217 protein-coding genes, 5 tRNA genes, 3 rRNA genes and 1 riboswitch (1 of these 226 only partly in view) are annotated in these 226,758 nt (G+C 56.7%); of the genes, 117 read left to right on the plus strand and 108 right to left on the minus strand.

Going from position 1 to position 226,758, the window contains the following annotated elements; all coding sequences use genetic code 11:
- The 8 genes from B6S09_RS09050 to B6S09_RS09085 all read left to right on the plus strand — a co-directional run.
- A 23S ribosomal RNA gene (locus B6S09_RS09050) occupies positions 1-85 on the plus strand; the annotation flags it as partial.
- 84 nt (positions 86-169) lie between these two features.
- Positions 170-284, plus strand: a 5S ribosomal RNA gene (rrf, locus tag B6S09_RS09055).
- A gap of 10 nt (positions 285-294) precedes the next feature.
- Positions 295-370, plus strand: a tRNA-Thr gene (locus B6S09_RS09060).
- A 7-nt stretch (positions 371-377) separates the two neighbouring features.
- A 5S ribosomal RNA gene (gene rrf, locus B6S09_RS09065) occupies positions 378-492 on the plus strand.
- 135 nt (positions 493-627) lie between these two features.
- Positions 628-1,041: a Cu(I)-responsive transcriptional regulator gene (cueR, locus tag B6S09_RS09070; RefSeq protein WP_094278186.1), complete on the plus strand. Its 414-nt coding sequence runs from the start codon at positions 628-630 to the stop codon at positions 1,039-1,041.
- A gap of 129 nt (positions 1,042-1,170) precedes the next feature.
- Complete coding sequence (gene ccoG, locus B6S09_RS09075; RefSeq protein ID WP_094278187.1) at positions 1,171-2,589, plus strand: cytochrome c oxidase accessory protein CcoG; 1,419 nt, start codon at positions 1,171-1,173, stop codon at positions 2,587-2,589.
- Between the two features lie 59 nt (positions 2,590-2,648).
- A complete protein-coding gene (locus tag B6S09_RS09080) occupies positions 2,649-3,617 on the plus strand; it encodes a serine/threonine protein kinase (RefSeq protein ID WP_094278188.1) in 969 nt (322 codons plus the stop codon).
- Positions 3,618-3,658: 41 nt separating this feature from the next.
- Complete coding sequence (locus B6S09_RS09085) at positions 3,659-4,261, plus strand: thiol:disulfide interchange protein DsbA/DsbL (protein WP_094278189.1); 603 nt, start codon at positions 3,659-3,661, stop codon at positions 4,259-4,261.
- Positions 4,262-4,319: 58 nt separating this feature from the next.
- On the opposite strand, the gene B6S09_RS09090 is transcribed toward B6S09_RS09085, so the two are convergent.
- Both B6S09_RS09090 and B6S09_RS09095 read right to left on the minus strand, forming a co-directional pair.
- Positions 4,320-4,595 carry a hypothetical protein gene (locus tag B6S09_RS09090; RefSeq protein ID WP_094278190.1) on the minus strand — a complete coding sequence of 92 codons (276 nt, stop codon included), beginning with the start codon at positions 4,593-4,595 and terminating at the stop codon, positions 4,320-4,322.
- A 22-nt stretch (positions 4,596-4,617) separates the two neighbouring features.
- A complete protein-coding gene (locus tag B6S09_RS09095; protein WP_094278191.1) occupies positions 4,618-6,129 on the minus strand; it encodes a YifB family Mg chelatase-like AAA ATPase in 1,512 nt (503 codons plus the stop codon).
- Between the two features lie 379 nt (positions 6,130-6,508).
- Here B6S09_RS09095 and ilvG point away from each other — a divergent pair, with 379 nt between their 5' ends.
- The 7 genes from ilvG (at position 6,509) to B6S09_RS09130 (ending at position 14,751) form a co-directional block, all read left to right on the plus strand.
- Entirely contained in the window at positions 6,509-8,158 is a 1,650-nt protein-coding gene (gene ilvG / locus B6S09_RS09100; RefSeq protein ID WP_094278192.1) for an acetolactate synthase 2 catalytic subunit, read from the plus strand.
- A complete protein-coding gene (gene ilvM, locus B6S09_RS09105; protein WP_094278193.1) occupies positions 8,155-8,415 on the plus strand; it encodes an acetolactate synthase 2 small subunit in 261 nt (86 codons plus the stop codon). Before ilvG ends, ilvM begins: the two co-directional genes overlap by 4 nt.
- Positions 8,416-8,426: 11 nt before the next feature.
- Positions 8,427-9,350: a branched-chain amino acid transaminase gene (locus B6S09_RS09110; protein WP_094278194.1), complete on the plus strand. Its 924-nt coding sequence runs from the start codon at positions 8,427-8,429 to the stop codon at positions 9,348-9,350.
- Between the two features lie 64 nt (positions 9,351-9,414).
- Positions 9,415-11,265 carry a dihydroxy-acid dehydratase gene (ilvD, locus tag B6S09_RS09115; protein WP_094278195.1) on the plus strand — a complete coding sequence of 617 codons (1,851 nt, stop codon included), beginning with the start codon at positions 9,415-9,417 and terminating at the stop codon, positions 11,263-11,265.
- A 3-nt stretch (positions 11,266-11,268) separates the two neighbouring features.
- Positions 11,269-12,825 (plus strand): threonine ammonia-lyase, biosynthetic, encoded by a 1,557-nt coding sequence (gene ilvA, locus B6S09_RS09120; RefSeq protein ID WP_094278196.1) that lies wholly within the window; start codon positions 11,269-11,271, stop codon positions 12,823-12,825.
- A 217-nt stretch (positions 12,826-13,042) separates the two neighbouring features.
- The gene (locus B6S09_RS09125) at positions 13,043-13,885 is read left to right on the plus strand and encodes an urea transporter (protein WP_094278197.1); all 843 of its coding nucleotides are present in this window, start codon (positions 13,043-13,045) and stop codon (positions 13,883-13,885) included.
- A complete protein-coding gene (locus B6S09_RS09130) occupies positions 13,882-14,751 on the plus strand; it encodes an NAD(P)-dependent oxidoreductase (RefSeq protein WP_094278198.1) in 870 nt (289 codons plus the stop codon). The genes B6S09_RS09125 and B6S09_RS09130 overlap by 4 nt, the downstream gene beginning before the upstream one ends.
- A gap of 63 nt (positions 14,752-14,814) precedes the next feature.
- On the opposite strand, the gene B6S09_RS09135 is transcribed toward B6S09_RS09130, so the two are convergent.
- Genes B6S09_RS09135 through hemC form a run of 4 tightly spaced genes read right to left on the minus strand, consistent with a single transcriptional unit; the run spans position 14,815 to position 18,807 of the window.
- Positions 14,815-15,993 carry a heme biosynthesis HemY N-terminal domain-containing protein gene (locus tag B6S09_RS09135; RefSeq protein WP_094278199.1) on the minus strand — a complete coding sequence of 393 codons (1,179 nt, stop codon included), beginning with the start codon at positions 15,991-15,993 and terminating at the stop codon, positions 14,815-14,817.
- Positions 15,994-16,002: 9 nt separating this feature from the next.
- Positions 16,003-17,139, minus strand: coding sequence for a uroporphyrinogen-III C-methyltransferase (locus tag B6S09_RS09140; protein ID WP_094278200.1), 1,137 nt, complete (start codon positions 17,137-17,139; stop codon positions 16,003-16,005).
- Positions 17,126-17,881 (minus strand): uroporphyrinogen-III synthase, encoded by a 756-nt coding sequence (locus tag B6S09_RS09145; protein ID WP_094278201.1) that lies wholly within the window; start codon positions 17,879-17,881, stop codon positions 17,126-17,128. Before B6S09_RS09145 ends, B6S09_RS09140 begins: the two co-directional genes overlap by 14 nt.
- Complete coding sequence (gene hemC / locus B6S09_RS09150) at positions 17,878-18,807, minus strand: hydroxymethylbilane synthase (RefSeq protein WP_094278380.1); 930 nt, start codon at positions 18,805-18,807, stop codon at positions 17,878-17,880. Before hemC ends, B6S09_RS09145 begins: the two co-directional genes overlap by 4 nt.
- A 206-nt stretch (positions 18,808-19,013) precedes the next feature.
- On the opposite strand from hemC, the gene B6S09_RS09155 reads away from it, so the two are divergent.
- The gene (locus B6S09_RS09155; protein ID WP_094278202.1) at positions 19,014-21,554 is read left to right on the plus strand and encodes a class I adenylate cyclase; all 2,541 of its coding nucleotides are present in this window, start codon (positions 19,014-19,016) and stop codon (positions 21,552-21,554) included.
- A 19-nt stretch (positions 21,555-21,573) separates the two neighbouring features.
- Here B6S09_RS09155 and cyaY read toward each other — a convergent pair whose 3' ends face one another.
- Positions 21,574-21,885 (minus strand): iron donor protein CyaY, encoded by a 312-nt coding sequence (cyaY, locus tag B6S09_RS09160; RefSeq protein WP_094278203.1) that lies wholly within the window; start codon positions 21,883-21,885, stop codon positions 21,574-21,576.
- Positions 21,886-21,957: 72 nt separating this feature from the next.
- Here cyaY and lptM point away from each other — a divergent pair, with 72 nt between their 5' ends.
- The 7 genes from lptM to uvrD all read left to right on the plus strand — a co-directional run bounded on the left by lptM (position 21,958) and on the right by uvrD (position 28,839).
- Positions 21,958-22,080 carry an LPS translocon maturation chaperone LptM gene (lptM, locus tag B6S09_RS18465; protein WP_019934645.1) on the plus strand — a complete coding sequence of 41 codons (123 nt, stop codon included), beginning with the start codon at positions 21,958-21,960 and terminating at the stop codon, positions 22,078-22,080.
- Between the two features lie 11 nt (positions 22,081-22,091).
- Positions 22,092-23,348 carry a diaminopimelate decarboxylase gene (lysA, locus tag B6S09_RS09165; protein ID WP_094278204.1) on the plus strand — a complete coding sequence of 419 codons (1,257 nt, stop codon included), beginning with the start codon at positions 22,092-22,094 and terminating at the stop codon, positions 23,346-23,348.
- A 3-nt stretch (positions 23,349-23,351) separates the two neighbouring features.
- Positions 23,352-24,185: a diaminopimelate epimerase gene (gene dapF, locus B6S09_RS09170; protein WP_094278205.1), complete on the plus strand. Its 834-nt coding sequence runs from the start codon at positions 23,352-23,354 to the stop codon at positions 24,183-24,185.
- Complete coding sequence (locus B6S09_RS09175) at positions 24,182-24,865, plus strand: DUF484 family protein (RefSeq protein ID WP_094278206.1); 684 nt, start codon at positions 24,182-24,184, stop codon at positions 24,863-24,865. The genes dapF and B6S09_RS09175 overlap by 4 nt, the downstream gene beginning before the upstream one ends.
- Positions 24,852-25,781 carry a tyrosine recombinase XerC gene (gene xerC, locus B6S09_RS09180; protein WP_134113980.1) on the plus strand — a complete coding sequence of 310 codons (930 nt, stop codon included), beginning with the start codon at positions 24,852-24,854 and terminating at the stop codon, positions 25,779-25,781. The genes B6S09_RS09175 and xerC overlap by 14 nt, the downstream gene beginning before the upstream one ends.
- Before the next feature lie 146 nt (positions 25,782-25,927).
- Positions 25,928-26,635, plus strand: a complete 708-nt coding sequence (locus tag B6S09_RS09185) for an HAD-IA family hydrolase (protein WP_094278207.1) — start codon at positions 25,928-25,930, stop codon at positions 26,633-26,635.
- A 35-nt stretch (positions 26,636-26,670) separates the two neighbouring features.
- Complete coding sequence (gene uvrD, locus B6S09_RS09190; protein ID WP_094278208.1) at positions 26,671-28,839, plus strand: DNA helicase II; 2,169 nt, start codon at positions 26,671-26,673, stop codon at positions 28,837-28,839.
- Positions 28,840-28,858: 19 nt separating this feature from the next.
- On the opposite strand, the gene B6S09_RS09195 is transcribed toward uvrD, so the two are convergent.
- Together B6S09_RS09195 and B6S09_RS09200 are read right to left on the minus strand one after the other, a co-directional pair.
- A complete protein-coding gene (locus B6S09_RS09195; protein ID WP_094278209.1) occupies positions 28,859-29,485 on the minus strand; it encodes a LysE family translocator in 627 nt (208 codons plus the stop codon).
- Between the two features lie 62 nt (positions 29,486-29,547).
- On the minus strand, positions 29,548-30,336 hold the full coding sequence (locus tag B6S09_RS09200) for an AraC family transcriptional regulator (RefSeq protein WP_094278210.1): 789 nt from the start codon (positions 30,334-30,336) through the stop codon (positions 29,548-29,550).
- Between the two features lie 218 nt (positions 30,337-30,554).
- On the opposite strand from B6S09_RS09200, the gene B6S09_RS09205 reads away from it, so the two are divergent.
- Positions 30,555-31,283, plus strand: coding sequence for a complement resistance protein TraT (locus B6S09_RS09205; RefSeq protein WP_279586655.1), 729 nt, complete (start codon positions 30,555-30,557; stop codon positions 31,281-31,283).
- A gap of 37 nt (positions 31,284-31,320) precedes the next feature.
- On the opposite strand, the gene rarD is transcribed toward B6S09_RS09205, so the two are convergent.
- Entirely contained in the window at positions 31,321-32,223 is a 903-nt protein-coding gene (rarD, locus tag B6S09_RS09210; RefSeq protein ID WP_094278382.1) for an EamA family transporter RarD, read from the minus strand.
- Positions 32,224-32,376: 153 nt separating this feature from the next.
- Here rarD and recQ point away from each other — a divergent pair, with 153 nt between their 5' ends.
- Entirely contained in the window at positions 32,377-34,203 is a 1,827-nt protein-coding gene (recQ, locus tag B6S09_RS09215) for a DNA helicase RecQ (protein ID WP_094278212.1), read from the plus strand.
- A gap of 39 nt (positions 34,204-34,242) precedes the next feature.
- Here recQ and B6S09_RS09220 read toward each other — a convergent pair whose 3' ends face one another.
- Complete coding sequence (locus tag B6S09_RS09220; protein WP_094278213.1) at positions 34,243-34,542, minus strand: c-type cytochrome; 300 nt, start codon at positions 34,540-34,542, stop codon at positions 34,243-34,245.
- Positions 34,543-34,628: 86 nt separating this feature from the next.
- On the opposite strand from B6S09_RS09220, the gene B6S09_RS09225 reads away from it, so the two are divergent.
- The 3 genes from B6S09_RS09225 to B6S09_RS09235 all read left to right on the plus strand — a co-directional run bounded on the left by B6S09_RS09225 (position 34,629) and on the right by B6S09_RS09235 (position 37,154).
- Positions 34,629-36,095, plus strand: coding sequence for a protein adenylyltransferase SelO (locus B6S09_RS09225; RefSeq protein ID WP_094278214.1), 1,467 nt, complete (start codon positions 34,629-34,631; stop codon positions 36,093-36,095).
- 2 nt (positions 36,096-36,097) lie between these two features.
- Positions 36,098-36,355, plus strand: a complete 258-nt coding sequence (locus B6S09_RS09230) for a DUF3630 family protein (protein ID WP_243832821.1) — start codon at positions 36,098-36,100, stop codon at positions 36,353-36,355.
- Positions 36,356-36,494: 139 nt separating this feature from the next.
- The gene (locus B6S09_RS09235; protein ID WP_094278216.1) at positions 36,495-37,154 is read left to right on the plus strand and encodes a 7-cyano-7-deazaguanine/7-aminomethyl-7-deazaguanine transporter; all 660 of its coding nucleotides are present in this window, start codon (positions 36,495-36,497) and stop codon (positions 37,152-37,154) included.
- A 79-nt stretch (positions 37,155-37,233) separates the two neighbouring features.
- Here the strand turns inward: B6S09_RS09235 and B6S09_RS09240 are convergent, their stop codons facing one another.
- Both B6S09_RS09240 and elbB read right to left on the minus strand, forming a co-directional pair.
- Positions 37,234-37,815, minus strand: a complete 582-nt coding sequence (locus tag B6S09_RS09240; RefSeq protein WP_094278217.1) for a hypothetical protein — start codon at positions 37,813-37,815, stop codon at positions 37,234-37,236.
- A 384-nt stretch (positions 37,816-38,199) separates the two neighbouring features.
- Entirely contained in the window at positions 38,200-38,847 is a 648-nt protein-coding gene (gene elbB / locus B6S09_RS09245; protein WP_094278218.1) for an isoprenoid biosynthesis glyoxalase ElbB, read from the minus strand.
- 309 nt (positions 38,848-39,156) lie between these two features.
- Here elbB and polA point away from each other — a divergent pair, with 309 nt between their 5' ends.
- The 9 genes from polA to mnhG all read left to right on the plus strand — a co-directional run bounded on the left by polA (position 39,157) and on the right by mnhG (position 48,973).
- Positions 39,157-41,889 carry a DNA polymerase I gene (polA, locus tag B6S09_RS09250; protein ID WP_094278219.1) on the plus strand — a complete coding sequence of 911 codons (2,733 nt, stop codon included), beginning with the start codon at positions 39,157-39,159 and terminating at the stop codon, positions 41,887-41,889.
- Between the two features lie 256 nt (positions 41,890-42,145).
- Positions 42,146-42,245, plus strand: a riboswitch (TPP riboswitch).
- 34 nt (positions 42,246-42,279) lie between these two features.
- Positions 42,280-43,086, plus strand: coding sequence for a bifunctional hydroxymethylpyrimidine kinase/phosphomethylpyrimidine kinase (thiD, locus tag B6S09_RS09255; RefSeq protein WP_094278220.1), 807 nt, complete (start codon positions 42,280-42,282; stop codon positions 43,084-43,086).
- Positions 43,087-43,287: 201 nt separating this feature from the next.
- Entirely contained in the window at positions 43,288-45,585 is a 2,298-nt protein-coding gene (locus tag B6S09_RS09260) for a putative monovalent cation/H+ antiporter subunit A (protein ID WP_094278221.1), read from the plus strand.
- Entirely contained in the window at positions 45,585-46,013 is a 429-nt protein-coding gene (locus B6S09_RS09265; protein WP_094278222.1) for a Na+/H+ antiporter subunit B, read from the plus strand. The genes B6S09_RS09260 and B6S09_RS09265 overlap by 1 nt, the downstream gene beginning before the upstream one ends.
- Positions 46,014-46,361, plus strand: a complete 348-nt coding sequence (locus B6S09_RS09270) for a Na+/H+ antiporter subunit C (protein ID WP_094278223.1) — start codon at positions 46,014-46,016, stop codon at positions 46,359-46,361. It begins immediately after the preceding gene.
- Entirely contained in the window at positions 46,358-47,860 is a 1,503-nt protein-coding gene (locus tag B6S09_RS09275) for a Na+/H+ antiporter subunit D (protein ID WP_094278224.1), read from the plus strand. The genes B6S09_RS09270 and B6S09_RS09275 overlap by 4 nt, the downstream gene beginning before the upstream one ends.
- On the plus strand, positions 47,857-48,330 hold the full coding sequence (locus B6S09_RS09280; protein ID WP_094278225.1) for a Na+/H+ antiporter subunit E: 474 nt from the start codon (positions 47,857-47,859) through the stop codon (positions 48,328-48,330). Before B6S09_RS09275 ends, B6S09_RS09280 begins: the two co-directional genes overlap by 4 nt.
- Positions 48,331-48,333: 3 nt before the next feature.
- Positions 48,334-48,609 (plus strand): cation:proton antiporter, encoded by a 276-nt coding sequence (locus B6S09_RS09285; protein ID WP_094278226.1) that lies wholly within the window; start codon positions 48,334-48,336, stop codon positions 48,607-48,609.
- On the plus strand, positions 48,599-48,973 hold the full coding sequence (mnhG, locus tag B6S09_RS09290; protein ID WP_208321719.1) for a monovalent cation/H(+) antiporter subunit G: 375 nt from the start codon (positions 48,599-48,601) through the stop codon (positions 48,971-48,973). The genes B6S09_RS09285 and mnhG overlap by 11 nt, the downstream gene beginning before the upstream one ends.
- A 109-nt stretch (positions 48,974-49,082) precedes the next feature.
- Here mnhG and B6S09_RS09295 read toward each other — a convergent pair whose 3' ends face one another.
- The 3 genes from B6S09_RS09295 to B6S09_RS09305 form a co-directional block, all read right to left on the minus strand.
- Positions 49,083-49,478 (minus strand): response regulator, encoded by a 396-nt coding sequence (locus tag B6S09_RS09295; protein ID WP_094278227.1) that lies wholly within the window; start codon positions 49,476-49,478, stop codon positions 49,083-49,085.
- 19 nt (positions 49,479-49,497) lie between these two features.
- Positions 49,498-50,670: a response regulator gene (locus B6S09_RS09300; RefSeq protein WP_341802686.1), complete on the minus strand. Its 1,173-nt coding sequence runs from the start codon at positions 50,668-50,670 to the stop codon at positions 49,498-49,500.
- Positions 50,671-50,951: 281 nt separating this feature from the next.
- Positions 50,952-51,422: an Hpt domain-containing protein gene (locus tag B6S09_RS09305; RefSeq protein ID WP_094278229.1), complete on the minus strand. Its 471-nt coding sequence runs from the start codon at positions 51,420-51,422 to the stop codon at positions 50,952-50,954.
- A gap of 132 nt (positions 51,423-51,554) precedes the next feature.
- Here B6S09_RS09305 and B6S09_RS09310 point away from each other — a divergent pair, with 132 nt between their 5' ends.
- Positions 51,555-53,339 carry a sensor histidine kinase gene (locus B6S09_RS09310; protein ID WP_094278230.1) on the plus strand — a complete coding sequence of 595 codons (1,785 nt, stop codon included), beginning with the start codon at positions 51,555-51,557 and terminating at the stop codon, positions 53,337-53,339.
- Between the two features lie 51 nt (positions 53,340-53,390).
- On the opposite strand, the gene rsuA is transcribed toward B6S09_RS09310, so the two are convergent.
- Both rsuA and yihA read right to left on the minus strand, forming a co-directional pair.
- Positions 53,391-54,080 (minus strand): 16S rRNA pseudouridine(516) synthase RsuA, encoded by a 690-nt coding sequence (gene rsuA, locus B6S09_RS09315; protein ID WP_094278231.1) that lies wholly within the window; start codon positions 54,078-54,080, stop codon positions 53,391-53,393.
- Positions 54,080-54,718, minus strand: a complete 639-nt coding sequence (gene yihA, locus B6S09_RS09320) for a ribosome biogenesis GTP-binding protein YihA/YsxC (RefSeq protein WP_094278232.1) — start codon at positions 54,716-54,718, stop codon at positions 54,080-54,082. The genes rsuA and yihA overlap by 1 nt, the downstream gene beginning before the upstream one ends.
- A 142-nt stretch (positions 54,719-54,860) precedes the next feature.
- Here yihA and B6S09_RS09325 point away from each other — a divergent pair, with 142 nt between their 5' ends.
- Genes B6S09_RS09325 through hemN form a run of 5 tightly spaced genes read left to right on the plus strand, consistent with a single transcriptional unit; the run spans position 54,861 to position 58,570 of the window.
- A complete protein-coding gene (locus B6S09_RS09325; RefSeq protein ID WP_094278233.1) occupies positions 54,861-55,478 on the plus strand; it encodes a c-type cytochrome in 618 nt (205 codons plus the stop codon).
- Positions 55,479-55,522: 44 nt separating this feature from the next.
- Positions 55,523-56,182, plus strand: coding sequence for a class I SAM-dependent methyltransferase (locus tag B6S09_RS09330; RefSeq protein ID WP_243832823.1), 660 nt, complete (start codon positions 55,523-55,525; stop codon positions 56,180-56,182).
- Positions 56,179-56,733 (plus strand): Der GTPase-activating protein YihI, encoded by a 555-nt coding sequence (gene yihI, locus B6S09_RS09335; RefSeq protein WP_094278235.1) that lies wholly within the window; start codon positions 56,179-56,181, stop codon positions 56,731-56,733. The genes B6S09_RS09330 and yihI overlap by 4 nt, the downstream gene beginning before the upstream one ends.
- On the plus strand, positions 56,730-57,188 hold the full coding sequence (locus tag B6S09_RS09340) for a DUF2489 domain-containing protein (RefSeq protein ID WP_094278236.1): 459 nt from the start codon (positions 56,730-56,732) through the stop codon (positions 57,186-57,188). The genes yihI and B6S09_RS09340 overlap by 4 nt, the downstream gene beginning before the upstream one ends.
- A 14-nt stretch (positions 57,189-57,202) precedes the next feature.
- Positions 57,203-58,570, plus strand: coding sequence for an oxygen-independent coproporphyrinogen III oxidase (hemN, locus tag B6S09_RS09345; RefSeq protein ID WP_094278237.1), 1,368 nt, complete (start codon positions 57,203-57,205; stop codon positions 58,568-58,570).
- A gap of 92 nt (positions 58,571-58,662) precedes the next feature.
- Here the strand turns inward: hemN and B6S09_RS09350 are convergent, their stop codons facing one another.
- The 4 genes from B6S09_RS09350 to glnL form a co-directional block, all read right to left on the minus strand.
- Positions 58,663-60,513 carry a S8 family serine peptidase gene (locus B6S09_RS09350; protein WP_094278238.1) on the minus strand — a complete coding sequence of 617 codons (1,851 nt, stop codon included), beginning with the start codon at positions 60,511-60,513 and terminating at the stop codon, positions 58,663-58,665.
- An 82-nt stretch (positions 60,514-60,595) separates the two neighbouring features.
- Positions 60,596-61,600: an adenosine deaminase gene (gene add / locus B6S09_RS09355; protein ID WP_094278239.1), complete on the minus strand. Its 1,005-nt coding sequence runs from the start codon at positions 61,598-61,600 to the stop codon at positions 60,596-60,598.
- A 31-nt stretch (positions 61,601-61,631) separates the two neighbouring features.
- Positions 61,632-63,065: a nitrogen regulation protein NR(I) gene (glnG, locus tag B6S09_RS09360; RefSeq protein ID WP_094278240.1), complete on the minus strand. Its 1,434-nt coding sequence runs from the start codon at positions 63,063-63,065 to the stop codon at positions 61,632-61,634.
- A gap of 9 nt (positions 63,066-63,074) precedes the next feature.
- A complete protein-coding gene (gene glnL / locus B6S09_RS09365; protein WP_094278384.1) occupies positions 63,075-64,124 on the minus strand; it encodes a nitrogen regulation protein NR(II) in 1,050 nt (349 codons plus the stop codon).
- 215 nt (positions 64,125-64,339) lie between these two features.
- On the opposite strand from glnL, the gene slyA reads away from it, so the two are divergent.
- The 3 genes from slyA to B6S09_RS09380 are packed head-to-tail and all read left to right on the plus strand — an operon-like array spanning position 64,340 to position 66,861.
- Positions 64,340-64,786: a transcriptional regulator SlyA gene (gene slyA / locus B6S09_RS09370; protein WP_094278241.1), complete on the plus strand. Its 447-nt coding sequence runs from the start codon at positions 64,340-64,342 to the stop codon at positions 64,784-64,786.
- Positions 64,786-65,835 (plus strand): HlyD family secretion protein, encoded by a 1,050-nt coding sequence (locus tag B6S09_RS09375; RefSeq protein ID WP_094278242.1) that lies wholly within the window; start codon positions 64,786-64,788, stop codon positions 65,833-65,835. Before slyA ends, B6S09_RS09375 begins: the two co-directional genes overlap by 1 nt.
- Before the next feature lie 12 nt (positions 65,836-65,847).
- Positions 65,848-66,861 carry a DUF2955 domain-containing protein gene (locus B6S09_RS09380; protein ID WP_094278243.1) on the plus strand — a complete coding sequence of 338 codons (1,014 nt, stop codon included), beginning with the start codon at positions 65,848-65,850 and terminating at the stop codon, positions 66,859-66,861.
- Positions 66,862-67,199: 338 nt separating this feature from the next.
- Here B6S09_RS09380 and glnA read toward each other — a convergent pair whose 3' ends face one another.
- A complete protein-coding gene (glnA, locus tag B6S09_RS09385) occupies positions 67,200-68,609 on the minus strand; it encodes a glutamate--ammonia ligase (RefSeq protein WP_094278244.1) in 1,410 nt (469 codons plus the stop codon).
- 532 nt (positions 68,610-69,141) lie between these two features.
- Here glnA and typA point away from each other — a divergent pair.
- The 7 genes from typA to B6S09_RS09420 all read left to right on the plus strand — a co-directional run bounded on the left by typA (position 69,142) and on the right by B6S09_RS09420 (position 75,668).
- A complete protein-coding gene (gene typA / locus B6S09_RS09390; protein ID WP_094278245.1) occupies positions 69,142-70,977 on the plus strand; it encodes a translational GTPase TypA in 1,836 nt (611 codons plus the stop codon).
- A gap of 222 nt (positions 70,978-71,199) precedes the next feature.
- The gene (locus B6S09_RS09395; RefSeq protein ID WP_094278246.1) at positions 71,200-71,700 is read left to right on the plus strand and encodes a cytochrome b; all 501 of its coding nucleotides are present in this window, start codon (positions 71,200-71,202) and stop codon (positions 71,698-71,700) included.
- A gap of 26 nt (positions 71,701-71,726) precedes the next feature.
- Entirely contained in the window at positions 71,727-72,305 is a 579-nt protein-coding gene (locus tag B6S09_RS09400; RefSeq protein ID WP_094278247.1) for a YceI family protein, read from the plus strand.
- A gap of 108 nt (positions 72,306-72,413) precedes the next feature.
- Entirely contained in the window at positions 72,414-73,313 is a 900-nt protein-coding gene (locus tag B6S09_RS09405) for a virulence factor BrkB family protein (protein ID WP_416240416.1), read from the plus strand.
- Positions 73,313-74,272 carry a prolyl aminopeptidase gene (pip, locus tag B6S09_RS09410; protein ID WP_094278249.1) on the plus strand — a complete coding sequence of 320 codons (960 nt, stop codon included), beginning with the start codon at positions 73,313-73,315 and terminating at the stop codon, positions 74,270-74,272. The genes B6S09_RS09405 and pip overlap by 1 nt, the downstream gene beginning before the upstream one ends.
- Positions 74,269-74,706 carry a D-aminoacyl-tRNA deacylase gene (gene dtd / locus B6S09_RS09415; RefSeq protein WP_094278250.1) on the plus strand — a complete coding sequence of 146 codons (438 nt, stop codon included), beginning with the start codon at positions 74,269-74,271 and terminating at the stop codon, positions 74,704-74,706. Before pip ends, dtd begins: the two co-directional genes overlap by 4 nt.
- A 71-nt stretch (positions 74,707-74,777) precedes the next feature.
- Positions 74,778-75,668 (plus strand): bifunctional GNAT family N-acetyltransferase/hotdog fold thioesterase, encoded by an 891-nt coding sequence (locus B6S09_RS09420; protein WP_094278251.1) that lies wholly within the window; start codon positions 74,778-74,780, stop codon positions 75,666-75,668.
- 84 nt (positions 75,669-75,752) lie between these two features.
- Here the strand turns inward: B6S09_RS09420 and cuyB are convergent, their stop codons facing one another.
- The 7 genes from cuyB to cuyA form a co-directional block, all read right to left on the minus strand.
- On the minus strand, positions 75,753-76,490 hold the full coding sequence (gene cuyB / locus B6S09_RS09425; protein ID WP_094278252.1) for a cysteate racemase: 738 nt from the start codon (positions 76,488-76,490) through the stop codon (positions 75,753-75,755).
- A 42-nt stretch (positions 76,491-76,532) separates the two neighbouring features.
- Positions 76,533-77,813, minus strand: a complete 1,281-nt coding sequence (locus B6S09_RS09430; RefSeq protein ID WP_094278253.1) for a TRAP transporter large permease — start codon at positions 77,811-77,813, stop codon at positions 76,533-76,535.
- Positions 77,814-77,834: 21 nt separating this feature from the next.
- On the minus strand, positions 77,835-78,437 hold the full coding sequence (locus B6S09_RS09435) for a TRAP transporter small permease (protein WP_094278254.1): 603 nt from the start codon (positions 78,435-78,437) through the stop codon (positions 77,835-77,837).
- A 105-nt stretch (positions 78,438-78,542) separates the two neighbouring features.
- Positions 78,543-79,580, minus strand: a complete 1,038-nt coding sequence (locus B6S09_RS09440; RefSeq protein ID WP_208321720.1) for a TRAP transporter substrate-binding protein — start codon at positions 79,578-79,580, stop codon at positions 78,543-78,545.
- Between the two features lie 15 nt (positions 79,581-79,595).
- Positions 79,596-80,816 carry a DegT/DnrJ/EryC1/StrS family aminotransferase gene (locus B6S09_RS09445; protein ID WP_094278255.1) on the minus strand — a complete coding sequence of 407 codons (1,221 nt, stop codon included), beginning with the start codon at positions 80,814-80,816 and terminating at the stop codon, positions 79,596-79,598.
- 41 nt (positions 80,817-80,857) lie between these two features.
- Entirely contained in the window at positions 80,858-82,171 is a 1,314-nt protein-coding gene (hisD, locus tag B6S09_RS09450; RefSeq protein ID WP_094278256.1) for a histidinol dehydrogenase, read from the minus strand.
- Positions 82,172-82,256: 85 nt separating this feature from the next.
- Positions 82,257-83,267 carry a D-cysteate sulfo-lyase gene (gene cuyA / locus B6S09_RS09455; RefSeq protein WP_094278257.1) on the minus strand — a complete coding sequence of 337 codons (1,011 nt, stop codon included), beginning with the start codon at positions 83,265-83,267 and terminating at the stop codon, positions 82,257-82,259.
- 154 nt (positions 83,268-83,421) lie between these two features.
- On the opposite strand from cuyA, the gene B6S09_RS09460 reads away from it, so the two are divergent.
- On the plus strand, positions 83,422-84,360 hold the full coding sequence (locus B6S09_RS09460; protein WP_094278258.1) for a LysR family transcriptional regulator: 939 nt from the start codon (positions 83,422-83,424) through the stop codon (positions 84,358-84,360).
- 6 nt (positions 84,361-84,366) lie between these two features.
- Here B6S09_RS09460 and B6S09_RS09465 read toward each other — a convergent pair whose 3' ends face one another.
- The 10 genes from B6S09_RS09465 to B6S09_RS09510 all read right to left on the minus strand — a co-directional run bounded on the left by B6S09_RS09465 (position 84,367) and on the right by B6S09_RS09510 (position 98,916).
- Complete coding sequence (locus B6S09_RS09465) at positions 84,367-86,397, minus strand: AsmA family protein (RefSeq protein WP_094278259.1); 2,031 nt, start codon at positions 86,395-86,397, stop codon at positions 84,367-84,369.
- A gap of 141 nt (positions 86,398-86,538) precedes the next feature.
- Positions 86,539-88,611, minus strand: coding sequence for an ATP-dependent DNA helicase RecG (gene recG, locus B6S09_RS09470; RefSeq protein ID WP_094278260.1), 2,073 nt, complete (start codon positions 88,609-88,611; stop codon positions 86,539-86,541).
- 94 nt (positions 88,612-88,705) lie between these two features.
- Entirely contained in the window at positions 88,706-90,055 is a 1,350-nt protein-coding gene (pssA, locus tag B6S09_RS09475) for a CDP-diacylglycerol--serine O-phosphatidyltransferase (protein WP_094278261.1), read from the minus strand.
- 223 nt (positions 90,056-90,278) lie between these two features.
- Entirely contained in the window at positions 90,279-92,069 is a 1,791-nt protein-coding gene (locus tag B6S09_RS09480) for an aminopeptidase P family protein (protein WP_094278262.1), read from the minus strand.
- A gap of 9 nt (positions 92,070-92,078) precedes the next feature.
- Positions 92,079-92,738 carry a GntR family transcriptional regulator gene (locus B6S09_RS09485; protein WP_094278263.1) on the minus strand — a complete coding sequence of 220 codons (660 nt, stop codon included), beginning with the start codon at positions 92,736-92,738 and terminating at the stop codon, positions 92,079-92,081.
- Positions 92,739-92,771: 33 nt separating this feature from the next.
- The gene (locus B6S09_RS09490) at positions 92,772-93,680 is read right to left on the minus strand and encodes a DMT family transporter (RefSeq protein ID WP_094278264.1); all 909 of its coding nucleotides are present in this window, start codon (positions 93,678-93,680) and stop codon (positions 92,772-92,774) included.
- A 65-nt stretch (positions 93,681-93,745) separates the two neighbouring features.
- A complete protein-coding gene (locus B6S09_RS09495; protein WP_094278265.1) occupies positions 93,746-93,937 on the minus strand; it encodes a hypothetical protein in 192 nt (63 codons plus the stop codon).
- Between the two features lie 175 nt (positions 93,938-94,112).
- Complete coding sequence (locus B6S09_RS09500; RefSeq protein WP_094278266.1) at positions 94,113-97,190, minus strand: multidrug efflux RND transporter permease subunit; 3,078 nt, start codon at positions 97,188-97,190, stop codon at positions 94,113-94,115.
- A gap of 12 nt (positions 97,191-97,202) precedes the next feature.
- Positions 97,203-98,324 carry an efflux RND transporter periplasmic adaptor subunit gene (locus tag B6S09_RS09505; RefSeq protein WP_094278267.1) on the minus strand — a complete coding sequence of 374 codons (1,122 nt, stop codon included), beginning with the start codon at positions 98,322-98,324 and terminating at the stop codon, positions 97,203-97,205.
- Between the two features lie 25 nt (positions 98,325-98,349).
- The gene (locus tag B6S09_RS09510; RefSeq protein WP_094278268.1) at positions 98,350-98,916 is read right to left on the minus strand and encodes a TetR/AcrR family transcriptional regulator; all 567 of its coding nucleotides are present in this window, start codon (positions 98,914-98,916) and stop codon (positions 98,350-98,352) included.
- A 225-nt stretch (positions 98,917-99,141) separates the two neighbouring features.
- On the opposite strand from B6S09_RS09510, the gene B6S09_RS09515 reads away from it, so the two are divergent.
- The 5 genes from B6S09_RS09515 to B6S09_RS09535 all read left to right on the plus strand — a co-directional run bounded on the left by B6S09_RS09515 (position 99,142) and on the right by B6S09_RS09535 (position 101,894).
- Positions 99,142-99,218, plus strand: a tRNA-Arg gene (locus B6S09_RS09515).
- Between the two features lie 25 nt (positions 99,219-99,243).
- A tRNA-His gene (locus tag B6S09_RS09520) sits at positions 99,244-99,319 on the plus strand.
- Positions 99,320-99,351: 32 nt separating this feature from the next.
- A tRNA-Leu gene (locus B6S09_RS09525) sits at positions 99,352-99,437 on the plus strand.
- Between the two features lie 17 nt (positions 99,438-99,454).
- Positions 99,455-99,531 (plus strand) — tRNA-Pro (locus tag B6S09_RS09530).
- A 911-nt stretch (positions 99,532-100,442) separates the two neighbouring features.
- Positions 100,443-101,894, plus strand: coding sequence for a YfcC family protein (locus B6S09_RS09535; protein ID WP_243832824.1), 1,452 nt, complete (start codon positions 100,443-100,445; stop codon positions 101,892-101,894).
- A gap of 86 nt (positions 101,895-101,980) precedes the next feature.
- On the opposite strand, the gene B6S09_RS09540 is transcribed toward B6S09_RS09535, so the two are convergent.
- A complete protein-coding gene (locus tag B6S09_RS09540; RefSeq protein ID WP_094278269.1) occupies positions 101,981-103,585 on the minus strand; it encodes a gamma-glutamyltransferase family protein in 1,605 nt (534 codons plus the stop codon).
- Positions 103,586-103,866: 281 nt separating this feature from the next.
- On the opposite strand from B6S09_RS09540, the gene B6S09_RS09545 reads away from it, so the two are divergent.
- A complete protein-coding gene (locus B6S09_RS09545; RefSeq protein WP_134113981.1) occupies positions 103,867-104,685 on the plus strand; it encodes an IclR family transcriptional regulator in 819 nt (272 codons plus the stop codon).
- A gap of 257 nt (positions 104,686-104,942) precedes the next feature.
- On the opposite strand, the gene B6S09_RS09550 is transcribed toward B6S09_RS09545, so the two are convergent.
- The 6 genes from B6S09_RS09550 to gcl all read right to left on the minus strand — a co-directional run bounded on the left by B6S09_RS09550 (position 104,943) and on the right by gcl (position 112,582).
- Positions 104,943-106,181 (minus strand): saccharopine dehydrogenase family protein, encoded by a 1,239-nt coding sequence (locus B6S09_RS09550; RefSeq protein ID WP_094278271.1) that lies wholly within the window; start codon positions 106,179-106,181, stop codon positions 104,943-104,945.
- Between the two features lie 51 nt (positions 106,182-106,232).
- Positions 106,233-107,336, minus strand: coding sequence for a carboxynorspermidine decarboxylase (locus B6S09_RS09555; RefSeq protein WP_094278272.1), 1,104 nt, complete (start codon positions 107,334-107,336; stop codon positions 106,233-106,235).
- Positions 107,337-107,549: 213 nt separating this feature from the next.
- Entirely contained in the window at positions 107,550-108,818 is a 1,269-nt protein-coding gene (locus tag B6S09_RS09560; RefSeq protein ID WP_094278273.1) for a glycerate kinase type-2 family protein, read from the minus strand.
- A gap of 186 nt (positions 108,819-109,004) precedes the next feature.
- Positions 109,005-109,901, minus strand: coding sequence for a 2-hydroxy-3-oxopropionate reductase (gene glxR, locus B6S09_RS09565; RefSeq protein WP_134113982.1), 897 nt, complete (start codon positions 109,899-109,901; stop codon positions 109,005-109,007).
- Between the two features lie 60 nt (positions 109,902-109,961).
- On the minus strand, positions 109,962-110,744 hold the full coding sequence (hyi, locus tag B6S09_RS09570; RefSeq protein WP_094278275.1) for a hydroxypyruvate isomerase: 783 nt from the start codon (positions 110,742-110,744) through the stop codon (positions 109,962-109,964).
- A 62-nt stretch (positions 110,745-110,806) separates the two neighbouring features.
- Positions 110,807-112,582 (minus strand): glyoxylate carboligase, encoded by a 1,776-nt coding sequence (gcl, locus tag B6S09_RS09575; protein ID WP_094278276.1) that lies wholly within the window; start codon positions 112,580-112,582, stop codon positions 110,807-110,809.
- 673 nt (positions 112,583-113,255) lie between these two features.
- Here gcl and B6S09_RS09580 point away from each other — a divergent pair.
- Positions 113,256-113,900 carry a phasin family protein gene (locus B6S09_RS09580; protein WP_094278277.1) on the plus strand — a complete coding sequence of 215 codons (645 nt, stop codon included), beginning with the start codon at positions 113,256-113,258 and terminating at the stop codon, positions 113,898-113,900.
- A gap of 134 nt (positions 113,901-114,034) precedes the next feature.
- A complete protein-coding gene (locus B6S09_RS09585) occupies positions 114,035-114,517 on the plus strand; it encodes an FKBP-type peptidyl-prolyl cis-trans isomerase (protein WP_094278278.1) in 483 nt (160 codons plus the stop codon).
- Between the two features lie 217 nt (positions 114,518-114,734).
- On the opposite strand, the gene phaR is transcribed toward B6S09_RS09585, so the two are convergent.
- Genes phaR through B6S09_RS09625 form a run of 8 tightly spaced genes read right to left on the minus strand, consistent with a single transcriptional unit; the run spans position 114,735 to position 121,566 of the window.
- The gene (gene phaR, locus B6S09_RS09590; RefSeq protein WP_094278279.1) at positions 114,735-115,259 is read right to left on the minus strand and encodes a polyhydroxyalkanoate synthesis repressor PhaR; all 525 of its coding nucleotides are present in this window, start codon (positions 115,257-115,259) and stop codon (positions 114,735-114,737) included.
- 57 nt (positions 115,260-115,316) lie between these two features.
- Positions 115,317-116,717, minus strand: a complete 1,401-nt coding sequence (locus tag B6S09_RS09595; RefSeq protein WP_094278280.1) for an ATP-binding protein — start codon at positions 116,715-116,717, stop codon at positions 115,317-115,319.
- Complete coding sequence (locus tag B6S09_RS09600; RefSeq protein ID WP_094278281.1) at positions 116,717-117,382, minus strand: response regulator; 666 nt, start codon at positions 117,380-117,382, stop codon at positions 116,717-116,719. The genes B6S09_RS09595 and B6S09_RS09600 overlap by 1 nt, the downstream gene beginning before the upstream one ends.
- 34 nt (positions 117,383-117,416) lie before the next feature.
- A complete protein-coding gene (locus tag B6S09_RS09605; protein ID WP_094278282.1) occupies positions 117,417-118,028 on the minus strand; it encodes a tetratricopeptide repeat protein in 612 nt (203 codons plus the stop codon).
- On the minus strand, positions 118,025-118,834 hold the full coding sequence (locus B6S09_RS09610) for an SDR family oxidoreductase (RefSeq protein ID WP_094278283.1): 810 nt from the start codon (positions 118,832-118,834) through the stop codon (positions 118,025-118,027). The genes B6S09_RS09605 and B6S09_RS09610 overlap by 4 nt, the downstream gene beginning before the upstream one ends.
- The gene (locus tag B6S09_RS09615) at positions 118,821-119,483 is read right to left on the minus strand and encodes an iron-containing redox enzyme family protein (protein ID WP_094278284.1); all 663 of its coding nucleotides are present in this window, start codon (positions 119,481-119,483) and stop codon (positions 118,821-118,823) included. Before B6S09_RS09615 ends, B6S09_RS09610 begins: the two co-directional genes overlap by 14 nt.
- On the minus strand, positions 119,480-120,925 hold the full coding sequence (locus B6S09_RS09620) for an AMP-binding protein (protein WP_094278285.1): 1,446 nt from the start codon (positions 120,923-120,925) through the stop codon (positions 119,480-119,482). The genes B6S09_RS09615 and B6S09_RS09620 overlap by 4 nt, the downstream gene beginning before the upstream one ends.
- Positions 120,922-121,566 (minus strand): thermostable hemolysin, encoded by a 645-nt coding sequence (locus tag B6S09_RS09625; protein ID WP_094278286.1) that lies wholly within the window; start codon positions 121,564-121,566, stop codon positions 120,922-120,924. Before B6S09_RS09625 ends, B6S09_RS09620 begins: the two co-directional genes overlap by 4 nt.
- 223 nt (positions 121,567-121,789) lie before the next feature.
- Between B6S09_RS09625 and B6S09_RS09630 the strand changes: the two genes are divergently transcribed.
- Complete coding sequence (locus B6S09_RS09630) at positions 121,790-122,362, plus strand: NADPH-dependent FMN reductase (RefSeq protein WP_094278287.1); 573 nt, start codon at positions 121,790-121,792, stop codon at positions 122,360-122,362.
- A gap of 76 nt (positions 122,363-122,438) precedes the next feature.
- Here B6S09_RS09630 and gorA read toward each other — a convergent pair whose 3' ends face one another.
- Positions 122,439-123,791: a glutathione-disulfide reductase gene (gene gorA, locus B6S09_RS09635; RefSeq protein ID WP_094278288.1), complete on the minus strand. Its 1,353-nt coding sequence runs from the start codon at positions 123,789-123,791 to the stop codon at positions 122,439-122,441.
- Between the two features lie 215 nt (positions 123,792-124,006).
- Between gorA and prlC the strand changes: the two genes are divergently transcribed.
- The 3 genes from prlC (at position 124,007) to B6S09_RS09650 (ending at position 129,296) form a co-directional block, all read left to right on the plus strand.
- Complete coding sequence (prlC, locus tag B6S09_RS09640; RefSeq protein ID WP_094278289.1) at positions 124,007-126,049, plus strand: oligopeptidase A; 2,043 nt, start codon at positions 124,007-124,009, stop codon at positions 126,047-126,049.
- Between the two features lie 117 nt (positions 126,050-126,166).
- Positions 126,167-128,569, plus strand: a complete 2,403-nt coding sequence (locus B6S09_RS09645) for a putative bifunctional diguanylate cyclase/phosphodiesterase (RefSeq protein WP_094278290.1) — start codon at positions 126,167-126,169, stop codon at positions 128,567-128,569.
- On the plus strand, positions 128,538-129,296 hold the full coding sequence (locus B6S09_RS09650; protein ID WP_094278291.1) for a class I SAM-dependent methyltransferase: 759 nt from the start codon (positions 128,538-128,540) through the stop codon (positions 129,294-129,296). Before B6S09_RS09645 ends, B6S09_RS09650 begins: the two co-directional genes overlap by 32 nt.
- A 21-nt stretch (positions 129,297-129,317) precedes the next feature.
- Here B6S09_RS09650 and B6S09_RS09655 read toward each other — a convergent pair whose 3' ends face one another.
- From B6S09_RS09655 to cydP, 5 genes are read right to left on the minus strand one after another with little or no spacing between them, the layout of a single operon-like run.
- On the minus strand, positions 129,318-129,569 hold the full coding sequence (locus tag B6S09_RS09655) for a hypothetical protein (RefSeq protein WP_166670305.1): 252 nt from the start codon (positions 129,567-129,569) through the stop codon (positions 129,318-129,320).
- Positions 129,556-129,669, minus strand: a complete 114-nt coding sequence (gene cydX, locus B6S09_RS09660) for a cytochrome bd-I oxidase subunit CydX (protein ID WP_094278293.1) — start codon at positions 129,667-129,669, stop codon at positions 129,556-129,558. The genes B6S09_RS09655 and cydX overlap by 14 nt, the downstream gene beginning before the upstream one ends.
- 10 nt (positions 129,670-129,679) lie before the next feature.
- Positions 129,680-130,816 carry a cytochrome d ubiquinol oxidase subunit II gene (gene cydB / locus B6S09_RS09665; RefSeq protein WP_094278294.1) on the minus strand — a complete coding sequence of 379 codons (1,137 nt, stop codon included), beginning with the start codon at positions 130,814-130,816 and terminating at the stop codon, positions 129,680-129,682.
- 2 nt (positions 130,817-130,818) lie between these two features.
- Positions 130,819-132,381, minus strand: coding sequence for a cytochrome ubiquinol oxidase subunit I (locus B6S09_RS09670; protein ID WP_094278295.1), 1,563 nt, complete (start codon positions 132,379-132,381; stop codon positions 130,819-130,821).
- A complete protein-coding gene (gene cydP, locus B6S09_RS09675) occupies positions 132,371-132,556 on the minus strand; it encodes a cytochrome oxidase putative small subunit CydP (protein ID WP_094278296.1) in 186 nt (61 codons plus the stop codon). The genes B6S09_RS09670 and cydP overlap by 11 nt, the downstream gene beginning before the upstream one ends.
- Positions 132,557-132,766: 210 nt before the next feature.
- On the opposite strand from cydP, the gene B6S09_RS09680 reads away from it, so the two are divergent.
- The gene (locus B6S09_RS09680; protein ID WP_094278297.1) at positions 132,767-133,633 is read left to right on the plus strand and encodes an MBL fold metallo-hydrolase; all 867 of its coding nucleotides are present in this window, start codon (positions 132,767-132,769) and stop codon (positions 133,631-133,633) included.
- Here B6S09_RS09680 and B6S09_RS09685 read toward each other — a convergent pair.
- From B6S09_RS09685 to B6S09_RS09700, 4 genes are all read right to left on the minus strand, one after another.
- Positions 133,624-135,543, minus strand: a complete 1,920-nt coding sequence (locus tag B6S09_RS09685) for a methyl-accepting chemotaxis protein (protein WP_094278387.1) — start codon at positions 135,541-135,543, stop codon at positions 133,624-133,626. The genes B6S09_RS09680 and B6S09_RS09685 overlap by 10 nt on opposite strands.
- A 56-nt stretch (positions 135,544-135,599) precedes the next feature.
- Positions 135,600-136,598 carry a CobW family GTP-binding protein gene (locus B6S09_RS09690; protein ID WP_094278388.1) on the minus strand — a complete coding sequence of 333 codons (999 nt, stop codon included), beginning with the start codon at positions 136,596-136,598 and terminating at the stop codon, positions 135,600-135,602.
- Positions 136,599-136,718: 120 nt separating this feature from the next.
- Positions 136,719-137,693 carry an acrylyl-CoA reductase (NADPH) gene (gene acuI / locus B6S09_RS09695; protein ID WP_094278298.1) on the minus strand — a complete coding sequence of 325 codons (975 nt, stop codon included), beginning with the start codon at positions 137,691-137,693 and terminating at the stop codon, positions 136,719-136,721.
- A 101-nt stretch (positions 137,694-137,794) separates the two neighbouring features.
- On the minus strand, positions 137,795-138,661 hold the full coding sequence (locus B6S09_RS09700; RefSeq protein ID WP_094278299.1) for a carboxylate/amino acid/amine transporter: 867 nt from the start codon (positions 138,659-138,661) through the stop codon (positions 137,795-137,797).
- A gap of 466 nt (positions 138,662-139,127) precedes the next feature.
- Between B6S09_RS09700 and B6S09_RS09705 the strand changes: the two genes are divergently transcribed.
- Positions 139,128-140,060, plus strand: coding sequence for a LysR family transcriptional regulator (locus B6S09_RS09705; protein WP_094278300.1), 933 nt, complete (start codon positions 139,128-139,130; stop codon positions 140,058-140,060).
- Here B6S09_RS09705 and B6S09_RS09710 read toward each other — a convergent pair.
- The 3 genes from B6S09_RS09710 to B6S09_RS09720 form a co-directional block, all read right to left on the minus strand.
- Entirely contained in the window at positions 140,050-140,490 is a 441-nt protein-coding gene (locus tag B6S09_RS09710) for a universal stress protein (protein ID WP_094278301.1), read from the minus strand. The genes B6S09_RS09705 and B6S09_RS09710 overlap by 11 nt on opposite strands.
- A gap of 131 nt (positions 140,491-140,621) precedes the next feature.
- Positions 140,622-141,416, minus strand: a complete 795-nt coding sequence (locus tag B6S09_RS09715) for an ion transporter (protein ID WP_094278302.1) — start codon at positions 141,414-141,416, stop codon at positions 140,622-140,624.
- Positions 141,417-141,437: 21 nt separating this feature from the next.
- On the minus strand, positions 141,438-142,610 hold the full coding sequence (locus B6S09_RS09720; RefSeq protein ID WP_094278303.1) for a methyltransferase: 1,173 nt from the start codon (positions 142,608-142,610) through the stop codon (positions 141,438-141,440).
- Between the two features lie 93 nt (positions 142,611-142,703).
- On the opposite strand from B6S09_RS09720, the gene B6S09_RS09725 reads away from it, so the two are divergent.
- A complete protein-coding gene (locus tag B6S09_RS09725; protein WP_094278304.1) occupies positions 142,704-143,876 on the plus strand; it encodes a BaiN/RdsA family NAD(P)/FAD-dependent oxidoreductase in 1,173 nt (390 codons plus the stop codon).
- A 114-nt stretch (positions 143,877-143,990) separates the two neighbouring features.
- Here B6S09_RS09725 and trpB read toward each other — a convergent pair whose 3' ends face one another.
- Entirely contained in the window at positions 143,991-145,187 is a 1,197-nt protein-coding gene (gene trpB / locus B6S09_RS09730) for a tryptophan synthase subunit beta (RefSeq protein ID WP_211281088.1), read from the minus strand.
- Positions 145,188-145,325: 138 nt separating this feature from the next.
- Positions 145,326-146,204, minus strand: coding sequence for an aldo/keto reductase (locus B6S09_RS09735; protein WP_094278305.1), 879 nt, complete (start codon positions 146,202-146,204; stop codon positions 145,326-145,328).
- A gap of 143 nt (positions 146,205-146,347) precedes the next feature.
- Here B6S09_RS09735 and B6S09_RS09740 point away from each other — a divergent pair, with 143 nt between their 5' ends.
- From B6S09_RS09740 to B6S09_RS09750, 3 genes are all read left to right on the plus strand, one after another.
- Positions 146,348-146,668: a hypothetical protein gene (locus tag B6S09_RS09740; RefSeq protein ID WP_094278306.1), complete on the plus strand. Its 321-nt coding sequence runs from the start codon at positions 146,348-146,350 to the stop codon at positions 146,666-146,668.
- A 130-nt stretch (positions 146,669-146,798) separates the two neighbouring features.
- Positions 146,799-147,785 carry a TRAP transporter substrate-binding protein DctP gene (gene dctP / locus B6S09_RS09745; protein WP_243832826.1) on the plus strand — a complete coding sequence of 329 codons (987 nt, stop codon included), beginning with the start codon at positions 146,799-146,801 and terminating at the stop codon, positions 147,783-147,785.
- The gene (locus B6S09_RS09750; protein WP_094278308.1) at positions 147,785-150,355 is read left to right on the plus strand and encodes a PAS domain S-box protein; all 2,571 of its coding nucleotides are present in this window, start codon (positions 147,785-147,787) and stop codon (positions 150,353-150,355) included. The genes dctP and B6S09_RS09750 overlap by 1 nt, the downstream gene beginning before the upstream one ends.
- A gap of 6 nt (positions 150,356-150,361) precedes the next feature.
- On the opposite strand, the gene murQ is transcribed toward B6S09_RS09750, so the two are convergent.
- Together murQ and B6S09_RS09760 are read right to left on the minus strand one after the other, a co-directional pair.
- The gene (gene murQ, locus B6S09_RS09755; protein WP_094278309.1) at positions 150,362-151,270 is read right to left on the minus strand and encodes an N-acetylmuramic acid 6-phosphate etherase; all 909 of its coding nucleotides are present in this window, start codon (positions 151,268-151,270) and stop codon (positions 150,362-150,364) included.
- Between the two features lie 10 nt (positions 151,271-151,280).
- Complete coding sequence (locus tag B6S09_RS09760) at positions 151,281-152,381, minus strand: anhydro-N-acetylmuramic acid kinase (RefSeq protein ID WP_094278310.1); 1,101 nt, start codon at positions 152,379-152,381, stop codon at positions 151,281-151,283.
- A gap of 26 nt (positions 152,382-152,407) precedes the next feature.
- On the opposite strand from B6S09_RS09760, the gene B6S09_RS09765 reads away from it, so the two are divergent.
- Positions 152,408-152,932, plus strand: a complete 525-nt coding sequence (locus tag B6S09_RS09765; RefSeq protein WP_243832827.1) for an EVE domain-containing protein — start codon at positions 152,408-152,410, stop codon at positions 152,930-152,932.
- On the opposite strand, the gene B6S09_RS09770 is transcribed toward B6S09_RS09765, so the two are convergent.
- From B6S09_RS09770 to B6S09_RS09800, 7 genes are all read right to left on the minus strand, one after another.
- Complete coding sequence (locus B6S09_RS09770; protein ID WP_094278311.1) at positions 152,929-153,723, minus strand: Cof-type HAD-IIB family hydrolase; 795 nt, start codon at positions 153,721-153,723, stop codon at positions 152,929-152,931. The genes B6S09_RS09765 and B6S09_RS09770 overlap by 4 nt on opposite strands.
- Positions 153,724-153,738: 15 nt before the next feature.
- Complete coding sequence (locus B6S09_RS09775; protein ID WP_094278312.1) at positions 153,739-154,779, minus strand: alpha/beta fold hydrolase; 1,041 nt, start codon at positions 154,777-154,779, stop codon at positions 153,739-153,741.
- 105 nt (positions 154,780-154,884) lie between these two features.
- The gene (gene spoT, locus B6S09_RS09780; protein WP_094278313.1) at positions 154,885-156,993 is read right to left on the minus strand and encodes a bifunctional GTP diphosphokinase/guanosine-3',5'-bis pyrophosphate 3'-pyrophosphohydrolase; all 2,109 of its coding nucleotides are present in this window, start codon (positions 156,991-156,993) and stop codon (positions 154,885-154,887) included.
- A gap of 93 nt (positions 156,994-157,086) precedes the next feature.
- Complete coding sequence (rpoZ, locus tag B6S09_RS09785; RefSeq protein WP_094278314.1) at positions 157,087-157,362, minus strand: DNA-directed RNA polymerase subunit omega; 276 nt, start codon at positions 157,360-157,362, stop codon at positions 157,087-157,089.
- Between the two features lie 49 nt (positions 157,363-157,411).
- Positions 157,412-158,041: a guanylate kinase gene (gene gmk, locus B6S09_RS09790; RefSeq protein ID WP_094278391.1), complete on the minus strand. Its 630-nt coding sequence runs from the start codon at positions 158,039-158,041 to the stop codon at positions 157,412-157,414.
- A 348-nt stretch (positions 158,042-158,389) separates the two neighbouring features.
- A complete protein-coding gene (locus B6S09_RS09795; RefSeq protein WP_094278315.1) occupies positions 158,390-159,196 on the minus strand; it encodes a glycosyltransferase family 32 protein in 807 nt (268 codons plus the stop codon).
- Between the two features lie 124 nt (positions 159,197-159,320).
- The gene (locus B6S09_RS09800; protein ID WP_094278316.1) at positions 159,321-160,184 is read right to left on the minus strand and encodes a YicC/YloC family endoribonuclease; all 864 of its coding nucleotides are present in this window, start codon (positions 160,182-160,184) and stop codon (positions 159,321-159,323) included.
- A gap of 153 nt (positions 160,185-160,337) precedes the next feature.
- Between B6S09_RS09800 and rph the strand changes: the two genes are divergently transcribed.
- Positions 160,338-161,060 (plus strand): ribonuclease PH, encoded by a 723-nt coding sequence (gene rph / locus B6S09_RS09805; RefSeq protein ID WP_094278317.1) that lies wholly within the window; start codon positions 160,338-160,340, stop codon positions 161,058-161,060.
- Positions 161,061-161,111: 51 nt separating this feature from the next.
- Positions 161,112-161,753 (plus strand): orotate phosphoribosyltransferase, encoded by a 642-nt coding sequence (gene pyrE / locus B6S09_RS09810; protein WP_094278318.1) that lies wholly within the window; start codon positions 161,112-161,114, stop codon positions 161,751-161,753.
- A gap of 188 nt (positions 161,754-161,941) precedes the next feature.
- Here the strand turns inward: pyrE and mscS are convergent, their stop codons facing one another.
- The 4 genes from mscS to coaBC are packed head-to-tail and all read right to left on the minus strand — an operon-like array spanning position 161,942 to position 165,103.
- Positions 161,942-162,796, minus strand: coding sequence for a small-conductance mechanosensitive channel MscS (mscS, locus tag B6S09_RS09815; protein ID WP_094278319.1), 855 nt, complete (start codon positions 162,794-162,796; stop codon positions 161,942-161,944).
- A 44-nt stretch (positions 162,797-162,840) separates the two neighbouring features.
- A complete protein-coding gene (gene slmA / locus B6S09_RS09820) occupies positions 162,841-163,440 on the minus strand; it encodes a nucleoid occlusion factor SlmA (RefSeq protein WP_094278320.1) in 600 nt (199 codons plus the stop codon).
- 12 nt (positions 163,441-163,452) lie between these two features.
- Positions 163,453-163,911, minus strand: coding sequence for a dUTP diphosphatase (dut, locus tag B6S09_RS09825; RefSeq protein WP_094278392.1), 459 nt, complete (start codon positions 163,909-163,911; stop codon positions 163,453-163,455).
- A complete protein-coding gene (coaBC, locus tag B6S09_RS09830) occupies positions 163,895-165,103 on the minus strand; it encodes a bifunctional phosphopantothenoylcysteine decarboxylase/phosphopantothenate--cysteine ligase CoaBC (RefSeq protein ID WP_094278321.1) in 1,209 nt (402 codons plus the stop codon). The genes dut and coaBC overlap by 17 nt, the downstream gene beginning before the upstream one ends.
- Positions 165,104-165,219: 116 nt before the next feature.
- Here coaBC and radC point away from each other — a divergent pair, with 116 nt between their 5' ends.
- The 4 genes from radC to mutM all read left to right on the plus strand — a co-directional run bounded on the left by radC (position 165,220) and on the right by mutM (position 167,355).
- Entirely contained in the window at positions 165,220-165,894 is a 675-nt protein-coding gene (gene radC, locus B6S09_RS09835; protein WP_094278322.1) for a RadC family protein, read from the plus strand.
- Positions 165,895-166,026: 132 nt separating this feature from the next.
- Positions 166,027-166,263 carry a 50S ribosomal protein L28 gene (rpmB, locus tag B6S09_RS09840; protein WP_014291125.1) on the plus strand — a complete coding sequence of 79 codons (237 nt, stop codon included), beginning with the start codon at positions 166,027-166,029 and terminating at the stop codon, positions 166,261-166,263.
- Positions 166,264-166,274: 11 nt separating this feature from the next.
- Entirely contained in the window at positions 166,275-166,445 is a 171-nt protein-coding gene (gene rpmG, locus B6S09_RS09845; protein WP_019934506.1) for a 50S ribosomal protein L33, read from the plus strand.
- A 97-nt stretch (positions 166,446-166,542) separates the two neighbouring features.
- On the plus strand, positions 166,543-167,355 hold the full coding sequence (gene mutM / locus B6S09_RS09850; protein WP_094278323.1) for a bifunctional DNA-formamidopyrimidine glycosylase/DNA-(apurinic or apyrimidinic site) lyase: 813 nt from the start codon (positions 166,543-166,545) through the stop codon (positions 167,353-167,355).
- Between the two features lie 342 nt (positions 167,356-167,697).
- On the opposite strand, the gene coaD is transcribed toward mutM, so the two are convergent.
- The gene (gene coaD / locus B6S09_RS09855) at positions 167,698-168,183 is read right to left on the minus strand and encodes a pantetheine-phosphate adenylyltransferase (protein ID WP_094278324.1); all 486 of its coding nucleotides are present in this window, start codon (positions 168,181-168,183) and stop codon (positions 167,698-167,700) included.
- Between the two features lie 78 nt (positions 168,184-168,261).
- Between coaD and B6S09_RS09860 the strand changes: the two genes are divergently transcribed.
- Positions 168,262-169,281, plus strand: coding sequence for a glycosyltransferase family 9 protein (locus B6S09_RS09860; RefSeq protein ID WP_094278325.1), 1,020 nt, complete (start codon positions 168,262-168,264; stop codon positions 169,279-169,281).
- Here the strand turns inward: B6S09_RS09860 and B6S09_RS09865 are convergent.
- Both B6S09_RS09865 and B6S09_RS09870 read right to left on the minus strand, forming a co-directional pair.
- On the minus strand, positions 169,250-170,026 hold the full coding sequence (locus B6S09_RS09865; RefSeq protein ID WP_094278326.1) for a glycosyltransferase family 2 protein: 777 nt from the start codon (positions 170,024-170,026) through the stop codon (positions 169,250-169,252). The two genes, B6S09_RS09860 and B6S09_RS09865, sit on opposite strands and share 32 nt — an antisense overlap.
- Entirely contained in the window at positions 170,023-171,084 is a 1,062-nt protein-coding gene (locus B6S09_RS09870; protein WP_094278327.1) for a glycosyltransferase family 9 protein, read from the minus strand. The genes B6S09_RS09865 and B6S09_RS09870 overlap by 4 nt, the downstream gene beginning before the upstream one ends.
- An 86-nt stretch (positions 171,085-171,170) precedes the next feature.
- Between B6S09_RS09870 and B6S09_RS09875 the strand changes: the two genes are divergently transcribed.
- Positions 171,171-171,881 carry a 3-deoxy-D-manno-octulosonic acid kinase gene (locus B6S09_RS09875; RefSeq protein WP_094278328.1) on the plus strand — a complete coding sequence of 237 codons (711 nt, stop codon included), beginning with the start codon at positions 171,171-171,173 and terminating at the stop codon, positions 171,879-171,881.
- Here B6S09_RS09875 and waaA read toward each other — a convergent pair.
- Positions 171,866-173,131: a lipid IV(A) 3-deoxy-D-manno-octulosonic acid transferase gene (waaA, locus tag B6S09_RS09880; RefSeq protein ID WP_094278393.1), complete on the minus strand. Its 1,266-nt coding sequence runs from the start codon at positions 173,129-173,131 to the stop codon at positions 171,866-171,868. The two genes, B6S09_RS09875 and waaA, sit on opposite strands and share 16 nt — an antisense overlap.
- A 5-nt stretch (positions 173,132-173,136) precedes the next feature.
- Complete coding sequence (gene waaF, locus B6S09_RS09885; RefSeq protein WP_094278329.1) at positions 173,137-174,165, minus strand: lipopolysaccharide heptosyltransferase II; 1,029 nt, start codon at positions 174,163-174,165, stop codon at positions 173,137-173,139.
- Positions 174,166-174,306: 141 nt separating this feature from the next.
- Here waaF and B6S09_RS09890 point away from each other — a divergent pair, with 141 nt between their 5' ends.
- Positions 174,307-175,308, plus strand: a complete 1,002-nt coding sequence (locus tag B6S09_RS09890; RefSeq protein ID WP_134113984.1) for a glycosyltransferase family 9 protein — start codon at positions 174,307-174,309, stop codon at positions 175,306-175,308.
- 38 nt (positions 175,309-175,346) lie between these two features.
- Here the strand turns inward: B6S09_RS09890 and B6S09_RS09895 are convergent, their stop codons facing one another.
- From B6S09_RS09895 to rfaD, 4 genes are read right to left on the minus strand one after another with little or no spacing between them, the layout of a single operon-like run.
- Positions 175,347-176,216: a polysaccharide pyruvyl transferase family protein gene (locus B6S09_RS09895; protein WP_094278331.1), complete on the minus strand. Its 870-nt coding sequence runs from the start codon at positions 176,214-176,216 to the stop codon at positions 175,347-175,349.
- A gap of 6 nt (positions 176,217-176,222) precedes the next feature.
- Positions 176,223-176,921 carry a glycosyltransferase family 25 protein gene (locus B6S09_RS09900; protein WP_094278332.1) on the minus strand — a complete coding sequence of 233 codons (699 nt, stop codon included), beginning with the start codon at positions 176,919-176,921 and terminating at the stop codon, positions 176,223-176,225.
- Between the two features lie 9 nt (positions 176,922-176,930).
- Entirely contained in the window at positions 176,931-178,694 is a 1,764-nt protein-coding gene (locus B6S09_RS09905) for a bifunctional glycosyltransferase family 4 protein/polysaccharide deacetylase (RefSeq protein ID WP_094278333.1), read from the minus strand.
- An 8-nt stretch (positions 178,695-178,702) separates the two neighbouring features.
- Positions 178,703-179,656 carry an ADP-glyceromanno-heptose 6-epimerase gene (rfaD, locus tag B6S09_RS09910; protein WP_094278334.1) on the minus strand — a complete coding sequence of 318 codons (954 nt, stop codon included), beginning with the start codon at positions 179,654-179,656 and terminating at the stop codon, positions 178,703-178,705.
- A 155-nt stretch (positions 179,657-179,811) separates the two neighbouring features.
- Between rfaD and B6S09_RS09915 the strand changes: the two genes are divergently transcribed.
- The 3 genes from B6S09_RS09915 to tdh all read left to right on the plus strand — a co-directional run bounded on the left by B6S09_RS09915 (position 179,812) and on the right by tdh (position 182,797).
- The gene (locus B6S09_RS09915; protein ID WP_094278335.1) at positions 179,812-180,474 is read left to right on the plus strand and encodes a TetR/AcrR family transcriptional regulator; all 663 of its coding nucleotides are present in this window, start codon (positions 179,812-179,814) and stop codon (positions 180,472-180,474) included.
- 96 nt (positions 180,475-180,570) lie between these two features.
- Positions 180,571-181,761 (plus strand): glycine C-acetyltransferase, encoded by a 1,191-nt coding sequence (locus B6S09_RS09920; protein ID WP_094278336.1) that lies wholly within the window; start codon positions 180,571-180,573, stop codon positions 181,759-181,761.
- A 10-nt stretch (positions 181,762-181,771) separates the two neighbouring features.
- Positions 181,772-182,797 carry an L-threonine 3-dehydrogenase gene (tdh, locus tag B6S09_RS09925; protein WP_094278337.1) on the plus strand — a complete coding sequence of 342 codons (1,026 nt, stop codon included), beginning with the start codon at positions 181,772-181,774 and terminating at the stop codon, positions 182,795-182,797.
- A 175-nt stretch (positions 182,798-182,972) separates the two neighbouring features.
- On the opposite strand, the gene B6S09_RS09930 is transcribed toward tdh, so the two are convergent.
- Together B6S09_RS09930 and B6S09_RS09935 are read right to left on the minus strand one after the other, a co-directional pair.
- Entirely contained in the window at positions 182,973-183,449 is a 477-nt protein-coding gene (locus B6S09_RS09930; RefSeq protein WP_208321725.1) for an Lrp/AsnC family transcriptional regulator, read from the minus strand.
- A gap of 313 nt (positions 183,450-183,762) precedes the next feature.
- Positions 183,763-186,054 carry an FdhF/YdeP family oxidoreductase gene (locus B6S09_RS09935; RefSeq protein WP_094278339.1) on the minus strand — a complete coding sequence of 764 codons (2,292 nt, stop codon included), beginning with the start codon at positions 186,052-186,054 and terminating at the stop codon, positions 183,763-183,765.
- A 140-nt stretch (positions 186,055-186,194) separates the two neighbouring features.
- On the opposite strand from B6S09_RS09935, the gene B6S09_RS09940 reads away from it, so the two are divergent.
- Both B6S09_RS09940 and B6S09_RS09945 read left to right on the plus strand, forming a co-directional pair.
- A complete protein-coding gene (locus tag B6S09_RS09940) occupies positions 186,195-187,082 on the plus strand; it encodes a LysR family transcriptional regulator (protein WP_094278340.1) in 888 nt (295 codons plus the stop codon).
- Between the two features lie 142 nt (positions 187,083-187,224).
- Entirely contained in the window at positions 187,225-189,720 is a 2,496-nt protein-coding gene (locus tag B6S09_RS09945) for a putative bifunctional diguanylate cyclase/phosphodiesterase (RefSeq protein WP_094278341.1), read from the plus strand.
- Positions 189,721-189,774: 54 nt separating this feature from the next.
- Here B6S09_RS09945 and pckA read toward each other — a convergent pair whose 3' ends face one another.
- From pckA to hslR, 3 genes are all read right to left on the minus strand, one after another.
- A complete protein-coding gene (pckA, locus tag B6S09_RS09950; RefSeq protein WP_094278342.1) occupies positions 189,775-191,388 on the minus strand; it encodes a phosphoenolpyruvate carboxykinase (ATP) in 1,614 nt (537 codons plus the stop codon).
- Positions 191,389-191,633: 245 nt separating this feature from the next.
- On the minus strand, positions 191,634-192,497 hold the full coding sequence (hslO, locus tag B6S09_RS09955; RefSeq protein ID WP_094278343.1) for an Hsp33 family molecular chaperone HslO: 864 nt from the start codon (positions 192,495-192,497) through the stop codon (positions 191,634-191,636).
- A gap of 18 nt (positions 192,498-192,515) precedes the next feature.
- Positions 192,516-192,908: a ribosome-associated heat shock protein Hsp15 gene (gene hslR, locus B6S09_RS09960; protein WP_094278344.1), complete on the minus strand. Its 393-nt coding sequence runs from the start codon at positions 192,906-192,908 to the stop codon at positions 192,516-192,518.
- A 159-nt stretch (positions 192,909-193,067) separates the two neighbouring features.
- Here hslR and nudE point away from each other — a divergent pair, with 159 nt between their 5' ends.
- Together nudE and cysQ are read left to right on the plus strand one after the other, a co-directional pair.
- Positions 193,068-193,625 (plus strand): ADP compounds hydrolase NudE, encoded by a 558-nt coding sequence (gene nudE / locus B6S09_RS09965; RefSeq protein ID WP_094278394.1) that lies wholly within the window; start codon positions 193,068-193,070, stop codon positions 193,623-193,625.
- Positions 193,626-193,627: 2 nt separating this feature from the next.
- Positions 193,628-194,437, plus strand: a complete 810-nt coding sequence (gene cysQ / locus B6S09_RS09970; RefSeq protein ID WP_094278345.1) for a 3'(2'),5'-bisphosphate nucleotidase CysQ — start codon at positions 193,628-193,630, stop codon at positions 194,435-194,437.
- A gap of 194 nt (positions 194,438-194,631) precedes the next feature.
- Here cysQ and metJ read toward each other — a convergent pair whose 3' ends face one another.
- Positions 194,632-194,958: a met regulon transcriptional regulator MetJ gene (gene metJ / locus B6S09_RS09975; protein ID WP_094278346.1), complete on the minus strand. Its 327-nt coding sequence runs from the start codon at positions 194,956-194,958 to the stop codon at positions 194,632-194,634.
- Between the two features lie 175 nt (positions 194,959-195,133).
- On the opposite strand from metJ, the gene metB reads away from it, so the two are divergent.
- Entirely contained in the window at positions 195,134-196,294 is a 1,161-nt protein-coding gene (gene metB, locus B6S09_RS09980; protein WP_094278347.1) for a cystathionine gamma-synthase, read from the plus strand.
- Positions 196,295-198,727 (plus strand): bifunctional aspartate kinase/homoserine dehydrogenase II, encoded by a 2,433-nt coding sequence (gene metL, locus B6S09_RS09985; protein ID WP_094278348.1) that lies wholly within the window; start codon positions 196,295-196,297, stop codon positions 198,725-198,727. It begins immediately after the preceding gene.
- Between the two features lie 67 nt (positions 198,728-198,794).
- Here the strand turns inward: metL and B6S09_RS09990 are convergent, their stop codons facing one another.
- The 8 genes from B6S09_RS09990 to ybaK all read right to left on the minus strand — a co-directional run bounded on the left by B6S09_RS09990 (position 198,795) and on the right by ybaK (position 206,700).
- Positions 198,795-200,228, minus strand: coding sequence for an aspartate ammonia-lyase (locus tag B6S09_RS09990; RefSeq protein ID WP_094278349.1), 1,434 nt, complete (start codon positions 200,226-200,228; stop codon positions 198,795-198,797).
- 269 nt (positions 200,229-200,497) lie between these two features.
- On the minus strand, positions 200,498-200,899 hold the full coding sequence (locus B6S09_RS09995; RefSeq protein ID WP_094278350.1) for an NUDIX hydrolase: 402 nt from the start codon (positions 200,897-200,899) through the stop codon (positions 200,498-200,500).
- A gap of 77 nt (positions 200,900-200,976) precedes the next feature.
- Positions 200,977-201,228 (minus strand): GlsB/YeaQ/YmgE family stress response membrane protein, encoded by a 252-nt coding sequence (locus tag B6S09_RS10000; protein ID WP_094278351.1) that lies wholly within the window; start codon positions 201,226-201,228, stop codon positions 200,977-200,979.
- 92 nt (positions 201,229-201,320) lie between these two features.
- The gene (locus B6S09_RS10005; RefSeq protein WP_094278352.1) at positions 201,321-202,394 is read right to left on the minus strand and encodes a DUF1513 domain-containing protein; all 1,074 of its coding nucleotides are present in this window, start codon (positions 202,392-202,394) and stop codon (positions 201,321-201,323) included.
- Positions 202,394-203,392, minus strand: a complete 999-nt coding sequence (locus tag B6S09_RS10010) for an imelysin family protein (protein ID WP_094278353.1) — start codon at positions 203,390-203,392, stop codon at positions 202,394-202,396. The genes B6S09_RS10005 and B6S09_RS10010 overlap by 1 nt, the downstream gene beginning before the upstream one ends.
- Positions 203,389-204,735: a di-heme oxidoreductase family protein gene (locus B6S09_RS10015; RefSeq protein ID WP_243832828.1), complete on the minus strand. Its 1,347-nt coding sequence runs from the start codon at positions 204,733-204,735 to the stop codon at positions 203,389-203,391. The genes B6S09_RS10010 and B6S09_RS10015 overlap by 4 nt, the downstream gene beginning before the upstream one ends.
- A 102-nt stretch (positions 204,736-204,837) precedes the next feature.
- Entirely contained in the window at positions 204,838-206,097 is a 1,260-nt protein-coding gene (locus tag B6S09_RS10020) for an imelysin family protein (protein ID WP_094278355.1), read from the minus strand.
- 132 nt (positions 206,098-206,229) lie between these two features.
- A complete protein-coding gene (ybaK, locus tag B6S09_RS10025; RefSeq protein ID WP_094278356.1) occupies positions 206,230-206,700 on the minus strand; it encodes a Cys-tRNA(Pro) deacylase in 471 nt (156 codons plus the stop codon).
- A 260-nt stretch (positions 206,701-206,960) separates the two neighbouring features.
- Here ybaK and B6S09_RS10030 point away from each other — a divergent pair, with 260 nt between their 5' ends.
- A complete protein-coding gene (locus B6S09_RS10030; protein ID WP_094278357.1) occupies positions 206,961-207,914 on the plus strand; it encodes a bile acid:sodium symporter family protein in 954 nt (317 codons plus the stop codon).
- Positions 207,915-208,065: 151 nt separating this feature from the next.
- On the opposite strand, the gene ppc is transcribed toward B6S09_RS10030, so the two are convergent.
- Both ppc and argE read right to left on the minus strand, forming a co-directional pair.
- Complete coding sequence (gene ppc / locus B6S09_RS10035) at positions 208,066-210,687, minus strand: phosphoenolpyruvate carboxylase (protein WP_094278358.1); 2,622 nt, start codon at positions 210,685-210,687, stop codon at positions 208,066-208,068.
- A gap of 111 nt (positions 210,688-210,798) precedes the next feature.
- Positions 210,799-211,950, minus strand: coding sequence for an acetylornithine deacetylase (gene argE / locus B6S09_RS10040; RefSeq protein WP_094278359.1), 1,152 nt, complete (start codon positions 211,948-211,950; stop codon positions 210,799-210,801).
- 234 nt (positions 211,951-212,184) lie between these two features.
- On the opposite strand from argE, the gene argC reads away from it, so the two are divergent.
- The 25 genes from argC to rpmD form a co-directional block, all read left to right on the plus strand.
- Positions 212,185-213,198, plus strand: coding sequence for an N-acetyl-gamma-glutamyl-phosphate reductase (gene argC, locus B6S09_RS10045; RefSeq protein WP_094278360.1), 1,014 nt, complete (start codon positions 212,185-212,187; stop codon positions 213,196-213,198).
- Positions 213,199-213,204: 6 nt separating this feature from the next.
- Positions 213,205-213,990, plus strand: a complete 786-nt coding sequence (gene argB, locus B6S09_RS10050; protein WP_094278361.1) for an acetylglutamate kinase — start codon at positions 213,205-213,207, stop codon at positions 213,988-213,990.
- A 9-nt stretch (positions 213,991-213,999) separates the two neighbouring features.
- Positions 214,000-214,908 carry an ornithine carbamoyltransferase gene (locus B6S09_RS10055; protein WP_094278362.1) on the plus strand — a complete coding sequence of 303 codons (909 nt, stop codon included), beginning with the start codon at positions 214,000-214,002 and terminating at the stop codon, positions 214,906-214,908.
- Between the two features lie 6 nt (positions 214,909-214,914).
- On the plus strand, positions 214,915-216,126 hold the full coding sequence (locus B6S09_RS10060; protein ID WP_094278363.1) for an argininosuccinate synthase: 1,212 nt from the start codon (positions 214,915-214,917) through the stop codon (positions 216,124-216,126).
- Between the two features lie 206 nt (positions 216,127-216,332).
- The gene (gene argH / locus B6S09_RS10065) at positions 216,333-217,715 is read left to right on the plus strand and encodes an argininosuccinate lyase (protein WP_094278364.1); all 1,383 of its coding nucleotides are present in this window, start codon (positions 216,333-216,335) and stop codon (positions 217,713-217,715) included.
- Positions 217,716-218,143: 428 nt separating this feature from the next.
- The gene (gene rpsJ / locus B6S09_RS10070) at positions 218,144-218,455 is read left to right on the plus strand and encodes a 30S ribosomal protein S10 (RefSeq protein WP_014290685.1); all 312 of its coding nucleotides are present in this window, start codon (positions 218,144-218,146) and stop codon (positions 218,453-218,455) included.
- A 21-nt stretch (positions 218,456-218,476) separates the two neighbouring features.
- Positions 218,477-219,115 (plus strand): 50S ribosomal protein L3, encoded by a 639-nt coding sequence (rplC, locus tag B6S09_RS10075; protein ID WP_094278365.1) that lies wholly within the window; start codon positions 218,477-218,479, stop codon positions 219,113-219,115.
- 17 nt (positions 219,116-219,132) lie between these two features.
- Positions 219,133-219,738 (plus strand): 50S ribosomal protein L4, encoded by a 606-nt coding sequence (gene rplD, locus B6S09_RS10080; protein ID WP_014290683.1) that lies wholly within the window; start codon positions 219,133-219,135, stop codon positions 219,736-219,738.
- The gene (gene rplW / locus B6S09_RS10085) at positions 219,735-220,037 is read left to right on the plus strand and encodes a 50S ribosomal protein L23 (protein ID WP_014290682.1); all 303 of its coding nucleotides are present in this window, start codon (positions 219,735-219,737) and stop codon (positions 220,035-220,037) included. Before rplD ends, rplW begins: the two co-directional genes overlap by 4 nt.
- A 17-nt stretch (positions 220,038-220,054) precedes the next feature.
- The gene (gene rplB, locus B6S09_RS10090; protein WP_094278366.1) at positions 220,055-220,879 is read left to right on the plus strand and encodes a 50S ribosomal protein L2; all 825 of its coding nucleotides are present in this window, start codon (positions 220,055-220,057) and stop codon (positions 220,877-220,879) included.
- A 21-nt stretch (positions 220,880-220,900) separates the two neighbouring features.
- On the plus strand, positions 220,901-221,179 hold the full coding sequence (gene rpsS, locus B6S09_RS10095) for a 30S ribosomal protein S19 (protein WP_014290680.1): 279 nt from the start codon (positions 220,901-220,903) through the stop codon (positions 221,177-221,179).
- 10 nt (positions 221,180-221,189) lie between these two features.
- Positions 221,190-221,522, plus strand: a complete 333-nt coding sequence (gene rplV, locus B6S09_RS10100; RefSeq protein ID WP_019935856.1) for a 50S ribosomal protein L22 — start codon at positions 221,190-221,192, stop codon at positions 221,520-221,522.
- A gap of 18 nt (positions 221,523-221,540) precedes the next feature.
- On the plus strand, positions 221,541-222,233 hold the full coding sequence (gene rpsC, locus B6S09_RS10105; RefSeq protein ID WP_019935857.1) for a 30S ribosomal protein S3: 693 nt from the start codon (positions 221,541-221,543) through the stop codon (positions 222,231-222,233).
- Between the two features lie 12 nt (positions 222,234-222,245).
- The gene (rplP, locus tag B6S09_RS10110) at positions 222,246-222,659 is read left to right on the plus strand and encodes a 50S ribosomal protein L16 (RefSeq protein ID WP_094278367.1); all 414 of its coding nucleotides are present in this window, start codon (positions 222,246-222,248) and stop codon (positions 222,657-222,659) included.
- Positions 222,659-222,850 carry a 50S ribosomal protein L29 gene (rpmC, locus tag B6S09_RS10115; RefSeq protein WP_094201099.1) on the plus strand — a complete coding sequence of 64 codons (192 nt, stop codon included), beginning with the start codon at positions 222,659-222,661 and terminating at the stop codon, positions 222,848-222,850. Before rplP ends, rpmC begins: the two co-directional genes overlap by 1 nt.
- A gap of 1 nt (position 222,851) precedes the next feature.
- A complete protein-coding gene (rpsQ, locus tag B6S09_RS10120; protein ID WP_019935859.1) occupies positions 222,852-223,112 on the plus strand; it encodes a 30S ribosomal protein S17 in 261 nt (86 codons plus the stop codon).
- 160 nt (positions 223,113-223,272) lie between these two features.
- On the plus strand, positions 223,273-223,641 hold the full coding sequence (gene rplN, locus B6S09_RS10125) for a 50S ribosomal protein L14 (RefSeq protein WP_094278368.1): 369 nt from the start codon (positions 223,273-223,275) through the stop codon (positions 223,639-223,641).
- Positions 223,642-223,651: 10 nt separating this feature from the next.
- On the plus strand, positions 223,652-223,969 hold the full coding sequence (gene rplX / locus B6S09_RS10130; RefSeq protein ID WP_094278369.1) for a 50S ribosomal protein L24: 318 nt from the start codon (positions 223,652-223,654) through the stop codon (positions 223,967-223,969).
- A gap of 13 nt (positions 223,970-223,982) precedes the next feature.
- The gene (gene rplE, locus B6S09_RS10135) at positions 223,983-224,522 is read left to right on the plus strand and encodes a 50S ribosomal protein L5 (RefSeq protein WP_094278370.1); all 540 of its coding nucleotides are present in this window, start codon (positions 223,983-223,985) and stop codon (positions 224,520-224,522) included.
- Between the two features lie 11 nt (positions 224,523-224,533).
- Positions 224,534-224,839: a 30S ribosomal protein S14 gene (rpsN, locus tag B6S09_RS10140; protein ID WP_094278371.1), complete on the plus strand. Its 306-nt coding sequence runs from the start codon at positions 224,534-224,536 to the stop codon at positions 224,837-224,839.
- A gap of 22 nt (positions 224,840-224,861) precedes the next feature.
- The gene (gene rpsH / locus B6S09_RS10145; protein ID WP_094278372.1) at positions 224,862-225,254 is read left to right on the plus strand and encodes a 30S ribosomal protein S8; all 393 of its coding nucleotides are present in this window, start codon (positions 224,862-224,864) and stop codon (positions 225,252-225,254) included.
- 9 nt (positions 225,255-225,263) lie between these two features.
- Entirely contained in the window at positions 225,264-225,797 is a 534-nt protein-coding gene (rplF, locus tag B6S09_RS10150; protein ID WP_094278373.1) for a 50S ribosomal protein L6, read from the plus strand.
- Between the two features lie 9 nt (positions 225,798-225,806).
- Complete coding sequence (gene rplR / locus B6S09_RS10155) at positions 225,807-226,160, plus strand: 50S ribosomal protein L18 (protein ID WP_094278374.1); 354 nt, start codon at positions 225,807-225,809, stop codon at positions 226,158-226,160.
- A 14-nt stretch (positions 226,161-226,174) separates the two neighbouring features.
- Complete coding sequence (gene rpsE / locus B6S09_RS10160) at positions 226,175-226,675, plus strand: 30S ribosomal protein S5 (RefSeq protein ID WP_094278375.1); 501 nt, start codon at positions 226,175-226,177, stop codon at positions 226,673-226,675.
- Positions 226,676-226,681: 6 nt separating this feature from the next.
- On the plus strand, positions 226,682-226,758 hold the start of the coding sequence (gene rpmD / locus B6S09_RS10165) for a 50S ribosomal protein L30 (protein WP_094278376.1). 106 nt of this gene lie beyond the right edge of the window; the window shows 77 of its 183 coding nt (coding positions 1-77); the start codon lies at positions 226,682-226,684; its stop codon lies off the right edge, out of view.

Genomic DNA, 226,758 nt, shown 5'->3' on the forward strand with positions numbered 1-226,758 from the left:
GAGACCAGGACGTTGATAGGCAGGGTGTGGAAGCGCTGTGAGGCGTGCAGCTAACCTGTACTAATTACCCGTGCGGCTTAACCATACAACACCCAAGAAGTGTGAGGCCTTGCAGGTCGAGACTACACTCTATTCATCGAAACCGCTTTTTTCGAATTAAAGTTTTATGCCTGGCGGCCATAGCGTTGTGGAACCACCTGATTCCATGCCGAACTCAGTAGTGAAACGCGACCGCGCCGATGATAGTGTGGCAGCTGCCATGTGAAAGTAGGTCACTGCCAGGCACCCAATTTTGCTGATATAGCTCAGTCGGTAGAGCGCACCCTTGGTAAGGGTGAGGTCCCCAGTTCAAATCCGGGTATCAGCACCAAAATTTGTTTGACTGCCATAGCGTTGTGGAACCACCTGATCCCTTGCCGAACTCAGAAGTGAAACGCACCCGCGCCGATGATAGTGTGGCAGCTGCCATGTAAAAGTAGGTCACAGTCAAACACACTCTCCGGAAAGCCCGATACATGAGTATCGGGCTTTTTTCGATCTTCAATTTCTCCCCTCAAAAAACGGGCTTGACCTTACCTTAAGGGGAAGGGGTATGGTGAAGGGTGATACGTTTGTCTGGAGCCAGATATGAACATCAGCAAAGCAGCCTTAATGACAGGGCTGACTGCCAAAACGCTTCGTTATTATGAGTCTATCGGTCTTATTCCTGAGCCCGAGCGGGGAGAGAACGGTTACCGCCATTACAGTGAAACACTGATCCGCCGTATTCTTTTTATCAAAAATGCCAGACAGGCGGGGTTTAACCTGGATGAGTGCCATGAGTTGTTGGCGTTGCACGATAATGAATACCGTACCAGTGCTGAGGTAAAGGCGCTGACTCTGGCCAAAATAGCAGATATAGAGCAACGAGTGGCACATATGCAGGTCATGCTGGAAAGTTTACGTAGTTTGGCTGATCAATGTCATGGAGACAGCAAACCGGAATGCCCTATCATGGAGGCATTGGGTGGGCGCAATGATCCCCGTCCGGCAAGAAAGTGATCACTATCACCTTTTAGCTTTCATTTTTGACGCAAAATGAGCCATAAGTCGTATTTTATCTGCAAGTTAACAAGGGGTTACATCTTGTAGCAGATCCGGATAACAACCAGAGCAATGATGTGAGCAGCAATGACCGATAAAAAAAGCAGAATAGACGTTAAAGACGTCACTCCCAAAAAAACTTCCCATCGTCCCGCTGATGACGGACATATTTACGTCAGGGCACAAACCGGTAAATGGCAGCGCCTGCGTAATCAAATGGGCTGGCTGCTGATGCTGGTGTTTCTGGTCGGGCCCTGGATTCAGTGGAACGGTAACCAAGCGATTCTGCTGGATGTAGAGCAACAACGTTTTCATATTTTTGGTACGACCCTCTGGCCACAGGATCTTACTCTGCTGGCCATTCTGTTTATGATCGCCGCCTTTGCTCTGTTTTTTATGACGACCTTCCTTGGGCGGGTATGGTGTGGTTATCTGTGTCCTCAAACGGTGTGGACCTTTATCTTTATCTGGTTCGAGGAAAAGTTAGAAGGCAGTGCCAACAAGCGTCGTCAGCTCGACAAGGCACCCTGGGGATTCAACAAGATCTGGCGTAAAGCCGCCAAGCACACCGGTTGGCTGGCGGTGTCGCTGCTGACCGGCTTTACCTTTATTGCTTACTTTATCCCGGCGCATGAACTGGCCTGGGGCCTGGTAACTTTCTCAGTTAGTTTCTGGGTCGGCTTCTGGGTACTGTTCTTTGCCTTCTGTACCTATGGTAACGCTGGTTTTATGCGTACCATCATGTGCACTCATATGTGCCCATATGCCCGTTTCCAGTCAGCCATGTTCGATAAGGACACCTACATCGTCAGCTATGATGCCGAGCGAGGAGAAGCGCGTGGACCACGCTCCCGCAAGAAAGATCCCAAGGAGCTGGGCTTGGGCGACTGTATTGACTGCGATCTGTGTGTACAGGTCTGTCCGGCTGGCATCGATATTCGTGATGGTCTGCAGTATGAGTGCATTAACTGCGGTGCCTGTATAGACGCCTGTGATCAAACCATGGAGCGCATGGGCTATGAACCGGGCCTTATCAGCTACACCACCGAGCATAAACTGAAGCACAGAGAAACCCACGTGGCCCGGCCCAAACTGATTGGCTACGGCATTGTTATGGTGGTGATGCTGGCCGCCTTTGCCTTTATGGCTACCCGTATTATGCCCATGGGGATTGAAGTTATTCGCGACCGTAACCAGCTGTATCGTGAAACGTCTGAAGGGCTGATTGAAAATACGTATACCCTTAAGTTGCTTAATAAAACCCTTGAGCGGGCTACTTATCAGCTGAGTGTCGAAGGCGTGGATGACATTGAGTGGATTGGTCCGAACGAAGTCAGTATTGATGGTGGCGAGGTGATGAGTCTTCCGGTCAGCCTGTCTGTTGATCCTTATCTGCTGGATTCACCAGTGCGGGACATCACGTTTGTGATGAGCCGCAAGGGAGCGGATGCGGACGACAGCAGCTCTTCGGTAAGAACTGAGAGCAAGTTCTTTAACGAGTTCTGATATTACATGCATGTTAGAGTAAGCCGCAGCGAGTCTGCGGCTTTTTTTATTGGAGTGCTATGGATTACTATCAACTGACCCCGGATGCGATTGATGATGCGCTGGCCAGCATGGGGATTTATGTCGATCGCGGGCTGATGGCTCTGAACAGCTATGAAAACCGGGTCTACCGCTTTCAGTCGGAAAGTGACGGCACTCTGGTGGCCAAGTTTTACCGCCCTGAGCGCTGGAGCAGAGCCCAGATTGAACAGGAGCTGGCCTTTGTGGCAGCCGCTGCCGAGCAGGGAGTACGGGTAGCTGAGCCGCTAGCACGGGACGGCCACAGCCTGTTTGAATTTAATGACCTGTTGTTTTCGGTATGGCGCTCGGTTCCTGGCCGGGCCTTTGAGCCGGATAATCTGGAGCAGCTGGAAGCGCTGGGTGAGCAATTGGCCCGCCTGCATCGTGTTGGTGAAAGCGTGCCGCTGAAGCAACGCCCGGTGATGGAGCCTGGCACCGGACTGGCTCATTCCCGCAGGGTGCTGGAGCAACAGGCGGCTATCCCCAACACCTTGCGTGCCGCTTTTTTCAGTGCTCTGGATCAATTGATCGCTGGGATCACCGAGTATTACCGGCCCGGTAAGCTTATCGGTATTCACGGTGACTGCCATGGAGGCAACCTGTTGTGGGATGGTGGCCCCTGGTTGCTGGATTTTGACGATTGCCGGCGTGGCCCGGCGGTTCAGGATCTGTGGATGATGCTAAGCGGTGACCGTCAGGAGCAGTTGGTACAGCTGGATACCTTGCTTGCGGGTTATGAAACCGAGCGTGAATTCAACAATGCCGAGTTGGCACTTATCGAACCACTGAGGGCTATGCGTATGATCAACTACATGGCCTGGCTCGCCGCACGCTGGAATGATCCGGCCTTTCCGCTGGCGTTTCCCTGGTTTAACAGCGAAGATTACTGGCAGCAGCAGATAAAAGCACTGAATGAGCAAGTCCTGAGTCTGACTGTACCGCCATTATCCTTGACCTCATGGAGCTGATTCCTTAACTTGAATCAGTCTGACATAAACGGGATTATTCAATGAAAAAGCTGATTTTTGCCTTTATCACTATGCTGTTTGTACCTCTGGCCCATGCCGCTCCTGAATTCAAGGAAGGGGTGGAATATTCGGTGGTCAGTGAAATTGCCGGCAGCAAGCCGGAAGTGACTGAGTTTTTTTCTTATATCTGTCCCCATTGTTACAGCTTTCAACCGCTGATGGACAAGCTGGCTGAGCGTGTGCCTGAGGCCGAAATTAACAAGGTACCGGTAAGTTTTCTGGGCAAGGATCTGGGTCCGGTACTGCAGCGTGCCTATGGTGCTGCCAAGCTGCTTAAAGTGGAAGATAAGCTGACCCCTGTTATGTTTGATCGTATTCATCGCCAGAAGAAAGTGCCCGGCTCTATCGATGATGTGAAAGAGGTATTTGTCGCCAACGGGGTGGATGGCAAGGATTTTGATGGCGTGATTAACAGCTTTGCGCTGAATGGCATGATATCCAAATACGATAAGCTGACTGAAAAGTTCAATATTCGCGGAACCCCCACCGTGATCGTACGTAATAAATATCAGCTGAATATGGGTGAAATTGGCTCTGAAGAGCGTTTCTACCGGGTTGTGGAATATCTGCTCTCCGCAGACTGAAAATAGCGCTTGTGATGCATATGGCCGGTTCTGACCGGCCTTTTTATTGCTTGCTGATTTATTTGGGAGAGGAAAGGATCTCGATATCGTCATGGCCCAAATCCTGCCAGTGCCGGGTGGGCAGATGAAACAGGTAAAACTTTTCCCGGTGAGCATCGGTGACAAACCCCATACCCAGCAGGGTCAGTTCAAAATGGACGTCTGAAACAAACTGTTGATTGTAACGCTGCCGGCCCGACAGCTCGGCAATGTCATCCCGGGTCAGGTATATACCGTCCTGATGCGGGCCAAAATGTTGCTGTAGCCACTCTGCAAACTCCTTTGCACTTTTCATATACACTCCCTTATGTTTTTGCTTACTGGCGTAACCTGGCCAGTAGTCTGTCCATGGCGCGATAGCCCAGAGCCTCCATCAGGTGGGTCCGGCCAATATATTGCTCACCGGCCAAATCGGCAATGGTACGGGCTACCCGGATCAGTTTATGCCAGGCACGAATGGATAACTTCATGTGTTGCAGTGCCTGTTCCAGAAAAGCGGCATCTGTGGCGCTCAATGGGCACAGGGTATCCAGCTCGGCAGCACTCAGACGAGCGTTCGGTTTTCCGGCCCTGTGCTGCTGCCGTGCACGGGCAGCCAGTACCCGGGAGCGTACTGCTGCCGAGCTTTCTGATTTTTGCCGTGGCCGGCTCAGTTCGCCGGGGGGTAAAAGGGGAATTTCCACGGACAGATCAAATCGATCCACAAAGGGGCCGGATATTTTACCGAGATAGCGCAATATTTGCTCCGGCGAACTGCGGCTGAGGCCATCCTGATAGTGCCCGCAAGGGCTGGGGTTCATGGCACCAATCAGCTGAAAGCGGGCAGGGAAGGTCACACTATGGGCTGCGCGGGAAATGCAGATGGTGCCGGTTTCCAGCGGCTCACGCAGGGCGTCCAGCACTCTGCGTTCGAATTCGGTGAGTTCGTCAAGAAACAGGACGCCATGGTGAGCGAGGGATATCTCTCCTGGCCTGGGATGACTGCCTCCGCCCACGAGTGCGGCCGTTGAAGAAGAGTGATGAGGTTGACGAAATGCCCTTTGTCGCCAGTGTTCAGGGGCAAGAGCTTGACCACTGATAGATCGAACAGCGGCGGCTTCCAGTGCTTCCGCTTCCGTCATGGGGGGAAGCAGATCAGGCAGGCGACTGGCCAGCATGCTTTTTCCTGTTCCGGGAGGGCCCAGCAACAGCAGGTTGTGTTCGCCGGCCGCGGCAATCTCCAGTGCTCGTTTCCCCGTTTCCTGACCAATAACATCACTTAAGCAGGAGATGGCCTCATGTTCGATACCGGATACCGGTTCCGGGTGGATCAGTTCACCTTCCTGGTTTAACCAGGCGGTAATGTGCAGCAGGTGGGCGGCGAGCAAGGCCGGACTGGGGCTGAGCAAACCGGCTTCCATGCCGTTGGCGGCGGGAATAATCAGCCGGCGATCACTGTTGCGGGCGGCCAGGACTGCCGGCAGTACGCCCTTGATGCTGCGTAACTCGCCGGTCAGTGCCAGTTCACCGAGAAACTCGAGGCCGTCGAGGGAGGAGCCCGGAATTTGCTCCGAGGCAGCGAGAATGGCCATGGCGATAGGCAAGTCGAAACGACCGCCATCTTTGGGCAGATCCGCGGGGGCCAGGTTGACGGTAATACGTCGGGCTGGAAACTCAAAACCGGCGTTGATCAGGGCGCTGCGCACCCGGTCCCGGGCTTCCTTAACTGTGGTTTCCGGCAAGCCAACAATGTTAAATGCCGGCAGTCCATTGGCCAAATGAGCTTCAACCGTTACTAATGGGGCAGTAACTCCCAAACTGGCCCGGGCAAATACAACAGCAAGAGACATGGCTGTTCCTTTGGTTTTTTATTTTGCCATTTAAATTTTTAGTGGTTTTTTAAACTGGTTTGTGTGGGGCGATAACCGTGCTTTTTTGTGATATTTATATAATAAAGTCTTGAGTAGTGTAGAACACTATGCTAGTTCTATAGGCCTACGGCACCGAAAGCTTCGGTAAGCAGCAATTATTTTTGGTTGGTTTTATGAACTCTATCGTACGTTTCGTCAGCATTATTGTGGTCCTAGTGGTGATTATTAAATCTCCGCTCGGGGCACTGTGGTCTGCCGAAAGCCGATAACCGGCCAGCAGAAACAGCAAAAACCCCCGAGTCGACTCGGGGGTTTTTTTTTATAAAAACTTTGGCAGCAATACAGGACAGAAAATCACATGAATGGCTCACAGTACATTGTCCAGGCACTGAAACAACAAGGGGTAACCCAGATCTTCGGCTATCCCGGCGGTGCCATCATGCCGCTTTACGACGCCCTCTACGATGGCGGTGTAGAGCATTTGCTGTGCCGTCATGAGCAGGCTGCCGCCTTGGGTGCTGTAGGCTACGCCAGAGCCAGTGGTCAGGTGGGGGTGTGCATGGCTACCTCCGGCCCCGGTGCCACCAACCTGATCACCGGTCTGGCCGATGCCATGCTCGACTCCATTCCGGTGGTGGCCATCACCGGTCAGGTACCTATGTCGGCCATCGGCACCGATGCCTTCCAGGAAGTGGACGTACTGGGCATGTCGCTGTCCTGCACCAAGCACTCCTACCTGGTAGAGAGCGTGGAAGATCTTGGCGACATCATCACCGAAGCCTTTGAAGTGGCCCGCTCCGGCCGGCCTGGCCCGGTACTGATTGATGTGCCCAAAAATGTCCAGCTTGCGCTGGTGGAGCCTCGTCCTGCCGTGCCCTGTACTACAGCCTCCAATGCATTGGATAAGGCGGCACTGGCCGAAGCCAGGGCGCTGCTGGCCGCCGCACGTCAGCCGGTGCTCTATGTGGGTGGCGGTGTCGGCATGGGCAATGCCGAAGCAGAATTACGTGCTTTTGCCGAGCAAAGTGGTATTCCTGCGGTAACCACGTTGAAGGGAATCGGGACTTTGGATCCGGACCATGAGCTGTTCCTGGGTATGCTGGGTATGCATGGAACAAAAGCTGCCAACCTGGCTGTTCAGCAGAGTGATCTGCTGATTGTGGCCGGTGCCCGTTTTGATGACCGGGTGACCGGGAAACTGGACGCTTTTGCGGTCAATGCCAAGGTGATTCATCTGGATAAGGACGCCGCCGAATTTGGCAAGGTGCGCCATGCCCAGGTGGGCATCAATGCCGATCTGGCTGAGGTATTGCCCTTGCTGACCGGCGAACGGCTGGCTATCGATCCCTGGCGCGAGCTGTGCAAGACACTCAAGGCCGACCATGGCTGGCGCTACGATCATCCGGGTGAGGCCATTTATGCACCGCTGATGCTCAAGCAACTGAGTGACGCTCTGGCAGACACCGCCATGGTCAGCTGTGATGTAGGCCAGCATCAGATGTGGGTGGCCCAGCATATGCGCTTTACCAGCCCGCGCAATCATCTCAGCAGCGCCGGTCTGGGTACCATGGGCTTCGGCCTGCCCGCCGCCATCGGTGCCAAGCTGGCTCGTCCCGATCACGAGTCGGTGCTGGTGTCCGGTGACGGCTCCTTCATGATGAATGTGCAGGAGCTGGGTACCCTCAAGCGCGCACAACTGCCGGTGAAAATGGTGCTGCTTGATAACCAGCGCCTGGGCATGGTGCGCCAGTGGCAGGAGCTGTTCTTCGACGGCCGCTTCAGTGAAACCATTCTTACCGACAATCCGGACTTCGTGGCCATGGCCGCCGCTTTCGACATTCCGGGCGAAACCATTACTCGCAAGGAGCAGGTACAGCCTGCCATTGCACGCATGCTGCAGTCCGACACCGCCTATTTGCTGCATGTACGTATTTCAGAGGAAGAGAACGTCTGGCCCCTGGTACCGCCGGGTGTTGCCAACGACCAGATGATGGAGAGTAAATCATGAACCAGCATAATGTGCAGATCGAAGCTCAGTTTCGCCCGGAAGTACTTGAGCGGGTGTTACGTATGACCCGTCACCGAGGGTTTCGCGTGGATGACATGGAAATGTCCACTTCCTCTGATTGTCAAAACCTGAACATCAGGGTTACTGTCAGCAGTGAGCGTCCCATTCAGCTGCTGAGCAATCAGCTTGAAAAACTGATGAACGTGACCCGCGTTGAAGCGCAAATCATGGAGCAACCGCTGAAAAAATCGGCCTGAGGATAACGACAATGTCTACCGCCAAGTACATCTGGTTTAACGGAGATATGGTGCCCTGGGACAAGGCCCAGGTGCATGTGATGACCCACGCTCTGCATTATGGCTCTTCGGTGTTTGAAGGCATTCGCGCCTATAACACGCCCAAAGGTCCGGCGATCTTCCGGCTGGAAGAGCATGTGCAGCGGTTGTTTGATTCCGCCAAGATCTACCGCATGACCATTCCCTATACCAAGGCAGAGCTGATGAGTGCCTGCCGAACGGCGGTGGCCGACAACGACCTGGACAGTGCCTACCTGCGTCCGCTGGTGTTCGTGGGTAATGTGGGCATGGGCCTGAATGCTCCCAAAGATGTGCCTTGCGAGGTGATCATCGCCGCCATTCCCTGGGGGGCCTACCTGGGTGAGGAAGGGCTGGAAAACGGCGTCGACGTCTGTGTGACTTCCTGGAACCGGCTGGCACCGAATACCATGCCCACCGGTGCCAAGGCGGGGGGTAACTATCTGTCATCCCAGCTGATATCCGGTGAGGCCAAACGCCATGGTTACAGCGAGGGAATTTCTCTCGATGTGCACGGTCACCTCAGTGAAGGCGCCGGCGAGAACCTGTTCCTTATCAAGAATGGCGTGCTTTATACGCCGCCGGTTACCGCCTGCATACTGCCAGGCATCACCCGTGATACTCTGATGACCCTGGCGCGGGACGCCGGTTACGAGGTTCGGGAGGAAGCCATTGCCCGGGAAGCCCTGTATCTGGCCGACGAAATGTTTATGACCGGCACCGCTGCCGAGGTCACCCCGGTGCGCAGCGTGGATGGCATCACTCTGGGTGAAGGTAAACGAGGCCCGATCACCAAACAGCTGCAGCAGGCGTTTTTTGGCCTGTTTAATGGCAGCACCCAGGATAAATGGGGTTGGCTCACCCCGGTAAAAGACTAATTTAAATTATCGAGATGGGGCGCAGGCGTCCCGCCGTTCTCACGCAATATCAGGAGTAAAAGGAATGCCAAGGTATCGTTCAGCCACCACCACCCACGGCCGTAATATGGCCGGCGCCCGCGCCCTGTGGCGCGCCACCGGCATGACCGAAGATGATTTCGGCAAGCCGATTATCGCTGTGGTGAACTCCTTCACCCAGTTTGTGCCCGGCCACGTGCACCTCAAGGACATGGGGCAGCTGGTGGCCCGCGAAATTGAAGCGGCCGGCGGTGTGGCCAAGGAATTCAACACCATCGCGGTGGATGACGGTATCGCCATGGGTCATGGCGGCATGCTTTACTCACTGCCCAGTCGTGAACTGATCGCTGACTCCGTTGAATACATGGTTAACGCCCACTGTGCCGATGCCATGGTATGTATCTCCAACTGTGACAAAATCACTCCCGGCATGCTGATGGCCGCCCTGCGGGTTAACATTCCGGTGATCTTCGTGTCCGGTGGCCCGATGGAAGCAGGCAAGACCAAGCTGTCTGATCAGCTGATCAAGCTGGATCTGGTGGATGCCATGATCCAGGGCGCCGACCCCACCGTCTCCGACGCTCAGAGCGAACAGGTTGAGCGCAGTGCCTGTCCCACCTGTGGTTCCTGCTCCGGGATGTTTACCGCCAACTCCATGAACTGCCTGACCGAGGCTCTGGGTCTGTCCCAGCCCGGTAATGGCTCGCTGCTGGCCACTCATGCTGATCGTGAGCAGCTGTTCAAGACCGCCGGTCACCGCATTGTGGAGCTGACCAAACGTTACTACGAAGGTGACGACGCCGCCGTACTGCCGCGCAACATCGCCACTAAGGCCGCATTCGAAAACGCCATGGTGTTGGATATCGCCATGGGCGGCTCTACCAATACCGTGTTGCACCTGCTGGCCGCCGCTCAGGAAGCGGAAGTGGACTTCACCATGGACGACATCGACGGCTTGTCGCGCAAGGTACCCCAGCTGTGCAAGGTGGCTCCGTCCACCCAGAAATACCATATGGAAGATGTGCATCGTGCCGGTGGTGTGATGGGCATTCTGGCCGAGCTGGCCCGTGCCGGCCTGCTTAATACCGATGTGAATACCGTGTTGGGCATGAGCCTGGCCGAGCAGCTGGCCAGATTCGACATTATGGTGACTGAAGACGACGCGGTAAAAACCATGTTCCGTGCCGGCCCGGCGGGTATTCGCACCACCCGGGCGTTCAGCCAGGACTGCCGCTGGGACACCCTGGATGACGACCGTGCCGATGGCTGTATTCGCAGCATCGACAATGCCTACAGTCTGGAAGGCGGCCTCGCCGTGCTGGCCGGCAACCTGGCCATCGACGGCTGTATCGTCAAGACCGCCGGCGTGGCCGACGACAACCTGACCTTCCGTGGACCGGCCCGCGTTTTCGAGAGCCAGGACACCGCGGTGGCCGGCATTCTCGGCGGCGAGGTCAAGGCCGGTGAAGTGGTCGTGATCCGTTACGAAGGTCCCAAGGGCGGCCCGGGCATGCAGGAAATGCTGTACCCCACCACCTACCTTAAGTCCATGGGCCTGGGCACCAAATGCGCGCTGATCACCGACGGTCGTTTCTCCGGCGGTACCTCCGGTCTGTCTATCGGTCACGTTTCTCCCGAGGCGGCCAACGGCGGCACCATTGGTTTGGTGCAGACTGGTGACATCATCGACATCGATATTCCGGCCCGCAAGATTGCGCTGGACGTGTCCGAGCAGGAGCTGGCAGCTCGCCGTGAAGCCATGGATGCCAAGGGTGAACAGGCCTGGCGTCCGGTAGATCGCGAGCGCGAAGTGTCCTTTGCTCTGCGCGCCTATGCCTCATTGGCCACCAGCGCCGACAAGGGCGCGGTGCGTGACCGCAGCAAGCTGGGAGGTTGAGGCATGGCACAGGCTGCATTGAAGGAAAAAAAAGGCACACCCCGTTCGGCTACCGAGTACCTGCGTCACATTCTGTTGTCACCGGTGTACGAGGCGGCCCGGGTGACGCCACTGACCCCGCTCAAAAAGATTTCCGAGCGGTTGGGGCACCCGGTTTCCCTCAAGCGGGAAGATATGCAGCCGGTGCACTCTTTCAAGCTGCGTGGTGCCTACAACAAGATTGCCCAGCTCACCCCCGAGCAGCAGCAACGCGGCGTGATTGCCGCCTCGGCGGGCAACCATGCTCAGGGCGTGGCGCTGTCGGCGGCCAAGCTGGGCATCAATGCCACTATTGTGATGCCCACTGTCACTCCCGATATCAAGGTGGAGTCGGTACGTCGCTTTGGCGGTAATGTGGTTCTGCATGGCAACAACTTCGACGAAGCCTATGCCCGCTGTCTGGAACTAGTCAAGGAACTGGGCGCGACCCTGATCCCGCCCTTTGATGACGAGGACGTGATTTCCGGACAAGGCACGGTGGGTCGTGAGTTGCTGGAGCAGGATACCCGTCTGACTCATGTGTTCGTGCCGGTGGGTGGTGGCGGCTTGGCCGCCGGGGTGGCGGTATACATCAAGCAGCTGTTACCTCAGGTTAAGGTAATTGGGGTCGAGGCCGAGGGCTCCGCCTGTCTCAAGGCGGCGCTGAATGCCGGTGACATCGTTACTCTGGACCGGGTCAGTATGTTTGCCGACGGTGTGGCGGTGAAGCGTATCGGTACCGAGACGTTCCGTTTGTGTCGGGAATATCTGGACGGTGTGATTACCGTAACCTCCGACGAAATTTGCGCTGCACTTAAGGATATCTTTGAGGATACCCGAGCTATTGCCGAGCCCTCGGGCGCGCTGTCGCTGGCCGGGCTGAAAAAATACAGCCAGGCCGGGGATTATGCCCATGCCCGTATGGCAGCGGTGCTCAGTGGTGCCAATGTTAACTTCCATTCTCTGCGCTACGTGTCCGAGCGGTGTGAGCTGGGTGAAAAACGGGAAGGGGTACTGGCGGTCACTATTCCCGAATGCAAAGGAGCCTTTTTGCAGTTTTGCGAGTTGCTCGGCAACCGCATGGTGACTGAGTTTAACTATCGCTATGCGGCGGCAGACAAGGCGGCGCTGCTGGTGTCGGTGCGGCTGTCCGATGGCGATCGGGAGCTGGCGCAGATCATGGCGGAGCTGGAGCAGGCAGGGTATCCGGTGGCTAATATGACCGACAACGATCTGGCCAAGACCCATGTGCGTTATATGGTCGGTGGCCGGGCACCCAAGCCTCTGCAGGAACGCCTGTACAGCTTTCGTTTCCCGGAGCAGCCCGGTGCCCTGATGCGCTTTTTGCACACCTTGGGTGCCCGCTGGAACATCAGTCTGTTTCATTATCGCAACCATGGTGCCGAATTTGGCCGGGTGCTGTGTGGCTTTGAGTTGCCCGAGAGCGATATCGCTTCATTTGAGCGGCACTTGGCGGAGCTGGGTTACACTTGGTACGACGTGACTCAGGATCCGGCCTACCGGTTTTTCCTGGCACACTGACCAGAGTCTGGTCATTGACGAGCATGCCGGGCTTGCCCGGCTTTTTTGTGTTCGGTTTGCTGGTTTAATTTAACGTTTTCGTATCACTTGGGTTCTCTTATGAAACCTTCATAACCTTAATACAAAGTTGTTCACAATAATTTATTGACCAGTTTTCGCTCAGCTGTTTTAATCGCGCCGTCTCTGTTTTCTTCCCTTTGGTACAGGAGTGTCTTTCATGACGCTGTTGTCTTCCCTGCTGGCCGCTGTTGGCCAGATATATTTTATAAACAACCGCCTGGCCGGTGCTCTGATTGTTGCGGGTGTACTCTGGGTTTCTCCCTGGATGGCCGCCACCATGATGCTGGCAACCTTCGCCGCCACCTTGCTGGCGCTGGTTTGCAGGTGGGAGCCGGGCGCCTGGCGCGATGGTCTGTTTGGCTTTAATGCTGCCCTGGTAGGGCTGGCCTTTGGCTTGTTTGCCGAGCATACCCCGCAGTGGTTGTTGCTGTCGGTACTGGGCGGAGCGTTGTCGGCCTGGCTTTATTACCGGCTGCGCCGGCTGGCCGCCATTCCCTGGTATACCTTGCCATTCAATCTGGTGGTGTTGCCATGGCTGTATTTCATCGGTCAGCGGGTAGCCGATGAGGTTCCCCAAGGGTATAACTTTTCACTGTCGGCCATTGGTCAGGTCATTTTTCTTCCCGATACCGTACCGGCGGTACTGATCTGTATCGCTCTGCTGTTGGTAGGCATCGAAATGCTGGGTTGGGCCTTTGTCGGCGCCATGATATCGAGCGGCGCGGCGCTATTGCTGCTGGTCAACCCGGACTACATTAACTTTGGCCTGACCGGCTATAACGGTGTACTGGCGGCCATTGCCATGTTCTGGCACGGCAGCAGGCAAGCCTGGATACTGCTGGCTGCAGCCTTGGCCGGACTGATGACGGCCGTTATGCTCAAACTGGGCTTGCCCATGCTGACCATGCCTTTTGTGCTCAGCTGCTGGCTATGCCTGGTAATGCAGAAAGGCCTGAAGTATTACCAGGCGTCACACATTATCGACAGGGAGAGAGTATGAAACTGGGATTTATCGGCATCGGATTGATGGGTAAGCCGATGACCGAGCGGCTGCTGGCCGCCGGCTTTGACGTTACCGTATGGAACCGCAGTACTGACAAGCTGGCTGAGGTCGTCACTGCCGGCGCTCAGGTGGCCGGCAGCATCGGTGAACTGACTGAGCAGGTGGATCTGGTGCTGTTGTGCCTGGCCAATACCGCTGTGGTGGAAAATGTGGTCTTTGGCGAGGGCGGGGTGGCCAGCCATGGTCGGGCTGGTCAGCTGTTGGTGGATTTTTCCAGCTCTGATCCTGATGCCACCCGTGACTATGCCAAGCGGCTGAACAGCGCCTGCGGCATGGGTTGGATCGACTCGCCGGTCTCCGGCGGCGTTGCCGGGGCGGAAGACGGAACACTGGCCATTATGTGTGGCGGTGAAGAAGCCGATATTGAACGCATCCGGCCGGTGCTAGCGCCGCTGTCGCAGCGGGTTACCCGCATGGGTGGCGTGGGTGCCGGCCAGGTTACCAAGGTGTGTAACCAGATGATCGTAGGCTGCAACCTGATGGTGCTGGCGGAAATGATGGCGCTGGCCAAGTCCTGCGGCGTGGATGCGGAGCAGATCCCTGCCGCCCTGGCGGGCGGTTTTGCTGACTCGAGACCAATGCAGATCACCGGCCCGCTGATGGCGGAAGAGTCGGATCCTGATCCCAAGTGGCATGTGCGTACCCTGCTCAAGGACCTGGATATGGCGGTAGCTCAGAGCCTGCGTGCCGGCAGCGCCACTCCTATGTCGGGCCTGGCCGCCCAGCTGATGCGTCAGCATGGTAGCAAAGGTTTCCTGGAGCGGGACCCGGCGACCCTGATCAAGCTGTATAAGGACGCTTGAGTTCTAGCTCTATATGTGAAAAAGAGGAGCCGAAGCTCCTCTTTTTGCGTTTAAGGCAGCGGCTCAGATCGTTGCCAGGGCCAGACTGTGTTTGTAATAGTCATTGGCCTTGTCCAGGTCCTTGCGTCTTTCTGCCAGTTCAGCCAGCAGTACATAGTCCCGCGGCTCAGGCTTTTGCGCCACTGCCTGTTGCAGATGTTGCTCAGCCTGTTCGTCTTTGCCTTCTTTCAGATACAAGCGGCCCAGGGCGGAGTGCAGCTCGGGCAGGCTTTCTTTTTTCGCCTTTTTCTCCAGTGCGGCAAGCAGCGGGTGATAGTCGCTCAGTTGCAGCCGGGTGGCGCATAGCAGCAGTCCCGGATCGGCTTCTTTGTCGAGGCCTTCCAGTAGCAGCTGCTGGGCTTCCTTGTGAGCCTTGAGGCCGATCAGCCGGTCACACAGGGGCAACAACAGTGCAGGGTTGTATTTGTCCTTGCGCGGCAGTGCCTGCCATACCTTGATCAGGCCATCACTGCCTTCATCGTGGGCGGCCTGTTCAAAGCGGCCAAGCCAGGACTGATGACGCAGTTCATCCTTTTCTTCGGCACTGATCAGATTCTTGTTGGCCAGGCTGTCGAGAATACCGAGCAGGGCTTGCCACTGACCGGTAGCCACATACACATCTTTCTGCAGCTTGAGCAGGGCGGGCTGGTGGCCATAGGTGGTTTCCAGAGCCTGCACGCCGGCCAGCGCCTGTTCAAACTCACCCTGCTGATACTGCAGTCGGGCTTGAGTTATGCCCACAGCCAGACCGGCCGCAGGGTGTTGCTCCCGTGCCTGTTGCAGATAGCTGTCGCGCTTTTCGTCGTTACCCTGAGCCTGAGCGGCACTGGCAGCGTTCAGGTAGTTGAGCAGGGCTAACTCGTTGCCCTTGGTGCCCTTGAGCAGCATTTTCTCGGCATTAGCGTAATCTTCCGCGACCAGTGCCTGCATACCGCTTTGGGTGTAGTTCAGGGCCTTGCGCCGGCGGCGGCCCATAAACCAGCCCCGGGTGCGGTGACTGATGCCGAAAATGCGGCCCAGCAGCCATTCAATAAATAACAGCAGTACATAAAACAGCACGGCAGCCACCAGGAATACGGTGACCGTGGTTTCTATGGTGTAGCTGCCCGCAGACACCAGCACATAACCCTGCTTGCCCATAAACCCGGGGCCGACAATCAGGCCGGCAGCCAGAATGGCGACAATAATCGCAAGACGTATCATAAGTCCCCCTTACAGGCCGGTGAGCAGGCGTTGCAGCCGGTTATCCAGCAACTGCTGCAGCCGCTCCTGGGCAGTAAATTGCTCGGGATAATTCACGCTGATTTGCTGGCCTTTGAGTTGCTCAATCTGCTCCAGCATAAACTGGCGCACACTGTCATCGGCAAAGTAGTCCTGCAGCCACTGCTCAGACTGTGCCAGGGCACTATCGTAAATTTCCTGTTGCTCGCGATAGACGGCGAGCTGAGCCTGCAGCAGCTTACCCTTAAGGTTTTCGCTTAAATACCAGTGTTGCTGCGGAGACAGCAGGGCCTCTACATTGCCGTCGCGGCGACGTACAGTGACGAAGTCGTCGGTAAAGCTGGCCCAGCTCTTTTTCAGGTTTTCTTTCCAGTCACTGACGGACTCGGACAGGGTGAAGTCGGGCTCTTCGGCCCGGGACATGATGACTCCGTCCAGTTTCAGTTTATCAACCTGGTCGTTAATGCTGTTGAGCTTGATCACCATGCCTTCGCGATCGATTTTTTTCACCGATTTAATGCTGGCAATGTCGTCGGCAAGCGCCTTGCGCACCGGCACCAGGGTGGGATCGTTAAGGGCAGCCAGGCGCTCATCAGCGTTGGCCAGCATCATGGCGGCGGACACGGCATCATGCTCCAGCCACAGCTTGCGGCCAGCCATGCGAACCAGGTACTCGGCCTCTGCCAGCATCCAGTCGTTGGGGCGCTTGCTGTCCAGATCCAGTACCTTGCGAGACAAGCCGTCCACTTGCTCGGTAACGCTCTGTTGAGCGCTTTCCAGTTTACCCAGAGTGGCGCTCTGCTGACTCTTGAGTGCATTCAGGGCCGTCTGCTGCTCAGCCAGCCGGGTTTCCATCGCGGCAATCTGTGTCGCCTGGTTTTCACCCTGTTTATGGCCGTGCCAGTACAGGCCGCCGGCCAGCACGACTGCCAGCACAATAGCCACGGTGGCCAGCCCTTTGCCGGAAGACGGCTGCTTTTCCTGCACCGGTTTTTCCGGCGTGCTGACGGGCGGCTCGGTTTGTATTGCCTGAGTGCTTTCTTCGGTTTTGGCCTCGGCGGAGGAGGACGCCGGCGTGGTGTTGGTTACCAGCTTGTCTTCCTGTTGGTCTTGTTTATTGTCTGTCATTCCTTTTCCTCTCATCCAGAGCGCTGATCAACGCCGTGTTGGATGCACCTTTCGCATTGATGATATGAGTAAAGCCTAATGTCTCTGCCTGCTCTGCGACGCGAATGCTGGGCACAATCAATAAACGGCTCAGCAGCCAGTCCTTTGCGCTGTTGGCAGCAAGCTGAAACAGGTGCTGCAGCAAGCCGCCACTGGTGATGATAATACTGTCCACGCCCTGGTGCCGCCACTGTTTAACTAGTTCGCCGTTGTGGTCTTCACGATAACAACGGCGATAAACTTCACAATAGTTTACTTGTGCTCCCCGCTGTATCAGGGTCGGGGCCATCATATGACGGCCACCGTCGCCACGCAGAATGATGGCTTGGCACCCGGCCGGGTGTTGCAGCGCGGGCAGGGCAATCATGCCCTCGGAACGGGGATCGTCCGGCACCAGCGCGTTGGTTATCCCCACGGCGGCAAAGGCCTTTCCAGTGGCTTCGCCGACAGCCACATAAGTGCTGTCAGGCCAGCTCAAACCCTGGCTTTTCAGCGCATTATCGGCGAATTTCACCGCTTGTGCGCTGACCGCTATCACATAATCCCTGCTGCCAAGCTGGCTTAATAATGCCGGTGCCCGGGTCAGTTCGCCGCCCGGCGCAAAGGTCAGCAGGGGGGTGGCCACCGGCTGGTGGCCGGCCCGGCGTAATGCGTCGCACAGGCTGTGATTCTGAGGTTCGGGGCGAACCACCAGTGGTATCACGATGAGTAGACCTCGGTCAGAATTTTATCGGCACCGGCGGCCAGCAGGCGTTTGGCCAGTTCGCTACCGAGCTTTTTGCCCTGATCTGCCGGGCCGCGAATCTCATCATAAAGTACCTGGGTGCCATCGGGTCGACCCACCAGGCCACGCAGCCAGAGCTGATCGCCTTCCAACAGCGCATAAGAGCCGATAGGCACCTGACAACCGCCTTGCAGGCCATGGTTCATGGCCCGCTCCGCCTCTACCCGCAACCGTGTGTCGTGATCGTTCAGCGGGGCCAGCAGGCTCAGCAGTTCGGTGTCATCCAGCCGGCACTCAATGCCGACGGCACCCTGGCCGTTGGCAGGAAGACTGTCTTCCGGACTCAGCAGGCCGGCAATCCGCTCGTCGAGCTCCAGCCGCTTGAGACCGGCAGCAGCCAGAATAATGGCATCGTATTCGCCATCGTCCAGCTTGCGCAGCCGGGTCTGTACATTGCCGCGCAGTGTTTTGATGTTCAGTTCCGGGTAGCGGGCCCGGATCTGACACTCTCGACGCAGGCTGGCGGTACCCACCACTGCACCGGCGGGTAATTCTGCCAGGGTTTTATAGTGATTGGAGACAAAAGCGTCCCGCGGGTCTTCCCGTTCACAGATAACCGTCAGGCCCAGTCCTTCGGGGAACTCAACCGGCACATCTTTCATTGAGTGCACGGCAATATCGGCCCGGCCGTCGAGCATGGCCTGCTCAAGTTCCTTGATAAACAGACCCTTACCACCGATTTTGGACAGAGGGGTATCGAGCAGCACGTCCCCCTTGGTGGTCATGGGGACCAGTTCAACGGTTACATCCTGGTGCAGAGCTTCCAGACGTTCCTTCACATAATGGGCCTGCCACAGGGCCAGCAGGCTTTTACGGGTGGCAATACGAATGGTGCGATTAGCCATAAAACTCTCGTTGTCTGTCGGGTATTTGGTTCTGATGTTATCACTGTTGTCTGGGCGTTTCAGGCAAAGAAAGAGGTTCAGCGGCATACCATGGCCCAGCTTTGCCGGTTATTGTTCATTTACTGACTAATTGCTACCATGATCACACTTTTGCCCGTCCGGCCCTGTCCGGGCTATATGTCGGTCCAACGAAGGCCATAACGCTATTGCACGCTAATTTTCATCAGCTCGTTGAACGGTGTGAGCAATTTAATCAGCAGAAACTGACCCGCGCCCTGGCGGTCATGCATCGTTATGGCCAGCAGGTGTTTCAGTTGCTGCCGGTATTGTTGCATCACCACCACCCTCTGTTGCCGGGCTATGTTCCCGGCGATGTTCCGGCGGGCATCTGTCAGTTTGTGCCCAACGCCTGCCAGAGGGAATTTATTGACGAGTTGTGCCGGGCCGCCAATGGCCATCAGGGACTGGAACAGCACAGGGGCGAGATTCTGGGGCTTTATTCCATGGGCAGTACTTCGTCCATTGGTCAGGGCCATCGTTCTGATCTGGATATCTGGGTGTGTCATGCTCACACCATGGAGCCGGCCCGGGCTGCCTTGCTGCAGCAAAAATGCCTGCTGATCTCCAAGTGGGCCGAGCAACGCGGGGTGGAACTTAACTTCTTTCTTATTCCGGATAACAAATTTCGCACCGACAACCAGCAATGGGTGGAAGGGGAAAGCTGCGGCAGCGCCCAGCACCTGTTATTGCTGGATGAGTTCTACCGCAGTCATCTGCGCATTGCCGGCAAGCGGCTGGTGTGGATGTTTGCGCCGGGCAAGCTGGGGCCCAATTACGATCGCTTTGTGGCCGAGCAGTTTGCCAACGGTACCCTGAATCATGATGAATGGCTGGATCTGGGGGGCTTTGCCCGTATTCCGGCGGAAGAGTATTTCGGCTCGGCGCTGTGGCAGCTGTATAAAAGCATCGACTCGCCTTACAAGGCGGTGCTGAAGACCGTGCTGATGGAAGCTTATTCTCACGAGTACCCCGATACTCAGTTGCTGTGCCGGCAGCTGAAGGAGGAGTTCCAGAAAGCAGAAGAACTGAATGAAACCCAGGATCACTATGTAGTGATGCTGGAAAAAGTGACCGATTATCTGAAATCCATCGGAGATGAGAAACGCCTCGATCTGGTGCGGCGCTGTTTTTACCTTAAGGTGTCGGAAGCGCTGACAGCGGAGCAGGAAGGTGATGATTCTCTTGCCTGGCGGCGGCGGATCATCGACCGGTTGATCGATCTGTGGGGCTGGCCGGCGGAAAAGCTGGCCAAACTCGACGACCGGGAAAACTGGAAGGTAGAAGAAGTGAAGGCTGCCTACGGTGAATTGCTTGAGGCCCTGATGCAGAGCTACCGCAGCCTGATCCAGTTCGCCCGGCGCAATAACATCAGCGAATCCATTAACCCGGAAGATATCGGTATTCTGTCGCGCAAATTGTATGCCGCCTTTGAAAACCTGCCAGGCAAAGTGCAGCTGATTAACCTGCGCATTGCACCAGATCTGAGTGAGTCTGATATTAGTCTGGTGCAGGTGCCGGAAGGTCGGGTGAATCAGGCCGGGTGGTATCTTTATAAATACGGGCTGTCGCCGGCCGAGATTATCGGTCGCAGTGCCATTGAACACAGCGATTATGTCAGCAGGCTGGTGGCCTGGGCGCATTTTAACGGGCTGTTGACCGAACGGACCCAATGGCATTTGTTTAATCAGAGCACGGATCTGAATCTGCAGCAGTTGCAGGAGTTCAGCCAGGATCTGGCGGAACTGTTTCCGGTGCGGCTGCCATCCCCGAGCAACCTGGCGCTGAGCCGCCCCTGTGAAGTACGTCATCTCGCTATTTACCTTAACCTGGAAGAAGATCCCACAGCCCGCCGGCGGGACAGGGCCATTGAATTTGGTGCCAGCACCAGCGATCCCTTCAGTTTTGGCCGCCAGAGGGAAAACCTGGTGGGCTCGGTGGATATTATCTACCGCAACTCCTGGGATGAAGTTCGTACCCTCCACTTCGATGGTGAAACCGCGGTGGTGGACTCCCTGACGGCCATGCTGGGCAAAATGCACCAAGGAGCCAGCCCGCCTGAAACGCTTAATGTATATTGCTATAGCCGGCATCTGCGTAGCCTGTTGCGTACGCGTTTTGAGCAACTGGTGCGGGAATGCATTGAGCTGCGCTTGGGCCCGGTGAACGGCCATCGGGTCAAGCGGTTACAGCTGGGAACGGAGCAGTTTGGGATTTTCTTTGAACGTCGTGGTGTGAGTGTGAAACACATGGAGCCGGAGCGGGTAAGCACACCGGCAGGTGCCATGCCGGCGCAGGGGCGCAGTCATGGCGAAAGTCAGCGGAATTATTCCCTGCGGCTGGATCAGCATCAGCGTCAGCCGGTGCCTGAGGTAGTGGATGCTTATGCCAGCGAAGGGCTGGTACAGTTTTTCTTCGAAAGTAGCGGTGACGGGTACAACCTTTATATTCTGGATGAAGCCAACCGCACTGAGGTATATCACCAGGTGGCGGGCAGCAAAGACGATCTGGTGCTGAGCATTAACCGCCTGTATACCGCCAATCAGGAGCAGACCGCGGGCCAGAGCCACTTCAGCCACTTTAATCTGCCCCAGTATTACGAGATTGTGCGTACCGACGATGAGGTCCGGGTACTTACCTTTCGCACCTGCAAGGACGACCGGGATCCACAACAGGCCGATCCGGCCTGAAGTTCAGGCCCAACAGACCTTAAAGTGGCAGCTCGACGTCGCCCTGACGTTTGGCCTGCAGGCTGATCCAGCTCAGCAGTTCATGGCCCTGACGATTATCGATCCACTTGTCACCTTCCAGCGCAAAGTGGTGACCGTTTTCCCGGGTGGCCAGCCAAATCTGATGCAGCGGCTCCTGACGGTTAATCACAAACTGTACGCCGTTCTCAAAGGTCAGGTTCATGACGCCACCTACCGTTTCGCATTCAATGTCTTCGCCGCTTTCGTCGATACGTGCCTCAATATGCTCGTAAATGGCATCCGCCAGAGCATGAAATTCGCTGTCGTTCATTGCCCGCTTCCTATTGCTTTTGAGAATGTGAATGCGATTATAAGAGCCCTGAACCATATTCACAGTCATACGATGAACAAATTCAAGCTGACCGCACTGGTTGCGCTGGTTCTGGGCCTGTCGGCTTGCGGCCTCAAAGGTCCGCTGACCCTGCCCGAAACCGAACAGCAACCCACTCAGGTTGAGCAATCGTAAAGGAAACAACCTTGGATTATTTCAATTATCAGGATGATGGCCGCCTTTACGGTGAAGCCTGCGATCTCACCCGTCTGGCCGAGCAACACGGCACTCCGCTTTATGTTTATTCCCGTGCCACGCTGGAGCGTCACTGGAATGCCTTCGATCAGGCCGCCGGTGAGGTGGACCATTTGGTGTGCTATGCGGTGAAGGCCAATTCCAACCTGGCGGTGCTCAATGTGCTGGCCCGGCTGGGCTCGGGTTTCGATATCGTCTCCGGCGGTGAGCTGAGCCGGGTGATTGCCGCTGGCGGCGACCCGAAGAAAGTGGTGTTCTCCGGCGTGGGCAAGCGCGACGATGAAATTCGTTTTGGTCTGGAGCAGGGCATTTTCTGCTTTAACGTGGAATCGGTGGCGGAACTGGCACGCATTAACCGGGTTGCGGAAACCATGGGTGTAAAAGCTCCGGTATCTATCCGGGTGAACCCGGATATCGATGCCGGTACCCATCCTTACATCTCCACCGGCCTGAAGGAAAACAAGTTCGGTATTCCCATTGAGCAGGCCCGGGATATCTACCGCCAGGCGGCGGCCATGAGCCAGCTTGAGATCCACGGTGTGGACTGTCATATCGGCTCCCAGCTGACCGAGCTGTCCCCCTTCCTGGAAGCAGTAGACAAGCTGCTGGCGCTGATTGATGGCCTGGCCGAGGATGGTATTCATATCCGTCATCTGGATGTGGGTGGTGGCCTGGGTGTGCGCTACGACGATGAAACACCGCCGGAGCCACGGCACTATGCTGAGGAGCTGAAAAAGCGTCTGCAGGGCCGTAACCTGACCCTGGTATTTGAGCCGGGCCGGGCTATTGCTGCCAACGCCGGTGTGCTGTTGACCCGGGTTGAGCACCTGAAGCCGGGTGAAGCCAAGAACTTCGCCATTGTTGATGCCGCCATGAACGATCTGATCCGTCCGGCCCTGTACAGTGCCTGGCAGGCCATCATTCCGGTGGATTCCACCCTGCAGCGCGACGCAGCGGTATACGATATCGTTGGTCCCATCTGTGAAACCGGTGATTTTATTGGTAAGGACCGTACACTTTCTATTATCGAGGGCGATCTGCTGGCAGTGCGTTCCGCCGGTGCCTATGGCTTTGTGATGGCGTCTAATTACAACAGCCGCCCCCGAGCAGCCGAAGTGATGGTGGACGGTGACCAGCACTATGTGGTGCGTGAGCGGGAAGAGCTGGCGGATCTGTGGCGGGGTGAACACCTGCTGCCCGGAGCCTGAATCATGAGCACGCTTCATTTCTCCAAAATGCAGGGGCTGGGCAATGACTTTATGGTGGTGGATGGCGTTACCCAGAAAGTCTTTTTCAACCCCGAGGTGATCCGCCAGCTGGCGGATCGCAACTTTGGGGTGGGGTTTGATCAGCTGCTGTTGGTGGAGCCGCCCTATGATCCTGAGCTCGATTTCCACTACCGTATCTTCAATGCCGATGGCTCCGAGGTGGAGCAATGTGGCAACGGTGCTCGCTGCTTTGCGCGCTTTGTGCGGCTAAAAGGCCTGACCAACAAGGATCGTATTGCTGTCAGCACTCAGAAGGGCAACATTGTACTGCAGCTGGAGAAGGATAATCAGGTGACCGTTAACATGGGGATACCTGAGTTTGATCCGGCTAATATTCCGTTTAAGGCGCAGAAAGCGGAAAAAACGTATCTGGTACGCACCCAGGATCAAACCGTATTGTGCGGTGCTGTGTCCATGGGTAACCCGCACTGTGTGGTGGAAGTTGACGACATTAATACCGGCCAGGTAGCCGTACTGGGACCTGAGCTGGAAAACCATGAGCGCTTTCCGGCCCGGGTTAACGTAGGCTTTATGCAGATTGTAAATGCCCGGGAAGTGAACTTACGCGTGCATGAGCGCGGTGCCGGCGAAACTCTGGCCTGCGGTACAGGTGCCTGTGCTGCAGCGGTAATGGGCATGAGTTGGGGCAAGCTGGCCGAGCGGGTAAAAGTGCATCTGCCCGGCGGTAGTCTGACCATTGCCTGGCAGGGCCCGGGCAAACCGGTATTTATGACCGGCCCGGCCACTCATGTATTTGACGGACAGATCAGTTTATGACCGATAAAAGCGCCTTGGCTGAAGCCGGGCTTGATGAAAGTCAGATTGCAGATTATCTGGCCAGCCAGCCGGACTTTTTTGTCCGCCATCCCCAGTTGCTGGAGCAATTACGCCTGCCTCACGAGCAGCGGGGCAGTGTGTCGATGGTGGAAGCCCGCATGGAGCGTCAGCGCCAGCGTATTCATCAACTGGAAGAAGAGATCACCCAGCTGATGTCGGTGGCCGGCGAGAATGAGCGTATTTTTCGCGTGTATCTCGATCTCTATCCGCGGCTGTTTGAGTGTCGCTCTCCGGCCGAACTGGAGCTGCGTATTGCTCATGCTCTGCGGGAGCGGCTGCGGGTGACGGCGGTGCGGCTGGTACCAGACGCGCGCTGGTGTGACTTGCCTCAGGCCCAGTCCGGTGAACAGCTGGAAAAACTGTATCGTGAGCGTATGGCGGGCCAGGACGTGTATCTGGGCCGGCTTGGTCGGGAAGAAAAGCAGCGGCTGTTCGGTGATGCCCTGGTGAATTCCTGTGCGCTGATCCGTATTGGTCTGGAGGGAGAAATGGGGGTGCTGGCTTTTGGCAGCGCTGACAGCAGCCATTACCGCTCGGGCATGGATACCCTGATCATTCGCCAGCTTGCCGGCTTTCTTGCCCTGCTGCTGCCGCGCATGGTGGAACATGGCCACGCCTGATCTGGCTCCACCTCAACTGGCTGTGACCATTACCGACTTTCTCGACTACCTGCGGGTAGAGCGCCAGCTCAGCCCGCATACCCTGGACAATTACCGCCGCCATCTTGCGGCCATGAGCGAACAGCTGATCGAGTTGCAGCTGAGCGACTGGCGACAGCTGTCGGTCAGCCATGCCCGGGGGCTGGCGACTCGTATGCACAAACAGGGGCTGTCGCCGCGTTCCATTGCAGCCAGACTCAGTGCGTTGCGCAGTTTCTGTGACTGGCTGGTGCTGACCGGTATGCTTGCCGCCAACCCTGCCAAGGGCGTGAGTGCACCCAAACAGGGCCGGCCCCTGCCCAAAAACCTGGATGTGGACGAACTGCACCAGCTGATGAATCTGGACGAAGCCGATCCACTGGCAGTCCGGGACAGGGCCATTATGGAGCTGATGTATTCCTCTGGCCTGCGTCTGGCAGAGCTGGTAGCGCTTAACCTGGGCGATGTGCAGTTTGCCGAGCGCCAGGTACGGGTTATTGGTAAGGGTAACAAGGAGCGTATTCTGCCGGTGGGGCGTATGGCGCTGGACTGGCTGCAACAGTGGCTGAGCGTACGGGGCGAGCTGGCCGGGCCCGACGAGCCGGCCTTGTTCGTGAGCAAGCAGCGTCGGCGTATCACCCATCGCAGTGTACAGCTGCGCCTGGCCAAACGCGGCCAGCAGCAGGCGCTGTCCAGCCATGTACATCCCCATAAGTTGCGTCACTCCTTCGCCACCCATATGCTGGAATCCAGCGGTGATCTGCGTGCGGTGCAGGAGCTGCTGGGTCATGCCGACCTGGCCACTACTCAGATCTACACTCACCTCGACTTTCAGCACTTGGCTAATGCCTACGACCAGGCCCATCCCAGGGCCAGGCGCCGGGAGGATGAGGAGTAAAGTCGTCTGCCGTGTGAAGCATTAGTGCGGTTTGTCCGACGAAAGCGCATGACTCTGCAAACGATGAAAACTTGTGATCAGGAGACTGGGGTGCAGTGAAAGCAGGTTAGAATGCCCGCATTGACTTTGGAAACCGGAACCCATGCATGCGCTTTTACAAACGAATGGCGCCTATCAAGGTGCTCAGCTTTGATCTGGACGACACCCTTTACGATAACGTGCCGGTGATGGCGGCGGCCGAGGCCTGGTTGCTGAGGGCGCTGCGCGACGACTATCCCGAGTCCACCCTGCTGGGCGAAGCCAGCCTGGCGGCGATCAAGCGCCGGCTGATCGCCGAGCAGCCGGCACTGGCCCACGACGTTAGCGCCTGCCGCCGCCGCGTGCTGACCGAGGGCCTGCTGCAGCAGGGTGTAGCGCCGGAGCGGGCCGGGGAGCTGGCCGAACGTTTCTATCAGGGCTTTATCGACGAGCGCGGCAAAATCACCGTGCCCGAGGCCACCCACCGGGTGCTGACGGCGCTCAAGGACAAGTACCTGCTGGCGGTGATCACCAACGGTAATATGCCGCTGGAGCGCACCGAGCTGGCGTCCTATTTCGAGATTGTGCTCAAGGCGGGCCCCGACGGCCGCATGAAGCCGGCACCGGATCTGTTTCAGCGGCTGGCGGAGCAGGCCGGTGTGAGTCTGTCCGAGATCCTGCATATCGGTGATCACATTAACACCGACGTGGCCGGCGCCGTGCACAGCGGTTGTCAGGCGGTGTGGCTGAATGACAATGGCCGTACCGAAGCGGATCTGCAGTGTCTGCCCCAGGTTGCCCTGACGCGGTTGGAGCAGCTGACTGAACTGTTATAATCGCCGGCATACTGTAAATATTCCCAGGAGTTGTGATGGATGTATCCAGCCTGCTTGACGGCATGAACGACAAGCAACGAGAGGCGGTGGCCGCCCCTTCCCAGAACATGCTGGTGCTGGCGGGTGCCGGCAGTGGCAAGACCCGGGTGCTGGTGCATCGCATTGCCTGGCTGATGCAGGTGGAGCAGGTGCCGGCCTCGGGCATTCTGGCGGTGACCTTTACCAACAAGGCTGCCGCCGAAATGCGTAGCCGGGTGGAGCAACTGCTGGGCGGCCGCCTGTTCGGCCTCTGGCTGGGCACCTTTCACGGCCTGGCGCACCGTCTGCTGCGGGCCCACCACCTGGACGCCAACCTGCCCCAGGACTTTCAGATCCTCGACTCGGACGATCAGCTGCGTCTGCTCAAGCGTATTCTCAAGAGCATGAACCTGGATGAAAAGCAGTGGCTGCCACGTCAGGTGGCCGGTTATATCAATGGCCGCAAGGATGAAGGCCTGCGCCCGGGCGACATTCAGGTGCTTAACGATCCGTTGCAAAAGACTTACCGCCAGATCTATCAGGTCTATCAGGACACCTGCGACCGGGCCGGTCTGGTCGACTTTGCCGAGCTGTTGCTGCGTGCTCATGAGTTGTGGTTGCACAAGCCGCACATTCTGGCGCATTACCAGCAGCGGTTTCAGCATATTCTGGTGGACGAATTTCAGGATACCAACAGTATTCAGTATGCCTGGCTGCGTATGTTGGCCGGGGAGCGGTCCCGGGTGATGATCGTGGGGGACGACGATCAGTCCATTTATGGCTGGCGTGGTGCCCGGGTGGAAAATATTTCCCGCTTTCTGCAGGATTTCCCCGGTGCCGAAACCGTGCGTCTGGAGCAGAACTATCGTTCCACCGGCACCATTCTCAAGGCCGCCAACCAGCTGATTGCCAATAACGCCGAACGGATGGGCAAGGAGCTGTGGACCGAAGGTACCGAGGGTGAGCCCATTGCCGTGTACAGTGCTTTTAACGAGGTCGATGAAGCCCGCTTTGTGGTGGAGCGTATCAAGCAGTGGCGTCATCAGGATGGTGCCCTGAACGACAGCGCCATTCTCTATCGCAACAATGCCCAGTCCAGGGTGTTGGAAGAGGCACTGATCCAGGAACGCATTCCCTACCGCATTTACGGTGGTCTGCGCTTCTTCGAACGTCAGGAGATCAAGGATGCCCTCGGTTACCTTCGGCTGATAAATAACCGGGGTGATGAGGCTTCGTTTGAGCGTATCGTCAACACCCCCACCCGGGGTATTGGCGAGCGCACACTAGGGTTAATCCGCGAAGCGGCCCGGGATCGGGAAGTCACCCTGTGGCGGGCGGCCTGGGTACTGGTGGAGGATAAAGTGCTGACTGGCCGGGCGGCCTCGGCGGTGAGCCGCTTTATCAACCTGATCAACCAGCTGGAAGACGACACCCGCGAGCTGCCGCTGCATGTGCAGACCGACAGGGTGATTGAGCTGTCCGGGCTTAAGGCCATGTATCAGGCGGAAAAAGGCGAGAAGGCTCAGTCCCGGGTAGAAAACCTGGAAGAACTGGTGACGGCCACCCGCCAGTTTACGCCATCGGAAGAAGAAGACATGTCGCCGCTGTCGGCGTTTTTGTCTCACGCGGCTCTGGAGGCGGGTGAAGGCCAGGCGGATCAGTTCGACGATGCTGTGCAGCTGATGACGCTGCACTCTGCCAAGGGCCTGGAGTTTCCGCTGGTATTTATGGTGGGGGTGGAAGAGGGCATGTTCCCCAGCCAGTTGTCAGCAGAGGAAAGCAGCCGGCTGGAAGAAGAACGCCGGCTGGCTTATGTGGGCATGACCCGTGCCATGGAAAAGCTCTATATCAGTCATGCTGAAAGCCGCCGCCTCTACGGCCGGGAAATGTTTCACCGGCCCAGCCGCTTTATCAAGGAGCTGCCCTCCGAGTGTCTGGAAGAAATCCGGCTCAAGGCCAAGGTCACCCGTACCATTCCCAATGGACGCTTCAGCCAGGACCGGGTGCAGGATACTTTTAATCAGACCGGCTTTCGGCTGGGGCAGCGGGTACTACACTCCAAGTTTGGCGAGGGTGTGGTGCTCAACTACGAGGGTGCCGGTGCTCAGAGTCGGGTACAGGTTAACTTTGATGACGGAGGTGCCAAATGGCTGGTCACCGCTTATGCCCGGCTGGAAGCCCTGTGACAGGGCAAAGCTGAGCAGGTCAGACCGGTGCTGAGCTGACCAGCAGCCACAGAATGGAGCCGGCCACTGAGCAGAACAACAGACCACAAAGGCCGTTTACCGGCCGGCTCCAGGCCTGCAGTCTGAGTTGCGCTCGTGACGAAGACAGCCCCCAGGCCAGCAGCATAAACCAGGCCAGGCTCAGTACGAATAATTCCACCACCAGGGCTGTGCGGGTCAGCCAGTTGACTTCCGGTCCGACCATGGCTGCGAGAAGGCCAACAAAAAACACCAAGGCCTTGGGATTGAGCAGGTTGGTATGCAGACCGGTCCAGAATCCGTTATCGGGAGCACCGTTACCGGCGGCCTTAAGTTCCGTGACCGGTCCGAAGGCCGCCCGCAAGGCACCTAATCCGAGCCATCCCAGATAAATCGCCCCTGCCAGCCGTAGCAGAGTAAATAGTAACGGATGAGCCTGAATAAGCAGGCTGATGCCGGTGAGGCTCAGTATGCTGTGTACCAATATGCCGGTGGCGATCCCTACCGCTGCGCTTAGTGCAACGCGCCGGCGGGCCGAAAAACGCAGCATCAGGGCAACATCCGGGCCCGGGCTGGCCAGTGCGATGATATGAATAATGCCGATGGTAACCAGCAACGATAGGTTCATATTGTGCTCCGTTTGTGATGAAAGCACAGTATATAAAGCCCGGATTGTGGCCGGCTTGTAAGTTATTGCATCTGTGCGCGGAAGCGGGCAGGTGTGATGTGGTAGGCCAGTACAAAGGCGCGATGAAAGTGTGCCTGATCGAAAAAGCCTACCGCCAGTGCAGTGTCGAGTACCCCGTGACCGGCCGCCAGTTGCTTTTTGGCTGCTTCCAGCCGCAACCGTTTTAGATAGGCGTGGGGAGTCATGCCCAGCGCTGCCTTGAACCGGCGCAGAAACTGAAAGCGCGAAAGGCCCAGCTCGGCAGCCAGCGCATTCAGCGGATGGGGCTGATCCAGCCCGGCCAGCATGCGTTCCCTGATACGGAGCAACAGTGGTGTCTCCAGGGGGCGGGCGTTTTGTAATGCAAAACAGTCAGCCAGTAATGCCAGCAGGCTGCTTTCAGCATCAATAACAGGCGGAGCAGGTTGTTCCAGCCGGTGATGCAGGCTAAGCGCCTGCTGGTAAAGGTGCGGCTGATGCTGAAGGGGCTGAGCGAAAAAGGGCAGGGGGGCTTCCAGCTCTTCTGCCAGTCCGGCCACCAGCTCGGGTGACAGGGAAAAAACCCGAACGCGAAATCCTGCTTCGTCAAAACAGCCTCCGTCATGAGCTTCATCCGGATTGAGCAGTGACAGCTGGCCCGGTACCAGTGGTGCCGAGCTGCCCCGGTGTATAAATTTCTGCGCTCCGCTTTCCACCAGACCAAGGTGATAGTCCAGGTGTACGTGGCGACCATAACGAAAGCCGGCATGATCTGCACGGCACAATTCCAGGCCGCCAAGGGCTTTGTTTTTCCAGTACTTTACGCTGTTCATGGCGCCATTCTAGCGTATTAAGGGAGCCGGGTTTTGTAAAAGATTGCAATCTAGGTGGCCTGGCGTAATGAAAAAGGGCTGTATTCACACTGTCCGGGAGTGGCTATTCAGGTCATGCAAAATGAAGTTTTATTATGCAAAAAGGTTGCGCCTTATGAGTCTCATAGGACAAAATCTGCCGCTCTTATTACAAAGGAGCTGAAGGGATGAAAACCGGAATGAAAAAACTCGTTGGTATTAGCTTGTTGGCCTCAACGCTGGCTCTGAGTGGTTGTTCGGCCATGCATACTGCGATTAAAAAACGTGATCTGGAAGTGCAAACCCAGATGAGTGATACCATCTGGCTGGATCCGGTTTCCGGTAGTGCCAAAACGGTTTATCTGCAAATCCGTAATACCAGTGATAAGGACATGCAAATTGCAGAAAAGTTACGTCAGAACTTTGAACAAAAAGGCTACACCGTTACTAACAACGCTGATCATGCCCATTACTGGGTTCAGATGAACGTGCTTAAGGTCGATAAAATGGACCTGCGTGAAGCGAATAGTTACCTGACCAGCGGTTACGGTGCCGGTTTAACCGGAGCTACTGCCGGCGCACTGGCGGCAGGATACGGATATAACTCATCGGGTGCTGCTGTGGCCGGTGGTATTGTCGGCGGTATTATTGGTATTGCTGCCGACGCCATGATCGAAGATGTGAATTACACCATGATTACTGACCTGCAAATTTCTGAGAAAGTGAATGGCAAAGTCAGTGTTAACAGTCAGGGAGCACTGGCTCAGGGTAATGCCGGTAGCACTAATGTGTCTTACAGCAAAGAAAGTAACCGCATGCGCTATCAGACCCGCGTAGTGAGTACGGCAAATAAGGTTAACCTTGAATTTGAAGAAGCCAAGCTGGCACTTGAGGATAATCTGGCCCGATCCGTAGGCGGTATTCTGTAAATGATTCAAGGCCTCTTAACGAGGCCTTTTTTATTTGTTATGACTGCTTTATGGCATGTTTGATACGTCGTCGCTGGCGAATACCGTCCAGGCTATAAACAATCAGTGCGATCCAGATCAAGGCAAAGGTAATGGCTTTGTCGGTAGTAAAGGCTTCTTCATAAACCAGTACTCCCAGCAACAAGGCCAGGCTGGGGGCCAGGTACTGAAAAAAGCCCAGGGTTGACAGTTGCAGCCGGCGGGCGGCACCGGCAAACAGCAGCAGCGGTATTGTGGTAATCAGGCCGGCGGCCAGCAGCAGCAGGTTGAGGCTGGTTGAGTTGGCACTCAGGTTACCGGTGGCGGAGTTAAGCCCCCACAGCCATAGTACAGCAGGTATCAGCAGTACCGAGGTTTCCAGCAGCAGGCCGGTAAAAGGATCTACCGGCACCTGTTTACGGATCAGTCCGTAGGTGCCAAACGACAGGGCCAAGACCAGCGCTACCCAGGGCAGGCTGCCAAATACCAGCAGCTGTATCAGCACTCCCAGTGCAGCCAGCCCGACCGCCAGCCATTGCAGCGGCCGGTAGCGTTCCTGCAGAAACACCATACCCAGCACAATGTTGAGCAGCGGGTTGATGTAATACCCCAGGCTGGCATCAAGAATATGGTTATTGTTTACTGCCCAGATAAAAACCAGCCAGTTGGTGCCAATCACTACCGAAGAAATCAGCAACAGCAGTAACAGGCGTGGCTGGCGCAGTAGCGCCCGTACTCTGGTCCAGTAACCGAGTGCGGTTATCAGCCCCAGCAGTAGCAGGATGGACCATACTACCCGGTGTGCCAGAATTTCCGGTGCTGGCACATCGAGCAGCTGTTTGAAGTAAACCGGGGCCAGGCCCCACAGCAGGTAGGCACACAGGGCGAGCAGTGCGCCCCGTGCGGATTGATCCTGTTCCATTTTATTCATCACCAAAAAACCGTGAATAATGCAGTGTAATGCCAGCCACCGGCGGTAACCAGTAACAAATGCAACTTTAACCGCCGGACCGTCGGTTTATTGTTGCAGCCCGCTGTCTTACAATGCTTGTTCGTTTTTGCCCGGCTGACCGAGATGAATCCCGAGACCGACGACACCGCTTCCGTTCCCATCCCCGATACACCTCACGGCGTGCTGCAGCAGGTATTTGGTTACCAGGACTTTCGTAAAGGTCAGCTGGAGATCGTTGAAGCGGCTGTCGCCGGGCGTGATGCCATGGTGATTATGCCCACCGGTGGCGGCAAGTCACTGTGTTATCAGATCCCGGCATTACTGCGGCCGGGGCTGACGGTGGTGGTGTCACCACTGATTTCTCTGATGAAAGATCAGGTGGACACTTTGGTTGCCAATGGCGTGGCAGCGGCCTACATCAACAGTTCTCTCAGCCGGGAAACCATGCTGCGTCATGTTGCTGCATTGCGCCGGGGAGAGATCAAACTGCTGTATGTTTCGCCGGAGCGGTTGCTGCAGCAGGAGTTTATGGAACGTCTGGGTGAGCTGGAGCTGTCCATGTTCGCCATTGATGAGGCACACTGTATTTCTCAGTGGGGGCACGATTTCAGACCTGAATATGCCGAGCTGGGCCGGCTTAAGCAATGGTTTCCCCATATACCGGTCATCGCTCTGACCGCGACTGCCGATGAGGCTACCCGTCAGGATATGCTGAGTCGGCTTAGTCTGACCGAGCCACTGATCCATATCGCCAGTTTTGATCGTCCCAATATTCGTTACACGCTGGTGGAAAAGTTCAAGGGGCTGGATCAGCTGATACGTTATGTGTCGGACCAGAGTGGGCAGTGTGGCATTGTCTATTGCTCCAGCCGCAAGCGGGTGGAAGAAGTAGCCGAGCGGCTGCTGGCCCGGGGTCATAAGGCCGCCAGTTACCATGCCGGCCTGCCCCTTGAGCTGCGGCAGTCGGTGCAGGAGCGTTTTATTCGTGACGATCTCGACATTGTGGTGGCTACGGTGGCGTTCGGTATGGGTATCGATAAACCCAATGTGCGCTTTGTGGTTCATTACGACATTCCCAAGAACATTGAATCCTACTATCAGGAAACCGGTCGGGGGGGGCGTGATGGCCTGCCATCGGAAGCTTTGCTGCTTTATGACCCGGCCGATGTGGGGAGAGTGCGCCGGCTGCTGGAAAACAGTGATAACGAGCAGCAATTACAGGTTGAGCTGTACAAGCTCAATGTGATGGCGGCTTTTGCTGAGTCACTCACCTGTCGCCGGCAGGTGCTGCTTAATTATTTTGGCGAGTACCAGAGCGAGCCTTGTGGTAACTGCGATATCTGTCTGGATCCGCCTCGGCGTTACGATGGCACGGTAGATGCACAAAAGGCACTGTCCTGTGTGTATCGCACCGGACAACGCTTCGGTGTGCTCTATGTGGTGGAGGTGCTGCGCGGTGCCGACACCCAGCGGGTGCGGGAGCATGGTCACGATAAGCTGTCTACTTATGGGATTGGTAAGGACAAGAGCCAAGAGCACTGGGTGAGTGTCCTGCGTCAGTTGATTCATTCCGGCCTGCTGACCCAGAATATTACCCGTAATATGGTGCTGCAGCTTACTGAGGCATCCCGTCCGCTGCTGCGCGGAGAAATGGTGCTTGAACTGGCCGAACCACGGCTGGTTCGGGTGAAGCCAAAGGACAAGGGTGAAAGTGGCCTGACCCGGGCCGAAGACCGCGCTTTGTTCAAGGCGCTCAGGCATCTGCGCAAGCAACTGGCTGAAGAAGCGGATGTGCCTCCCTATGTGGTGTTTAATGATGCCACGCTGACCGATATGGCCCGCTACCGGCCAAAAACCGAGGCTGAGCTGCTTAATATTAACGGTGTCGGTGTGCGTAAACTGGAGCGTTTTGGGGACGCATTTCTTAATTTGCTCAGGCAGACAGACTGAGCCGGTCAATAAAGGCCCGCCAAAGCGGACCCAGATGCTTTACAGGCCGGCGTAGTAGGCAGCCAGATCTTCCATGTCCTGATCGGATAACGGCATCGCCATGGGGGCCATCATGGGATCATTACGTTCACCGCCTTTGAAGGCTTTGAGCTGTTTGACCAGGTAAGCTGCTTTCTGTCCGGCCAGGTTAGGATAGATGTCCATTTGGGAAATACCGTCGGCACCGTGGCAAGCAGCGCACACGGCGGACTTGGCTTTGCCGGCTTCGGCATTACCGGCGGCAAAGGCAGGGGCACTGAGCATTGCCATTACAGCGGCAGCTGTCATCAGTTTTTTCATCATTCAACTCCGTTATTATTTATTGACTAATTGCTTCCGGGCTCAGCTTTTGAGCAGTAGCAGTATACGTTAAGCTGAGGTTAACAATGAAACCCTTTGGCGAGTCTCAAGGTGATAATGTGATAATAGATAACCAGTATGCAAGTTTTAAATGGGCCGGCACCGAGGTTGAGCCAACGCCACTGGACTCAGCCAGGTTACTGCTCGTTAATTATGATCTTGCGGATGAACTGGGGATGTCATTACACGATCGCCAGTGGCTGGATCTCACCAGCGGTCGCCGGTTGCTGCCGGATATGATGCCTTTTGCCCAAGTGTATGCCGGGCACCAATTTGGTGGTTTCAGTCCGCGCCTGGGCGATGGACGGGCTTTGTTGCTGGGAGAAATAGTGGCACCGGATAATGGCCGCTGGGATCTGCACCTGAAGGGTGCGGGGAAAACGCCTTATTCCCGTTTTGGTGACGGCCGAGCTGTACTGCGTTCGTCACTCAGGGAATATCTGGCTTCGGAGGCCTTGTATCACCTGGGTATTCCTACCACCCGAGCACTGTGCCTGGTGAGCAGTGAGGAGCCGGTATACCGGGAGCAGGTAGAACCCGGTGCGGCGCTGCTGCGTGCCGCACCCAGCCACCTGCGTTTTGGTCATTTTGAATACTTTTATTACAGCGGCCAGTCTGAGCGGATCCCCGAATTGCTGGATTATCTTATTGATACGCAATGGCCGGACCTGAGCAAGAACCCGCAGGGCTATGCCGACCTGTTTGAGCGGGTGGTGCAGCGCACCGCCGAGCTGATTGCGTACTGGCAGGCAGTGGGGTTTTGCCATGGAGTAATGAACACGGACAATATGTCGATACTGGGGCTGACCCTGGACTATGGCCCTTATGGCTTTCTCGATGCCTATGATCCCGGCCATATCTGCAACCACTCCGATCACACCGGCCGTTACGCTTACGATCAGCAGCCGGCTGTGGGCTTGTGGAACCTGCAACGGCTTGCACAGGCGTTGTCGGGCCATATTAAGCTGGAAACATTGCAACAATCGCTGGGGCAATATGAGCATTTGTTGTTGACCCACTATTCCGAACGCATGCGGCAAAAGCTGGGGCTGGCTCAGTGGCAGGAAGACGATCCGGCCCTGTTCCGTGACATGTTCAGCCTGATGGCTGAACACAAGGTGGATTACAGCTGCTGGTTCCGTCGCCTGTCACAGCTTGAAGCCGGAGAGGAACTGCCAGCCGGCCTGACTGCACTGTTGCCTGAGCCTGCCGCCTGGAGTGGCTGGTTTGCCCGTTACCGTGCCCGCCTTGCTCAGGAAAGTAGTACCCAGAGCGGACGACGGACAGCCATGGATGCGGTCAATCCCAAATATGTACTGCGTAACCACCTGGCCCAGCGAGCGATAGAGCGGGCTGAGCAAGGGGACATGGCGGAGGCTGATACTCTGCTGCAATTGCTGGCTTCTCCTTTTGAGGAGCAGCCCGAGTTTGATGATTATGCCGAGCCGGCTCCGTCGTGGGCGGCATCTCTTTGTATTTCTTGTAGCTCTTGATCATGATTCCATTAAAAAGCGCAGTAAGCATCACCATTGAAACCTTCCCCGGCTGGGCCGAGGAAGTGGCCCGGCAGCTGGAACTGACGGTGCTGGAGCGGGAGTCCGGTGCCGACTATCACCAGTGGCTGGTGAATTTTGAAGGCAGCCGGCTGTTTTTATGCTTTCAGCATTATGCCGACTGTGCCTGGCTGGAAGCATTAAGTGCGGGGGATGAAGGAGTGGCCGTATGGCTGACCGGGCAGTGGAACCAAGGCTGAACGGGGAGTTTACTTCACATGAAGACAAGTGTCTAAAAAACGACTAGAATGACGGCACTTTGCATGCCGGACCTGGTTCCGTCTGCGCGATCCGTAACCCTGATGGGTTCCCTTACCCCATTCATCAAAAAGGTGATAGATGATTTCTTCACAGCAGTACCGTACGGCGTTGATCCGCCTGTCCCTGTTTCATATCGCGGTGATCACCGCCAGTAACTATCTGGTGCAGTTGCCCTTTACCCTGTTTGGATTTCATACCACATGGGGTGCACTGAGTTTTCCCTTTATCTATCTGGCCACCGATCTGACGGTTCGTGTTTTTGGTGCCGGACTGGCCCGGCGTATTATTTTTGCGGTGATGCTGCCAGCGTTGGTCAGCTCTTATGTGCTGTCGGTGCTGTTTTTTGAAGCCAGTTATCAGGGGCTGGGCGTGCTGTCGGAGTTTAACCTGTTTGTAGCCCGTATCGCGTTGGCCAGTTTTATGGCCTATGTGCTGGGCCAGATTATGGATGTGTCGGTGTTTAACCGGTTACGCCAGGTAAAGGCTTGGTGGGTGGCCCCGACCTGCTCCACCATTTTCGGCAACCTGGTTGATACTCTGGCATTTTTCAGCCTGGCGTTCTGGCGTTCGCCGGATCCCTTTATGGCCGAGCACTGGGTAGAAATTGCCTGGGTGGATTATGGCTTCAAGCTGGTGTTCAGCCTGGCGTTGTTTGTGCCTGCGTATGGCTTGCTGCTGAAATACCTGAGTGGCAAATTGCTGGGAGAAACCCAGGCCGAGCTGCAAACGAGTCGCTGAAGCAACGGCATCGGGCCCCTGAAACGAAGCCACGGCCTGTAACGTGCGCTGTGGCTTCGTTTCATGATATATCACTCTGTCACAATGCTGACAGCGCCTTGATATCCAGCGCACCCGCATAGGCTTCCAGATCTGCAGTGGTCATATCGCCACCCTCTCCGCTCAGCTGTATCAAGGTAGTATTGGCCACCAGCATCATCAGTTCTTTGCTGTCACCTTCTGCCTGCACCATGGCGGTCTGTCCGTTGATGCGTTTTACCTTATACCCACTCATCGCGGCCATGCTGGGGTTGGTAAACATCATGGCCATTGTCTGCAGCAGGGGAGAATTTTTCGTGATGGTCATCTCCAGTTCGGCATCGTCTTTATAATAATGACGTGAAGCATGAATGCCCCCGCCAAAGAGGGCGGCACCGGCAGCCTGAGTTTCAGCGTCGTCTGCTTGCCAGCCCGCCAGCGGTTCGGGAAACAGCTCACCCAGCTGACCGGCCTGTAACTGGCGTACCAGGGTTGCGGCATAGTCAAACTGAGAAGCGGCCTGAGACCATTCTCCAGCTTCATAGGCCCGGGTACCTTCTTCTATGGCGCTGCGGATTTCGGCATCATCTGCCAGCAGTAGACTTGGTAGTAATAATCCTGCCCATAACCAGTGTTTCTTCATTTTTGTGCTCCTGTTTGTGCCCCGTCTTGATGCTGTTCCAGTGTAGTCAAGGTGCCGGAAAAGTCGGTGGGGATAAAAAATATGCAGAAAATATCAAAAGGGGGTTGCAATGATAAATGATAACCATTATCGTTACATTGCTTTCCAAACACAGCCAACCAATTAGATACAGGGTGCGGCAGCTTGAGAAGGCACGACATTGCTCACATTGCTTCCAGAGTTTTTAGGCCGGCTATATGCCGGCCCTTTTTTATGCTTACAAACGAGCGCCATGCTTCGTTGAAAAGTGGCTCAAAATACTTATGTACTGCAAGTACACTCCGCTTTTTCACCACTATTCGCCTCGTTTCCACTCGCGATGCGCTTGGTTCACCGCGACAGTTTTTACATCTCCAGCAGACGTTTTACCAGCTTGCCAATACCGGTATCGGCCTCGGTAATACTCTGAGCCAGCATGTAGGCGGGAGTGGAGATCACCTTATAGTGCTCATCTTCGACCACGTCGGTCACTGCGCAGCCGATATGTTCTCCACCCATGGCGATAAAGGCCTCGGCAGTGGCGGCATCTGTGCCTATCGTACCCTTTACGCCGGCAGGGTAGACCTTAGGAATGAGTACCGGGGCAATGCAGCAATAACCGGCTGGTTTGCGGGCCTGGGCAAAGGCACCACAGGCGGCCAGTACCTGACTGTCTACTTCGCAGCCGGCGCCTTCAACGGCAAAATTACTCAGGTTTTTGGCCACACCAAAGCCGCCGGGCAACAGTAAGGCATCAAAGTTACCGGCGTCCAGTTCAGACAGGGGTTGAATATCACCCCGGGCAATGCGGGCGGCCTCGGTCAGCACATTGCGCTGTTCGCTACTTTCTGCGCCGGTACGGTGATCCAGTACGTGATGCTGCGGTTTGTCGGGAGCAAAGCACTGATAGTGAGCACCCTGGCGGGCAAGGTGTAGCAGGCATAGTACCGCTTCGTGAATTTCTGCGCCGTCATACACGCCACAGCCGCTCAGAATAACAGCAACTTTTTTCATATTGTGCTCCTTGGGAGGGAGTGAAATTTGTGATGCCGGCCGGGCTGAAGCGGCCGGCATGTGCTAGCATTATGTGCGATTAATATTTACGCAACATTTGGTTTCTGTCGATTTTCCACAATAAAAGATCGCTTATCAAGATCTAACTTGATTATGTAAGCTTTTGAAAAAAAAGACTTACCTTGTAACCCTCGGATCTTTTACGGATCATCCTTTCACAGAGTTATCCACAGGATCGTCCGGCGTTCTCATGGAGTCCGGCGGCCTGCTGTGGCATGCTAGCGGCCAACGCATTAACGAGAAGACACCATGGTTGCCATTCCTGCCAAACCCCTGATCCTGGTTGATGGATCCTCCTATCTTTATCGTGCCTATTTTGCCTCTCAGCAAGCGGATCTGCGCACCCGTGACGGCCGGCCCACCGGAGCCATCCGGGTGGTGACCAATATGCTGCGCAGCCTGTACAAGCAGTTTCCGGACTCCAGGGTCGCCGTGGTATTTGATGCCAAGGGTAAAACCTTCCGGGATGAGATCTATGCAGAATACAAGGCGCACCGGCCATCCATGCCGGATGATCTGAGGGAGCAGATAAAGCCCATTCACGACATTATTCGTGCCATGGGCTTGCCGTTGCTGATTGAGGAAGGGGTGGAAGCTGACGATGTGATTGGCACCCTAGCCCGGCAGGCGACCGAGCAGCAGCTGGATGTGGTGATCAGTACCGGCGATAAAGACATGGCCCAGTTGGTGTCTGATCATGTATTGCTGATGGACACCATGAAGAACAGCTTTCTCGATCGGAATGGCGTGGTGGAAAAATTCGGCGTGCCCCCGGAGCTGATCATCGATCTGCTGGCATTGGTGGGTGATAAGGTCGACAACATTCCCGGCATGCCGGGGGTGGGAGAGAAAACAGCGCTGGCATTGCTGCAGGGGCTGGGATCTATCGACGACATCGCTGCGAATACCGACAAAATAGCCGAGCTGGGCTTTCGTGGTTCCAAGTCGTTTGCCGGCAAGTTTGCCGAACACGAGGAGCAGGTCAGGTTGTCTTATACCCTGGCGACCATCAAGACCGATGTACAGCTGGATGTGGGCCCGGCGGATCTTAAGCAAAACGATCCCGACACCGAGGCGCTACGAGCCCTTTATCAGGAGTTTGAATTCCGCAACCTGCTGGCCGAGCTGGATCCCGACACCGAAACTGAGACGCCGGCTGCGCCGGCGCTTGAAACCGACTATCAACTGGTGACCGAACAGGCGCAGCTTGACGAGTGGATCAAAAAGCTTGAGGCCGCGCCCCTGCTTGCTTTTGATACCGAAACCACCAGCCTCAGCTACCGGGATGCCAGAGTGGTGGGGGTATCGTTTGCGGTAGAGGCAGGGCAGGCGGCCTATGTGCCCTTTGGCCATGACTATCTGGATGCGCCTGAGCAACTGAGCGAAGAGATCGTACTGGGAGCGCTTAAACCCCTGCTTGAAGATAATAAGCGGATCAAGCTGGGGCAAAACCTGAAATACGATATCAATGTGCTGAAGAACCATGGTATTGAGCTGAGCGGTGCGCTGCTGGATACCATGCTGGAGTCTTATGCGCTCAACTCGGTGCAGACCCGTCATGATATGGACAGCATGGCCTCCTTTTTTCTGAATCACAGTACTACGTCCTTTGAGTCCATTGCCGGCAAGGGGGCCAAACAGCTGACCTTTAACCAGATCCCGCTGGAGCAGGCCGGCCCTTATGCGGCGGAAGACGCCGATATTACGCTGCGGTTGCATCATCATCTGGCTGAAAAACTGGCCGGTGAGCCGGAGCTTGAACGAGTGTTTAACGATATTGAAATGCCGCTGGTGCCTATCCTGGCCAAGATGGAATACACGGGGGTGCGCATTGACGGAAAACGGCTGGCTGCGCAAAGTGATGAAATTGCCAAACGGCTCAAGGAACTGGAGCAGGAGGCGTTTGAGCTGGCCGGAGAGCCCTTTAATCTGAGCTCTACCAAGCAGCTGGGTGAAATCCTGTTTACCAAACTGGAACTGCCGGTGATCAAGAAAACACCCAAGGGAGCACCGTCTACCGCCGAAGAGGTATTGCAGGAGCTGGCGCTGGATTACCCTCTGCCCAAGTTGCTGATGGAGTACCGGGCCCTGAGCAAGCTCAAGTCCACTTATACCGACAAGCTGCCGCAAATGATGAATGAGCACAGCGGCCGTGTGCATACTTCTTATCATCAGGCCAACACGGCCACCGGGCGGCTCTCGTCGTCGGATCCCAATCTGCAGAATATTCCCATCCGTACCCCGGAAGGGCGTCGTATCCGCCAGGCCTTTGTGGCTGAACCCGGCTATAAGCTGGTGGCGGCAGACTACTCCCAGATCGAGTTGCGTATCATGGCGCACCTTTCTCAGGACAAGGGGTTGCTGACAGCGTTTGCCGAGGGCCAGGACATTCACAGGGCGACTGCTGCCGAGGTATTTGGTGTGGCGGTGGATGACGTGACCGGGGAGCAGCGACGCCGGGCCAAGGCCATTAACTTCGGGCTTATTTATGGTATGAGTGCCTTTGGGCTGGCGCGCCAGCTGGGTATTGGCCGTAACGAAGCTCAGAATTACATGAATATCTACTTTGAGCGCTATCCCGGAGTACTGCGTTATATGGAAGACACCCGGGAGCAGGCCAGCGAGCGGGGCTATGTGTCCACGCTGTTTGGTCGCCGGCTTTACCTGCCGGAAATCAAATCCAAAAACGGGGCCCGGCGTAAAGGTGCCGAGCGGGCTGCCATCAATGCCCCCATGCAGGGCACCGCTGCCGATATCATTAAAAAGGCCATGGTGCTGGTCAGTGATTGGATCAGTGAGCTGCCCGCAGGTGATGTGCGCATGCTGATGCAGGTGCACGATGAACTGGTATTTGAGATTCGGGAAGACAAGACAGAGGGATACCGGCAGAAAATTTGCGAGCTTATGCAGCAGGCTGCCAGTCTGGACGTTCCCTTGCTGGTGGAAGCCGGAGTGGGCGACAACTGGGATCAGGCTCACTAATCTGATAAATAAACAACGATAATGAAATAATACTACGTTATAGTGGCATCAGGTACAGAGGCAGTGACCCATGCTGCCGTGCTTTTTGCATTTATATATATGCTGCTCAGGCCGCCTTCAGCTATTCTGCTGAAGGCGTTTTTTTTGTCTGAATGCCGGTCTTATTTTGTATACAACATATAATTTTTGTTACTAAATTACAGTTTGGGCAGATCACTCCGTTGCTGGTATTTGAGGGGTGCGCTGGGTATTATCGTGTCATTGGTCGGGGAGCCGGAAGGCTGAGACGGCAATTTGCCGAACCCGTTGAACCTGACCCAGCTTACACTGGCGTAGGGAACCGGTGGCCGTGGCCTGATGGTTCCTGCGCTTAACAAGGACCATAAGGATATGCACAGCAGCAAAGCCATTATTCTTTCCATTGCCACCACCGATAGCGGCGGCGGTGCTGGTATTCAGGCTGATATCAAGGCCATCTCTGCCACCGGCGGCTACGCTTGTTCGGTGATTGCCGCCATTACCGCTCAGAACACCCAGCGGGTGACCGCTGTGCACCTGTTGCCGCAAGACATTATTCGCGCCCAGCTCGACGCCATATTCAGCGATCTGCCGGTGGCAGCAGTCAAGGTGGGTATGCTGGGGGGCGCCGATACCATCAATCTGGTGGCCGACGCCCTGGAGGCCTACCGGCCAAGACACCTGGTGGTGGACCCGGTAATGGTTAGCGCCAACGGCGACATACTACTGGCACCGGAGGCGGTAGACAGCCTGAAGCAGCGGTTGCTACCCCTGGCGGATGTGATCACCCCCAACCTGCCGGAAGCCGCCAGCCTGACGGGCCTGCCGGTACCGGCGTCATTGAGTGAGATTGAACCGCTGATCGGTGCACTGGAAGCTCTGGAGTGCCGGGCTGTGCTGCTTAAAGGCGGTTTTTTACAGCAGGAGCCGCGCAGCCCCGACTGGTTGCTGCACAACGGCGAAGTCCGCTGCTTCGATACTCCCCGGGTGATTACTCCCAACACCCACGGCACCGGCTGTACCCTGTCCAGCGCCCTGGCATCCTACCTGGGCCAGGGGCTGGAACTGGAGCTGGCCGTCGCTTCAGCCAAGCACTATATCGAAAAGGCCATAGAAGCCGGCACCCGTCTTAAAATTGGCCAGGGCCGGGGACCGGTAGAACATTTTTTTGCCCGCTGAATATGAGCTAATTGCCCCGGTCTGCTTGCGTATGGCCGGGGTGGCTTGTAGTATTCCTTCCGCTAATAACCAATAAAAAACAGATTAACTCACTGATAGTTAATCCAAATATTTCACTGCTATAGCCTGCACTCTGAGTCTCTCCTTTAATTTTCGCCGATCCTGACGCCCCTGCACGGGCCTGAAAAGGAGCCTTGCGTTATGCTTGTTGCCGTATTGGCAGGTTTTGTTCTGGCCGCTCTGGTGCCATCGTTGAGTTCCCGGCTGGGCCGGCACATCGGCTGGTATCTGGCAGTGCTGCCGGCGACCTTGTTTGGTTATTTTGCCGGTTTCTGGTCCCGGGTGACGGGGGGTGAAACAATACAGTTTCATTACGACTGGATTCCCAGCCTCGATATCAGCCTGAGCTTTATGCTTGATGGCCTCAGTCTGATGTTCGCCTTGCTGATCACCGGTATCGGCACTTTTATTCTTATCTATGGCGGCCGCTATCTGGAAGGGAATAAAGACCGGCACAAACTGCTGATGTATCTGCTGGCCTTTATGAGTGCCATGCTGGGTGTGGTGCTGTGCAGCAGTCTCATTGGCCTGTTCGTGTTCTGGGAACTTACCAGTATCACATCCTATTTGTTGATCGGCTTTAATCACGAGCAGGAAAAATCCCGCAAGGCGGCGTTGCAAGGCCTGTTTGTGACCATGGGGGGTGGCCTGGCGTTGATGACGGGGCTGATTATGCTGGGCTGGATGGCCGGCAGCTATGAGCTCTCTGAAGTGCTGGCGCAGGGGCCGGCACTGCAGCAGCATCCGCTGTTTATACCCATGATGACATTGATTTTGCTGGGCACTTTTACCAAGTCGGCCCAGACCCCGTTTCACTTTTGGCTACCCAATGCAATGGCGGCACCCACGCCGGTGAGTGCCTATCTGCATTCGGCAACCATGGTTAAGGCGGGCGTCTTTCTGATGGCACGGCTGCAACCGGTGATGGCCGGCAGCGATGCCTGGATGCTGACCCTGTCGGTGTTCGGTGGCGTGACCATGACGGTGGGCGCCATTATGTCGGTGTGCAGTACGGATCTTAAACGCATTCTGGCTTTCTCCACCATTATGGCACTGGGCACTCTGACCATGTTGATCGGCATCGGAACGCCGGTGGCACTGAAGGCGGCCATGATTTTCCTGCTGGCCCATGCGTTGTACAAGGGGGCCCTGTTTATGGCCGCCGGTACTCTGGATCATGCCACCGGCACCAAGGATGTGCGTGAGCTGGGGGGACTGCGCAGTGTGATGCCGCAGACGGCACTATTTCTGTGGGTGGCGGCGTTGTCACTGGCGGGCATTCCCCCCTTGTTTGGCTTTATCGCCAAGGAGCTGATGTTCGAGGCGGTAATCGGTGCCGGAGTCCTGTCGGCCATGCTGGTGCTGCTGGCTTTGATCACGGCGGTCAGCATTGTCGGGGCCAGTGCCCTGGTGGCCATCAAGCCCTTCTTTGGCACCCTGAAACCAACCCCGAAAACACCTCATGAGGCTCCGCTGGCCATGCGCCTGGGCTTCAGCATGCTGGCGCTGTTAAGTCTGCTGCTGGGCTTGTTGCCCGGCCTGGCTGAGCCATTGCTGGCGGCAGCGGTGACCGCCGTCAGTGGTACTCCTGCTGCCGATCTGGATCTGGCGCTGTGGCACGGTATTAATTTGCCGCTGCTGTTCAGTGCCGCCGCGCTGGTGGCCGGGGGATTGCTGTACCGCAGCTGGGACCGGGTTTATCAGCCTCTTGGCAAGGTCATTTATCCGCTGGCGTATGGTCCCGAGCGGGGATATGAACACATGATGGATGGCCTGGTGCGGCTGGCACGCTGGCAAACCAACTGGCTGCAGAATGGTTATATGACCAACTACATCATGACCATATTGCTGACCACCATCGGCCTGTTGGTATATGCCTTCTGGGCTCACGATGCCTTTATCTATTCCCTGTCATTTAAGGGCGTGTACCTTTACGAAATGGTGATCAGCCTGCTGATGCTGGTGGCCGTCATGTATGCCTGCTCCACCCACCTGCGGCTGGGTGCGGTGGCTGCCGTGGGGGTTCTGGGTTTCTCCATGGCGCTGATCTATGTGTTTTTCAGCGCGCCGGACCTGGCCATTACTCAGGTGCTGATAGAAACCCTGACGGTGATTCTGCTGGTGCTGGTGTTGTTCCGTCTGCCCGGTTTCCAGGACTTGTCCAGCACCCGTACCCGCTGGCGTGATGCCGGTGTGGCCGGGGTGTTTGGGATATTGGTCGCGATGATGGTGCTGACCGTCAATCAGTCTTCACTGGGAGAAGGGATCAGCAGCTACCTGGTGGCCAACAGCTATGAAATAGCTCATGGCCGTAACATTGTTAACGTGATTCTGGTGGATTACCGGGCGCTGGATACGCTGGGAGAAATCTTTGTGCTGGCGCTGGCCGCCATCGGGGTGAATGCCATGATCCGCTTTCGCTGGGAGGACCACCGCTAATGATTGGATCTTCACTGATATTGCAGACCGCCACCCGCTTTCTGGTGCCCTTGCTGTTGCTGTTCGCGGTGTTTTTGCTGTTGCGCGGACACAACGAGCCCGGTGGTGGCTTTATTGCCGGCCTGGTGGCGTCGGGTGCTTTTGCGCTGCATATGTTCGCCTTTGATGCCAGCAGCACCCGTAAGCTGATGGGGGTGGAAAGCCAGCTGTTAATGGGCAGTGGCCTGATGCTGGCACTGGTCAGCGGGGTTGTGGGCATGGTACTGAAAGGACAGCCATTTTTGTCCAGCCAGTGGTGGACCCTGAATATCCCCGGCATTGGTGAGCTTAAACTGAGTACGCCGCTGTTTTTCGATATCGGGGTATTTCTGGTGGTGATTGGTGTGGTGACCACCATCATGCTGTCGCTGGCCAAGGTGGAGGAATAAATGGAAAACCTGTTTGCCTTTGTGGTGGGCGGCCTTTATGCCGCGGCCCTGTATATGATGCTGCGGCGCAGCGTGGTGAAACTGGTGATCGGTCTGATTATTCTGTCGAATGCTGCCAACCTGCTCATTTTTACCAGCGGTGGTCTGGTACGCGGCGCTCCGCCGTTGATCCCGGAAGGCTTGAATGCACCGGCAGGTATTATTGCCGATCCGCTGCCTCAGGCGCTTATTCTGACCGCCATTGTGATCAGTTTCGGGGTGCTGGCCTTTGCGGTGGTACTGATTCACCGGGCCTATGAAGTGATTGGCGCCGACGACGTTAACGAAATGAAGAGCACCGACTCGTGAAACCAGAAGTGATTATACCCATTCTTATTCCCATGCTGGCCGGGGCCTTGTGTCTGACCTGCTGGCGCTGGCGCAATGTGCAACGCTGGATCTCGGTATTGTCGGGTGCCGGCCTGCTGGTATCCTCAGTGGTGCTGATGCAAAAGGTGCTGACCGACGGTATTCAGGTTGCCTATATGGGCAGCTGGCCCGCTCCGTACGGCATCAGTCTGGTCGCCGATCTGCTCAGCGCCATTATGGTGGTGGTGACTGGTATCATTGGTCTGGCGGTGGCGGTGTATTCACTGGCTACCATGTCCCGTAACCATGAAGCCTTTGGCTATTATCCGCTGCTGCACTTGATGCTGGCCGGTGTGGTCGGGGCTTTTCTGACCGGTGATATTTTTAACCTGTATGTATGGTTTGAAATACTGCTGATTGCCTCGTTCGGGCTGATGATCCTCGGAGGAGAGCGGGCGCAGATGGAGGGGGCGATAAAATACGTCACCCTTAACCTGATTTCCTCGGCCATGTTCCTCACCGCAGTGGGTCTGCTGTATGGCTATGCGGGCACGCTCAATATGGCAGATCTGGCGGTGAAGCTGAACGGGGCTGAACAGTCCGGGCTGGTGACCGTCATTGCCATGCTGTTTCTGGTGGCTTTTGGTATCAAGGCGGCGGCGTTTCCGCTGTTCTTCTGGTTGCCGGCGTCTTACCACACACCGCCGGTGGCAATTTCGGCGGTGTTTGCCGGCTTGCTGACCAAGGTGGGTGTTTACGCGCTTTACCGGGTATTCAGCCTGATTTTCGTGCAGGATACCGGTTTTACCCATGGCACCGTGCTGATGGCCATGGGTATTTTCACCATGGTCACCGGGGTGCTGGGAGCGGCGGCTCAGTTTGAGGTGAGACGCATTCTGTCCTTTCACATCATCAGTCAGATTGGCTACATGCTGGTGGGGCTGGCGCTGTTCACGCCACTGGCCATTGCCGGCGGCGTGTTTTACATCTTTCACCACATTATCGTGAAGACCAACCTGTTCCTGATCAGCGGGGTTATGTACCGCTATCACGGCAGTTACGATCTTGCGCACCTGGGCGGATTGTATCGTTCGGCTCCCTGGCTGGCTGCGTTATTTATGATTCCGGCCATGTCGCTGGCGGGCCTGCCGCCGTTGTCAGGCTTTTTTGCCAAGTTTACCGTGATCAAGGCGGGCGTGATCGAAGGGCACTGGCTGATGGTTGCCATGGCTCTGATCGTAGGCTTGCTGACGCTGTATTCGATGATCAAAATCTGGGCCGAGGCGTTCTGGAAAAAGCTGCCCGACGATGCCAAGCCCCTGCGTGGTGAAGGGGATCCGCATCTGTATGTGCTTTATGCCCCCATCGCAGTACTGGCTCTGATGACCCTGACCATCGGTTTTGGTGCCGAATGGTTTGTACAACTGGCCATGGCCACGGCAGAGCAACTGCTGTCGCCGGAGGGTTATATTGAAGCCGTGCTGGGAGGCAACCGATGAAAGCGTTTGGATGGAACATGCTACTGGCCATTGCCTGGGTGGCACTGTCGGGCACCTATACCATCAGTAATCTGGTGATCGGGGTACTGCTCAGCTACCTGGTGCTGGCCTATGTGGGACGCGACAAACCCACTTTTGCCCGCTATTTCGGCAAGGCACCGCGCATTATTAACTTTGTGCTGTTCTTTATCTGGGACCTGATAAAGTCCAACGCCCGGGTTGCTTACGATGTGCTGACCCCAACCCATTTAATGCGTCCCGGGGTGATCGCCATACCGCTGGATCTGAAAGACGAGGGCGGTATTACCATTCTGGCCAACCTGATCACTGCCACGCCGGGATCGCTGGCGCTGGACGTGTCGAGTGACCGCCGGGTGCTTTATGTGCATCTGATGTACCTGGAAGATGAGTCCCGCCAGCTGGCGGAGTTTAAGGCCCTTGAGGCCCGTGTGATTGATTTGCTGGGATAAGCCATGTTTGAACTTGCTCTTACCCTGTCGTTTATATTCTTGAGCCTGGGGCTGGTGCTGGCGACGGTACGGCTGCTGATGGGGCCGACCCTGCCGGATCGGGTGGTGGCGCTGGAAGTGATCGCCTCCATTACCATCGGTTTTATTCTGCTGTACAGCGTGGCCTTTGACGAGCCGGTGTTTATTGATGTGGTGATCGTACTGGCACTGACATCCTTTATGGCAGCAGTGGGCTTTGCCCGCTATCTGGAGCAGGGAGGTCAACGCGATGATGACTGAGATTATTACCGGTACCTTGTTGTTGCTGGGATCGTTTCTGATGCTGCTGGCCGGTATAGGAATTGTGCGCATGCCTGACCTGCTGACCCGCATGCATGCTACCAGTAAGGCAGGAGCGCTGGGAGCAGGTCTGATGGCCTGTGCCTTTGCGGTGTATTTTCCCGAGGCCAGTCTGGTGATACGGGCGCTGGCAGTGGTGGTGTTTGTGATCATGACGGCACCGGTGGCGGCTCATGTGCTGGCCCGGGCCGGCTATTTTGTGGGCATCAAGTTGTGGGAAGGCACGGTCAAAGACGTGATCAAGGAACGTTACGATCTCAAAACCCACAAGCTCGGCAGCTCAGCGCACAAGCGGGATGACTGATATTAACCCCTGAATTGCTGTCCGGCCGAGCTCTGTCGCTGGAGAGCAACCGCGCTGCTGATTCGCATGGCGGTTGCTCCCGGTGGCGGGTGACTGAAAAGTTGGCTGGCTATTGCTGGCTGTGGTGCCAGATATTCCGGATCTGCTCGGGCAGGGCCATGGGGTCAAAGGGCTTGGCAATCACCTCCACGGCTCCCATTTCCTTATAGGCGGCAATTTCCTGTGGTTGTATCTTGGCGGTCATAAAAGCCACCGGGGTGCTTTTCAGTGCCGGTTGCCGGCGCAGGGCGGCCAGGGTGGAGGGGCCATCGAGGCCCGGCATCATCACATCCAGCAAGATAATGTCGGGCGCAAAGCCGGGGGCAGCAGCCAGCGCCTCTTCACCGGAGGCACACAGCAGCACCTTAAAACCACCCACCATTTCCAGTGCCAGCCGGGCTATTTCACGAATGTCTTCGTCGTCTTCTACATACAAAATGCGTTCCGGCTTTAAAGCGTCTTCCATGTGCAACTCCTGATCCTGATTATGCATCCGGTGCGTTCAGCCACTTGTGTTGGTCCAGTCCGGCCCTGCGTAATAATCTTTCGGCTTCGGGGCCACGCAATCGCGATGCTACTCGTAAACTTGCCAGGTGCATGACCAGTAGTGCCTTGCGGGTGGCATGACTGGGTACCACATGCACTGCGCCAATCAGCTCCCGAAGTGGAATGGGCAGCTGCCACTGTATTTTCAGGCGGTTGCCATATCGTGGTCCCCATTGCTTCAATATGTTTTCAATCTCGTTTTCATCGGGGTGACCACCCTGATCAATATAATCCTGCAGAGTACGCAATAGCGCCAGCTCGCCGCAGCGGCATAACAGGCCGGCTGCATGGCAGCTGGCGCTGTCCAGGTTAATGCTGATGGCCATGGCCCGGGCGATGGCCGCCACCTGCTCGGCATGGGCCTGATACAGCACAGCCTGCTCTTTCAGCCGGGGGTGAGTTAATCCCCGGGCAATATTCAGTGCCATGGCCATGGCGCAGTTCAGTGACATCTCCACTCCCAGGATAGAAATGGCTTCTACCGGTCTGGAGATGGCGTTACCACTGCGTTTGAGGGAGATATTATTGGCCAGTTGCAACAATCGGGTGATCAGGGCAGTTTCATTTTTCCAGCGTGTTGCCAGATCGGAGGGGGTCAGGCTGTCGGCCTGGCCCAGCAATGGGGTTACCTGCTCGGCAGACAGCTCCCCGGGTAACTGCAGTTTTTCACTCAGTGCCTGCTCCAGCCAGTGATCCAGCGGAGGCAGAATGGCACCCTCGGCCGGTTTAACCGTATTAATGCGCTCAAAGACCGTCTGCAGCCGCTGATGCAGGGTGGCCATATCAAAAGGCTTGGCAATAAAATCGATAATGCCCAGGTGCAGAGCCTGCTTTACATGCTCTCGATCGGAGCTGGCACTGATGATAATGACAGGGGTGTGTTCGCTGGTCTGGCGAATAATTCGGACCAGATCCAGCCCGTAACCATCGGGCAGGTTCCAGTCACACAGCACCAGATCTGCCCCTTGTCGCCGCCAGATATTGCTGGCGGCGGCCAGGGTGGCGGCATGCTTTACATGTATATTGGAGGCCAGGCCAGTCAGCACGGCTTCTACCAGGCTGGCCACCAGCTCATCGTCTTCAAGCAGTAATATATTCAGATGAACACCTATTTATTCGATACTGATTAACACCGTTCAGCATAGTCGGTGGCCCTGCCTCGTTCGCGGTTCTTCTGTGCATACAGGGTAGGGTCTGCGGCCTCAGTGTCTGTTCTGCACAGCCAAATCCATTAAGGACAGCCTGGTCCACACGAACTCTAACTCTAAATATCTGTTTTGGCACGTGAAAATCAAGAGGTGCAACTGCTTCTCATCGCGGTTGCACCTCAGAACATTCGTGCTGCGCAGGCATTGTTTTAATGGGTGTTCCAGGGAGCGCCTGGCAAGATGGTTCAGTCTTTTTGTTTTTTTGCCGAGAAATGTCGGTGGGTCAGGGTAGTCAGCTTATCTCCTTCCACCGGCCGTTCGTCTCGGGTATTCCCGGATGCAGCATCACCGGATGGCATGAGGTCAGGAAGAGCTGACGGCAGCAGCAGTCCTGGCAGTTGTGACAGATGTTGACTCAGATCGGCCACCAGTCGCTCAGCCTGGTGGAAAGGCATGTCTTTTTTAGCCAGCTCCGTGTTCAGCCAGTGTTCCAGGCGGGCCGCTTCTTTGCCAAGTGCGTTAAACCCAAAGGTACCGGAGGAGCCTGCCAGCCGGTGCAGCAATTGTGCGCCAGTCTGCAACCTGGGGAGTGGAGCGCTGTTAAGTGGCCGGGTATCCAGTTCTGCCCGTATTTCTTGCAGTTCTTTTAGGGTGCGCTCGGTAAAGCGCTCCCGCAGCAAAGTAAGCTGCTTATCAAGCGGGGTTATTTCGGACATATTGGTTCCGGATATATTTCAGGTGGTTTCAGCCGGCATGGCGGGGAAATAGTCATGGTTGTTTTATGCTGATAAAGTTTTATTAAAACCTGTACTGTCACAGTATCGCCATGACAACAAGGAACCTGTTAAATGGCTTTTTCCCTGAAAGGGCGTATTGCGCTGATTATGTTTTCCGGTGCCCTGCTAACCGTGCTGGGAGTGCTGGCAACTGCTTACCACTCACTGGTTGATGATCTCGAACAGCTATACAGCCAGCGTCAGTTTAATGCAACTGTGCGCGCCGCCGAGCAGGTGGAACAGAGCCTGGCGTCTCGCCGGTTGGCGCTCGAGAGTATGGCACCACAACTGTCTGATGGGCTGCGGCTGCTTTCCCTCGCTAATCTGCAGGCCAGACTTGCCCGTCAGCCTAATGTGACCCGGTTGTTTTCCGGGGGCCTGGTAGTATTTGATGCCAATGCCACCGTGATTGCTGAAACGGATCCGGTGCCCGGCCGGCTGGGCACCAGTTATACCGACAGGGCTTACTTCAGGAAGGTGCAAGATACCCGCGAGACGGTCATCAGCCGTCCTCTTGTCGGACGTACCAGCGGTGATCCTGTAGTGGTATTTGTCAGCCCGATACTGTCTGATGAGGGAGATTTACTGGGCATGCTGGCCGGTGTGGTAAATTTAACTTCAGACTCTATTCTTCCTGAAAAAAGAATAATTGAAGCCCGGCGTGAAGGAGTCAGCTTCAGAATCATGGATACGGAAAACCAGATATATGTGTATAACGGCAAAACATTATCCCGGGAATTACAACCCCTGCCGGTACCGGGAGATGACCTGCTGGTGGATGCGGTATTATTTGGTGACCGTCTGGGGGTGATTGAGCGGGATGGAGAAAAACACTGGGTATATGCCAGTACTCATTTGCAGGAGCTGGGTTGGGTGTTTGTCAGGGCCTTGCCACATCAGCAGGTTGTGACGCCTGCAAAAGCCTTTTTCAAGCGCTTTGCCAGCATCAGTCTGCTGATTGGTGCAACGCTGTCACTGTTTGCGTTTTGGATTGCCTGGGGTGCGATGCGCCCGCTTGAGACGATGACCCGGCGCATCCATGCCATGGCCCAGGGCAAGAGTGATTCCCCTTTACCTGAAACCGGCGTGCCGGAGCTGGTGGGGTTGGCCCGGGCTTTCAACCGGCTGACCGCCGAGCGCCGGGCATTAAGCCAGGTCAAGGACGACTTTGTGGCTGTGGTCAGTCATGAATTGCGTACACCGCTCACTTCCGTTAACGGTGCGCTGCGACTGGTCAATTCGGGCGTGACCGGCACCTTACCGGACAAGGCCGCCGAGCTGACCGGGCTTGCACAACGCAACGGTGAGCGGTTGCAATATCTGATTAACGATCTGCTCGACTTCAGTAAACTCAGCAGCGGAAAAATGACCCTGACCCCGGTTGATTGCCGTCTGAACGACATTATTGATGATGCACTTAACGGCAACCGCCCCATGGCAGCAGAGAGAAATGTGAGCCTCCGGAGTGCCTGTGGTGATGATCTGACAGTGCTGATGGATCCGCTGCGCATGCGTCAGCTGCTGGATAACCTGATCAGCAATGCCATCAAATATTCACCGGAAGGCGGCCAGGTCAGGGTACTGGTAGAGCAGGATCAGCCCGACCAGCTTAAAGTGACGGTCAGCGACCAGGGCGAAGGTATACCAGAAGCCTTTGCCGGGCGGTTGTTTGAACGTTTTTCCCAGGCAGAATACGGCACCATGCGTGCCTGTGGCGGCACCGGGCTGGGGCTGGCTATCTGCAAGGAACTGGCAGAACTGATGGGCGGACGCATCGGTTTTTATAACCGTAATGGTGCCCATTTTTGGATTGAGCTGCCCAGCCGGTACGGTGAGCCGGAAGGAAAACAGCCATGAACATACCACCATGGCCGTTTAACGAGCGGTTAGTATCAGCCCTGACTGCCGTCAGCCGATGGATGCCACTTCTTCTGATGTCAGGTGACGCCATTCTCCTTCGGGCAGGGTGTGGTCGAGTACGATATCGCCGATCTGCTGGCGGTGCAGAGCGGTGACCCTGTTGCCGGCGGCGGCAAACATGCGTTTCACCTGATGATACTTTCCTTCCTGAATGGTCAGTAAAACCTGAATGGGGGTAATGACCTCCAGTGTGGCGGGCAGCGTGGCCTTGGGCTCGCCGTGCAGCAGCACGCCTTCGGCAAAGCGGGCGGCGGTGCCGGCAGCCAGAGGCTCTGCCAGTGTGACTCGGTAGGTCTTATGGCAGGCCCGCTTCGGCGAGCGCAGCCGGTGCGACCACTGGCCGTCGTCGGTGAGCAGCAGCAGGCCGGTGGTGTCCACATCGAGCCGGCCGGCACACTGCAGGCCTGACGTCAGCTCCGGCGGCAGCAAATGCAGCACGCAGGGGTGTCGCTCGTCCTGGCTGGCGCTGATATAGCCCTGTGGCTTGTGCAGCATCAGGTATCGCGGTGGCTGCAGATTCAGCAGCCGGCCATTAAGATGAACTTGCTGATCACCGATTTTGATATCGCCCTTTTTAGCCACTTCATCATTCACTGTGACTTCGCCCCGGAACAGGGCCTTTTTGGCCATGGAGCGGGTCAGGCCGGTGGCTTCACATAAAAAGCGATCCAGGCGCATCAGGCTGGCTCGTCACCGGCATCAGGCATATCATCCTGCAGCAGCCACTCGGTCAGTACTTCCTTGGCCTGCTCCACGCCCAGTCCTTTCAGCGAGCTGAACGCCTCGACCCGGATGCTGCCGCCAAAGATGGCCACCGCTTCACGCACCCGCAGCACCTCAGCTTTGCGGGCACCGGATTTGAGCTTGTCGCATTTGGTCAGCAGCGCCAGTACCGGCAGCTCGCAGTCACTGGCCCATTGCAGCAGTTGCTGATCGATGTCTTTCAGCGGATGACGAATGTCCATCAGCACCACCAGTCCCTTGAGGCTGTCGCGCTGCTGCAGGTATTCCGACAACGCCTGCTGCCACTTCAGTTTCATTTCTTCCGGCACCTTGGCATAGCCATAGCCGGGCAGGTCGATCAGGCGTTTGCCTTCACTCAGTTCAAACACGTTGATCAGCTGAGTCCGTCCCGGGGTCTTACTGGTGCGGGCCAGGGATTTATGCTGGGTGATCGTGTTCAATGCAGAGGATTTACCGGCATTGGAGCGGCCGGCAAAGGCGATCTCAACGCCAGTGTCGGCGGGCATCTGCCGTATGTTGGGCGCGCTGGTAATGAAGCGGGCGGCATTAAAGTTTATCTTGTTGTTGTTCAATGTGAATTCCCCGAGGTTATGAAGCCGCCCTGATTACTTTCCGGCAAAATTGTGTAGAATAGTGCGGTTTTTTAAATCGCATTGTAACATGCCCTTGCTGGTATGTGATCTGGAAGCTCTAACAACGAGAAGTCGGAACGTCATGAAAAAAATTGTTTTCACGCTAGCCTTAATGCTCGGAGTGGCCGGTACCGCACAGGCCCAGGGCGATGTCGAAGCCGGAAAGGCCAAATCCGCCACCTGTGTTGCCTGTCATGGCAGCGACGGTAACAGCCCGACCGACATGTACCCCAAAATTGCCGGACAGCATGCTTCCTACATGGAAAAGCAGCTGGCCGAATTCAAGGCTGCCGCCACCGGTGGTGCCGGTCGTGCCAACGCCATCATGGGCGGTATGGCGATGCCTCTGTCCGAGCAGGATATGGCTGATCTGGCCGCTTACTTTGCCAGCCAGGCCATTACTCCGGTGCCGGTAGCGGAAGACGTGATTGAGCGTGGTGCCGCGCTTTATCAGGGGGGGGATATCGAGCGTGGTGTGACCGCTTGTATCGCCTGTCATGGCCCCCGTGGTGAAGGTCTGGAATCTGCTAAGTTCCCCAGCCTGAGCGGCCAGTATCCGGCTTATATAAAGACCCAGCTGGAAATGTTCCGCAGTGGTGATCGTAACAATGATCCCAACGGCATGATGCGCGATATTGCCACCAAGCTGACCGACGATGATATTGCTGCGCTGTCTCAGTATGTGGCTGGCCTGCACTGATAGATGACGGGGGCCTGCAGGCCCCTCACTTTTCTGGTTTATTGATGTCCTCTTGCCCTCCTGTGTTTTGTTGCCCGCTCTGCGCCACTCCCGACCATACCTTGTTTTATCAGGATCACCGTGATTACCATCAATGCACTCGATGCCGGCTGATTTTTGTGGATCCTGCTCAGCGACTGACACAAAATGCGGAAAAAGCTGAGTATGATCTGCACCGCAACGATATTCAGGATGCGGGTTACCGGCGCTTTTTAAGCCGGCTGGCCAATCCGCTGATGGCACGGCTGGCGCCGGGCAGCGAGGGGCTGGATTTTGGCTGCGGGCCGGGTCCGGCACTGGCGGCGATGTTTAATGAGGCAGGCTTTGTGGTCAGTACCTATGACCCTTACTATGCGGATCATCCCGAACGGCTGCGGCGACAGTATGACTTTGTCACCTGTACCGAGGCAATTGAGCATTTTTACTATCCCGGGCGGGAATGGCAGCGTTTACTGACCATGCTCAAACCGGGTGGCTGGCTGGGGTTGATGACCAAGCTGGCCCGGGACCAGGCGGCTTTTGCCTCCTGGCACTATAAACAGGATCCCACCCATGTCTGCTTTTTCAGCCGTAACACCTTTATGTGGCTGGCAGAACGGGACGGGCTCGGCATTGAATTTATCGGTGCCGATGTCATTCTTCTGCACAAACCGGAGTCGTTATGACACGTATTAAGAAGGCCCGTACTCCGGGTCGTATCGGTGCCCGCAAGGAAAACCGCGAAACCGCCGAACAGAGCAGGGAACGCAAACGCAAAGCCAAGCGCAAGGGCCTGGCCCCGGGCTCCCGCCACAACGTGGAAGGTGGTACGCAGGGTGGCAAACCCCAGAAACCTTCCCAGGATCCCCGTCTGGGTTCACGCAAGCCCGTAGCCCTGGTGCAGGAAGACAACACCCGGGAGCAGGCCGTGGTGGCCCGCGCGCGTCCGGTGCCGACACCACAGCTCACGCCGGAGCAGGAGCTGGAGGCGCTGGAAAATAACGAGCGTCTGAACACCTTGCTGGACAGAGTGGAAGACGGTGACAAGCTGAGCAAGGAAGATAAAGTCTGGCTCGATCGTACCCTGGCCCGTCATCAACAGTTGCTGGAGCAGCTCGGTTTGCTGGACGAGGATGAGGAAGAAGGCGATGGCGAGCCCGGCGATGACCTCTGGGAGCGCTTTATGGACGCCGAGCTTGATCCTGCTCAATATCGGGAGGAGGAAGACAAGTCATGATCTCACCCTGGTTGATCGCTGCCCTGGCGGGTGGCGTCATCATTGTGGTGCTGGCCGTGTATGCGGGTATTTTGCTGGCCCGTCTGCGCCAGCAAACACAATTCCGGCAGCAGGCTATTACCAGACGCAATGAACGCATTCTTGAAAGCGTGCGGGTCATTGCCCTGGCGGTCAAGGAGGATCAGTGCAACCTGTCGGAGGGAGCCATTCGCCTGACTAATCTGCTGAATGCCCTACAGTTCGATCAGCCCAGAAACTTTGCCGAGGATTATCCCGGCCTCTACGATCTCTATGACAGAGTGAAAGAGCTGCCGACCCACGAGGCCCGCAAACAGCTGAAGCGCAACGAACGCATGAAACAGGATCTGCAGCGGGCTGGCCATGAGGGTGAGCTGGAAGCCACTATTAAAACTGAGGTCGAGCGACTGGTCAGTCTGGAACTGCCCGGTCTCTGACCGGGGAGGAGACAATGTCAGCGATTGAGTGGGATCAGACCCTCATCGAAAAATACAATTACTCGGGGCCGCGGTATACCTCGTATCCTACCGCCCTCGAGTTTACCGCCGACTTTGGCATGGATGAGTTCAGCGTTGCCGCCGCCCGCTACCCGGAGCGTCCGCTATCACTCTATGTACATATTCCGTTCTGTCACAAGCTTTGTTATTACTGCGGCTGCAACAAGGTCATTACCCGCCACCAGGGCAAGGCCGATATCTATCTGGACTATCTGGAACGGGAAATTAAGGCCATGGCACCGCGTTTTGCCGGCCGTACCGTGACCCAGCTGCACTGGGGGGGCGGAACACCCACCTTTTTGACTGCCCCGCAAATACAGCGATTAAGCGGCCTGTTGCGCCAGCATTTTAACTTTGCCGAGGTGGGTGAATTCAGCATCGAGATCGATCCCCGTCGTATTGAACTTGAGCTGCTTGATGTGCTGAAAGCGGAAGGGTTTAACCGTATCAGCCTGGGGGTGCAGGACTTTAACAAGGACGTGCAGAAAGTCGTGAACCGGGAGCAGGATAACGACTTTATCAAGGCGCTGGTGGCCCGGGCCACCGAACTGGGGTTTGTTTCCACCAATCTGGATTTAATTTATGGTCTGCCGTTGCAGACCCCGGAAAGCTTTCACCACACCCTGGAGCAGGTGGTGGCCATGAGCCCGGCGCGGCTGTCGGTGTTCAACTACGCTCACCTGCCCAGCCGGTTTTCTGCGCAGCGCAAGCTGAAGGACGAAGACATGCCGGCACCGGCCATGAAGCTGGCCATGCTGCAGGACAGTATTCGCTACCTTACCGGCCAGGGGTATCAGTTTATCGGCATGGATCACTTTGCCTTGCCTGACGACAGTCTGGCGGTGGCCCAGCGCAACGGCGAACTGCACCGTAACTTTCAGGGCTACACCACCCAGGGAGAATGTGATCTGTTAGGGCTTGGGGTGTCTTCGATCAGCATGATTGGCGACGCTTATTCCCAGAATCACAAGGATCTGAAACAGTATTACGCTCAGCTTGATGAGCTGGGCCATGCCCAGACCGTGGGTTACGCCCTGAACGAAGATGACTGTCTGCGTCGGGATCTGATCAAGACTCTGATCTGTAATTTCGAGCTGGAGTTTGCACCGCTGGCACAGCAATACGGCATCGATTTTGACGGCTATTTCGCCGAAGATCTGCGGTTGCTGCAAACCTTTGTGGACGATGGGCTGGTGATCCGGGAGGCAGGTCGCATCAGGGTAACGGCCAAGGGCCGGTTGCTGATCCGCAATATCTGCATGTGCTTTGATGTGCACTCCCGCAAGCAGGCGCGCCGGCAGCAGTTTTCCCGGGTGATCTGACAAACACAGGGCGGTCAGCGAGCAGTCAAACGAAATAAATCCGGGCCGCGCGCAAATATTGCGAGCGGCCCGGGCCGTTTATGGCGGTGCTGTCAGCATTTTCCTTTGCCGGCTTTGCCTGGCGGACAGTTGCCTCCACCACCGGTATCTCCACCACCACTATCGCCGGTATTGCCGCTGATACGCCCCCTGTCTTTGACCGTCAGGTCCATATTAATACTGGTGCTTTGCCCGATGTCATCGATGACGGTAAGGGTAACGGTATAGGTTGTTGCTTCATCGTAATTATGGCTCTGATTAACTCCGAAGCTATTACTGCCATCTCCAAACGCCCAGGCATAACTGTCGATACCCATATCGTCCTGGCTGGCCGAGGCATCAAAGCTGCAGGAGAGCTTGTTGCAGCTGTAGCTGAAGGCCGCTACAGGGGCGGTATCGGAACCGGGAGGGGGAGGTGTGCTGTTCAACGACAGGGCATTGGCCAGGTTAAGGCGGCCATGTTGCGTCCAGCTTTGCATATTCTGGCCCCTGGCCCCGATTTTGTCGGCGCCCTGTTCCAGCCGGTAGCGAACCCGCTCATGGCAGGGGGTATCGCCACACAGGGGGGCACCGTTGGTGTCGGTACCGGTCATACTCGTTTCCAGCGCGGCCCATACCATGGCCGCACCGGCCGCCACCAGGGGGGATGACATGGAGGTGCCGCTCCACCAGTCCACACAACTGTCGGTGCCGGGCGTATAGGTTCCACAGTGGGCATCGGGCAGAATACCGATAATATCTTTGCCCGGCGCACTCAGGCTGACCCAGTCATTGCCATAGGTGGAAAAGGAAGCCCTGTCGTCATTGTGATCCGTGGCCGCGACCGCAATCACGGTGGACTCACCGTTGTCAGACAAGCAGGCTGCGGGGTAGGTTTTGGCCTGGTCACCGTTGTTGCCGGCGCCGGCCACCAGCACCACACCCCGATTCCGGGCCAGTTGTACCGCCTCGCATTCGGCGGTGGAAGGGTCGGTGGCAAAAATATTACCACCGGCGTCTATCAGGTCGCTGCCATAGCTCATGTTGATGACCTTGTAGCCCAGCTCGGTAGCCCGGGTAATACCTTCTGCCGAAGCCGATACCGGACACAGACCAACAAAAAAGTAATTGAGTCCGTCGGTGATCAGCTCCTGGTAGCATACCTTGAAGACCCCGATACCGGCATTCCAGGCGGCCCCGGCAATACCCTTGCCGTTATTGGTGTTAGCGGCGATTTCGGATGCCACAAAGGTGCCGTGACCCAGGGTATCGCAGGCGGTACCGGTACACCCCCATAGCTCGGCGGCCTGGACAATGTCTTCCTGGTCCAGACATTTGTCCTTCAATTCCAGGGCGTTGCAGTCGGCCCCGCTATCCAGTACCGCCACGGCTGGCAGGCTGGCGGTGGAGACATTGAGCAGGCTGTTGCTTGCCAGCCAGTCCCAGGCCATGGGAGCTTCGATGTCGGCACCGGGGCTGCCGCTGGTCGTGCTCAGTTGTGCACCGAGCGGGGTCTGGCGCACATAAGTATGAGCCTGGCCGGTATTGTGCAGTGACCACTGTTCTTCAAAGAAATTGTTACTGCCAGCCGGGGTGGGGCCAGTTTCTTCGCTGGGCACGACCAGCAGCCGGTAATAGTCTGGCTCGGCATAAAGCACATTGGGGCTGTTGTTATAGGCTGCTACCATCTCTGGCACCGAGCCGGCGGGGACCTGTATGATTTTTGCGCCAATGCCGGGAATGGTTTTCAGCGACTTCCCCCCCAGTTTCCGGTGCAGTTTGCCCATCTCGGAGGCAGCCGTGCCGGGGATGAATTTCACCAGAATTTGGTTGTCCGCATAGGGCTTAAGAGGGCGGGGCTCCGGCGCAGCCAGGGCAGGCAGGGTAAGCAGCCCGGCCAGCACCAGTATAGTGAATCTGAACATGGTGACCTTCCTTAGCTTCCTTTATGAATGGTGGAAACATATTCAAGGATAGTCATCAGTGGGGTGATGAGATTGTCTTCTGTTACTCGCGCCCGGCGCAGGTCAGCAGTAACGCGGTTCTTTCTTCCGGGCTGATAAAGGCCATATTGAGCGCATTTTCCTGACATTGGCGCGTTTGCTGCGGGCTCAGGCCGGCACGCACGGCGGTCTCCATATACTCATGGCGCAGCTCAATGCCTTCTACCGCCGGATCGTCGGTATTGAGACATACCCGGATGCCCTGCTCCAGAAAGCGGTGAATGGGGTGATGAGCGAGATCAGACACGGTGCTGGTCTGCAGGTTGGAGGTAAGACAGGACTCGATGCCGATCTGGTGCTCTGCCAGATAGTTAAGCAGAGATTCGTCTTCCACTGCCCTTACACCGTGGCCAATACGCGTAGCCCCCAGGTCGTGCACAGCCTGCCAGACGCTGGCGCTGCCGGCGGCTTCACCGGCGTGTACGGTGGCCTGCAGGCCCGCTTCCCGTACCCGGCGGAAGTGTTCGGTGAAGAGCTCACCGGGAAAACCGGCTTCGTCCCCGGCCAGATCCATGGCAACCAGTTTACCGGCATGGGCCAGACAGGCATCCAGCTCGCGGGTGCAGGCGGCCTGGCCAAAGGTGCGGCTCATGATACCAATCAGCTTTACCGGTATACCGAAGTCCCGGCTGCCGGCGGTGATGCCGTCGATGACCGCTTCCACTACGCCTTCAGGCTCAAGCCGGTGGCTCATAGCCATGTAACCCGGGCTGAAACGCAGCTCGGCGTAGTCGATGCCGGCCCGTTGCAGGTCTTCCACGTTTTCATAGGCCACCCGGCGGCAGGCATCGTAATTGCCCAACACCCGTACCCCCCAGTCGAGTCTGGCCAGAAAAGACAGCAGATCGGGGGTATTGCCCTGTACCTGCACATGGGGCAGCAGCCCGTCCAGGTTGTCGGCTGGCAGGGGCAGATTAAAGTCCCGGCCCAGCGCCAGTATAGTGGAGGGGCGAATATTACCGTCCAGATGGCGGTGCAGGTCGAGCAGAGGCAGGTTGGTATCGATCATGACGGCTCCTGTTAAAGGGGGGCTGGACAGCTTAATCCTTTGCTGCCGACGCCTCCGGTTGCAGCTCTTTCAGCTTGCGGGTCAGGGTATTACGGCCCCAACCCAGCAGGCGGGCGGCTTCCTGTTTGTGCCCCCGGCTTTGCGTGAGCGCGCAGTCGAGCAGAATGCGTTCAAATTCGGGCATGGCCTCGGCCAGCAGATCCTTTCGGCCCCGGGCCAGTTCGCTGCTGGCCCAGTGCTTCAGCGCTTCACGCCAGTCCGTGGGCAGGTTGCCCGGGTGCAGTTCCGGTTCGCTCTCCCGCTTCAGCAGTTCGGGGGGCAGATCCGAGATAAGCACTTCCTGGCCGGAAGCCATCACCGTAAGCCAGCGACACACATTCTCCAGCTGACGCACGTTGCCGGGCCAGGGCTGTTGCTGCAGCAGCGCCTGTGTTTCCGGATGCAGGGTCTTGGCGTCTACCCCCAGTTCGGCAGCGGCCAGCCCCAGAAAGTGCCGGGCCAGTCTGGGAATATCCTCCCGCCGTTCCTTCAGGGCCGGCATATGCACGCGGATCACGTTAAGGCGATGAAACAGGTCTTCCCGGAAATCTCCCTTGGCGACCTTTTTTTCCAGATCCTGATGGGTTGCGGCGATAATGCGTACATCTACCTTGATGGGCTGATGGCCGCCGACCCGATAAAACTGGCCGTCGGCCAGCACACGCAGCAGCCGGGTCTGAATATCCAGTGGCATGTCGCCAATTTCGTCCAGAAACAGGGTGCCACCATCGGCCTGTTCAAAGCGGCCGCGCCGCACACTGTTGGCTCCGGTGAATGCCCCTTTCTCATGGCCGAATAACTCCGATTCGATCAGATCCTTGGGGATGGCAGCCATGTTCAGGGCAATAAAGGACTGCGCGGCCCGCGGGCTGTGTTTGTGCAGGGCGTGGGCCACCAGCTCTTTGCCGGTACCGCTCTGGCCGTTAATTAATACGGAAATGGAGGAGCGGGCCAGCCGGCCAATAGCACGAAACACTTCCTGCATGGCCGGTGCTTCGCCGATGATCTCGGGAGTGCGTACCGCCTCTGTCTGTTCGCTGGAGGCTTTGTGCCGGCTTTCTTTTATAAAGGCCACTGCGCGTTGTACCAGCGCCACGGCATCATCAATGTCGAAGGGTTTGGGCAGGTACTCAAAGGCTCCCCGCTGGTAAGCGTTAACTGCGCTATCCAGATCCGAGTGGGCCGTCATGATGATGACCGGCAGGCCGGGAACTCGCTGGTGAATGGCACCAAGCAAAGTGAGGCCGTCCATACCGCCCATACGAATGTCGGAGATCACCACATCCGGATGCGCATCCATCAGGGCGTCAAGCACGCTTTCTCCGTCTTCAAAGCTGCGACAGCGAAACCCGGCCTGGGCCAGAGCCCGTTCCAGTACCCATCGAATGGAGCTGTCGTCATCAACGACCCAAATCAGTTCAGCCATAGTGTGCTCCTATCGTCGTAACGGCAGATAAATAATAAACTCGGTATGGCCTGGCCGGCTCTGGCATTCAATGCGGCCACGATGCTGATGGATCAGCTCCTGTGCAATGGACAGTCCCAGTCCGGTGCCGCCCTCCCTGCCGGTGACCATGGGATAGAACAGGGTGTCATGCAGGGCGGCGGGAATGCCGGGGCCATCGTCGATAATACGCACCTCGGCGGCCAGCCGGTAGCGCTTGCCCTGTAACATCACCTGGAAGGCAGTGCGGGTGCGAATGGTGATATGACCGTGATTTCCCAGGGCCTCCACTGCATTGCGCACCATATTGAGAAAGGCCTGTTGCAGTTGTTCCGGATCGGCTTCCAGATCGGGAATACTGGGATCATAATCCCGGGAAAGACTAATACCCGGGGCTATGTCCATGCTGACGAGCCGGCGTACCTGCTCCAGTACCGAATGCAGATTAATTACTTCCTGTTTGCCCGGACGCTGGGGGCCGAGCAGACGATCGACCAGGTTACGCAGACGATCGGCCTGGGCAATGATCAGGTGAGTGAACTCCTTCAGTTCTTCTTTTTCCAGTTCCCGCTCCAGCAGCTGGGCTGCGCCGCGCAGGCCGCCAAGCGGGTTTTTAATCTCGTGGGCCAGGCCGCGAACCAGTTCCCGGGCTGCTTGCTGCTGTGCGCGTTGCTGCAGCTCCTGGCTGATTTTTTTTTGCTGATCAATCAGCCTCAGCTCCATCAGTGCCAGAGTGCGTTTGTTCAGGGTAAAAGCGGTGACACTCACATCAACCCAGCGGGGCAGACCGTCGATCACTATCTGGACTTCGCTATTGGTAAAGCTCTGTTCAAGTTCAATGCAACGCTGAATACGGCGCATATCAAGGGAAATGTCTTCCACCACCTGATCCAGCCGGGCGTCCTGCAGCCGGCGTTTGCTCAGGGTCAGCAATTGCTCGGCAGCGGTGTTGGCGAAGTGCACCACCAGCTCGCTGTCCACCACCAGCACCGCCGTGAGCTGGCTGTCGATAATGGTTTGAATATTAATCCGGTTATTCACGTTTTCGCCCTTACTCAAACAGTGTGCACCAATATAGTGCAATCAGTGTAGTTCATGAAGTGTGGTGCCACATAATGGTGCATCTGCAGAGAACTTCTCACTGACATGACGGGATATCATTCTTCGCTGCAAAAACCTTGCCTGTCTGCAGTTGATATTGTTGCATAGATAGATAGCCAGAATATAATTAGCTAGCTAATTAATTGGGGGTGTTCATGAAGACATTGGGTATGACGCTGGCAAGTCTGGTTCGCCAATGGCGGCTGATTAATGATGAGCGCCTCAGGCCGCTCGGACTGACGCAAAGCCGCTGGATCACCCTGACCCACTTGCAGCAGGAAAATGGTATACAGCAGCACCGGCTGGCCCGCAGTATCGGTGTTGAAAGTCCTTCTCTGGTCCGGACCCTGGATGGTCTGGAGCAGTTGGGGCTGGTGGAGCGGCGGCCCTGTGCCAATGATCGCCGGAGTAAAACCGTTCATCTTACTCCGGCGGTGACCCCGCTATTATCGGAAATGGATGCCGTGCTGGCGCATACGCGGCAGCAGGTACTGGATGGCCTGAGTGAGGCCGAGCTGGCCGAGCTGGAACGTATGGTGAACCATATTGGTGGCAACCTGCGCAGAATGAGCGAACAGTTAAGCGATAAAGAGAGGAACTAATGAACGCGGAGCAAAGTTTTAACCGCTGGGTACGTCTCGCTTTGGTCGCCTTTGGGACGCTGCTGGTATATTTCGTGTTGATCGACAACTATGTTCCCATGACGCCTCAGGCTCAGGCATACCGGTCGGTGCTGCCGGTGGCACCGCGGGTGGAAGGGCAGGTGGCCCGTGTGGCGGTGAGCAATAACCAGTCCGTGGTCGCCGGTGAGTTGCTGTTTGCGCTGGATGAGACCGACTACCAGCTGGCATTGGAACGGGCCAGTCTGCAACAACAACTTGCGACTGCCGATATGGAGCGTCAGCAGGCGGCCATGAATACCATTCAGGCTGAAATGGAGCAGGTCCGCCTGCGGGCGCAGGAGTTATCTCGTGAGGCCAGCCGAATGGAACGCCTGCATCGTCTGGGTCATATGTCGGTACAACAGGCTGAACAGGCCCGTAACCTGGCGCAACAGGCCGGCAGTGCCCTGAAAGCGGCTGAAGCCCGCCAGCAGGAGGCGCTGCAGGCGCTGGCGGCGGTAGAGCTGACTAATAAGCAGGCTGAAAACGCGTTTGAACAGGCAAAGTTATCGCTGGAACGTACGCAGGTAACGGCGGAGGTCGGAGGACGCATTGGTAACCTGCAACTGCAGGAAGGGGTGCAGGCCAGAGCCGGTCAGCCTTTAATGGCACTGATTTCCAATGAACTGACGGTCACTGCCGATCTGCGCGAGAAAAGCCTGCGCCATGTGCGCACAGGCACCCGGGTGGGCGTGGTGTTCGACGCCCTGCCCGGGCGTATTTTTAATGGCCATGTCAGCAGCATCGACAGCGGCGTACGCCAGGGCCAGCAGCAGGCCGACGGTCAGTTGGTGCAGCCTGAAAACTCCGATCGCTGGGTGCGGGATGCCCAGCGGCTGCGGGTGCATGTTGCCCTTGATGAGCCGGTACCGGCGCTGGCCACCGGCGCACGGGCCACGGTGCAGTTATTTCCTGAAGCCGGCAGCTGGCTGCACGGTCTGGGGTGGATCCAGCTGTGGCTGGTCAGTCAGTTCCGTTATCTCTATTAATGGGGTGCGGCTATGACCTTTACCGATGACAAACTGAGGGGCTGTCTGCGCATTGCGCTGGGCAGCACTCTGGGGATGCTGACCGCCAAGGTCATGGATTGGCAGATGGGGGTGTTTTTTACCGTTTATCCGATGCTGCTGCTGGGCATGGTGCCGGTGCTGAACCGCTTTGTGATATTACAGTTTATTGGTTCCTCGGTGCTGACCTCGCTGGAGGTAATGCTGCTGCCCGGCCTGCTGGGACACTGGCCACCGGCGTATGTGGTGGTGGTGTTTCTGCTGTTTTTATGGCGTTTCAGGCTGATGGCGCAGGGCCCCTTGATGCTGTTTGGTGCCAGCGGCTGCGTCAGCCTGAGCATTATGCTGCACTTTGCCAGCTATCCTCAGTATCATCTGGCCGACATGGCCGCCAGCAACATAGTGGCGTCCTGTCTGTCGGTAGCGGTGGCTGCGGTGCTTTATGTATGGCTTCCTGACCGTGAGTCCCCTGTGGTCCGGGCGCTGCCGGAGAAAAGCGATAATGTATTGCGCCATCAGACCCTGCTGGGGGCAATTGTGGCTACTCTCAGTTTTGTAGTGTTCCAAACCGTGAATCTGGTGGATTCACTGTCGGCTCAGGTGGCGACAGTACTGGTGCTGTTTCCCATGAGTTTTGCCGGTGCCGTGGTATCGGGACGGGCCCGTTGCATCGGCACTTTGCTGGGGTGCTCGGCGGGCCTGCTATTTCAGCTGATACTGTATGACCATTATCACAACCTGCTGTTACTGGGTCTGGCGTTCTGGATTTGTACCATGGTGTTTGCCCGCCTTCATGCCCGTGAGGCCATGCCCGGGGTGGGCTTTGCCGGACTTACCACGGTGGGCATACTGTTCGGTCAGTATGTGTCGCCGGAACATGATCTGGTGTTCAGCGCCCTTTATCGCATGAGTTCGATGACCGTGGCGATTCTTACCACCTTGTGCTGCGTGTATCTGGTACATAAGCTGCTCAATCTGTTTCCATCTACCCGGCATCAGATTTTATAAGCGGGAAGTCTCTGACCTGTCTGTTAGGCCGTGCAAACTCGTCGGCAAAAAAGCACTGCTTCTGCGGAACGCCGAGATGGTATACCACTCAATACTTCAACCCACTGCGAACATTCATTGGATGTTCGGTCGGGCTGAAACATCTCGTTACGGAGAGCAAGCTCGCCCCATGGGGGCTACGCTGCGTATCGGCGTAGCGCAACCACGCTGCTGCTTCGCATTACGCCGGGCCAGACGTTCTTGTTCCACAAGAACAGTACCTTATTGACTAATTATGTACTGACCGACAAAAACAAAAAAGCCCGGTTTCCCGGGCTTTTTTACTTCAAGTTTTCAGTTTACACGGAGTAGTACAGGTCAAACTCCAGCGGGTGAACCGCCATGTTGATGACCTCGGTTTCCTTGCGCTTATACTTGATGTAGGCATCAATGAACTCGTCGGAGAACACACCGCCACGGGTCAGGAATTCGCGGTCTTTGTCCAGATTATCCAGGGCATCGTCCAGCGAGGTGGCCACGGTCGGGATCTCGGCGGCCTCTTCGGCCGGCAGGTCGTACAGATCCTTGTCCATGGCATCGCCCGGGTGGATCTTGTTCTGAATACCGTCCAGGCCGGCCATCAGCAGTGCGGCAAAGCACAGGTAGGGGTTGGCGGCCGGATCCGGGAAGCGGGTCTCGATGCGACGGGCTTTGGGTGAACCTACCAGCGGGATCCGGATGGAGGCTGAGCGGTTACGGGCAGAATAGGCCAGCATGACCGGGGCTTCAAATCCGGGCACCAGACGACGGTAAGAGTTGGTCGCCGGGTTGGTGATGGCGTTCAGGGCACGGGCGTGCTTGATGATACCGCCGATGTAGTACAGTGCCATTTCAGACAGGCCGCCGTACAGGTCGCCGGAGAACAGGTTTTCACCGTTCTTGCCCAGAGACTGGTGCACGTGCATACCGGAGCCGTTGTCGCCTACCAGCGGCTTGGGCATAAAGGTCGCGGTCTTGTTAAAGGCGTGGGCCACGTTGTGTACCACGTACTTGTAGATTTGGATCTCGTCGGCCTTTTTGGTCAGGGTGTTGAATTTGCAGGCAATCTCGTTCTGACCGGCGGTGGCCACTTCGTGGTGGTGAGCTTCTACCACCAGGCCCATCTCTTCCATTACCAGACACATGGCGGAACGGATGTCGTGAGAAGAGTCGATAGGAGCTACCGGGAAGTAGCCGCCCTTCACGCCCGGACGGTGACCCTTGTTGCCTTCTTCATAGTCGCGGCCAGAGTTCCATTTGGCTTCCTGGTCATCAATTTTGAAGAAGCTGCCAGACATGTCGGTCTGGAAGCGTACGTCGTCGAACATGAAGAATTCCGGCTCGGGACCGATCAGTACGGTATCGGCGATGCCGGTGGACACCAGGTATTCCTCGGCGCGGCGGGCGATGGAGCGCGGATCCCGGTCGTAGCCTTGCATGGTGGCAGGTTCCAGCACATCGCAACGGATGTTGAGGGTAGCGTCTTCGGTGAACGGATCCATCACAGCGGTGGACGGATCGGGCATCAGCACCATGTCGGATTCGTGAATGGTCTTCCATGCAGTCATGGATGAACCGTCAAACATTTTGCCTTCTTCAAAGAAGTCATCGTTTACCTGGCCTACTGGCAGGCTGATGTGCTGCTCCTTACCCTTGATATCGGTAAAGCGCATATCGATGAATTTGACATCGTGTTCCTTGATCATGTCCATTACGGTTTCAATTGACATGGGTTTCGACCTCCAAAAATTAACATCCAGGGTCTGATGAACAAATTCATCAGTTGCCATCTACTAAGCTAAAACTGTGCCATCTTTGTAAAGCTTTGTTATTTAAGAGCTTTGTGCTGTGATACTGCATGGCACGCGAATCGTCATGCACCAGTTTAGTGCATGCGCGGATCTTTTTAGTGCGCCATCATTGATGTGCGTCATTCTGGTGCATACCGGACCAGCCCGTGTTATCGATGCATAATATCATTCATAGATGACGGTAAGGATCTTTTCGGGTCCGTTTTAATCTCATTCAAGCGCACGTCATTATGTGGAGCTACCCTCATATTCAGCCTGACGTTACGGGCGCCAGCTGTACCGGCCATCGTCGGCATGAAAAAACAAGAAAATAATATGTTGGGGCGGCTAAAGCATGTACAATTTGCAGCCCCTTTTATTCGGGTCCGCTGCAATTGTTGGCGCCGGACATCCTCTGAGAGCGGTCGCACCGCCTGTGCCTGCCTCAAAAATATGCGAGCGAAAGAAATTAATGTCATCTGAAATCAGTAACTTGAGAAACATTGCCATTATCGCGCACGTTGACCACGGTAAGACTACCCTGGTTGACAAGCTGCTGCAGCAGTCCGGCACTCTGGAAAGCCGCGGTGAAGCCGAAGAGCGGGTTATGGATTCAAACGATATCGAGCGCGAGCGCGGTATTACCATCCTGGCCAAGAACACTGCCATTCGCTGGACCTCTCCCGAGGGACAGGAATACCGCATTAACATCGTGGACACTCCCGGGCACGCCGACTTTGGCGGCGAAGTAGAGCGGGTTATGTCCATGGTTGACTCGGTACTGCTGCTGGTGGATGCTCAGGAAGGTCCCATGCCACAGACCCGCTTTGTGACCCAGAAGGCATTTGCTCAGGGCCTGAAGCCTATCGTGATCATCAACAAGGTGGACAAACCCGGTGCCCGCCCTGACTGGGTAATGGATCAGGTGTTTGACCTGTTCGACAACCTGGGTGCCACCGACGACCAGCTCGACTTCCAGGTAGTGTACGCCTCCGGCCTGAACGGCTGGGCCTCTCTCGACGCCGATGAGCCGGCCGAAGATATGACTGCCCTGTTCCAGACCATCATCGACCAGGTACCGACCCCCGATGCAGATCCGGAAGGCACCCTGCAGATGCAGATCTCCCAGCTCGACTACTCCTCCTACGTGGGTGTTATCGGTGTGGGCCGCATCAAGCGCGGTACCGTCAAGGTGAACCAGCAGGTCACCGTGATCGGCGCCGACGGCAAGACCCGCAACGGCAAGGTCGGCCAGGTTATGGGTTACCTGGGCCTGCAGCGTCACGACGTGACCGAAGCCAGCGCCGGCGACATCGTGGCCATTACCGGCCTGGGCGAGCTGAAGATCTCCGACACCGTGTGTGCCGCCGGTGCCGTTGAAGCGCTGCCGCCGCTGTCCGTGGACGAGCCCACTGTGACCATGACCTTCCAGGTCAACACTTCCCCCTTCGCCGGCAAGGACGGCAAGTTTGTGACCTCGCGTAACATTCTCGAGCGTCTGACCCAGGAGCTGGTGCACAACGTGGCTCTGCGGGTGGAAGAAACCGGTGACCCCGACAAGTTCCGCGTATCCGGCCGGGGTGAACTGCACCTGGGCATCCTGATCGAGAACATGCGTCGCGAAGGCTTCGAACTGGCGGTTTCCCGCCCTGAGGTAATCCTGCGCGAAGAGAATGGCGAGCTGCAAGAGCCTTTCGAAACCCTGACCGTGGACGTGGAAGAAGACAGCCAGGGCTCCGTGATGGAGAAGCTGGGTGAGCGCAAGGCCGAGATGACCAACATGGTACCGGACGGCAAGGGTCGCGTGCGCATCGACTTCATGGTGCCGGCTCGGGGCCTGATCGGCTTCCAGACCGAGTTCATGACCCTGACCTCCGGCTCCGGTTTGATGTACCACACCTTTGACCACTACGGTCCGCACAAGGGTGGCAACATCGGCCAGCGCAACAACGGCGTGCTGATCTCCAACGCCACCGGCAAGGCCCTGGCCTACGCCCTGTTCAACCTGCAGGAGCGCGGCCGCCTGTTCATCGAACACGCCACCGAAGTGTACGAAGGCATGGTGATCGGTATTCACAACCGCTCCAACGACCTGACCGTAAACTGCCTCAAGGGCAAGCAGCTGACCAACATTCGTGCCGCCGGCACCGATGAGGCGCTGACCCTGGTGCCGCCGATCAAAATGAGCCTGGAGCGCGCACTCGAGTTCATCGATGACGATGAGCTGGTGGAAGTGACCCCGAACAACATTCGTATTCGCAAGAAACTGCTGACCGAAAACGATCGCAAGCGTGCCAGCCGCGCCTGATCGCATTCGTGAACAACACTAAAGGGCGCTTCGGCGTCCTTTTTTGTGCCCGCCTTCAAGTCCTTCTCTTATTCAAATTATTTGAATCTCAGAACCAGTAAAGGTTGCTTTGATTTGTGGTAAAAGACATTAGACTTGCGATTAATTATCATGCACAGTTGAGAATGCCTCTTTTATAAGGGGTTATAAGAGGGTCAAGCTATGCAGAAATATTCAATTACAATGCGCCTTTTACACTGGATGACGGCCCTGCTGGTGTTCGGTCTGTTCGGTGTTGGATTATGGATGCGTAATCTGGGCTATTACGATCCGCTTTATCAGGTACTGCCTTACTGGCATAAAAGTGTCGGTTTTCTGCTTGCCGGACTTATTCTGCTGCGCTTGCTGAATCGCTGGTTCACCGCTTCACCAACGCCGCTTGCCAGCCATCGGGCCTGGGAGCAGCGCCTGGCCCATCTGATGCACTGGATGCTTTATTTGCTGCTGTTCGGACTGTTTATCAGCGGATATCTGGTGGCTACTTCCGATAACAGACCAGCATCCTTTTTTGACTGGTTCGATATTCCTGCCTTATTTACTGCTTTTGAAAACCAGGAAGATGTGGCTGGCCTGATTCATGAAGTGTGTGCCTGGTCGCTGATTGGCCTGGCGGGTCTGCACGCACTGGCTGCATTCAAGCATCACTGGCTTGATCGGGACCAGACCTTGCGGCGTATGCTGTAAAACTATTCTGAACCAAGGAGAAAAACATGAAAAAAACAGTTATTGCTACCGCCTTGCTGGCTGTTTCTGCTTCACCGGTCTTTGCCGCCGCCGAGAATTACTCCATTGATACCCCGGGCATGCATGCCTCGGTCAACTTTAAAATTAATCATCTGGGATACAGCTGGATTGTGGGTCGTTTTAATGATTTCAGCGGTAACTTTGTTTTTGATGAGGACAACGCAGCCAATAACAGCGTGGACATCACGGTGAAAACCGCCAGCATCGATACTAACCATGGTGAGCGTGACCGTCATATTCGCAGTGATGACTTTCTGGATGTCAGCAAGTTTCCGGAAGCGACCTTCAAAAGTACCAGTGTGACCAAAGACGATGATGAGGGTGAATATGTGGTGAAGGGTGATCTTACCCTGCACGGTGTGACCAAGCCGGTAGAGTTTGAAATTGAGCAGGTGGGCGCCGGTGACGATCCCTGGGGTGGTTTTCGTCGTGGCTTTGAAGGGGAGATGGAAGTAAAGCTGGCCGACTTCGGGATTGATTATGACCTTGGACCGGCTGCCGCGACGGTTTATCTGGAAGTACATCTGGAAGGCGTACGCAAGTAATTAAATAACAGGCATTCTGTGATCGCCGCTCAGCCGAAAGGCCGGGCGGTTTTTCATTTGGGGCTCAAATTTGTCACAATAAACATTCACTTGCCGTAAACAGGATGCATCATGACCCAGGTTGTCGCCCGAATTGGGCATCGCTTACGTTTTATGCGTGCTCATGGAGTGGACTTCACTCTGTTTGTGCTGAAGCGTATGCAGCAGGACCGGCTGAAAATTACCGCCGGTTATCTTACTTATATCAGCCTGCTGTCGCTGGTGCCCATGCTGGCGGTGGTGTTTGCCATGATGTCGGCTTTCCCCATGTTTGCCGAGCTGCGTGAAACCATTCAGAACTTTGTGTTCAGTAACTTTGTGCCGGCGGCTGGTGATGTGGTGCAAAAGAACATTCAGGGCTTTATCGATAACGCATCCAAAACCACCGCCATTGGGGTGGCGGCACTGGCAGTGACCGCCATGCTGCTGATTTCGGCCATTGACGAGAATTTCAATCACATCTGGCGAGTCAGCCAGAAACGGCGCTGGTCGGTGGCTTTTTCCACGTACTGGATGATACTGACGCTGGGGCCTATTCTGGCGGGAGCCAGCCTGGCAGTGACGTCTTATATTACGTCCATGCAGTTATTCCAGGGGGACAGTTTTTTTGGTGTGGGCGCCTGGTTGCTGGGTATGCTGCCATTTTTGCTTTCTACACTGATGTTTGTGGTGTTCTACATGGTGGTACCCAATAAACGGGTACGTTTCAGCCATGCGATTGTGGGCGGGCTGGTAGCGGCGGTGCTGTTTGAAATTGCCAAGCGCGCCTTTGCCTTTTATATCACTCAGTTCCCGTCTTACCAGGCTATTTATGGTGCTTTGGCGACCATTCCCATTTTGTTTGTATGGGTATACTTCAGTTGGATGATTGCCCTGTTTGGTGCTGAACTGACCGCCAGTCTGGGAGATTATGAGCACAGCCGCGGACTAAGCTTTGAAGATGATAACGACAATGAGGGCCCAGACTGATGCGCACTCTTTATCCCGCCATCGCGAGCAATGCCGGGCAGTGGCTGCAGGTATCTGACCTGCATCAGCTGTATGTAGAAGAAAGTGGAAATCCACTGGGTATTCCGGTGGTAGTGGTACACGGCGGCCCGGGTGCCGGGGTCAGCCCTGAACACCGGCGTTTTTTTGACCCTGAGTGCTATCGCATTATTTTGTTTGATCAGCGCGGTACCGGTCAGTCCAGGCCCCATGCCGAGCTTGCTGACAACAATACCCAGGCGCTGATTGCCGATATGGAGCAAATTCGTATCACCTTGGGTATTGAGCGCTGGCTTGTCTTCGGGGGTTCCTGGGGTTCGACCTTGGGGCTGTGTTATGCCATTGAGCACCCTGAGAGTGTGCTGGGCCTGGTGTTGCGAGGATTATTTCTGGGGCGGCAGCAGGATCTGCACTGGTTGTATCAGCCTGAAGGCGGTGCCGCTCAGCTGTTCCCCGATTATTACCGGGACTTTCTGGTGCCCCTTGAAGGGAATACCGATGACTTGCTGAATCGTTATTATCGGCTGCTGACCAGCGACAACGAGCTGGCTCGTCTTAATGCCGCCCGGGCCTGGGCCATCTGGGAAGGGCGTATTTCCACGTTATTGCCCCGTAACGATGCCGACAGTTATTATGGTGAAGCTCACAGTGCACTGGCGCTGTCCCGCCTGGAATGCCACTACTTTGTAAATGACTGCTTTTTAAAAGAAAACCACATTGTTGAGGGTATAGAACGGGTACGCTCGCTGCCTGCTATTCTGGTACATGGCCGCTATGATGCTATTTGTAAACCCGCCGCTGCCGCCACTCTGGCGTCCTGCTGGCCTGAGCTCCGCTTGCAAATTGTGCCCGGTGCCGGGCATTCGGCCTTTGAACCGGGTATCATTGATGCCCTGATCAAAGCCACCGATCACATGGCAAAGGAGCTGGCTGTACAATGATAGCCCTGATACAAAGAGTGAGTGAGGCCAGTGTCACCATCGCTGGCGAACGGGTGGGGGCCATTGGCCCCGGTTTGCTGGTGTTGCTGGGCGTGGAGCGCGACGATGACAAGAGCAAAGCCGACAAGCTGCTGTCCAAAGTGCTTGGCTATCGCGTGTTCCCCGATGAGAATGGTAAAATGAACCTCAATGTTCGCCAGGCTGGTGGCAGTCTGCTGGTGGTGTCTCAGTTCACGTTGGCCGCCGACACCAACAGTGGTCTTCGACCCAGCTTTTCCCGTGGTGCGGCACCGGCAGATGCCGAATACTGGTACGATTATTTTCTGATGGCGGCCAGGGATCAGGGCGTACCGGTGGAATCGGGCCGTTTTGCTGCCGACATGCAGGTTGGCCTGATCAACGACGGCCCGGTGACCTTTTGGCTGCAGGCGTAAGCCTGCAATTCTTCAGGGCCTGTGTCCGCCCGGCATTCCTCTATTCACTGAAACCATAACAGGAGCAGACCATGTATCGTGTGGTCACCCCGCAAACGGAAGCGGAACTGGAAGCCTATTATCAGCTGCGCTGGCAATTGTTGCGCAAACCCTGGCAGCAGCCCAAGGGCTCGGAAAGAGACGAGTTTGACGAATATGCCCATCACCGCATGATGGTGGACGACGCCGGAAAACTGATCGCGGTGGGTCGTTTGTATGTTAGCGGTGATGAAGCCCAGATCCGCTTTATGTCGGTTATCCCCGAGTGCCGGGACCGTGGTCTTGGTTCACGCATGGTGCTGGCACTGGAGCAGGTTGCCCGGCAACAGGGGGTACATCGTCTGGTGATGAACGCGCGGGAGGAAGCGGTGGCTTTCTATACTCACTGCGGCTTTACCGTGGTAGGGGAAGGTCCGATCAGCTTTGGCAAAATCCCACACCGGCAGATGATCAAGGCGCTGACTCCTATTCATCAGATCAGCCACCGGCCTGAATTGTGCGACGAACTGCAGCGGCATTGGCACCGGCGCATTCCCATCAGTGAAAAGATGGGGGTGAAAATTATTCAGTACACGGGCAGCAAGCTCAGAACCCAGGCCAATCTCACCGCCAACCTCAACCTGCACGAATCCATGTTTGCCGGCAGTATCTACAGTCAGTGTGTGCTGACCGGCTGGGGGCTGATCTGGCTGCAGATGCAGGAATATGGTCTGAGTGGCGATATTGTGCAGAGCAGCGGTGACATCAAGTATCTGACCCCGGTGTGGGACGAACCGGTCGCGGAAGTGTCGGGCCGGCTGCGTGACCAGCTGCAGCCTCTGGCCCGGGGCGAGCGGGTCAAGGTGGAGCTTAGTGTGACCCTCTACAGCGGGAGTAACCGTGCCGCCCTGTTTACCGGCCGCTATGTGATCCTGACTCACTGATTGTGGACATAAAGCGGATATAAAAAAGAAGGGCGGCAGCCCTTCTTTTTTTGTTTGATGGCGTGGGACAGGACGCCAGCCCGATCAGTGCTCGCTCAGTGCCGATTTTACGTGCTTGTGCTCGCCCTTGACCTGGTCGACGATATGCTCAGCCAACAACTGGGAGGCATCGTATACCGGAATATCCGACACCAGCTTGTCGGCAATCACCGACAGCTCGGTGCAGGCCAGGATCAGGCACTCGGCTCCCTGGGTCTTCAGTGCCGTGGCCGCCGTGTTGTAGCGGGTCAGGGAGTCGAAGTTATAGTTCTTGGCCTTGACCTCTCGGATCAGGGCCATGACGTCATGCTGCAGGTCTGCCTCCGGAAACAGCACCCGCACGCCTTTCTGGGCAAACTTTTCATGGTACAGCCGGGTCATTTCCACCGCGGTCGATGCCAGCAGGCCTACCTTCTTGATGTTGGGGTGGCGTTCCAGTACCTGGCGCACCGTCACATCCAGAATGTTTATCACCGGAATGCGCACCGCCTCGGCCACCTCGGCATGGTACATGTGGGCGGTGTTGCAGGGGATCACCAGGAAATCCACACCCGCTCGTTCCAGCCCTCGCGCCATCTCCGCCATAAAGGGGCCCGGGCTTTCACCAGTGCCCTCAATCAGTGCCTTGATACGGGACGGTACCTTTGGGTTGTTGTCGACCAGCATATGAATGTGGTCAGCATCATCCGCCGCTGGGGTCAGGGCAATCACGCGGTGCATCAGATCAACGGTGGCTTCCGGTCCCATACCGCCAATCACGCCTACAGATTTTTCTTTTTCCATGTTTTTTTCCATTCAACAATCGGTTAAGCAGCTACGACCGCATCAGTAGCCAAACAGGTTGGGCAGCCACAGGGTCAGATCCGGGAAGAAGGCCAGCAGCATGACCACCAGGATTTCCACCAGCACAAAGGGCAGGGCCTTGACCGAAATTTCCTCAATGGACACTTTGGCAATACTGGAGCCGATAAACATATTTTCACCCAGGGGCGGCGTGGAGAAGCCGATTTCACAGCAGCACACCAGCACCACACCAAAATGAATGGGATCGACGCCCAGGCTGACCATTACCGGCAGCAATACCGGGGTGACGATCATGATGGTGGCCAGGGTCTCCAGAAACATGCCGACAAAGATCAGGAAGGCAATGACGATCACCCAGATCAGCGGTAGGCTGTTGGTCATGTCCAGCAGACCGGCGGCAATCATGCCCGGAATGTCGTTCTCCACCAGAATACGGCCAAAAGCGGTGGCGGTGAACATGATGATCAGCACGCGGCCGGTGAGCCAGGTAGTGGAGTTCAGGGACTCCTTGAAACCATCCAGTTTCAGCTCCTTGTGAATGAAGATACCCACAAACAGGGTGTAGAACACCGACACCACTGCTGCCTCGGTGGGGGTAAACAGCCCTGAGTAGATACCGCCCAGGATGACCACCGGTGCCAGTATGGCCCAGATGCCTTCACGGCAGGCCTTGCGCAGTTCACCGGGCTGACGCTCGGGGCTACCGGTATAGCCTTTTTTCTTGCTGATGGTGTAGTTGGCGATCATCAGGCCACCGGCCAGCATGATGCCCGGCAGTATGCCGGCCAGAAACAGCTTGGTGATGGATTCGCTGGCGGTCACGCCGTAAATCACCATGGGAATGGACGGCGGGATCACCACACCCAGCCCACCGGAGGAGGCAGTCAGTGCCGCCGAGTAGCTGCGGCTGTAACCCCGATCCACCATGGCGGGGATCATCAGCATGCCCACGGCGGCGGTGGTGGCCGGGCCGGAGCCGGAGATGGCGCCAAAGAACATGCTGGCCAGAATGGCGGAAAATCCCAGACCACCCGCCATGGGGCCGGCCATCAGCTCGGCAATATGTACCAACCGGCGGGAAATGCCGGCGCTTTGCATCAGGGCGCCCGACAGAATAAAGGCGGGCAGGGCCATGATGGGAAAGGAGTCCACGGCGTTCCAGGCGGTTTGCACCAGGGACACGAAATCGTCTCCTGCCGCCAGATACACGCTCAGGGCCGATGCACCCAGGGCCACGACGATGGGGGCACCGATCAGCAGCAGAAAGAAAAACATGCCAAACAAGATAATGGGAGCTGTCATTTTTTAATCCTCTCACCCCGCTCAAGCCAGGGTGTTTCTGCCTTTTGTGGTCTTGCCGGACTGGTTGCCGGATGACTCGTTTTTGTTCGGCCTGGTGACCGAATCCGCTTTCTGCTCGATCTCTTCCAGCTTGGGCTCATCCACATCGTCAAAGGTGGTGCCGGTCAGCTTCAGGTAGTTGACCTGAATGATGCGAATGGTGGTCAGGGTGAACGAAATGGGAAAGATCATGTAGAGATAGGCCATGGACCAGTCCAGCGCCGGCGAGTAGAAGGTAAACTCCATCATCGACTCGATCACTTCGATGCTCTTCAGGGTCATCAGGGTGTTGAAGGCAATCCAGAATAGATCCCCCACCAGCTCGACCCCTTTTCGCAGCCCGGGCGGCATCATTCGAAGGTGAAAGGTGACCCGGTTGTGGGCCGACAGCCGGGCGGCATAGGAGGCCCCCAGGAACACGAACCAGACAAAGGAAAACCGGGACAGCTCTTCACTCCAGGGTATTCCGTAGTTGAATACCACGCGCAGGATCACCTGTGCAAACAGCAGCACTACGAACAGGCAGAGCAGAAGCTGACATAGGTAATTTTCCAGCTTGTCCAACTGCAGAATCAGCTTACGCATCGCAAGACTCCAACAAAGAAGGCGGGGCAGGTGACTCTGCCAGCCGCCCTTTTGTGTATTTGTGGGTCCGGTATCAGACCCGTCTGCTTACATTCAACAACAGCGTTACTTCAGCTGTTCCAGTACGGCGTCGAAGTTTTCCTTGCCACCGATGGTGTCGTAGAACTCGGGCCAGACCTTTTCCTTGGCCAGCTGGATCCACTGGTCTTCGTCTGCCAGGGTTGAGACTTCCATGCCATTGTCGATCATATTCTGCTTGGCCTTGTCGGCTTCGGAGATCTGGAAGATCAGGGCGTGTTGCTGGGCTTCCAGGCCGGCGCGGGTCAGCACGCTTTTATCTTCGTCGCTGAGCTTGTCAAAGGTGCGCTTGCCGATCAGCAGCGGCTGCAGCGAGTACTGGTGGTGCACCTCGGTAACGTAGTCCTGTACCTCGTAGAACTTCATGGTGTTGTTTACGATGTAGGGGTTATCCTGGCCATCCACCACCTGCTGTTGCAGGGCGGTAAAGGTTTCGGTCCAGGCCATGGCGATGGGGTTGGCGCCCCAGGCCTTCCAGGTGGCCAGCATGATGGGGTTTTGCGGTACCCGTATCTTCAGGCCCTGCACGTCTTCCAGGCTTTTGACCGGACGCTTGGAGTTGGTCAGGTGGCGGAAGTTGGAGTAGGTCCACCCCAGAATGTTAACGCCGACCTGCTTCTGCGCCAGCTGGTTCCAGTGATCCCCCAGCTGACCGGTGGTGATTTTTACCGCGTCGGCGGAGTTTTTGATCACGTAGGGCATGGTCAGAATGCCCAGCTCCTTGGAGAAGGGGGTGACGTTGCCGATGCCGACCAGGGCCAGGTCGAGGGAGCCAAGGCGGGCGTTCTGTACCATTTCGGTTTCCGAGCCGATGGCGCCGTTGGGGTACAGGGTGATCTTGATATCGCCGTTGGAGTAATACTCCACCAGATCCTTGAAGCGGCTGGCGTAGGCGCCCTGATCCGAGTCGATGGGGTCACCCATGCCCAGGCGCATGGTCTTGGCGCTGGCCAGCATGGGCATGGCGGTGGCCGCGCAGGCCAGGGACAGGGTCAGGTACTTGGCAACTTTCTTCATGGAGAACATATTCTTTACCTCACTGTAGGTTTCGGGTTTGACTTCCATGCAACAGGAACCTGTTCAGCTCGAATGAGCGCCGGGTTCGGCAGATAAAAAGAGTTCGTCACAGACTTCGGCAATAATCCGCACAATCAGCCGGCAGTCTGCTTCGTCAAAGGTCAGGGGCAGGCGCATGTCGCACATGGTGGCCAGCACCCGCTCGGTTTGCGGCAATGATGGCGCCTCACCCAGGTAGCGCCAGCTGTCGAAACGGCTGGTATAGCCTTTGGGATCCGCATCGCCGAACCACTTCAGCGGCACGCCGCGCGTGTCGCAGCGCTTAAGAAAGCGCTGAATGTCGGCTTCGTTCTGATTCGGCAGGGCAAACTGAATCGAGCTGGCGACAAACTCTTCGGCTTCGGGACGTTCCGGCAAGCGAATGCAGGGGATTTGTTTCAGGCCTGCTTCGGTTATCCGGTACAGCTCATTCCAGCGCCGGCACTGCTTATCCAGATTGGCCAGCTGCGGGCGCAGAATGGCGGCGCGCAGGTTGTCCATGCGACCACTGTAGTTGGGTGTTTCAAAGCGAATACGTGCAAAGGTTTCCTTTGGCGGCGCCGCCAGATGCCGCTCATACAGCATGTAGGAGCCGGAATAGATGATGGCCCGGGCCATGACCTCGTCGTCGTCGGTGGTCAGAAAACCGCCTTCGCCGGAGTTCATGTGCTTGTAGGTCTGGGTACTGAAACAGCCCACCTGGCCAAAGCTGCCGCTCTTTTTTCCGTTCCAGCTGGCGCCCATGGTGTGAGCGCAGTCTTCGATCACAACCACGTCATGACGATTGCAGATGGCCATCAGTCGGTCCATGTCGGCCAGGTGGCCGCGCATGTGGGACAGCAGCAAATAATGCACGTCAGCGGCGGTGGCCTTGCTCTCGAGGTCGTCCAGATCGATGGTGAAATCGTCGGTGGTTTCCACAAACACCGGTACGCCGCCGGCGTTGTGAATAGCACCGGGCACCGGCGCCAGGGTAAAGGCATTACACAATACCTTGTCGCCCGGGTTAACGCCCACTGCGCGCATGGCCACATGCAGGGCATAACCGCCCGAGGCGCAGGCCAGACAGTAGCGGCTGCCCTGATAGTCGGCAAATTCCTTTTCCAGTAGCTCGGTTTCCGTGGGCTCGCAGGCGGCGGAATTGTAGCGGTGTAGACGCCCGCTGCGCATCACTTCCAAGGCCCGCTCAATGCCCGCATCGGGAATGGCTTCCTGCTGGGTGAAAGACTTGTTGAAGGTGGTCATAACTTCTCCCAAAGGCAGGTGAGCGCACCTGCCTGTGTCATTCAGCAATAACGTTTCTGATCGTAAACGTGGAAATCCCACTCGGTTTCGGGGAAGTACTTGCGCAGGCGCCAGTCACAGGCGCGGGCGTGGCCTTCCATGCCTTCGGTGCGGGAAATGCGGGAGCCGGCGGCGCTGAACACCAGGTTGGCGTCTTCGCTCAGCTCCTGATAGGTCAGCACCTTCATGAACTTCTGCACGTTCAGGCCACCGCTGTAGCGGGCCGCCTTCTTGGTGGGCAGAATGTGGTTGGTGCCGGAGCACTTGTCGCCGTGAGAGACGGTGCTGCCTTCGCCCAGGAACAGGGAACCGTAGTTGTTGAGGTTGGCTTTCCACCATTCCAGATCCTCTGCGAGTACCTGCAGGTGCTCGCAGGCCCACTCGTCACTGACTTTGGCCACTTCTTCCCGGCTGTCGCCGAGGATTACCACACCGTGATCGCGCCAGGCCGCCTCGCACACATCGGCATTGGGCATGTCGGCAATCACATGAGGCATGATTTCCAGCACTTTCTCGCCCAGCTCACGGCTGTCGGTAAACAGCCATACCGGGGAGTTGGGGCCGTGCTCGGCCTGGGACACCAGATCCACGGCAATGGTCATGGGATCGGCGTTGTGGTCGGCAATAATGGCCGACTCGGTTGGGCCGGCAAAGACGTCGATACCCACTTCGCCAAACAGCATACGCTTGGCTTCCGCCACATAAGCATTGCCTGGACCGACCAGAATGTCGGCAGTGCGGTTGGTAAACAGGCCATAGGCCATGGTGGCGATGGCGTGCACGCCGCCCATTTCCAGGATTACATCGGCACCGGCCACGTGCATGGCGTAGGCCACAGCGGGGTTGATGCTGTCGCCCCGCGGCGGTGAACAAGCCACGATAAAGGGCACGCCGGCGGCCTTAGCTGTGGCCACGCTCATCAGTGCCGAGGCGGCGTGGGCGTAGCGGCCACCGGGTACGTAACAGCCGGCACACTGCACAGGCAGTACCTGCTGACCCAGGCGCACGCCTTCTTCGGTTTCGATTTCAAAGGAAGTCAGGCTGTCGCGCTGGGCCTCGGCGAAGCGCTTGATTTGGCGATGGGCAAAGTCAATATCGTCCTTGACCTGCTGGGGCACCTGCTCGATCAGAGCCAGCTTTTTCTGCTCCGACAGCACGAAGTCACCCTGCCAGTTATCAAACTGTCTGGCGTATTCACGGACGGCGGTTTCACCGTTGCGACGAATATTGGCCAGCATTTCCTTGACCACGCCCTGAATGCGCTCATCTTCCTGTGCGACTTCGTTTTCCGCCGCCGCTCTCTTGAGATATTCCATGGTATGTCACCTGTAAAATTAAACGCGCCAACTGGCTGACAACAGCATCTGTTGGGGAACGGCCGTTTCCGGCCGTTCGGGTAAATCAGTCGTACTTGGTGAAACCAAAGGCATCACGGTAGCCGAACAGCGCCTGGGCGCCACCGGTGTGCAGGAACACCACGTTTTCATCCTTTTTAAAGTGACCCTTTCGGATCAGATCGATCAGACCGGCTCCGCCTTTGCCGGAGTAAACCGGGTCCAGCAGGATTCCTTCGTGGCGGGCAAATAGTTCGATGGCCTCCAGGGTGCTGGGAGCGGGAATGCCGTAGCCTTCACCCACGTAGTCGCAGTTGGCCACCACGTCTTCGCGTTTGACCGCACCGGGAATGCCCAGCTTTTCGGCGGTGCGTTCGGCCAGACGGAACACGTTGGCTTCCTGTTGCTCCCGGGGAACACGAACGCCGATGCCCAGCACCGGAATACCGCTGTTGCTGCCGGACAGGCCGGTCACCAAGCCGGCCTGGGTGCCGGCGGAGCCGGTGGCGTGAACTACGTGATCAATGCGCAGACCGGTGTCGTTGGCCTGGCCCAGCAGTTCCAGAGCACAGTTCACATAGCCCAGGGCTCCGATTTCGTTGGAACCGCCACCGGGTACGATGTAGGGCTTTTTGCCGGCGGCCTTCAGCTCGCTGGCCAGCTCTTCCATGGCTGCGTTCATGTCGGTGCCGCCCGGATACTTGCGCAGCATGCCGCCGAACAGCTGGTCGAGCATGACGTTGCCGTTGTAGTTGTAGTCAACGTCGGCGGAGCCGGTGCGGTCTTCCAGCAGAATGTGGCACTCCATACCCAGTTTGGTGGCTATGGCCACGGTCTGGCGGGCATGATTGGATTGGGTGGCACCCTGAGTGATGATGGTATCGGCGCCCTGTTCAAGAGCATCAGCCATCAGAAATTCCAGTTTGCGGGTCTTGTTGCCGCCGCCGGCGAGGCCGGTGCAATCATCACGCTTGATCCACAGGTTCGGACCATCCAGCAGCTTGGTCAGTTGATGCATCGGCTCCAGCGGAGTGGCCAGGTGAGCAAAATGCAGACGGGGATAACGAGCTAGATGCATTTTAACATTCCTCTTCGTTTTGAACATGTGAAGTACATTTGGTTAACAACTGCATAATGAAAGAAGCGCCGTTGCACGACCAATGCTATATTGGCTTCGCCCTTGGTTACTTTTGGGCATAGGGCCAAAGAGAGATTGTAAGGAATTGTTTTTAATGGAATTAAAGTGGTTGAAGGACTTTGTGGCTCTGAATGAACACGGCAGCTTTTCCAAAGCAGCCGAGGCTCGTTTTGTTACCCAGCCCGCATTCAGCCGGCGTATTCGCTCGCTGGAAAACTGGCTGGGAGTGGCATTGGTGGATCGGGACAAACACCCGACTTCCCTGACCGCCAGCGGACTGGCGTTTGTGGAGGAAGCCAAGCGCATGATCAATGATACCTATCGGGTACGTAAGCGGTTGCAAGGTCAGGAAACCCAGAAAAGCCTGGTGTTTTTTGCTCAGCATTCACCGGCAGTGTCGTTTTTCCCTCACTGGATCCGCACCCTGGAACCCTTGGTGGGCAACACTCTGGTCAAGCTCAGCACGGGTAATCTGCATGATCTTACCGAGTCCTTTATGGCAGGTATGGGTGACTTTCTGCTCAGCTTTTCTTCCGCCGGTGACATGGGACAGCTATCACGTAATGACACCACCTGTATTCAGGTCGGCACCGACCGGCTGGTACCGGTATCGGCGCTGACGCCGGAAGGCACTCCGGTATTTTCGGTGAACGGCCGAACCCCGCTTAAATTACTGGCTTATCCAGACGACTCCTACCTGGGAGGGCTGGTGAAAGAACTCTGCCTGAACAAGCTGCCGCCGGATTTTCAATACACCATAGTGTGTGAAAACGCCCTGGCGGAAGGACTCAAGGCTATGGCGCTACAGGGATATGGTGTGGCATGGCTACCTTGTGGGTTGATTCAGAATGAGCTGGCCCAGGGCCAGCTCACCGTGTTACATGAAGACTTTCATACTGTGGACTTGCGTATTTTGTTGTATCGTTTCCGGCACACGGTAAAGCCGGAGGTGGATATGTTCTGGCAGTACTTGCTGGAGCTGTACAACCTTAGTTATACCGAGCAGTTTCCACCGTTGCGCTCAGTATTCTGAAAATTTTCAGGGAGCGGGTAAGGCCCGCACCGCTTCGATCAGGTTACCGGGCAGGCCGGCGGCAGGATACGGCACCGGGCCGGTATACCAGGGTTTGCAGGGGGTGTTCAGAGGCGGCTGGTGAAGCCGGAGGGTCGGTGCATGCCAGTCGCCCCGCAGGAGAATGGCCAGCTCTCTGCAGCCTTTATCGTTAATCACCCCCAGGTTGAGGTTCATTGTTCCGTCAGCGCCCGCGCTGCCCCGCAGTGCGATCAGGTGACGTACGCTTTGCACTGCGCTGTTATTTAGCAGCCACTGTCCGTGTTGTACCGGTCCCTGTAACTCCAGCCGGTAGAAGAAGCCATCCTGTTGCATTAAATCCCATGCTGCCAGTGCGCTATCCACCTGTCTTGGCTCGGTATAGTCTTCACCCAGACGGTTGCGCAGCCAGGGATCCAGCCCTGCCTGTTCGACAAAAATATCCTGTCCTTGCAGCTTGAGGTCGCCCTGCCAGCTGGCGGAGTCGGAGGGCTCGCCGGTGAGGCGGGCGGTGACATTCAGCTCGCCGGCAAAGCCCTGGCCGGCCCGCAGCCAGTTGCTGAGGTGGCGTAATTGCCAGCGTTCACCACTGAGCTCAAGCCGGGTATGGTGAGGAGCATAAAGATTCATGCTGCCGCTGAGTGTGGCTTTACCGTCTAGCCAGTCGCCGTCGAGGCGGTCGATCAGCAGTTGCTCGTCGGTAAGACGGGCGTTGAGATGGGCAGAACGTGCTATCAGGCTGTTCCAGACCAGCTCGCTGACGCTGCCCTCCAGCCGGGCCTGCTCGCTTAAGGGGCGCCACAGGCCTGCCGACCAGGCCATATCGGTGATAAACAGGGCTCCGTCAAAGATGGACAATGGCAGCGCATCATCCATCGACAATAACTCGGTGCGGCTCAGGTTCAGTTTGTGAATGCGCACTTCTGGCACCGTCCAGCGGATATCCGGTTGCCACACCAGTTTGTTGCCGCTCATCTGCAGTTCGTTAATATCCAGCCGGCCCTGATCGGGGTACCATTCCAGCTCTGCCTCTATACTGCCTTCCCATGCCTGGCCGCTAAGGTTGATGCCCTGGCGCTCGCTGTCGCCCAGCCATTGCAGCCGGTGGCGATCCAGCCGCAGCCAGTCGAGGGTGGCTTCGTCCGCCTGCCAGCTACCCCGGCCATCGGGCAAACCTGAGCCGCTCCACTCAAGGTCACGCAACTCGCCTTTTATTCCGTTGATATTGAGCCGGGAAGTGCTCAGGCTGACGTTATCAAGGCTGGCCCGGTTCAGCAGCAGTCGCCAGCCTTCGGGCAGAACGGGGGCATCGGCCAGTTGCAGTTTTATCTGGCTGAACTGTGGCTGTTCAAGCTGCACTTCACGGCGGGACGGATCCAGCACCAGGCTGCCGCTGAACAGGCCGCCAAACAGCCGGCTGCGTACGTCATTCAGTTCCAGCCGGTTTTGCCGCAGCTGACCACTAAAGTCCAGTCCCGAGAGCTCCAGTGCAGGATGAGACAGCTGTCGGGCCCGGCCGTTCAGGCTGGCCCCGGCCCACCATTGCCACTGTCCATTCCGGCGGGGCTGCCAATCCGTGATGGCCAGTGTGATGCCGCCGGCTTCCCAGCCTGTTCCGGTCAGGCTGAGATTTTGAATGTTCAGCTCAGCAATGCGGATATCGGCCAGGTTTGCCGGCAGTGCAGGCGCCTGCGCATGTTCAAGGTCGAGTTTGCCGTCAATCACATCGAGAATGGCGACCTGAGTGCGGCCGGCCAGCGGGGCGAGTTGCTCCAGTTCAAGGTAGACTTGCCGGGCGCTGAACCAGTCACCCAGGCGTACGTCTTCTGCCAGCAGCTTGTAAGGCGAAAGCGGGTTGAATTCGAGCCGGCCCACGCTGAGGTCCAGCTCAGTGTTTTCATTCAGCCAGCTCAGCACCGGCTTTTTCAGCTGATTGATATCCAGCAAATTCAGCAGCAACCAGCCGCCGAGCAATACTATCAGCAGCCCCGTCAACCCTCTTCTGGCCAGCTTTTTCATGAAACTATCCTTCGCCCTGCGGGCAGCTGTAAGCTTTCAGCCGTAAGCGCTCAGCCTAAAAAGGCCCATTCGGAAAATGCGTTCTGCTGTTAGCCTGGTTGTTCTTGTCGCCGACAGCTTACCGCTTAAGGCGTTGTTTTCTCAAACTTTACCGTAATGATTCCGGGTGCCGAGCCAGCGGCGGATCAGCGGGTCAATGCAGGCAGGGTGGCGGTCGGCGAGGTAGCGAGCCAGCCTTTGTACCTCGGGCAGCAGTGACTGATCCCGCACCAGGTCTGCAATTTTCAGGTCTGCCAGGCCGGTTTGGCGAGTACCCAGCAGCTCGCCCGGGCCGCGAATCTCCAGATCTTTCTGGGCGATCACAAAGCCATCGTTGGTGTCACGTAGTACACCCAGCCGCTGGGTTGCGGTTTTTGACAGCGGGGCGTGATAGAGCAGTACACAGTGCGAGGCGGTGGCACCCCGGCCTACCCGGCCGCGCAGCTGATGCAGCTGGGCCAGGCCCAGGCGCTCCGGGTTTTCAATGATCATCAGCGAGGCATTGGGGACGTCTACGCCCACTTCAATCACGGTGGTGGCCACCAGCAGGTCCAGTTTGCCGTCCTTGAAGTCGGCCATCACCGCCTGTTTCTCTGCCGCTTTCATACGACCGTGCACCAGCCCGGTTCCCAGCTCCGGCAACCGGGCCGAGAGGGCGGCGGCAGTCTCTTCTGCCGCCTGGCACTCCAGCACGTCCGACTCATCGATCAGAGTACACACCCAGTAGGCCTGACGGCCCTGTTCTCGGCATACCTGGCGTACCCGTTCAATGACTTCGTCACGGCGGGTGTCGGGAATGGCGACCGTTGTGACCGGGGTCCGTCCCGGAGGCAGTTCATCGATAACTGAGGTGTCGAGATCGGCATAGGCGGTCATCGCGAGGGTGCGGGGAATGGGCGTGGCCGTCATGATCAGCTGGTGCGGATAGTATTCTCCCTGAGCGCCTTTTTCTCTCAGGGCCAGGCGCTGGTGTACACCAAACCGGTGTTGTTCATCGATGATAACCAGCTCCAGGGCGTTGAACTGTACCTGCTCCTGAAACAGGGCATGGGTGCCGACGATCATCGCCAGCTCGCCGCTGGCAAGCCGCTCCAGCTGCTCGGCCCGGGCTTTACCCTTGACCTTGCCAGCCAGCCAGCCGACCTGAATGCCCAGTGGTGCCAGCCAGGCGGCAAAGTTGGCGGCGTGTTGCTCCGCCAGTAGTTCGGTGGGGGCCATCAGTGCCACCTGGCCCTGGTTTCCGATTACCTGCAGCGCCGCCAGCGCCGCCACCAGGGTTTTGCCCGAACCCACATCTCCTTGCACAAGCCGCATCATGGGCACGTTTTTTTGCAAATCGGCACCGATCTCCGCCACCACCCGTTGCTGGGCACCGGTGGGGGAAAACGGCAGCCGGGCCAGGAAGTCGTGTATCAGCACATCGGCTGTGGGCAGGGCTCTTGCCCGGTGTGACTGGCCCTGTTCGCGTACCTGCAGTACCGACAGGTTGTGGGCCAGCAGCTCTTCCATCACCAGCCTTTGCTGGGCCGGATGGTGGCCGCGCTCGAGCTGATCCAGGGCGACATCGGCAGGGGGGCGGTGAAGCAGGTGCACGGCGTCGTTCAGTGACAGCTGCTGCTGATAAAGACCAGCAGGAAGCAGTTCGGCTAATGGTGTCTGTTCCAGCAAAGCCAGCGCCTGCTCGGTAAGCTGGCGCAGGCTGATCTGACGCAGGCCTTCGGTGGTGCCGTACACCGGGGTCAGGCTGGCCTCGGTGCTGATAGGATTGTCACCCTGCAGCAGGGTGTATTCCGGATGAATAATCTCGAGACCGTGATGGCCGGGGCGGATCTCGCCAAAGGCCCGCACCCGGGTACCGGCAGTCAGGCTGTTTTTCTGGGCGGCGGCAAAGTTGAAGAAACGCAGGGTCAGCGTGCCGCTGTTATCCCGCAGCCGGCACAACAGCATGCGCTTGCGGCCATAGCTGATATGGCTGTCGACCACTTCACCGACCACGGAAACATGCATGCCCGGCCGGAGTTCGGCCACGTTGCAGATCTGGGTGCGGTCTTCGTAACGTAACGGCAGATGAAACAGCAGATCCTGCACCGTTTCCAGCCCCAGCCGGTGCAGCTTTTCCTGCATTTTTTCACCCACACCCTTGAGCAGGTTAAGGGGCATTTTATCCGGTTTCATGGTGGCCCTTTACTGTAAATACATACAGAGAATAGCAACAAGAGCGGGAAGCTGAAAGTGCAAAGGCGGACCTTGACCAAAGCGGCTTCTAGCTTCAGAGCAGTCGCTTCAGTAGCACATTGGCCTGGGTGCGCTGTACCCGTTTCAGCAGCCGTTGCACCGGCTCCGGGTAGTCGCTGAGCTGCTCGATTTCGGTAAAGTGAGTCAGCCGCCGGCAGTGTTGCAGAATATTGGCTTTTTCGTCGTTAAAGGTGGTTTGCAGTTGGCGCTCGGGATCCTGCAGCAACAGGCCGTTCTCCAGATCCAGCCCCCAGGCTCTGGGGTTGAGGTTATTGCCGGTGATCATAGCCAGGTCGTCATCCACAAACAGCCCCTTAAGGTGATAGGAGTTATGGTCGTGGCACCAGAGCATGATGTTGAGCTTGTCCTGATAGATGAAGGTCTGGTTGGTCCGGGCAAAGCGGCGAAGATTGGCTTCATACAGGTAGGGTAGTCCGCCTATGGTACGAAAGGGCTGGTCGGGCGGAATATAAAAATCGTTGGCGGTCTTGTCACCGATCACCAAGGTGACCTCCCGGCCTTTTTTGAGCTGGGCGCGGATATCCCGGGCCAGGGACTTGGGCAGGTTAAAGTAGGGTGTGCAGATAAACAGCCGTTCCTGGGTGCCGCGTACCATGGTACGAATGGCCTGGTTGAGCTTGTTGCCGCGTTTACCCAGGCCCGCCAGTGGTGTGACAGAGACCTCGCCGGCCTGACGAGGTTGCTGTTCAAACTGATACTGCCCCCGGCGCAGCTGCTGACGAAACTGGCGAATGGCCTGGCGTAACCGGCGGGCGGTGGGAATATCGGGCTGATTCAGTGCCGGCACCGCCGGGTTGTGGGCAAACAACCGGTCAATATAGTCGAGCATGGCACCGGCAAGGCCGGCATGAGTAATTTCATGGTAGCGATCAAAGCGGTAGCGGCCGTTCTGATGCAGATAGATGTCGTTGATGCTGGCACCGGAATAAAGCAGGGTGTCATCAAATATAAACCCTTTCAGGTGCAGCACACCCAGCAGCTCCCGGCCTTTGACCGGAACACCATAAATGGTAACAGGGTGCTCGTACCGTTCAGCAAATTCCTGATACATGCAGTGATTGCCACCCTGGCCCTTCTGGCCGATAAGCCCCCGCTGAGCCCGGTGAAAGTCGACATAGAGGCGTACATCCAGCGCCGGATTGGCCTGTTTGGCTTCGTACAGGGCGGTCAGAATTTCCCGACCGGCATCATCGTCCTGAAGATAGAGTGCTACCAGGCAGATGCGTTGTTGTGCTGTGGCAATCAGTTCCAGCAGACGTGATTTAAAATCGGCTGCGGAGTGCAGCACGCGCACGTGATCGGCATTCACCGACAGGGCGGGCAAACGCTGCAGCAGATTTCGGTAATAGTTGGCTAGTCGCATAATGAACCTGATTAATGACATTGCCGTTTAAGACCATACTCAAACGACAAGATTCGGTGCAGTTTACCGAATTAGGGCAAAGAGCAGCAAACTCCGTGAAAGCTGAATACGCGCAATGCGAAACGACAGCAATGGCTGCGCTACACCGGCACACGCTGTGCGAGCCGGTTGCGGTACCTCTGCTGTCGTTTCGTTTATTCCAGCCTGCAGGTTTCTGCCGGCCTTAAAGCGGCCGGGTTGCCTGCTCCAGCCAGGTGAGATCGTCGCCGCTCAGCAGTGGGCTGATTTTTTCCCAGACATTGGCGTGGTAGCTGTTCAGCCAGTCTATGTGTCTGTGCTCAAGCCAGCTGGTATCGATCAGGCGGTGATCAAAGGGCACCCAGGTCAGGTTTTCAAACCCGAAGACCGGAATGTCGCCGTCGGTTTCAGCAGGCTGTACCACCTCCAGATTTTCACAGCGGATGCCAAAGGCGTTTTCCCGGTAATAACCGGGCTCGTTGGAGACAATCATGCCGGTGGCCAGCGCTACTGCACTGCCCTTGGGGGAAATGCGTTGAGGCCCCTCGTGCACGCTCAGGTAGTGGCCCACCCCGTGGCCGGTGCCGTGATCAAAGTTGTAGCCTTGTTGCCACAGTGGCAGGCGAGCCAGCACATCCAGCTGCACACCGCCGGTGCCGGCAGGAAAACGGGCACAGGCCAGATCGATATGGCCACGCAGTACCAGGGTGAACAGCTTGCGCATTTCGTTATCCGGTTCGCCCACTGCCACGGTTCGGGTGATATCGGTGGTGCCGTCCAGATACTGGCCACCGGAGTCCACCAGATAGATGGCATCCTGGCCCAGTGTACGCGGGGTGCCGTTGCCGTGGTGGTAGTGGCACATGGCGGCGTTGGGGCCCAAGGCCGAAATGGTGGCGAAGCTGGGTTCTACAAACTCGGGGTTTTCTGCCCGCAGCGCCTGTAATTTATCTGCCAGAGTTCCTTCATCTTCCAGTTGCGGCTCCGGCTGGCTGAGGCGGCGATCCAGCCAGGCCAGGAATCGGCTGACGGCGACACCGTCGCGCAGATGGGCGGCCCGGCTGCCCTGCACTTCCACCGGGTTTTTGCAGGCCTTGGGCAGCATGCAGGGGTCGTCGGCAAACACCAGCCTGGCCCCGGCCTGCTCCAGTATCAGGCTGCTCCAGGCGTTGGCTGTGGCCGGATCCAGCTGCACTCTGGCACCGTTCTGGCCCAGCTCCCGCAGGGCGCTTTCCAGAGCGTCAAAGGGGGACAGACTGACGTTGTGACCACTGTGAGCCGCCAGGTCCAGTCCTTCAAATTTAGCGGGGTCGGCAAACAGCTGAACGCTGCCGTCGTTATGCAGCAGGGCAAAGCTCAGCACAACCGGCAGGCAGGGAATATCACGACCCCGGATATTCAGCAGCCAGTTGATGGGCTCGGCCTGAGTCAGCAACTGCGCATCAATATGATCGGCGGCAAGCTGTCCGGCAATGCGGTTGCGTTTGGCTTCGCTGTGCTGGCCACTGTATTCCTGACTGAGCAGCAGTGCCGGGTGAGCTTCCGGGGCGGGTCTGTGGTGCCAGTGCCGGTCGATGGGGTTGGTAGTGACCGGAACCAGCTCCAGCCCTTTGGCCGCCAGTTTCTTCTGGGCGGCATCAAACCACCCGCGGCTGTGCAGACGCGGGTCAAAACCGACCCGAGCTCCGCTGCTCAGTTCATCCAGCACATAGTTGAGTGCCGGCTGTTCAATCAGGTGGCGATACTCAAACAGTGCGGCCTCGCACTGATGGCGCACCTGCACCGTGTAGCGGCCATCCACAAAGACTGCCGCCTTGCCGGCCAGAACCACGGCCGCACCGGCGGAACCGGAAAAACCGGTGAGCCAGTGCAGTCGTTCGGCATAGGGCGGAATATATTCGCCCAGGTGCTCGTCGTCATGGGGCACGACAAAGGCGTCCAGTTGCTGGTGCTGCATGTCATCGCGAACATTCGCAAGGCGTTGGGCATGGGTCATGATGATTCCTTAACGGGTGTTGAGCAGGTGCTTAATGGAATGGCCTGCCGATTCGATATGCTGGCGCAGCAGGGCGGCGGCCTCAAACTTGCGTCGCTGACGGCACAGCTGCAGCAGTTGCATGTGTTCCCGCTCGGCGGTAATGATGCCCTGTTGTGAGTGCAGTAGCTCTACCTGAATATAGCGGTCACAACTCAGGTTTATCTGATCGACCAGTGCCAGCGTGCGCGGGCGGTTGGCCGGACCATAAAGCGTGGTGTGAAAGCGGCGGTTCAGCTCGCTCCAGCGCTCGATCTGATCGCCGCTTTCGAGGATCTGGTCGAACTCCGCGAGAATGGCTTCGGCTTCACTGAGGTGCTGTTCGGTCAGGTGCTCAAATGCCTGAAACAGCAGCTCGCTTTCCAGCATGGCGCGCAGATAAAACAGCTCGTCAATGGCTGCGGCATCCAGTTCGGTTACCACGGCCCCACGATGGGCTTCAAACTTGACCAGTCCCTGGGCTTCCAGTTGCATCAGGGCTTCGCGTACCGGCACTCGGCTGACATTCAGCTCCTGGGCCAGGGTGTCCTGACGCAAGGGAGCTCCGGCCTTGAACTCGCCTTTAAGAATGCGCGCCCGAAGTGTTTCTACCACCGACTGGGTCAGGGTTTTATAGGGGGCTCGGCTCATTAAAAATCGTATACGTTTTTGGTTTTACTCACTCTACTCCGCCTCTGTATTGTTGGCAAACCGGCGGCGGGGCTGCCATTGCTGGATCAGCAAAGCCGTGACAATCATCACCAGTCCGGCCAGGGTTGCGGGGTAAATCTGTTCACCCACCAACAGGCGCAGCAGCAGCAGTGATGCGAATGGCGAAATAAAAATCAGATTGGAGATGCGGGCAGTGTTTTCAGCGTAACGCAGGGCCAGCAGCCACATCACAAAGGCAAAGCCCATTTCAAACAGGCCGACATAAATCGCACCGACCCAGCCTTGCCAGGCATCAAGCGCAAAGTCCGACAACCAGGCGGTAGCCAGCACAATGACCGGCAGCCCGAGCAAAAAGCTCAGGGTCAGGGTTACCAGTGGATCGGCCTGGTTGCGGGCATTGAGAATCCAGTAGCCGGCCCAGAGCAGGGTGGACGCCAGTGCCAGAGTCACACCCAGCGGGCTGTCAAAGTTCAGGCTGAAGATGTCACCCTTGGTGGCAATGACCATGGCACCCAGATAGCCAAGTGCTATGGCAATCCAGTCCTGACGGCGAATGCTCTGGCCGAGAAAGGGGACGGCCAGCAGGGTGAGGGTAATGGCCCAGGTATAATTCAGGGTTTGGGCCTGCTGCGCCGGCAACAGATCATAGGCCTGAAACAGTACCAGATAGTAGAGCGCCGGGTTGAGCAGCCCCAGCAGGGTGTAGTAGCCTGGGCGTTGCTTAAAGGTGGGCAGCAGCAGGTGCAGTTTACCCTGGCGAGCCAGCAGGCCCAGTAACAGTAGCAGCGAGCTGAAGGTGGCCACCAGCAGCAGTTGGGCCGGCTCAAAATAATTGAGGGAAAGTTTGAAAGCACTGGCCACGGTAGACCAGCAGGCCACTGCTCCCAACCCATAAAGATAGGCTTTTTTCTGATTCTTCATATGGTTACCCTGTGCGTTAAGAGAGGCAGTGTAGGCAGACGACTGGCCATGGGCAAGGCGTGTAGTCACAGCTCGTCAAAAGGGCGTCGTTTTTCTTTTTCCAGTATCAGTTCCTCCAGGGTCATAATGCGCTGCTGCATCCGGCGCTGTTCGGTTTCCAGTTCTGCGATCCGGTTTTCCAGTACGGTCTGGGCCCGGTTGTGGCTGAGTAGCAGCACCAGGCCGATGCCCAGTGCCAGTAATATCCATAACAGCATCTCGTTCCCTCCGTTGATGGCACCGCCCTTACAGCATGGCTCAAAAACCGGAAAGTCAGAGCCTGCTGAGGTGTCGGTGGCATGGCATACATAGGTTGATATGTAGGCAGGATGGCGTGTGCCAACGAAATAAAAAGGGCTGCGTTATGCAGCCCTCGGTTTATCAGAAATGAGCTTATTGCTCGGGTAACGCCTTGGGGGCCTGACTTTCGTCAAACTCCGGCAGCGGACGATGGCGTGATGCCAGGAAGGTGTAGATAACCGGCAGCACGAACAGGGTGAACAGGGTACCGATACTCAGGCCTGACACAATCACGATGCCCATACCAAAGCGCGAGAAGGCACCGGCACCCGTGGCAAACAGCAGCGGGATAAGGCCGGCCACCATGGCGGCAGTGGTCATCAGAATGGCGCGCAGACGAATGCGGGCCGCCACTCTAATGGCCTCGGTACGATCCCGGCCCCGGTGCAACTGCTCTTCTTTGGCCACCTCACACATCAGAATACCGTGTTTGGTGATGATGCCCACCAGGGTGATCAGTCCCACCTGGGTATAGATGTTCATGGTGGCCAGCCCCCATGCCAGTGCCACCAGTGCACCGGAAATGGCCAGCGGCACCGACACCATGATCACCAGCGGGTCCCGCACACTTTCAAACTGGGATGCCAGCACCAGGAAGATAATGAACAGCGCCAGCAGGAAGGTCATGTACAGCGCATTACCTTCGGTCACGAACTGGCGGGCGGCCCCCAGATAATCGTGGTTATAGCCGCCGGGCAACTGGGCCGTGACATCCTGCTCAAGGAAGCTGATGGCATCACCCATGGATACACCCGGCGTGAGTACGGCACCAATGGTGGCCGAGTTCAGCTGATTGTAGTGGGGCAGAGCGCGGGGCTTGGCTTCCATAGTAATGGAGACCAGGTTGGCCAGAGGCACCATGTCGCCGTTGTGGGCACGAACATAGTAGTCCTTGATGGAATCAGGGTTGAGCCGGTCGGCCCGGGCCACCTGAGGAATTACCTCGTAGCTGCGGCCATCCAGATCCACCCGGTTAACGTAGCCATCACTCATCATGGTGGACAGCGTCATGGCAATGTCCTGCATGGTCACGCCATAGGCACCGGCCTTGTCCCGGTTCACCTTGATGTTCATGGTGCCCGAGTCAAAGGCCAGATCCAGCTCGCTGTATACGAACAATGGGCTCTGGCTAACTTTTTTCAGTACTTCGGCGGCCACTTCATACAGGCTTTCAAAGTTGTTGGGGGTGGTCAGTACATATTGCACCGGCAGGCCACTGGATGCACCGGGCAGCTCGGGGAATTCAAAGGCACTGATGGCCATCGCTGGAATGGCCTGCAAGGGCGGGGTCAGCCGCTCTATCACTGCTTTCTGGGCGTCACGCTCACTCCAGGGCTTGAGCACGGCAACCGCCAGACCCTGGTTGGCGTTGGGCACACCGGCAATGGTCAGGGAGGTGGACAGGGCATCGTCTCCGTTAAGCACCTTTACCGCGGAGTGCATATTGTTCTCGATGTAGTCGAGGTTGGCGGTGCTGGGTGCCTTGGCCATCATCAGAAAGGCGCCTTTATCCTCACTCGGTGCCAGTTCACTGGGAATAAAGCCGAACAACACCGGCATCGAGCCGAACACCAGCACTGCGAAGGCGATGACCACCGGGCGCTTGGCCAGCACGGCATCCAGCATGCGGGCATAGCTGTTGGTGAGGCGATTCAGGGTGTTTTCTACCCCCTGCTCAAAGCGGTTGGGGCTATCGTGAGGCTTGAGCAGCTTGGAGCACATCATGGGCGACAGAGTCAGCGCCACTATGCCGGAGATAAATACGGCACCGGCCAGGGTGAGGGCGAACTCCTTGAACAGGGAGCCGGTAATTCCACTCATCAGTGCGATGGGAGCGTATACCGCCGCCAGCGTGATGGTCATGGTGATAACCGGCACGGCAATTTCCCGGGTCCCGAGAATGGCGGCACGGTAAGGTGGCTCACCGGCCTTGATATGCCGGTCCACGTTTTCTACTACCACGATGGCGTCATCCACCACCAGGCCAATGGCCAGTACCATGGCCAGCAGTGTCATCAGGTTGATACTGAAGCCAAAGGCACTCATCAGCATGGCCACGCCGATCAGTGACAACGGAATGGTGATAATAGGGATCACTACTGCCCGCAGTGAGCCCAGGAACAGGGTGATTACCACCACTACGATCAACGACGCCTCAAGGATGGTTTTTACCACCTCAAAAATAGACTCGTTGATGGCATCGGTGGAGTCATACAACAGTTCCATCTTGATGGTGTCGGGCATGTTGCGCTCGAGGTCAGGCAACATATTGCGCACATTCTCGGCCACGGTCAGCGGGTTGGCCGAGGGGGTAGGGTCGACACCGATGATCACCGCCGGCTGACCATCGGCCAGGGCGCGGACTACATCGTGGCTTTTCTCCAGTGATACATTGGCCACATCACGCAGACGCACTACGGCATCGTTCCGGGTCGCGACGACCAGAGACTCCAGCTCTTCAGCGGTTTCCACCTGAGTGTTGATATTACTGTTGTAGAGCATGTAATAGCCGGTGGACTGACCGGCAGCAGCCTGGTAGTTGTTGGACTGCAGTACTGACAGCACTTCGGCTGCCGTCAGTTGCTGAGCCGCCAGGCGCAGCGGATCAATCCAGATACGCAGGGCAAATTTGGCACCGCCGAACAGGTTGATTTTGGCTACCCCGTCTACCGAGTAGAACTGAGGCCGTACCACCCGCTCCAGATAGTCGTTAATCTGAGGCGAGTTCAGCTGCTCACTGCTGAAGGAGATATACATGATGGAGGTGGAAGCCCCCGTGGTCATCTCCAGGCTGGGATCTTCTGCTTCCCGGGGCAACTGTGAGCGCACCGAGTTAACCCGTGCCAGTATGTCTGACAGAGCCGCATTGGGGTCGGTGTTCAGCTTCATCTGCACTGTAATGGTGGAATTACCGGTGCTGCTCGATGATGTCATGAAATCGATGTTGTCGGCCTGAGCGATGGCCTGTTCCAGCGGCTGAGTAATAAAGCCCTGGATCAGGTCAGCACTGGCTCCGTAATAGCCTGTGCTGACGGTAATGACGGTGTTGGTCATTTCCGGGTATTCACGCACTTGCATTTTCTGCAGGGCCTGAAGGCCCAGCAGCACGATCAGCAGGCTGATCGAGACGGCCAGCACTGGCCGCTTTATGAAGATATCGGTAAAACGCATGGAATTCTCCGCTTACAGCAGGGGGGCCGATTCGGGAGTGTCGAGCGCGTTGCTCTCCACCGGCTTGACCCGACTGCCGTTAGACAGACGCACCTGGCCCGAGGTTACGATGGTTTCACCGGCTTCCAGGCCCTTTATCACCCGGGCGTAGTCGGCTTCACGTTCGGCTATTTCCACGACCCGCTGGCTGGCTACCTGCACGGTCTCGCCATCATCTGTCTGCTCTTCCTTCACGACATAGACGGTCTGGCCGTACAGGGTGAAGTTAATGGCATGCTGGGGTACCAGGATCTGAGCAGGTTTAACCGGCAACTGAACGTCCAATTTGGCAAACATGCCTGAGCGCAGCTTGCCGTCCTGATTAGGGATGCTGGCCTGTACCTGTACCACGCCCGATTCCGGATTAATTTGCGGTTCAATGGCGGTGATTTCACCTTCAAAGGGCGTATCCGGATAAGCATCCACCAGGATGTTCAGAGCCTGGCCTACCTTGATGTCGGCAAGACGGGTCTGGGGAATGGTAAAACGAATACGGAACTGGCTGATATCTTCCAGCCGGGCAATATCGGTGCCGGCATTCAGGTACTGGCCCAGGAAGGCATTTCGAATACCCATGACACCTTCAAAAGGCGCACGGATGGTCCGCCGCTCGATGGTGGCTCTGAGCGAGTCAATCTGACCCTGCAGCTCCCGGTAGTTGGCATTGGCTTCATCCAGCTGGCCCTGTGAGACTGAGCCACGTTTGAACAGCTGACGCATACGCTCCAGGTTAGCCCGCACCGCCGGCAACCGACCTTCGGCACTGCGCAGATTAGCCTTTTCTACATCGGCATCCAGCTCCAGCAGCACTTCCCCGGCCTTGACCGGCTGGCCGGATTCAAAGTGAATGGTGCGAACAATACCGGCAGATTCATTGCTGACATTGATCCCCTGGATGGGCTCGATAAAGCCGATGGCGGCAATGCGCGGCGTCCAGTCAACCGGTGTTATCTCGGACACGGTGACCGGGAAACTGGGTACTGGCTGATTGGCAAAATACTGGGCCATCATGTTTTGTTTAAACAGGTTAAAGCCAATGACGCTGCCGAAGATAAGAATCACCAGCAGCAGCATGGACAGGGTCCATTTTTTCATCGAAGTCACTCCCGCGACATGGTTGTTAGCGTTTTAAAATAGAATTCCAGGCGGCATCCATAAGTTCATCAAGAATGGCATCATTCAGCTGAATGCAGCCCCGGGTGTGTCTTTGGGTCAGCAGCATCAGACTTTCCATGGCCAGAAAGCCCAGCAGGTCCGATGGCAAATCCCGGAACAGGCCGGTCTCGCGCCCGCGTTCAAAAAATTCGAATACGGGTTTGAAGTAGCGCTCATCCATGCACTTTTCCTCTTCCCGGGTGAACAGGGGAGAGGCTTCATACTGTACCCGGTAAAGCAGACAATCGGCATTACTTAACAGGTAGTGCAGGCAGTTTTGCCATAACACACGAAACTGCTCAAAGCAGGGGTTTTGCGTGTCGACGCCTTCCAGCAGAGCCAGAGACACCTCCTGCAACCGCTCTTCGTGCACACAACGCAGCAAGCTTTCTTTATCTTTGAAGTAGCGATAAATGGTGCCGGCGGCGACTTCGGCCTCTTTCGCTACCTGCTGCATTGACATGCCCTGAAAGCCTTTGTGGGCGATCAAGTGTTCCGCCGCATTCAGGATGCGTTCGCGTTTGTTTGTCATGTCTTGCTCATCTTTATCTGAATCCAGAGTGAATGAACGTTCATTCCTCGGTGGTGATTCTAGGGATTTGTCGGCTCAAGTCAATTGCCGGCAGCAACTCCTTTGTTTACTTTAGTTAAAAAAACCACCGTTTTGATGACAAAAGCGTCAGGTGAGTGTGATTGGTAAAAAAGTGCTGGACAGGGGCAGGGCGGACGCTTAGTATTCGCTGCGTCCAAATGTAGAGCGCCCGTAGCTCAGCTGGATAGAGCGCTGCCCTCCGGAGGCAGAGGTCACAGGTTCGAATCCTGTCGGGCGCGCCATTCGGTATTGGACAACGTAATATTGGTGACCGTAGCTCAGTTGGTAGAGTCCCGGATTGTGATTCCGGTTGTCGCGGGTTCGAGCCCCGTCGGTCACCCCAGTTTCAGGCTGAGGCCTGGAAGCAGTAAACATGCGAGGGTGGCGGAATTGGTAGACGCGCTAGCTTCAGGTGTTAGTGTCCTTCGGACGTGGGGGTTCAAGTCCCCCCCTTCGCACCACTGCTTCGAATAGTTTCCGGCGTTTAGCGCAGCCTGGTAGCGCATCTGGTTTGGGACCAGAGGGTCGCAGGTTCGAATCCTGCAACGCCGACCAAAATTAACCGACACGAATGTGTCGGTTTTTTTATGCTCGAAATTCGTGACTGGCCGGACAGAAGTATTCTGATGGCTTTTAGTCAGGCTGCTATGTCTTCTCAGATCTAACCCTGTCGAGCCGACCCCAGCGTCGGGTTTCTTTGTCACCGGATCTCTGTGACCAAGGTCTTTTGTTGTTCTCTTATGCTGTGATTCTGACCCTGTCTGGCTTTATCACTGTGGTTTTTATTTGTTTTTAAGATATTAGGAGCAGGTTTCTCTTTAAGAATGAAGGGGAATTGAAGCTACGTATTAAAAATAAAAAATATGATTTTTAGTTGAAATGTGAGGTCACGTGCTTTTATTCGGTAAACTAGTTTATTGTACCGGTGACAACAGGAATGCGCGATTATTTTTAGATAGGGGGCTTCTCGGTAAAATTTTTATTCCAACAAATAAAATAACCATGGGCTAATTGGGTGGTGAGGTTTCTCATGAGTATTTCAGTTGTTATAAATCTCGATATTTAAAATTTTCATGTGAAGGTTTATGTGTTTTTCTTAATGGTATATTGAACTTAAAAATCAAACAAATAGTAATCAATTCATTTCACATTTAAGTATGTTTTTGTATACAAATGTTTATTATTTTGTGTTTTATTTTTTAAGTTCAGCATTTACAGTAACTTATTTCTTATCTGGTTGATTGCAGTTGCTGGATGAGTCACATCGTTTTACATAGGGTTTTCCATCAGGTGGAATTGATTTCTAAAAAAATGTTGAGTGTTGGTTAACTAATGGTTGATAATGATGATGAGGCCGGCCAAGCCAGTTCATATGAGTCTTCGTTGGAAAGTGCTACTGCTGGCCTTGAAGAAAACGCCCTTGGCGTAAATGGACTTAATCAGTTGTTGTAAAAAGGGAAGAGGCCATGAATCCCATGTCTAAAACCAATGAATGTTCTTCTGCCACCACAGTAGAAAAGAAAAAAGCATTCGAGATGCCACATATTTATGTCATCTTGTTTATATTCAGCGCCATTGCGGCTGTTCTGACTTATATTGTACCTGCCGGACAGTATGATCGTATTCCCGGTCCAAATGGTCGTACTACTATTGATCCCAACTCTTATCAGGTAGTTGAATCCACACCGGTAGGGCCGGTCGACTTTATGCTCGCCATTCCCAAAGGACTGATGGATGCGGGTACCGTTGTGTTCTTCACCTTTATTATCGGTGGCATGTTCATGGTGCTGCGGCGGACCGGCATCATCGAAATTGGCGTAGACAAGCTGACACGGCGGTTTGCCAATAATACGATTGTTATCGTCCCGGTGTTGATGACCACCTTTGCGGTGATTGCCACCCTGATCGGTACGCAGGAACTGGCATTGGTTTATGTCCCGGTTATCCTGCCCCTGATGCTGGCCCTTCGCTTTGACTCTATGACGGCAGCAGCGGTGGCGTTGTGTGCGACCACCGCCGGTTTTACGGCTGGTGTACTTAATCCTATAAATACCGGACTGGGCCAGCAGCTGGCCGATCTGCCGGTGTATTCAGGCATGGGACTACGTGTACTGGCATTTGCTGCCATTCTGCTGACCGGCATTTTTTACGTCACTCGCTATGCCCTTAAAGTTAAAAACAATCCTGCCCTGAGCCTGATGGAAGGGGATGCCAAGGAGCAGGAAAAGCGCAAGCGCTATCAACACGCTGATGATGAAGGTGCCCTGGCCGCCACAAGTCGTCAGAAGTGGGCATCTCTTGCTGCCTTTGGCTTCTTTGCCACTCTGGTCTGGGGCGTGATGACGCAAGGGTGGTTCATGATGGAAATGGCGGGCCTGTTTATCATCATGGGGGTCGTAGTCGGTTTGATTGCGGGTTTGAAGACGTCAGACATTTGCGACGGGTTCAACGAAGGTTTTCGTGACGTTCTGGTCGGAGCCATGATCTGCGGTATTGCCCGTGCAGTGGCAGTTGTACTGGAAGAAGGCCAGATCATGGATACGCTGGTGTACGGGTTGGGTAACCTGGTGGGTGAATTCCCGGCCATTCTGTCTGCCATCGGTATGTACCTGGCCCAGCTTGGCTTTAACTTTGTGGTTCCATCGGGCAGTGGCCAGGCACTGGTAACCATGCCGATTATGGCCCCACTGGCGGATCTGGTGGGTGTGACGCGTCAGACTGCGGTACTGGCCTATCAGCTGGGTGACGGTATCGGCAACATTCTGTATCCGACGTCCGGTTACTTTATGGCGACGCTGGCCCTGGCGGGGGTAAGCTGGAACAAGTGGGTGAAGTTCTTCCTGCCGCTGTTCAGCACCTGGGTGGCCATCTCTATGGGTTTCCTGATCTTTGCCCAGTTCACTCAATGGAACGGCTAACTGACAGAAAATAATATGAAGTTTGTAAAGAGCCTCCTTGGGAGGCTCTTTTTTTGGTAGTAGGGTGGCGAGCAAGACAGCCCTGCTTACCAGGCAGCGGCGGTTCCATCGGCACGGGGTTCGGTGCCAGCCAGCAGGGTTCCGTGAGTGGTGTCGCGCAGAATGATCTGACCACGGCCAAAGGTCAGCGAATCGGCATTGATCGTGACTTTGTGCCCTTGCTGTTGCAACGACTCGAGTAGCTGCGGCGGAAAACCGGCTTCGACCTCGACATGCCGTGCCGAAGTCCATTTCCACCTCGGCGCATCCAGCACAGCCTGCGGATTGAGCCCGTCGTCCAGCATGCCTGTGATTAGTTGTACATGCCCTTGTGGCTGCATATAACCGCCCATCATGCCGAAGGGGCCGACGGCGTGCCCCTGGTGAGTGATAAAGCCTGGAATAATGGTGTGATAGGGGCGTTTGCCCGGCTGCAGGCAATTGACGTGGCCGGGGTTGAGGGAAAAGCCGCTGCCCCGATTCTGCAGGCTGATACCGGTGCCCGGCACCACGATGCCCGAGCCAAATCCGTGAAAGTTGCTTTGAATAAAGGACACCATGTTGCCTTCCTCGTCCGCCGTGGCCAGGTAGACGGTCCCTCCCTGAGCCGGTTGGCCCGGTGCGGGAAGTATGGCCCGAGTGCCGATTTGGTGACTGCGGGCACGGGCGTATTCTGGGGAGAGTAACTGTTCGGGGCTGACTCGCATGTTGCCGGGTTCGGTCAGGTAGTGCAGCCCATCCGCATAGGCCAGTTTGGTTGCTTCTATGCGTTGGTGCAGCCGGGCTGCTGCATCCTTGGCCGGCTCCAGCTCCTTCAGTATGTTCAGGGCCATGAGGGCTATCATCCCGGAGCCGTTGGGGGGCAACTCCCAGATGTCGTATCCCCGGTAATTGACGTGAATGGGATCTACCCATTCCGGCTGGAAGGAGGCCAGATCGGAACGGCGCAGCAGGCCGCCCTGATCCAGGGCGTGTTGTTCCATACGTGCGGCCAGATCCCCCTCATAAAAATCCCGGGCATCGCTGTCGGCAATCGCTTGCAGAGTGTGCGCATGGCCCTTCGATCTCCACAGGGCACCCACATCGGGGGGGGAGCCAGCGGGACAAAAGGTATCGAACCAGGGGCGAAATAGCCCGCCTTTATCCTTCCGGTAGCGGCTGGCGGCGGCCTGCCACAGTTGCTGCACCGTCGGAGTGACGGCAAATCCATCTCGGGCAATGTCGATGGCGGGGATGAGTAGTTGCTTAAACGGCAGTCGACCAAAGCGCCGGGACAGCGCTGCCCAAGCTGCAGGGGCACCGGGCACGGTAACAGGAAGCCAACCGTGCAACGGTATCTCTTGATGCCCTCGGGAGCGAATGGCCTCCATGGTCATTGCCTGGGGTGAGGGGCCGCTGGCGTTCAGTCCGTACAGGTGGCTCTTGGTCCAGATCAGGGCAAAAGCGTCACCGCCGATGCCGTTGGAAGTCGGCTCGACCACGGTAAGGGTGGCAGCGGTGGCGATGGCCGCATCGATGGCATTGCCTCCCTGCTTGAGTATATCGAGTCCCACTTGCGCCGCTAACGTCTGAGAGGTGGCGATCATCCCTCGGCGGCCACAGGTAATGGTGCGCCGTGAGGAGTGAGGGTAGTGCAGCAGATCGTGATGCATCGGTTTATTCCCATGCCGGAAAGTACATGCATGATACGTCCACTGTTGAATTGTTCGCCACCGGCAGGGGATGTAAGTGGGGCTGTGGTCAGGTTTTTGGGTTGTATGGATCTCTCTGCGCGAGTGAAGGAAGAGTGCATATGCTACGGGGTGGGGCAATTCGGGCATATCGTGCATACCGGGAAAGACCATAAGGCCACTTTTTACCCGGATTCGGCGGGACTTAACCGGCGACAAACAATACAATGAGCCTTTGTCTTCAAGTATTGCTCAGGTTTTTCATGATCGAGCCAAGCACAAACCAAAAAACAAAAACCGGTAAGTCGGCCGGTGCTACTCAGGTACAGTCACTGTCCCGTGCTTTGCTGCTGTTGGAGCGGCTGGCCGCTTCCGATATGGGCATGTCGCTCACCGATGTTGCCGGCAGCCTGGGGCTGGCACCGTCCACCACCCATCGCCTGCTTAACAGTCTGCGCAGCCATGACTTTGTCGATCTGGATGAAACCCAGGGGCTGTGGAGTATCGGGGTTAATGCCTTTTCCATCGGCAATGCCTATCTGAAAAAACGTGACTTTATTGCTCAGGCCCGGCCGCATATGAAACGCTTGGTGGCTGAAACCGGTGAAACCTCCAATCTGGCCATTCTGGAGCAGGGCAGCGTGGTCTACGTGGGCCAGGTGGAATCCCCCCAGACCATGCGTATGGTGGTCTCCCTGGGCAGTCGCTCACCGGTGCATGCATCCGGTGTGGGCAAGGCGCTGCTGTCGGCGATGCCTATGAAGGACACGCTGGAGCTGGTGCGCAAGGGGGGGATGAAGTCCTATACCGAACACACCATCATTAATCCCAGCCAGTTTGAACAGGAGCTGGTAAAAATTGCCCGGCAGGGCTATTCCCTTGATGACGAAGAGCAGTTTGAGGGCCTGCGCTGCATTGCCGCCAATATTTATAACGAATACGGCGAGGCGGTGGCTGCTATCTCCATTTCCGGTCCGGCGGTACGGGTGAAGTGGGAGCGTATTCCCCAGCTCAGCGCCCTGGTGATGGACGCCGCAAAGGAAGTTACCCAGGCTATCGGCGGGAAAGCGCCCAGAGCCTGAGGCTGAGGTGTGGGAGGTTTCGTCACTCCTGCGAAGGCGAGAGTCCATGCCTGCAGAATCGACGTTGTCTGCTCTGGGTTCCCGCCTTCGCGGGAATGACGGAAAAGCGCGGGAATGACGGGAAAACAGGAATGATCGCAAAGAGCGAAAATGGCTGAAAGAAGCGAGGATGACGAGCGAGCGCATTTCCCGGCCATGACGTATACCCACAAAAAAGGCCAGTCTTTCGACTGGCCTTTTACATGAGCGGATTAAGCTCAGAAGCTCAGCGGGCGGTCGCCCTGCTCGTCCTTGATGCGGGTCGGCAGACCCATCTCGTTGAGCAGGTTGATGAAGGGCTTGGGATCCAGCTCTTCAATGTTGGCCATTTTCTTCACGTCCCACTCGCCGGTGGCGATCAGCATGGCGGCGGCCACCGGCGGTACACCGGCGGTATAGGAAATGCCCTGGCTGCCCACCTCGGCATAGGCATCGGCGTGGTCGGCCACGTTGTAGATGAACACTTCCTTGTCCTTGCCGTCCTTCTTGCCTTTCACCTGATCACCGATGCAGGTCTTGCCGGTGTAGTCCGGGGCCAGGGAAGACGGATCGGGCAGTACGGCCTTGACCACTTTCAGCGGTACCACTTCCAGGCCTTCGGCGGTTTTTACCGGCTGCTCGGACAGCAGACCCAGGTTTTTCAGCACGGTGAACACATTGATGTAGTGCTCGCCAAAGCCCATCCAGAAACGTACGTTGGGTACGCCCAGGTTCTGGGACAGAGAGTGCACCTCATCGTGACCGGTCATGTAGCTGGTCTGCATGCCCACTACCGGCAGGTCGTCGGTACGCTTGTGCTCGAACATCTGGTTCTGCACCCACTCGCTGTTCTGCCAGGACCAGACGCGGCCGGTGAACTCACGGAAGTTGATTTCCGGATCGAAGTTGGTGGCAAAGTAACGACCGTGGCTGCCGGCGTTGATGTCGATGATGTCGATGGAATCGACGGTATCGAAGTACTCGTTCACGGCCACGGCCGCGTAGGCGTTTACCACGCCCGGATCAAAGCCGGCACCGAGAATGGCGGTGATGCCTTTCTCTTCACAGATGGCCTTGCGCTTCCACTCGTAGTTGGCGTACCAGGGCGGGTTTTCGCAGATTTTGGTCGGATCTTCGTGAATGGCAGTATCGAGATAGGCGGCACCGCTCTCGATACAGGCCTGCAGCACCGACATATTGATGAAAGCCGATCCGACATTGATCACCAGTTGCGACTGTGTTTTGTCAATCAACGCCTTGGTGGCTTCGATATCGAGCGCATCCAGGGCATGGGCTTGCAATTCACCGGCAACCTTAAGGCTGCCCTTTTCCCGCACGCTGTCGACGATTTGCTGGCACTTGGCGACAGTGCGTGAGGCGATGTGAATGTTACCCAGAACATCATTATGTTGCGCACATTTGTGGGCAACAACCTGGGCGACACCACCGGCACCAATAATCAGAACGTTTTTCTTCATTTTTTTCCTCTAGAGCCTCCTTGAAAGGCTGCGTTGTGGTTACTCCATGCCTCAGGAGAGGCTGTTTACAAAGTCGTCAAAGGTAAATTCCCTGACCGGATTAATACTGCCGTCGAGCTCGCGCACGACAATGGCGGGCATTTGCACACCGTTGAACCAGTTTTTCTTTACCATGGTGTAGCCGGCAGCGTCGATAAAGGATAGACGATCCCCGACCTGCAGCGGGCGCTCGAACCTGAATTCGCCGAAAATGTCGCCGGCCAGACAGGACTTGCCGCATACCATGTATTCGTGGTCACCGTTATTGGGGGCCATTTTGGCCGTTTCCCGGTAGATCAGCAGATCGAGCATATGGGCTTCGATGGAGCTGTCGACGATGGCCAGCTGTTTGCCGTTAAACAAGGTATCGAGCACGGTCACTTCCAGCGAGGTGCTCATGGTAATGGAGGCTTCGCCGGGCTCCAGGTATACCTGTACGCCATAGTGCTCGGAGAAGGCTTTGAGCCGGGTGCAGAAGCGGTCCACCGGATAGTCGTCACCGGTAAAGTGAATACCACCGCCCAGGCTCACCCAGGTAATCTGCGGCTGGCTCAGCAGGCTGCCAAACTTGTCTTCAATCTCGCCCAGCATACGGTCAAACAGTTCGAAGTCGCTGTTTTCGCAGTTGTTATGGATCATGAAGCCGGAGATCTTGTCCATCACCCGCAACACCTTATCAGCGTCCCACTCGCCCAGGCGGCTGAAGGGCCGGGACGGATCGGCGATGATGAACTCGGAGCTGGATACGCCCGGGTTCAGGCGCAGGCCGCGCACATGATGCGCGGAGTCGGCTTCGTAGCGCTCGAGCTGGCCGATGGTGTTGAAAATAATTTTGTCGGAGTGGGCCAGCACTTCTGCAATTTCGCCGTCGGCATAAGCCACGCTGTAGGCATGGGTTTCACCGCCGAACTTCTGCTTGCCGAGCTTCACTTCGTTGAGGGAGGAAGAGGTGGTGCCGTCCATGTACTGGCTCATCAGGTCGAACACCGACCAGGTGGCAAAGCATTTCAGGGCCAGCAGCGCCTTGGCGCCGGAGTGCTCGCGTACGTAGGCGATTTTCTCCATATTGCGCAGCAGTTTGGCTTTGTCGATGAGATAGTAAGGCGTCTTGATCACTCGGGTTATACCTCCAGGCTGTGAACACCACCCGCATCCGGGAATTTTAAAGCGCGTGATTATAGAGGAAAGGTGGTCATGCTTCGAGCAAAAAGTGCGTAATTGCTGCTGCTGATAGTGCAAAAAAAGGCCGGCGCTCAGGCCGGCCTTGCGAAGAAAGGGGATGGCCGCCCTTGAGCGGCTTAATATATTGTTGTTGTTCGAATGCTGAGGTTACTTGGGCAGCACCAGAATGGCGCGGAAGTCATTGACGTTGGTGCGGGTCGGGCCGGTTTCCACCAGCGTACCCAGCTGGGAGAAGAAACCGTAGCTGTCATTGTTGGCCAGGTAGTCTTCAGCCTTGAGACCGGCGTCTTCCGCCTGAGCGAACAGCTCAGGGCTAATCATGGCGCCGGCGTTATCTTCTACACCGTCGATGCCGTCGGTGTCGGCCGCCAGGGCATACACGCCGGCCTGTCCCTTAAGCTCGTTAAACAGGCTAAGCATAAATTCACTGTTACGACCGCCACGACCATTGCCCTTGATGGTCACGGTGGTTTCACCGCCAGACAGGATCACACAGGGGGCCTGAACGGGCTGGCCGCACTTGAGGATCTGTTTGGCGATGGCGGCGTGGACCTTGGCGACCTCGCGGGATTCCCCCTCGATGCAGTCACCCAGCACCAGCGGTGCCAGCCCTTTGGAGCGGGCCAGGTGGGCGGCGGCGTCCAGGGCATCCTGGGGAGTGGCGATCATGTGGAACTCGGCCTTGCTCAGACGCTCATCACCGGGCTTGACGGTTTCGGACTCGGGGCTTTCCAGCCAGGCGCGCACATGGGCACCGATCTCGATGCCGTAACTGTCGAGGATGGACAGGGCCTGAGCGGACGTGGTCGGATCCGCCACGGTCGGGCCGGAGGCGATCACGGTGGGCTCGTCGCCGGGTACGTCGGAGATGCCGAGGGCGATCAGACGAGCCGGGTAGGCGGCGGCAGCCAAACGGCCGCCCTTGATGCCGGACAGGTGCTTGCGTACGCAGTTCATTTCATCGATGGCGGCACCGGACTTCAGCAGCGCCTTGTTGATGGCTTGCTTATCGGACAGGGTCAGACCCGGAGCCGGCAGACTCAGCAGGGAAGAGCCGCCACCGGACAGCAGGCAGATCACCAGATCGTCTTCGCCCAGGCCAGAAACCAGTTCCAGAATGCGACGGCCCACTCGCTCACCGGCATCGTCCGGCACCGGGTGGGCCGCTTCGATGATTTCGATGCGCTCGCAGGGGGCGCCGTGATCGTAGCGGGTGACCACCACACCGGACAGCTCACCTTCCCAGATGGCATCCAGCTCGGCGGCCATGGAAGCGGCGGCCTTGCCGGCACCGATGACAACGGCTTTTTGACGAGTATCCTGCGGCAGGTATTCGGCCAGGTTACCCTTGGGCAGGGCGGCGGCCACGGCGCTGTCGAATAACTGCTGTAACAACTCCTTGGGTTGGATATCCATTGCAAATACTCCTGAAAAAACGGCTGTTGTAGTGCTGTTGTTGCGTCAATAACGGGGTGGGGCAGAACGAGCGGTGACCAGTGTCTAACACAAAGCCCCCTGAGTGAAAGTCAGCTTGTCGCCACCGCCTGCCCCGAGGTGTACCGGAAAGCGGAGGAAGCCTCACACCGCTTTCCGGTTCAGGACTTATTCGCCCCGAATGTTGTGGTTGGCCAGGTGCTCCAGGGCTTTCACCATGCCGGAGTGATCCCAGCCGGCACCGCCCAGGGCACTACAGGTGTTGAACAGTTCCTGAGCACTGGCGGTATTGGGCAGGGCAACACCCAGCTCGCGGGCACCGCTCAGGGCCAGATTCAGGTCCTTCTGGTGCAGGGCGATACGGAAGCCCGGGTTGAAGGTGCCTTTCACCATGCGCTCGCCGTGTACTTCCAGGATCTTGGAAGAGGCGAAACCACCCATCAGGGCTTCACGTACCTTGGCCGGATCGGCACCCGCTTTGGAAGCGAATACCAGGGCTTCGGAAACGGCTTCAATGTTCAGCGCAACAATGATCTGGTTAGCCACTTTGGTGGTCTGGCCGTCACCGTTACCACCAACCAGGGTGATGTTCTGACCCATGATGTCGAACAGCGGCTTGATCTTGTCGAACACCGCCTGTTCACCGCCTACCATGATGGTCAGGGTGGCGTTGATGGCACCGACTTCACCGCCGGATACCGGCGCGTCCAGGAAGTCGGCACCGGTTTCGTTGACGCGTTTGGCAATCACTTTGGTGGCGATGGGGGAGATGGAAGACATGTCTACCACGACCTTGCCGGCAGACAGGCCTTCGGCTACACCGTTGTCACCGAACAGTACTTCCTCAACCTGAGGAGTATCGGGCACCATGGTGATGATGACTTCGGCGGCTTCGGCAACGGCCTTGGGGCTGGCCAGGGCGATACCGTTGTCACCCAGCAGATCGGCCGGGGCCTTGTTGTAGTGCTCGGAGAAATACAGGGTGTGACCGGCTTTTTGCAGGTTCTGAGCCATGGGCTTGCCCATGATGCCGGTACCAATGAAACCAATTTTCATGTTCGTCATCCTTTTGTCTTGAGACGCCGGTGACCCGGCGTCGAGAGAAACCGAAGTAAGTAAAAAATCTCAGACCACACCGTGGGTCTTCAGCCAGCCCAAACCGGCTTCGGTGGTGGTGGCCGGCTTGTACTCGGCACCGATCCAGCCGTCGTAACCTGCCTTGTCCAGGAAGGCGAAGATATTGTGGTAGTTCAGTTCGCCGGTGCCCGGCTCGTGACGACCCGGGTTATCGGCCAGCTGAATGTGGTTGATGATGCTCAGGTTTTTCTCCATGGTCGGGATGATGTCCCCTTCCATGATCTGCATGTGGTAGATGTCATACTGGAAAGCCAGGTTATCGGATCCCACCTTCTCGATGATCTCCAGCGCCTGCTTGGTGTTGTTCAGGAAGAAACCGGGAATATCACGGGTGTTGATCGCTTCAGCGATCAGCTTGATACCGGCTTCTTTCAGTTTCTCGGCAGCGTACTTCAGGTTGGCCACGAAGGTTGCTTCCGCTTCTTCGTAGGCTACACCGGCAGGCTGAATACCGGCCAGACAGTTCACCTGGGTGTTGCCCAGTACCTTGGCGTAGGCGATGGCCTGGTCGACACCAGCCTTGAACTCTTCAACCCGATCCGGGTGACAGGCGATACCGCGCTCGCCACCATTCCAGTTACCGGCGGGAAGGTTGAACAGCACCTGGGTCAGGCCGTTGGCATCCAGTCTGGCCTTGATTTCTTCAGCGGAGAAATCATAGGGAAACAGGTATTCAACACCCTTGAAACCGGCCTTGGCGGCGGCGTCGAAACGATCCAGGAAGTCGACTTCGGTAAACAGCATCGACAGATTGGCAGCTAATTTCGGCATTGCGATGTCCTTTATTCAGTTGGGGGCAACATCAGTATGGGGCCTGCTTGCCCCATACACTATCAGTCCAGCAGAGAGATGGCGGTGGGGGCATCTTCACCCTTTTCGGCCAGCTCTTCGAACTCGTTGACGGCGTCAATTTCCACACCCATGGAGATGTTGGTCACGCGCTCCAGAATCACTTCAACCACAACCGGCACGGAGTGCTCGGCCATCAGTTTCTTGGCTTCTTCAAAGGCAGGTGCGATGTCTTCCGGCTTGAATACGCGGATGGCCTTACAACCCAGGCCTTCAACCACGGCTTTGTGGTCTACACCGTACTCGCCCAGTTCCGGCGCGTTGATGTTCTCGAAGGACAGCTGTACGCAGTAGTCCATGTCGAAGCCACGCTGTGACTGACGGATCAGACCCAGGTAGGAGTTGTTCACCAGTACGTGGATGTAGGGCAGTTTGAACTGAGCACCTACCGCCAGTTCTTCGATCATGAACTGGAAGTCGTAGTCACCGGACAGGGCAACCACGTTGCGACCTGGATCGGCGGCACATACGCCCAGGGCGGCCGGAATGGTCCAGCCCAGAGGGCCGGCCTGACCACAGTTGATCCAGTTACGCTCTTTATACACGTGCAGGAACTGAGCGGCAGCGATCTGGGACAGACCGATGGTGGACACATAGGTGGTGTCGCGGCCGAAGGCCTTGTTCATTTCTTCGTATACCCGCTGCGGCTTGACCGGGGTGTTGTCGAAGTGAGTTTTGCGCTGCAGGGTACGCTTGCGTTCCTGACACTCGGCAACCCAGGCGCTGCGGTCTTTCAGTTTACCGGCCGCTTTCCACTCTTTGGCTACTTCAACGAACAGTTCCAGCGCGGCTTTGGCGTCGGACACGATGCCCAGATCCGGACCGAATACGCGGCCGATCTGAGTCGGCTCGATGTCAACGTGAACGAACTTGCGCCCCTTGGTGTAAACCTCTACCGAACCGGTGTGACGGTTGGCCCAGCGGTTACCTACACCCAGTACGAAGTCGGAAGCCAGCAGGTTGGCGTTACCGTAGCGGTGAGAGGTCTGCAGACCACACATGCCGGCCATCAGGCCGTGGTCGTCCGGAATGGTGCCCCAGCCCATCAGAGTCGGAATTACCGGTACGTTCAGCACCTCGGCGAACTCGGTCAGCAGGGCAGCAGCGTCGGCGTTGATTACACCACCACCGGACACCAGCAACGGCTTGTCGGCGCTGTTCAGCATGGTCAGGGCTTTTTCAACCTGAATACGGGTCGCGGCCGGCTTGTAGGGAGTCATCGGCTGGTAGGTTTCGGGATCGAATTCGATCTCGGCCATTTGCACGTCGAACGGCAGGTCGATCAGCACGGGACCGGGACGGCCGGAGCGCATGATGTGGAACGCCTGCTGGAATACGCCGGGAACCTGACCCGGTTCCAGCACGGTGGTGGCCCACTTGGCAACCGGCTTGGCGATAGACTCGATGTCTACGGCCTGGAAGTCTTCCTTGTGCATACGAGCACGAGGCGCCTGGCCGGTGATGCACAGGATCGGAATGGAGTCGGCAGAAGCAGAGTACAGACCGGTGATCATATCGGTGCCGGCAGGGCCGGAAGTACCGATACATACACCGATGTTACCCGGGTTGGCACGGGTGTAGCCTTCGGCCATGTGAGACGCGCCCTCAACGTGGCGGGCCAGCACGTGGCTGATGGAGCCGAGACCCTTCAGTGCGGCATAGAAGGGGTTGATGGCAGCGCCGGGAACGCCAAAGGCTTTGGTGACACCTTCCAGCTCCAGGATTTTAGCGGCCGCTTCGATTGCTTTCATTTTAGCCATGATGTGTATCCATTCATCAGAGGTGCTCTCGGCACCGTATTGTTGTATGTCATAAATTTGGTAGTACACAGACAGGCTTGGTGAGGGACCTTAACATCTGCGCAACCCATACCCTGATGATACGAAAAAAAATGTGACGATCAACAAATTTTGGAAATGATTTTTATAATGTGGAAATGGGGGTTGGTTGGGGGGCTTGGTGAGGCATCATTAAATTATTATCAAGTGTCTGTTTATAAAGATTAAATTTATTTTTATAAGCCGCGGTTGGCTGATGCTGTCAGTGTTTCCTTTGGTTTTGGAAACAGATTTCCATCGTTGAAGGACAGACAGCCGAAGAGGATTAAAAGTGGCATCCTCTACCCTGCATGCCATGGTAAATATTAGTACATGTTAACGTCTTAATTGTGTACATGTGGTGTCGGTGGTGTTTATGCGCATATTGCGTTGCAGCGTAATGGTCGCCAGCAGGTGTCACAGGCCTCCGTATCTAGTGAAGAGCGTGGTGTCATGATGTTGATATAATGTATTGTGCGCTGCACAAAAAAGATCTTGAAAATTATTTTGTGCGGTGCAATATTGACGGTGCGCGCCAAATCCGGTCAGAGGTCAAGGGGGTTGCTGGCGTGCCGGGCCACAGAAGCCCTCACTCATTCATCAGGAGACGCCAACTATGTCATGGTTTGATTTTGCAAAACTGCAGAAAGCGCAACAGGATAATCTTGCTCTGATTCAGGAGCTCAGCACCAGCCTGCTGACTAATGCGGAAAAGCTGGGCCAGCTGCAGCTGAAAGCCATTACCGAATTCAGTGCTGCACAGTTTGACTACGCCGGCAAGCTGCTGGCCGTACGCGATGCCAAAAGCCTGGCCGAACTGAACCATGCCGTGCTCAGCCCCTGCGCTGTGCTGGAGCGCCAGCTTGAAGTTAACCGCGAAGTGTTTGGTTTGCTGACCACCGCCCAGCAGCAACTGGGCAACTATGGTGAGACACAGTGGGCTGCGGGCAGCAAGCAGGTAGACGAGTGGGTTGAGCAGTTTGCCGCCCATGCCCCGGCCGGTTCCGAAAGCACAGTATCCGCCATCAAGCAGGCTGTCAGTCAGGCCAATGAGGCCCGTGAAGGGGCTCAGAAAGCTGCCAAAGATGCCGCCGAAATTGCTGATAAAGTGATTAAGCAGGCTGCCGAGCAGTCAGAAAAAGCCGCTCGCCAGGTTGCCGAAGCCACTGAAAAAGGCATCAGTGCTGTGACTGCAGCCGCTGCCAATAACACGGCTGCCAAGAGCACCAACAGCCGTGGCGCCGCCGCCAAGGCAAACTAAGACGTATTCCAATAAACAGAGCTGTTATCTCGTTTGGGCGGCAGGGTTACCCTGCCGTCTTTTTGTGTTTGTGGGCCACCGGTCTGCATCTGGTATGATGCGTGCGTTTCTAGTCACGAATAACAGGACAACCAATGCAAATCGCAAACGACAACGTGGTGCAGTTCAATTACACCCTGAAAGATGAGCAGGGTGAAGTGATGGACACCAATCAGGGCAAGGCTCCGCTGGCCTACCTGCACGGCCACGACAACATGCTGGAAGGGCTGGAAAAGGCGTTGCACGGCAAGAGTGAAGGTGACAGCTTCAGTGTAACCCTGGCACCGGCCGATGCTTACGGCGAGCGAGATGAAAGTCTGACTCAGCGGGTTTCCATCCGTCACCTGCAGGGTGCCAAGCGCTGGGAGCCGGGCATGGTGGCCATGGTGCACACCGAAAATGGTCCGCGCCAGGTGGTGGTGGTCAAGGTGGGGCGTTTTATGGCCGATGTGGATCTCAACCACCTGCTGGCTGGCCGCACCCTGACGTTCGATATCGACGTTGTTGCGGTTCGTGCTGCCACCGCCGAAGAGCTGGAACACGGTCATGCCCATGGTGAAGGTGGCCATCAGCACTGATTAAGCATGCCATGCGAAGCAGCGGCTACGGCAATCCCCACCGTTGCTTCGATAAACGGCTGTGTTGGCTGTGGTTGTAAATGTTCGTCACTCCGGTACTGAATCAAGTTCAGTATGACGGACCCGGAGTCCTGGGCGAGTTGCACCTTTGTCTGCAGAATGGATTCCGGCTCAAGTCCGGAATGACAGCCTGGAGAAATACCAGGGCGGCGGGGAATTATTCCTCGCCGTCTTTTTTATTTTTGTCGTTCTGCTCCGGGCTGCCGCCCAGGCCGCCGAACAGGCCGAACATGTTCTGGGTATTGAGGTAAAGCTGACGGGACTGCTCCACATACTGACGCATCATATCCTGCATCATGGGCACCTGGCCCTGCATAAAATCGCTCCATGCCTTGGTGGACTGCATGCCGGCCTGGGTCTGTACTTCAATCATGGACTGAATACTTTCATCCAGGTAGCTGCCCAGCACCCCCTGAAAGGGGCCGTAGAAACGAATGATGTTCTTCAGCATGTCGCTGGAAAAAATGGGATCGCCGTCACTTTCCGCTTCCTGAATAATTTGCAGCAAGATGCTGCGGGTAATGTCTTCACCGGTCTTGGCATCCACCACCTGAAAGGGCTCTTCTTCCTGTACCAGACGGCGAATGTCGGCCAGGGTCACATGGCTGCTGGTGTGGCTGTCATACAGGCGACGGTTGGGGTATTTCTTGATGGTGCGAATACTGTCCTGAGATTTTGACATGCGACACGGGCCCTGAAAAAAGAATAACGGCCAGTGTATCCCAATCGGGCAGACCGCTCAATTTGGCCCGCGGGGCAGCCGCACCCGGGCTTCCAGTCCGCCCTCCGGGACGTTGTGCAGGCGTACTTCGGCCCGGTGCAGGCCTGCGGCCCGGCGTACGATGGCCAGCCCCAGACCTGCACCGTCGCCCTGTTGCGGATTGCCCCGGAAAAAGCGCTCCCACAGCCGGGGTAAGTGCTCGGGAGCAATACCGGGGCCGTTGTCACGAATGCGGACCAGATAGTGCTCATGCTCGGCAGTCAGGCTGATATTGATGGTGCCCTCTGGCGGGGTATAACGAATGGCGTTGTCGATCAGGTTGCCAAACAGCAGGCCGAGCAAGACCGGCTGACCCTCGAAAGGGGCTTCCAGATCGGCATTGAGACTCAGGTTCTGGCCTTTTTCCAGTGCCAGTGGTGCCAGTCCGGCAACGGTGTCGCGCAGCAGGCGCCCCAGTTGCAGGGGGGTGCGCTCAATGTCTTGCTGGTTATCCAGCCGGGCCTGGGTGAGCAACTGCTGGATCAGGCGGTCACTGCGGGTCAGCGCCAGCAGCGCCTTGTGTAGTGACTGTTCGCGATGGCCGGTATCGGTGGCATGGAGAGCGTTTTCCACATGAATACGCAGTACTGCCAGCGGCGTTTTCAGCTCATGGGCGGCCTCGTTGGTGAATTGTTGTTCCCGCTCCAGGGCGTCGCCCAGGGCCTGCATCAGCCGGTTCAGTTCCTGTGTCAGCGGTGTCAGCTCATCCACCTCCAAGCCAGGTAACGGGCTCAGGTTGGCTGGATGACGACGACCGATATCCTGTGTCAGCAGGCGCAGTGGACGCAAGCCGTGGCGTACCAGCCACCACAGCAACAGCAACAGCAAGGGCAGGGCTACCAATGGTGGCAGCAGGCCGCGCAGTGCCAGCTTACTGGCCAGCTCGCCGCGTACATCATCGCGTTCAGCCACCACCAGCCAGCGGGAGGTTCGTGAGTCCTGCAGGGTAAAGGTACGCCAGTCGTGATCCTCGACCCGGCCGACGGCAAAGCCGGGTTGCAGTGGCACCAGCCGATTGAGCGGGGCTTCCGGTGAGCGCAGCAGCAGCCGGCCATTGTCGTCAAACAGCTGAAAATAAAGTTTGCTTTCGTACTCGTGACCGAGCGGTGTGGCCTCATCATCTGCGGTGTCAGAGTGATCGGCGGGTAAATTAACATGCCAGTCCGGATACACGGCGTCACCGGCCGGCAGCGTTTTGTCCTGCTGCAGATAGTCTCCCAGCAGCCGCTGGGTAATGCGGGCGGACTGGGCCAGACGGGCGTCAAACAGTTCTTCCAGCTCGTGGCTGGCGTCGAGGTAGCCGACCAGCGTGCCGGCGGCAAGCACGGTACTGACCACCAGCAGTACCCCGGCGAGCAGAAAGCGGCGGATGGAGCGCATCAGTTGCTGGCTCGTTCAACGATATAGCCGACACCGCGAATATTACGGATAAGTGCCGAGTCTATTTTTTTGCGCAAATGGTGAATGTGCACCTCTACCGCATTGCTGGCGGCACCCGGCTCCCAGCCATACAGGCGCTGCTCCAGCTGTTCCTTGCTGAACACTCTGCCGGCACCGAGCACCAGTTCCTGTAACAGCTTGTACTCGTGGGGAGTAAGTCTGACCGGCTCTCCCCGCCAGTGGGCTTCCCGGGCGTCGGGGAACAGTTCCAGCTCACCGTGGCGAACCACGGTATGGGCCAGGCCCTGGCTGCGCCGGGTAAGGGCCCGCAGCCGGGCGTTCAGCTCCTGTAATGCAAACGGTTTGACCAGATAGTCGTCGGCACCGCCGTCCAGCCCGCGCACCCGGTCGTCGAGAGCATCGCGGGCGGTCAGGATAAGCACCGGCAGGTGATGACCGGCCCGGCGCAGCCGTTTCAGTAACTGCTGGCCGTCGATATCGGGCAGGTTCAGATCCAGTACCAGGGCGGCGAATTCCTCGCTGCGCAATGCCTCCAGGGCCGGCAGGCCGGTGGTCAGCCAGTCTACCGTGTAACCTGCGGTGCGCAGGGCATCCACCAGACCGTCACCCAGCATCAGATCGTCTTCCACCAGCAGTATGCGCATGTCTCCGGCCTCTTTGTTCGGTGATCACCCTAAGTTAAAGCTTGCCGAGCCGTGCTTCAATCTCTTTGCGCCGGCCCGCATCTGCCAGTTCGCGACCCGGGCGGGGCGGTGCCTGCAGTGCCTTTTCCAGGTAGCGGCGGGCCTCGGCCTTGTGGCCCTGATCGAGCATAAAGTCACCGTAGAAGAAATTGGGATCCATGCCATCGGGGTTGATGGTCAGCGCCTGGCGCAGCAACTCGCCGGCCTTGTCGTCGTCGCCAAAGCCCACCGGCCAGCCCGGTACCTGGTAGTAAAGCGAGCCCAGGCTGGTATAGGCGGAGCCGTCGAGGGCGCGGTCGTCCATGGTCAACGCTTTTTCCAGCCGGCGGCGGGCATCCTTGACCAGCTTGAGTGCTCCCAACCCTCCCTTGGCCCCTGCCCAGGTACTTTTGACGATGGCCGACCAGATCAGCAGATCGGTGCGGGTGGGATTGGCTCCACTTGCCAGATCCGCCTTGATGCTGAGGGAGTTCAGGCATGCTTCACGTTCGGCATCGGCCATCCGGTACTGGCATTCGGCCCACTGGTGCTGAATGGGCTCCAGCCGATCGTCGGCGTGAGCGAGGGGTACGGTGAGCAGGGTAATCAACAGCATGGCTTTATTCATGACGGCATCTCCTTGTCATGGGAATGCCCGGCAAAACGGGCGATGGTGGCGTGCTGACGGGCCAGAGCGTGGTCCAGCAAACCGGGGAACAGGGCATTAAGACGAACCAGCAGGCATTCGGGCCAGCCCAGCCAGCGGCGCTTTTGCCGGCGTTGCAGGGCGATGAGTGCCTGCCCGGCGACCCATTCCGGGCTGTCGGTATGGTTGCCGAGGGCGGCGTTCAGTTCTACGGTGGCCGGGCTGTTGAACTCGGTGCGGGTAGCCCGGGGAGCGAAATAAAGTACCTTCAGGCCGCTGCCGGCCAGCTCCCGGCCCAGGGCTTCGCTGAAGCCCCGCAGACCGGCTTTGCCGGCGCAGTACACGCTGTAGCCCGGGTAGCCGATGGCACCAAAGGCCGAGCCCATGTTCATGATCAGTCCCGGCCGGCGCAGTAATGGCAGTAGCTCACGAGTGAGCAGTACCGGCACCGTCAGATTAAGCATCAGCTGCTCGGACACGGCGGCCGGTGTCTGGTCGCTCAGCCAGGCGAAGCTGCTGGTACCGGCATTGTTAATCAGCACATCCAGGCCGCCCAGTTGCTGCACCTGTTGCACCAGCGCCCGACGATCATCCGGGCTGAGCAGATCCGCCACCAGTACCCGATGGCGCTCGATGTGCGGCAAACCGGACAGCAGCCGGTCGAGCCGGTGGCGATCCCGGCCCTGCAGCAGCAAGCGGGTACCGGCCAATGCCAGCCGGTGCGCCAGGGCCGAGCCGATACCACCGCTGGCACCGGTGAGCAGCACGGTTTTGTTATTCAGCTCCATTATGGCCCTCCAGGCCGCGCAGCATGTCGCCGTAGAGGCGATACACCACCCTGGCCGCGTGCAGAATGGCATTCTGATCTGTCGGCTCGGTGACCTTGTCCATCAGCCCCGCAAAAAAGCGCAGGTGTTCCTGATCCAAAGCGCCGTGGGAGCTCAGGTAGCTCATGGCCTGTTCAGGCAGCTGTAATCCCTGCTGCAGTTGCTCGGCCACGGTCAGGGCGATGGCCACGCTGGTACCTTCCAGCACCTGCACCATGCCAAACAGCGCCATGGGATTGTGACGGTCAATCTGGTGGTAAAGAAAGGCCACCATCAGCTCGATATTCCGGCATGGCCGGCCATGGCGTACCGCCTCGGCATCACCGTCACAGGCGCGAATGTCGTTCAGAATCCACTCCTGATGGCCGTACTCCTCGTCGATGTATTCGGCCAGGGCGCCGCGTACCCATTCATGGCTGTCGGGCAGGCGGGCACCGGCGGCCATCAGCAGCGGCACGGTATGGCGAACATGGTGATAGGCCTGGGTGAGAAAGGCGATGTACTGATCCAGAGAAATGTCGCCGCGCTGACAGGCGGCAATGATGGGGGCACTCAGCAAATACTCCCGCTCGGTGGCGGTGTTCTGTTGCAGGCGTTGGTAAAAGCTCATGGGTGTACTCCGGTAAGGTGTTGGATTTGGTCGGCATAGGCCCGGCGAATAGCATCGCGACGGGGCCGGCCGTTGGCGGTGAGCAGACCGGCCTCGGCCAGGCCGGGGCTGGGCACCAGCCAGTGATGAATACGAGCGTAATCGGGCAGCTGGGCATTGAGGGCGGCGATTTGTTCGGGCAGGGCGCTTTCCTGGCCCGGCAGCGGCTGCACCAATGCCAGGTTGGCGGGCAGGCCGTCGCCGATAATCACCAGACGGGCGATGGCCGGGCACCCCTGGGCTTCAGCTTCCACCCACTCGGGGGAGAAGTTGCGGCCAAAAGCGGTGATCTGCACGTTTTTGCGGCGCCCGGTGATATACAGAAAACCGTCGGCATCAAGCCGGCCCAGATCGCCGGTAGCGATCTCCGCCGGTGCTGCCGGCTCGCCCAGGTAGCCGAGCATGGCACCGCCGCGCACATGAATTTCCCCATTTTCGTCAATGCGCACGGAAAGGTGATCGAGCGGCCGGCCCACGCTGCCGGGGCGATGGTATTCGGGGCTGTTCAGTGCCACCACGGATCCGCATTCCGACAGGCCGTAGCCTTCCACGGCCGGAATGCCTGCCGCCCGGGCCTGGCGCAGCAGCCCCGGAGCCACCCGGCCGCCGCCCACTGCCACCAGCCGCAGCGAGTTGGCCAGGGTGGGTCGGCGCAGGCATAAGCCGGTGAGCAGGCGCAGCAACTCGGGCACCAGCACCAGGCTGTGGGGCTGACAGTGGGTCAGGGCGGTGGCGAGCCGGCTTGCGTCGAGTTGGCTGGAGCCGGTAAAGCCCACTTCTTCCAGACCTGGCAGGGTGGCGGTGGCCCCCAGCCACAATGGCAGGTACAGCCCGGCCAGGTTTTCCAGCAGGGTACTCAGTGGCAGCAGGGTCAAGTGGTGCTCCACCCGGGTGCCGGCCAGCCGTTCGGCCAGGGCGTGCACCGTGGTGAGTTCCTGCTTCAGGCTCAGGCACACCCCCTTGGGCTGGCCGGTGGTGCCCGAGGTATAGGTGATCTTGGCAGTGCCGGCAGGAAGGGGCACTGGCGAGTCAACCTGACGGCGCCAGCCGCTGAGACCGGGGGCCAGCGCCAGTGGCTGCCAGCCATCGGCCGGCGGGCCTATCAGGGTGTCGGCACCGCTGCTGTCGAGCAGCCACTGGCGTTGTTCGGCGCTGAAAAAGCCGGGCACCGGCACCACCACCAGGCCGGCATGGGCACAGGCCAGATCACACAGGGCCCAGTCGATACCGTTGTCCAGTTGCAACGCCAGCCTGCGGGTGCCGGCACGCACCAAAGTGTTGGCCAGAGCGCGGATGCGCGGCAGCAGCTCCCGGTAGCAAACCCTGGTAGTGGCATCCTGCAGGGCGATGGCATTCCCCTGTTGCTGTGCGTGTTGATCCAGACGGTTCCAGAGACTGGTCATAGGCGCACCTCCCGGGCATGGGGGAACAGGGCCGGGCCAGGTGTGAGCAGCGACAGCAGCAGGCTGTTGCCGGCCAGAATGCGGTGGCCTTCGGCCAGCTCACCGGCCATGACGCGTGGCTGGTGCTGGTAATAACGTCCCCAGTGTGCGGCATCACCCCCCACCCGGCTCGGATCCGCCGTCGCCAGCTCGAGGGGGGACAGGTGCAGCCGGTGAAAGCTGTTGAGCAGGGGCTGAGTTGCGGTGAACACTACCCATTGCTGCCCTTGCCGGTACAGCTGCCGGCACACAGCGGCAAACATCAGCCGGCCATTGCCCGGGGCGCTGGTGGCCAGATTACCGATTTCCACCAGGCCGGCGCGGGGGACAGAGATGCCTCGCTGGCGGGCCAGTATCTGTTCCGCCGGCTGATCCAGGTACTGCTCCAGGTAGAGCGGAGCAGGCCCGGCCAGTTGCAGCCCGCAGGCAGCCACCAGCTCGCCGTCGGCCCGGTACAGACCAGCGAGCAGCGGCAGAAAATGGGGAATACGGGCATCAAAGGCGCGTTGGTAGGCAGCCTGAATAAAGTCCTGCAGCCGTCGTTGTTCCTGGGCACCGGTGGCGGGCCGCAGCTGATAGGGAGGGTGAAGAATCTTGTTCATCATGATCTCCGTTGGACATGATGAGCAAGCCTAAAGGGCGAAACTTAAGGCTGGCTTAAGAGGACAGAGATTGTTGTTGAGGGACCTTATCTGTACCGAAAGGCGCTATCTTCAAAAGAGCAGGATGACTATTCCGCTTAGGTGGTGGCTGGCACGATACCGGGCACAGTGGCCTGCCGATTTTTACTGCTGTATGACCCCTTTCAACCTGGAGGAAACGCACATGGCCAGTTACAAAGTCGGCTATTTTGTCGGCAGCCTGTCCTCAACCTCGATCAATCGCCGGCTGGCAAAAGCTCTGGCTCGGTTGGCACCGTCTGAGCTACAGCTGGTAGAGATCCCCATCAAGGATCTGCCGCTTTACAGCCAGGACTATGATGCTCGGTTCCCGCCGGTGGCGCTGGCTTTCAAGCAGGCCATTGCCGACTGTGACGGCCTGCTGTTTGTGACGCCTGAATTTAACCGTTCGATTCCCGGCGGGCTGAAAAATGCCATCGACTGGGCCAGCCGCCCCTGGGGGCAGAACTCCTTTGCGCGCAAGCCATCGGGTGTGATTGGCGCTTCACCGGGTTCTATTGGAACCGCTGTGGCCCAGAGTCAATTGCGCAGCGTGCTGTGTTTCTGCAATTCGCCCCTGATGAACAATGTGGAGGCTTACATTCAGTTTACCGACGGGCTGATCACGGAAGACGGTGAGGTGACGGAAGCAAGAACCCGGGAGTTTCTGAGCAACTACATGCAGGAACTGCATGCCTTTATTGTGCGGGTGCTTACCGTGCTGCCCCGCGGCAGTTAAGTTGGTGCTATACAGGCGGGTGAGCGGTAGGCATAAAAAAGCCGGGGTAACCCCGGCTTCTGGTCGACGATATGGCTTAGCGCATGGTCACAAATTCTTCCGCCGCAGTGGGGTGGATGGCTACGCAGGCGTCGAAGTCGGCCTTGGTGGCACCCATTTTCACCGCTACCGCGAAGCCTTGCAGGATCTCGTCCATGCCAAAGCCGATGCCGTGAATGCCCACCACTTTTTCCTCTTCACCGGCGCACACCAGCTTCATTTTGCAGGGTTGGCGGTGCCGGGTGACGGCGGTGTACATGGCGGTAAAGGAAGAGGTATATACCTTGACGTTGTCGTCGCCGAAGCGTTCTTTGGCCTGGGGCTCGGTCAGGCCCATGGTGCCGATGGGCGGATGGCTGAACACCACAGTGGGCACCAGCTCGTAGTCCATTTTAGCGTCGGGCTTGTTGTTAAACAGCCGCTCCGACAGCTGACGACCGGCTTTTACCGCCACCGGAGTCAGTTCCACATAGCCGATGTTGTCGCCCACGGCGTACACGCCCTCAGCCGAGGTGTTCTGGTACTCGTCGACCTTGATGTAGCCCTTGTGATCCAGCTCGACGCCGGCGGCTTCCAGGTTGAGGTTGTGGGTGAGCGGGCGGCGACCGATGGCCCAGATCAGGCAGTCCACGGTCAGTGACTCGCCGTTTTCCAGGGTCAGGGTCAGGCTTCCGTCGGCGTGTTTTTCCACGCTTTGCGGAATGGAGTGAGTGTGCAGGGTCGGGCCGTCTTCTGCCATCACTTCCACCAGGGTGTCGGTGAGCAGGGGATCGAAGTTGCGCAGCGGCGCGTGTTTGCGTACCAGCAGGTGAGTTTCGCTGCCCAGACCGTGCAGCACGCCGGCCAGCTCAACGGCAATATAACCGGCACCGACCACGGCCACCCGCCTGGGCTGCTCGGTCAGCTCGAAGAAACCGTTGGAGTCGATGCCGTGCTCGGCACCGGGAATGTGCGGAATAATAGGTTCACCGCCGGTGGCGATCAGAATATGGTCGGCGGTGTACTCCTCGCCGTTTACTTCCACCGTGTTGGCATCCTTGAAGCGGGCAAAGCCCTTGATCACGTTAACCTTATTGTTGCCCAGTACCCGGTCGTAAGACTGGTGAATGCGGCCAATATAGGCCTGGCGGCTTTCTACCAGGGTGCTCCAGCTGTGGCCCTTGAGTGCCACATCAAAGCCGTAGTCGGCAGCGTAAAGCTTGATGGCTTCGGCAACCTGTGCACCGTGCCACATGACCTTTTTGGGCACGCACCCCACATTGACGCAGGTGCCGCCCAGATCTTTTGCTTCGATCAAGGCTACGTTCTTGCCGTACATGGCCGCCCGGTTGGCGGAAGCAATGCCGCCGCTGCCGCCGCCGATGGCGATATAGTCAAAATGCTGTGCCATAAGTTTGCTCCGTGGATGCAGGTTCATTCAAAGCCGTTTGCCGATTGTACCTCAAGTCACCGGCGCTGGTGTGGTCAATAAACCACCACTTCGACGTTCAAGTATCCGCCTCATGCAGTAAAGGCTTGAACATTATCGTTATTGTCACCATGTTAGAGGGTATTCCCTCGGCTGCTGCGGCAGCGCGATGGCCATAACTACAAGAGGTACAGGACATGACGAACCCGCTTCTCACCATGGACGGTCTGCCGCCGTTCAGCCAAATCAGGCCGGAACATGTGAAGCCGGCTGTGGAGCACGCCATTGCCGATTGCAAAAAGCGGGTAGAGGCGGTGCTGGCCCGGCATGAAGCTTTCACCTGGGACAACCTGGTGGCCCCTCTGGAGGAGGTGAACGATCACCTCAGCCGCATCTGGTCTCCGGTAAGTCACCTTAACAGCGTGATGAACAGTGAAGAACTGCGTCAGGCCTATGAGTCGTGCCTGCCACTGCTGTCGGAATATCACACCTGGATGGGCCAGCATCAGGGGCTTTTTGAGGCCTATCAGAGTCTGGCCGGCCGGGATAATTTCAAAAAGCTGAGCCTGGCTCAGCAAAAGGAAGTGAACAACACCCTGCGCGACTTCCGGCTGTCGGGCATCGCCCTGGAAACCGAGCAAAAAAGCCGGTTCGGGGAAATTCAGGCCCGGTTGTCGGAATTGTCGTCTACGTTTGCCAACCGGGTACTGGATGCGACTCAGGCCTGGCACAAGCACATTACCGATCAGAACGAACTGGCCGGGCTGCCCGAGTCGGCACTGGCTGCAGCCCAGGCTCAGGCTCAGGCCCGGGAGCTGGATGGCTGGGTGTTCACCCTCGACATACCGTCCTATTTGCCGGTGATGATGTATGCCGACAATGCCGCTTTGCGTGAGGAAATGTATTACGCCTTTACCACCCGCGCTTCGGATCAGGGCCCTAATGCCGGTGAATTCGATAACACCGCTATTATCGAGGAAACACTGGCGCTGAAGCAGGAGTTGGCCGGGCTGCTGGGCTTTGAGAACTATGCCCAGATGTCGCTGGCCACCAAAATGGCGGAAAGCGAGCAGCAGGTACTGGAATTTCTTGAGCAGCTGGCGGATCGCAGCCACCCACAGGGAAAGGCTGAGCTGGCCGAGCTGCGTGATTTTGCCGAAGCGGAATATGGTGTCAGCGAGCTGAATGCCTGGGATCTCAGCTATTACGGTGAAAAGCTAAAACAGCATAAATACACTATCTCTGATGAAGAGCTGCGCCCTTATTTCCCGGAAAACCGGGTGATTCACGGTTTGTTTGAAACCGTCAAGCGGCTGTTCGGCATCAAGGTCACCGAGCGCTTCGGTGTTGAAGTGTGGCATCCGGATGTTCGTTTCTTCGATATTTTTGATGAAACCGGCGAACTTCGCGGCAGCTTTTATCTGGATCTTTACGCCCGTGCCAAGAAGCGCGGCGGTGCCTGGATGGATGACTGTATTGGCCGGCGTTACCGGGAAGATGGCACCTTGCAGAAGCCGGTGGCTTACCTTACCTGTAACTTCAATGGTCCGGTGGGAGACAAGCCAGCCCTGTTTACCCATAACGAAGTGCTGACCCTGTTCCATGAGTTTGGTCATGGCATTCACCATATGCTGACCAAGGTGGATGTGGCCGGCGTGGCCGGCATCAACGGTGTGGCCTGGGATGCGGTGGAACTGCCGAGCCAGTTTCTGGAAAACTGGTGCTGGCAGCCTGAGGCACTGGCGTTTATCTCCGGTCACTATGAGAGCGGTGAGCCCTTGCCTGCAGACTTGCTGGAACGCATGCTGGCGGCGCGTAACTATCACTCGGCGCTGATGATGCTGCGTCAGCTGGAGTTTGCTTTGTTCGACTTCCGTCTGCATATGGATAACCAGGCTGCCAAGCCAGGCCGGGTGCAGCAGGTGCTGAACGAGGTACGCAGCCAGGTGGCGGTGATGACGCCACCGGCGTTTAACCGTTTTCAGCATGGTTTTTCTCATATTTTTGCCGGTGGTTATGCGGCTGGCTACTACAGTTACAAGTGGGCAGAAGTGTTGTCGAGCGATGCCTTCTCGCGGTTTGAGGAAGAAGGCGTGTTTTCCGCCAAAACCGGCCGTGACTTCCTGCATGCTGTGCTGGAACAGGGAGGATCTAAAGAGCCAATGGAGCTGTTTAAGCAGTTCCGTGGCCGGGAGCCGAATATCGACGCCTTGCTGCGTCACTCAGGTATTGCTGCCTGATTCTTGTTTTGGCAGAAGGTGGCTCCGGCCACCTTTTTTATTTCGTTATGCGGGGTAGAGCGAGCAAGAGTAAAAGGTCAGAATAGACCAAGCAGTATTTTCACATGAGATAACGTAATGGAACATGGGATAACCTCCTGGTTCAGCCTGTGGTGTATCAGCCAGCTGGTAGAGCAGCGCCTGGCCGATGGTGTGCTGTTGTGTCACCGTCAGGGACAGCAATGGCAGCCCGTTCTGGCTGCGGGTATGCCGCTGCCCGATACGCCCTTGTATGCTGCGGGGAAGCGGCAGTTCCGGCGTCTGGGTTATCCCCTTTGCCGCAACCTGAAGATGGGTTCCGGACAATTTTTGTCGCTGTCTGCTCAATATCCTGAATATGCGTTGTTTCTGTTGCACCACCGGCGCCATGCCCGGCTGCCCAAGGCCGCCTGGCTGGGTTTTTTTGCATCCATGTTCACGTATCCCGACCGAGCACGGCAGGCCGTTTCGATATTGCCTCTGTTTGAGTATTTCCCGCTGCCGCTGGTACGGGCCACTCCCGACGGCGTGGTGGAGTGGACCAACCGGGCGTTGCAGCACATTACCGGTGAAAGTGCCGGCAACATGGTGGGTCGCTCATTGCGCGAGTTCACTCTGGGTGCAGACTGGCCGGAAACAAGGCGTTTGTATCAGCGGCTGGCAAATGAGCCTGAACTCGGCATTGCGGTGGTGGACAAACATTATCTCCATCCCAACGGGCACTTGCTGCAAGCGGAAACCCAGCTTGCTCTGGTGCGCGATATTGATCATAACCCCCTGTGTCTGATGGGTACGCTGGCCAGTTTGCGCCCGCGGGCCGTTGCCCCCCCGGGTATGAGCCTGCGTTTTATTCCGGCACCGGAGCAGCCGGAAGGCGTGATGATCTGCGATGCCAACAGCCGTCTTGAACAGGTCAGCCCGGGCTTTGAACAGGTCACCGGTTATACTGAAGGGGAAGTGCGGGGCAGTCATCCATCCTTGTTGCGTTCGGGATTGCACAGCTGGGGATTTTACCGGCAGATGAACCGTGCTCTGAACGAGCAGGGGCGCTGGCAGGGAGAGGTGTGGAACCGGCGTCGCAACGGGCAGGTTTATCCGGAACGGCTCAGTATCAGCTCCCTTTACGGACCCGGCAACGAAGTGCGTTTTGTGGCGGTGTTCAGTGAAATGAAGCAGCCCGACGCCGAGGAGCAGAATGCACCGCCGGAAGAAAAGGACGCCCTGACCGGCCTTGCCAACCGCACCAGTTTTCAGCAGCGGCTGGTTCGTCATTGCCGGCTGAATGAACCTTTTGCGTTGATGATTCTCGATATCAACAACTTTCGCCTGTTTAACAATGCTATCAACCACAGGGTGGGAGACCGAGTGCTGCAAGAGGTGGCCGCGCGGCTGCGGGGCCGGCTGCGTAGTGGTGATGCACTGGCACGTATTGGCAGCGATGAATTTGCTCTGCTGGTTCCGGGTATCGTACATCACCGTCAGGCGCGTATTTTTGGCCGGCACTTGCTCAGAGCACTGGCCCGGCCCCTGCTGATGGCCGAGCAGCAATTGTATGTGGATGCCACTCTGGGCGGCGCTCTCTGGCCCGGACCGAATGAAAAGGATGCTGAAAGCTTACTGCAGCATGCGGAGCAGGCGCTGTTTGGAGCCAAGCAAAAACATGAACCGCTGGCACTGTATGACGATGAACTGAACCGCAACCAGAGCCGGCGAATAAGGCTGCAGCACGATCTGACCGACGCCATTCAGCAGGGCGGGCTACGGCTTCATTATCAGCCTATCGTGGATACTGCCAGTGGCAGGGTTACCAAGCTGGAGGCACTGGTGCGCTGGCAGCATGCTGAGCTGGGTGCCATTTCACCGATGGAGTTTGTGCCGGTGGCGGAGGAGTGCGGCATGGTACAGGCGCTGGGAGACTGGGTGCTTAACCGGGCTTGTGCCGATCTGCGCCGGCTGGAACTGGCCGGTCATTCATTGCTGATGGCCATTAACCGTTCCAGTCTGGAGTTTCAGAGCCTGGGGCTGGACGGCAACGAATGGCTGTCGATTATTGAGCACCATGGCCTTTCCCCCCGGCAGATTATTTTCGAGATCACCGAGTCGTTGTTTATGCAAGGGAATGAACACCACCTGGAGCGGATTACTGCTCTGCGCAAGGCGGGTTGCCACATTGCCATCGACGATTTCGGCACCGGCTTTTCGGCACTGAATTATTTACGGACCTTTCCCATCGATCTGGTTAAAATTGATAAAAGCTTTATTGATCACCTGCCGGGCAATCAAAAAGATGGCTTGCTGCTGGAAGGTATTTTGCGCATTATCGGCGACCTTGGCATGCAGGTGGTGATAGAAGGCATGGAAACGCCGGCCCAGGCAGCCTATTTGTCGACCCGGCCCTGTCATTTTTTACAAGGGTACCTGATTGCCAGACCCATGCCCCTTCGTGAATTACTGATTTTTCTGGAAACCTATGCCGGACACACTGTACCCGCTGCAGATTGAGCTGCAGGATCCCGCCCTGGCTGCTGAGGCCGATGTATTACGTACTGCCTTGAGTGGCGTGACCGCCGCCGCTCCCTTTGCCCTGATCTTCACTGAAGGCCGGCTGGAATTGCATAAACTGGATGAGCCCAGGCTGGGCGGTGTGTATGTTGATTTTGTAGCGGGGGCGGTCGCGCACCGGCGCAAGTTTGGTGGCGGACGGGGCCAGACTATTGCCAAGGCCGTGGGGCTCAAGCATGGCCATAATCCCAGTGTGGTAGACGGCACTGCCGGTCTGGGCCGGGATGCCTTTGTACTGGCCTCGCTGGGCTGCACCGTTACCCTGTGCGAGCGTCATCCAGTGGTGCATGCGCTGCTGCAAGATGGCCTGCGCCGGGCTGCCGCCGATACAGAAATCGGCCCCTGGGTGCGAGAGCGGCTGCAGCTGCTGCCTTTTGGCCACACGCTGGGCGACATTGCCCGGCAACCGGATGTGGTTTATCTGGATCCCATGTTTCCTCACAAAAAGAAAACGGCACTGGTCAAAAAGGAAATGCGGGTGTTTCACTCTCTGGTGGGGGCCGACGAAGATGCCGATGCCCTGCTGGCACCGGCGTTGGAACTGGCCCGGGCAAGAGTAGTGGTAAAGCGGCCCGACTACGCCGGATTCCTCGATGAGGTACCCCCCTCGGCGCAAATCACCAGCAAGAACAACCGCTTCGACCTTTATGTAAAGAAAGCCTTGTAGGCATAACGGGGCTGGTCTGGATCAAAATATCATCAGGCCGGCCAGACCCCACAGTAACCAGGGCAGAGGCGGATAAAACAGCCAGCGTTCAATCTTCCCCCGACACTGCCAGCCGACCGCATGTACCACACACAGAGCCATGGCGATCAGCTGCAGCGATAACCAGCCATGGGGCGGCACTTGCCCTGCCACTACCCGGCTCCATATCAGTGCGACCCCTGCCAGCGCCAGCAGCGCTGACACTGGGCGCAGCCAGGACTTAATGTTCATCATCCTGTTCCCGGCCGAACTCCACAAATTCCAGCCACAGGGCATTGATGATCCCAAAGCTGCAGGCCAGCAATACACCCAGAACCCAAGCGAAATACCACATAGTTTTCTCCTTAATAGCTGCCAACGGAATTTTGCTTGATGTGCTCTTCCGTCACCCGGCCCCATAGCTTGCGGTAGCACCACAGGGTATAGCCCAGCACAATTGGGACAAAAATAATGGCGACGACCAGCATGATGCCGAGCGTTTTTTCACTTGAAACAGCGTCCCACAGGGTCAGACTGTGGTTGGGGCTCAGGCTTGAGGTCAACACAAAGGGGAACAGGGAGCCGCCCGCGGTGAAGATAACGCCGGCACAGGCCAGAGCCGAGCTGGTGAATGCCCAGCCTGGCCGACGAGCATGGCTCAGCAGCACCGACAGCGCCATGCCTCCCAGTCCCAGCGCCGGGGCAAGCCACAGCAGCGGAAATTTACTGTAGTTTTCCAGCCAGGCACCGGGGGCCAGAGTGACCTGTTTGGCGGTGGGTATCAGTACTGCACCGGGTTTGCCCATGCTTGCTATCACGTAACCATCCATACCCAGCTTCAGCCACAGGCCGGCCAGCACAAAACCAGCCAATGCCACCAGCCCTGCCAGCCGGCTTAAGCGGCGTGCCCTCTCTGCAACGGCACCTTCGGTGCGCAATTGCAGATAGTTGCCTCCGTGGAGCATCAACAAGCTCAGGCTGACCAGGCCACACAGCAGTGAAAAGGGGTTGAGCAGCCCAAACAGGCCACCGTCGTAGCGGGAACGCATCAGGTTGTCGAGTTCAAAAGGTACACCCAAAAACAGGTTGCCGATGGCAACTCCAAACACCAGCGCCGGAATGGCTGAGCCGGCGAAAATGCCCCAGTCCCAGCTCCTGCGCCAGCGATCATCCTTTACCTTGGAGCGATATTCAAAGCCTACCGGGCGAAAGAACAGCGCGAACAGGACCAGCATCATGGCCCAGTAAAAGCCGGAGAAAGCCACCGCATAAACCATGGGCCAGGCCGCGAACAGAGCGCCGCCAGCGGTAATAAACCAGACCTGGTTTCCGTCCCAGTGCGGGCCCAGAGCGTTAATGGCGACCCGGCGCTCGCTGTCGGTGCGGCCTACAAAGGGGAGCATTGCACCGGCTCCCATATCAAAGCCGTCGGTAATGGCAAAGCCAACCAGCAATACGCCAATCAGTGCCCACCAGATGAGTTTCAGCAGTTCGTAGTCCATGTTCAGGCCTCCCGGGGCTGAAGTTCAAAGTGATAACGGCCGGTTTCAAGCACGCTGGGACCGCGACGGGCATAGCGTACCATCAGGTACATTTCGGCAATCAGCAAGAGGGTATAAAAGGCGATAAAGCCGGCCAGGCTGCCGAGTACATCGCCCCGCGACAGGCTCGACACCGACATGGCGGTGGGCAGTACCTCGGCAATGGACCAGGGTTGACGGCCGAACTCGGCCACAAACCAGCCCATTTCACAGGCCAGCCAGGGGGCAGGCAGGGAGAACAGGGCCAGTTTCAGCAGCCAGCGTTTTTCTCCGATGCGGTGGCGACTGCTTTCGTAAAAGGCCATGGCAAAGATAAACAGCATCAGCACGCCCAGTCCAACCATGATGCGAAAAGTCCAGAACATGGGAGCCACCCGGGGAATGGAGCTGTCGACGGCTTGCTGGATGTGCTCGTCGGTAGCGTTAACCACATCGGGAGCAAAGCGCTTCACCAGAAGGCCGTAGCCCAGGTCTTCCTTGAGTTCATCAAAGCGCGATCGGTTAAGAGGAGTATCTTCGCCGTTTTTCAGCTGTTGCAGTACCGAGTAGGCTTCAATCCCGTTGCGAATGCGTACTTCGTGCTCTTTCTTGAGATCCTTGATACCAATCACCGGCTCGTCCAGAGAACGGGTCGCGATAATTCCGAGGGCATAGGGAATACGAATGGCATAGTCGGTACGCATTTCTTCTTCATTGGGCAGGCCCAAAAGAGTAAAAGCTGCCGGCGGTGCATGGGTTTCCCACTCGGCTTCAATGGCAGCCAGCTTGGTTTTCTGAACATCGCCCAGTTCATAACCGGACTCGTCCCCCAGCAGGATGACCGACAGAATAGAGGCCAGTCCAAAAGAAGCAGCGATGGCGAAGGAGCGTTTGGCAAAGGCGATGTCACGGCCCTTGAGCAGAAAGTAACTGGAAATCGCAAGTACAAACATGGCTCCGGTGACATAACCCGCTGATACCGTATGCACGAACTTCACCTGCGCCACCGGGTTAAAAATCAGCTCGCTGAACGAAGTCATCTCCATGCGCATGGTTTCAAAGTTGAATTCGGCACCTACCGGGTTTTGCATCCAGCCGTTGGCAATCAGAATCCATAATGCCGACAGGTTGGAGCCGAGCGCCACTAACCAGGTGACGACCAGATGCTGCACCTTGGTAAGCCTGCCCCAGCCAAAGAAAAACAAACCGATGAAGGTAGATTCAAGAAAAAACGCCATCAGACCTTCAATGGCCAAAGGCGCGCCAAAAATATCGCCGACATAATGAGAGTAATAAGCCCAGTTGGTCCCAAACTGGAATTCCAGGGTGATGCCGGTGGTGACGCCTAACGCGAAGTTAATACCGAACAGCTTGCCCCAGAACTTGGTCATGTCCTTATATATTTGTTTGCCGGTCAGGACATAGACCGACTCCATAATGGCCAGCATAAATGCCAGCCCCAGTGTCAGCGGAACAAACAGAAAGTGATAAAAGGCGGTGATGGCAAACTGCAACCGCGACAGGTCAACGATATCTTCACCGATCATTATCGGCCTCCGTTGCTTTTTGGGACTCGAACCAGCGCTGCTCTATAGCGGTGTTGCCTTGCTTCACATCGACCGGAGCACTGAACCAGGCCCACTTGATGATGAAGATGACCAGCAATTTGAGCAGCAGTATGGTGACGATTTCCCGGGACAGGGTAATGTGGGGGATGTTCATGGTCAGCTCTCTCGTTAAGCTAATTCTAAAGTAGCGACCCCTTTCAACTATGGGCTTGATCCAGGTCAAGTTGGATAAGGAAAGACAAGAATAAAAGTTGATTTTTATCAGGCTGTTACAACCACGTTTAAAAGTGGTGACAAAGGCTTGCCAGCGCAGCCTTTTTAAATTAGCTTTAACTAATTAATAGATGCGCTCGCAGGAGACACCATGTCACAGCCTTATGTTCGTGCCTTTCTGGATCAGGACAGTGAAACCTTCAGCTATGTGATTTATGACAAGTCTGGTGGCCATGCCGCGATTATCGATCCTGTACTGGACTTCAATTATCACTCCGGACGTACCGGCACCACTACTGCCCAGCAACTGGTGGACTTTGTACGTGAGCAGCAGCTGACTCTGGACTGGATACTGGAAACTCATGCCCATGCAGACCATCTATCGGCGGCACCCTTTATCAAACAACAGCTGGGAGGATGCATCGCTATAGGTGAGCATATTCGTGAGGTACAGGGCATCTTTCAGCGTGTGTTCGGGCTGGAAAAGGAGTTACTGCCTGATGGCAGTCAGTTCGATCATCTGTTCGCCGATGGTGAGCAGTTTGCGGTAGGTGAACTGAGCGTGCGGGTGATGCATGTGCCCGGTCACACACCGGCGGATATTGCCTATCTGGTCAACGATAAAATGGTTTTTGTGGGCGATACCCTGTTTATGCCTGATGTGGGCACCGCCCGTTGTGATTTTCCCGGTGGCAGTGCCCGGCGCTTGTTTGATTCTGTGCAGCGGCTGCTGGCGCTGCCGGAACACACCGATATTTATGTGTGCCACGATTATCCGCCCCAGGAGCGGGAGCACGAGTGCCGCACCACGGTCGGCGCTCAGAAACGGCGCAATATTCATGTGCATAGCGGGGTTGAGCGGGCCGCTTTTGTCACCATGCGTAACGAGCGCGATGCCACCCTGGCTGTGCCCCGGCTGATTCTGCCGTCTATTCAGGTCAATATTTGTGCCGGCCAGTTACCGCCGGCAGACGAGCAGGGCCGCCGTTACCTCAGGGTGCCTCTGGATCAGCTCTGAGCCGGCCCCAGCAAACGGGTAATGGCGGCTGCCTGGTGGCGAATATGGCCGGTAACCTGCTCGGCCCGGCCAGACACTTCCGCCGAACGGGATTTCAGTTCATTCATCAACGCCATAAACTGGTTCAGCTCACCGGCCTGGGTGTCGGCATGACCTGCCCCCTGCTCTGCCACCGAGGTGGTGGCACGGGAGGTGTCGCTGACCTGGCCGGTTACCGTCAGCAGGGTATGTGTTTGCTGATGCTGATCTTCCGCCGTATGCATCATGCGGTCGATGGTGTCGCCAAGTTCTTCACTCGATAATTTAAGCCGCTCCATAATGCCGGCAATTTCTGTCAGTGATCCTTGAGTGTGGCCCGACAGCTTGCGTACTTCGTCGGCTACTACGGCAAAACCACGGCCCTGTTCACCGGCCCGGGCTGCTTCAATGGCGGCATTCAGTGCCAGCAGATTCGTCTGCTCGGCTATTTGCCTTATTACACCAATAATGGCGGCGGCATCATCTACCGAACGGCCCAGGCTGGTCAGGGCGTTACGGCCGGTAAGGGCTGCCTGGCGGCTGTCGTCGGCGCTGTGGGCCAGCTGTTCCACCTGCTTGCGACTGAGATCCATGGCTTGCAGATTATCCCGGGCGGTATGGGCAATCTCATCACTGGCCCGGCGCATTTGGGTGGCCAGCTGGTTTAGCTCATCCACCATCGTCAGGCTGTGCTGGAGCGTGCCGTCGTTGTGCTGAGTCTGCCGCTGAATGTCCTGTACTTCTTCAACCATACCTTCAAGCGCGACTGAGACCTGCTGCAGATGTTCGGCCCGTTCCTGTTGCTGGCGCTGAAGCCGTTCAAGCAGGCCGTTAAAGCTGGTGGCTATCTGGCCAAGTTCACTGCCGGGATGGCTGACCGGCAGCGGCGTCAGCTCACCATTATGCAGCAACTGGACAAAGGCATTGCGCAACTGATTCAGGCGGTATACCACCAGGCCGCGCTGAAACAAATAGCTGAGCAGGGCAAACAGCAGCAGGGCGGCGCACAGGCCAAGTAAAACCAGGCTCAGCCGGTGGTAGGTTTGCTGGCGGGTTGCTTCCTGCCCGGCCACCAGCTGGTCGAGCCGTGTTTCTATTTCGGTGAGACCGGCACTCAAAGCGGCCGCGGCGGCGGCACGTTGCTGTTGCCCTTGCTGGGTGGTAGCCAGTTCGCCGGCATAACGGCGCAACAGGCTGTTCAGCTCCCGCTTGGGAGTTTCTCCGACTTCTTCCGGCTTGGGGGCGCGCAGGGCAAATTCATCGGCTTGCGGAGTGTAATAAATTCCCAGTAAAGGCAGGGCCTGTAATTGTTCGTTCAGTTTTTTTAATTCGCCGATCTGGAAGTCGAGACTTTGCCGCAGATTATCGTCGCTTTCACTGATGTAACTCTGGCGCAAATGGATCAGACGGGGCAGGGAGGCCAGCATTTCAGCTGCCAGCGTCTGATACCGGGAGGCCTGGCTGTGTGATGAGTCTGCATAGCGGGCCAGGGCTCTGAGCTGGTCAGCCATTTCCTGTTCGGCATGCTGCAATAGTTGCTGGCTGTTACCCGAGAGCTTGCCCGCCTCACGGAAGTCGTGGGTTAACTGCCGGTGCAGGGTTTCAGTGGCGGTGAGTGCCAAGTCGCTGCCTTCAATGCGGGACAGGGTATCGGCCATGGCATCGAGCTGTTGTTCGGCCTGGGTAAGCAGGCTGGCGTTGCCCGAGGTGAGATAGGCAGAAATGGTACGATAGAGCTCAATATTGGCATTGCGCCGCAGTTGTTCCAGTTCGTTCCGGCTGTGCTCGCCCTGTTTGAGTTGCCGGTCCCCCGCATAAAATGAGCCGGCAAGCAGCAAGGCCAGCACCATCAGCCCTAATGATGATAGTAATGAAAACAGTGATATTTTCATGCGGCCCATCCCTCGCTCAGTCAAGGCCGGCAGATTAAGACACTGGGATGACAGTTTTATGAAGCGGGCAGGTGAATCACGGTTTTCATCAGCTGTTTATGCACATCGTGCAGGGCCAGAGGCGCGGTATCGATTATTTCCAGCCGGCTTTCCTTCTGAGGGGCCAGGCGATACATGCTGAGCTGATCGGTCTGGTTGCAGGCCCACCAGCCGTCCCGGGTATGCAGCACCGCCTTGAGCCTGACCACGTGCTGTGCTTCACAAAAGGCACGAACGGCGTCGGGATCAAATAACACCTCATGATGAAAGCGCCAGCCCACGGAAAAATGATCGTCGCCCTGATTGGCATAACGTCGCCAGGGCTGACCTCGGGTGAGTTTAGGTTCGTGTGCCGCCACCAGTGGCTGCCCGGCCTTGCCGGCATGGGCCTGAGGGTGAGCTGCCCGGCGCGCCGTTGCATGGGGGTGAGCCAGCCAGCCGATGTCCAGCCGGCCCTGTTCGGTTTCTACCAGCGTTTGCCCGGGCTCGGGGCTCTCGGAAATATGGCGGCGCAGCGGTGCAAGGTCGGCTTCAGTACACAGGTCGGTTTTGTTGGCCACCACAACATCGGCCAGCGCCAGCTGATCCTGATAGGTCTCGTGCTCCCGGTAACGGCTATCGCCCCATTGGCGCGGATCGATGACACAAAACGCCGCCCCCAGATTAAGCACCTTGCGATAATGCTCATTGGTCAGAATGTCCATGATCCGGCTGGGGTGGCCAAGGCCGGTGGGTTCAATCAGCAGCCGGTCGGGCTTTGCCTTGTGAAGCAGTGCATTCAGCCCAATCTGAAAGGGGAGCCCGGCGACACAGCACAGGCAGCCGCCGGGAATTTCCTTGATCATGGCACCTTGCTCGGTTAGCAGGGCCCCGTCTATACCCACTTCACCAAACTCATTAACCAGAATGCCCCAGCGCTCGTGTCCCGGCTTGTTAGCCAGCAGGTGGCGCAGAAGCGTGGTTTTGCCAGTGCCAAGAAAACCCATAATCAGGTGGGTAGGAACAGAAATGGTCATTACATCATTCACAGTAAACATCTTTGTTATATTGTAACGATTTCCGGTTGAGGTTGGTATGGCAGCAGGCAGATATAAAAAAGAGCCCCGCAGGGCTCTTGGCAGTGACAGGGCTGATGCTCAGGGCTGAATCACCACCCGGCCTACCGGCTTGCCGGCCACCATATCGTGCGCCGCCTCGATGGCCTGATCCAGGGTCAGTACATTGACGTCGTTTTCGTAAGTGAGTGGCAGGCTTTTGTGTACCCGTTGCCAGGCTTCCATGCGCTTTGCGTTGGGAATGTGCACTGAGTTGATACCCAGCAGCTGTACACCGCGCAGAATAAAGGGCATGACGGTGGTGTTCAGCGCCACGCCGCCGGTCAGGCCGCAGGCCGCGACGGCACCGTACATTTTGGTCTGGCTGAGAATGCGGGCCAGGGTACGGCCACCCACGGCATCAATGGCACCAGCCCAATGCTGGGATTCGAGAGCTGCTGGCTCCTGATCAAGCTGAATACGATCGATAATAGTATGAGCTCCCAGGCTTTTCAGCCAGTCGCTGTGTTCGGGACGGCCGGTGGAAGCATGTACTTCGTAGCCGGCTCTGGCCAGCAGCTGCACGGCAACAGAGCCCACGCCACCGGTGGCACCGGTCACCAGCACGGACCCCTGATCCGGTGTGACAGCGGCCTGCTCCAGTGCCATCACACCCAGCATGGCAGTAAAACCGGCGGTTCCGATGGCCATGGCCCGCTTGGCGGTCATGCCTGGCGGCAGGGGGATAAGCCAGTCGGCGTTGACGCTGGCTTTCTCCGCTAACCCGCCCCAGGTCTGTTCGCCCACGCCCCAGCCGGTGAGCAGCACTTCGTCACCAATGCGGTAGGCGGAGTTATCCGATGACAGCACGGTACCGGCAAAATCGATGCCGGGCACCATGGGCCAGTTACGTACGATTTTACCCTTGCCGGTAATGGCCAGGGCATCTTTGTAGTTGAGGGTGGAGTAATCCACCTTGATCAGTACATCGCCGGTAGTCAGCTGTTGCTCATTCAGGCGCTGCAGGCTGGCGTGAGTCTGCTTGCCGGATTCTTCCAGTAAAATGCCCTTGAACATGATGCTCTCCTCGCACGTTTTTATGCAGCTCAGTGTAAAGAGCCTGTTGCTAAAAGCCATGTTCTGACGGGCGGTAAATGTTGATTTTGTGACCGGACGCCTTACTCGCTCTGTGCAGGTTTTGAAACCTTGATCCAAGCCTCGTTCAGCCAGAGTGATGCAAGAATAATGCTGCCACCCAGTGCCAGCCGGAGCAGATCGGCTTCCCGGTTCCAGATCAGCAGATTAACCAGCAGACCGGCGGGTACCAGCGCATTGTTCATAATGGCCAGGGCACCGGCATTGACCAGGGTCGCACCCTTGTTCCACAGAAAATAGCCGAGTCCCGACGCCCCCAGCCCCAGCCACAGTAAAATGCTCCACTGTAACGAGGTGGCAGGATAGTTATCGCCCCCCAGTCCGAGCCAGGCTGGTGTGACCACCAGCAGTGCTCCCAGGTAGAAATAACCGAAGCGCTTATGCTGAGGGTCTGCAGACGGATAGCGTTCCTGCAGGACTTTGTAGCCGACCTGCCCCAAGGCAAAACACAAATTGGCACCCTGTACCACCGCAAAGCCCAGCAGGTAGTCGTTGGTCAGACCGTCAAAGCGAATCACCAGTGCGCCCATCACCGCCAGCACGGCGGTAAACAGATAACCCGGGCGAAAACGCCAGTGCAGCAGATCGTAGACAAGCGTGACGTATACTGGCGTCAGCACGGTGAAGATCAGCACTTCCGGCACCGTCAGCAGCAAAAACGACTGATAATAGAACAGATACATAATACCCAGCTGCAGCGCGCCGCAGACCATCAGTCCGGCGGCCAGCCGGGGCGGCTGGCGCCAGCGTAGCAGCGGCGCAAACAGCAGAGCAGCCAGGACAATGCGGGTGAAAACCGAGAAGTAACTGTCGACGCTGCCGGCCAGATATACGCCAATCAGGCTGAATGAAAAGGCCCACAGCAGGGTAACAAAAACCAGATAAGGCATGGGTAAATAATGACCATAGGTAAACGAGTGGGCGCCATGATGGCGTAAACAGGCAGGACTATCTAGCGGTGGCTGGCAAAAACGGCCATAAAAAAAGCCGGCGCAATGCGCCGGCCCGGGACCAATAGCAGGTTTGTCATAAAGGAGAGAATGACGTCCCCAAACAAAAGTGGTTCAACACCACACGCAGAAACTGCAGGGCATATCATGTAGCCAGATAGCCCGAAAAGGTTGTCAGCGTGGCAAACAGAAATGCCCGACTATGAACCGTTCGTTTTTCGTGTTGTTTACACAACCCGAGACAGGCAGTACCCCCCATGATGCCACCATGCCCAAACATTGTTCGGTCGAGCCTGTCATTAAGACATTTATCACCACGCCGACGATAAACTCGATGGGCGGCATTCTATGACCGCTTTGCTTATGGTAAAAATGAATTGTCATCATAAAGGTATGGGTAATATCGATGGACAACTTGTTTCAAAGACTGGATCTGAATTTACTCCGGGTATTTGATGTGCTGATGCAAAGCCGCAATGTTACCCGGGCTGCGGAGCGGCTGAATCTGTCTCAGTCTACGGTCAGCCATGCCCTGGCGCGGTTGCGTCAGGCTCTGGATGACCCCTTGTTCGTGATGACCCGCAAGGAAATGCGTCCTACTCAGCGGGCTCTGGTGCTGGCGGCTCCGGTACGTCAGGCGCTGATCCTGCTGGAGCAAGGAGTGCGGCAGTCGGCCGGATTTGATCCGGCCAGCTCGCAGCGTACCTTTCGGCTGGCCGTGCCGTCATCCATTGAACACGGCGTGGTGCCGCAGCTGGTCGAGCTGTTACACCGTAAGGCGCCGGGCTGCCGGCTGGCGGTGAGTGAGCTGATCAATTCCGATTATGAAGACGCCCTGGCGCGGGCCGAGCTGGATCTGGTGGTCAGCTTTGCCGGGGCGGATCATTTGTCGGAACGGCTGCTGACCGATACCTGGTTCCGCAATCCCATGGTGTGTCTGTCGGGCAAAGACAGCGGTCTGCCCGGGATCATCGAGCCGGCGCAGCTGGTGAGCTGGAGTCATGTATCTACCTCGAACTGGGGCCATAATCAGACGCTGGTAGAAAGTTGGCTAAGTGAAAAGGGGCTGGCGCGGCATATTGGTGTCTGGGTGCCCAGTTTTGAGGCACTGCCCCGGCTGCTGGCTACCGGCCGTTATCTGGCCATGGTGCCGGAGCTGATCGGGAGGGATCTCTGTTATTACTATCCGCTTCAGGCACATAGCCTGAATGAACCATTACATAGCACCTATGTGCTGGCGCAACATCCGTTAACGGAGTTTGATCCGGCTCTGGTTTGGTTCAAGGGCTTATTAAAAGAAGCGGGCGGTCAGTTACCGCCCGGGAGTATTAATTTTTAGGCAGAGGAACAACCAGCAGATCGCAGGGTACGGTATTCATCAGCTGGCGGGCAGAAGATGTCAGCAGGCTCCAGAAGCTTTGCTCATGGCCGCAAATCAGCAAGTCGACCCCGTGTTGCTCTACGGCTTCATTCACCTTCAGTGTGAGATCGCCGCAGATAACCAGTTTCTTCTCGATGGGATAGTCAATGGCACCCAGGTAGTCTTCCAGGCGTTGTTTGGCATCGGCCACCACCTGATCCTGAATATTGTCGATATCGATGTCGATCATTTCGGTGTAGAGATCTTTGAGGTCGACGTCTACATGGATAACCGACAGTTTGGCATTGTTGGCCCGGGCCCGATCCACAGCCTTGGAAATCACCTTGCGGTTGCTTTCGGTCATGTCGACCGCAGCAAGAATATGTTTGTACTGATAGGGCTCTGTCATGACAAATCTCCTTTTTTATCAACTCTATCAACCTGTTAGTCAACAAACCGTGAGCTATTCGAAAGTTTTGCAACCCCGCCAGCATAGGTCAGATAACCACATTGGTACAAGTATTATAAAGTCTGTCATCCTCAGGTTTTGGGACGGTTTTCACTCAGCAGGTTTTTAAGAGAGTGAATTTCTTCCCGCAACGACGCTACTTCTGTTTGCAGTGCACCCAGTTGCCGGTTCATTTTTTCTTCTTCATGCTCCAGTGCCTGTTCGGTGGCCTCCTGCTGCTCATCGGATTTGGGTGACAGCACGGTTGAGGCTACCAGTCCCGATACCCCGGCAAACAGGGTCACGCCGGCGAAGATGACGATTGACGAAATAATGCGTCCGGCGGTGGTAACCGGGTAGTGATCGCCATAGCCGACGGTAGAAATGGTAACCAGCGCCCACCAGATGGCATCTTCTGCCGTTTCAATATTAGAGTCGGGGTGCCCTGCTTCGGTCATCAGGATGGCGATGGCGCTGCCGCTGATCACGACCACCAGGATCAGCAGCATGGAGGCCATCATGGTGCTGCCGCTGTGTTTCAGCAGGTGGCGGATGACCTGATTGGCCACCCGCAACATACGCAGTACCCGCAACACCTGGAAAATCCGTCCGTAACGGAGGACATCAATGGCGGGAATGGAGGAAATAAAATCAATCCAGTGCACTTTTAAAAAGCGCTTTTTGTTGGGTGCCCGAAATAAGCCGTAGAAAAAGTGGCTGAGCAGAATCATGCAGATACTGGTGTCGAGGTACAGCAGCAGCTGTTTTTCATCGGCGTTAAAGGGGCCGAACTGGTGCAGAACGATGGCTACCAGCGACACGATGGAAAGCACCATCATTAATAATTCAAACGCACTGGGGGGGATAAAACGTACCGGGGATTGCATGGGGGTCTCCTGTCCTTGGTGTCAGTGGCGGTGAGCCTGAATAAGATAACGGCGGGGCGTGTTGTTTAAATCGGTAAACGTGCCCAGGGTGACCCGGTAACCCTGCTCCTTCAGAAACAGGACCCGATCCAGCAGCAGCCACAGTTCCAGCGGGTAACGATAAAGGTGGCGTACCAGCTCAATGCGTTTGATAAGTAAACGGCGTTGTCCGGCCTGCATCAGCCAGCGGTCACTGTCTATCATGGCGGGGACGGTTAGTTCCTTGCGCTCACAGGCCCAGTGCGCGAACGCTGAAAAATCACCGCTCAGCAGCTGTTTGGGAAAGGCTGGCAGTGGCAGGTAGCGGTCACACCCTGTCAGCTCGCGTTGCAGTTCATCAAAGGCCAGTCGCCAGGTCAGCTCGGTATGGCGCAGCCGGCGTACCCGTTCGCCGCCGGTCACCTGCTGCTGCAGCGGCAGGCGTAAGTCATGGCGGCTGAGCTGCAGATCCTGTTGCTGGCCAGCCGCCGACAGCGGTGAATAATGCTGGCCGTCGATAAGGTGATAGCAGCAGGGAGACAACGCCAGCGCCTGCGTGCCGGCTGCGGCACCGTGTTTGAGGAAGCGCATATGCAACTCGCCGCAGGCGTGCAAGGCCACAGCCTGTTGTTGCCGGGTAAACAGGGCGGCCGCGTCGGCCGCCAGGGCATCGCCGCAGTGAAAGTCATGTTCAAGACTCAGCTTGCCAGCCAGTGCTTCGCCCTGATGACACAGACCCGGGTCCCATTCCAGGCTGGTTACCGGTTGCTGTTGTTCCATGGCCAGCAACCGGCCCAGATGTCCTTTACCGGCACACCATTCCAGAATGGGGTAAACGGCGCTGATATTGGCAGCAAAATCACGTATCTGTGCCCATTTCCGGCCGGGTATACCACTGCTCCAGCGGGGGGTGGCATAGTCCGGGGCCCGGTTCAGATCCGGTACCGGCATGGCTTGCAGGAACATCAGGTCCGGCCGGTATGGTGCCAGTAGGGAAAGGGACTGCTCCGGACTGGCTTCCAGTGCGTCCAGCTCGGCTTCTGCGAGGTGCTCCAGCACCGGGGCAAGCTCCGGCCAGGGCAGGGCGCGGCAGGTAAAAGGAAGCCGCTGCCAGTCGCTCTTGTGGCGGGCAAGCATAGTGGTGAGCTGATTGAAGTGAATAACGAAGTCGCTCATAACGCAATTATACCCACAGCTCATCGGGCCGGCATAGCAGGACGACAGCACGGCGGGTAAAATACAACTTTATGCAATCATTGAGGAAACGCCATGCAGGCCTGGGATGTAATAGTGATCGGTGCCGGTGCCGCCGGTCTGATGTGTGCCGCCGAGGCCGGCAAACGGGGTCGGCGGGTGCTGGTGCTGGATCATGGCAAGCGTATCGGGCGCAAGATACTGATGTCGGGCGGCGGACGCTGCAATTTCACCAATTACCATGTGGAGCCCGGTGCCTACCTGTGCAGCAACCCCCATTTCGTCAAGTCGGCCCTGGCCCGCTACACCCAGTGGGACTTTATCGCCCTGGTCGACAAGCACGGCATTCCTTACCACGAAAAGACCCTGGGCCAGCTGTTTTGCGATGATTCGGCCCAGGACATCGTCGACCTGCTGGTGGCGGAGTGCGAGACCGCTGGTGTGACCATACGGCTCAGGGCCGAGATCCTGGATGTGGACCGGCTGGGCGATGGTTTTCGGGTTGCTACCGCCGGTGACGAACTCAGCTGTCAGTCGCTGGTAGTGGCCACCGGTGGTCTGTCTATGCCCAAGATTGGCGCCACACCATTCGGTTACCGGCTGGCCGAGCAGTTTGGCCTCAAGGTATTGCCGACCCGAGCCGGGCTGGTGCCTTTTACCCTGCAGCCGGAAGACAAGCAGACCCTTGAGCCGCTGTCCGGCGTCAGTCTGCCGGTGGTGGCGGAAAGCGAGGACGGCACCCGCTTTGCGGAAAGCCTGCTGTTTACCCACAGAGGCGTTTCCGGTCCGGCGGTACTGCAGGTCTCGTCTTACTGGCAGGCGGGTGAGCGGGTGTGTTTTGAGCTGCTGCCGGCGGGCAGCCTGACCCAGGCAGTGGCCGAGAGCCCCAACCAGGAGCTGAAAACCTGGCTGTCCCGGCAGTTGCCCAAGCGGCTGGTGGAGGCTTTGCTGGCGCGGGGGGAGCTGACCAGCAAGCCGCTGAAGCAATACACGGCCAAAGAGCTGGCTGCGGCCGAGCGGCTGCTGGCGGCCTGGCCGCTGCAACCCGGTGGCACCGAAGGCTACCGCACCGCCGAGGTGACCCTGGGCGGGGTGGACACCGATGAGTTGTCGTCCAAAACCATGGCGGCAAAAAAGGTGCCCAACCTCTATTTTATCGGTGAGGTGATGGACGTGACCGGCTGGCTGGGGGGATATAACTTTCAGTGGGCCTGGAGTTCCGGCTGGGTAGCCGGTCAGGTGGTGTAAAAATGGTGTGTCTGTCAGCCCGCTGCAAATCGGCTAAAGGGGCCGCTCCCGGCACAGCGGGTGTGGGGAGCGGTTCCCTTTGACCTTCCTGAGCGGAAGGGACAGCGGGCGTTATTACAGCCCCAGTTTGCGGCAGACGAAGTCCAGATCCTTATCGCCCCGGCCGCTGAGGTTGACCAGAATGACTTTGTCCTGACCCAGTGTCGGTGCCAGTTTGATGGCCTGAGCTACGGCGTGGGCGCTTTCCAGTGCCGGAATAATGCCCTCGGTACGGGACAGGGTCATAAAGGCGTCGAGGCATTCCTGATCGGTGATGCTTTCGTATTCCACCCGGCCCATTTCCTTCAGATAGCTGTGCTGGGGACCCACGCCCGGATAATCCAGACCGGAGGCGATGGAGTGCACCGGCAGTGGTTCGCCGTTTTCATCCTGCAGCACGTGGCAGCGGAAACCGTGGATCACGCCGGGGGTGCCCAGGCTCATGGTAGCGGCATGATCCGGGGTATCGAGGCCCTTGCCACCGGGCTCTACGCCCACGATACGTACCGACTGATCATTGAGGAAGGCATCGAACAGTCCCATGGCATTGGAGCCACCGCCCACGCAGGCCATAATGATGTCCGGCAGCTCGCCAGTCAGCGCCTGTATCTGCTCCCGGGCTTCCTTACCGATGACTTTCTGAAAATCCCGCACCATCATGGGGAAGGGATGAGGACCCACGACCGAGCCGATGGCGTAGATATAGTCAGTAGGGTTTTTCAGGTATTCCTCAAAGGCACTGTCAACGGCGTCCTTCAGGGTCGCAGTGCCCCGGGTGACCGGGACCAGGGTGCAGCCCAGAATCTTCATGCGCATCACATTGGGATGCTCTTTTTCGATATCTACCTGACCCATGTGAATTTCACAGGGAATACCTACCAGGGCGCAGGCGGTGGCCAGGGCCACACCATGCTGGCCGGCACCGGTCTCGGCGATCACCTTTTTTTTGCCCATAAAGCGGGCCAGCAGGGCTTCGCCCAGGCAGTGGTTGATCTTGTGGGCACCGGTATGGTTGAGATCTTCCCGCTTCAGGTAAATTTGTGCGCCGCCCAGTTGTTCGCTCAGGCGCTCGCAGTGATACACCGGGCTGGGCCGGCCCACGAAGTGGGTCAGCAGCCGCTGCAGTTCTTGCTGAAAATCTTCGCGCTGGCAGATTTCCTGATAGGCCAGGGTAATGTCGTCCATGGCGCGCTTCAGCTCTGGGGGAATTTCGGAGCCGCCAAATTCGCCGAAATAGCCCTCGGCATTGGGCATGTTTTGCTGGTAGTCCACACTGCTTCCTTATGCGGTCAACGGGCCGGAATGGCCACCGGAAAAGAAAGAGCAGCATAACAGTGGCCAAAGGACGAATCCATTGGCCCGTGATGAGGGGAAGGCTGCCCCGGCCGAGGCCGAGCCGGGTTGAAAGGATCAGACGATATCCAGCGGGGTTTTGCGGGCGGGGGCCGGAAAAGCGGCGTCCAGCCGGTGCAGGATGTCGTCGCTCAGCTGAAGCCGGATCGCTTCGGCGTTTTGCTGCACGTGTTCGGGTTGTACCGCTTTGGGGATGGCGATGATATCGCGCCGGCCGTTCACCGGACGAATGCTCCAGGCCAGCAGCAGCTGGGCCACGGTAACGCCGAGATCTCCGGCGATGGCCTGCAGTTCGGGGTTCCCGAACATCTCCCGGCGCAGCCGGCCGCCCTGGGCTAGCGGACAATAAGCCATGGTGGGCAGGCCCTGCTCCCGCTGCCAGGGCAGCAGGGAGTATTCTATGCCCCGGGAACCCAGGTGGTACAGTACCTGGTTGATGGCACACTGATCGCCGCCGTTGGTGTAAGCCAGCTCCTGCATCTCGTCCAGATCACAGTTGGATACACCAAAGCGCTTAATCTTGCCGTCGGCCTGCAGTTGTTCAAAGGCTTCCAGGGTTTCGTCCAGTGGAATGCTGCCGGGCCAGTGCAGCAGGTAGAGATCGAGATAATCGGTACCCAGGCGTTTCAGGCTGGCTTCGCAGGCGGCGATGGCGCTGTGGCGGCCGGCATTCCAGGGGTAAACTTTGGACACCAGAAACGCTTCATCGCGGCGGCCTTTCAGGGCTGCGCCCACCACTTCTTCGGCACCGCCATCGGCGTACATTTCGGCGGTATCAATCAGGCTGAGGCCCAGATCCAGCCCCTGTTGCAGCGCTTTTATTTCGGCATGACGGGGGTTGAGCCCTTCCCCCATATACCAGGTTCCCTGACCGATGGCCGGCAGGGTGACGGCGGGCAGGCCGGCAGTGGCCCTGAGTGTGACAGTGGTGTCCATGCTTGCCTCTCATTTTAATGGAAACAGTTTCCATAATATGGTGGAGCAGCTGGCGTCGCATTGCAATATGCTCAGGCTTGCCTTTGCGTGCACTTTACTCTTAACTCGGTCTGAGCCATGAACCATCATGCAAGGAGCGGCATATGTCGTTTAATGCACATATTGACGAGCGGGCCCTGGTACGGCGTCACCTTAAACTGGATCATCTTAACCAATTGCAAATAGAGAAAATGGCCCGGGCGTTTGATGCCGAGCCTGGTGTGGCCAAAGTGGTGGTACGAAAACAGTGGCTGGATATTGACTACGACGCCGGCCTGCTGACCCTGGACAGGGTCATTGAATTGCTGGAAGCGTATGGTGGTGAGTTGTCTGATGATTGGTGGACAGCCTTCAAAGCACACTGGTATCGCAAACGGGAAGAAAAGTTACGTGCTCGCCTGGCCCGGGAAGAAGAGAAAAAATAATTCACTGCACCGGACAGTAAACCCCAACCTGTATCAAGATCTGCTGCCGCTTTTTTGGTTAGTCTGGCCGAAATACTGTAATAAAGGCGTGTTAATGGAATATAACCCCTCATTTTTTAGATGTGCCAGCATGGCGATATTACTGCTGTTATTGTTTTTACCGGCTGCCGGCCTGGCACAGGTGCCGGTGTTACGTATTTCTGCCGAAAATACTGATGACCATGTACAGACCCGGGCCATTGCCCGTTTTGCCGATCAAGTGCAACGCACTGGCAAGGGGAGGATTGAAGTACGTTTTTACCACAGTGCGCGGTTATTTCGTGATCGGGATGTGATTGCTGCCCTGACCAGCGGCAAGGTGGAAATGGCGGTGCCGGGCATGTGGCAGCTGGATCGGTATGTGCCTGATACCGGCCTGTACATGCTGCCGCTGTTTTATGGGTTGCCGGCCGCAACACACTACCGGGTGCGTGACGGAGGCATAGGCCTTGAGGTGAACCGCCGCATTGAGCAGAACCTGAATGTCAAAGTGCCCGGGCGTTGGCTGGATCTGGGGCATGCTCATCTCTATTTCACCGGTACGCAGGTCACCAGCCATAAGCAGCTGACCGGTCTGCGTATCCGTATTCCCGGCGGTGCGGCCAACCGGGGCCGGCTTGATGCATTCAGGGCCGATCCCGTGGTCATCCCCTGGCCTGATTTGCCCAACGCCCTGGACAAAGGAAAGATACAGGGAGTGCTGACGACTCACGAAACCGTCCGTAGCGCCGCCTTATGGACCAAAGGAATTCGTTACGGCTTTGAAGACCGGGAATATTTTGCCCAGTATGTGCCCATGATCAATGCTCGTTTCTGGCAGTCTCTGTCTGTCGAGCTGCAGCAATTGCTCATCAGTGCCTGGGAGCAGGTGGTCAGCCGCCAGCGCGAGGAAGCGGCCGCGGCGCAGCAACAGGCCCGGGAAATACTGCAGGAGAATGGCATTGAAATCATTACCCCTGATGAGGCCACCCTGGCTGAATGGCGGCGTGTAGCCCGCCGGCTGGAGCCCGCCATTATCAGGGAGCTGAATATTGATACCAGGCTGGTTCGGCAGGCAGAAAGCGTGGTCACCGATTGATGCTGAGTCGTCCTTTTCATTTTCCTGTTTCCAGCCGGTCGCTGAACAGCCGTTTAATCCGCACCATCGTGCTGGGGGCGGTGTTGCTGCTGGCTCTGATGACGATCATTCTGGGGCAGGGGATTTATCTGGATTACCGTCATACCCTGAACAGTGCCGGCGAACGTCTGCAAACCCAGTTGCGTGCCTTTGGCAGTGCGGCAGATATTGCTCTGCTCTCGGCAGAGCATGCCGTTAATAATACCCGGCACGAACTGGAAACAGACCTCAATTCCCGCTTGTCTCCCCTTGAGCTGCACCGGCTGTTGCTGCGTACCCTGGCGCAGGCACCGTCACTGAGCCAGCTGGCATTCTATGATGCCAGCGGGCAACTGGTGGCCGCTGCAGGCGAAGGGGGGCACCAGCAGCAGGCGGCTCCGGCCTGGGTAAACAAGGGATTGCTGGCCGGAAGCCGGTCTTTTACCGGGATTGAAAACGGACAGCTGGGCGTGGCAGGGCGGGTGGATGCTCAGACTACAGGTGCAGGTGGGGTGTTGCTGGCGGTACTGGATAAGGAGCGGATTGCGACCGAGCTGGAAAGCGGGGATGGCTTTGGTGAACAGCAGCTGATGTTGCTGGATAACAGTCATCATCCTGTGCTGATCTCGGGGGAGGAGCGGCACCAGCAGGCCTTGCTGCATAAGCTGAGACCGCAGCAGGCATCCGGAGAGTTTGCTGCTTTTGGTACCCGGCTGGTGCTGGGGCAAGACTATTTGTTTGCGGTGCGTCAGCTGAGTCAGCAGCCCATCCGGGTCTTTGCCGCCATTGAACGCCGCCTGGTGCTGCAGAGCTGGCGGATGCGCGGGGCGATCAGCGTGGTGTGTCTGCTGGTGGTATTGGTGTTGTCAGCGGTGTTTTTACGGCAATGGCGTAGCAGCAGCTTACGGGAACGTCAGGCGGTCAATGATCTGGCCCACTTGCATCAGGCTATCGAGCAAATGCCTTCATCGATTGTGATCACCGATCTTGAGCGGCGCATTATTTACGTTAATCCGGCGTTTATTGAGCATACCGGCTACACCCGGGACGACGTGCTGGGGATGAAGCCGAAAATGCTGTCATCGGGGCGGACGCCGGCAGCCACGTACCGCGCCCTGTGGCGGAAGTTGAAGCGGGAGCAGCCCTGGCAGGGTGAATTTATCAATCGCATGCGTGATGGCAGCGAGCGCATTGAAAACGTGATGATTACGCCGGTACGTGATGTGGATGGCAGCATTGCCAGTTATTTTGCGATCAGTCAGGACATCACCGAGCAGCATGAGGCTGAAGTCAGGCTGTTGCGCTACCGGGAAATTGTGAATGCCGCCGATGAGCTGATGGCGCTGGTGGGCACCGACTATCGCTATTTACAGGTGAATAATCGCTATGTTGAATATCACCACAGAGCCCATGCTCAGATAGAGGGGCATGCCCTGTGGGAACTGTATGGTGACACCGTATTTCAGGAGCGTATGAAACCCTGGTTCGATGGTGCCATGCGCGGGAGTGCGTTTTCGGCGGAAGAATGGCTGGAATTCGGTGGTAGAGGCTGGCGTTTTTGCCGGATAAGCGGGCACCCGGTTAATGACAGCAAGGGTGAAGTGGAAAGTGTGGCCATGAATATTGCCGATCTCACCGAGCGCAAGCAGATGGAAGAAGCATTGCGGACCAGTGAACAGCGTTTCCGGATATTGACAGAGTTCTCTCCCTTTGGGGTCTTTGAAGCCGATGCGGATGGCAAACATATTTATTTCAATCGTTATTACAGTGACTTGCTGGGGCAAAGCACGGAAAGCCTGATGGGAGATGGCTGGACGAATGCATTGCATGCGGATGACAAAGACAGGGTATTAGCCAGCTGGCACAAGGCGGTATCCGGCAAACAGCAGCAATGGCAATGCGAAGGGCGTTTTTTAAGTGCCGACGGCAAGCCACGCTGGTTCCGCCTTGCCGCCCGGCGGTTTGATGGTGCCGCCGCCGGCGACATTCGTTATATCGGCATGGCCGTCGACATTACCGAGCAGATGGAACATCGCAGTATTCTTGAACAAAAAAACCGTGAGCTGGAACGGGTATCCACCACGGATGCGTTGACCGGGCTTGCCAACCGGGGACGCATTGAACAGTCACTGGCGCAGGAAATTCACCGTTATCAGCGTTACGGAACCGGTTTTGGTCTGGTGATGCTGGATGTGGATCATTTCAAAGAGGTGAATGATACCTGCGGCCATGCGGTTGGAGATCAGGTATTGCGCCGGCTTGCCGGGCTGATGCGTGAACACACCCGGTTAAGCGACTGTCCCGGGCGCTGGGGCGGTGAGGAGTTTCTGATTATCTGCCCCAATACCGACCTGCAGGGCGTACACGCGCTGGCAGAAATGCTGCGTCAGCGTATTGAACAGGAGCCGTTCCCGGTGATCGGCCGGCGCACCTGCAGTTTTGGCGTGACCGTGATCGGCCCTGGCGATCAGGCCAAAGAAATGCTGGTGCGTGCCGATGAGGCCCTGTACCGGGCCAAGCGCAACGGCCGCAACCGGGTGGAAGTGGCCTGAGCGTTGTTACAGTGCCTGGCGCAGCACGTCCTGGTGCTGCTGCAACCGCGCGCGGGCTTCCGTAGCATTCAGGCCCGCCAGTAACATCAGGATGGCTGGTTTTACCTCGTTATTGGCAGCGGCCAGGGCCCGCGCCGCGGTGCTTTCATTCTCGCCGGTGGCCTGCATCACAATGCGAATGGCGCGAGCTTCAAGCTTGTGGTTGCTGGCATGCAAATCCACCATCAGGTTCTGATAGACCTTGCCGAGGCGGATCATGGCCGCCGTGCTCAGCATGTTCAGTACCAGTTTCTGGGCCGTGCCTGCTTTAAGCCGGGTAGAGCCGGTAATGACCTCCGGGCCCACCTCCGGCTCAATGGCTATGTCTGCTTCCTGACCAATGACCGAGCCGGCATTGCAGGCCAGAGCAACGGTGCCGGCACCCAGCCGGCGTGCATAGCGCAGCCCTCCAACCACATAGGGGGTGCGGCCTGAGGCGGCAATGCCGACCACCACATCCTTGTTGGTCAGGTTAATCTGGTGCAGATCCTGCTCGCCCTGCTGCGTATTGTCTTCCGCCCCTTCCTGTGCAGTAAACATGGCGGCCTCACCACCGGCGATCAGACCCAGCACCATACCGTGAGGCACGCTGAAAGTGGGTGGGCATTCGGATGCATCCAGTACTCCCAGCCGGCCACTGGTACCGGCACCGGTATAAATCAGCCGGCCGCCACGGCGCAGCGCAGCTTCAATCAGTTCCACGGCGGCGGCAATGGCCGGCAGTACCTTCTCCACGGCGTCCGGAACGGCTTTATCCTGCTGGTTAATCAGCGTGACAATGTCCAACGCGCTTTTAGTATCGATATCCAGGGTGTCCGGATTGCGGCCTTCCGAGGCCAGACGGGCCAGATCCTGCAGTAGGGGATTTTTCGGCATAAGAGTCTCTTCAATCAGGAAAGTGAACCGCACCCAGCACCGCCGGGCGGGTGGCCCCGGTGGTCTCGGGCAGATTGCCCGGCAGCCGGTGCAAAGTCTGGTGCGCGAGCCAGGCAAAGGCCATGGCCTCCATGGCATCCATATCCACCCCGGCCTGGGTGGTAGTGGCGACTTGCCAGCCGGGCAGCAAGGCTGCAAGGCGATCCATTAGCAGCGGATTATGCCCGCCGCCGCCGCATACCAGCAGCTCGCCGGCAGTCAGGGGGGGCACCTGCTGCGCAATGGCGGCTGCAGTAAACTCTGCCAGCGTGGCCTGCACATCGGCCACGGCTTCGTGCCCGGCAAGGTGAGCCTGCAGCCAGGCTTCGTTAAATAGTTCCCGGCCGGTACTTTTGGGAGCGGGCAGGGCCAGCCAGGGCTCATTCATCAGCCGGGCCAGCAGGTCGGGCAGCACACGACCTGTTTGTGCCAGTGCGGCGTCTTTGTCGAACCGGGCACCGGTATGTTGCCGGCACCAGAGATCCATCAGCATATTGCCCGGCCCTACGTCGTAGCCCTGTACCGGCCGGCCCGGGGCTAGTACGGTAATATTGGCAATGCCGCCGATATTGACCACCACCCGCAGCCGTTCGGGGTGACCCAGCACCTGCTGGTGAAAAGCGGGTACCAGAGGGGCCCCCTGACCGCCCAGCGCCATGTCCTTACGGCGAAAATCGGTGACGGTGGTAATGCCGGTGAGAGCGGCAATCCGGTTGCCGTCTCCCAGTTGCAGAGAAAACGGCAGCCCGGCATCGGGCTGGTGCCACACCGTCTGGCCATGGCAGCCAATGGCGAGAATATCACTGGCCTGCATGCTTGTGTTGGCCAGTAATTGCATGGTGGCATCGGCATAGGCCTGACCCAGAGCAATATCCAGCTCTCCCCAGGCTTGTGCGGTAATGGCCGCGCCGCTGGCGAGCGCCAGCAGTCGCTCACGCAGAAGGGGTTCTATTGGGGCACTGGCGCTGCCCTTCAGCTCGATACGACGTCCGTCGGTGGCCACCAGAACGGCATCGATGCCATCCAGGCTGGTACCGGACATGATACCGATATAATGCTCTGTGTCGCGCATTGCGAATTTCTCCGGAGCGGGTCAGTATGACAACCGTTGAAGGTTGCCACAGGGTAACGCCGGCCGCCAGCGGCGGCATCATAAATAAGGGGGAAACCATGGCCTGCTGGCTGTTTAAAACCGAGCCCGACACTTTTTCCATTGATGATCTGGCTCGCGCCGACACCTTGTGGGAAGGAGTGCGTAATTATCAGGCCCGTAATTTTTTGCGGGATGAGGTGAAAGAAGGAGATGAGGTATTTATCTATCATTCCAGCTGCAGCCGGGTGGGGATTGCCGGGTTGGCGCGGGTGGTACGGGCCGGTTTTCCCGATCCCTTTGCTTTTGACCCCGACAGCCCCTATTTCGACCCCAAGTCCGATCCGGACAAGCCGCGCTGGTACGCGGTGGAGCTGACCTTTGAGCGCAGGCTGCCGCTGCTGCCGCTGGCGGCACTCAAGGCCAATCCGGCCCTGAGTGACATGCCACTGGTGAAAAAGGGCAGCCGGCTGTCTGTGATGCCGGTGACCGGTGCCGAACGGCAGGCTATTCTGGAGATGGTGCCGGGTTAGAGTTCAAACACCCGGGCCAGGTAGCGGGCCACGCCGTCGTCGTCGGCGCTGTGGGCTCGATCATGATGAGGCAGGGCGTCTTGCAGCCGGGTATGGGCGTTGGCCATGACAACGCCCTTGCCGGCCTGGCGCAGCATTTCATAGTCGTTCATGCCGTCGCCAAAGGCGATCACCCGCTCCAGCGGTGTGTTTCTCTGTCTGGCCAGCGAGGTCATGGCCGACCCCTTGTTCACCTCGCCATGCATCACTTCCAGACAAATGGGCAGCGAGAAGGTGATATTGAGTTTGTCGCCGAAATGGGCCAGCAACATGTCTTCCACTTTGACCAGTTGTTCGTGATCCCCGGCGTAAAAGACTTTGTCTACCCCATCGCCGGGCAGAAGCGTCAGGTCGGTGACCCGGTAGCGGAACGGGCTGTCGGGACAGAAGTCGAGCAGGGCGGGCAGGGGCTCTTCCACCAGCCAGTCATCGCCCTGATAAAGATTAAGATGCACACCGGGCAGACGAAAACGAAACAGCAGGTCTTCTACCATGCCGGCAGGAATGCTCTGATTATGGAGCAGCTGGTCGCCGGCATCATGAATACGGGCTCCATTGCTGGTGATCAGGCTGACATTCAGGCCGAGTTGTTCGCGAATAGCCCGCACATCCACATGATGGCGGCCGGTGGCTACGATGAACTCGACGCCGCGGCCGGTCAGTTCGTGCAGCACTTCCCGGGTATAGCCGGAAATACGATGCTGGCTGTTCAGCAGGGTCCCGTCCAGATCCGAGACGATAACGTCATACATGCAGAATATCCGTGGTTATGGCTGGCGTTCAAAAAAGTCGAGAGTGGCAATCAGGGCCTGCTGCCGGTAGCTGTCCTGCTCGATGAACAGCTCGTGAGCCGCATTGTCTATTTTCAGCGGGGCACCGCCGGCACAATGTGCCAGTGCCTGGCAGAAACGGTTCTGGGCGTCGTTATCCACCACCACATCCTTGCCCGCCTGCAGCACCAGTACCGGCGTGGTAATCCGATCCGCACCGGCAATGGCGCTGTCACCGGCAGTCAGGCTCTGCGCCAGCCATTGCAGACTGACGCCGCCTAGTTGCAGTTCAGGTCGCTCGCGATAAAGCTCCCTGAACAGCTGGTAGCGTATCTGGCTGTGGGTCAGGTCGTTTTCAGTAAATGGTATTTCCTCGTACCCGCCCTGTCCGGGGGCATAACAGGTTTTGTGTCCCAGCCAGTGGCAGCCGGTACTCAGCACGTTCACCAGGCCATCGGCCAGCCAGCGGGGCAGCGGACCAAGATAAATGCCCATCATGGGAGAGGACAACACCGCCGCCTGTACACGTACGCTGGTTTGTTCCAGCCACAGTGCCGAGATGGTGCCGCCCATGGAGTGGGATAGCAGATAAAGCGGCTGTGGTCCGGCAGGCAGTACCACCTGCTGGATAAACAGCTCCAGATCCTGCACATAGTCATTAAAGTCGTCTACATGACCCATTATGGGATTGCCGGTGAGGCGTGGAGCCAGTCCCTGACCACGATGATCATAGAGGTAGACGTTATAACCGCCGGCAAACAGATCCCGTGCCAGTTCCTGATATTTGAGGTAGGACTCGGTGCGCCCGTTCACCACCACCAGGGTGCGTTTGTGCTCCGGCGAGGTCAGCGCGCCCCAGGGTAATAAAGTGTCCTGACGGCCGGTAAAGTGGCCTTCCTGAGCGTGATCTTGCCAGAACTGCTGCAAACCCCCGAGTCCCATTTCTGCCAGTTCGGCTTCGGTGGTCAAGTGTTGGGTCTGAGCGACGGCGGTGTTCATGGCAAGGCAAATCCCCAGCAACAACAGGCGGGTGAGCATGGACGGGCTCCGATCGGTTCTTGAGCGATAACGATGCCTTTAGTGTAGCGTGAAAGACCGTGGCAATGCACCACAGAGAGGCAAGGGCCAAGGCCCTCACCGGATTTATTTACGCTGACGGTAGACTTTGAGCACGTTGGGTGTCACCCGGATTTTACGCATGATATTGGCCAGGTGAATTCGGCTTTTGGTGGTGATCAGCAGGTCAACCACGTAGACCCGACCGTCTTTTTCTTCGGTGGCAATGCTGTGAATATTGGCGCCGGTGGCGGCAATAACATTGGCCAGCTCGGCGAGTGCGCCCTGGTGATTGATGATTTCAATCCCGATTTCGGTTTTAAACTCGTAATCGAAATCTTGTTCCATGTCCCACTGCACTGCCAGGTACTTGTCCGGCTCCTTGTTGTAGCCACGAATGTTCTTGCACGACTCCAGATGTACGACCAGACCTCGGCCCGGGCTGATGTGGGCCACGATGGGATCGCCGGGAATCGGGCGACAACAGTTGGCAAAGTTGAGCAGCATATCGTCGGCACCGCGAATCGGCATTTTTTTCATGGCCTTCGGGCGCTCATCGGGCGTGTCGTCCAGCAACCGGCGGGCAACCACCACGCTCATGGCATTGCCAAGACCGATATCCGCCAGCAGGTTGTGAATGGAGCCGTGCTTGGTGTCCTGCAGTACCCGTTCTACCCGCTCTACCGGAATATCCTCCAGGTTCCTGGTACCGAGCGCGTGGTTCAGTAACCGTTTGCCCAGCAATACCGACTCTTCGGTACGCAGGTTTTTCAGGAACTGGCGAATTTTGGTACGGGCCCGTGAGGTCACCACAAAGTTAAGCCAGGCGGCATTGGGCCGGGCGCTGGGGGCCGTGATCACTTCGATGGTCTGGCCGGAGTGCAGCGGCTGGCTGAGCGGGTAGGGCTGACGATCCACCCGTGCCCCGACACAGGCGTGGCCAATGTCGGTGTGCACTGCATAGGCAAAGTCGACGGCAGTGGCACCGCTGGGCAGTTCAAGGATGCGCCCTTCGGGGGTGAACACATAGATTTCGTCGGGGAACAAATCGGTTTTGACCCCTTCGATAAATTCAAACGAGGAGCCGGCGCTTTGCTGCAATTCCAGCAGGCTTTGCATCCAGCGCTGAGCCCGCACCTGAGCTGTGGTGCCCGAGACTTCGCTGTTCTGTTTGTAAGCCCAGTGTGCAGCTACCCCTTTGTCTGCCATCTGGTCCATGTATTCGGTACGGATCTGTACCTCTACCGGTACACCGTGGGGGCCAACCAGTGAGGTGTGCAACGACTGATAGCCGTTGGTTTTGGGTATGGCGATATAATCCTTGAAGCGGCCCGGACGGGGTTTGAACAGGGTGTGCATCTGCCCCAGCACCCGATAGCAGGTGTCTATGTCTTTCACGATCACGCGAAAGGCGTAGATGTCCATGACTTCGTGGAACTGCAGCTCTTTCTTTACCATCTTGTTATAGATGGAGAACAGGTTTTTTTCCCGACCCTTTACCTGGGCCTCTATATGCGCGTCTTCCAGCCTGCCGGTGATTTCGGCCAGAATGGATTCAATGATCTCGCGCCGGTTACCCCGGGCTCGCCGGACCGACTCCCGCAGTACCCGGGTGCGCATCGGATAGAGGGCTTCCAGCCCCAGTTCTTCCAGCTCGTTCTTGATGCTGTGAATACCCAGGCGGTTGGCAATGGGTGCGTAAATTTCCAGGGTTTCCCGGGCAATGCGGCGGCGCTTGTCCGGACGCAGGGCGCCCAGCGTACGCATATTGTGAGTACGGTCGGCCAGTTTGATCAGAATGACCCGGATATCCTGGGTCATGGCCAGCACCATCTTGCGGAAATTCTCGGTCTGAGCCTCTTTGCGATCCCGGAACTTGAGCTTGTCGAGTTTGGAGACGCCTTCCACCAGTTCGGCCACATCGGCACCGAAGTTCTGCTCAAGAATTTCCCAGGTGACCGGGGTATCTTCGATGGTGTCGTGCAGCAGGGCGGCCATCAGGGTTTCCTGATCCAGGTGCATTTCACACAAAATGCGGGCCACGGCAACGGGATGGGTGATATAGGGTTCACCGCTGGAGCGGGTTTGTCCCTGATGCGCATCGCGGGCAACGATGTAGGCGGCTTTGAGCTGTTCTATCTGCTCGGGCGGCAGGTAGGTGACGGCGATTTCTTTCAGCGGTTCAAACAGATACAAGAGGATACCCCGACATGCAAGGCCGTTAACACGCGATGCAAGAACAAAGGGCCCGTACTGCACGGGCCCGCCGGCAGGATAAAAGGTGTGCTATCAGCCGCGACCTTCGGTAATGGCAGCCACGGCAGCCAGTTCGGCGGCTTCCATTTCCTGCTGTTCCTGACGATCCTGAGCGTCCATCACGGCGTGGTTTACCAGGCCTTCTTCGATTTCGCGCAGGGCAATAACGGTCGGCTTGTCGTTTTCTTCTTCTACCAGGGGATCCTTGCCCTGAGTAGCCAGCTGACGGGCACGACGGGCTGCAACCAGCACCAGATCAAAGCGGTTGCCAACCTGTTCTACGGCATCTTCAACAGTAACGCGGGCCATAACAGACTCCAATGATTAAAAAAGGTGCAAAATTCTAATGGATATTAGCTTATTCCGCCAGTAGCCGGGAAAGCAAGCCTTCGTAGCGGGCAGCCTGCTTACCGGTATTGGCGCGCTCGGCCTCAATCACGGCGCTGAGCTGATTGAGCGCATGCTCAAAATCATCGTTGACCAGCAGGTAATCATACTCATGGTAATGAGACATTTCTGATACCGCCTTGGCCATGCGGCCTTTAATGACGTCGGCGCTGTCCTGCTGGCGGGCATTCAGCCGGCGTTCCAGCTCTTCCCTGCTGGGTGGCAGAATAAAGATGGACTTGGCTCCGGGCGACTGCTCGCGGATCTGGCGGGCACCCTGCCAGTCGATATCGAGCAGAATATCAATGCCCTCTGCCAGCTGCTGATCAATCCATTCCCGGGAGGTGCCATAATAGTTACCGAACACTTCAGCCCATTCGTAAAAGGTACCCCGATCGATCAGGGTTTTAAAATCAGACTTCTCAACAAAGTGATAGTGCACACCGTCTTCTTCGCCCGGGCGAGGGTCGCGGGTCGTGTGTGACACGGATACCTGCAGCCGGCCATCGGTGCTGGGGCGGTCGAGCAGAGCGCGAATCAGGCTGGATTTGCCCGCACCGCTGGGAGAGGAAATAATAAATAGGGTACCGATGTGCGCCATAGTGTTTGCCCGTTCGTGATACGTATCCAGCCACCGGCTGGGATCAGGGGCGGCCAATCCTACCAGAAAGACCCGGATAAAAAAATGGCCGCTGCAAATGCAACGGCCAATCAAAAGTAACTATAGCTTGCTGCGGAAGTGCCCTCCACGCAAATTTCATTATGATCAGCACCTCGCTTCGGCTCTATCAGTTTTTTCCTGCATAAAACTTCGTAATTTCCGAATTATTTTTTCCGCCAAAATGATCGGTAAGCGGTTGATGCCTGTATCGGGTTGATTGAAAATTAATCGTTATTGCACCGGTAAGGACCCGTTACCTGGCCGGTTATGGTGTGCTGAGCGAGCAAATCAGTCGTTGGCCTGCTGATCTTTTTCAGGCGGATCCCGGCGCACCACATCGACCTTGTGCTGCTCTTTGGTCCACTTGCCCTGGGGTTTGTCGATGTACTGGAAATATTCATTGGTAAAACTGCCCTGGCTGCAGGTGTGGCGATACCAGGTGGTGGGTACCTTCTGGTAATCGAGCACCGTGTTGAACACGCCGGGGCCGGTCATGTTATAGACGCCCTGAATGGTGTTTTCCCGTATGTTGGTCAGGATCTGTTCAATCAGCCTGTCCATGTTGGGATTGCCGGGCTTGCTGGCAATAAAGTAGTTGGTCAGCTCGTTGTTCTTGCGAATGATGTACAGCTCTTCGTGCTCCGGGCGGATGGTGTAACCCAGCGGCCACACGGCGTGAGCGTCGATATCGAGATAGACGCCGCCGTATTTTTGCAGCACCAGGACCCGCCAGAAATCTGCCTGGGCGGCACCGATCTGCAGACGGGAATAAGCCTCGAAAATCTCCGGTGAGTAGTTGGCCTGAATAAACTCGGCCCGGGCCTCAGTGATCATGAAGCGGTACTCAAAGGTGGGCGACATGATACGGTTGAACAGGTAGTTCAGGTAGACCGGCAGGGTGGCCTTGTCGGTGTAGTTGGTCTGCCAGATGATGCGCGGTATGGCTCTGTCTGCTCCCTTGATCAGGGCACCGGAACGGGCGGGCAGAGTAAAACGCTTGTTGGGGAAAAAGTAATGAAAAGCGTAGCTCAGTACTTTAGTGATGTTGGCAACGAGCTTGATCAACCGGCTGGCAATAACGATATGTGCCTTCACGGGAACTCCTGACGAATGGAAGAGTGAGAATCTTCGCATGTTAACACGGTGAGGGAGCGGCGTCAGAGGGGGCCTGGGTGGAAATACCCACCGGCAGGAGTACCGGCGGGTGAAGAAGGCTTGCTTACTCTATGTTCTGGATCTGTTCTCTCATCTGCTCGATGAGTACCTTCAGTTCTACTGCGCTGGCGGTGATGTCGGCATTGATGGACTTGGAGCCAAGTGTGTTCGACTCCCGGTTGAATTCCTGCATCATAAAGTCGAGTCGCCGGCCACAGGGGCCGCCTTTCTTGAGGATCTTGCGGGTTTCAGCAATGTGAGCGGTGAGCCGGTCCAGTTCTTCTGCCACATCCACTTTCTGGGCCAGCATGACCATTTCCTGCTCCACCCGTTGGGCGTCCAGTTCAATTTTGGCTTCTTCAAACCGATCCCGCAGGCGCTGACGTTGCCATTCCATGATGGCGGGCATTTGCGCCGAGACCTTGGCAACTTCCTGTTCGATGCCGGTCAGACGCTGTTCGATCAGGGCCTTGAGCTTGTCGCCTTCGCTGGCCCGGGCAGCGAGAAAGTCGTTAATGACCTCCTCCAGGCCCTGCAGCAGGGCCTGACCAATGGCATCCATATCCTGGGCCTGGGTTTCCATCACGCCGGGCCAGCGCAGAATATCCACCGGGTTAAGACGGCCCTTGCCGGCCTTCTCCATCACCCAGGTTGCCCCTTCAATCAATTGTTCGGCCAGTGCCTTGTTAATGTGCAGCTCACCCTGATTTGCCTGGTTGCTTTCAAAGCGCAGGGCGCATTCCACCTTGCCTCGCTGCAGACGGGCGCGCAGTTTTTCTCGCACCATGGGCTCCAGGCCACGAAATTGCTCGGGCAGCCGGGTGTAGGTTTCCAGATAGCGCTGATTAACTGAGCGCAGTTCCCATACGGCGGTGCCCCAGTCCCGTTTGAATTCCTGTCGGGCAAAGGCGGTCATGCTGTGGATCATGTGGTTTCCATGTTGCGTAGAAAGACAATCACAAAGTGTGACACAGCCGGGCTCGGTCGCCAACGATCGGCCGCATGCATTGGGCCAGCGCTTTCTTTATAATGCCACGGTTTGCCCGCCGGGCAGCGCCACTTTGACCTACAGGAGAATACCATGACCGAACGAGCTTCAGGACGAGCGGCGGACGAAATTCGCCCCGTAACCATTACCCCGAACTATACCTGTCATGCGGAAGGCTCCGTACTGGTGGAATTTGGCCATACCAAGGTACTGTGCACCGCCTCGGTCGAGAAGGGTGTGCCCCGCTTTTTGCGTGGTCAGGGCCAGGGCTGGGTGACGGCAGAATATGGCATGCTGCCGCGCTCCACCCACAGCCGCATGGCCCGTGAAGCATCCCGGGGAAAGCAGGGGGGGCGTACCATGGAAATTCAGCGGCTGATCGGCCGCTCGCTGCGGGCAGCCATGGATCTGGAAAAATTGGGTGAATACACCATTACCGTGGACTGTGATGTGATCCAGGCCGATGGTGGCACCCGCACCGCGGCCATTACCGGTGCCTGTGTGGCGCTGGCTCATGCTCTGAACTGGATGAAGGCCGAAGGCATGATAGTGCACAATCCGCTTAAAACCCTGGTGGCGGCTATTTCCGTGGGCATGGTAGAGGGTCAGGCCGTGGCCGATCTGGAATACACCGAAGATTCAAAGGCGGAAACCGACATGAATGTGGTGATGACTGCCGAAGGCAACATGATTGAGGTGCAGGGCACCGCGGAAGGTGCGCCTTTCAGCCACGATGAGCTGCTGGCCATGCTGGCTCTTGCGCGCAAGGCGGTAAATGAGCTGGTGGAACATCAGCGCCGGGTTATTGCCGGCTGAACACGGGACATCCCGTTAACTTATTGAATATATGATATTGCGGAGAGCAGCATGAAAGCGTATCAGCGAGAGTTTATTGAATTTGCCATGAGCAAACAGGTGCTGAAGTTTGGGGAATTCACCCTGAAATCCGGACGCAAGAGCCCTTATTTCTTTAATGCCGGCCTGTTTAACAGCGGTCGCGATCTGGCCCGTCTGGGCCGTTTTTATGCTGCTGCTCTGGTGGATGCAGCGGTGCAGTATGACGTGCTGTTCGGCCCGGCCTACAAGGGAATTCCCATTGCCAGTGCGACAGCAGTGCAGCTGGCTGAAGTGCATGATCAGGATGTACCTTACTGTTTTAACCGTAAGGAAGCCAAGGATCACGGTGAGGGCGGTAACCTGGTGGGCAGCCCGCTGGCCGGCCGCATTATGCTGGTGGACGATGTGATCACCGCCGGCACCGCTATTCGTGAATCCATGGATATTATTCAGGCCAACGGTGCCGAGCTGGCTGGTGTGCTGATTGCCCTGGATCGTCAGGAAAAAGGCAAGGGCGAGTTGTCTGCTATCCAGGAAGTGGAGCGTGACTACCATGCCGAGGTGACGGCCATCATTACCCTGGCGGATTTGATCGAGTATCTGAGCGAGCAGCCGGACATGGGTGAGCATCTGGAGCGGGTGCAGGCTTACCGGGAGCAGTACGGTATTTAATGCAATTGCTGCTGTGAGCGGACGTCACTCTCACGAACACGAAGGCTGGAGTCCAGTGATACTGTCCTGGCCCCGCCTTTTCCGATGACGTGCCTTTGCAGAGATGGCGAGGGTCAGTTTGTGGAGATGGCCTTCGCATCCAATAAAAAAGCCGCTGAAAGCGGCTTTTTTGTAGGGAATGATCGTGCTCAGGCCTGATCTTGCTTGATCAGATGCACGTCCATCTGGGGGAACGGAATGCCGATATTGTTAGCATCCAGTTCATTTTTGATTTTTTCCAGCAGATCGAATTTCAGGGTCCAGTAGTCTTCAGACTTTACCCAGGGGCGCACGATAAAGTCGACAGAAGAGGCACCCAGCTCGTTGACCGCTACGCGGTAGGCAGGATCTTTCAGTACCCGTGGGTCTTCATCAAGAATGCGTGAAAGTACTTCTTTGGTGAGCTTGAGATCGGCGTTGTAGGAAACGCCAATCACCAGATCAAGGCGACGTGTGCTTTCTTTGGAATAATTGACGATTCTGTCGTTCAGTACCTTGGAGTTGGGCACCACAATCATGCGGTTATCGGCGGTCATCAGAATGGTGGTGAAGATCTGCACTGAGTGTACGGTACCGGCGGTGCCGCCAGCTTCAATGTAATCACCGGCCTTAAAGAAGCGAAAGCCAATCAGCAGTACGCCGGCGGCGAAGTTGGACAGTGAACCCTGCAGCGCCAGACCAATCGCCAGACCGGCAGCACCCACCACGGCGACAAAAGAAGCGGTCTGTACCCCTACCCGGCCAAGGGCAGCGATAATGACAAAGGCCAGCAGGCCGTACTTGAGCAGGCTGGTAACGAACTCGGAAATGGTGCTGTCGACTTTACGTGCCTTAAGCACTTTATTTATTCCACCGGTGAGCATGCCCACGGCAATAAAACCGATGATCAGGGTGAGCAAGGCAGCAGCCATATTAACGGTATAGCGAATAATCAGCTCCTGATTGTTCACTACCCAGCTTTGCGCATTGTGCAGCAAGTCGGTATTAAGGAGTTCTGTTTCCATTATCTCGTGCCTCTATTGTTATTAAAGTAAGGTTCATCAGTGAATTATGCGGCTGCCAGCTGCCGGTGAAGCAGCTGCCAGTGACTGTCGAAGTTTTCGGTAGGCTTTTTGCGGAACTGGCTGCGTACATACTGGTTGATACGGCCTTCGACATAGGCCAGTAGCAGATTGGCCAGTACGCCTTCGTTCTCGGCAAACCCCTCACCTTCGTACAGACGGCGTTCGCGCATTACCTGCTTGAGCTGGGTTTCCAGTCGTTCAAACAGTTGATTAATGCGGGCCAGCAGTCGTTCGTGCTCTCCCTGCAGAGCATCGCCGTTCAGCAGCCGGGTAATCCCCGGGTTGCGTTCGCAAAAGCCCAGCACCAGCTGCAGTATGTGGCACAGGCGCAGACTACTGTCTTTTTCATCCTGCAGGATCAGGTTAATACGGGAGAACAGCGCTTCTTCGATAAAATCGATCAGCCCCTCAAACATGCGTGCCTTGCTGGGAAAATGCCGGTAAAGGGCGGCTTCCGACACGCCTACTTCCGCTGCCAGCTTGGCGGTGGTAATGCGCTGTCCCGGGCTGGTTTCCAGCATATGGGCCAGCGCCTGCAGAATTTGTTCTCGTCGGTTCTTTCTGTTTGCAGTGGTATTGGCCATGAATGTATCCGGTTAGTGGCGACCGGAAGAGCCGAAACCGCCTTCTCCCCGCTCGCTTTGATCAAAGTCGTTCACCAGGGTGAACTGTGCCTGTACCACCGGCAGAATGACCAGCTGGGCAATGCGCTCACCGGGCTGGATGGTGAAACTGTCGTTGCCCCGGTTCCAGCAGGAGACCATTAGCTGGCCTTGATAATCAGAGTCGATAAGCCCCACCAGGTTACCCAGCACAATACCGTGTTTATGGCCCAGGCCGGAGCGGGGCAGTATGGTGGCGCACAGGCCCGGATCCTGAATATGAATGGCCAGGCCAGTGGGCAGTAACTGAGTGTCGCCCGGGTTCAGCGTGAGAGGCTCATCCAGACAAGCACGCAGATCCAGGCCGGCAGAGCCGGGAGTAGCATAAGCAGGCAGCGGAAAGTCGGTGCCTACTCTGGGATCGAGAATTTTAAGTTCAATGGGTGTCATGATATCGCTTCGCAATTAATGTCAGTAGTTGTTCCGCCAGGCCGGTTTTATCGGCCAGAGGCAAGTGCTGCAGGCCGCCCTGCCAGAACACGCTCAGTGCATTCTGGTCACTGTTAAAACCACGATCGCTGCCGGATACATCGTTGGCAGCGATCATATCGAGATTTTTGCGCTTGAGTTTATCCAGGGCATATTTTTCCACATCCCGGGTTTCGGCGGCAAACCCCACGGTAAAAGGTTTTTGTTGCAGGGCGGCGACCGCAGCGACGATGTCGGGATTTTTGGTTAACTCCACCACCATATTATCGGCTGATGTCTTCTTGATCTTGTGTGATGCCACGATTTTTGGCGCATAGTCAGCAACGGCGGCGCATGCGATGAAAATGTGCTGCACGTCAATGCCGGCCATGACGGCGTCATACATGTTTTGTGCACTTTCCACATTAATACGTTGCACGCCGGCGGGAGTGGCCAGGCTGACCGGGCCGCTCACCAGGGTTACGTCGGCACCCAGCGCACGGGCCGCAGCGGCCAGCGCAAAGCCCATTTTTCCCGAACTGTGGTTGGAGATGTAGCGTACCGGATCCAGTGCTTCACGGGTGGGGCCGGCAGTCAGCATCAGCTTCAGTCCGGCCAGGGGCTGCACAGCGGGAGCAAAATATTGTTCTATCTTGGCGACCAGAGCCATAGGCTCGAGCATGCGGCCCGGGCCCACATCGCCACAAGCCTGTTCCCCTTTTGCCGGACCCCAGATACAGGCACTCCGGGCTTGCAGGGTGGCCAGGTTGGCCTGGGTGGCCGGGTGGCGGTACATTTGCTGGTTCATGGCTGGTGCCACTGCCAGCGGGGCCGGTGTGGCCAGTGCCACTGTCGTGAGCAGATCATCCGCCAGGCCGGCGGCGACCCGGGCCAGGGTGTTGGCACTGGCTGGTGCAATCAGCAACAAATCGGCCCATTTGGCCAGCTCAATATGGCCCATGCCGGCTTCGGCCGCGGGATCGAGCAGCGTATCGGATACCGGTTCACCGGATACTGCCTGCAGGGTGAGCGGAGTGATAAACTCCTGAGCGGAGGCGGTCATGATGACCCGCACTTCGGCTCCCCGTTCTTTCAGCCGTCGTACCAGCTCGGGCACCTTATAGGCGGCAATGCCCCCGGTAATGCCGATAACAATGCGTTTTCCTGCAACAGACATGGCGGTATCTCCTCGTGTTTCGCCGGCAAGATTATCACAATCATTTCATGCTGTGGTCCTTGGACTAGGCTTAAGCTTTCGGATTCAGATGTGTTGGTTTGGCAGGGAGAAACGGCATGAGCATCAGGGACTGGCCGGAAGATGAGCGTCCGCGGGAAAAACTGCTGAGCCGGGGAGCCGCCAGTCTGTCGGATGCCGAGCTGTTGGCCATTTTTCTGCGAGTGGGTACCAACGGTATGGACGCGGTCACCCTGGCGCGGGTGCTGCTGGAGCAGTTTGGCTCGCTGCGGGAGTTGCTGCAGGCGGATATTCATCAGTTCTGCGCAGGGCCGGGCCTGGGGCCGGCCAAGTTTGTCCAGTTGCAGGCCTGCATGGAGTTGATGCGTCGCTTTCTGGATGAGCGCTTAAAACGCGGACATGCCCTGACCAGCCCGGATCTGACCCGTGAGTTTTTACAGCTCAGGCTCAGGGATCAGCCCCGTGAAGTGTTTGCGCTGTTGTTGCTGGATAATCAGCACCGGGTAATCGAATTTAACGAATTATTTTACGGTACCCTGGATGCGGCGGCGGTGTATCCGAGAGAAATCGTTGCTCTGGCGCTGAAACGAGGTGCCGCCGCCGTCATTTTGGTGCATAATCATCCGTCCGGAGTGGCCGAGCCCAGCCGGGCGGATCGCATGATCACCGAGCGTATACAGGCCGCCCTGGGGCTGCTGGATATTCGCGTGCTGGACCATCTGGTCGTCGGCGATGGCGAAACCGTATCTTTTGCCGAACGTGGCTGGCTTTAAGTCGCCGGGCGTTCGGCTTGTTGTTGATCTCGAGCTGAATTTGCTGTATAAATTGCCGCCTTATTTTGCCCCGACAGACGGCCAATCGGGGTATCATTGCTCGAGCAAAAGTAAGTTTTGGAGAAGACTGACATGTCTAAAGTATGCCAAGTAACTGGTAAGCGGCCAGCTGTTGGTAACAACCGCTCTCACGCGAATAACGCCACCAAGCGTCGCTTCCTGCCCAACCTGCAAACTCACCGTTTCTGGGTTGAGAGCGAAAAGCGTTTTGTAAAACTGCGCATCACCACCAAAGGTATGCGTATTATTGACAAGAAAGGTATCGACAGTGTCCTGGCTGACCTGCGTGCCCGTGGCGAAAAGGTCTAAGGAGATAACCCATGGCTGCTAAAGGTATTCGCGAGAAAATCCGCCTGAACTCCAGCGCCGGTACTGGTCACTTCTACACCACTACCAAGAACAAGCGCAACATGCCCGAAAAAATGGAAATCAAAAAGTTTGATCCCGTTGTTCGCCAGCATGTGATCTACAAAGAAGGCAAAATCAAGTAAGATTTTAACTTCTGTAAAAACCCGGCTCCGGCCGGGTTTTTTTATGCCTGAAGCCCGGGCTATACTGCCGCCGCATTGAGTAAAGAAGGAGATCGTGATGCCGGAACTGCCGGAAGTGGAAGTAAGCAGGTTGGGTATTACGCCTCATCTGCTGGGAGAGTCAGTGATGCGGGTGGTGGTGCGCAATGCCAGCTTGCGCTGGCCGGTGCCGGCAGAGATTCAGGAACTGACCGGGCTGACCGTTACCGGTATTCGACGCCGGGCCAAATATCTGCTGCTGGAAACCGACTGGGGCACGGCCATTCTGCATCTGGGCATGTCCGGTAATCTTAAAGTACTGCCTCACGGCACGCCGGCAGGCAAGCACGATCACGTAGACATCGAGTTTGCCAACGGCAAGTTGCTGCGGTTAAACGATCCCCGCCGCTTTGGCTGTCTGCTGTGGACCCGTGACGCGGTGGAGGAACACCCCCTGCTGGCCAAGCTGGGGCCGGAGCCGCTTACGGATGATTTTGACGGTGACTACCTGTTCCAGCGCAGCCGGGGCCGCAAGAGTGCCGTTAAGCAGTTTATTATGGATAACCATACCGTGGTGGGGGTGGGCAATATCTACGCCAATGAGTCACTGTTTGCGGCGGGTATTCACCCTCAGCGGGAAGCGGGCAGCATCAGCCGGGCGCGTTACCTGAAACTGGCCGAAGACATTAAAACCGTGCTGGCGCGCGCCATCGGCCAGGGCGGCACCACGTTAAAAGACTTTACCGGCAGTGATGGCAAGCCCGGCTATTTTGTGCAGGAACTGCAGGTCTACGGCCGGGCGGAGCAGCCCTGCGTGCATTGCGGCAGCCTGCTCAAAGAAATCCGCATGAATGGCCGCAGCACTGTGTTTTGCGGGCGCTGCCAGCGGTGAAACCCCGTTACTGCCTGTTAAAGCGTGCACACTCGTCGGTCAAAGTGCACTACTTCGCCGGCACGCTGTAAACCCATCCGTGGGGGCTCCGTTGCGCCATCCCTGGCGCAAAGGGCGCGGCGAAGCAGACACCCTTTGCCCTCCTCAGGTGAGCAAGGCGTTGACTGTAAGTCTTCTACAGTTGGCGCAGGAGTTCCTCAAAGCGGCAGCGGGGATTGCCGGAGCCGACCGTCAAATGCCACGGATGGCATTTGCCGAGCGTCCCAAGGATGGGCTTGAAGCGTGTCGGCGGAGTGCAACCGCGCTGCCGCTTTGCGTTGCGGGTCGTTCAAAAGCGAGCGCTTACACCAGCTTCTGTGCGATGGCCTTGCGCACGGCGTCGGGTACGAACTGGCTGATATCGCCGCCATGAATGGCCACTTCCTTCACCAGGGTGGAGGAGATAAAGGAATTTTCTTCCGCCGGCGTTAAAAATACGCTTTCCAGTGTGGGCATCAGCCGGCGGTTCATATTGGCCAGCTGGAACTCATACTCAAAGTCCGATACTGCACGCAGACCCCGCACCAGCACGCTGGCCTGGTATTCCCTGGCAAAGTCCACCAGCAGGCCGGAGAAGCCGACAACGGTGACGTTGCCAAGTTGTTCATGCTCAATCACTTCCTGTACCAAAGCGACCCGCTCTTCCAGCTCGAACATGGGACGCTTGCTGGGGCTGAAGGCAACACCCACAATCACTTCGTCAAACAGCTGGGAAGCGCGCCCGATCAGGTCCAGATGACCGTTGGTGATGGGATCAAAGGTGCCGGGGTAGATGACCCTGATGCTCATGGCGATTCCTTATAAACAAAAGACAGAGAAAAACTTTAAGGTAGAATACCGTAGCATGTGAGCAAGCGGGAGAGTGAAATGATGCGGGTACTGGTGGTTCGTAACGACAAGATCGGCGATTTTATGCTGGCCTGGCCGGCTTTTGCCATGCTGAAAGCCTCTTTCGACTGCCATGTTACCGCTCTGGTGCCAGGCTATACTCGGCCGCTGGCCGAGCTTTGTCCGAGCGTTGATGCCGTGCTGACGGATCCGGGGAAAAGCGGGGATGCCGCCGCGCAGACGGCATTACTCAAGCAACTCAAAGCCGGTCACTTCGATGCTGTGATCTGTCTTTTCTCCAATTTCCGTAATGCCAAGCTGATGTGGCAGGCGGGCATGCCTCAGCGCTGGGCTCCGGCCACCAAGCTGGCTCAGGTACTCTACAACCATAGAGTAAAACAACGCCGCTCCGAGTCCGCCAAGCCGGAATACCAATACAACCTGGATCTGGTGCGGGCGTTTCTTGCCAGCAATGATATAACCCCGGTCGAGCCATCGACACCCTATCTGAGTTTCAACGCTGGTGAACTGGAGGTATTTCGCCGCCAGCAGGCTGAGCAGCTTGGTATTGATGCCGGACGCTCCTGGTTACTGGTGCATGCTGGCAGCGGCGGCTCCGCCAATAACCTGAGTGCGGCGCAGTATGCGGCATTGATCACCCGGTTAAAGGGGCAATACCCGGCCGCACAGCCGGTACTGACTGCAGGACCGGGCGAAGAAGCCCTGGCTGAGGAAGTGGCTGGAATGGCTGGTCAGGAAGCTGTGGTGGCTGGCGGTTTGCCGTTGCCGGACTTTTGCCGGCTGCTGGCCTGTGGCCAGTTGTTTGTGGCCGGCAGCACAGGGCCGCTGCATATTGCCGCAGCCCTGGATGTGCCTACGGTGGGCTTTTTTCCGTTGCGCCGTTCGGCCACACCACTGCGCTGGCGACCATTAAACAGCGAAGGCCGTCATCTGGCGTTTCACCCGCCGGAAGGAGCCGATGCCGAGGACATGCGCAGTGTGGATGTGAACACTGTGGCTGAACGGGTCAGCTCTTGGGCGGTGCCGTTTCTGTCCTGATCCAGAGGTCTGCGTATTTTACAAAGGTGGAGTGGGCTGACAGCAAACTGAGCAGCAGGCCCTGTTTGCCGTCGAGAAAACCGGCTTTCACGATATACATCTTCACAAAGCAGCCGACCCCGTGCAGCAACCCCTGGAGCAGCGAGCTTTTTTTGCCCCGCCGTTGTCGCTGCTCGGCCCAGGCGGAGGCGTATCCCGCGGACTTCACCAGATAATGCTGCAGATCCCGGTAGGTGTAATGGAGCAAATCGCCCCTGAGCGGGACAGTACGGATCCCGGGACCGGTTTCCACTTTTTCATGCACCAGTGCATCGTTATAACCGGTAAGTGCTTTGGGGTAGAGCCGTAACACCCGATCCGGATACCAGCCACAATGACGGATAAAACGGCCGAATACCCATGATAAACGGGCCATGGAATAGACAGTGTTCTCGGCGGGAGCAGCCAGTACTTCCTCTATGCTTGCGCGCAGCTCGGGCGTTACCCGTTCATCAGCATCGACCCACAGTACCCAGTCTGAGTTGACCTTGCTTTGTGCCAGACGGCGCTGAGGACCAAAGCCTGGCCACTGAGCGTTGACAAAGAAGCGGGCACCGGCGGCCTCGGCCACTGCCTGGGTAGCGTCTGTGCTGCCCGAATCCATCACGACAATTTCATCAACCCAGTCCAGGGTGGCAAGACAATCGGCCAGGTTTTCTGCTTCGTTTTTAACAATCAGTACGGCGGCAAGGGTGGGGCGGCTCATGAAGGCTCCTGTAACAAATGAAAGTCCCGGCAGAGACGGTCGAACTGGGTGATTACCTGCTCAATGGTAATGCGTTTCATGGCGTTTGCATCCTTTACCCGGGTGCGCCAGGGTAATTGCGCCGGGGTTTGACCGGTTTCTGCCAGCAGCGCTTCTTCATAGGCGCTGACGACGTAATCCCGGCAATAATAGGGGCCGGTGCGGGCCGGGTTATGATGGGCATACAGTCCCAGCACAGGCGTGCCGGTAAGGGTTGCCATGTGTGCAGGACCTGTATCCGGGGCAACGACCAGGCTGGCTGTGCTAATCAGTGCCATCAGCTCGGAGAGGCTGGTCCGGCCTACCAGGTTTTCATCAATATGAGGGGTAAGCTGCTGAATGCTGGCGGCAAGCTCTTGTTCTGGTTTTGCCGGGCTGCCGATCAGCATGACTTTCATGCCTTGTGCATGAGCATGTTCGGCCAGCGCGGCATAGCCCTCGGCGGTCCAGTTTTTGTAGGCCTTGCTGGCGGCGGGGCAAATCAGCAGCAGCGGGCGGCTGTCTTTGTGCCGGGCGGCCTGGTCCAGGGTGTGAGGAGGCAGGGGCCAGCGCCATTGCGGAGTGAGATCCTGCAGCCCCAGCGCTTTGCCAAAGCTCATAAAGCCATCGGCCACGTGCTCTCCCTCGGCGATGACCTTGAGGTTGGTAAACAGCCACTGGCCGTCTTTGGCGCGTTCCCGCTCAAAGCCCAGGCGATAGTCTGCTCGAATACCCAGGCTGGCAATACTGGCCCGCAGCGCCGCCTGCATATGCAATAAAGCGTCGAACCGGCGACCGCGTAGCTGCTGCCATAAGTGGAGGTAGGCCCGCCAGCCACCGCTTTTATTGAAAGTAATAATCTCAACATCGGGTAACTGATCCAGCAACTGTGCTTCCAGCTTGCCGGTAATCCAGGTGATGCGCGTCTGTGGCCATTGGCGCTGAATGGCTTGCACCAGCGCCACGGCATGGCAGCAGTCGCCAATGGCGGATAAGCGCAGCAAACACAGGGATGCGGGGGCTGATGTAAACACGGCCATAAAGAAACTCTTGTGGATTCCGGACCGAGCATTATGCAAAGCCTTTTCAGCCATGTAAAATTCAGCTTTTCGCTGGGGGGTTGGGAATGGAACGCATTGAGCACGGCTCCGAAATTATCTGGTACGATCCGGAATGTTTCGGCAATTTTCATCGTGATTTCTTTGAAATTGACTACTGGCGCGAGCAGGACGCCATACGCGGCAAGTCGGTAGGGCGCAACACGACCTGGTTTGTGGAAGATGAAGTGGGTCAAAAGGTGCTGCGTCATTACTACCGGGGCGGCATGATTGGCCGGGTGATGGAAGATACCTTCCTGCATGTGGCCGAGTCTAAAAGCCGGGCCATGGCCGAGTTTACCGTGCTGACCAAGCTGTATCGCAAGGGACTACCGGTACCACGCCCTTGTGCTGCACGGATGATTCGCTCCAACTTTGTTTACCGCGCCGATATTATCCTTACCCGCGTTGAAGGTGCACAAGATCTGGTGGCTATCCTGAAAGAGCGTGAGCTGGATACGGAGCAATGGCGCAGCATTGGCCAGACCATTCGCCGTTTCCACAGTGCCGGCCTTTATCACGCCGATCTCAACAGCCATAACGTGCTGCTGGATAATAACGGCAGAAGCTGGCTGATCGATTTCGACAAATGCCACTTTCGCCAGCCCGGCAGCTGGGCCAAAGAAAATATGGAGCGTTTGCTGCGCTCATTCCGCAAAGAGCAGGGCCTGCACCAGGAGTTTCACTGGGAGGAGCAGGACTGGAAAGCACTGTTGCAAGGATATTACAAGGGCAGCTGAGTCCGGATAGCGGACAGGGTGCGCATCAGTGCGCCCTGGTTGGCCTTCACCACAGTCAGGGCGGCGTCACCCATCGTCTGGCGCTGATCTTCATGTTCAAACAGCTGTATCAGCTGTTGCGCCAGCATGTTGCTGTCGGTCACTATTTTTGCGCCACCGGCTTGCCGTAACTCTCGTGTTATATCACTGAAGTTAAAAGTCGAAGGCCCGCTTAATACCGGTTTTCCCAGCGCGGCCGGCTCCAGCAGGTTGTGGCCACCACGTGCAATTAAGCTGCCGCCTACAAAGGCCAGATCTGCCGCCGCCAGCATGACGGGCAATTCACCCATGGTATCGCCCAGGTATACCTGAACGTTTTCCAGAGGTTCTGCCTGAGTGCGGCGAGAGAGCGTGAGGCCCTGGTTCTGCACCAGTGACGCAACCTGGGCGAAACGCTGAGGGTGGCGGGGAACCAGCATCAGCAGGGCATCGGGCAGATGCCACAGCAGGTGCCGGTGCGCCTCAAGCAGTTGCTCGTCTTCACCTTCATGAGTCGAGGCTGCAATCCATACCGGGCGCGCGCGCCCCAGCTGTGCTCTCAGCATGCTGCCCTGTTCGCGTATCGTATGGTCGTAGTCGATATCAAACTTGATCGAGCCCGTGGTGCTCAGGCAATGTTGCGGTACGCCAAGGCTGGCAAAGCGATCTGCGTCATCCTGGTACTGGCAGGCAATATGGCGGATATTTTTTGATAGCAGCCTGAATACACCGTGAAAACGCCGGTACCTTGCGGCCGAACGGGCAGAAAGCCGGGCATTGAGTACCATCACCGGCAGCTTGCGTCTTCCGCAACCAGCCAGCCAGTTGGGCCAGAGTTCGGTTTCCATGATTAACAGGGCTTGCGGCCGAATGCGGTGCAGAAACAGCCCGACTGCCCACGGGAAGTCCAGCGGAGCATAACGATGTTCAACCAGCTCACCCAGCCTTGCTGCCTGATCGGCACCGGTGCGCGTGGTGGTGGTGACCAGTATCGGTAAATCGGGGTATTCAGCCTTGAGCGCTTTAATCAGCGGTGTGGCTGCCACTACTTCACCAACACTGACCGCATGCAGCCACACCGGCCGCTTGCTCTTGGTTGCGGCGGCCCATCCCAGATGCTCCGGCCAGCGCCGGCCAAAACCGGGCTTGCCTTTCTTGGGCCAGTACAGCAGTGCCAGCAACACGGGGCTGAAAATGTGGATGAGCAGGTTGTACATCAGTCGGTAGAACATGAGCATCAGTCAGCAAGCCGGATGAGGGCATCAATTACCCGCTGCGAAGGCAGATCTTTCAGGCATTTGAGATGGCCGAGCGGGCACTCTCGTTTAAAGCAGGGGCGGCATTCAATGTCGGTGTGCACCACCGCCACTTTTTCTGCCAGAGGCGGTGTATATTGAGGCGAAGTCGAGCCATATACACCTACTAACGGCCGCTGCAAGGCGGCGGCTATGTGCATCAGCCCGGAATCATTGGAGACCACGGCCGTACTCAATGCCATCAGATCAATAGCCTGATGTAACGAGGTCTTGCCCGCCAGCACATGGCAGTGTTGCTGCTGGTGGCCCGGCAAATAATGTTTAATGGCTTCTGCCACCGGTATATCCTTGGCAGAGCCAAAAATCCATACCTGCCTGCCCTGTGTGATCTGTTGTTGTGCCACCTCGGCGTAATACTGCTCGGGCCAGCGCTTGGCCGGACCGAATTCGGCACCGGGACACAGGCTCAGCACTGGTCTTGCTGTGCTCAGATTCAGCATGCTCAATGCGTTTTGCTGATTATGTTCATCCACACTGAAGGCTGGCCAGGGTAACGCTGGAATGTCCTGATGGCTGTGCATTTGCTCGCGGGGGTAGGCGAGGGCGTTGTAGCGCTCAACCATCAGCGGAAAGTCCTGCTTGTTGCTGCGGAGGTCGTTGAGCAGGCCGTAACGGGACTCACCCTTCCAGCCTGTGCGTCTTTTGATACCGGCAAACAGCGGGATCAGTGCCGACTTGAGCGAATTGGGCTGAATGATGGCCCAGTGGTAACCTTCCCGGGCCAGCTCCTTGCCCAGGCGATAACGCTCGGCCAGCTTGAAATCACCGTGGCCCAAGGGCATGACAATGGCTTTATCTACTTCGGGCATGCGTTCCAGCAGAGCACAGCACCATACCGGAGCCATGACATGCAGTTCGGCTTCAGGGTTCTGTTGCTTCAGAGTGATGTAGAGGCTCTGGGACATCACCATATCGCCCACCCAGGAAGGGCCTATAACCAGAATTTTCATTGCTCTGACACTTTGTCTTTAATTGTATGAGATTATACAATCATCAGTTGGTTCTCTCCATGGTCATACATAGTGTTTAGACGGCTCACCTCCAAAATACAGCTATTCAGAGATAAATTTCGGCGTCACTTAGGTAAGTTATTGTTTGACAAGGTTTCTGGCGGAGGGGAACTCGTTAACACAAAGCGTGTTCTTGTTATTCGCTGGGATGCGAAAATTGGTGATTCTATTGTTTCTTCCTTTTTCTTTCGTGAGTTAAAGAAACACCATAAAAATATTAAGGTTGATGTCATTACTGCTCCGCATATGGCTGCCATGTATCAGGAATATTTCGGGGTTGATCATGTTTACTGTTGTAAAAAACGGCCGAACTACGGTGAACTTAAAGCGCTGGCACATGAGGTCGGTGCAGTGGATCTGGTGATACATCTTGGTAAACAGCTTAAAATGAAAGATATTTACTTTCTTCGCTGTCTCGGTGCCGGTAACGTAATGGGGATGGATGATGAGCTTGATCTGGTGAATATCAAGCTTGGTCATGCCACCAAGGGACTTCATTTCTCTGAAAAATTTGCTTATGCGCTAAAGTTGCTGGGCGTACCCTATCCTGAACGGAACTATATTATTCCTGAAGATATAGAGCGACAGAAGGTGATAAATAAAGAATGGCCTGATCAACCCGTGGTTTCAATTAATCCTTATGGTAGTGGTAGTGCCAGAAGGCTTAATTTCGACAATGTGTCTATGCTGGTAGGACTGGTCACTAAATATAAACCCGGCTGGAAAGTGTGCCTGATGTCAACACCGGATACAAAAGCAGAAACAGAGCAATGGTGTGATAAACTGGACACAGATAGTGTTTTCACTGTTAAATCCAGTGAGACAATTCAGGATGCCATCGAAATTATTCGCCTTTCCGCTGCGGTCATATCTGTTGATACGGCTATCATCCATATATCCAGTGGTCTTAATAAGCCATTGATTGGGGTTTATAATCCTGATGAAGAAAATTTTTCAGAGTGGCACCCCAATTATGAAAAAGCAAAAGTTATATTTTCCATTAAGAAGGAAGACGGGTGTGAAAATATAAACTGCATCGACCCTAAAGATGTATCATGTATTCTTGATGATGGTTTTTTGTGAATCGATCTAACATGGGAATACCATGTTAGATCTTGGTGTTATAGATTTTTAATAGGGAAAGAATCCAGCAGGGCTTCTTTTGACAGGTTGAAGTCTTTTATACTAGTGTAACTTTCAATGTTTTCCATCAGCTCAGAAAAATGTTTGCTATTTGATATAGCAAAACCTTTTTCATCGGGATTTTTTGTCGTCGAATAATAGTCATTAAATTTAAAGTCGCCGCCGACCAAGCGATCTGAAAGAACAATCCACTTGTTGGGTATGCCATAAGTATCGGCAAGGATTAATCCGTGTAATGAAGATGAAACTATGTGAGAGCACTCCATGAGGTCATCGACAAAGCTCTCGGGGTCTTGCTGGACATCAATTAACTTTATCCCCGGATTTGAGTGTATTGATTCAGGGATCTTATCCTTATCTACATAATGAGCCACTATGCCTACTTTATATTTTTTGTTTGTTTCTGGTTTGTAAACCAGGGGCATAAGAATGGCAGGATCTCCGAGAGGAAGATCACCTAAGTTGATGCCATATTTTTCATTGAGTAACTCGACAGAAAGAGCTCCTCTTAGTGCTTTTATTTTTTTGGGATCTAATTTTTTTGGTAAGTCTTTTCTGCTTATGAATCCAGAGCCCCAGATGTAGCTGGATAATGTGGCTTCATGCATCACACTACCAATGGCTAAAAGGTTGGGTGATCTTCCTTTTTGTCGTTGAATACAGGTGATGTTAAATAACCGGCTTACTAAATATGGATTTAAAATATCACCTACATTTTTTTCTTTACTGAAAAAATAGAGGGATATAGTTCCCCCTTTTTTATAAGCATAATAATCAATTACGCAGCCTAATGTCTTTTTTGTTTTTCTGGAAAGGTACTGTAAATTATATTTTTTGATGTTCATCATGTGCTCTTATTGGTTGAGAGGTTCTATATGAACGCCATAGTCCCTTCCTGGGATGGTGGTTTCAAGGTGGCCAGTATCAATGCAGTTAGGTTCGATGCCATAAGTTCTTAATCTGTGCCATTGGAGATAACCGGTAAGGTAGTCGGCAGGCATTCTGACTGGATGGGCCATTCCTAAAAGTCTCTTTGCACCACTCTGTGATAAAACGTAACCAACTGCACCAATAATGCAGCGTTTGGAATTTTTACTGGGATAGCGGTATCTGGCTAGTTTATATCCTTCTGGCAACTTCTTCTTAATAGGCCAACTTTTTGCTTTTCCATGGAACAGGTACAGCAGCTCAAAGTCTGGGCTCTTTTGGATTGCCGAAGTTAATACCTTTGGTAGGCAGGATAAAAGAAATGCGTCATCTTCCAAAATGATTGCGCTACTCAGACCATTGTCTACTATTTTTTTGTAAACTTTAATATGACTTAATGCACAGGCAATTTCTGAATGATTCATGGTGTGCCCAAACTTTTTTTTGCAAAAGTCCAGGTCAACATTGTTCAATATATTATCTTCCAGCTTGGTGCCATCAACACCTTCAACAAACTCAAATTTAAAGCCAAGGCGGTTCAGCTGTTGAGAAATGAGAGCTCTTCTTTCGTGATGGCGTGGCAGGCTGATAACATAAACATGAGGAAAATCATCTTTTTTCGACATAGTTATTTCTCAATTTTTTCTGAATACATAGTTGCCTTTAATTTTCCGCCACAGACCGAAGACATCGGTGCGGGGAAAGATGGCGATGCGGCGGATCTGATAGCGATCTTCGTGCATGGCCAGGGGGCCGCTGTTGGTAGCCACGGCAAAGGGATAACCCAGCTCTTTGGCCAGCTGTTTACTGTCTTCATTGTGAATGCCGAAGGGGTAGGCAAATGACGTCAGCTTGTGTCCCAGCAGTTGTTCCAGCTGTGTCTTATTTTCCGCTATTTCAATGCGCTGCTGTTCGCGCCCGAGCTGGTCCAGTTTCGGATGGGTCAGGGTATGTCCGCCAAATTCCACCAGACCGGAATTGGCCATTTCTTTTATCTGGGCGGGCGTCATGAGCTCAACGGTTTTTTCGGGATTTTCGGGGTTTTCTACATCCCAGCGGTTAAATGTTTCGCCGGTCACAGCATAGATCACCGCCTTGAAGCCGTACTTTTTCAGCAACGGAAACAGCAGCTCAAAGTTGTCCTTGTAGCCATCGTCCACCGTGATGATGATGTACTTTTTGCCGGCTTCCAGCCGGCTGGCCATGCCTCTGTCTGCAAGCTCGGCAAAGGTGAGGGTTTCATACCCCAGACGCTTCAGCAGCTTAAAGTGCTTCTCCAGCATGTTGACGTGCAGATAGGTGCCATGAACCCCTTTTTCACTGTCATCCCGGATAAAGCGGTGATACATGATGATGGGTATTTCCCGCCGTAGCCGGTGCACGATTACGCTCTGATAGTGGTGTTCCAGCTCATCAGTCACTGCCTGCAGATCATAGGCGGCCCTGACAGTTCCGGCCAGGGTGGCGTTGTTAAAGCAAGTATTCAGCGCGTCGGTGATTCGAACGGGCAGGGCAGCAAAGTCAATATCCAGATCGTTCGGGCCTATATCGCCGAAGTTGCTTGCCATGGCGGCGTCAATGTTCTCGGTTGTCACCAACCCAACGGCCTCGGCCTCGCCCACGGCAAATACCGGGCGCTGCATCAGGATAGCTTCCATGGCTACCCGGCCGGCACCGATCACCAGATCGGAGTGGGCCATCAGCTCGGGCACGTCCTGTACATACCCAAGAAATTCCACCTTATCCTGAAAACGCTGAAAGCGCTCGGGCACCTGCGAGCCAGAGGCGATTTTTACCCGGTAACATTCCAGGTCCAGGCACTGATCCAGCAAGCGATAACACAGCTCGCCCTTGGGCCCGGTGAGTCGGCCGATAATGCTTATCACCGGTTTATGATTGTCTGGTGCCGGCATCGGCTGGTAGTGCTCGGTGTCGATACCGTTACGGCCAATGGCAATCAACTCGGGAGAGACACGGAGTCCGGTCACCAGCTGCTCCCGAACTGCTTCGCATACCGCCAGGGCGCGGTCACCCAGAGCGTGAAAGTTCTTGCGGGAGGCATGCACAGGCTGACGACCATGCACCGTGGTGAGCATGGGGGTGCCGGTGAGCTTGCAGGCAATATAACAGCTCCAGCTTGAGGCGCGGCTATGGGCATGCACCAGCTGAATACGGTGTTTCTTAATCAGGTAAACCAGGTAGCATACATGCCAGAAGCGGCGGGGAATGCTGCGTTTGTTAAAACGCAGCATGAAAAACTCCCCTTGGTGCGGCTTGGTCAGGGTGTCGGAAACATAAAACACCCGGTGACCGCGAGCGGTAAGCGCGTCGCCCACCGTGGTGGCGTATACCTCTGCGCCGGTTACCTCGAGCTGAGACAACGCCATCAGAATGTTCATGGCGTGCCTTATTTGTTCAGCCAGCTCATGTATTCGGCCACACCCTCGGCCACGGTTTTGAACGTGTGGGGGCAACCTGCGGCACGCAACTTGGTGAGATCAGCTTCGGTAAAGCTCTGGTAGCGGCCCTTCAGGTGGTCGGGGAAGGGGATGTACTCGATTTCACCCTTGCCGTGATGCTTGATCACCGCTTCGGCCACATTCTGGAAGGGCTCGGCGCGACCGGTGCCGCAGTTGAAGATGCCGGACACTTCCGGGTTCTGCCAGAACCAGAGATTGACAGCGCACACATCGCCCACATAAATGAAGTCGCGCATCTGGCCGCCGTCGCCGTAGCCGTCGCAGCCGGCAAACAGCTTGGGGTTTTCGCCTTTGTGTAATTGGGTGTTGAGGTGGAAAGCCACGCTCGACATGCTGCCCTTGTGCTGCTCGCGGGGGCCGTACACGTTGAAGTATTTGAGGCCCACTACCTGCGAAGATATTTCCGGCATCAGGCGGCGCACATACTGATCGAACAGTTGTTTGGAGTAACCGTATACGTTAAGCGGCTGTTCATATTGCGGCTCTTCGATAAAGTTGTCGTTGCGGCCGCCGTAGGTGGCGGCGGAAGAGGCGTAGATAAACGGAATTTCCCGCTCCAGGCAGTAGTGCAGCAGATCCTTGGAGTACTCGTAGTTGTTCTCCATCATGAACTTGCCATCCCACTCGGTGGTGGCAGAGCAGGCACCCTCGTGGAAAATGACCTCGATGCCGCCCCATTCTTCAAACTCGTCGCCGGACACGATACGGTGCAGAAACTCATCTTTATCCAGGTAATCGGCAATGGTCAGATCGACCAGGTTGACGAATTTGGTACCGTCGGTCAGATCGTCGATCACCACCACGTCAGTGCGGCCTTGTTCATTCAGGTTTTTTACCAGGTTGCTGCCAATAAAGCCGGCACCGCCAGTTACAATGATCATCGCTGTCTGCCTCTTTCTGGCCGGCACGGATGTCCGGCAATTCGAAGAAATTTTTCGCAAGTTTATCACGCCCGAAGCGCAGAAAACTAACCCTGAGTACTGTGTTACTATTCAGTTACCACTTCGTGAACAGCCATTGTGGCCGGGGCAACCCGATGAAAACCAGGGATCGCATTGTGGCTGCCGCGCTCGCTCTGTTCAACGAGCAGGGGGAAGCCAGGGTGACAACCAATCATATCGCCGCTCATCTAGGGATCAGCCCAGGTAATCTGTATTACCATTTTCGCAACAAAAATGACATCATTCACTGCATTTTTGCCGATTATAGCGCTCATCTACGCAAAAGCTTTGTGCCTGTTGAAGGGACAGTGAATACCAGCCCGGCACTTTGGCTGCACTATCTGGATGCTGTTTTCTATGTCATGTGGGAGTTCCGTTTTCTGTATGCCAACCTTAATGACATTCTGCAGCGGGATGCGCTATTGCACCGGCAATATTTGGAGCTGCAGCGAGAGCTTGAAGGTAACCTGCAGGCATTGTTACAGGAGCTGAACACGCAACAGGCATTAATGATACCGGATGAAGATATCGTCATTCTGGCGCAAAACCTGAAAATGCTGGTGTCCTGCTGGGTGAGTTATCAGCAGGTGCAGCTACCTCACGTTCGGATCAGCCAGGCGATGTTGTATGAGGGGGTGGTCAGAGTACTTTTTCTGCTTAAACCTTATTTTCATTCGAATAAAGGACTCGAATTGGGCCAGCTGCTGGAACATTACCGTGTGCTGTCGGCTGCCTCCGGTGATCCCTTTCACAAATAGTGCTTTTTAACGGAATAATTTATGAGGATTAGGATGTGAAATAGTAAAATGGTCTAAATTTGACCCAGATGACCACATGGAAAACGGGAGTTTGTTATGTCGTCGGCATTTTATGCTTACTTATCCGAACAACTGGAAAACACCAAAGCGGAAGGGCTCTACAAAAAGGAACGGGTGATTACTTCGCCGCAGAGTGCCGCTATTCAGGTGGGTGAACAGGAGGTGATTAACTTCTGTGCCAACAACTACCTGGGGTTGGCTAATCACCCCTCCCTGGTGGAGGCGGCAAAGCAGGGGCTGCAAAGTCATGGTTTTGGCATGGCCTCGGTGCGTTTTATCTGTGGTACTCAGGATCTGCACAAGCAGCTGGAAACAGAGCTGTCGTCCTTTCTCGGTATGGAAGATACCATTCTTTATACCTCCTGCTTTGATGCCAACGCCGGTCTGTTTGAGACCCTTCTGGGTCCGGAAGACGCGATTATTTCCGATGCGCTGAACCATGCATCCATTATTGACGGTGTGCGTCTGTGTAAAGCCAAACGTTACCGCTATGCCAATAACAACATGGCCGAGCTGGAAAGCCGTTTGCAGCAGGCCGAGGAAGACGGTGCCCGCTTTAAGCTGATCGCCACCGACGGCGTTTTTTCCATGGATGGCGTTATTGCCAATCTGAGCGCTATTTGCGATCTGGCCGACAAATACAATGCGCTGGTGATGGTGGACGACTCTCATGCCGTCGGCTTTGTGGGTGAGCAGGGCCGGGGTACTCATGAATACTGTGAGGTCATGAACCGGGTCGATATTATTACCGGAACCCTGGGCAAGGCGCTGGGTGGTGCCTCCGGCGGCTATACTTCGGGCAAAAAAGAGGTGATCGACTGGCTGCGCCAGCGCTCCCGGCCCTACCTGTTCTCCAACTCGGTGGCCCCTGCCATCGTTGCCGCTTCGATCAGGGTGCTGGAGATGCTGAAAAACGGCGATGACCTGCGACACAAGGTGCGGGAAAACAGTGATTACTTCAGAGCGGAAATGACCGCTGCCGGCTTTACTCTAGCGGGCAAGGATCACGCCATTATTCCGGTGATGCTGGGTGATGCTGCTCTGGCTTCACAAATGGCTGACAAGTTGCTGGAAAAAGGGATTTACGTGATCGGCTTTTCCTTCCCGGTGGTGCCCAAGGGACAGGCCCGTATTCGCACCCAGATGTCGGCGGCGCACAGTCGCGAGCAGCTGGACCGGGCTATTGCAGCCTTTACCGAAGTGGGTCGTGAGCTGGGCGTGATCTGAGGGAAACACCATGAAAGCATTAGCAAAACTGAAAGCCGAACCCGGGATCTGGATGACTGATGTGCCCGAGCCGGAGTTGGGCCACAACGATCTGCTGATTAAAATTCGTAAAACGGCCATCTGCGGTACCGATATCCATATTTATAACTGGGATGACTGGTCGCAAAAGACCATTCCGGTGCCCATGGTGGTCGGTCATGAATACGTGGGTGAAGTGGTGGCCATCGGCCAGGAAGTACGTGGCTTCTCCATTGGTGACCGGGTGTCCGGTGAAGGCCATATCACCTGTGGCCATTGCCGTAACTGCCGGGCCGGACGTACTCATTTGTGCCGTAATACCGTCGGTGTGGGTGTGAACCGGGAAGGTGCCTTTGCCGAGTATCTGGTGATCCCGGCTTTTAACGCCTTTAAGCTGCCTGATGAAATCTCTGACGATCTGGCATCCATCTTCGACCCGTTTGGTAACGCGGTACATACTGCGCTGTCGTTCGATCTGGTGGGAGAAGATGTGCTAATCACCGGTGCCGGCCCTATCGGTATTATGGCCGCTGCCGTGGCCCGCCATGTGGGTGCGCGTCATGTGGTGATTACCGATGTTAACGACTACCGTCTTGCCCTGGCCCGTGACATGGGTGTCACCCGGGCAGTGAATGTGGCGACCGAAAAGCTGGACGATGTGATGGCCGAGCTGGGCATGACCGAGGGCTTTGATGTCGGCCTGGAGATGTCCGGGGTGCCGGCGGCGTTTCAGGACATGCTGGCCAAAATGAACCATGGTGGCAAGGTAGCCATGCTGGGGATTCCGCCGTCTGATATGGCGATCGACTGGAATCAGGTAATCTTTAAAGGGCTGGTGCTCAAGGGTATTTACGGCCGGGAAATGTTTGAAACCTGGTACAAAATGGCCAGCCTTATTCAGTCGGGTCTGGATCTGAGCCCGATTATCACGCATCACTTTAAGGTGGACGATTTCCAGCAGGGCTTCGACATTATGCGTTCCGGTCAGTCCGGCAAGGTGATCCTCGACTGGCAATAAGCGTCCGTTGTGCAGTGACAGCATTTTGCGTTCTGCAACAGCGGTGATCAGAAAAGCAAAGGGAGCAGTGTTACAGCCGCTCCCTTTCGTTTCCTTGTTTGCACATGCGTTGCCTGCTCCGGCAGTTCCCCGTCAATACCACTTCCCTTGCACTCTGCCAACACTCCCGGGTTTTCTACGCCAGATGATCCAGCGGCAGGGCGGTATCGTGCTTGATGCGCCGTAGTACAAAACTGGAGCGAACTCCGGTCACTCCCTCCAGCCGGGTCAGTTTGCCCAGCAAAAACTGCTGATAATGCTCCATGTCGCGTACGATCACTTTGAGCTGGTAGTCGGCTTCGGTGCCGGTGATTAGATCACATTCCAACACTTCGGAAAAGCTCAGCACGGCGGCGTCAAAGGCTTCAAACCGCTCCGGCGTGTGCCGGTCGAGGGAAATATGAATATAGGCCTGCAGGGTCAGCCCCAATCTGGCGGCATCGAGCAGGGTGACGTGATCGGCGATCAGGCCGGCGTCTTCCAGTGCTTTTACCCGCCGCGAGCAGGGTGACGGAGACAGTCCCACCCGCTCGGCCAGCTCCAGATTGCTGATGCGGCCGTGGCGCTGCATCAGGTCAAGTATGCGCCTGTCGGTACGATCCAGTTGTATCAGTTTGCTCATACTCACACCCCAAAACAATAATTAACCCTTTATAAGTTTACATGGGGTGATTGATTGCTTAAAGGGTGTTTTATAAGGGGTACTTTGCAACCACTCCCCCCGGCTTTGGGGGTACTATGATTTCACCTTAACGGGAACAGCAGACCGGTATCACCGGACCCTGCCGCCAGCCGGAATATCCTTTCGGTACGCACCACAAGCGCAGTACTTCAAACAGGAGTGCAACAGCGTAGAAAAACGGGCCACAAGCCCGCCAAGGGCACAAAAAGCCAGCCACTCGGGCTGGCTTTGGTGTTTCTGGTGGTCAGATAATTCGTTGATTTTCCTGTTTTCGGATCAGAACCGCGATGGACTTGGAGGTGGGAGTGTGGCTGTCGTCACCGGTGCTGTGCAAGGGTACCAGAGGGTTGGTCTCCGGATAATAGGCGGCCACGTTGCCGGCAGGAATGTCGTAGGCCACCACACGGAAACCACTTACACTGCGCGTCACACCATCATGCCAGAGTGAAATCATTTCCACCTCGTCTCCTTCATGCAGTGCACGGCGGCGTATTTCATCCGGGTGCATAAACAGTACCATACGTTGGCCATACACGCCCCGGTAGCGGTCATCCATACCGTAGATGGTGGTGTTGTATTGATCGTGTGAACGCAGTGTCTGCAGGATAGACGCTGTTTCGCCATCGGCCTCGGCGGGCAGCAGGTGTGCGGGTAAAGGGCCGCCGGCAAAATTGGCCTTGCCAGTGGTGGTTTGCCAGATATATTCGGCGGCGGAGTTGCCAAGGTAAAAGCCGCCCGGCTGCTGTAATCGTTCGTTGAATTGTTCAAAGCCGGGAAGAGTGGCGGCCATGTGATCGCGGATGCGGTTGTAGTCGTCGGCCAGTGCGATCCAGTCTACAGTCTGTCTGCCTAAGACGGCCTGGGCGATTCCTGCGATAATGGCGGTTTCCGAGCGCTGATGGGGACTGTTAGGCTTGCCCACTCCCTGGGAGGCATGGACCATGCTGAAGGAGTCCTCCACCGTAATAAACTGCGGCCCGGATGCCCGGATATCGGTCTCTGTGCGTCCCAGGCAAGGCAGGATCAGCGCTTCCTTGCCGGTCATCAGGTGGCTGCGGTTGAGCTTGGTACTGATCTGTACGGTCAGGTCACAGTTGGCAAGCGCCTCGGCGGTAACATGGGTGTCGGGGGCGGCGGCAGCAATATTGCCACCCAGTGCAATAAACACTTTTGAATGGCCGTCGAGCATGGCCTGAATGGCCGCCACGGCGTTATGACCGGGCTGGCGCGGCATGGGGGTGCCAAAATGGTGCTCCAGACGGTCGAGAAAAGCGGTGTCGGGCTGTTCGTTAATGCCCACGGTGCGGTTGCCTTGTACATTGCTGTGACCGCGTACCGGGCACAGGCCGGCGCCGGGTTTGCCAATCTGGCCGCGTAGCAGCTGCAGGTTAACGATTTCCCGTATGGTAGCCACCGAGTGCTTGTGTTGGGTAATACCCATGGCCCAGGTACAGATCGCCCGTCTGGCGCCGGCATAGATTTCGGCTGCTTTGTGAATATCCGTCCGACTCAGGCCCGACTGGTTTTCTATCTGTTGCCAGGAGGTGGCCGCCACATCTGCCATGTAGTCGTCCAGGCCTTGTGTATGTCTGGTAATAAAATCCCGGTCCAGCAGTCCCTGTTCACCCCGCTCCAGCGCTGCTGCGTCCCACTCCAGTATCAGCTTGGCGATGCCCCGTACCGCCGCCATATCCCCCCCTAGACGGGGACAAAGGTACAGGCTGGAAATGGACGAGTCTTTGGAGGTCAGCATTTCAGCCGGGCTTTGTGGATCGGCAAACCGTTCCAGCCCTCTTTCCTTGAGGTTATTAAAGCTGACAATGGCTGTGCCCTGGCGTGATGCATTGCGCAGGCTGTGAAGCATGCGCGGATGATTGGTGCCCGGGTTCTGACCAAACACAAAAATGGCATCGGACTGCTCAAAGTCCTGTAAAGTTACCGTTCCCTTGCCTACGCCAATGGCCCGGCTGAGGGCCACGCCGCTGGCTTCGTGACACAGGTTGGAGCAGTCGGGAAAGTTATTGGTACCAAAGAGCCGGCCAAATAACTGGTAAAGATAAGCCGCTTCATTGCTGGCCCGGCCCGAAGTATAAAGTTCCAGCTGATCCGGGTGTGCCAGCCGGCTCAGGTGACGACCAATCAGGGCAAACGCCTCGTCCCAGGAGATGGGCTCATAGTGGTCGGTTTCCCGGTTCAGGTACATGGGTTGCTCAATACGTCCCTGATACTCCAGAAAATAATCACTTTGCTGGCGCAGCCGGCTGACCGGGTGCTGTCTGAAAAAGGCCGGGGTTACTTTGCTGGCTGTGGCTTCCCAACTGATGGCCTTGGCCCCGTTTTCACAAAAGGAAAAGTGTTTTCCCTGCTCGTCGCCCCAGGCACAGCCCGGGCAGTCAAAGCCTTTGACCTGGTTGGCGCGCAGCAGATTACGCAGGTTGGCGGCGGGCTTTTTGCTGCCGAGCACGAAGCGGGTGGTGGAGGCCAGCGCACCCCAGCCCCCGGCGGCACCCTGATAGGGTTTTATTTTTTTACTCATACGGGAATCCGACTGACGGTTTTATCCCAGTGTAAAGAGGCGGGATGTGCCTTTCTAATTGAAAGGTTCGATGCTCATATAGATATAATTTATCACATATAAGCTTATTAATTTTTGGTGTTGATGGAAGGAACGCCGGGATGGATATCAAACAACTTCATTACCTGTGCGCATTGGCGGAACACCGGCATTTTGGCCGGGCGGCTCAGGCTTGCTGTGTGACTCAACCCACGCTGTCGATGCGGTTACGTCAGCTGGAGCAGGAGCTGGGCGTGGCACTGGTGCGCAGGGGCAAGCAGTTTGAAGGCTTCACCCCGGAAGGAGAGCGGGTGCTGGCCCGGGCTCAGGGGTTGTTGGGCCAATACAACAACCTGCGGCTGGAAGTGGATGCCATGAAAGGCCGGCTTACCGGCACGGTGCGACTGGGGCTGGTGCCGCTTAGTTGCATGGATCTAAGCCCGGTGCTGGCCGGGCTGCGCCACCGGCACCAAGGGGTGGCCTTCGAAATCAATGATATGACGGCGGACGCGATTCTTGACGGCCTTAACCAGAATACCCTGGACATTGGCGGCGGCTTTTTCGAGCCTGAAGTGCTGAACCGGTTTGACAGCCTGGCGTTACCTGAGCAGGGGGTGGTGGTGGCCTGCAGCCCGGACTGGAGCAGGCGTTTGCCGGCACAACCGGAACCTCAGGATCTGCAAGGACTGCCTTTGTGTCTGCCCAAGGCCGGAATGTATTTTCGTCAGTATCTGGATACCCAGTTTACCAGGCAGGGAATGGTGCTTGAGCCGGTGTTAACCTCTGACTCGGTGTACCGGTTGATGCATTGGGTGCAGGCTGGCCTGGGATGCGCCCTGGTGCCGGCAGGCAGTGTGTTGTTTCACGGGCTGCCCGGTGTGCACTGCCGGCCTCTGGCTCTGCCTGCAATGGCCCGTATTGGTGCACTGGTGATGCGGAATGACGGTCGGGCCAGCCTGCTGGCCAGAGGGTTTTTCGCGATGGCCAAAGAAGTGTGGCAGTACCGATAAGTTGCGCGGACTCATGCAGGATACTGTATGCTTGAATTTTAGCCAGTGCTGAAGAATGCTTGGACAGTTTTGGGGCATCGGTGAGCGCATCGTGTGGCGTTGTGTTCGTCAAAGGTAAATCATATTCAGGGTAGTCAGGAATATGCGAACGCAGAAAAAAAAAGAAGAGATATCCGGCGAGATGAACGGAGCGTACAACAGCGATACTGACGAATGGCGCCGTTTATGTACACGCTCGGCAGCAATAACTGGTGCCAGCCGGGTCTGTTTTGTGTTTTTTTTTCACCATGCCAGTGTTGTCGCCGCTGTTTTGGGACCGCGCTTCAAAGGCTGGCAGGATAAACACTTCCTTGCCCTGTGGCGACAGCAACGGTTTTACTGCCCTCTGACCAGCCATGAATTGCAGCTCGATGGCCGTTGTGGGTATCTGGCCGTGCCTGTTATACGCAAACATATTCGCGGCCTGCTGTTGCTGGAGTTTGATGTGCCAGAGCCATCATTGACTGCGATGGCCAGAGAGCAGCTGGATCTGCTTGCGGAACATGCTGCCCTGCTTTGGCAGGAGCAGGAACTGGAAGCGCAGTTGCAGGATGAGGATATTTCATCCGGTCGCTTTATGAACAGGTTAAAGTCGCTGTTTCTGCGGGTTCCGGTGCTTATCAACGGTTTTGATACCGCAGGGCGCTGCATTTTATGGAATAACGAGTGTGAGCGGGTGTTTGGCTGGAGTTTCGAGGAGCTGGAGCACCAGGCGGCCCCCATTGAAATATTTTATCCCGATGCGGAAGAGCGACAGCGGGTAATTGGTACCTTCAGGGAAGTGCATGGTACCGAATTCAGAGAGTGGCACCCTGTAGACAGAAACGGGCATCGGCTGACAACACTGTGGGCCAATATTATGTTACCCAATGGCGACATGATTTGTGTGGGCCACGATATTACCGAGCAGAGAACGCTGGAAGTGCAGCAGCAGCTGGCAGCCAGTGTATTTGAAGCCAGCTATGACGGCATCATGCTGACCGATGCTGCTAACCGGGTGCTGAAAGTTAATCCTTCATTTACCCGGATAACCGGTTATACCCCGGAAGACGTTGCCGGGCATATCTCCACGCTGTTCCGGCATAAAACCGAGGCAGGGCCGCACTTGCCTGCCGATGCTCAAAGCCCCGATCACTGGCAGGGTGAATGTGTCATACGGCGCCGTAATAATACAGAGTGTCATTTACTGTTATCGGTATCGGTGATTCGTGACCAACAAGCCAGTGTGCAACATCATGTGCTTATCCTTACTGACATCAGTCATATTAAACAGCATGAGGCCGAACTGCGTCAGCGCGCACTGTACGATTCCCTGACCGGCATTCCTAACCGTCAGTTGTTCAGTGAGCTGCTGGAAAGGGCTCTGGCAGCGGCTACACGCAACGGTACCATGGTCGCGGTATGTTACCTGGATCTGGATGGCTTCAAGCAAATCAATGACACCCTGGGTCATGCTGCCGGAGACAAGCTGCTGGTTGAAGTGGCCGGCCGAATGGCGTTACTGCTGCGCAGTTCTGATGCCGTAGCCCGCTTAGGAGGCGATGAGTTTGCCCTGATGATCACCGGGTTGCATCATGCGCTGGAGTGTAGCGATATTCTAGAGCGTATGCTGAGCGCGATTAATGCTCCCTTTAATCCGGGAAGTCATCAGGTCCGGGTATCGGCCAGTATCGGAGTAGCCGTTTATCCGGAAGACAGCAGAGAGGGAGAAAGTCTGCTGTGTTATGCTGACAAAGCCATGTATGACGCCAAAAAGCAGGGAAAGTCCCGGTATGTATTTTTTGAACCTGCTTTGCACTCGGAAGATCAGGCTCGACATCGTCTCTACGCTGAACTGCTGGACGCACTGATAAACGATGAATTCGTACTGCACTATCAGCCTAAAATTGATTTGTTCAGCCGCAGTATGACAGGGCTGGAAGCCTTACTGCGCTGGCAGCACCCGGAGCGCGGACTGCTGACTCCTGTCGAGTTTTTGCCTGCGGTACTTGACAGTGATATTGAGTTTGAACTGGGGCAGTGGGTGATTCGGTGCTTATTGCAGCAGATGACCGAATGGAGCGAAGTCGGTCACGATTATCACGCCAGTTTTAATGTCAGCGCAGGCCAGCTGCTGCACCCGGAGTTTTGCCACAATCTGGAATATTTACTGGCACGTTATGCCGGTGTGCAGCCCGGTCGGCTGGAACTGGAGTTTCAGGAAAATGCGGTGCAGAATGACCTGCCTAAGCTGTCCGCAGTGCTGGAACACTGCCGGCGACTGGGGCTGAAAATATCGCTTGATAATTTTGGTGCTGAGCACGCCTCCTTGATAAGTTTGAAAAGCCTTCCTGTTGATATTCTCAAGATAGATCGTAGCTTCATTACTGATTTACTGACCAATCCGGCCGATGCCTGCATGGTGGAAGGGGTCGTGCAGCTGGCAACGGCGTTGCAGATGCTGGTGGTGGCGGAAGGCATGGAAGTGCCTGAGCTGGGAAAACGGCTGCAACAGCTGGGGTGCCATTATGTTCAGGGTTATGGCATTTCCCACCCTATGCCGGCCAGCGCGATCAATGACTGGCTGGTGGAATGGAACCGGAACCGGCCGTTTCAGTAATGACCAAACGAAAAACCCCGGCCTGAGCCGGGGTTTTTTGCACTGACAGCTGATTTACAGCTGCGGACCGGCGGCGACCAGGGCCTTGCCTTCGTCGGTATCGGTGAACTTCTCAAAGTTGTCCACAAAACGTTTGGCCAGATCCTGTGCCTTGGTTTCCCACTCGGCAGCATCAGCATAGGTATTGCGTGGATCCAGAATGGATTCGTCTTCCACGCCCTGCAGGTTGGTGGGAATGGCTACTTTAAAGTAGGGCAGTTCCACAAACTCGCTGTTCTCGATGGAGCCGTCGAGAATGGCATTGATGATGGCACGGGTTGCCTTGATGGAAATCCGCTTGCCGGTGCCGTTCCAGCCGGTATTGACCAGATAAGCTTCGGCACCCACGGCGTCCATCCGCTTGGCCAGCACTTCGGCGTACTGGGTTGGGTGCAGGCTCAGGAAGGCGGCACCAAAGCAGCTGGAGAAGGTGGGGGTCGGTTCGGTAATGCCACGCTCGGTACCGGCCAGTTTGGCGGTAAAGCCGGACAGGAAGTGATACTGCGCCTGGCTGCGGCTCAGCTTGGCAACCGGCGGCAACACGCCAAAAGCATCTGCGGTCAGGAAAATCACCTTCTTGGCGTGACCTGCCTTGGATACTGGCTTGACGATGTTATCAATGTGATAGATGGGGTAGGAGACACGGGTGTTTTCGGTCTTGGAACCATCGTCAAAGTCAACGCTGCCATCTTCCCGTACGGTCACGTTTTCAAGCAGGGCATCACGACGAATGGCAGCGTAGATTTCCGGCTCGTTTTCCTTGCTCAGCTTGATGGTTTTGGCGTAGCAGCCACCTTCAAAGTTGAATACGCCGTCGTCATCCCAGCCGTGCTCGTCATCACCAATCAGCTCGCGGTTGGGATCGGTAGACAGGGTGGTTTTACCGGTGCCGGACAGGCCAAAGAAGATGGCTACATCGCCCTCTTTGCCCACGTTGGCGGAACAGTGCATGGAAGCAATGCCTTTAAGCGGCAGCAGGTAGTTCATCATGGAGAACATACCTTTTTTCATTTCACCGCCATACCAGGTGCCACCGATCAGCTGTACTCGTTCGGTCAGGTTAAAGGCCACGAAATTTTCGCTGTTCAGACCTTGCTCTTTCCAGTTCGGGTTGGTGCATTTGGCACCGTTCATCACCACAAAGTCCGGCTCAAAACTTTCCAGTTCGGCGTCGCTCGGGCGAATGAACATGTTTTTAACAAAGTGAGCCTGCCAGGCGACCTCGGTAATAAAGCGAACGGCCAGACGGGTATCGGCGTTGGCACCACAGAACGTGTCAACCACAAACAGGCGCTTGCCGGACAGCTGAGTGGTTACCAGGCCTTTCAGCTGTTCCCAGGTTTCCTGGGTCATGGGTTTATTGTCATTCTTGCCCTGATCGGCCCACCACACGGTATCGCGGGTAACATCGTCACGAACAATGTATTTATCTTTGGGAGAGCGGCCGGTAAAGATACCGGTATCCACCGCCACGGCACCCAGGCTGGTTTCCACGCCTTTTTCAAAGCCTTCCAGGTCGGCACGGGTTTCTTCTGCAAACAGCTGCTCGTAGGAAGGGTTGTACAGTACATCGGTAACGCTGGTAATACCGTAGCGGGACAAGCCGAGTTGTTGCGCCTTGGGCGTCATTAGTCACTCCTAGATTTGGTACAGAGGGGGTTGCTTGGTTATTTGAATTTTTTGGAACCTGAGTTTATCAAGATTTTTATGTCAATTAGGGGATCTGCTTCAAAATTTATAATTTTTCGGCACGAATTAAGAATGTGATGGTGAAACTTAAATATTCTGTGCTGCCACTATGTTGATTTTTTGTGATTTTGTTTTGTTTATTAATAAATAGGGCCGGCAATGCCGGCCCTGCTGTGGGGGGCGGTTCAGTGCAGTGTCTGATTGAACAGGTTTTGCACGTCGCTGCCGTCAAACCGGTAATGGTGTCCGCAATAGTCACAGTGCATTTCGATTTTTCCCTGCTCCTGAATCAGCGCCATGGCTTCTTCCTGGCCTACCTGCAGCAGTGCCTGTTCGCATTTTTCCTGTGAGCAGGTGCACTGAAAACTGACCGGCTGTGGATCGAATATCCGTACCGCTTCCTGATGATACAAACGGTACAGCACTTCCTGAGCATCCAGCTGCAGCAGCTCTTCAGCTTTCACTGTGCCAGTCAGGGCTTCCAGATGGTTAAAATCATCCTGTTGGTCGTCCTGATCACTGGGCAGGGCCTGCAGCAGCATACCTGCCGCCGCCTGATGATCGCCTTGCAGGCCAGTGAACAGCCAGATGCGAGTGGCCAGCTGCTCTGACTGGGCAAAATAATTTTCCAGGCTGGCAGCCAGCGACTGTTCATCCAGTTCCACAATGCCCTGATAGCGTTCGCCGTTATCAGGCGTAATGGTAATGGCGATATAACCCTTACCGACCAGATCTGCGAGCCGGTCACTGTCGGGCACATCTCCTTGCCAGCGGGCCACACCACGTAACTGCTGATTGTGATCACCGTTGATCACCGCCAGACTGACCGGGCCATCGCCCTGCAGCTGAACCGTAATATGGCCTTCAAACTTAAGGGTGGCGGTCAGCAGGCTGGTCGCGGTCAGCAGCTCACCCAGCAGCCGCTGCACCGGTACCGGGTAGGCCTGGGCCGACAGTATGTGCTGAAAACTTTGCTGCAGCTGTACCAGCTCGCCACGCACCTGATAGTGGTCGAACAGATAACGATGAAGTTGGTCGGGTTTGTTCATAATGGATCCTGTTTAGGCTCAGTTGCCCTGCTTGATTTTGAGCAGGGTACGTCTTTCTTTTTTATCGGGCCGGCGCTCGGGGCTGGGGGCAAACTGGCTGTTGAGCTTGCGCGCCTGCGCGTTGCGCTCCCGCTGTTCAATGCTGTCCGGTGTTTCCCGATAGAGTTGCTGTGCCACCTCGGCCTTGCCGCGTTTATCCGACAGCGTCAGCACAACCACTTCCCGTTCATCGTGGCCTTGGCGCAGTTTAATGATGGCGCCGGTTTCTACCGGTTTGCCGGGTTTGGTGCGCTGACCGTTATAGTGCACCTTGCCGCCGTCAATCATGTCTCTGGCCAGGCTGCGGGTTTTATAAAAGCGGGCGGCCCACAGCCATTTATCCAGCCGCACGGTCTCCGTTGTTCCGTTCATGGTTGTCGCTCTCGTCAAAACCGGATGTTCAATTATACCAGATGGCCCCCTTTGGCATACAAGTCACCGGACAATTCACACTTTGTGATCAATCTGCGGCAGACGTTAGCGGCCAGTTGCGATAACCTCATATAAGGGCGATTTAAAATGGGGCGGGCCATGACCGACGATAAAAAAAAGCCAATCATCTTGCATTCCGAACTGGTGGCCGAAAGCCGCCTGTTCCGGGTGGAATCGGTACACCTGCGTTTCAGTAACGGTGTTGAGCGGATCTATGAAAGAATGCGGGGAGGCGGGCGTGGTGCCGTGATGCTGGTGCCGATGCTCGATGACAACACCATTTTGCTGATCCGGGAATATTCCGCTGGCACCCATAGTTATGAGCTCGGCTTTCCCAAGGGGCTGATCGACCCCGGTGAAACCGCCCTGGAAGCCGGTAATCGGGAACTGATGGAAGAGGTGGGTTACGGTGCCCGTGAGCTGACGTCACTCAAGCAGGTTAGTCTGGCACCTGGTTACTTCGGCAGTCGTATGGACATTTTACTGGCCCGGGGTCTGTATCCCGAACGGCGCGAGGGAGATGAGCCGGAACCACTGGAAGTTGTGCCTTGGCCGCTGGATCGGCTGAGCGAGCTGATGGCCCGGCCCGATTTTTCCGAAGCCCGCAGCATTTGTGGTCTGTTTTTATTACAGGACTGGCTTAACAAAGAGGAATAAGCATGGATACCTGTGCCCTGCTACCGGGCGTAAAGGCGGCAGCCCGAGAATCCGGCAGGTTAATTCTGTCGATGTATAACAGCGGTGATTATAAGGCCGCACATAAAGGCGATGACAGCCCGGTGACCAGCGCCGATCTGGCGGCACACGAGTACCTGACCCGGGCACTGCGCCAACTGGAGAATATTCCGGTCTTGTCTGAAGAGGGCGGGGATATCCCGCTGGCAGAACGGCATGCCTGGCCCCGTTACTGGCTGGTGGATCCACTTGACGGCACACAGGAATTTATTGCCGGCAGCGGCGATTTTTCCACCATGATTGCCCTGATTGAAAACGGCAGGCCGGTGCTTGGGGTAGTGTATGGCCCGGTACACGATCTGTTGTATTACGCGGTGCGCGGGCAGGGGGCCTATAAGGAAGCCAATGGTGAAATAACACAAATCCATGCCCGTCATTACCGCAAGCCGGTGACCAGTCTGTGTATTACCATCAGCCGCCGGCAAAACGTAGACTGGGTTCGCTCCCGTCTGACCGACAAGCTGGATTATCAGCTCGTTCCGCTGGGTTCAAGTTCACTGAAATCCTGTCTGGTCGCGGAAGGTGAAGCTGATCTTTATATGCGTATTGGTCCCACCGGTGAATGGGATACCGGCGCGACCCAGTGTATTGTGGAAGAAGCCGGCGGCCGTATTCTGGATCTCGGCCTGGAGCGGCTCAGCTATAACGAGCGAGACAGCCTGATCAACCCCAACTTCATTACTCTTGGCGATGAAAATCTGCCCTGGCAGGAAATCTTGCGAGGGGGAGCCTGAGCCCGAACGCTGTCAGCTATATGTTTTAAGCTATAAGTCGTGTTGATGGTAAGCCTGCAGATAACACATTGTCTGCACAATGGGCTCCGGCCTTCGCCGGAGCGACTTCAGAACTGGATAATCAAGCACTATTCGTGAACTGCAGCCAGCTCTGGAAGGCTTAAAACTGACAGCCTACCGCTTATGGCTGTATTTTAGTCGTCCTGCCCGAAATCTTCGATTTCCAGGCCAAGCTCGATCATGATCTCTCTGGCGCGGGCCGGGATCTGGTCGGGCACATCTTTGCGCAGGTCTTCGTCCTGAGGCAGAGGTTGTCCGGTGTAGGCATGCAGAAAGGCTTCACAGAGCAACTCGCTGTTGGTGGCGTGGCGCAGGTTATTTACCTGGCGGCGGGTACGTTCATCGGTAAGTACCTTAAGCACCTTGAGCGGGATGGAAACGGTGATCTTCTTGACCTGTTCGCTTTTCTTGCCATGCTCGGCGTAAGGGCTGATATAGTCGCCGTTCCATTCAGTTTTCATCGTCCACCTGCATTCGGGAATTATTTCCGGCAAATTGTAACCCCTGCTTTTTGTATTGGCAATCCAACAGCAAAGCCTTATGGACGTCTGGGTGGCTTGACGTCTCATATTGTTCGAGTTACTGTGCTTTTCCTCAAAATTGTGTTTCAGGCTGCCGTGTGCAAAGGAGAAGGACATGCCAAATTACAAGACTCAGACTCACGCCGTGCGTACCGGCCTTGAGAGCGACACACAGCACGGTGCCGTGGTGCCGCCCATTTACCTGACCAGCACTTTTTCCTTTGCCGATTTTAATGAAAAGCGTCAGTTTGACTATGCCCGTTCCGGTAACCCTACCCGTCAGACTTTAATCGATGCCCTGACTCATCTGGAGGCCGGTGCCGGTGCCGCCGTGACGGCCAGCGGCCTGGGTGCCATTAACCTGATTGTGACGTCCCAGCTGCAGCCGGGTGATCTGCTGGTGGTCCCTCATGACAGCTATGGAGGCAGCCAGCGGCTGTTTAACTCTCTGGCCGCCAAAGGATTGTTTGAACTGGCTTATGTGGATCAGACCGATGCCGCGGCATTGGCGGAAGTGATGGCCCGCAAGCCGCGCATGTTGTGGATTGAAACGCCGTCAAACCCGTTACTGCGGGTGGTGGATATTGAAGCCCTGTGTACGGCTGCCAAACAGGTGGGTGCCATCACGGTGGTGGATAACACCTTTTTGTCACCGGTACTGCAGCAACCGCTGAAGCTGGGGGCCGATTTGGTGCTGCATTCCACCACCAAATACATTAACGGTCACTCCGATGCCGTCGGGGGAGCTGTGGTGGCAGCGGATGCCGAACTGGCTGAACAACTGCGCTGGTGGGCCAATTGCCTGGGATTAACCGGCTCGGCCTTTGATAACTATCTCACCCTGCGTGGCCTGAGAACCCTCGGTGTGCGCATGCGTCAGCATTGTGAAAACGCCGATGCGCTGGTGGCGTTTCTGCAGCAGCAGCCGAAAGTGAAGGCGGTATATCATCCCAGCTTGCCGGGCAACCCGGGTCATGAAGCCGCCGCCCGCCAGCAACGCGGTTTCGGTGCCATGCTCAGCTTCGAGCTGGACACCGACGAAGCCGGCCTGAAGGCGTTTCTGCATGAGTTGCAATTATTCTCTCTGGCCGAGTCTCTGGGCGGGGTAGAAAGTCTGATCGCGCATCCGGCGACCATGACTCATGCCGCCATGAGCCCGGAGGCGTTGAGCGAAGCGGGCATCAGCCAGCAGTTGCTGAGAGTGTCGGTAGGTATTGAGGACAGCACCGATCTGATCAAGGATCTGGAAAACGCATTTAAGGTACTTGGCAAATAAATGACTATTCTCGAGCCCGAGCCCGGCGCACAGCGGCCGGTACATAAGTTTGGCGGCAGCAGCCTGGCCGATGCTGCCTGTTTTCACCGGGTGGCCGGTATCATTCACAAGCTGCAGCAGCCTGAAGCCCTGATTGTGGTGTCGGCCCCGGGTAAAACCACCAACCGGCTGATTGAGTTGCTTAGCCTGTTTGCCAGCGGTGATTCTGCAGCTCCCGAAGCATTGGCCGGCTTGCATGTTTTTCAGCGCAACCTGATCGCGTCCTCGTTGTCTGCAGATGATGCGGCCCCCTTGCTGGCAGCCCTGGAAGACGACATTATCACCATTGCGAAAGTGCTGGAACATGACCGGCTTGATGACTATCAGCGTGCCCTTATTCAGTCTTACGGTGAAGTCTGGTCATCCCGTCTGCTGGCGCGGGTGCTATGCAGCCAGGGGATGTCTGCCCATAGTCTGGATGCGCGCAGTTTCCTGCGGGTATCCGGCACGCCGGTACAGGTGCAGGAAGATGAATCCCGTCGCCGGCTGGCCGGTATTCTGGCAGAGCATCCGCAGCAAATTCTGGTCGTCACGGGGTTTATTGCCGCCGATGACCAGGGACGTACCCGACTGCTGGGCCGTAATGGTTCCGATTTCAGTGCTACCTTGCTGGGCGCGTTGGCCGACAGTTCGCATACCACCATCTGGAGCGATGTCCCCGGAGTGTTCAGCGCCGACCCGCGGCGTATTCCGGAGGCGCATTTGCTGAAACGTCTGGCATTGCCGGAGGCTGCCGAGCTGGCTCGTCTGGGCTCTCCGGTCCTGCATAGCCGTACTCTTGGGCCCGTGGCGGCCAGTCGTCAGCAGCTGATGCTGCGTTGCAGCTATCACCCTGATGACGGTCATACCCGTATCGAGCGTCGCCCCCGCCGCGAGCAGGGCGCGCGTATTGTCACCGCGGTAGATGACACCGTGCTGGTAGAGATGACCATTTCCGATCGCTATCAGGAGCGGGTGGACGCACTGACCGGCTGGCTGGACAAGCGGGGGCTGCCTCCGCTTGCCTGCAAACGCCTCCCCGAACGCAAGTTGTGGCAGATTGCCTACACCCGGGAGCAGGCCGAACAGGCTTTTCTGGTGCTGCGGGATCATCAGCCCGCGGGTGGCTTTGAAGGGCTGCAGCAGCGCGAGGGGTTTTCTCTGGTGGCATTGGTAGGCAAAAACGTCACCAGTCAGGCCGAGCAGTGTCTGCAGTTTTACCATGCCCTGAATGAGTTGCCACTGGAGTTTATTCAGCCCGCGAAAAATGGTCTCAGCCTGGTGGGCGTGGTACGTAAAACGGCCCTGGATCCCTTGTTGTTACGGCTGCACCAAAGTCTGTTCAGCCGGCCCCGCCGGGTAGGGGTGTTGCTGTTTGGCCGGGGCAATATCGGCAAGGCCTGGTTGCGTCTCTATAAAGAGCAAAAAGCGCGGCTGGAGCAGGAACTGAATCTGCGCCTGACCCTGTATGGCGTGTTCGACTCCAGAGGGGCCATGCTCGCCAGCCAGGGACTGGAAGCAGATATGGTGTTGAACGACTTTCAGCCCCACAGCGTGGTCTGGCCCGACTGGCTGGAAGATCTGGAAGAACATGGTTTTGATGCCATGGTCGCGCTGGACTGCACCGCCTCTGCCAGCCTGGTGCAGTATTATCCGGCCATGGTGCAGCAGCGCATTCATCTGATTGCTGCCAATAAGCAGGCGGGAGCGGCGAACCTTGAATACTACAGGGCGCTGCAGCAGATACTGGCCGAGCACAGGGTCAGGTTTCTCAGTAATGCAACCGTGGGGGCGGGGTTGCCGGTGCAAAGCAGCCTGCATCAGTTACGTCAGTCCGGTGAACAGATCCGTGCCGTCAGCGGTGTTTTTTCCGGTACCCTGAGCTGGCTGTTCCAGTATTTTGACGGCAGTCAGCCATTCTCCGAGCTGTTGCTGCAGGCATGGCAGCAGGGGCTGACCGAGCCTGATCCCCGGGATGACCTCAATGGTCAGGATGTAAAGCGCAAGCTGGTGATCCTGGCCCGGGAAGCCGGCTTTGATCTGGACCCGTCCCAAGTCAAGGTGGCGAGCCTGGTGCCTGATGATCTGGCTACTCTCAGCAAGGAAGATGCGCTCGATAACCTGCATCTGCTGGATGAGGTGCTGGCCGGGCGGCTGGCCGAGGCTCAGCAACAGGGCGGTGTGCTGCGCCATGTGGCCCGCTTTAATGCCGAAACCAATGCGGCCAGTGTGGGGCTGGAGGTGGTACCTGCCAATCATCCCTTTGTGCCTTTGCGCCCCGGAGATAACGTGTTCGCCATTGAAACCCGTCATTACCGCCAGAACCCCATGGTGATTCAGGGGCCGGGAGCCGGCAGGGAAGTGACCGCGGCCGCCATGCAGGCAGACTTATGGCAGCTGCTGGCGGGGCTGTAACCGCCTTCCAGTCACAAAAATGCCGGGCAGGGCCCGGCATTATCTCAGTCGGTTCAGTGGGGTCTGCTCAGCCTTGCTGCCGCACCATGTTCTGCGGCGAGAGGATCCCGGAAAGCTGATCGTCACTGAGCAGCTTTTCTTCCTGCACCAGTTCGGCGACCCCTTTGCCAGTGAGCAGCGCCTTGCCGGCAATGCGGCTGGCGTTGTCGTAGCCGATATGGGGTACCAGTGCGGTCACAATACCGATGCTCTGTGCTACGTGGCGGTCACACTGCTCGCGGTTAGCGGCAATGCCGCGGATACATAACTGATCCAGCATGCGAATCGACTTGCTCAGAATACGGCAGTTATTCAGCAGGTTATAGACGATCAGTGGCTCCATGGCATTGAGCTGCAGCTGACCGGCCTCAGCGGCCAGGGTGATGGTGGTATCGGTACCTATCACCTGAAAGGCGGTCTGGGTCATGGCTTCGGGAATGACCGGGTTGACCTTGCCGGGCATAATGGAGGAGCCGGGCTGCATAGCCGGCAGATCTATTTCATTAAAACCAGTGCGTGGGCCGCTGGACAGCAGGCGCAGATCATTGCTGAGCTTGGACAGCTTCACTGCCAGCCGCTTCAGGGTGCTGGAGAAGGTAACAAAGGCTCCCATATCATAGCTGGCTTCGATCAGGTTACCGGCCTGAGTGACGGGTAAGTTACTGATATCGGCCAGTTCGGTAACGGCAATCTCACCATAACCGGCGGGGGCATTGATGCCGGTGCCGATGGCGGTGCCACCCAGGTTTACCTCGCACAGCAGCGTGCAGGCGGCATTGATGCGGGCTTCTTCTTCACCCAGGTTGTAGGCAAAGGCTTCAAATTCCTGGCCCAGGGTCATGGGCACGGCGTCTTGCATCTGGGTGCGGCCCATCTTGAGCACATCGGCAAATTCCACGCCTTTGGCGGCCAGGCTGTGCTGCAATTCCTTCACTGCTACTTTCAGACCCTGGGCGGCCTCGACGATAGCCAGGCGGGAAGCGGTGGGATAGACATCGTTGGTAGACTGGGAACGGTTCACGTCATTATTGGGGTGCAGGTGCTGGTACTGGCCTTTATCAAACCCCAGCCGGGCCAGGCCCAGATTGGCGATCACCTCGTTGGCGTTCATGTTGCTAGAGGTACCGGCGCCTCCCTGAATCAGGTCGACAATAAATGCTTCGTGATGTTCGCCTCTCAGCAATTGGGCACAGGCCCCCTGAATTGCGTCGGCTTTCTCGTCGGTAAGCAGGCCCAGGCGGTGGTTGGCTCGGGCTGCGGCCGCCTTGACCATGGCCAGCGCGCGGATAAGCTCGGGAAAGTGGCTGATGGGGACGCCGGTAATATCAAAGTTCTGTTTGGCACGTTGGGTCTGAGCACCATACCAGGCGTTTAGTGGCACCCGTTGTTCTCCGAGAGAGTCTTTTTCAAGGCGTATTCCTTCGGTGTCGTTTTCCTGCTGCAGGTTTGTATTCTTGTTCATTATTTCCTCTGTACTTGATAGGTTTTGCTACTGAACGTCACGACCCTGCCTGGTTAAGGGAGAGCCTGGCACTGCTTTCGCCAAAGCACGAAAGCAAATCGTATACCGGCCGTTGCCGGCACAACCGGACTGTTGGTCTGGCAGCTCCGGCCGGTCATATTCGGGAGGAGACCTGGTTGGTCCAAAACGGAAGTAAGCGCACAATCATAGAGCAGCAACGAGGGTTGTTAAAGACGAGGCTCCTGATTAATTGAGTGGCTGTCGTCAGCTTATTTTTGCCGTGAGCGCTCGATAATCTCAGTGAGATCCGGGCACAGGGGAGCAGGCAGGGCGTCGGGACTGAACCAGGCGACGGCGTCGGCATCGTCGTCGGCGACCGGCGTGCCGCCCTGGTAGTGCCCGCGCACCGCGATCATGACATAGTGATGGGCCAGCTGACCGGCCTCTTCGGCGAGTACGTCGTAGCAGGCAAAGGGAGCCTCCATACTGGCGCTGATGCCGGTTTCTTCCAGCAGCTCCCGGGCTGCACCTGCGCTCATGGTTTCGCCCCACTCCAGTTTGCCACCGGGAAAACCCCAGTGTCCGGCATGGGGGGCGTATTTGCGTTTTACCAGCAGCACCTGTTGCTGATGCCAGACCACGGCGATGACGCCGATTTTGGGTGCCTTCATGGGTATTCTCTGGCTGGATGAATGAACAAGTATTGTGCCAAAGCCCGGATGGTTCTGGCGAATTTAATGTTGAAGCATCAGGAGCGGCTGATAAGCCGGTAAACAAACAGTAGAAATAAGGCACCGATGACGGCGGTCACCAGACTGCCAAAATTAAAGCCGGTGATGCTGCCAAAGCCCAGTCTGACGCCGACCCAGCCACCGACGAAGGCACCGGCAACCCCAAGCAGTGTGGTGAGAATAAAACCGCCACCGTCACGGCCGGGCATAATCCACTTTGCCAGAACACCGGCAATCAGCCCGAAAATGATCCAGCTTATGATGCCCATGATTCGCTCCCTTGATTGTGTTGACCTTTACAAGCATAGCCCAGCGGACGTCGTCACCGAAGCCTGACATGCGACAGCGGCGTCGGTTTTCACTAGTCAATCAGTGACCAGTGGTTATCCCATTGCCAGGGGGAATAAAAACGGCGTTCCCGGCCCTGTTGATCGAGCTGACAGATACCGCCCTGACCGCTGCCCAGCCAGATTTCTCCCTGCTTTGCTGCCGCGCCTGAGGCATCAGGCAGAGGAGCTATCCGGATCAATTCGCCACTGTGCCGCTGCCACAGGCCATAGCAGTTGCCCGGCGGTGAGGTGGCGGCGATATAGTCATCGGTCACGGCAATGCTGGCAATATAATGATTGAAGCGGGCCCAGTCGAGGGGGCTGCCCCCCAGAGGCTGCAGTGCCTGACCACGGTGGTGGCGCACAATCAGAGGCGGAAAAGCGTCAGGGTTGCCACGATATTGCTGACCGGTAAACACCTCACCGTCACTGGTGACCGCCAGATGCCGGATGGACAAATGTTTATCAACCAGGCTGCGCTGTTCCATGATGTGTCCGCTGGTGGCGTGCAGGTAGCACAGGCTGGGATGCATGGTGTCCAGGTTCAGTGGTTTGCGGCCCAGAGTATGTACGCCTCCTACACCTATTACCAGGTTGCCATCAGGCAGCCGGCAGATTTCATGGGGCCCCAGCCCAATGCCGGAAAACTCATGCACCTTGGTGAGCTGTTCATGATGCAATGCATAGACGCCGATGATGCCTTCGCTGGTGCTGCGTACACCTTCGGTGGTGTAGAGCAACTTACCGTCTGTGCTGAAGACGCCATGGCCGTAATAGTGGCGTTCCGGGTCGGCCTCACGCACCTGCAGCAAGTTGCCTTGCTGGTGGTGGAACAGCGCCAGGTAGCTGCCGGGGCGACGGGCATGGCACACTGCCAGCGGCCGGCTGGGGTGGGTCGCGATGCCGTGGCCCCGGGCCGGCAGCGGCAGCTCATAACGCAGGCTGCCATCCATATTCAGGGCTTGCGCCACGTAGCGGCCGCCGTCACGACGGCCGCCGCCTATCAGGTAATGGTGCCGGCCGGCTGGCAGGGCACAGCCCGCCAGCCCCAGGCTGCATAGCACGCCGGCGGCGGACAGTCCCTGCAGGAATTGTCGCCGGTGCATCAGTCACCGTCCGTGGCGTTAAAGCCCAGGCTGATCCCCAGGGCTTCGGGCAGGCGCAGTTTTAGTGTGCTGCCAAGATGGTCAAAAGACACCTTGAAACGCAGCAGGGCGGCATAGTTGTCCCCCCGCAGCCAGTGCGCCAGGCTATCGCCTGCAGGCAGGTGATCGAGGGTGTCGGCAAAGGCATCGTCCAGTTCGGTCATGAGCACGCTTTCATTGTTCTGCTCAAGGTAAGTACGAATGCCGCCGGTGCGATATTCCTGTTCCAGGCTGGTCAGACTGGTGCGTAAAAAGTGCAGCGACTGTTCGCTGCGCCAGGCCTCGGCAAACAGCGGGCGAGGGTGCGCGGCGGTGTTGAGCGGTAAATCCAGCTTCTTTTCAATGCGATCGAAGCGATGGGCGAGCTGGCCGAGGATCTGCACTAGAACGGTCTTGGCACCGCCTTGCGCTGTCATTTGCTCAAGTTGTTGTTCATAGTGAGACGGGGTGTCCCAGACCTGGTGCAGCTTGTTACTGTTTTGCACCAGTTGCTTGTTCACCGCGGGCAGCAGGGAACAGCGCTGCACCTGTGACAGATTTTCATACAGCAGATATTCCACTGCACCCAGGGTAATGCTGGCACCCTTGAGCGGTCCGGGCTGATTCAGCTGGCGAGTCAGCTGACGGCCGGTGGTGTCTTTCTTGTCTGGCCACAGCTGAAAGGCATAGGTCAGACCGGCTGCATCCAGTGGGCCGCCGCTCTGGCCCTGATGAGCAGTCCAGGCGGTAAAGGCGGTACGCCACTGCTGCTGTACCGTGGCAAGTGGCTGCTCACCGGCACAATAGGCATGGCTGGTATCATCCAGACGGGCCAGCGCTTCAGCCAGTTCAGCAGCCTGCTGGCGCATCAGTGCAAGATGGGCTCCAGTCAGCTGAGTCAGGGCCGGATCAACCGGCGGCTGGTGCTGGCAGGCAGTCAGTAGTCCCAGAGCGGCAAGAGAAAAAAGGCGGAAGGTCATAGCGACTCCAGAAAGGCGATGAGTTGTTCACGTTCGCCGGCGCTGGCAGACAGTACCCGGTTGCGTGCGGCGGCGGCTTCGCCCCCGTGCCAGAGTACCGCTTCGAGCAGGGTGCGGGCCCGGCCGTCGTGCAGGTAACGGGCAGACTCGCCGGCCACTTCACCGGTATAGCCCAGTCCCCACAGGGGAGGGGTTCGCCACTCGCGGCCGCTGGCGCTGAACTCGGGCCGGTTATCGGCGAGATCTTCACCCATGTCGTGCAGCAGCAAATCGGTATAAGGGTAAATTCTCTGACCACTCAGGGCCGGACTCTCATGTTCGCCGGTAGTGTAAGACGGCGTATGGCAACCGGCACAGCCCAGGGCCAGGAACAGCTGTTTACCGGCCTGCACATTTGGATCGTCCAGGTGACGCCGGGCGGGCACCGCCAGATGCTGGCTGTAGAACGTGACCGAGTCGAGAATGTCATCGCTCACTTCCGGTTTCCCGCCATCGGGATAGTGTTCGCAGCGCTGAGCCGAAGTACAGTCATCGGCGGGAGCCAGGCCAGAGGTCAGGCCCATGTCGCCGGCAAAAGCGCCGGCATTTTGCTGGCGCAGGTTGGGTTGACCGGCCTTCCAGCCAAAACGGCCAATGACGGTTGCTTCCTGAGCGTTATCCCACACCCGGTTGGCATGGCCGCGAATGCCGTCATTATTTTCATCATCCGGGTCTTCCCGGACCAGCAGATCGGACTCACGAATGGCTTCCAGCAGGCCGAGGCCAATCATCGGCGGAGCGATACGGGCCGAGGTCATCAGCTGCGCGCCGGGCTCGCCGTAGCCTGGATTATCGATAAGAAGGTGGGGCCGGCGCAGCTCCACGGTGCTGCCATCATCAAAGCGCACCGTTTCCGTGGTGTAGTGAATATTCACCCGGCCTTCGGGAACGGCACCGGGAATGGACATATCCTGTAACTGGCCACCATAGACAGGATGAGGGACAACCCCAAGGGTGCGAAGATAAGCCCGGTGTTGCTCGGTTTCTGCGGCGGGCACGGATAACCGCACCAGCATGCTGACCGCATTGTCGCCTGCAAACGCGGGCGGATGGCCTCGGCCGTCTTTGATATGGCAGCTCTGGCAGGCATTGGTGTTAAACAGAGGTCCCAGGCCGTCGCGGGCGTCGGTAGTGGCCGGCGCGGCGATCCAGGGGTTGCGGAAAAAGCTGTTGCCCACCGAGAAGTCGAGGCGTTTGTCAAAACTCAGGTTGGCAGAGGGCATGGAAAAGGCGTTGGCACCGGTTTTGGTGGTGGTGGTATCGCCACCGGGTCTGGCTGGGTTGGCCTGAACAGGCAGGGTCAAAAGGGCGCCTAGCACTAAAACGGTGAGTCGGAAAGGCATAAGGACTCCAGAGTAAAGGGCCGGACAACGGCCCTTTTGATTTTATTGTTATGTGCCGCCAGCTCAGAATTCGTGATCGGCAGTATCCGGATTCAGGTTATTGATCCCAAGGGTATTGGCTGCCAGCTCAATGGCGCGGGTCTGCTCCACCAGGGCATTGATGGCGTTTTGCACCAGCTGGTTACCTTCCGGATTATCGGCAGCGATCAGCTGATCGAAGTACACCTTGTTGAGTTCGGCTGATTGCACCAGCTGATAAACTTCCTGTTCACTGGTGCGGAACTGCTCGCTGATGTTTGCAGCGGCCTGGTCATCCTGCTGAGCGACCAGCTGCAGTAGTGACGGGCCCTGCAGGGTGCTGCCGTCGATGCGCTGATAGGTACCGAACATCAGGTTGCTGATGCCCTTTTCGTTATAGTAATGGGAGTGGTGGGTATTGTCGGAGAAACAGTCGTGCTCGTCTTCCACCGAGTTGGCTACCAGCGCCACCTTCATGCGCTCACCAGCCAGCTCACCCAGCGACAGGGAACCCATGCCAAACAGCATGCGGCGCAGGCCTTCTTCTGCCGGCAGGGCGGTGAGTTCGGCGCGGTAGTTGTCTTGTCCCGCTTGCCATTGTGCCGTCATGTATTGCAGATCCTGAATTAACAGTGTGCTGGCGGCCTGCAGGTAATCGCGACGGCGGTCACAGTTGCCGTGGGTGCAGTCCTTGCCCGTGGCATAATCGGTCCAGGGGCGCTCGCCGGCACCGGCATTGGTGCCGTTCAGATCTTGCCCCCACAGCAGAAACTCAATGGCGTGATAGCCTGACGCCACGTTTGCCTCGGAGCCGGCCAGTTCGTTCAGGCTGGCCAGCAGATCGGGGGTAATGTCGGTTACGTCGAGCCGTTCGCCACCGACCTGCAGATGGGTGCTGGCAATGATATTGGCGGTTGCACCCGGGTTGCCCAGCTCGTGCTGATAGCCCGGTGTTACATAGTCAATCAGGCCTTCATCCAATGGCCAGGCATTCAGCTGTCCTTCCCAGTCGTCGACCACCGGGTTGCTGAAACGAAATACTTCCGACTGCTGGTAAGGGACCCGGGCGGCCAGCCAGGCAGAACGGGCGTTGGTCAGCGTCTGTTCGCCGGGGTTGGCCAGCAGGGCTGCAATGGCCTGATCCAGGTTTTGTGCGGCAGTCAGTGAATCACGGTAAACGGCAAGGGCGATATCGGCATAGTGCTCTACTACCTGATCCTTGGTAACGGCGGGAGTGCTGGTCTGAGCGCAGGCGCTGAGCAGGCCACCCAGAGTGACGGCCAGCACAAGTCTATTAAACTGCATTTGTGTATCCTTATGCATCTGAGAATCGTTTCTGTTTGTTAGTCGATTCTAGCGCCAAGCCGGAAAGTGACGCAAGGCCGGATTACATAAAGTCCACGGTAAAAGTATGGGGATGTCAGGCCCGGCCTGTACTCAGGCAGTCTGCTCGGCGATGGGGGCCACCACAGCCTTGAGCAGACGCTCTATTTCCTGCGCGGAGAGGCCTACCGACAATCCGCGCTTTCCGCCGGATACCAGCACGGTATCGTGGTTACAGGCTGAAGTATCAATCACGGTGGTAAGGCGTTTCTTCTGGGCGAAGGGACTGATGCCCCCTACCTTGAAACCGGTCAGCCGTTCGGCTTTTTGTGGCGGCATCATCTCCAGCTTTTTTACCCCGGCGGCCTTGGCCAGCTGTTTGAGGTTCACCTTGCCCGATGACGGCACCAGAGCCACTACGGCTCCCTGGTCGCCTTCGGTCAGCAGGGTTTTGAATACCCGTGTCAGCGGTACGCCCAGTTGCGCAGCGGCATGAGCACCAAAGTCGTCCTGCGCTGTGCAGTCATATTGAAAAAGGGTAAAAGCGGCTTTTTGTTTTTCCAGAAACAGAATGGCTGGGGTCATGGAGTGGTCCGGTGGTTGGGAAGAAAGAGAAAATTATGCAGATAAAAGCAGCGGTGCGCCATAAGCTGGAAAAAGGGGAGCAGGGTATGTGCATCCGGTTTGGCTGTCTGGCATCGGCCCAGACGGGGCAGTGAGCGATATCATGTAGCAGAACAGTACATGCAGGCTCGGTATCGCTGTTCATTGTTGATAGCACATGATACTTAATGATTTTCGGCCACATGAGGTGGCCGTTTGCTTTTTAAAAGGAGAGTCAAGCCATGTTGGCGTTGTTAACCCAGTTGTTTCCGTTGTGGGCGTTATTGTTGTCTGTTCTGGCTTTTATGCAGCCTCAGTTGTTTGTCGGTATCAAGGGGCAGATAGTGCCCCTGCTGACCGTGATCATGCTGTGTATGGGGCTGACACTTAATCTGAGTGATTTTCGCCGTGTGATCCAGAACAGAAAAGCAGTGCTGGTGGGCGTGCTGCTGCAGTTTTCGCTGATGCCGCTGATTGCGCTGCTGGTTAGCCGTGTGCTGAGTTTTGGACCTGAACTGATAGTCGGCATGTTATTGGTGGGCAGCGTGGCCGGCGGTACCTCGTCAAATGTGATGTGCTATCTGGCGAAGGGAGATACCGCGTTGTCCATTTCAATGACGGCCATCTCTACGTTGCTGGGTGTGGTGATGACGCCCGTGCTGGTGGACTTGCTGGTAGGCCAGGCGGTGGATGTACCGGTGCAGTCCATGCTGATTAGCCTGCTGCAGGTGGTAGTCGCCCCGGTGGTGCTGGGAGTGGTATTAAATGCGTTGGCCGGAAGCCTGGTACGCAAGGTGGAACCGGTGCTGCCGGTGCTTTCCATGTTGGCCATTGTATTGATTATCGCCATCGTGGTTGCGCTTAATGCGGAAAAAATGGCACAGATTGGCCCCGTGGTGGCGCTGGCGGTTGTATTGCACAACAGCTGTGGTCTGGTGCTGGGCTATTGGGTGACCGCCTTGTTCGGCTTTGACAAACGTACCTGCCGTACCATTGCCTTTGAAGTGGGTCTGCAGAATTCCGGACTGGCGACTGCGCTGGCGATGAAGTTCTTTACTCCTGCGGCCGCCCTGCCGGGGACACTGTTCAGCGTTTGGCACAACATCTCCGGTTCTCTGCTGGCAGGTTACTGGAGCAAGAAGCCGGTGGAGGATACCGACCATCACCCTGCTCGTACCACGCCAGAGAACGTCTGATTTTACCGTACGCCTCGGGTGCTACCGATTACAGGATGCAAAGATAGCATACCGGGGTGTCAGTAACCGCAATGCAGGACGGATAATAAAAAAAGCAGGCACGATTTCGTGCCTGCTTTTTTAACCGGGTGTTTTCCCGCTGCCTGCAGGTTTATCCGGTGTTGCGCATTCCGGCGGCAATGCCGGCGATGGTGACCATCAGCGCCTGATCCAGCACCGGGTGAATATCACCCTGCTCCCGGGAGCGCTTGAGCAGCTCGGCCTGCAGTACGTTAAGCGGATCCGTATAGGGATTACGCAGCTTGATGGACTCCTGAATCCAGGGCTCGCTGGCCAGCAGCTCGGACTTTTCCTTCAGGCGCAGCACCAGCTCGGTGCTGGCGCGCAGCTCGTCCCGCAGCTTATGGCCAAGGGGCTTGAGCTCTTCGGGAACCAGCACGCTGTCATAATAGGCAGCGAGGCCCAGATCGGCCTTGAGGAACACCATTTCCAGCATATCGAGGCGGGCACGAAAGAAGGGCCAGCCCTGGTTCATGGCATGCAGAGTGGCTTCGTGACCATCTTCCATCACTTTTTCCAGCCCCTTGTGGGCTCCCAGCCAGGCGGGCAGCATCAGCCGGTTCTGAGTCCAGGCAAAAATCCAGGGAATGGCACGCAGGCTCTCCACGCCGCCGTTGGGCTTGCGTTTGGCCGGGCGGGAGCCCAGCGGCAGTTTGCCCAGCTCCAGCTCGGGAGTGGCGGCACGGAAATAGGGCACAAAGTCGGGCTCGTCCCGGATCAGTGAACGATAATGGGCACACGACACTTCGGTCATGGTATTCATCAGCTCACGCCACTCAGGCTCGGGCTCGGGAGGAGGCAGCAGGTTGGCTTCCAGCACGGCGCTGGCATAAAGTGCCAGGCTGTCGATGGCCACCTGAGGCAAGCCGAATTTGAAGCGAATCATCTCGCCCTGTTCAGTCACTCGCAGGCCACCGATGGTGGATCCCGGTGGCTGGGCCAGAATGGCCTGACGGGCCGGACCGCCGCCCCGGCCCAAGCTGCCGCCGCGGCCATGGAACAGGGTGAGCGTGACGTTTTCCCGCTCGCTGATGGCCACCAGCTTTTCCATGGCGCTGTATTGGGCCCAGCCTGCGGCCAGCATGCCGGCGTCTTTGGCTGAGTCGGAATAACCGATCATCACGTACTGGCGGCCCTGCATATAGCCCCGGTACCAGGGCTGCTGGTACAGCCGTTCAATCACGGCAGCACCCTGATTCAGATCTTCCAGGGTTTCAAACAACGGTGCTATGGGCATGGCAAAGTCGACACCACATTCTTTCAGCAGCAGCTGTACTGCCAGCACGTCTGAGGGTTCACCGGCCATGGAGATGATGTAGATACCAAAGGCATCCTGCGGATGGCGGGAGATCACCCGGCAGGTGTCGAGTGTTTCCTGAGTGTCGGGCGAAGGCTGCCACTGGCGGGGCAGCAGCGGCCGGCGGGAGTTGAGCTCGTTAAGCAAAAATGCCTGCTTGTCGGCCTCGCTCCATTCGCTGTAATCGCCCAGACCCAGATAGCGAGTGAGCTCCGCCAGCGCCTGAGCATGGCGCTCACCGTCCTGACGAATATCGAGTTTAAGCAGATGAATGCCAAAACAGGCCACCTTGCGAATCACATCCAGCAGCTGGCCATCGGCAATCTTGGCCAGGCCACATTGCTGCAGTGACTGGTAGCACAGCTCCAGCGGCTGGCGCAGCTGCTCGGTGGTTGTGATCAGATCCCGGGCGTCGGTTTTCTGGCCCTGCACACGAGCGTTGAGGTGCAGCAGGGTCTCACGCAGATCTTCGCGCAGGCGGCGCAGCACCGCCCGGTAGGGTTCGTTGCTGTCGCCGCTGGCGGCACGCAGTTCGGTGCTGGCCTCGGACATCGACAGCTCTGACACCAGCTCCTGTATATCGTTGAGGAACAGAGAGCTGGCCATCCAGCGGCCGAGCAGTAACACTTCTTCGGTGACCTTTGCGGTGACAAAGGGGTTGCCATCCCGATCGCCACCCATCCAGGAGGTAAAGCGTACCGGTGCGGCGTTCAGCGGCAGGCGCTCACCCAGCTCGCGTTCCATACGCTGATCCAGCTGGCGCAAAAAGCGGGGCAGGGCAGGCCAGAGGCTGTTTTCAATAACCGCAAAGCCCCATTTGGCTTCATCTACCGGGGTAGGGCGCTGAGAGCGAATTTCATTACTGTGCCAGGCCTGGGTGATCAGCTGATCGATACGGGCCAGCAGCTCGGATTTTTCTGCCTCCGGCAGATCCAGCTCGATGGCAGCCAGACAGTCGTTCAGCTGTACATGCTTGTGAATAAAGGTGCGGCGGGTCACCTCGGTGGGATGAGCGGTGAGCACCAGGTCGATATCGAGTGAGGCCACGGCATTGCGAATGTCTGCATCGCTGATATTGGCACCTTTCAGTCGCTCAAACACCTCATCCAGGGGGTTGGGGCCGGCGTCCTGACGATAGCCCCGGGAAATGGTATGAAACTGTTCGGCCACATTGGCCAGGTTCAGAAATTGACTGAAGGCCCGGGCCACGGGCAGTAGTTCGTCGTCGCTCAGTTGTTTCAGGGTGGTAAGCAGCCGTTGCTGATCGCCATCATTGCCTTTGCGGGCCGATTTGGCCAGTTGACGAATGGTTTCTATTTTGTCGAGGAAGGCCTGTCCGTGATGATCCCGAATGGCATCGCCTAGCAACTGCCCCAGCAGGCCAACATTGGCCCTGAGTGCCGCATGATTATCCATATTCGCCTCTTTGTTTGTTTATTACAAAATAGTCACGTTTCCTCGTTACATTCAGCCAGCTTTCCGCGATCCGGTCAATCCTTCCACCCGTTTGACTTCACATTTTGTAATTTAGTTACTTAAGCAGAAGCGGCTGACCAGGCGTTGCAGTACTTCTACTGTGGGTTTGACAAAGGACAGATCCAGATATTCGTCGGGCTGGTGGGCCTGAGCAATATGACCCGGACCCAGAACGATGGTCTGGCAGCCCAGTTCGTTGATAAACGGGGCTTCGGTGCAGTAGTTCACCGCTTCCGCCGGGTTACCAGTCATCTCAGCTGCCGCGCGTACCAGTTCGGCGTCCGGATCGGTGCCGTAGGCCGGTATGGGTTCGTGCAGGTGGGTCAGCTCCAGCGCATCCGGGTACTGCTCCTTGATGGGTTGCAGGGCATGGTGCAGCAGACCGAGCAGCTCATCGGGGCCGACGCCGGGAATGGGGCGCATGTCGAAGTGCAGCTCGCAGCAGGCGCAAATACGGTTGGGGCTGTCGCCACCGTGAATATGGCCTAGGTTCAGAGTGGGTTGAGGCACTTTGAAGTGGGGGTTGGCGTATTTCTCTTTCAGCTGACGCTGCAGCTCGAGCAAGCGGCCCATCACCTGGTTCATGATTTCGAGCGCATTAACACCGTTGGCGGGATCCGAGCTGTGGCCACTTTTGCCGGTGACCCGAATGGCTTCCGACATATGGCCCTTGTGCATCATGACCGGTACCAGTCCGGTGGGCTCACCAATCACCGCATAGTCGGGTTTGATCGCCATGGCGCTGGCAATGGCGCGGGCACCGGCCATGGTGGTTTCCTCGTCGGCGGTGGCGAGAATGCGGATGGGCTTGTCGAGCTTGCTTAAATCGAGGCCTTTTAATGCTTCCACAATAAAGGCAAAGAAGCCTTTCATGTCGATGGTGCCCAGACCATAGATGCGATCACCATCTTCGGTAAGTTTGAAAGGATCCTTGCTCCAGCGGCCCGGGTCAAAGGGCACGGTATCGGTATGGCCGGCCAGCAGCAGGCCGCCGTCGCCTTCGCCCTTGGTGGCCAGCAGGTTGAACTTGCCCGGTAAGTCCGGCAGTTCGGTAATGTCCACTTCAAAACCCAGCTGGCTGAACCAGTCACCCAGCAGTCGGATCACTTGCTCGTTACTCTGATCCCAGCTGCTGTCGGTGCTGCTGATAGACGGCAGCGCGATGATATTGCGGTACATATCCATAAAATTAAGGGATGACATGAGTTCTCCATTGCGTGTTATCAAATTTAAATTCAATACAATTGCATAAATATGTTTTTGTTGCTAGTCTGCCATTCTGTTATTTCGGTTAGCCGGCGGCCAGCCTGCGGCATCTGTCAGTCAGGTTTGCCCGGAGTGGTATACGGCTTTGCCTCAGGGTGACACAGGCCCTGAAAACACGCCAGGCTGATGCCTGCTTTATATAACAAGCTGAATGAGACGACGGACGCGACCATGTTAAAAGCTGCAATCATAGGTGCCAGTGGTTATACCGGTGCCGAGCTGGCCGGATTGATTCTGGGCCATCCTCACCTGGAATTAGCCGGACTTTATGTGTCTGCGGGCAGTCAGGATGCCCACAAGCCATTTGCCAGCCTGCATCCACGCTGGCGGGGCGAAATCGACGCACCTTTACTGCCGCTGGACGACGAAGCCCTCAGCCGTATTCACACCGAGGCCGACCTGGTATTGCTGGCTACCGCTCATGAAGTGAGCCACGATCTGGCCCCGGGATTTCTGGCCAAGGGACTGCCGGTATTTGATTTGTCCGGTGCCTTTCGTGTGCCCGGCGAAGGCTTTTACGACAAATTTTATGGTTTCGCGCACCAGCATGGCGACTGGCTGGCAGATGCTGCTTATGGCCTGGCGGAGTGGAATCAGGAAGCGATTAAGGCGGCCCGGTTGATCGCCGTGCCCGGTTGCTATCCGACCGCGTCACTCACCGGACTCAAGCCGCTGCAGCAGGCCGGGTTGATTGCCGATGGCAGCCGCCCTGTGATCAGCGCCGTATCTGGCGTAAGTGGTGCCGGCCGTAAAGCTGGCATGAACAACAGTTTCTGCGAAGTGAGTTACAAGCCTTACGGTGTATTCACTCACCGTCATCAGCCTGAAATCAGCCATCATCTGGGCAACCAGGTGGTATTTCAGCCCCATCTGGGTAACTTTATTCGCGGCATTCTGGCCACCATTTATGTACAACTGAAAGATGGCGTCACCGACGAGCAGATTGCCGCCGCCTATCAGCAGGCTTACGCCGGGCAGAAGATTGTGCGCCTGGCGGGGCAGTGGCCCCAGATCAACGATGTGGCCGGTACCCCTTATTGCGATCTGCACTGGGGCCGGGACGGTAATCAGTTGATCGTGGTGTCGGCCATCGACAACCTGCTGAAAGGCGCTGCCAGTCAGGCCATTCAGTGCATTAACATTCATCAGGGATTCTCGCCGTTGGCGGGACTGGTCAAGGAGTAATAACCCATGTCTGAGCAACAACCTCTGGTCGTCAAGTTGGGTGGAACCCTGCTGGAAAGCGACAAGGCGCTGGAAGCGCTGTTTTCTACTCTCAAAGCGTTTGTGAATGACTCCAGCCGTCCGCTGGTGCTGGTGCACGGGGGGGGGGTGCTGGTGGACAATCAACTCAAGGCCATGGGCTTGACCTCCACCAAGAAAAATGGTCTGCGGGTGACGCCCTTTGAGCAAATCCCGGTGATTGCCGGTGCCCTGGCCGGTACGGCCAATAAACTGCTGCTGGCTCAGGCCATTGCTCATAACATTCCGTCGGTGGGTCTGTGCCTGGCCGATGGCGGCCTGTGCCGGGTCAGTCAGCTGGATCCCGAGCTGGGTGCGGTGGGGCAGATCGAAGGCGGTGACAGTGCACTGGTGAGCTCGTTACTGAGTGGTGGTTTCATGCCTATCGTCAGCTCTATTGGAGTGACCTTTGATGGCAACCTGATGAACGTGAACGCTGATCAGGCCGCGACCGCCATTGCCGAGATTCTGGATGCCGAGCTGGTGATGCTGTCTGACGTGAGCGGCATTCTCGACGGCAAGGGTCAGCGCATCGCTCTGCTGACTGAGGCCGAAGCGGAGGAGCTGATGGATAAAAACATCATCAAGGACGGCATGGCGGTGAAGGTGAAGGCTGCGCTTAAGGCCACCAAAACCCTGGGACGGCCTGTGGCCGTAGGCAGCTGGCGCTATCCGGAGCAGTTGCTGTCGCTGCTGGCCGGCGAGTCCGAGCACGGTACCCGTATTTCTCATTAAGGATGACCCATGCAGCATTTACTGAGCCTGAAAGACTACAGCAAGGAACAAATCGAGCAGATGCTCGAGCTGGCAAAAGACGTTAAGGCCAACCCGGCCAAGTATGCCGATGCCCTCAAGGGCAAGAGTGTGGTGACCCTGTTTGAAAAGCCGTCACTGCGCACCCGGGTGACCTTTGATATTGGCGTCAGCAAACTGGGTGGTCACCCCGTGTACCTGGACAGCCAGAATGGTGCCATGGGCAAGCGGGAAACCGTGCAGGATTTTGCCGCCAACCTCTCGCGCTGGTGCGATGCCATTGTGGCCCGGGTGTATGACCATCAGACGCTGGTGGAGATGACCGAGCACGCCACCGTGCCGGTGATCAACTCCCTGTGCAATCTCTACCACCCGTGCCAGGCACTGGCGGATTTTATGACCATCTCCGAACATTTCAATGACCTGAGCAAGGTGCATCTGGCTTACGTCGGTGATGGTAACAATGTAACCCACTCGTTGCTGCTGTGTGGTGCCATTCTGGGTTCCACCGTGACTGCAGTCAGCCCGCGTGGCCACAATGTGGACGCACAAATCCTGAAGGAAGCTGAGGCCCTGGCCGCCGTCAGCGGTGCCACCATCCGGGTGACCGACAGCCTGGATGATATTGAAGGTGTGGATGTGATCTATACAGACACTTGGGTCTCCATGGGTGATAATACCCCGCTGGAGCAGGTCAAGGAGATCTACATGCCGTATCAGATCAACCAGGCCCTGCTCGACAAAACCGGAGCCAAAAAGGTGCTGCATTGTCAGCCCGCCCACAGGGAGTGGGAAATTACTTCCGAGGTCATGGACGGCCCTGCCTCCCTGATCCTCGACCAAGCTGAAAACCGCATGCACGCTCAGAACGCCGTGCTGCTGACATTGATGAAGGGATAATTGTTAATGAGCCAATTCAAAAAGATCGTACTGGCCTATTCCGGCGGCCTGGATACCTCTGCCATCATTCCGTGGCTGAAGGAAAACTACGATGGTTGTGAGGTTGTCGCATTCGTGGCCGATGTCGGCCAGGGCGCGGAAGATCTGGAAGGCGTGGAAGAAAAAGCCATCGCTTCCGGTGCTTCCAAATGTATCGTGGCTGATCTGAAAGACGAATTCGTACGCGATTATGTGTATCCGACCCTGACCACCGGTGCCATCTACGAAGGTACTTATCTGCTGGGTACCTCCATGGCTCGTCCGGTGATCGCCAAGGCGATGGTGGAAGTGGCCCTGGCCGAAGGCGCCGATGCCATCTCTCACGGTTGTACCGGCAAGGGCAACGACCAGGTGCGCTTTGAAGGTGCCGTGGCTGCCCTGGCTCCGCAACTGGCAGTGATTGCTCCCTGGCGGATCTGGGACATGCGCAGCCGTGAAGATCTGCTGGATTACCTGGCCGAGCGCAACATCAAGACCACTGCTAGTGCCACCAAGATCTATTCCCGTGATGCCAACGCCTGGCACATTTCCACCGAAGGTGGTGAGCTGGAAAGCACCTGGAACGAGCCGTCCGAGCACGCCTGGACCTGGACCGTGTCTCCTGAGCAGGCTCCCGACAAGGCCGAGACCGTGTCTCTGACCGTGGAAAAGGGTCATATCGTGGCTGTGGACGGCAAGGCCATGACGCCTTATGAAGTCCTGACTCACCTGAACGATCGTGCCGCCAAGCACGGTGTGGGCCGGGTAGACATAGTGGAAAACCGTCTGGTGGGCATGAAGTCTCGCGGTTGCTATGAAACTCCCGGTGGTACCGTGATGATGGCTGCCTTGCGCGCCATTGAAGAACTGGTACTGGACAAGCCGACCCGCGCCTGGCGCGAGAAGGTGGGGGCCGAGTTCTCTCATCTGGTATACGACGGCCGCTGGTTTACTCAGCTGTGCAAGGGCCTGCTGGCGTCCGCCACCGCCATTGCCGAAGACGTATCCGGTGAAGTAGTACTGAAAATGTACAAGGGCCAGGTGACCGCCATTCAGAAGCAGTCTCCCAACAGCCTGTACTCTGAAGAGTTCGCTACTTTTGGTGCAGACGAGGTGTACGATCAGAGCCACGCTGAAGGCTTTATCCGTCTTTACTCTCTGGCCAGCCGCATCAAGGCGCTGAAAGACCAGCAGAAGTAAACACCGATAAAAAGGGGGGCTTCGGCCCCCTTTTTATCGAGCTGTAAGCTATAAGCTGTCAGCTGTAAGAAAAAACGCGTTATATTCACTATCTTACAGATGTCGCTGGCCTGACAGGTGATAAAAGAAACCACCGGCAACTCGGGCAGCTGATAGCTTACAGCTTAAAGCTTACGGCTTTGTTTTTAGAAAGGAGTAACAGAATTATGGCACTTTGGGGTGGACGTTTTACTCAGGCTGCGGATACCCGCTTCAAGCAGTTCAACGACTCGTTGCGGTTTGACTACCGGCTGGCGGAACAGGATATCGTCGGCTCTGTGGCCTGGTCCCGTGCCTTGGCCAAGGTAGGCGTACTGACCGCCGAGGAACAGCAAAAGCTGGAAAACGCGCTGAACGAGCTGAAAGAGCGGGTAGTGGCCGATCCGGAGCAAATCCTGAAATCCGATGCCGAAGATATTCACTCCTGGGTGGAAGGCGAGCTGATTGCTGCCGTGGGTGATTTGGGCAAGAAGCTGCACACCGGCCGTAGCCGTAATGATCAGGTAGCTACCGATCTCAAGCTGTGGTGCAAGGCCCAGGTGCCGCAACTGCTGGAAAAAGTCGACGTTCTGCAAAAGCAGCTGGTGACCGTAGCCCGGGAGCAGCAGGGTACCGTGCTGCCCGGTTACACTCACTTGCAGCGTGCTCAACCGGTTACCTTTTCTCATTGGTGTCTGGCTTATGTGGAAATGCTGGAGCGGGATTACACCCGCCTGCAGGATGCCGCTGCCCGTCTGGATACCTGCCCGCTGGGCTCTGGCGCCCTGGCCGGCACCGGTTTTCCGGTAGACCGCCATGAGCTGGCCAAATCTCTCGGCTTTGCCGGCCCGACCCGCAACAGCCTGGACTCGGTTTCCGACCGGGATCATGTGCTGGAGCTGATCAACTGTGCCGTGAACTCCATGATGCACCTGTCCCGCTTTGCTGAAGATCTGATCTTCTACAACTCCGGGGAAGCCGGCTTCCTGGAGCTGTCCGATGCCGTGACCTCCGGCTCTTCCTTGATGCCGCAGAAAAAGAACCCGGACGCCCTGGAACTGATCCGCGGCAAGACCGGCCGAGTATTCGGTGCCTATGCCGGCATGATGATGACCCTGAAAGCGCTGCCATTGGCCTACAACAAGGATATGCAGGAAGACAAGGAAGGTCTGTTCGACGCCCTCGACACCTGGTACGACTGTCTGGAAATGGCCGAGATGGTGCTGCACGACCTTAAGGTAAACGAAGACAAGACCCGTGAAGCAGCTCAGGGCGGCTACTCCAACGCCACCGAAATGGCCGACTATCTGGTGTCCAAAGGCATTCCGTTCCGGGAAGCACACCACATTGTGGGGGCCATCGTGGTGCACGCCATCGGCAAGAAACTGCCGATGGAAGAGCTGCCGTTGAAAGACTTCCAACAGTTCAGTGATGTGATTGGCGATGACGTCTACCCTCGTCTGACACTGGAATCTAGCCTGGCCAGCCGCTGTGCCCTGGGTGGCGTTGCGCCGGAGCAGGTGGAAACTGCCCTCGCTAACGCCGAACAGCACCTGCAGGCCCGTAAGTAAGACTGTAACCGGCTGACTCTATTGTCATCTCTGTGAAAAATGCCACCCCCGCGAAGGCGGGGCCACGGCATATCGCACTGGCCTTCCGCCTTCGCGGGGGTGACAACAAAGAAAGAGTAATGCCTGTGCAATCTCAAAGAGCCCGTTAGGGCTCTTTTTGCTCCTGTCTCTTCCCTTCTGACACGCCTCACCCTTTACGCTATCGCTGGTTAAAAAATAACAAAGCAGGCTTGCAAGCGAGAGCCGTTTCCGTATAATACCGCTCGCTTGGTTAACTTTATCAAGCAGGCCGAAAGGCTTTCGTCAGGTAGCTCCTGACGCTACAGGCCCCCGATATGGTGGGCACCGTTGTTAAATCACACCCCCTCTTTATATAAAAGAGCAGGCGGTGTTGATTTTATGTTCTTTATCCAATTGGAGCTCTGGTAATGCAGAACCAAAGAATTCGTATCCGCCTGAAGGCGTTCGATCATCGTCTGATCGACCAGTCTACTGCGGAAATCGTAGAAACTGCCAAGCGCACTGGCGCCCAGGTTCGCGGTCCTATCCCGCTGCCGACTCGCAAAGAGCGCTACACCGTACTGGTATCTCCACACGTGAACAAAGATGCACGTGATCAGTACGAAATTCGTACTCACAAGCGTCTGGTCGACATCGTTGAGCCCACCGACAAAACTGTCGATGCGCTGATGCGTCTGGATCTGGCTGCTGGCGTAGATGTCCAGATCAGCCTGGGCTAATAACGGAAAGAGGTTTTATCAATGGCAATCGGTCTAGTAGGTCGTAAGCTGGGTATGACCCGTGTCTTCACCGAAGACGGCGTGTCCATCCCGGTCACCGTTATCGAAGTAGATGCCAACCGTGTTACCCAGGTGAAAACACTGGAACAGGATGGCTATGCTGCCATCCAGGTGACCGCTGGCACCAAGAAAGCGAATCGCATCACCAAGCCGGAAGCTGGCCACTTCGCCAAAGCCGGTGTTGAAGCGGGTCGCGGTCTGTGGGAATTCCGCCTGGGTGAAGGCGAAGGCGAAAGCATCGAAGTTGGTGCCGAGCTGAAAGTCGACATCTTTGCTGATGTCAAGAAAGTAGACGTTACCGGTACTTCCAAGGGTAAGGGTTTCGCTGGTGCTGTTAAGCGCTGGAACTTCCGCACTCAGGACATGACTCACGGCAACTCTTTGTCTCACCGTGCTCCGGGTTCTATTGGTCAGAACCAGACTCCGGGTCGCGTGTTCAAGGGCAAGAAAATGGCCGGTCACATGGGTGCTGAGCGGGTAACCACTCAGAACCTGGAAGTGGTTCGCGTTGATGTTGATCGTAACCTGCTGCTCATCAAAGGTGCAGTCCCGGGTGCGACTAACGGCAACGTCATCGTTAAACCTGCCGTTAAAGCGTAACGTCTGAGGAGATAGTAATGGAATTGGTAATGAAAGACGCGCAAGGCGCTCTTGAAGTTTCCGAAACTACCTTCGGGCGTGAGTTCAACGAAGCTCTGGTGCATCAGGTTGTTGTGGCCTATGCCGCCGGTGCTCGTCAAGGTACTCGTGCTCAGAAGACCCGTTCTGAAGTGTCCGGCGGCGGCAAAAAGCCGTGGCGTCAAAAGGGCACCGGCCGGGCCCGTGCTGGTACCATCCGCTCTCCGATTTGGCGTTCCGGTGGTGTGACCTTTGCTGCTAAGCCGCAGGATCACAGCCAGAAGGTTAACAAGAAGATGTACCGTGGTGCCATCAAGAGCATCCTCTCTGAGCTGGTACGTCAAGAGCGTCTGATCGTGGTAGAGAAGTTCGGTGTGGAAGCGCCGAAGACCAAAGAACTGGTTGCCAAGCTGAAGCAGTGGGATCTGAACGACGTTCTGATCGTGACTGGCGAAGTGGACGAGAACCTGTTCCTGGCCGCCCGCAACCTGTACAAGGTTGACGTGCGTGACGTGGCCGGTATCGACCCGGTTTCTCTGATCGCGTTCGACAAGGTACTGGTAACTGCCGACGCAGTTAAGCAAATCGAGGAGATGCTGGCATGATCCGTGAAGAGCGTATTCTGAAAGTTCTGAAGGCGCCGCATATCTCTGAAAAAAGCACCATGGTTGCCGAGAAGACCAACACCATCGTGTTCAAGGTTGCCAAGGACGCTACCAAAGCCGAAGTAAAGGCTGCGGTCGAGAAGCTGTTCGAAGTTGAAGTTAAAGATGTTCGCACTCTGCTGGTAAAGGGTAAAACCAAGCGTACCGGTATGCGTGTTGGCCAACGTTCCGATTGGAAAAAGGCCTACGTGACCCTGAAAGAAGGTCAGGACATCGACTTCATCGGCGGTGCCGAGTAAGAGAGGAGTAATTCAAAATGGCAATTGTAAAATGTAAGCCTACTTCTCCGGGTCGCCGTCATGTAGTCAAGATCAGCAACCCGGAACTGTACAAAGGCAAGCCGTTTGCAGCCCTGCTGGACAAAAAGTCCAAGTCTGGTGGCCGCAACAACGCTGGCCGTATCACCACCCGTCATATCGGTGGTGGTCACAAGCAGCACTACCGTATCATTGACCTGAAGCGCAACAAGGACGGTATCCCGGCCAAAGTTGAGCGTCTTGAGTATGATCCGAACCGCTCTGCCAACATCGCTCTGGTGCTGTATGCAGACGGTGAGCGTCGTTACATCCTGGCCCCGAAAGGCGTTCAGGCTGGCGACCAGCTGCTGTCCGGTGACGCTGCTCCGATCAAGGCCGGTAACTGCCTGCCGATGCGCAACATTCCCGTGGGCTCTACCGTTCACGCGATTGAAATGAAGCCTGGTAAAGGCGCGCAGATCGCCCGTTCTGCCGGTACTTACGCCCAGATCCTGGCTCGCGAAGGCAACTACGTGACCCTGCGTCTGCGTTCCGGTGAAGTTCGCAAGGTGCTGGCCGAGTGCCGTGCCACCCTGGGTGAAGTTGGCAATGCTGAGCACATGCTGCGTCAGCTGGGTAAAGCCGGTGCACAGCGCTGGCGTGGTGTTCGTCCTACCGTTCGTGGTGTGGCGATGAACCCGGTAGACCACCCGCACGGTGGTGGTGAAGGTCGTACCTCTGGTGGCCGTCACCCGGTTACTCCTTGGGGTAAACCGACCAAGGGCGCCAAGACCCGTAAAAACAAGCGTACCGACAAGTTCGTCGTACGTCACCGTAACAAGTAATAGTTTTTTAGAGGTATCACCATGCCACGTTCTCTCAAGAAAGGTCCGTTTATCGACCTGCACTTGCTGAAGAAGGTAGAGAAAGCGGTGGAAAGCGGGGATAAAAAGCCAATTAAAACCTGGTCCCGTCGTTCAATGATCATTCCGAACATGATCGGTTTGACCATCGCTGTCCATAATGGTCGTCAGCACGTACCTGTCTACGTTTCCGATGAAATGATCGGTCACAAGCTGGGTGAATTTGCACCGACTCGTACTTATCGCGGCCATGTCGCTGATAAGAAGGCCAAGAAGCGTTAAGGGGTAAAAGATGGAAGCTATAGCTAAACACCGCTTTGCTCGTACTTCTGCCCAGAAGGCGCGCCTGGTAGCCGATCAAGTTCGCGGTTTGTCCGTAGACAAGGCACTGGATGTCCTGGCGTTCAGCCCCAAAAAGGCTGCCGTTCTGGTCAAGAAGGTACTGGAATCTGCCATTGCTAATGCCGAGCACAACGAAGGTGCGGATATCGATGAGCTGAAGGTGACCAAGATCTTCGTTGATGAAGGTCCCACCATGAAGCGTATTCGTCCTCGTGCCAAGGGCCGCGCGGACCGTATCATGAAGCGTACCAGCCACATCACTGTGGTTGTGTCCGACCGCTAAGAGGCTAGGAGACAAGCAATGGGCCAGAAAGTACACCCGAATGGTATTCGCTTAGGTATCACCAAGCCTTTTAATTCGACCTGGTTTGCGAATACCAAGGACTTCGCTGACAACCTGCACAGCGATTTTGAGGTACGTCAGTTCCTGAACAAGGAACTGAAAAACGCCTCCGTTTCTCGCGTCGTGATTGAGCGTCCGGCCAAGAGCATCCGTGTGACCATTCACACTGCTCGTCCCGGCGTCGTGATCGGCAAGAAAGGCGAAGACGTTGAAAAACTGCGCAAGCACGTAGCCAAACTGGCTGGCGTTCCTGCTCAGATCAACATTTCCGAAGTGCGTAAGCCTGAGCTCGACGGTCAGCTGGTTGCCGATTCTATCGCTTCCCAGCTGGAGCGTCGCGTTATGTTCCGTCGTGCCATGAAGCGCGCGGTTCAGAACGCCATGCGCATTGGCGCCAAGGGCATCAAGGTAGAAGTGAGCGGTCGTCTGGGCGGCGCTGAAATCGCGCGTACCGAATGGTACCGTGAAGGTCGTGTGCCTCTGCACACCCTGCGTGCCGACATCGACTACGCAACTTCTGAAGCATCTACCACTTACGGCATCATCGGCGTGAAGGTTTGGATCTTCAAGGGTGAGGTACTGGGCGGCCTGCAGGCCGTGGCTCAGGAACCCGCTCCGTCCAAGCCCAAGCGCAAAGGCCGCGGTAAGTAAGGAGACTCGGACATGTTGCAACCAAAACGTACGAAATTCCGTAAAGTCCACAAAGGCCGTAACCGCGGTGTGGCGACCTCAGGCAACCTGGTATCCTTTGGTTCCTTTGGTCTGAAAGCGACCACTCGTGGACGTATCACTGCTCGTCAGATCGAAGCAGCTCGTCGTGCCATGACTCGTCACGTTAAGCGTCAGGGCAAGATCTGGATCCGTATCTTCCCGGACAAGCCGATTACCGAAAAGCCCCTGGAAGTACGTATGGGTAAAGGTAAGGGTAACGTGGAGTACTGGGTAGCACAGATCCAGCCGGGTCGTGTTCTGTACGAAATGGATGGTGTACCGGAAGCGCTGGCTCGCGAAGCCTTCGCCCTGGCTGCTGCCAAACTGCCCGTAAGAACCACTTTTGTAACTCGGACGGTGATGTGATGAAAGCACAAGATCTGCGTGAAAAGAGTGTTGAAGAGCTGAACCAGGAGCTGCTGAACCTGCTGCGTGAGCAGTTCAACCTGCGCATGCAAGCAAGCACTGGCCAGCTGGCTCAGACTCACAACCTCAAAACGGTACGTCGCGACATCGCGCGTGTTAAGACTGTTCTGAATGAAAAGGCAGGTGCCTAAGATGAGCGAACAAACCATTCGTACTCTGCAGGGCCGTGTAGTCAGCGACAAGATGGACAAGTCCATCACTGTGGCTATCAACCGCTTCGTGAAACACCCGATCTACGGGAAGTACATCAAGCGTACTACCAAACTGCACGTTCATGATGAGAACAACGAGTGCAAGGCCGGCGACGTCGTGACCATTCGCGAATGCCGTCCTCTGTCCAAGACCAAGTCCTGGACCCTGGTAAAAATCATTGAGCGTCCGGTTAAGGCCTAACGTTCTCTGATATAATACTCAGGTCAAACGGCCCATTGTTGGGCCGTTTGTTTTTTACGCTACCCTTTCACATTTGGCAGTGCTATAATGCCGCGCCTTCTTTGGCAGCCAACATGCCCTGAAAGGGGTTTTAACGTAGTAAATTTAGCGGAGCACTAACATGATCCAAATGCAAAGTATGCTGGACGTGGCCGACAACTCCGGCGCGCGCAGCGTAATGTGTATTAAGGTCCTGGGTGGCTCGCACCGTCGCTATGCCGGCATCGGCGACATCATCAAAATTACCGTTAAGGAAGCAATTCCGCGCGGTAAGGTTAAAAAAGGTGATGTAATGAACGCGGTGGTCGTACGCACCCGTAAAGGCGTTCGTCGTCCGGACGGCTCTGTCATCCGTTTCGACCGTAATGCGGCCGTGATTCTTAATAGCAATCACCAGCCGATCGGTACTCGTATTTTTGGCCCGGTGACTCGTGAACTTCGTACCGAGAAGTTCATGAAGATTGTTTCACTGGCACCGGAAGTACTGTAAGGAGTCAACGATGGCAGCAAAAATCCGTCGCGATGACGAAGTCATCATTCTTACCGGCAAGGACAAGGGCAAGCGTGGCACTGTCACCAAAGTCCTGACCGAGGAAGGTAAGGTAATCGTCTCTGGTATTAACATGGTCAAGAAGCACCAGAAGCCCGTACCCCAACTGGGTCAGGCTGGCGGCATCATCGACCTGGAAGCACCAGTTGACGTTTCTAACGTAGCGCTGTTCAACTCTGCCTCTGGCAAGGCTGACCGCGTAGGTTTCCGGATTGAAGACGGCAAAAAAGTCCGTTTCTTCAAATCCACCGGCGAACTTGTGAAGTAATTGGAGTAATACGATGGCGAAACTGCATGATTACTACAACGAAACTGTAGTAAATGAACTGAAGAACCAGTTCGGGTACAAGTCTATCATGCAAGTCCCTCGGATTGAGAAAATCACCCTGAACATGGGTGTGGGTGAAGCCCTGGCTGATAAAAAGATCCTGGATAATGCTGCTGCCGATCTGGCCGCCATTTCCGGTCAAAAGCCACTGGTCACCAAAGCTCGTAAATCCGTTGCTGGCTTCAAAATCCGTGAAGGCTACCCCATTGGTTGTAAAGTAACTCTGCGCGGCGAGCGTATGTGGGAGTTCCTGGAGCGTTTGATTTGTATCTCTATCCCCCGGATCCGTGACTTCCGTGGCCTGAACCCTAAGTCGTTCGATGGTCGTGGTAACTACTCCATGGGTGTGCGTGAGCAAATCATCTTCCCTGAAATCGATTATGACAAAGTAGATCGTGTACGTGGTCTGGATATCACTATCACTACTTCTGCTCAGTCAGACGAAGAAGGTCGTGCTCTGCTGGCTGCCTTTGACTTCCCATTCCGTAAGTAAGGTGTAGGGTTATGGCAAAACAATCAATGAAAGCTCGCGAAGTCAAGCGCGCAAAGCTGGCTGACAAATATGCAGCCAAGCGTCAGGAACTGAAAGCTATCATTTCTGACGTTAAGACTTCTGATGAAGACCGTTGGGACGCAGTGCTCAAGCTGCAGCAACTGCCCCGTGACGCAAGCCCGTCTCGTCAGCGTAACCGCTGCAACATCACCGGTCGTCCGCATGGTTTCCTGCGGAAGTTCGGCCTGAGCCGCATCAAGGTGCGTGAGCTCATGATGAAGGGTGAAATTCCAGGCCTGAAGAAGGCTTCTTGGTAAGCGAACACGGGAGTAATACACAATGAGCATGCAAGATCCGATCGCGGATATGCTGACCCGCATCCGCAACGGTCAGGCAGCCAACAAAGTTGCTGTCTCCATGCCTTCCTCCAAGGTCAAGGTAGCGATTGCCAAGGTCCTGAAAGAAGAAGGTTATATCACTGACTACGCCGTTGCCGGTGACACCAAGGCCGAGCTGGAAGTTACTCTGAAGTACTTCCAGGGAAATCCTGTGGTAGAACTGCTGCAGCGTGTGAGCCGCCCCGGTCTGCGCATCTATAAGAAGCGCGACGAACTGCCGAAAGTTATGGCCGGCATGGGTGTGGCCATCGTTTCCACGTCTCAAGGTGTGATGACCGACCGTGCCGCGCGTAAAGCCGGTATGGGTGGTGAGATCATCTGCTACGTAGCTTAAGGAGTAGATATGTCTCGCGTTGCTAAGGCACCTATCGAAATTCCTGCCGGCGTAGAAGTGACGTTGAACGGTCAGGAAATCACCATCAAGGGTGGCAATGGTACACTGAACCGTACCATCAATGCCGCTGTTGAAATCAGCCAGAACGACAACCAGTTGACCTTCGCCCCGCGTGAAAGCGTGGACGGTGCCAACGCCCAGGCCGGCACTGCCCGCTCTCTGGTCAACAACATGGTTATCGGTGTTACCCAAGGCTTCGAACGCAAGCTGCAACTGGTTGGTGTGGGTTATCGTGCTCAGATGAAAGGCAATGCAATTGCCCTGTCACTGGGTTTCTCTCATCCGGTTGAGCATGCGCTGCCTGAAGGCGTATCCGCTGAATGTCCTTCCCAGACTGAGATCGTTCTCAAGTCTGCTGACAAACAGCTGATTGGTCAGGTTGCTGCCAACATCCGTGCGTACCGTAAGCCAGAGCCCTACAAGGGCAAGGGTGTTCGCTACTTTGGCGAGCAGGTTCGCAGCAAAGAGGCTAAGAAGAAGTAAGGTAACACTATGGACAAAAAAGCAGCTCGTATCCGCCGTGCTACTAAGGCACGCAAAAAGATGCTGGAACTGGGTGCTACTCGCCTGGTGGTTCACCGTACTCCGCGCCACATCTATGCCCAGGTTATTTCACCGGACAGCTCTGCTGTTCTGGCTTCCGCGTCTACCGTTGAGAAGTCTGTTCGCGAACAGGTGAAATCTACCGGTAACATCGATGCCGCCGCGTTGATCGGTAAAATCATCGCTGAGCGTGCGCTCGAGAAAGGTGTTAAAGAGGTCGCTTTTGACCGTTCCGGTTTCCAATATCACGGTCGTGTAGCCGCTCTGGCTGCTGCTGCCCGTGAAGCTGGTCTTCAGTTCTAAAGGTGGAGTCGAAAATGGCAAAAATCGAAGCTCAAGCCGGTGAACTGCAAGAGAAGCTCATTGCAGTAAACCGTGTATCAAAAGTTGTAAAAGGTGGTCGTATCTTCTCCTTCACAGCTCTGACTGTGGTAGGTGACGGTAACGGTCGCGTTGGTTTTGGTTACGGCAAGGCCCGTGAAGTACCCGCCGCCATTCAAAAGGCGATGGAACAGGCTCGTCGCAACATGCGTACCGTTGGCCTGAACAACGGCACCCTGTTCCACCCGGTCAAGGGTCGTCACTCCGGTTCCAACGTGTACATGCAGCCCGCTTCCGAAGGTACCGGTATCATCGCCGGTGGTGCAATGCGCGCCGTTCTGGAAGTAGCTGGCGTACACAACGTACTGGCCAAGACCTACGGTTCCACCAACCCGAACAACGTCGTTCGCGCTACCATCGACGCTCTGGCTCATATGAAGTCGCCCGAGCAAGTCGCTGCCAAGCGTGGTCTGAGCGTTGACGAAATTCTGGGGTAATGCGCCATGGCTAACAAAACTGTAAAAGTTACTCAGACCCGCAGCTCTATCGCCCGTTTGCCTAAGCACAAGGCAACGCTGCG

Source organism: Oceanimonas baumannii (genome assembly GCF_002245495.1).
GTDB lineage: Bacteria > Pseudomonadota > Gammaproteobacteria > Enterobacterales > Aeromonadaceae > Oceanimonas > Oceanimonas baumannii.

Bases quoted from the DNA above. Each gene is read 5' to 3' on its own strand.
- B6S09_RS09260 (WP_094278221.1), top strand. From the start codon at position 43,288: ATGCTTGTTGCCGTATTGGCAGGTTTTGTTCTGGCCGCTCTGGTGCCA.
- cydP (WP_094278296.1), bottom strand. From the start codon at position 132,556: ATGAACATCCCCCACATTACCCTGTCCCGGGAAATCGTCACCATACTG.
- B6S09_RS09230 (WP_243832821.1), top strand. From the start codon at position 36,098: ATGATTCCATTAAAAAGCGCAGTAAGCATCACCATTGAAACCTTCCCC.
- add (WP_094278239.1), bottom strand. From the start codon at position 61,600: ATGATCGATACCAACCTGCCTCTGCTCGACCTGCACCGCCATCTGGAC.
- ilvM (WP_094278193.1), top strand. From the start codon at position 8,155: ATGAACCAGCATAATGTGCAGATCGAAGCTCAGTTTCGCCCGGAAGTA.
- B6S09_RS09485 (WP_094278263.1), bottom strand. From the start codon at position 92,738: ATGAGCCGAGCCCCCTATAAAACCCTGACCCAGTCGGTGGTAGAAACA.
- cuyA (WP_094278257.1), bottom strand. From the start codon at position 83,267: ATGCATCTAGCTCGTTATCCCCGTCTGCATTTTGCTCACCTGGCCACT.
- B6S09_RS09375 (WP_094278242.1), top strand. From the start codon at position 64,786: ATGAACGCGGAGCAAAGTTTTAACCGCTGGGTACGTCTCGCTTTGGTC.
- B6S09_RS09735 (WP_094278305.1), bottom strand. From the start codon at position 146,204: ATGGACACCACTGTCACACTCAGGGCCACTGCCGGCCTGCCCGCCGTC.
- B6S09_RS09085 (WP_094278189.1), top strand. From the start codon at position 3,659: ATGAAAAAGCTGATTTTTGCCTTTATCACTATGCTGTTTGTACCTCTG.
- B6S09_RS09130 (WP_094278198.1), top strand. From the start codon at position 13,882: ATGAAACTGGGATTTATCGGCATCGGATTGATGGGTAAGCCGATGACC.
- metL (WP_094278348.1), top strand. From the start codon at position 196,295: ATGACTATTCTCGAGCCCGAGCCCGGCGCACAGCGGCCGGTACATAAG.
- B6S09_RS09285 (WP_094278226.1), top strand. From the start codon at position 48,334: ATGTTTGAACTTGCTCTTACCCTGTCGTTTATATTCTTGAGCCTGGGG.
- rpoZ (WP_094278314.1), bottom strand. From the start codon at position 157,362: ATGGCCCGCGTTACTGTTGAAGATGCCGTAGAACAGGTTGGCAACCGC.
- waaF (WP_094278329.1), bottom strand. From the start codon at position 174,165: ATGAAAATTCTGGTTATAGGCCCTTCCTGGGTGGGCGATATGGTGATG.
- B6S09_RS09095 (WP_094278191.1), bottom strand. From the start codon at position 6,129: ATGTCTCTTGCTGTTGTATTTGCCCGGGCCAGTTTGGGAGTTACTGCC.
- rplE (WP_094278370.1), top strand. From the start codon at position 223,983: ATGGCGAAACTGCATGATTACTACAACGAAACTGTAGTAAATGAACTG.
- rpsC (WP_019935857.1), top strand. From the start codon at position 221,541: ATGGGCCAGAAAGTACACCCGAATGGTATTCGCTTAGGTATCACCAAG.
- slmA (WP_094278320.1), bottom strand. From the start codon at position 163,440: ATGGCCAATACCACTGCAAACAGAAAGAACCGACGAGAACAAATTCTG.
- rpsE (WP_094278375.1), top strand. From the start codon at position 226,175: ATGGCAAAAATCGAAGCTCAAGCCGGTGAACTGCAAGAGAAGCTCATT.
- rpsH (WP_094278372.1), top strand. From the start codon at position 224,862: ATGAGCATGCAAGATCCGATCGCGGATATGCTGACCCGCATCCGCAAC.
- metB (WP_094278347.1), top strand. From the start codon at position 195,134: ATGCCAAATTACAAGACTCAGACTCACGCCGTGCGTACCGGCCTTGAG.
- rplC (WP_094278365.1), top strand. From the start codon at position 218,477: ATGGCAATCGGTCTAGTAGGTCGTAAGCTGGGTATGACCCGTGTCTTC.
- B6S09_RS09310 (WP_094278230.1), top strand. From the start codon at position 51,555: ATGGCTTTTTCCCTGAAAGGGCGTATTGCGCTGATTATGTTTTCCGGT.
- B6S09_RS09680 (WP_094278297.1), top strand. From the start codon at position 132,767: ATGTCACAGCCTTATGTTCGTGCCTTTCTGGATCAGGACAGTGAAACC.
- B6S09_RS09350 (WP_094278238.1), bottom strand. From the start codon at position 60,513: ATGTTCAGATTCACTATACTGGTGCTGGCCGGGCTGCTTACCCTGCCT.
- rplR (WP_094278374.1), top strand. From the start codon at position 225,807: ATGGACAAAAAAGCAGCTCGTATCCGCCGTGCTACTAAGGCACGCAAA.
- B6S09_RS09670 (WP_094278295.1), bottom strand. From the start codon at position 132,381: ATGATCGGTGAAGATATCGTTGACCTGTCGCGGTTGCAGTTTGCCATC.
- pyrE (WP_094278318.1), top strand. From the start codon at position 161,112: ATGAAAGCGTATCAGCGAGAGTTTATTGAATTTGCCATGAGCAAACAG.
- B6S09_RS09765 (WP_243832827.1), top strand. From the start codon at position 152,408: ATGACAACCGTTGAAGGTTGCCACAGGGTAACGCCGGCCGCCAGCGGC.
- B6S09_RS09550 (WP_094278271.1), bottom strand. From the start codon at position 106,181: ATGAAGAAAAACGTTCTGATTATTGGTGCCGGTGGTGTCGCCCAGGTT.
- B6S09_RS09920 (WP_094278336.1), top strand. From the start codon at position 180,571: ATGTCGTCGGCATTTTATGCTTACTTATCCGAACAACTGGAAAACACC.
- B6S09_RS09870 (WP_094278327.1), bottom strand. From the start codon at position 171,084: ATGGCCGTGTTTACATCAGCCCCCGCATCCCTGTGTTTGCTGCGCTTA.
- hemC (WP_094278380.1), bottom strand. From the start codon at position 18,807: ATGGCTAATCGCACCATTCGTATTGCCACCCGTAAAAGCCTGCTGGCC.
- rpsJ (WP_014290685.1), top strand. From the start codon at position 218,144: ATGCAGAACCAAAGAATTCGTATCCGCCTGAAGGCGTTCGATCATCGT.
- B6S09_RS09940 (WP_094278340.1), top strand. From the start codon at position 186,195: ATGGATATCAAACAACTTCATTACCTGTGCGCATTGGCGGAACACCGG.
- gcl (WP_094278276.1), bottom strand. From the start codon at position 112,582: ATGGCTAAAATGAAAGCAATCGAAGCGGCCGCTAAAATCCTGGAGCTG.
- cydX (WP_094278293.1), bottom strand. From the start codon at position 129,669: ATGTGGTATTTCGCTTGGGTTCTGGGTGTATTGCTGGCCTGCAGCTTT.
- rpmB (WP_014291125.1), top strand. From the start codon at position 166,027: ATGTCTAAAGTATGCCAAGTAACTGGTAAGCGGCCAGCTGTTGGTAAC.
- B6S09_RS09500 (WP_094278266.1), bottom strand. From the start codon at position 97,190: ATGCGTTTTACCGATATCTTCATAAAGCGGCCAGTGCTGGCCGTCTCG.
- ilvA (WP_094278196.1), top strand. From the start codon at position 11,269: ATGGCACAGGCTGCATTGAAGGAAAAAAAAGGCACACCCCGTTCGGCT.
- rplP (WP_094278367.1), top strand. From the start codon at position 222,246: ATGTTGCAACCAAAACGTACGAAATTCCGTAAAGTCCACAAAGGCCGT.
- B6S09_RS09750 (WP_094278308.1), top strand. From the start codon at position 147,785: ATGCTGAGTCGTCCTTTTCATTTTCCTGTTTCCAGCCGGTCGCTGAAC.
- B6S09_RS09460 (WP_094278258.1), top strand. From the start codon at position 83,422: ATGGAATTAAAGTGGTTGAAGGACTTTGTGGCTCTGAATGAACACGGC.
- coaBC (WP_094278321.1), bottom strand. From the start codon at position 165,103: ATGTCTGTTGCAGGAAAACGCATTGTTATCGGCATTACCGGGGGCATT.
- cyaY (WP_094278203.1), bottom strand. From the start codon at position 21,885: ATGAACGACAGCGAATTTCATGCTCTGGCGGATGCCATTTACGAGCAT.
- B6S09_RS10010 (WP_094278353.1), bottom strand. From the start codon at position 203,392: ATGACCTTCCGCCTTTTTTCTCTTGCCGCTCTGGGACTACTGACTGCC.
- nudE (WP_094278394.1), top strand. From the start codon at position 193,068: ATGACCGACGATAAAAAAAAGCCAATCATCTTGCATTCCGAACTGGTG.
- recQ (WP_094278212.1), top strand. From the start codon at position 32,377: ATGAATCCCGAGACCGACGACACCGCTTCCGTTCCCATCCCCGATACA.
- rarD (WP_094278382.1), bottom strand. From the start codon at position 32,223: ATGGAACAGGATCAATCCGCACGGGGCGCACTGCTCGCCCTGTGTGCC.
- ybaK (WP_094278356.1), bottom strand. From the start codon at position 206,700: ATGACCCCAGCCATTCTGTTTCTGGAAAAACAAAAAGCCGCTTTTACC.
- B6S09_RS09435 (WP_094278254.1), bottom strand. From the start codon at position 78,437: ATGCGTAAGCTGATTCTGCAGTTGGACAAGCTGGAAAATTACCTATGT.
- B6S09_RS09200 (WP_094278210.1), bottom strand. From the start codon at position 30,336: ATGAACAGCGTAAAGTACTGGAAAAACAAAGCCCTTGGCGGCCTGGAA.
- ilvD (WP_094278195.1), top strand. From the start codon at position 9,415: ATGCCAAGGTATCGTTCAGCCACCACCACCCACGGCCGTAATATGGCC.
- B6S09_RS09330 (WP_243832823.1), top strand. From the start codon at position 55,523: ATGTCCTCTTGCCCTCCTGTGTTTTGTTGCCCGCTCTGCGCCACTCCC.
- murQ (WP_094278309.1), bottom strand. From the start codon at position 151,270: ATGCCGAAAAATCCCCTACTGCAGGATCTGGCCCGTCTGGCCTCGGAA.
- rpsS (WP_014290680.1), top strand. From the start codon at position 220,901: ATGCCACGTTCTCTCAAGAAAGGTCCGTTTATCGACCTGCACTTGCTG.
- waaA (WP_094278393.1), bottom strand. From the start codon at position 173,131: ATGTTCTACCGACTGATGTACAACCTGCTCATCCACATTTTCAGCCCC.
- B6S09_RS09945 (WP_094278341.1), top strand. From the start codon at position 187,225: ATGCGAACGCAGAAAAAAAAAGAAGAGATATCCGGCGAGATGAACGGA.
- B6S09_RS10060 (WP_094278363.1), top strand. From the start codon at position 214,915: ATGAGCCAATTCAAAAAGATCGTACTGGCCTATTCCGGCGGCCTGGAT.
- glnG (WP_094278240.1), bottom strand. From the start codon at position 63,065: ATGGCTGAACTGATTTGGGTCGTTGATGACGACAGCTCCATTCGATGG.
- glxR (WP_134113982.1), bottom strand. From the start codon at position 109,901: ATGACGAACATGAAAATTGGTTTCATTGGTACCGGCATCATGGGCAAG.
- B6S09_RS10055 (WP_094278362.1), top strand. From the start codon at position 214,000: ATGCAGCATTTACTGAGCCTGAAAGACTACAGCAAGGAACAAATCGAG.
- typA (WP_094278245.1), top strand. From the start codon at position 69,142: ATGTCATCTGAAATCAGTAACTTGAGAAACATTGCCATTATCGCGCAC.
- B6S09_RS09440 (WP_208321720.1), bottom strand. From the start codon at position 79,580: ATGGAAGTCAAACCCGAAACCTACAGTGAGGTAAAGAATATGTTCTCC.
- slyA (WP_094278241.1), top strand. From the start codon at position 64,340: ATGAAGACATTGGGTATGACGCTGGCAAGTCTGGTTCGCCAATGGCGG.
- B6S09_RS10000 (WP_094278351.1), bottom strand. From the start codon at position 201,228: ATGGGCATCATAAGCTGGATCATTTTCGGGCTGATTGCCGGTGTTCTG.
- B6S09_RS09420 (WP_094278251.1), top strand. From the start codon at position 74,778: ATGTATCGTGTGGTCACCCCGCAAACGGAAGCGGAACTGGAAGCCTAT.
- cysQ (WP_094278345.1), top strand. From the start codon at position 193,628: ATGGATACCTGTGCCCTGCTACCGGGCGTAAAGGCGGCAGCCCGAGAA.
- B6S09_RS09645 (WP_094278290.1), top strand. From the start codon at position 126,167: ATGGAACATGGGATAACCTCCTGGTTCAGCCTGTGGTGTATCAGCCAG.
- B6S09_RS09895 (WP_094278331.1), bottom strand. From the start codon at position 176,216: ATGATGAACATCAAAAAATATAATTTACAGTACCTTTCCAGAAAAACA.
- B6S09_RS09380 (WP_094278243.1), top strand. From the start codon at position 65,848: ATGACCTTTACCGATGACAAACTGAGGGGCTGTCTGCGCATTGCGCTG.
- mscS (WP_094278319.1), bottom strand. From the start codon at position 162,796: ATGGAAACAGAACTCCTTAATACCGACTTGCTGCACAATGCGCAAAGC.
- B6S09_RS10005 (WP_094278352.1), bottom strand. From the start codon at position 202,394: ATGCACCGGCGACAATTCCTGCAGGGACTGTCCGCCGCCGGCGTGCTA.
- B6S09_RS09125 (WP_094278197.1), top strand. From the start codon at position 13,043: ATGACGCTGTTGTCTTCCCTGCTGGCCGCTGTTGGCCAGATATATTTT.
- ilvG (WP_094278192.1), top strand. From the start codon at position 6,509: ATGAATGGCTCACAGTACATTGTCCAGGCACTGAAACAACAAGGGGTA.
- B6S09_RS10020 (WP_094278355.1), bottom strand. From the start codon at position 206,097: ATGCAGTTTAATAGACTTGTGCTGGCCGTCACTCTGGGTGGCCTGCTC.
- B6S09_RS10030 (WP_094278357.1), top strand. From the start codon at position 206,961: ATGTTGGCGTTGTTAACCCAGTTGTTTCCGTTGTGGGCGTTATTGTTG.
- B6S09_RS09610 (WP_094278283.1), bottom strand. From the start codon at position 118,834: ATGGAGCTGAATAACAAAACCGTGCTGCTCACCGGTGCCAGCGGTGGT.
- rsuA (WP_094278231.1), bottom strand. From the start codon at position 54,080: ATGCGCCTGGATCGCTTTTTATGTGAAGCCACCGGCCTGACCCGCTCC.
- B6S09_RS09135 (WP_094278199.1), bottom strand. From the start codon at position 15,993: ATGATACGTCTTGCGATTATTGTCGCCATTCTGGCTGCCGGCCTGATT.
- pssA (WP_094278261.1), bottom strand. From the start codon at position 90,055: ATGCGACTAGCCAACTATTACCGAAATCTGCTGCAGCGTTTGCCCGCC.
- B6S09_RS09535 (WP_243832824.1), top strand. From the start codon at position 100,443: ATGAATCCCATGTCTAAAACCAATGAATGTTCTTCTGCCACCACAGTA.
- B6S09_RS09650 (WP_094278291.1), top strand. From the start codon at position 128,538: ATGCCGGACACACTGTACCCGCTGCAGATTGAGCTGCAGGATCCCGCC.
- B6S09_RS09305 (WP_094278229.1), bottom strand. From the start codon at position 51,422: ATGTCCGAAATAACCCCGCTTGATAAGCAGCTTACTTTGCTGCGGGAG.
- prlC (WP_094278289.1), top strand. From the start codon at position 124,007: ATGACGAACCCGCTTCTCACCATGGACGGTCTGCCGCCGTTCAGCCAA.
- B6S09_RS09760 (WP_094278310.1), bottom strand. From the start codon at position 152,381: ATGCGCGACACAGAGCATTATATCGGTATCATGTCCGGTACCAGCCTG.
- B6S09_RS09090 (WP_094278190.1), bottom strand. From the start codon at position 4,595: ATGAAAAGTGCAAAGGAGTTTGCAGAGTGGCTACAGCAACATTTTGGC.
- cueR (WP_094278186.1), top strand. From the start codon at position 628: ATGAACATCAGCAAAGCAGCCTTAATGACAGGGCTGACTGCCAAAACG.
- B6S09_RS09140 (WP_094278200.1), bottom strand. From the start codon at position 17,139: ATGACAGACAATAAACAAGACCAACAGGAAGACAAGCTGGTAACCAAC.
- glnA (WP_094278244.1), bottom strand. From the start codon at position 68,609: ATGTCAATTGAAACCGTAATGGACATGATCAAGGAACACGATGTCAAA.
- B6S09_RS09630 (WP_094278287.1), top strand. From the start codon at position 121,790: ATGGCCAGTTACAAAGTCGGCTATTTTGTCGGCAGCCTGTCCTCAACC.
- B6S09_RS09235 (WP_094278216.1), top strand. From the start codon at position 36,495: ATGATTTCTTCACAGCAGTACCGTACGGCGTTGATCCGCCTGTCCCTG.
- dtd (WP_094278250.1), top strand. From the start codon at position 74,269: ATGATAGCCCTGATACAAAGAGTGAGTGAGGCCAGTGTCACCATCGCT.
- B6S09_RS09185 (WP_094278207.1), top strand. From the start codon at position 25,928: ATGCGCTTTTACAAACGAATGGCGCCTATCAAGGTGCTCAGCTTTGAT.
- cuyB (WP_094278252.1), bottom strand. From the start codon at position 76,490: ATGGAAAAAGAAAAATCTGTAGGCGTGATTGGCGGTATGGGACCGGAA.
- hemN (WP_094278237.1), top strand. From the start codon at position 57,203: ATGTCAGCGATTGAGTGGGATCAGACCCTCATCGAAAAATACAATTAC.
- B6S09_RS09430 (WP_094278253.1), bottom strand. From the start codon at position 77,813: ATGACAGCTCCCATTATCTTGTTTGGCATGTTTTTCTTTCTGCTGCTG.
- hslR (WP_094278344.1), bottom strand. From the start codon at position 192,908: ATGAACGGAACAACGGAGACCGTGCGGCTGGATAAATGGCTGTGGGCC.
- B6S09_RS09265 (WP_094278222.1), top strand. From the start codon at position 45,585: ATGATTGGATCTTCACTGATATTGCAGACCGCCACCCGCTTTCTGGTG.
- B6S09_RS09605 (WP_094278282.1), bottom strand. From the start codon at position 118,028: ATGAATAAAGCCATGCTGTTGATTACCCTGCTCACCGTACCCCTCGCT.
- rplN (WP_094278368.1), top strand. From the start codon at position 223,273: ATGATCCAAATGCAAAGTATGCTGGACGTGGCCGACAACTCCGGCGCG.
- rplW (WP_014290682.1), top strand. From the start codon at position 219,735: ATGATCCGTGAAGAGCGTATTCTGAAAGTTCTGAAGGCGCCGCATATC.
- recG (WP_094278260.1), bottom strand. From the start codon at position 88,611: ATGAAACCGGATAAAATGCCCCTTAACCTGCTCAAGGGTGTGGGTGAA.
- B6S09_RS09725 (WP_094278304.1), top strand. From the start codon at position 142,704: ATGCAGGCCTGGGATGTAATAGTGATCGGTGCCGGTGCCGCCGGTCTG.
- rplB (WP_094278366.1), top strand. From the start codon at position 220,055: ATGGCAATTGTAAAATGTAAGCCTACTTCTCCGGGTCGCCGTCATGTA.
- gorA (WP_094278288.1), bottom strand. From the start codon at position 123,791: ATGGCACAGCATTTTGACTATATCGCCATCGGCGGCGGCAGCGGCGGC.
- metJ (WP_094278346.1), bottom strand. From the start codon at position 194,958: ATGAAAACTGAATGGAACGGCGACTATATCAGCCCTTACGCCGAGCAT.
- lptM (WP_019934645.1), top strand. From the start codon at position 21,958: ATGAACAAATTCAAGCTGACCGCACTGGTTGCGCTGGTTCTGGGCCTG.
- B6S09_RS09615 (WP_094278284.1), bottom strand. From the start codon at position 119,483: ATGAGCTTTTACCAACGCCTGCAACAGAACACCGCCACCGAGCGGGAG.
- B6S09_RS09720 (WP_094278303.1), bottom strand. From the start codon at position 142,610: ATGAGCGACTTCGTTATTCACTTCAATCAGCTCACCACTATGCTTGCC.
- B6S09_RS09490 (WP_094278264.1), bottom strand. From the start codon at position 93,680: ATGAAGAATCAGAAAAAAGCCTATCTTTATGGGTTGGGAGCAGTGGCC.
- rfaD (WP_094278334.1), bottom strand. From the start codon at position 179,656: ATGATCATTGTAACTGGCGGTGCCGGCTTTATTGGCAGCAACCTGGTA.
- cydB (WP_094278294.1), bottom strand. From the start codon at position 130,816: ATGGACTACGAACTGCTGAAACTCATCTGGTGGGCACTGATTGGCGTA.
- pip (WP_094278249.1), top strand. From the start codon at position 73,313: ATGCGCACTCTTTATCCCGCCATCGCGAGCAATGCCGGGCAGTGGCTG.
- B6S09_RS09480 (WP_094278262.1), bottom strand. From the start codon at position 92,069: ATGACCCATGCCCAACGCCTTGCGAATGTTCGCGATGACATGCAGCAC.
- elbB (WP_094278218.1), bottom strand. From the start codon at position 38,847: ATGAAAAAAGTTGCTGTTATTCTGAGCGGCTGTGGCGTGTATGACGGC.
- argC (WP_094278360.1), top strand. From the start codon at position 212,185: ATGTTAAAAGCTGCAATCATAGGTGCCAGTGGTTATACCGGTGCCGAG.
- ppc (WP_094278358.1), bottom strand. From the start codon at position 210,687: ATGGATAATCATGCGGCACTCAGGGCCAATGTTGGCCTGCTGGGGCAG.
- B6S09_RS09710 (WP_094278301.1), bottom strand. From the start codon at position 140,490: ATGACAGAGCCCTATCAGTACAAACATATTCTTGCTGCGGTCGACATG.
- B6S09_RS09505 (WP_094278267.1), bottom strand. From the start codon at position 98,324: ATGAAAAAATGGACCCTGTCCATGCTGCTGCTGGTGATTCTTATCTTC.
- radC (WP_094278322.1), top strand. From the start codon at position 165,220: ATGAGCATCAGGGACTGGCCGGAAGATGAGCGTCCGCGGGAAAAACTG.
- rplX (WP_094278369.1), top strand. From the start codon at position 223,652: ATGGCAGCAAAAATCCGTCGCGATGACGAAGTCATCATTCTTACCGGC.
- pckA (WP_094278342.1), bottom strand. From the start codon at position 191,388: ATGACGCCCAAGGCGCAACAACTCGGCTTGTCCCGCTACGGTATTACC.
- B6S09_RS09280 (WP_094278225.1), top strand. From the start codon at position 47,857: ATGAAAGCGTTTGGATGGAACATGCTACTGGCCATTGCCTGGGTGGCA.
- B6S09_RS09400 (WP_094278247.1), top strand. From the start codon at position 71,727: ATGAAAAAAACAGTTATTGCTACCGCCTTGCTGGCTGTTTCTGCTTCA.
- B6S09_RS09655 (WP_166670305.1), bottom strand. From the start codon at position 129,569: ATGATGAACATTAAGTCCTGGCTGCGCCCAGTGTCAGCGCTGCTGGCG.
- B6S09_RS09905 (WP_094278333.1), bottom strand. From the start codon at position 178,694: ATGAACATTCTGATGGCGTTGTCTCAGCTCGAGGTAACCGGCGCAGAG.
- rplF (WP_094278373.1), top strand. From the start codon at position 225,264: ATGTCTCGCGTTGCTAAGGCACCTATCGAAATTCCTGCCGGCGTAGAA.
- B6S09_RS09585 (WP_094278278.1), top strand. From the start codon at position 114,035: ATGCAAATCGCAAACGACAACGTGGTGCAGTTCAATTACACCCTGAAA.
- rpmC (WP_094201099.1), top strand. From the start codon at position 222,659: ATGAAAGCACAAGATCTGCGTGAAAAGAGTGTTGAAGAGCTGAACCAG.
- B6S09_RS09495 (WP_094278265.1), bottom strand. From the start codon at position 93,937: ATGCTGTTATGGATATTACTGGCACTGGGCATCGGCCTGGTGCTGCTA.
- B6S09_RS09465 (WP_094278259.1), bottom strand. From the start codon at position 86,397: ATGAAAAAGCTGGCCAGAAGAGGGTTGACGGGGCTGCTGATAGTATTG.
- B6S09_RS09700 (WP_094278299.1), bottom strand. From the start codon at position 138,661: ATGCCTTATCTGGTTTTTGTTACCCTGCTGTGGGCCTTTTCATTCAGC.
- mnhG (WP_208321719.1), top strand. From the start codon at position 48,599: ATGATGACTGAGATTATTACCGGTACCTTGTTGTTGCTGGGATCGTTT.
- B6S09_RS09740 (WP_094278306.1), top strand. From the start codon at position 146,348: ATGTCGTTTAATGCACATATTGACGAGCGGGCCCTGGTACGGCGTCAC.
- dapF (WP_094278205.1), top strand. From the start codon at position 23,352: ATGAGCACGCTTCATTTCTCCAAAATGCAGGGGCTGGGCAATGACTTT.
- B6S09_RS09620 (WP_094278285.1), bottom strand. From the start codon at position 120,925: ATGACCAGTCTCTGGAACCGTCTGGATCAACACGCACAGCAACAGGGG.
- B6S09_RS09325 (WP_094278233.1), top strand. From the start codon at position 54,861: ATGAAAAAAATTGTTTTCACGCTAGCCTTAATGCTCGGAGTGGCCGGT.
- rpsQ (WP_019935859.1), top strand. From the start codon at position 222,852: ATGAGCGAACAAACCATTCGTACTCTGCAGGGCCGTGTAGTCAGCGAC.
- B6S09_RS09935 (WP_094278339.1), bottom strand. From the start codon at position 186,054: ATGAGTAAAAAAATAAAACCCTATCAGGGTGCCGCCGGGGGCTGGGGT.
- dctP (WP_243832826.1), top strand. From the start codon at position 146,799: ATGGCGATATTACTGCTGTTATTGTTTTTACCGGCTGCCGGCCTGGCA.
- B6S09_RS09690 (WP_094278388.1), bottom strand. From the start codon at position 136,598: ATGACCATTTCTGTTCCTACCCACCTGATTATGGGTTTTCTTGGCACT.
- B6S09_RS09395 (WP_094278246.1), top strand. From the start codon at position 71,200: ATGCGCCTTTTACACTGGATGACGGCCCTGCTGGTGTTCGGTCTGTTC.
- B6S09_RS09800 (WP_094278316.1), bottom strand. From the start codon at position 160,184: ATGATCCACAGCATGACCGCCTTTGCCCGACAGGAATTCAAACGGGAC.
- B6S09_RS09705 (WP_094278300.1), top strand. From the start codon at position 139,128: ATGGACAACTTGTTTCAAAGACTGGATCTGAATTTACTCCGGGTATTT.
- B6S09_RS09875 (WP_094278328.1), top strand. From the start codon at position 171,171: ATGGAACGCATTGAGCACGGCTCCGAAATTATCTGGTACGATCCGGAA.
- argB (WP_094278361.1), top strand. From the start codon at position 213,205: ATGTCTGAGCAACAACCTCTGGTCGTCAAGTTGGGTGGAACCCTGCTG.
- B6S09_RS09195 (WP_094278209.1), bottom strand. From the start codon at position 29,485: ATGAACCTATCGTTGCTGGTTACCATCGGCATTATTCATATCATCGCA.
- rpmG (WP_019934506.1), top strand. From the start codon at position 166,275: ATGGCTGCTAAAGGTATTCGCGAGAAAATCCGCCTGAACTCCAGCGCC.
- argH (WP_094278364.1), top strand. From the start codon at position 216,333: ATGGCACTTTGGGGTGGACGTTTTACTCAGGCTGCGGATACCCGCTTC.
- rplD (WP_014290683.1), top strand. From the start codon at position 219,133: ATGGAATTGGTAATGAAAGACGCGCAAGGCGCTCTTGAAGTTTCCGAA.
- B6S09_RS09595 (WP_094278280.1), bottom strand. From the start codon at position 116,717: ATGCGCTCCATCCGCCGCTTTCTGCTCGCCGGGGTACTGCTGGTGGTC.
- B6S09_RS09225 (WP_094278214.1), top strand. From the start codon at position 34,629: ATGAAACCCTTTGGCGAGTCTCAAGGTGATAATGTGATAATAGATAAC.
- B6S09_RS09685 (WP_094278387.1), bottom strand. From the start codon at position 135,543: ATGAAAATATCACTGTTTTCATTACTATCATCATTAGGGCTGATGGTG.
- rplV (WP_019935856.1), top strand. From the start codon at position 221,190: ATGGAAGCTATAGCTAAACACCGCTTTGCTCGTACTTCTGCCCAGAAG.
- B6S09_RS09625 (WP_094278286.1), bottom strand. From the start codon at position 121,566: ATGAACAAGATTCTTCACCCTCCCTATCAGCTGCGGCCCGCCACCGGT.
- uvrD (WP_094278208.1), top strand. From the start codon at position 26,671: ATGGATGTATCCAGCCTGCTTGACGGCATGAACGACAAGCAACGAGAG.
- B6S09_RS09540 (WP_094278269.1), bottom strand. From the start codon at position 103,585: ATGCATCACGATCTGCTGCACTACCCTCACTCCTCACGGCGCACCATT.
- B6S09_RS09580 (WP_094278277.1), top strand. From the start codon at position 113,256: ATGTCATGGTTTGATTTTGCAAAACTGCAGAAAGCGCAACAGGATAAT.
- B6S09_RS09270 (WP_094278223.1), top strand. From the start codon at position 46,014: ATGGAAAACCTGTTTGCCTTTGTGGTGGGCGGCCTTTATGCCGCGGCC.
- B6S09_RS09865 (WP_094278326.1), bottom strand. From the start codon at position 170,026: ATGAGCCGCCCCACCCTTGCCGCCGTACTGATTGTTAAAAACGAAGCA.
- B6S09_RS09775 (WP_094278312.1), bottom strand. From the start codon at position 154,779: ATGCTCACCCGCCTGTTGTTGCTGGGGATTTGCCTTGCCATGAACACC.
- polA (WP_094278219.1), top strand. From the start codon at position 39,157: ATGGTTGCCATTCCTGCCAAACCCCTGATCCTGGTTGATGGATCCTCC.
- hisD (WP_094278256.1), bottom strand. From the start codon at position 82,171: ATGGAATATCTCAAGAGAGCGGCGGCGGAAAACGAAGTCGCACAGGAA.
- B6S09_RS09900 (WP_094278332.1), bottom strand. From the start codon at position 176,921: ATGTCGAAAAAAGATGATTTTCCTCATGTTTATGTTATCAGCCTGCCA.
- gmk (WP_094278391.1), bottom strand. From the start codon at position 158,041: ATGGCGCACATCGGTACCCTATTTATTATTTCCTCTCCCAGCGGTGCG.
- tdh (WP_094278337.1), top strand. From the start codon at position 181,772: ATGAAAGCATTAGCAAAACTGAAAGCCGAACCCGGGATCTGGATGACT.
- B6S09_RS09600 (WP_094278281.1), bottom strand. From the start codon at position 117,382: ATGCGCATACTGCTGGTGGAAGACGATCTGATGCTGGGTGACGGTCTG.
- xerC (WP_134113980.1), top strand. From the start codon at position 24,852: ATGGCCACGCCTGATCTGGCTCCACCTCAACTGGCTGTGACCATTACC.
- B6S09_RS09295 (WP_094278227.1), bottom strand. From the start codon at position 49,478: ATGGAAGACGCTTTAAAGCCGGAACGCATTTTGTATGTAGAAGACGAC.
- coaD (WP_094278324.1), bottom strand. From the start codon at position 168,183: ATGAGCATCAGGGTCATCTACCCCGGCACCTTTGATCCCATCACCAAC.
- mutM (WP_094278323.1), top strand. From the start codon at position 166,543: ATGCCGGAACTGCCGGAAGTGGAAGTAAGCAGGTTGGGTATTACGCCT.
- argE (WP_094278359.1), bottom strand. From the start codon at position 211,950: ATGTCATCCCTTAATTTTATGGATATGTACCGCAATATCATCGCGCTG.
- B6S09_RS09915 (WP_094278335.1), top strand. From the start codon at position 179,812: ATGAAAACCAGGGATCGCATTGTGGCTGCCGCGCTCGCTCTGTTCAAC.
- B6S09_RS09715 (WP_094278302.1), bottom strand. From the start codon at position 141,416: ATGCAATCCCCGGTACGTTTTATCCCCCCCAGTGCGTTTGAATTATTA.
- rpsN (WP_094278371.1), top strand. From the start codon at position 224,534: ATGGCAAAACAATCAATGAAAGCTCGCGAAGTCAAGCGCGCAAAGCTG.
- B6S09_RS09510 (WP_094278268.1), bottom strand. From the start codon at position 98,916: ATGACAAACAAACGCGAACGCATCCTGAATGCGGCGGAACACTTGATC.
- B6S09_RS09080 (WP_094278188.1), top strand. From the start codon at position 2,649: ATGGATTACTATCAACTGACCCCGGATGCGATTGATGATGCGCTGGCC.
- yihI (WP_094278235.1), top strand. From the start codon at position 56,179: ATGACACGTATTAAGAAGGCCCGTACTCCGGGTCGTATCGGTGCCCGC.
- B6S09_RS09560 (WP_094278273.1), bottom strand. From the start codon at position 108,818: ATGGATATCCAACCCAAGGAGTTGTTACAGCAGTTATTCGACAGCGCC.
- B6S09_RS09340 (WP_094278236.1), top strand. From the start codon at position 56,730: ATGATCTCACCCTGGTTGATCGCTGCCCTGGCGGGTGGCGTCATCATT.
- phaR (WP_094278279.1), bottom strand. From the start codon at position 115,259: ATGTCAAAATCTCAGGACAGTATTCGCACCATCAAGAAATACCCCAAC.
- acuI (WP_094278298.1), bottom strand. From the start codon at position 137,693: ATGTTCAAGGGCATTTTACTGGAAGAATCCGGCAAGCAGACTCACGCC.
- B6S09_RS09860 (WP_094278325.1), top strand. From the start codon at position 168,262: ATGATGCGGGTACTGGTGGTTCGTAACGACAAGATCGGCGATTTTATG.
- B6S09_RS09110 (WP_094278194.1), top strand. From the start codon at position 8,427: ATGTCTACCGCCAAGTACATCTGGTTTAACGGAGATATGGTGCCCTGG.
- B6S09_RS09995 (WP_094278350.1), bottom strand. From the start codon at position 200,899: ATGAAGGCACCCAAAATCGGCGTCATCGCCGTGGTCTGGCATCAGCAA.
- B6S09_RS09545 (WP_134113981.1), top strand. From the start codon at position 103,867: ATGATCGAGCCAAGCACAAACCAAAAAACAAAAACCGGTAAGTCGGCC.
- B6S09_RS09445 (WP_094278255.1), bottom strand. From the start codon at position 80,816: ATGACCACCTTCAACAAGTCTTTCACCCAGCAGGAAGCCATTCCCGAT.
- B6S09_RS09240 (WP_094278217.1), bottom strand. From the start codon at position 37,815: ATGAAGAAACACTGGTTATGGGCAGGATTATTACTACCAAGTCTACTG.
- B6S09_RS09205 (WP_279586655.1), top strand. From the start codon at position 30,555: ATGAAAAAACTCGTTGGTATTAGCTTGTTGGCCTCAACGCTGGCTCTG.
- B6S09_RS09175 (WP_094278206.1), top strand. From the start codon at position 24,182: ATGACCGATAAAAGCGCCTTGGCTGAAGCCGGGCTTGATGAAAGTCAG.
- B6S09_RS09220 (WP_094278213.1), bottom strand. From the start codon at position 34,542: ATGAAAAAACTGATGACAGCTGCCGCTGTAATGGCAATGCTCAGTGCC.
- hslO (WP_094278343.1), bottom strand. From the start codon at position 192,497: ATGAACAAACCCGACCAACTTCATCGTTATCTGTTCGACCACTATCAG.
- hyi (WP_094278275.1), bottom strand. From the start codon at position 110,744: ATGCCGAAATTAGCTGCCAATCTGTCGATGCTGTTTACCGAAGTCGAC.
- rph (WP_094278317.1), top strand. From the start codon at position 160,338: ATGACCGAACGAGCTTCAGGACGAGCGGCGGACGAAATTCGCCCCGTA.
- ccoG (WP_094278187.1), top strand. From the start codon at position 1,171: ATGACCGATAAAAAAAGCAGAATAGACGTTAAAGACGTCACTCCCAAA.
- B6S09_RS09990 (WP_094278349.1), bottom strand. From the start codon at position 200,228: ATGAACAAGAATACAAACCTGCAGCAGGAAAACGACACCGAAGGAATA.
- B6S09_RS09770 (WP_094278311.1), bottom strand. From the start codon at position 153,723: ATGTATGACGTTATCGTCTCGGATCTGGACGGGACCCTGCTGAACAGC.
- thiD (WP_094278220.1), top strand. From the start codon at position 42,280: ATGCACAGCAGCAAAGCCATTATTCTTTCCATTGCCACCACCGATAGC.